The sequence below is a fragment of the Nocardia sp. NPDC004860 genome, assembly GCF_040609015.1.
GTDB lineage: Bacteria > Actinomycetota > Actinomycetes > Mycobacteriales > Mycobacteriaceae > Nocardia.
This window is the reverse complement of sequence record NZ_JBEXJI010000015.1, coordinates 1-210,844: the sequence shown is the minus strand read 5'-3', so window position 1 is coordinate 210,844 and position 210,844 is coordinate 1. Positions and strand designations below refer to the sequence as shown.

Sequence of the window (210,844 nt, the reverse complement as noted above, 5' to 3'; positions counted from 1 at the left end):
GCATCGGCTGCCGCGCCGGCCACCCAGGCTCCGGCCGCGTCGGCTCCGGCCGCCGAGGCCAAGCCGTCCATCGCGCCCAAGGGGCTGGCCATGAAGTCCGGCCTCAAGCGCCCCGGCCCGAAGGCTCCGGGCGCTGCGGCTCCGGCCGCTGCTCCGGCTCCGGAAGTGCCTGCGGCTGCGGCGGATTCGGCTCCGGCCGAGACCGCTCCGGTCGCCGAGCCCGCCGCTCCGGCCGCTCCGGCCGCTCCGGAGGGCAATGGCACCTCGGAGGGCAATGGCGCGGCCAAGCCGCCGACCGCCAAGCCGGGTGGCCTCGGCTTCAAGTCGGGCATGAAGGCTCCGGGCCGGAAGAACTAGGCCCCGGCCCGAAACAGCGGGCAGCCGAACCTGATTGACGAGGGCGGCGCTACCAACCCGGTAGCGCCGCCTTCGTCGTTCCCGCCGCGTACCAGCCCGTTCGTGCCGATTCGGCGGGCGCTGCGGCGGCAATTCACGGGCCATTCGCAGCCCGTTGGCTAATCTCAGGCAACATGACGGGCCGGAGTTCGCCATACTGCAAGGTATGACGGATGCGCGGGCGGTGCGGGTCGAGATCGGGGTGGAGTCTCTGGGCGGGGTCCGGATCGCCGAACAGGCGGGGGCCGCACGGGTGGAATTGTGTACGGGGCTGACGGTCGGGGGACTCACGCCCGGGCCGTCGCTCATCGAGGCGGCGGTCGAGGCGGCGGGGCACACCCAGGTGCACGTGCTGATCCGGCCCCGGCCGGGCGACTTCCGCTACTCGGCCGACGAGGTGGCGCTGATGCGCACCGATATCGAGCGGGTGCGGGCGGCGGGCGCCCACGGGGTGGTGATCGGCGTCCTCGACGAGGACGGTCATGTCGATCCGGCCGCCAATACCGAGCTGCTGGCCGCCGCGGACGAACTGGAGGTCACCTTCCACCGCGCGTTCGATGTGTGCGCGGATCCGTATGCGGGTTTCGACCAATTGCTGGAGCTGGGCTTCACCCGGTTGCTCACCTCGGGCCGCCAGGAGTCGGTGCTCGACGGCGCAGCCCTGATCGGCCGGCTGGTGACGCTGGCCGACGGCCGCATCGACGTGATGGCGTGTGGCGGCCTGCGGGCCGACAATGCCCGCCGGGTGATCGAGCTGACCGGAACCCGCGATCTGCATGCGGCCGTGCGCATTCCGGTGCCCGGCCGCCCGCAGTCCGACTCCGAGGTCTCCTTCGCCGAATTCGGAGTGCCCAGTGGCTTCGATCATTTCGTCACGGACGCCGACGGCGTATCGGCGCTCTGCGAGGCGGCGCGGAACACACACTGACGGTCGCCGCCCGGAATCAGGGCCGGGAGTGCCGTCCGCCACGCGGTGGCTCGGGCGGCCACCCCTGATCATCGGAGTAGCCCTGATCCTGCTGCCACCCCTGATCCTGCTGCCGGGCCTGGCCCCGCGTTCCCGAATCCGACCACGGCTCGCTCGGATTGAACCACGACGAGGTCGTGTACTGCCGCTCCTCCGGCGGATTCGGATTCGGATTCGGCTGCACCACACCGGTTCTCGGCACCGTCGGCGGCTCACTCCCACCGGACACACCGGGCTGCGCGCCGGTTGGCGCCACAGGCTGTTCCCCGGACCACGAATCCCGCTGTTGCGCACCGGTTCTCGGCACCGCCTGCTGTTCCCCACTGTACGGTCCGCTCTGCTGAGCACCTCGGCGCACCACAGGTTGCGATCCCGAGGGGTACTCGCCGGTGCGCGGGCCGCCGGTCTCCCCTGCGCGCCGCGCGACCGGCTGAGATCCGCTGCGCGACACGGCCGACTGGTCGCCGGTGCGCGGATCACCGGCACGACGCATCGCGGGCTGGGATCCGGTGCGCGGCCCACCCGCGCGGCGCGGCGTATTCCGTTGCGCCCCCGCACTTCGCGTCCGCTTGGCGCCCGCGCCCGCGCGCGCCTCGGCCGGCTTGGCGCCCAGCGGCCGGGCCAGCAGCACCGCGATGGCGGTGGTGAGCGGCACCGACAGGGCCAGCGCGATACCGCCGACCGCCGACCGCGCGATCTCGATGCCCACCGCGTCGCCGGTCAGCACGTCCCGGATGGGCCGCCCGGCCACGCTGAACAGCAGTAGCAGCGGCAGCGCCCCACCGGCGTAGGCGAGCACCAGGGTGTAGACGGTGCTCGCGATATGGTCGCGGCCGACCCGCATGGCCGCGGAGAAGATGCTGCGGCGGTTGGCCTTCTGGTCCAGCGCCGCCAGCTCGAAGGCGGCCGAGGCCTGGGTGATGGTGACATCGTTGAGCACACCGAGCGAGCCGATGATGAATCCGGCCAGCAGCAGCCCGGTAATACTCACGTGCTGGATATAGGCGGCGACATTGGTGTTCTGCTCTTCGGACAACCCGGTGAGGTGGGTGGCCTCCAACGACGCCCACGACAGCACCGCCGCCAGCACCATCGAGGTCAGCGTCCCCAGCAATGCCGAACTGGTGCGCAGATTCACCCCGTGCGCCAGATACAACACGGAGTAGAGGATCACCGCCCCCGCGACCAACGCCACCGGTATCGCCGGTTTCCCGTCCAGCAGCGCCGGCAGCAGGAACATCACCAGCACGCCGAACGCGATGACGAGCCCGATCAACGCCCGCAACCCCCGCCACCGCGCCACCGCGATGATGACCACCGCGAAAACGATCCCGATGATGCTCAACGGCAGCCCACGCGCGAAATCATCGAACGAGTACAGCGTCGCCCCACCCGGATCCTGCGGCGTCTTCGGCGCCGCCTGCGGCACGATCCGAATCTTGTCCCCCACCCTCAAATTCGGCTGATCCGGCGTGGGCGAATTGACGAAGACCGTCCAACTCCCCTTGTCCGCCCCCGAATCGATCGAGATCACACTCCGCGCACACTGCCGCTGAGCCGCCGCGAGCAACTCCGGCTCAACAGTGAAGACCTTCCCATTCGACACATCCCCACAAGGCCCGAGATCCTGCTTGACCACAGTCCCCGCCTCGGAGTGCACCGCACCCCCGCCCCCGTTCTGCATGGGCAACGGAATATCGATGTGCTGAGAACTGGGCCAAAGCCACACCAGCCCGACAACCACCGCCACCCCGATCACCGCCAATAGCCCGACAACGACCCGGGCCGCATTGGTCCCAATAGCAATGGGTCCGGAGTGGTCGTGATGGTGATGATGAGAGTGCTGGTGATCGCTCACCCGCCGAGCCTAAACGAAAACCATTCCTGACATGCTGAGAGGTTCTCCCCGCCCGTCAAACGAAGGTTTCTTCCCGATCCCCAAGGCGACAACTGATTTCGCAATGTTCGGGGTAACTCACGGGGTACCCCCAAAATCGTCTCGGCTCCCAACGCAGGCACGGATACGAAACCGGCAATGGCTCCAAGCCGTCCGCTGAAGGCCCGGGGAGGCGGGAGTGGGGAGTGGGGAGTTTGGGAGGGGCGGCGGAGAGCAGGGGGATGTCTCCGCCGCCCGGGTCAGCGGCCCAGGGGGGGTAGGCCGGCTAACCAGGGCCGGACGGCCCAGGGGGGGTAGGCGGTCCGACCGGGCACTCTGAGTGCCGAGGACCACTGTACACAAAAGACGGTTCTTTGCGCTAGCTAAGTCTCTAAAAACCCAACTTTTTCGTACCAGCGGTTTGTTTTAGCCAGGGTCTCACCCGCGCCATCCACCCCGGGCCCGGGTGTCCACAGCCGGACAAGACCGATCAACCGCAGGTCAGACCGGGTATTCGCGAAGGCGCGCCGGTACCGCAGCGTACCCCGCGCGTACCCGGTGATCGAGAATTTCCGGCTGGAACTACTGGCGATAGCTCGCCAGGAAGTTCCCGAATCGCTCGATGGCGACCGAGAGATCGCGGGCCCAGGGCAGCGTGACGATGCGCAAGTGATCGTGATGCGGCCAGTTGAACCCGGTCCCCTGCACCATCAGGATCTTCTCCTGCAGCAGCAGATCCAGCACCAGCTTCGAATCGTCGTGGATCTCATGGACTTCCGGGTCCAGCCGCGGGAACGCGTACAGCGCGCCGGTGGGCTTCACGCACGAGACGCCCGGAATGGTATTGAGCTTCTCCCAGGCCACATCCCGCTGCTCGAGCAGCCGCCCGCCCGGCAGCACCAGGTCGTCGATGCTCTGATGTCCGCCCAGCGCCACCTGAATGGCATGCTGCGCGGGCACATTCGGGCACAGCCGGGTGGAGGCCAGCAGGTCGATGCCCTCCAGGAAGCCGCCCGCGTGCTCCTTGGGACCGGTGATGACCAGCCAGCCCGAGCGGTAGCCCGCCACCCGGTACGCCTTGGACAGGCCGTTGAAGGTGAGGCACAGCAGGTCCGGGGCAAGCGTCGCCAGCGAGACGTGCTTGGCGCCGTCGTAGAGGATCTTGTCGTAGATCTCGTCGGCCAGCAGCAGCAGCTGATGCTTGCGGGCCAGGTCCACCACCTGTTGCAGCACCTCGGCGGAGTACACCGCACCGGTGGGGTTGTTGGGGTTGATCACGACAATCGCCTTGGTCTTGTCGGTGATCTTGGATTCCATGTCGGCGATGTCCGGCTGCCAGTCGTTGGACTCGTCGCACAGGTAGTGCACCGGGGTGCCGCCCGCGAGCGAGGTCATGGCCGTCCACAGCGGGTAGTCCGGCGCGGGGATGAGCACCTCGTCGCCATTGTCGAGCAGCGCCTGCATGACGATGGTGATCAGCTCGGAGACGCCGTTGCCCAGGTAGACGTCGTCCACATCGAATTCCGGGAAGCCGGGCACCAATTCGTAGCGGGTGAAGATGGCCCGCCGCGCCGGCAGGATGCCCTTGGACTCCGAGTAGCCCTGCGCGTAGGGCAGCGCCGCGATGATGTCGCGCATGATGACGTCGGGCGCGTCGAATCCGAACGGCGCGGGATTGCCGATGTTCAGCTTCAGAATCCGGTGACCCTCGGCCTCCAACCGTGCCGCGTGCGCGTGTACCGGACCCCGGATCTCGTAGAGCACGTTCTGGAGTTTGGTGGACTGTTCCAGGACGCGGGGGGACCGATGCGGAAGGTGACTCGATGGGCTCACCCCGTTAATGGTGCCATTCGCCCGCAACCAGGTTTCTTCGTGTCCAGCACTGGGCTACCGGACGGTAGCGGGGCGGCTACCTCGAGGTATCGGGCGGCAGCACGCTGCGTGCGGCGGTGGAGCCGCAGAATTCCTCGATCCTCTCGTCCAGGTCCTGCGCTTCGGCGGCGTCCCGGAACTCCGGGCCGGCCAGCCGCTGGCGCAGCGCACTGAGCCGTTCCTCCAACTGCGCGATCCGCTTGTCCTCGTCGAGTTCCAGCACCGGCTCCAGCGCGGCGGCGGCGCCGTCGAGGCTGCCGTTGATCAGGTGGGCGGCCGCATTGTCCACCCGGGCCAGCGACTCCGCGCCGTAGGAGCGCTTGTCGGTCGGGCCGTTCACGTACAGGTCGATGGCCCGGCTGGTGGCGTCCAGGGCGGGCTCGGCCTGGCCCAAATGGATATAGGTGGCGCCGGCGTAGTAGTGACTCTTGGGCTGGTTGAACCCGAACACGCCGCCGACGTCGTCGTGCAGGTTGTCGCTGGATTCGCTGTCGCGGGCGTCGTCGGCGGCGCGGATGCAGCGCTCGGTGTCGGCGGTGCTGCCCAGCCGCGACCAGATGCGGGCCTCGATGTTCAGCAGCCGCACCCGCGAGGTCGCGGATTCGGCGTAGCGCTGGCCGCTCTGGGCCAGCAGGACCGCGCGGCGCGGCCGCTCGGACCGATACTCGATGAGCGCCTGCATGCCGCGGGTCCAGGCGCGCAGCGGATCGTGCTCGCACAGTTCGGCGTAAGCCCAAGCGGCCCTTGCCTGTTCACCGGCCGCGTCGAAATAGCCCAGATCCGTACTGGCATTCGCCAGCAGACCGGACAGGGTGCCGGCCAGAAGGTACAGGTGGGCCGTATCGGACGGACGCTGATGGCCTTCCAGCAAGCGGTAGACCCGACGCCGCACCCGCAGCATCTCCACCATCATCGGCACCGGCGGCATGTGTACGTAATCGTTGGCGATGCGCGTGACATCCGCATCGAGCTGTTCCAGCAGGGTCGCACCCACATTGGTGCCCTCGGCCCTCCCCGCGTGCTCGCTTGCTTCGTGAGCAGCCGCCATGATCAGATCCCTCTCCGAAATCGCCGCTGACGCATCGCCCCTCATCGCACCCGTATCGACGAGTGCCAGCAGTTCCGCGTCGCTGGAATAACTGGCCTGCGCCGGCATCCCGCTCCGAAACTCGGAACCGCCTTGGCGCACATCGAAACCGGGAACGGCGGGGCGGTCGATCAAGGGCTGGTCGATCAAGGCCGCGAACCGTGCCCGCACAACATCGTCGGACCTGGCAAGGGAAGTATCGAGGGCGGCCTGATTGATGGGACGGGGATGCACCCGATCGCCCCCGGCCTCCCATTTCGAGACCAGTCGTTCGTGCACACCCAGGTGGGCGGCGAACTCCCGGATACTCATGCGTTTGGCATCGCGGAGGGCCCGGGCCTCTTTGCCTGACCAGTGCCGGACCACGGTGCCATCCCTTCCGAACGAACTCCGAACTCCAGGGTACGAGCGGAAAGTGGCCGCGACCACATCCGAAACCTTCTCGGTACCAGGCGTTATACGCACCGGTAATAGTGGCGGCGGAAAGGCAGCGGAATGCGGGTGTGCGGGCGTTCTCAGCGCGGCCCCCGGCACGCGACCCTGGTGACCAGGGGAAGGAGGCGGGGACATGAACGCGGACAGGCTCAGAACAGTCGAAGACTGGGTTTCCTACTACCGGCACGAGTTCGCGCTGCCGGTCATCGAACGCGGCGGATTCGTCATGCTTCCCGTCACCGCGCAGATCGGGGTGGTGCACCTACCGGTCGCGCGGGCCGAAATGCTGCGCGGCGCACTGCAACAGCAGCGCTGCGGCGGGCCCATGCTGGCCCGGCAGATTCGCTGGAGCTTTCTGGCCGAACCGGATTCGCGGCCCGGCGACCAGATCATGATGGCGCTCAACCGCCTCGATATCGGCATTCCGGCCATCGGCAGCGCGGTCATGCTCCCCACCGGCCTCGGCCGCTGGACGCGCGAGGGCTGCCACTGGGTGACGCCACCCGCACGTGATTCCAAACTCCCACCCCTGTCGGCGATCATCACGACAGCTCTGGCGGTGGGAGCGGAAAGCGAGGACTGAACGCAGCCGGTTCTCGCACCACCGAGTCCGCCCCACCTGGCAGTCGACGGGGCGGACTCGGCTCTTTCGATGAGTCTGGCCCACAACGGCTTTCGAGCTCGGCAGGGAGCGTCAGCGCGCTTGCTGGGGCGGGGCGGGTGGGAAGAGCGGGGGGAGGGTGGGAACGACCACGGGTGGGAGGCCCGGGATGATCGTGATGGTGTTCGGGCCGGGCGTGGTGGTGGGGGCCTCGGTGGTGGTGGTGTAGGTGTGGGGCTGGGGTGCGGCCAGGGACTCGTTGGTGGCGTCGGTGGTGGTGGGCGACGCGACCGCCGGTTCGGTGGAGGGGCGGGTGGTGCTGGCCGGGACCGAGCTGGTGACGGCGTCCTGGCGCTGCGAATCATGGGTCAGGACTTGGGATCCCCAGCCGAGGGTGATGCCGATGGCGGCCACCACGACGAGAGCGCCGACGGCGACGCCGGCCAGGCTGACCTCGCGGCGGCGGCCGAATTTCTCCGCCGCACCCGGCCGAGCCGGCCAGGACTGGCTGGGCTCCGGGGGTGCGGGTACGGCGTCCTCGCGCGGGGCGGTGGGGAAGGGCGCGGGTGCGGGCCGGTGCAGGACCGGGCGGGCCAGCATGGCCGCGCCGCGGGTGACCACGGTGTCGGGGGCGGCCGGGACGATGACGGGGACGCCCAGCCAGCGTCGCAAAACCTTTGCCACCAGCGGAATCTGAGCGCAGCCGCCGAGCAGGGCGACCGCCTGCACCGGCTGCTCGGAGCGCAGGATGACATCGCGCGTCATGCGAGCGGAGGATTCGACGGCCAGCATGATGAGGGCCTCGAAGTTCTCCTGCGACAGCAGTACCAGGCCCTCGGTGGAGGGCAGTGCCACCGCGCTGCTGCTGGAGAGCTGCTCCTTGGCCTCGCGGCAGAGCTTGTCGAGCGCGATGAGCCCGGTGTGGTCCGGCGGATGGGCGATCCGCCCGGAGGCGATCTGCTGTTCGCGGATCAGCGCGTCGAGATAGTCGCCGCTGATATCGCTGGTGCGTTCGCTGAAGCAGACCTGCCGGGTGCCGGTATCGACGACGGTCACCGACAACCCGGACGCGCCTAGGTCATAGAGCGCGACGGTGCCGAAACCCTGCAGCTCCCCGGAGTATTCGAGGAATTCCAGCGCCGCCACCACGTCGGGCACCAGCTCGTAATTGGTGAACTGCCGCCGCGCCAGCTCGGCCCGGATGGCCCGCGCGTGATTCTCGTCCCGGTAGGCGATGGCGGTGGCGCTGATCCGCGAATCCGCGGCGAGCACCGCCCCGACGGCGTCGGCGACCAGCTCGTCGACCCGGCGTTCCCCGACCGGCACCGCCTGCACGTCGAACGCGTCCGGCGGGCCGTCGAATCCGCTGCGGGCCCGGGCGTATCGCTGCTGTGGGGGTGCGCCGCCATTGCGTGCGGCCTGTTCGGCGGAATCGCCGGTGAACGGACGTGCGACGCGAACCGCACCCGCCCCCACCGAAACTCCCAGAACCGAACTCATCCGCTGCCCATCTCGTCGACACACACCCGTCGTCGCCACCTTACGACGTACCGGGCCATCCGTACACCCGCTGTACCCGCCCATCGGACGGCGTATTCGCGCCACGGACGACGGTCAACTGTCCAGGCAGCGGCCGAATTACGCCGCGCGCCGGATCGAAACCGCTACCCCGTAATGCAACTCACTTGGACACGGGAAAATTCAGATAGGCCCGCGACGGTGTCGGCCCCCGCTGACCCTGATATTTCGAGCCCGCCGCGGCACTGCCGTACGGGTGCTCGGCCGGACTGGTGAGCCGGATAAGACACAGCTGCCCGATTTTCATGCCGGGCCACAGGGTGATCGGGAGATTCGCCACATTCGACAGCTCCAGCGTGATGTGCCCGCTGAATCCGGGGTCGATGAAGCCCGCGGTGGAGTGCGTCAGCAGGCCCAGCCGACCCAGGCTGGACTTGCCCTCCAGCCGGCCGGCCAGATCGTCGGGCAGCGAGCACACCTCGAGCGTGGAACCGAGCACGAATTCACCGGGATGCAGTACGAACGGCTCCCCCTCGGCGGGCTCCACCAGGGTGGTCAGCTCGTCCTGCCGCTGCGCCGGATCGATATGCGTATAGCGGGTGTTGTTGAACACCCGGAAGAGACTGTCCAGCCGCACATCGATACTCGACGGCTGCACCAGCTTCTCGTCGAACGGCTCGACCCCGAGACGTCCATTGGCGATTTCCTTACGGATGTCGCGATCACTAAGCAGCACCGTGCCATTTTGCCCTCCGCTTCGCTCCGGGCGGTTCGCGGCCCCCAAGGTCTCGTTCTTCCCTCCCTGGGCTCCTCCGCTGCGCTCCGTCGCTCCGCTCAGTCCAGAACGAGACGGGCCGCGAACTTTCAGTGCTCCACCGGCGGGTTTTCCGGCGTGAGCACCTCGATGACCTGTTTCGGTTTACGCAGACCCCAGGTGGCGTGAGCCTCGGCGCGCATGCGGGGGACCATGTGCGGGTAATGCAGTTCGAATGCCGGGCGCTCGGAGCGGATGCGCGGCAGTTCGTAGAAGTTGTGCCGGGGCGGCGGGCAGGTGGTGGCCCATTCCAGGGAATTGCCGTAACCCCACGGGTCGTCGACGGTCACCACTTCGCCGTAGCGGTAGCTCTTGAAGACATTCCACACGAACGTGACCATCGAGAATCCGAGAATGAACGAGCCGATGGTGGAAATGGTGTTGAGCGTGGTGAATCCGTCGCTCGGCAGGTAATCCGCGTAGCGGCGCGGCATACCCTGGTTACCCAGCCAGTGCTGCACCAGGAACGTGGTGTGGAAACCCAGGAACGTGGTCCAGAAATGCAGTTTCCCGAGCCGCTCGTCCAGCAGCCGCCCGGTCATCTTGGGGAACCAGAAGTAAATGCCGGCGAAGGTGGCGAACACGATGGTGCCGAACAGCACGTAATGGAAATGCGCCACAACGAAATACGTGTCCGAGACGTGGAAGTCCAGCGGCGGCGAGGCCAGGATGACGCCCGAGAGCCCGCCGAACAGGAATGTCACCAGGAAGCCCACCGAGAACAGCATAGGTGTCTCGAAGGTCAGCTGCCCGCGCCACATGGTGCCCACCCAGTTGAAGAACTTCACTCCCGTCGGCACCGCGATGAGGAAGGTCATGAACGAGAAGAACGGCAGCAGCACCGATCCCGTCGCGTACATGTGGTGCGCCCACACCGCGATGGACAGCGCGCCGATGGCCAGCGTCGCGTACACCAGCGTGGTGTAGCCGAACAGCGGTTTGCGGCTGAACACCGGGAAGATCTCGGTCACGATGCCGAAGAACGGCAGCGCCACGATATAGACCTCGGGATGCCCGAAGAACCAGAACAGATGCTGGTAGAGGATGGCCCCGCCATTGGCCGAGTCGTAGATGTGCCCGCCCAGGTGCCGGTCCACCTCCAGGCCCATGAGCGCCGCGGTGAGGATCGGAAACGCCAGCAGCACAAGCACACTCGTGACCAGGATGTTCCAGGTGAAGATGGGCATGCGCCACATGGTCATGCCGGGGCAGCGCAGGCAGATGACGGTGGTGATCATGTTGACCCCGCCCAGGATGGTGCCGACGCCGGACACCGCGACGCCCATGATCCACAGGTCCGCGCCCACGCCCGGTGCGTGTTCGGCCAGGCTGAGCGGGGTGTAGGCGGTCCAGCCGAAGTCCGCCGCGCCGCCCGGCGTGATGAATCCGGCGGTCGCCATGGTGGCCCCGAAGAGGTAGAGCCAGTAGCTGAGCGCGTTCAACCGCGGAAAGGCGACATCCGGCGCGCCGATCTGGAGCGGCAGCACCGCATTGGCGAATCCGAAGACGATGGGCGTCGCGTAGAACAGCAGCATGATGGTGCCGTGCATGGTGAACAGCTGGTTGAACTGTTCCGGTGTCAGGAACTGCATGCCCGGCCGCGCCAGCTCGGCGCGCATGAGCAGCGCCATCAGGCCGCCGACCAGGAAGAACGCCATGGCCGTGAACAGGTACATGTTCCCGAGCATTTTGGGATCGGTGGTGGTGATGGCCTTCCACAGATACGACCCCTGGGGTCCCATCCGCCGTGGAAATGGCCGCACGGGTTCGAGCTCGGGAACTTCACGAGCGGGCACCGCGGTCATACGTCCTCCTCGACCGCCGAGCAGGAGCACCGAGCGCACGCTTCAGCTAACGTTCAGCGCATCCAAACTTCCTGTGGTGGACGGGTTTTCGACCCTGCGGGCCAGTCTACGACCGCCCGTAGGCGGAACCAGCTGCTTCCGCGAAAGAGCTCCGCGATCTTCGGCGCGTCGCCCCCGACACGGGGAACCGCAGGGGCCGGAAACACCCGCGCTCACTCGCCCGCGACCTGCGAGGAGATCCGAGAATTTGCACCGGGCGCGAAGTGGTCTGATAGAGTCGCGTGCGCAAGCAGGACCGCGCCGGTGTGGTGTAGTGGCAACACGCTACCTTCCCAAGGTCGAATTGCGGGTTCGATTCCCGTCACCGGCTCCACAGGAAAGGCCCCCGTCCATCGGACGGGGGCCTTTCCCATGCCACAGGACTTTCCGCATGTCATCGCACTACTTGACGCACTCCGTGGCGATTCGCTTGGTGGCCTTGCCCGCCTTGATCAGATCCTCGGTGCCGAGGCTGACCTTGGCCGGGTTGGTGCCGTTGGCGCTGTCGATGATCTTCTGGATGCCGCTGTCGGACAGGCCTTCCTGAAGGTAGACATTGGCCACGCAGTCCGCGGTCTGCTGACTGAGTTTGCCCTTGTCCTGCAAGGCTTTCGAGATCTGCTCGGCGGTCAGCGCGCCGCCGCCCGGGCTGGTGGCCGCCCCCGCCGAGGTGGCAGGCGCGCCGGACACGCTGGTCGCGGCCGCCGAGGTGGCCGTCACCGCGGGCGCGGTCGTGGTGGCGGGGGTGGCCGATTGCTGGTCATTGCTGCACGCGGACAGCAGCGGCAGCGCCAGCAGCGCCACCACGACGACGGATTTCCGCATTTGTGATCCCTCCCGGACGCCGGGCCGATCCCGGTCGATTCTGAGATTGCACACCGGCACCCGGGAGTTGACAAGCGGAGATCGAAAACCGCGGGCCGCCAAGGCCCCCGGCGATCGCGGTGACGATCGCGCTACCGCGGTGACCGCGGCGCTACTGCGCCGACTGCATGCAGGCGGTGACGATCTTGGTGGCCGCGGCCTGCGCCTTGTCCGTGTCGTCCTTGCTCATGCCGGCCGACTCCATGTCCGTCACATTGCCGGACTTGGCGTCGTTCTTGATCATGCGACGCAGTCCGTCCTGCGAAATGCCCTGATCCACGAAGACTTTCGCGGCGCAGTCGGCGAACTTGGCTTCGAGACCACCGGCCTGCAGGGATTTGGACACATCAGCCTGGGTGACATCGGCGGGCTTGTCGCCGCTGCCGCCGCACGCGGCCAGCAGGGGAAGCGCGACGAGCGCGGCGGCCAACAAGGAAATGCGCACTGGTGCCTCTACTCTCGAGGTTCGACGGGAGAACTGCCGCAGGCACCCTCTCACAGATCCATGGCGGCGCGCAGCGCTGTGTCGATTCGCTCGGCCGTTTCGCTGTCGACGTCGGCGATGCGACGCTCCAACCAGCCACGATAGATGCGGCCCAGATTGCCGGCGTGGACCCAGCCGTGGCCGGGAATGGGCACGGCCAGGATGTCCCGGGGATCCCCGGTCTCGACCTCGGCGGCGATCAGCCAGGGGCGCGGCGACTCGTTGATGCCGTCGCTCGAGATGAGGATGATGGTGCGGGTTCGGGTGGTGCCGTGCGGGTGGTAGACCCAGAGTTCACCCCTGCGCACGCAGCTCCTTTTCGGCGGCGAGCTTTTCCGCCTCGTCGGCCGCGGCGAGTTCGACCGGGTCCGGCACCGGGCCGCACCCCAGCCGCACGGCTTCGCGGCGCGCGGCGCGGGAAATCCACGCCGACGGCGACATGCCCGCGCGGGCGGCGGCGTCCTGTGCAAAGGACCAGGCCGCCTCGTCCAGCGACAGTGTCACTTTCCGGGTTGCCATACCTTTTATCGTACCGCCGGAGCGGAATTTTCCCGCCTGTTGGCGACACGTCAACGACTGTAGGGTGAGATTCGCAGGGATCAGGACAGGGGAGAGTCGCGCATGACGAAGTTGAACCATCACCGGACCGGCAGCGGCGACCCCCTCGTGCTCGTGCACGGCGTCGGCAGCCGCTGGCAGGTCTGGGAGCCGATCATCGGCGCCCTGGCCGAATCCTTCGACGTGATCGCGGTGGACCTGCCCGGATTCGGCGACAGCGCACCGATCGAGCACACCACCGTCTCCACCCTCGCCGATGCCCTGGTCGATTTCCTCGACGCCGAGGGCATCGAGAATCCGCATCTGGCAGGCAATTCCATGGGCGGTGGCATCGTGCTGGACCTGGCCGCACGGGGCCTGGCACGCTCGGTCACCGCCTACTCCCCCATCGCGTTCTGGGACACCGCGGGCCGCGTCTGGTGCCAGCAGGCGCTGGGCCGCGCCAAACAGCTCTCCAGGGCGCTGCATCCGGCCGTGCCCGCGGTGCTCGGAAACATCGTCGGCCGTTCCACTTTCCTCGGGCTGGTGTTCGGCAAGCCCTGGGCGATCGACGCCCAGGTGGCCGTGGACACCGTCGAGGGCCTGCTCGGCGCGGCGGGATTCGATGCCGCGCTGGCCTCCTTCACCGACTTCCGGCTCCCCGACCGCACCGCCCTCGGCGACATCCCGATCACCATCGCCTGGGGCAACCGTGACATTCTGCTCACGTACGCCACACAGTCCCGGCGCGCCCGCGCGGAACTGCCCGGCGCGCGGCACGTCACCCTGCACGGCAGCGGCCATACGCCCTTCTTCGACGATCCGGCCGGCTGCGCGCGCCTGCTCCTGGACCAGCTCGGATAAGGAAAGACCGTGAGCCACAACGTTTCCCTCACCTTCGACGGCGACCGGGCGTACGTGGCCCTGGACCGGCCGGACAAGCACAACGGCCTGACCATCGACATGCTGAACGAGCTGGTCCGGGTTGCCGGGATCATCGGGAAGCGCACCGACATTCGCGCCGTCATCCTGTCCGGCAACGGGCCCAGCTTCAGCTCCGGCCTGGATATCGCCAAGGCCATGGGCAACCCGCTGGACGTGGTGCGCAACTTCGTGCCGCTGCCCTGGCGCGGCACCAATACCTTCCAGGAGGCCTGCTGGGCCTGGCGGCGACTGCCGCAGCCGGTGATCGCCGTGGTGCACGGGCGCTGCTACGGCGGCGGACTGCAGATCGCGCTGGCCGCCGATTTCCGGTTCGTCACACCGGATTCGGAGTTCGCGGTCATGGAGGCCAAGCACGGGCTGATCCCGGACATGACCGGCGCGGCCACCCTGTCCCGGCTCATCGGCCTCGATCAGGCGCTGCTGCTCACCATGACCGCCGACCCGGTCGACGCCGCCTACGCCGAGCGCATCGGCCTGGTCACCGAGGTCACCGCCGACCCGCGCGCGGCCGCCGAGAAACTGGCCGACCGCATCGCCGCCCGCTCCCCGCAGGCGGTGGCGAGCGCCAAGAAACTGTTCGACCGCTCCTGGCACGCGTCGGTGCGCCGGACCCTCGCGGTGGAACGCGCCACGCAGCTGCCGCTCATCCTGAAGCAGGCGCTCGACCATGGTAGGAATGGAAAGTAAGCCAATTCACGGCAAATAAATCGGTTTGCAAGCCCCGAATTTCGGGTACGGCTGTTAGCATTTTCACACTTTGCCAACGAGTCGAACGCATTGTGCGGCCCGTCACATACGGTGTGGTCCGCGCATTATTCGGCGAGACCCGGAGGAAGCACCGCATTGACCAAGACCGCCCCGCTGCTGCTTTCCGCGATAGCAGGTGCCACGGCCTTGCTCCTTACCGTGACCATGCCGGCTGCAGCCAATCCGAATGCAATCAACCCGATTCCGGTGCTGAACGGCTCGAACGGTTTGCCGCAGCTGCCGGGCCGCACCAAGGCGGTCTTCCAGGTCACCGGAATGGCCAGCCCCAACAACACCCAGACCTACAACGTGCTCGGGACCGACCTGGGCATCATGTGGGACGACGGAAACGGCGAGATGCTCACCGCATTCGGTGACACCGCCGGCCTGGGCCTGCCGAATCTGCTCGTCGGTAGCACCTGGGCGTGGCGTTCGAACATCCTGCTGCGCTCACACACCCAGGATCCTGCGAACGGCATCTACTTCGACTCGGTGGTACGCGACATCTTCGGCCAGGCAAGGGATCTGATCCCCAGCCCGAAGATCCCGTTCATCGAGATCAGCCGCATCCCCACCGCGGGCATCTCGGTCGGCGGCACCCAGATCATGAGTCTGATGTCGGTGAAGAGCTGGGACGACGTGGGCGAGTGGACCACCAACTACTCCAGCCTCGCGGTGTCCGGCGACAACGGCGAGAACTGGGTGGAGCTGCCCGCCACCCGCCGCCCCGACGACGGCGGCAACGGGAACTTCCAGATGAACGCCTTCGCCAAGCGCGACGGGTTCCTCTACGAGTTCGGCACCGCATCCGGCCGCAACCATCCGGCATACGTCGCCCGCGTTCCCGAAGGGGCGGTCACCGATATGGGCGCGTACGAGTACTGGGACGGCGGCAAGTGGCAGAAGGACGTCAATGCGGCGCAGCCGGTGATCGGCGGCGGCGTGGCGGAGATGTCGGTGCAGTGGAACGACTACCTGGGCCAGTACGTCATGCTCACCACGGATCCGTGGAACTCGGTGGTCATGTACACCTCGCCGAGTCCCGAAGGTCCCTGGAGCGCACCGTCGGTGCTCATCGACACGCGGGAACTGCCGACGGCGTACGCGCCGTACATCTTCCCGTACCAGACCGGGCGTGACCTGTACTTCCTCACCACGGTCCACAGCCAGTACAACGTGCTGCTGATGCACACCACGCTGTAGAAAAATCAATTCTCGGGGAACCCCGATGCGACACTCGGCCGCGAACGCCTCCGCGTTCGCGGCCGAACTCGTCTCGGCGCACAGCTCATAGACTCGTCCCCATGGATGCCGCCGAATGGGACGAGCACTACGCCGATACCGAATTGGTGTGGGGCGCACCTCCGAATGCCACGGTGGTCGAACAGGTCTTCGGGCTGGAGCGGCGGGCGCCGGTCGGCGGCGGGATCGGCGAGCCGCGGCCGGAGCTGCCGCGGGTGCTGGACCTGGGGTGCGGTGAGGGCCGGAACGCGCTGTGGCTGGCCACTCACGGCTGGCGGGTGGACGCCGTCGACTTCTCCCAGACCGGCATCGACAAGGGCCGGACCGTCGCCTCGCGGCTGTCGCGCTCGGTGCGCGGGCGGATCCACTGGATCCACGCGAACGTCATGCAGCTGGACGCCGCCGGCATCACCGGACCCTACGAGCTCATCCTGCTCGCCTTCCTGCATCTGCCCGCCGCGGACCGCCGCGCCCTGCTGCTGCACGCGACCGAGATGCTCTCCCCCGAGGGCACCCTGCTGGTGATCGGCAATGACACCCTGAACCTGGCGGAAGGCTATGGCGGCGAGCAGGATCCGGCCCGGACCTTCACCCCGGCCGACATCCTCGCCGACCTGTCCCCCGCCGAGCCCGATATCCGCATCCGCATCGCCGACCGCGTGCACCGCCCCACCGAGGACCGCGACGCCATCGACGCCCTGGTGGTGGCGACCAGGCTCGCGCCGGAACCCCAGGACGAGCCGCTCGCCCTCGAAGCCCCGCAGCCGCCGGCGCTCGACCTCTCCTGACGGCACCCCGCGCCAGCTGCGGACGCCAATTCCGGTGCGCTGCAGGCCCGGTCGGACAGGCGCAGCGCGGTGCGGCGTTCAGCTCGCGGACCAGCGCTCCAGCCACGGCGTGAGCACGGCGACGATCTCCTCGAACCCCGCCCGATACGAATGTGCCTGTCCCGCAATGACATGCACCTCGGACGCGTCGGCGGCCTCCGGGATGCCGAACGGGTCACGGGCGCCGTTGACCACGACGACCTCGATATCCCCGGGAGCGAGCAGCTCCTCGCGCCGCGACTTCTCGGGCTTGCCCGGCGGATGCAGGGGGAACGACAGCGCGACCACGCCCCGTGCCCCGGCCGCCCGCGCGGTCCGGCAGGCCACCCGCGCGCCATTGCTGCGCCCGCCCTGGACCAGCGGTACCCCGCGCACCTTCTTCCGCAGTGCCGCAATGATTTCCAGCCACGCCGCGTCCTGCACGTCGGCCTTGCCCGGCGCGCGCCGCCCCGCGACCCGGTACGGCTGGGTCACCAGCGCCACCGCGCTGCCCATTTCCACCGCCGAATCCCGCAGGGCCAGTATGTCTTTCGCCTCGACGCCGCCGCCGGCGCCATGGGTGAGCACGAGCAGGAACCGGGGCTTCGCCCGCCCGCGCCGCTCGATCTCCGCCTCCGCCGGTCCGGCACTCGTCTCGATGCGCATGGAGGCACCGTAATCAGGGGCACGGACCGGGCTCGCGCGGCACACCGGCGGACCGCACCGCCGCCGCCGGACCTCGATCGACCAGGCCGCGACCAGCCCGGCAACCCCGGGTCCCGGCAACTCGCGTGCTTTCAGTCACATTCGGCCGTGATGACCTTGGCGCACCTCTTACCGGTCGGTAACATGGCGCATAAGTTACCCGCCAGTAGCGCTGCTTTACGGTGTCTACCCGGTGGAGACCTAACGGGCGGGAACGGCACACACCGAACCGCACCCATCTCAATGGAGAGTGAGTACGACCATGGGTCACTACAAGAGCAACGTTCGCGACCTCGAGTTCAACCTCTTCGAGTTCCTCGGCATCCAGAAGCTGCTCGACGCGGGCGCCTACGGCGACCTCGACGCCGACACCGTCAAGGAGATGCTGAACGAGGTCCGTCGTCTGGCCGAGGGCCCGCTGGCGGATTCGTTCGTCGACGGCGACCGCAACCCGCCGACCTTCGACCCGGAGACCCACACGGTCACCCTCCCCGACTCCTTCAAGAAGTCCTACCGCGCCCTCGAGGACGGCGGTTGGTCCAAGGTTCCGGTCCGCGAGGAGCTCGGTGGCCTCGGCGCCCCGTCCGTCATCGGCTGGGCCCTGGGCGAGATGATCCTCGGCGCCAACCCGCCGGCCCAGATGTACGCCGCCGGTGCGGGTTTCGCGCAGGTGTTCTACAACAACGGCACCGATGAGCAGAAGAAGTGGGCTCAGAAGATCGCCGACCGCAACTGGGGCGCCACCATGGTGCTGACCGAGCCCGACGCGGGCTCCGACGTCGGCGCCGGCCGCACCAAGGCGATCCAGCAGGAGGACGGCTCCTGGCACATCGAGGGCGTCAAGCGCTTCATCACCTCGGGCGACTCCGACGACCTGTTCGAGAACATCATGCACCTGGTGCTGGCCCGCCCCGAGGGCGCCGGCCCGGGTACCAAGGGCCTGTCGCTGTTCTACGTGCCGAAGTTCCACTTCGACTTCGACACCGACACCCTGGGTGAGCGCAACGGCGTGTTCGTCACCAATGTCGAGCACAAGATGGGCATCAAGGTCTCGGCCACCTGTGAGGTCACCTTCGGCGGCCACGGCGTTCCGGCCAAGGGCTGGCTGGTGGGCGAGGTCCACAACGGCATCGCGCAGATGTTCGACGTCATCGAGAACGCGCGAATGATGGTGGGCACCAAGGCCATCGCCACCCTGTCGACCGGTTACCTGAACGCGCTCGAGTACGCCAAGACCCGTGTGCAGGGCGCCGACCTGACCCAGATGACCGACAAGAGCGCCCCGCGCGTCACCATCACCCACCACCCGGACGTGCGTCGTTCGCTGGCCATGCAGAAGGCGTACGCCGAGGGCCTGCGCGCCGTGTACCTGTACACCGCCGCGCACCAGAACGCCGACATCGCCGAGCTGGTCTCGGGCGCCGACAAGGACACCGCGTTCCGCGTCAACGACCTGCTGCTGCCGATCGTCAAGGGTGTCGGTTCCGAGCGGGCCTACCAGTACCTGACCGACTCGCTGCAGACCTTCGGTGGCTCCGGCTTCCTGCAGGACTACCCGATCGAGCAGTACATCCGCGACGCCAAGATCGACTCGCTGTACGAGGGCACCACCGCCATCCAGGCGCAGGACTTCTTCTTCCGCAAGATCGCCCGCGACCGCGGCGTGGCGCTGGCCCACGTGGCCGGCCAGGTGCAGAAGTTCATCGAGCGTGAGGGTGGCAACGGCCGCCTGAAGGCCGAGCGCAAGTTGCTGGCCACCGCCCTCGAGGACGTGCAGGGCATGGCCGCCATCCTGACCGGGCACCTGATGGGCGCCCAGCAGGACCCGAAGGAGCTCTACAAGGTCGGCCTGGGCTCGGTCCGCTTCCTGCTGGCCGTCGGCGACCTGATCATCGGCTGGCTGCTGCTGGCCCAGGCCGAGGTCGCCATCAACGCCCTCGACAACGGCTCCAACGAGCCGTTCTACCAGGGCAAGATCGCCACCGCGCAGTTCTTCGCCCGCAACGTGCTGCCGGAGCTGACCTCGATCCGCACCGTCCTGTCCAACCTGGACAACGACATCATGGAGCTGGACGAAGCGGCCTTCTGACGCAGGGTCCCGGGGGCTGTGCCCCCGAATCCCCAGTACCACAGCGATGCGGCCCGGAATCTTCCGGGCCGCATCGCTTTCGGCGTTTCTTCGGAGGCGGCCTACCAGTGCTCACCCGAGGCGGAGGCCGAGATGGTGCTGATGAAGCCGAGGATGAAGTGAGCCAGCCAGTCCATGAGGTACCCGTCTGTCGTACTGAAAAATGAATGCCTCAGAACGCTATCCACAACCGATGCCGAACGGTTGCCCCGAACTTCCCGGGCATGAACCTCACGGCTGCTCGGTCGATGCGGCGTCCGATTCCCGCCGCGACCGACAGCACACTGTCGGCAATCTCAATGCGGTGGGCGGTTTTCACGTTCAGAAGTAAACGAATGCCAGGAACCCCACGGCTCGCGACCATCCCATTCAGCTGTCAGCAAATTTTCTGCAACGATAGCTTGGGGCAAAAATAGAGCTCCGTGCGGTTGCCGGGTCGGGGGTCTGGCAACAGCACGGAGCCATCCCTTCTATCGACACCCATTCCAGGGCGTTACACACCCGTTCCGCCCGAATGGAAAAAATTTCGCGGCCCACCGCCGGGAGGACAATCGAGACGGATCGGAACCGTACGACGCGAGGAGACCACTCATGGAGCTCGGAATGATCGGACTCGGCCGGATGGGCGCGAATATCGTGCGCCGGATCGTGCGGGACGGGCATACCGCCGTCGGCTACGAACGCCACCCGGAGCACATCGAGGAACTCTCCGCCGAACTGGGCGACAGTTTCCAGGGCAGCACCGAACTCCCCAAGTTCGTGGCCATGCTCACCGCCCCGCGCGTGGTGTGGGTGATGATCCCGGCGGGCGCCACCGGTGCGGTCATCGACACGCTGGCCGGGCTGCTGGAACCCGGCGACATCATCATCGACGGCGGCAACAGCCGCTACCACGAGGACATCGCGCGGGCGAAGGCCCTGCGGCCCAAGGGCATCCACTACGTGGACATCGGCACCTCGGGCGGCGTGTTCGGGCTCGAACGCGGCTTCTGCCTGATGATCGGCGGCGAGCACGACACCGTCGCCCACCTGGACCCGCTGCTGAAGTCGATCGCGCCCGGCGTGGACGCCGCGCCGCGCACCCCCGGCCGCACCGGTACGCCCTCCACCGCCGAACAGGGCTACCTGCATTGCGGCCCCGCGGGTGCGGGGCACTTCGTGAAGATGGTGCACAACGGGATCGAGTACGGCGCGATGGCCGCGTACGCGGAGGGCCTCAACATCCTCCACCGGGCCGATGCCGGCGAGCACCAGGACACCGAGCACTCCGCGGAGGTCACCCCGCTCGAACACCCCGAGTACTACCGCTACGACATCGACGTACCCGAGGTCACCGAGGTGTGGCGGCGCGGTTCGGTGGTCGCCTCCTGGCTGCTCGACCTCACCGCCGCCGAGCTCTACGCCGACCCGAACCTCGATTCCTTCGGCGGCCGCGTCTCCGATTCGGGCGAGGGTCGCTGGACCCTCGATGCCGCCATCGATGAGGGCGTGCCCGCCCCCGTCCTGTCCGCGGCCCTGTTCCAGCGCTTTTCCTCCCGCGGCGAGGGGCTCTACGCCGACAAGGTCCTTTCCGCCATGCGCCAGGCCTTCGGCGGGCACCACGAATTGCCGAAACCATGACTGGGATACGAAGGGCGACAACTGATCTCGTAAGTTCGGGGTAACTCGCCGGGTACGCCCGAAATCGGTTCGGCACCCAACGGCCGGCACGGGTGCGAAACAGGCAACGGCCGTCAGCGGGCCGCTAAAGTCGCGGGGAGGCGGAGGAGCTACGGTCGGGACATGCGCCTTGTACCGGGAATCGTCGTCGCGGTGACCGCACTCGTGCTGTCCGGCTGTTCCAGCAGCGACAACTCGTCCACTCAATCCGCGCAGACCAGCAGCGGATCCCCGAGCAGCACCACCACCATCGCCGCACCGCCGCCGACGACTCCGGCGCAGCAGGATTGCGCGGCCGGCTACCTGTCGCAGTTCACCCTGCGGCAGAAGCTGGCGCAGCTGCTCACCGTCGGCGTCACCGGCGAGGCCGATGCCGAGAACGTGGTGAAGACCGAACAGATCGGCGGCATCTTCATCGGCAGCTGGACCGACAAGGCCATGCTGGCCCAGCACCAGGTGGACGCGGTCCAGAAGGCCTCGCGGACCCCGCTCATGGTGACCATCGACGAGGAGGGCGGGCGGGTCTCGCGCGCCAAGGACCTGATCGGGGTCGCGCCCTCGTCCCGGGTGATCGCGCAGACCATGAGCCCGGACGAGTTCTACACCTTCAGCCTGGACCGGGCGCAGAAACTGAAGGCGCTCGGCGTGACCGTGGACTTCGCGCCCGACGCCGATGTCAGCAGCCAGCCCGACGATTCGGTGATCGGCGACCGCTCCTTCTCCGACGACCCGGACGTGGTGGTGCAGTACGCGGGGGCGTTCATCCGGGCCTTCAAGGACGCCGGGGTGGGCAGCGTCATGAAGCACTTCCCGGGCCACGGCTCGGGCTCGGGCGACTCGCACACCGGCGCGGTGCAGACCCCGCCGCTGGATCAGCTGCAGAACAAGGACCTGGTGCCGTTCCGGCAGCTGGTCGATTCGGGTGCGGCGGTCATGGTCGGCCACCTGGATGTGCCCGGGCTCACCACCCCGAATGTGCCGGCCAGTATCAGCCCGCAGGCCATGGCACTGCTGCGGCAGGGCACCGGCTACGGCGCAGCACCCTTCGACGGCGTCATCTTCACCGACGATCTGGGCGGCATGGCGGCCATCGCCAATCGCATGAGCATCGAGGACGCGGTGGAGGCCGCCCTGATCGCGGGCGCCGACAATGCGTTGTGGATCACCACGGACGCGGTGCCGAAGGTGCTCGACCGGCTCGTCGACGCGGTCAGCAGCGGCCGCCTACCGGGAGCCCAGGTGGATGCCTCGGTGCTTCGCATGGCAAAGTTCAAGGGCTCCGCGCCGCACTGCTGAGCAAACTTCCGGTTTCGAGTACATCTCACGGATCGGCCCGCCGCGGCGCGAAAGCGCTGTTGAGCGCGGTATTGGCGATGACCGGCAATTCACGCTCATGGAACTTACCATGGAGTAAGATAAGGACTTCGACGCTCGTCGAGAGCGTCGACTGTCCGGTCTGAGGAGAGTGAATGGCAGGCGGAACGAAACGGCTTCCTCGCGCGGTGCGCGAGCAGCAGATGCTCGACGCCGCCGTGGAGGTCTTCTCGCGCAAGGGGTACCACGACACCTCCATGGACGCCATCGCCGCCGAGGCGAAGATCTCCAAGCCGATGCTGTACCTCTACTACGGATCCAAGGACGAGCTCTTCCGCGCCTGTATCCACCGCGAGAGCATGCGGTTCATCGAGGCGGTCGCGGTCGCGGGCAACCCCAAGCTCACCCCGCACGAGCAGCTGCGCGCGGGCCTGGAGGCCTTCTTGTCCTACGTGGACCAGAACCGGCTGTCCTGGCAGGTCCTCTACCGGCAGGCGCTGGGCCAGCAGCCCTTCGCCTCCGAGATCGCCAACAGCCGCGACCGGGTCATCGAACTCACCGCCAAGCTGCTCGAATCCAGCGCCAAATACGCCGAACCGGGCACCAATTTCGAGGTGGTGTCGGTGGCCGTGATCGGCGCGGGCGAGGCCATCGCCGACCGGGTCGCCAGCGGGCAGATCGATATGGCCGAGGCCGTTGATCTGCTCGACGATCTGGCCTGGCGCGGTCTGTCCGGTAGCAAGAAGAAGACCGAACCGGTCTGACCGGCGTCCGGGCCGTCCGTCGCCCGGCCGACTTGCCGCCACGCCCCTCGCCTGCCACAGTTCGCTGCGATCGTGTTGCAGGACGGCCGCTTCGGCCGGGGATGGGGATCGTCGTTGTTCGGCTTGCTGAAGCCGTGTGCGCACAGTGCGGTGCGGCACGGTATCGATCCGTCGGCCTGGCAGACCCACCTGTGCGGTCTCTGCCTGGGTTTGCGTGACGGCCACGGCCAGCTCGCGCGCGCGGCGACCAATACCGATGCCATCGTCCTCGAAATACTCACCGAGGCACAGCAATCCGAGCCGGCCGCCCGCACCGCCGCGGGGCCCTGCCCGTTGCGCGGCATGCGCCGCGCCGAGGTGGTCGCCGCCGACGCGCCCGGCGTGCGCCTCGCCGCGACCGCCTCACTGCTGCTGGGCGCGGCCAAGATTCGCGACCATGTCGACGACGGCGATGCCCACCGCCTGGCGCGCCGCCCGCTCACCCGCGTCTCCACCCGGTGGCACACCCGGGCGCGCGCCGCCGCCGAGCCCCTCGGTCTCGACGTCGAACCGCTGATCACCGCGATCGAGTCGCAGCTGCGGCTGGAGAATTCGCCCGAGAGCACCCTCGCCGAGCTGACCGCGCCGACCCAGCTCTGCGCGGCGGAATTGTTCGCGCACACCGCGATTCTCGCGAACCGGCCCGAGAACACCGACGCCCTGCGTGAGGCGGGATGGCATTTCGGCCGTATCGCGCACCTGGCCGACGCGCTCGAGGACCTCGACGCGGACAACGCCCGGGGCCACTTCAACCCGCTGTCGGCCACCGGAACCACCCGGGAACAGGCGCACGCCCTGGTCGCCGAATCGAGTTCACTCCTGCGCGCGGCCCTCGCCCGCGTCGCCCTGGACCGCGCCGCCACGGTCCGCTGGATCCTGCTCGACCCGCTGGGAGGCGTGGTCCGCAAGCTGGGCCGGGCCGCGGGCATCGCGCACACCTGCACCACCCACACCTGCCGCACCCACTCCGCGACGGCATCCGAGGCGGCACCGCGCGGTGAGCAGCCCTGGCAGCCGGGCGCGCCGTTCACGCCGCAGCCGGGGCTGGTGCCGCCCGGGCCGGGAGGACCGCCGACGCAGCGGCCGAACCTGCTCGAGGGGCTGGGGATCATCGGCGCCCAGTACTGCACCGGCTACGCGTGTTTCCAGTGGCACACCCGCCCGTGCAGCGGGCATCGCAAGGCGCCGTGGATCGATCGCTGCGACTGCGACTGCTGCGATGGCTGTGGCAACTGCAACTGCGGCGGTGGCCATGACCACGCCGCGGGCGGCGGTGGCGGCTGCTGCGACGGCTGCTGCGATTGCGGCGGGTGTGATTGCGATTGCTGCGACTGTGACTGCTGCGACTGTGACTGCAGCTGCTGAACATCGCGAGCCGAGACCGGCGCGGCCGACCCTTCTGGGTCGTGTGATCGCCGTGCAAGGGGCGTGCAAGCGGTCGTGCCCAGGCTGGGGGCATGACAACGGCACATGTTCCGGTCCTGGTGGCCGGCGGCGGTCTGGTCGGATTGTCCGCCGCACTGTTCCTCGAATACCACGGCGTCCCTTACGTTCTGGTGGAGCGGCGAGCGACCGCGTCGCCGCTGCCGCGTTCCCGGGGGCTGCACACCCGCACCGGTGAGATGTACCGGCAGGCCGGGGTCGAGGCGCAGATCCTGAAGGCTGCGGCGAGCGCGTTGCGGGCGGGGAAGTTCGGCGGCGCGTGGACCGGCGAGTCGGTGCGGACCGCGGAGTCGCTGGATCTGTCGGGGCTGGGCGCGGCCATGGCGGCCGCGGATCCGAGTCCGTCGCAGTTCGTGTTCCTGCCGCAGGTGGAGCTCGAACCGGTGCTCGCGCGGGCCGCCCGGGAGCGCGGCGGCGACCTCCGATTCGGCACGGAGCTGGTGGAATTCGAGCAGGACGGGACGGGTGTCAGCGCACTGCTGCGGGACGCCTCGGGTGTGCGGTCGCTGCTGCGGGCCGATTACCTGATCGCGGCGGACGGTGCGGGGAGTCCGATCCGCCGGGCGCTGGGCATCACCGGCCGGGAGCTGCCGCCGACCCACCACTATCTGAATGTGTTCGCCCGCACCGACCCCGACCTCACCGGCCTGCTCGACGGCCGCGCCTTCAGCCAGTGCGAGATCACCGGACCGGCGGTGCGCGGACTCGTGTTGTCCAAGAACAACACCGACGAATGGTCCTTCCACATCGAATACGACCCGGCCACCGAATCGCCCGCCGACTGGCCGGATGCGCGCTGTGTCGCGGCCATTCGCGCCATGGTCGGCGCACCCGATCTCGAGGCGCGGATCCTGGCCCGCAGTGCCTGGGACACCGGCACTTTCGTGGCCGACGAGTACCGCCGCGATCGAATCTTCCTGGTCGGCGATGCGGCGCACCGCCACGCGCCCTGGGGCGGCTACGGCGGCAACACCGGCGTCGCCGACGCGCACAATCTGATCTGGAAACTGGCGGCCACCCTGCACGGGAACGCTGGTCCGGCGCTGCTGGATTCCTACGCGGCCGAGCGCCGCCCGCTCGCCGAGGTGGCGGTCGAGCAGTCGCGTCCGGGCACCGACTTCCGGACCCGCTACGGCATCGAAACCCCCGGCAATGCCGACGATCTGGCCCGCAGGCTGGATACGGCGACGGTGATGACCCGCTACCGCTATACCTCGACGGCCGTCCTCACCGCGCCCGGCGCAGCCCCGCATGTCGCGACTCTGCAGGGCCGGACGGGAACCCGCCTCCCGCACTGGTGCGTCGACGCCGGCTGGTGGACCCCCTCCACCCTGGACCTGTGCGGCCCCGGTTTCACCCTGCTGGTCGCGGGTCCGGCCGGGGCGTGGCGCGCGGCCGCCGCACAGGCGCGGCGCGCCACCGGCATCGACCTGGCCGTGCACGCCCTGCCCGCGACGGATTGCGCGGCGCATGCCGGGCTGGCCGCGGGCGAGGCCCTGCTGGTCCGGCCGGATCACCACATCGCGGCCGGTCCCGATTCCGGGCTGACGCCGGACCGGCTCGGTGACGTGCTGACGCTGCTGGTGGACGGCAGCCGTGCGCCGATGCGCTCGCCCATCGCCTGACCCGCACCGGAAATACAAGAGCCGCACACTGTTTCGGGCCGGATGTAGAAACCCCTGCGTGGCGACATCCGAATTCGAAACAGTGTGCGGCTCTTCACCCCCGTCGGGCGGACCGCCGGATGGCGGCCGCGCCCGAACCTTCGGGTGTCAGGCTCGACACTCCCTCGCACTGCGGGTTTTCGACCCTACCCGCGCGGCGAGGTTTCAGCGCAGCGTAGCGGTCAGGTGCGGGTAGCCCTTCTTCGGGTGCTTCAAGGACAGGTCCCACCCACCGGACACCTGGTCCGCGTACAGGTTCACCGTGGACGGCAGGAAGATCGGCTTGCCGAACTTCACCCCGTAGGTGACCTGGTCGGGGATCCGGCCCTCGAGCGCGCCGAGCACGGTGGCGGCCGACCACATGCCGTGCGCGATCGGCTTCGGGAACCCGAAGGCCTTGGCGCCCAATGCCGAGGTGTGGATCGGGTTGTGGTCGCCCGAGGCGCCCGCGTAGCGGTTGATCATCTTCTGATCGACGCGCAGCGCGCGCAGCGGCGGAGGCGGCACCTCGTCCGGCTTGGGCTCGGGCTTGGGCCCGCCCGACAGCGAGGTGCGCTGCTGGTGCAGGAAGGTGGTGACCTGACGCCACACCAGCTCCCGGCCCACACTGACCTCCGTGACGGCGTCCACCAGCAGGCCCTTGGGGTGCTCGCGCAGGTTCTCGATGTGGGTCGCGAAGTCCAGCGGCTCGGACACCGAGATCTCGCGGGTGCGCTCGATGACGTTCTCCGCGTGCACCGCGCCCACGGCCACGAACGGGAAGTCGCGGGCGACGACCAGCTGCATGGCCAGCGGGAAGCTGAGCACGAACGGGTAGGTCAGCGGCAGTGCGTCGCCGAAGCGCAGGCCGGTGGCCCGGCAGTAGGCGGCGAGGTGGTCCGGGTCGACCTTGAAGCCCTCGAGCCGGACACTGCGGTCCGGCAGGGTGGACTTGCGGGCCGACAGGCCCGGTACGGGCAGCGCGCCCAGGGCGGCCTTGACGAACAGGCCGCTGTTCTTGGGCACCTCGGTGAGGTTGACGGTCTGCGTCATCATGCTCCGATCAGGGCTTGGCCGCAGACGCGAACGATATTGCCGGACACCGCGTTCGACGCCGGGGAGGCGAAGTAGGCGATGGTCTCGGCGACGTCCACGGTCTGACCGCCCTGCAGCAGCGAGGACAGCAGGCGCCCGCCCTCGCGGGTGGCCAGCGGGATGGCGGCGGTCATGGCGGTCTCGATGAAACCGGGGGCCACCGCGTTGATGGTGATGCCCTGCTCGGCCAGCTTCGGGGCCTCGGCGTTCACCATGCCGATGACACCGGCCTTGGAGGCGCCGTAGTTGGTCTGGCCGCGGTTGCCGGCGATACCCGCGATGGAGGACACGTCGATGACCCGGCCACCCGTGCGGAGCGCGCCCGCGGCCACCAGACCCTCGGTAATGCGGTGCGGCGCGGCCAGGTTCACGTTGATGACCGAGTTCCAGCGGCCCTCGTCCATATTGGCGAGCAACTTGTCGCGGGTGATGCCGGCGTTGTGGACGACGATGTCGATGCCGCCGAAGCGCTCGGTGGCGAAGGCGGCCAGCTTCTCGGCGGCGTCGGCGGCGGTGACGTCGAGGGCGAGCGCGGTGGCGCCGACCTTGTTGGCAGTCTCCGACAGCGCCTCGCCGGCGGCCGGGATGTCGGCCACGATCACGGTCGCGCCGTCCCGGGCGAAGACCTCGGCGATGGTGGCGCCGATGCCGCGGGCGGCACCGGTGACCACGGCGACCTTGCCCTCCAGGGGCTTGTCCCAGGAGGCCGGGGCGGTCGAGTCGTCCTTGCCGACCCGGAAGACCTGGCCGTCGACGAACGCCGACTTGCCGGACAGCACGAAGCGCAGGGTGGACTCCAGACCCGTTGCGGCCGTGGCGGCCTCGGGGTGCAGGTAGACCAGGTTGCTGGTGGCGCCGCGCAGCAGCTCCTTGCCGACCGAGCGGGTGAAGCCCTCCAGCGCGCGCTGCGCGATCTGGGCGTCGACCGAATCGGTGAGCTCGGGGGTGGTGCCGATGACCAGCACGCGGCCGGAGGCGGCGATGCTGCGCATGGCGGGCTGGAAGAACTCGAACAGCTGCTGCAGCTCCTCGATGGTGCGGATGCCCGTGGCGTCGAAGACCAGCGCGCCGAACTTCACGCCCGGGGTGACCGCATCCACGAAGGTGTAGTCGCTCAGCAGGTTCCGCACGGCGTCGGCGACGCGGCCTTTGCCGCCCAGCAGCACCGGACCCGGGAGCGCGGCCTCGCCGGCCCGGTAGCGGCGCAGCGTCTCCGGCTGCGGCAGGCCCAGTTTCGAGGCCAGGAACGCGCCCGGCGCGGAGTGAACGAACGATCCGTACAGGTTGGGAGCGCCCTTGCTCTTGCTGGCAGCCACGTTTCCTACCTTCTCTTGTGTGGGTGAGTGGTCCTCGCCCGCTCGGGCCTTGCGCACCGGCCTCGGGAGCGGTGTTGCGCACATGTGCGGGGTACGGTGTCGACAATGAACTTACTCCAGAGTAAGTTTAATGTAAACCGAGTGGCGCGCATCCACCGGGATCGCGCGTGCCGGAAATCCCACCGACGAGACACTGGAGACTCGAGTGACCACCAAAGCCCGTTCGGCGAAGGCCGCGGCCAAGACCACCAAGCAGGCGCGCCCGGTTGCCATCCTCGGCGGTAACCGCATCCCGTTCGCTCGTTCCGACGGCAAGTACGCCCACGCGTCCAACCAGGACATGTTCACCGCGGCCCTGAACGGCCTGGTCGCCCGCTTCGGCCTGCAGGGCGAGCGCCTGGGTCTGGTCGTCGGCGGCGCGGTCCTCAAGCGCGTCGGCGAGCACGGCATGATCCGCGAGAGCGTGCTCGGCTCCACCCTGTCGCCCTACACCGCGGCCCACGACCTGCAGCTGGCCTGCGGCACCGGCCTGCAGTCCATCGTCACCGTGGCCGACGGCATCGCCCTGGGCCGCATCGAGAACGGCGTCGGCGGCGGCACCGACACCACCTCCGACGCGCCGATCGGCGTGAGCGAGGGCATGCGCGAGTGGATGCTCGACGCCAACCGCGCCAAGAAGAACTCCGACTACGTGAAGCTCGTCGGCCGGCTGCGGCCCTCGATGGTCGGCATCGAGATCCCGCGCAATGCCGAGCCGCGCACCGGGCTGTCCATGGGTGAGCACGCCGCCATCACCGCCAAGGAATTCGGCATCTCCCGCGAGGCGCAGGACGAGCTGGCCTATCTGTCGCACAAGAACATGGCCGCCGCCTACGACCGCGGCTTCATGGACGACCTCGTCACCCCGTTCCTGGGCCTGACCCGCGACGACAACCTGCGCCCGGGCTCCACCATCGAGAAGCTGGCCACCCTGAAGCCGGTCTTCGGCACCAAGCTGGGCGACGCCACCATGACCGCCGGCAACTCCACCCCGCTGACCGACGGCGCGTCCGCGGTGCTGCTGGGCTCCGAGGAGTGGGCGGCCTCGCGCAACCTGTCCCCGCTGGCCTACCTGGTGGACTCCGAGGTCGCCGCGGTGGACTACATCCACGGCCCCGACGGCCTGCTGATGGCCCCCACCTACGCGGTGCCGCGCATGCTGGCCCGCAACGGCCTGACCCTGCAGGACTTCGACTACTACGAGATCCACGAGGCGTTCGCCTCCGTGGTGCTCGCCACCCTGCAGGCGTGGGAGTCGGACCAGTACTGCAAGGAGCGCCTGGGCCTGGACGGCGCGCTCGGCAAGATCGACCGCGCCAAGCTGAACGTGAACGGCTCCTCGCTCGCCGCGGGTCACCCGTTCGCCGCGACCGGCGGCCGGATCATCGCCCAGATCGCCAAGCAGCTGGCCGAGAAGGGTGGCGGCCGCGCGCTGGTCTCCATCTGCGCCGCGGGCGGCCAGGGCGTCGTCGCCATCGTCGAGCGGTAGTACGCCAGGGGCTTCGCCCCTGAAAACCCTTGGAGGATGGGGGCATTGCCCCCGAACCCTGTTTCTGTGTTCGAGGGCGGCGACCGGCCGGGACGACGGCCGGGCACCGCCCTCGCCGCTGTCTGGGATCACCGCCACGACCCAATTCGATGTCAGCGCACCAGATTCAGCGTGCGGTGCGCCAGGTCGGAGATGCGGGTTCTGTCGTAGCCGACGACGCAGCTGTGGACGGTGTCGTGGAACGGGGCGGTCCAGTGGGCAGGGATGGCGGCGGCCCCGGTGAGGATGCCCGCCACCGAGCCGGCGGTCGCGCCGTTGGAGTCGGTATCCCAGCCGCCCTGGACGGTGAGGGCGATGGTGCGGGTGAAATCGCCTTCGCCCCAGAGCAATCCGGCGGCGATGAGGCAGGCGTTGCCGATGGCGTGGACCCAGTTGTAGTGGGAGTGGCGGGTGTGGATGGCGGTCACGGCCCGGTCCCAGGACATGCCGCCGCGGTGGTCGCCGGTGACCTCGGCCAGGGCCAGTGCCAGGCGGGAGCGGGCGGGGATGACCGAGTGCGCGACGGCCAGCGCTGCGGCGGGGCCGGGGGCGGTGAAGGCGGCGGCGATCAGCGCACCCGACCACATGGCGGCCCATAAACCATTACCCACGTGGGAGATCGAGGCGTCGCGGGCCGCCGCGGCGGCCGCGCGGCGGGGTTGTCCGGGGTGGGTGTAGCCGTGGATGTCGGCGCGGATGAGCGCGCCGATCCACTCGCGGTAGGGGTTGCGGTAGGTGGCGGTGTCGGGCGGGGCGAAACCGTCGATGAGGTTGCGGTAGGCGACGCGTTCGGCGGTGTAGGTCTGCAGGAACGGCAGGCGCTCGAGCCAGAGGGCGGCGACGTCCTCGGGGATGAACGACCTCCCGTGCCGCTCCAGCAGATGCAGACCGAGAATCGGATAGTCGACGTCGTCGTCGCGGGGACAGCCGTCGATCCGGCCGAGAGTGGCTGTGTGCCAGGACCTCAGGTCATCGGCCTCGGGCGGCAGCGGGTCGGCGACGGGGACGTAGTCGCGCAGCGGATAGGCCCCGCTCGCCTCCAGATACCCGCGGATACGTGCGGGTGTCCAGACGAAGCCGTTCTCCAGGGGTTTGCCCAGCGTGCAGCCGGTGCAGCGGCCGAGCCAGCCGCCGTGGATACGGTCCAGCAGCTCCGGCTCGCCCAATGCTGGAATCGAATCCTCTTCGATGTCAGCCGGATTCGCATGCCGCGGCGCGTCCACCCATTCGGTGTAGGGCCAGTCCGGCAGTCGCGGAGCCCGCTCGACCCGATCCAGCAGCCGCCAGCAGGCCCCCGGAACCGTCCGCTCGGTGTGCGTGAGATCGCGCACTTCCTCCGCGAAATCGTCTACTGCGTAACCGGATTCGGCGCGCTGACACCACTCGTAGTACAGCAGGGCGCGCGGATCGGCCTCATGATGGCCGAAGAAGGCCGACTCTATGGTCACAACACCGCCTGGGTGGCCGCGACCACCTCGGAGAGCAGGGGCAGGGATTCCTCGCGCTGTGGCGCGCGCGCCCACCAGCGGCCCTCATGGGTGTGACGGCCGAATCCGGTGGGCAGGATGACATTACTGCGATGCGGGCCGATGTCGACGCTGTTGCGCTCGAGCAGCGCGAGGCATTCATCGGACGGGTAGCCGTCGAAGACCGCCAGGAAGGTGCGGCGCGGCGGCTTGTCGCGCACCAGCACCGGGCCGGCCAGCCCGCGGCTGACCAGTTCGTCAAGGATCAAGGCCCCCAACGGTTCCGGGGTGTTCAGCGCCGCGATGGTGTCGACCAGCGGTAGGACCACGAAGCCCGGTGTGGTCACATGCACGTGGGGGAGACCGAACAGGGAGCGGTACACACGCGCCCACTCCTGCGGGGTCGTCAGCTCGTCCAACCGCACAATCCACCCCTCGTCCGGGCTCTGCTCCAACGACGGCGATGTCGATCGTCGGCGAGAGCCGACGTTTTCAGTGAAAACCCGTCCCCCGCATCGCACCACCGGTTTGGGTGAATCGTGAGCGAACTGTGGAGAACTTGCGACGCGACGAAGAGTGCCTAGTCCACTGAACGGTCTGTTTCGGGGGTAGCCTCGGGGGTACAGCCAGGCGTTCCTACCAGGAGGTTCGTCATGCCCTGCGATTTGATGCTGATTGCCTACGACGGCTCCGAGAATGCCCGGCGGGCCGTCGAATACGCGGGACGGTTCCTGGCCGTCGACAGAGCCGTGGTGCTGACGGCGTGGGAGCCGATGGTGCGCCAGGCCGCGCGGTTGTCGGGACTGTCCGGGGTGATGCAGCCGGAGTGGATGACCGACGACGAAATAGAGGACATCGCGCTGGTGGACGCCCGGAATATCAATGCCGAAGGCGTGCGGCTGGCCAAGCTGGCAGGCCTGAACGCCGAGGCGCGCACCGCCGAGTGCACCACCACCATCTGGAACGCCATCGTCGAGACCGCCGACGAGCTGAACGTGGACATCATCGTGGCGGGCACCCGCGGGGCCACCGGCATCCGGGCCCTCATGCATTCGAGCGTCGCCGACGCCGTGCTCAAGCACTGCCATCGCCCGGTGCTCATGGTGCCGCCGGGCCGCGAACCCGCCGAAAAACAGGCCTGACGCCGGGAAACCCCGGACGGCCGGGGTCCACGCGCCCCCGGCCGGAGCAGGGCATTGCGGGAAAGATGCTGGGCCGCACCGGAATACCCGTACCTGCCCACCGACCCGGTGAGAGATGCGTCGCTCCCCCGCCCTGGCCGTCCGGCCCCGGGGCTATGGTCGAACCATCATGGACGGATTTCTGCTCGCGACGCCGGACGGTGTCGTACGCACCTCTGGCACCCGCGCCGCCTTCGATTCGGCGGACGCCGCGAACGCGGCGCTGCGGTCCGGGGCAGCCGAGCTGATCGTGGGCGCGCTGCCGTTCGATCCACGCCGTCCCGCCGCCCTGGTGACGCCCGAGCAGGCCGCGCACACCGCCGGACCGTGGCGTCCGGCCGCCCTGCCGGACCTGCCCGAGGTCCGGATCGTCTCCGAAATGCCCAGTGCCGCAGAGCATGTCGCGCGTGTGACGAGACTCGTGGAGCAGCTGAGCGATCCGCAGCAGCCGCTGCGCAAGGTGGTGGCGGCCCGGTCGCTACTGGCCGAGGCACAGGCCCCGCTGGAGCCCGAGGTGATCGCCGCGCACCTGGTGACCCGGCATCCGCGGGCCGCCGTCTACGCCGTCGACCTGTCGGCGGCGGGCCGCCCCGGCGACACGCTGCTGGGCGCGACGCCCGAGGTGCTGATCTCCCGGCACGGCCGCGCGGTCACCCTGCACCCGCTGGCCGGCACCCTGCCCCGGCTCGCCGATCCGGAGGCGGACGCGGCCCAAGCCCGGGATTTGCTGGCCAGTACCAAGAATCGCGACGAGCACGCCTTCGTCATCGACTGGATCCGCGAACTGCTGGCACCCGTCTGCGCCGAGCTGACCATCCCCGACGGGCCCGAACTGCTGTCCACACCCGAGGTCTGGCACCTGGCCACCCCCATTCGCGGCGTGCTGCGCGATCCGGCCACCACCGCCCTGGACCTCGCGGTCCTGCTGCACCCCACCCCCGCGGTCTGCGGCACCCCGACCGCCCTGGCCCTGGACGCCATCGCCGACCTCGAGGGCGACCGCGGCTTCTACGGCGGCGCGGTCGGCTGGTGCGACGCGGCCGGCGACGGCGACTGGTTCGTCGCCATCCGCTGCGCGGAACTCGCCGCCGACGCCTGCTCCCTGCGCGCCTTCGGCGGCGGCGGCATCGTGGCCGCCTCCGACCCGCACACCGAACTCCACGAGACGACCGCCAAGCTCCGCACCTTCCTGGGCGCGCTCACCCGCCTCCCCGAGACTTCCGCGCACGGCTGGGAGATGTAAGCGCTGAGCACGCGTGCCGGCGGTTGGGAGCCGAACCCATTCTGGAGGTCTCCGGCGAGTTACCCCGACCGTCACGAAATCAGTCGTCACCATGGCATCCGACAACATGCGCGCCGCAGGCTCGGGGTTGCGGGGAGCCCGAGGGGCAAAACCTGCTAGGTTGGCCCGGTTACGCATGCGTCCGATGTTGGGAGTACCGCGATGAAGTTTGCCGTTCCTGGTGCAGCGAGTGCTGTCGGTGGAGCCCTGGTCGGGCTGGCGGCGGTCCTGGTCATCACAATGGCGGCTTCGCAGGACAAGCGGCCCGAGATCGATCGCAGCGGCGAGGCGGGCTCGTCGCTATTGAACAACGTTGAGTACGGCTCACGCTGACCGGACGACCTCCGAACCAGGCCAACCCGAAGACTCACAGTCCGATGTGACCGGTCCGGGCGAGGACCGGTCTCCGACGACACTTCAGGACTCTGCCGGCACGGCCCCGCTGGGCCGCCGCTGGCTGCTCGGCAGTGTCATCGCCGCCTTCCTGCTGACCTTCCTGCAGGTGCCCGGGCAGACCGTCGCCGATACGAAATACGATCTGGCGCAGAATCCGCTGGGCTTTCTCGCCCGCGCCTCCCATCTGTGGAGCAGCCAGGCCCCGATGGGCCAGGTGCAGAACCAGGCCTACGGCTACTTCTTCCCGCACGGCGCCTTCTTCTCGCTCGGGCATCTGCTCGGCCTGCCCGGCTGGGCGACCCAGCGCATCTGGTGGGCGCTGCTGCTGCTCGCGGGATTCTGGGGCATCATCCGGCTCTGCGAGACCCTCGGCATCGGGAGCCGGGGCTCGCGGGTGATCGCGGCGGTCGCGTTCGCGTTCTCGCCGCGCGTGCTCACGACACTCGGCTCGATCTCCTCGGAGACGCTGCCGATGATGCTCGCGCCCTGGGTGCTGCTGGCTCCCGCCGCCCTGGGCGTCGCGATGCAGCGCCCCGCGCGGCGTGGCATGGCGACTCCCGCGGGCAGCGCCCTCGCGCTCGCGCTGATGGGTTCGGTGAACGCGGTGGCCACGGCCGCGGCGTTCCTGCCCGCGGCGCTGTGGTGGTTGTCCTACCGGCCGGATCGAGTGTGGTGGCGCTTCACCCGCGCCTGGATTCCGCTGCTGGTGCTGGGCACCTTCTGGTGGGTGGTGCCACTGCTGTTGCTGGGCAAGGTGAGTCCGCCGTTCCTGGACTACATCGAATCCTCCGGCGTGACGACGCAGTGGGCCTCGCTGGGCGAGGTGCTGCGCGGCACCGACAGCTGGACCCCGTTCGTCTCCCCGGAGCGCATCGCGGGCGCGGTGCTGGTGACCCAGCCCGCGGCGGTGCTGGCCACCGGCCTGCTGGCCGCGGCGGGCATGGCCGGTCTGGCCATGCGGTCCATGCCGAATCGCGGGCGGCTCGCCCTGATCCTGATCGTCGGACTGGCCGGCATCTGCGCGGGTTACGCGGGTGAGCTGGGCGGGCCGTTCGCGGAACAGGTGCGGGTCTTCCTGGACTCCGGCGGCGCGCCGCTGCGCAATGTGCACAAGCTGGAACCGCTCATCCGGCTGCCGCTGGTGCTGGGACTCGCGCATCTGCTGAGCCGGGTGCCGCTGCCCGCATCGGTGCCGATGCCGGTGTGGCGCAGGGCCTTCGCGCATCCCGAGCGCGACCGCATGGTGGCGGTCGCCGCGCTCATCCTGACGGCGCTGACGCTGTCGACCTCGCTGGCCTGGACCGGCAAGCTCGCCCCGCGCGGCAGCTACGACCGGGTCCCGGCGTACTGGCAGCAGACCGCGGATTGGCTGGCGCACAACGCCTCCGACACCCGGGCACTGGTGGTGCCGGGCGCGCCGTTCGGCAGCCAGGTGTGGGGTCTGACCCGCGACGAGCCCCTGCAGGCGCTGGCGAGCACCCCGTGGGCGGTGCGGGATTCGGTGCCGCTCAACCCGCCCGGCGCGATCCGCGCCATGGATTCGGTGCAGCGGCTCATTGCCGACGGACGGCCGTCGGCGGGGCTGGCGGCGACGCTGGCCGGGCAGGGCATCGGAATCCTGGTGCTGCGCAACGACCTCGACCCGGAGACCTCGCGCTCCACCCGGCCGATGCTGGTCCACCGCGCGCTCGACGGCTCGCCCGGATTGACCAAGGTCGCCCAGTTCGGGAATCCGATCGGGACCGGCAGGGCGGAGGGCCTGGTCGCGGACGGCGATCTGCGCCCGGAATACCCGGCGATCGAGATCTATCGCGTCGGGTCGGCCGTGCCCGGCACCCCCGCCCAGGTACGCAGCGGCGTCGGCGCGCCGACGTCGTTCCCGGGCGCGTTCACCGTCCCGCTGGACAGCGTCCCGGTGATCCAGGGCGGTCCCGAGGTGGTGGAACGGCTGCGCCGCAATCCCGCGGCGCCCGCGGGGCCGGCCGTGCTGACCGCTGACGCCGCCACCGCCGGACTGCCGGTGGACGGGGTCACCATCACCGACACACCGATGGACCGGGAGACCGACTTCGGGCGCGTCGACAACCACAACTCGGCGCTGCGGGCCCCGGGCGACGCCCGCCGCACCCACAATCTGGTGCCCGACTATCGCGTGCCCGGCGCCCAGCTGGTGGCGGGCGAATGGTCCGGCGCGACCATCACCGCCTCCAGTTCCGCCGGTGACGCCACCCAGCTGGGCGGTGCCGCGCCCGGCAGCTCGACCGCGGCCGTGGTGGACGGCGATCCGGCCACCGCGTGGATCAGCAATGGCGCCGAACACGCTGTCGGGCAATGGCTCCGGCTGGATCTGGACAAGCCGATCAGTTCCGCGGTGCTGCGGCTGACCACCAGCGCGGCCGCCATCGGCAGCCCGGTGAAGTGGGTGGAGGTGGAGACCGCCAAGGGCACGGTGGCGGCCCGCATCACCGAACCCGGTACGCCGGTGGCGATCTCGCTGCCGCCGGGACGCACCGACTGGATCAAGATCACCGCCGTGCACACCGAGGACGGCAGCGCCGGCGGCCAGTTCGGGATCAGCGAACTGAGCCTGGACGATTACGCCGACCGCGAGAACCCGGCGACCGTGGACATCCGGCACCGCACGGTACTGCCGCCCGCCCCCGCCGACACGCAGGTGCGCGGCTGGGACCTGGGACAGGAATTCCCCGGCCGCAGCGCCTGTTTCGACTCCCCCGACCGCGTCCGGTGCAGCAAGGGCCTGGCCCTGGCCGCCGAGGAGCCGGGCCTGTTCGAACGCACCCTGCAGGTACCGCAGCCGGTCACCGTGTCCCCGGACCTGATCGTGCACACCCGTCCCGGTCCGGCGCTGGAGGCGCTGCTCACCGATCAGGACCGGCCCATCGCCCGCGGCCGCGCCGATGTCGGCGACCCGCGCGGCTCCGCCCTCGCGGCCACCGACGGGGACCCGAGCACCAGCTGGACCGCGCCCGAGACCACCGTCCGCAATCCGGCGGGGCCCAAACCCACACTCACCATCGAACTTCCGGCCCCGACCCTGGTGACCGGCCTCGAGGTGACGCCGTCGCGCGGCGATCTGCCCGCGCACCCCACCTCCGTCTCGGTGAATCTCGGCGACGGCCCGCAGGTGCGCACCGTGAATCCGGACTCCGGCGCGACCAGCCGGGTGGATCTGCACCCCTACGTCACCGATCGCATCGAGGTCAGCATCCAGACCTGGGACGGCGTACTCGACCGCACCGCACTGGGTTTCGCGCAGGAGCAGCCGCCCGGCCTGGCCGAGGTGAACGTGCTGGGCCCCGACTACCCCGCCCCCGCCGATCCCGGCCGGCTCCTCACCATCGACTGCGCGCACGGGCCCACCATCGCCGCCGCGGGCCGTACCCTGCACACCACGGTGACCGGCACCGCCGCCGAATTGCGTTCCGGCGCACCGCTGCCCGCCACCGTGTGCGCGGCCGACGCGAACAGCGCCAACGATGCGACAAGCGAGAGCGGATTCGACTTCCCGTCCGGCCGTGTGGATGTCGCGGTCGCGCCGACCGAACTGTTCACCGTCGACGAACTGCGCCTGGACCGCACCCCGCCGCTCGCCCCGGTGGCCGATCCGAACGGTAGTGCCGGCACGCAAGTGCTGGTGCTGCCGCTGAGCACGAATGTCGGATGGCAGGCCAAGTCCGCCGACGGCCACACGCTGCAGCCCGTGGTGATCAACGGCTGGCAGCAGGCGTGGCTGGTGCCGCCCGGAACCACGGGCCCGATCACCGTCGCATTCCCCACCGATCGCTGGTATCGCCTGGCCATCTTCGGCGGCCTGCTGTTGCTGATTCCGCTGATCGTGCTGGCATTCCGGGGTGCGCGCTCGCCCGTCCGCGACGATGGGCCGCCGCCGCGCACCTGGCGCAGTCGCACCGTCGCAGGGCTGGGACTGGCCGCCGGGGCCGGTCTCATCGCCGGACCGGTCGCCCTCGTGCTCACCCTGTTCGGCCTGATGGCCGACCGGCTCCGGCCGCACGTGCTGCCGCGGGCGCTGGTGGCGATCGCGGCCGGCGGTACCGCCATCTCCGCGGCCGCGCTGTCGACCGGGCCCTGGCGTTCGCTGGAGGGCTATGCCGGCGGTTCGCTGTGGGTGCAGTTCCCGGCGCTGGTCGCGGTGATCGCGGTGGGGATCGCGGCCCTGCCGCCACGCCGCTGAATCGGAGCGCCGCCGCGCCGATGAATCGTGCTGCCGCTCAACCGGAGCGGCGGCGCATCCACTGCCGGACGGGTTCCTCGACGAGGGCGTAGCTGGCGGCCGCCAGCGGCAGCGTGAAGGCCACGGTCAGCAGGTAGACCGCCACGAAATGCCCGTGGAACGGCACGATGCCGAACACCGGGAAGATGATCGACAGCACGGCGAGATGCCAGATGAAGATGCCATACGACCAGCGTCCGAGCGTCGCGGCGACCCGGCCCTCCAGCACCCGGTGCCGCCGATCGGGCCGCAGCACCAGCGGGGCCAGCAGGCCGAACCCGATGACCGCGCCGAGCGCCATCTTCATGACGTACTGCCACGGCTGCCCGTGCACGAGACCCGCCGGACCCGCCAGATCGGTGGCCGCCAGCAGCATGGCCACGAACGCGAGCGGCCACATCAGCCACTGGTTCCCGGCCACCCGCCGCCAGCGCGGGGCGGGCAGGTCGGCGAGTTCGGCCAGCAGCATGCCCGCCGCGAACCACGGCAGATAGCCCGGCAGCCAGTTGTCGGCGTGAATGCCCTCGGGTGTGGGCACCGGCAGGAAGTTCCAGCCCAGGCACAGCAATCCCAGCCCCAGCACCACCGGCACCCGCAGCCGCGCCCGTTGCCCGCGCAACCAGACCAGGGCGAACGCCAGCAGCGGAAGCACAAGGTAGAAGGCGACTTCCACCGAGAGGCTCCACATCTGGGTGAGTCCGTCGGTCAGGGTGAAGGGCACGAACACCTGCAGCAGACCGAGATTCGACAGCCACACCCGCAACCCCGCGGTGTGCGCCGCGCTGGGCAGCAGGATCAGCACCACGCCCACGACCACCCAGTAGGCGGGCAGGATACGGGCCGCGCGATGCAGTAGATATCGTCCGGCGCTCGGCGCGCGACCCTGTCCCCGGGCCGCGGCGGCGTGCGGGCGCCACAGCAGGAATCCCGACAGCGCGAAGAACACCGCGACCGCCATGTCGAATCGCTCCCACACCCGGCCCAGCACCGGCTGCCCGGTGGCGCCGGTCTGGAAGGCCACGTGGGTGAGCACCACCCCCAGCGCCGCCAGCGCACGCATGCCCTCGAGTGCCGGAACGAAGCGACCCAGACGGGCCGCGGGCGGCTCGGCCGGGATCGGGTTCGTCTCGGGATTCAGGGTGGTCGTCATCGCGCCCCAGTCTGCCCTGTCGCCGTTCGCCCGAGCGCCCGGCCGCCGCCGCACGACCGCACCGGGCGGCTATTTCGGGGAGTTTTCCGGCCTCGGCCACACTCTGGGACCGCTCGGACTGTTAGTGTCTGGGCTCACGAGTGCTGCGCGGCGACCGCAGTACTGGAGGAAACACGTGTTCGACGACGAGGAGAACCTGCATGGCACTCAGTGCCGGTACCAGAAGGACGGTGGCCTGCGTACTCGTGGGGCTCGGTGCGATGCTGCTCGTCGCCGCGATCATGGTCCCCACCTATACGGTCAGTCGGCTGGCGAAGACCCCGCTGGACCTGGAGATCACGACCGTCGCGACCAATCCGCAGAACGGCGCTCCCAGTGAGGTGCTGGACTCCAAGTCGCTGACCTCGGGAACGGGCTCGGCGAAGGTGGACCAGAACGTCCCGCTCGTCTCGCAGCGCTTCCTCACCGTCGAAGACCCGTCGGACGCTTCGGAAATGACCATCCAGGCCGGTCAGACCCTGCGCCGCACCGACAAGCAGGGCGACACCGGCCTGCTGACCGCGACCATCGACCGCGTCACCGTGGACCGCAAGACCGGTGAGCCGGTGGAGTCGGTGGACGGCGGCCCCAACGGTGCGATCGGCGTGACGGTCGACAAGAAGGGCGAGAGCGTGATGGACCCGGTGCAGCACACCGGCCTCCAGTACCGCTTCCCGATCGGCACGGACAAGAAGACCTACCCGTACTTCGATCTGAACGTGCGCAAGACCTACGACATCAACTACGTCGAAGAGACCGAGATCAACAATCTGAAGGTCTACCACTTCCAGATGGCCGTGCCGGTCACCGATCTCTCCACCGTCGCCAACTCGCCGACCAACAAGCTGACCCTGCCCGCCGAGAAGTGGGGCGTGGAGGGCGACGGCGACGTCACCATGGCGCGCTTCTACACCAACACCCGCGACCTGTGGGTCGAGCCGCGGACCGGCACCGTCATCAAGGGCCAGGAGCAGATTCACCTGTTCTACGCCCGCAGTGGTGACAAGCCCGAGGTGACCGCCCTGAAGTCGACCCTGGTATTCGACGAGAACACCATCGAGTCGCAGATCTCGGTGGCCAAGGACAACATCGACAAGCTGTCGCTGTACGGCCGCATCCTGCCGATCATCCTCGGCGTCCTCGCCCTGGTGTTCCTGATCGTCGGCCTGCTGCTCGGCTTCCTCGGCAAGAACGGCAACGGGCGCACCCCGGTCCGCCGCGTCGCCCCGGCCCCGTCCGGCGGTCCCGGCAACTTCGACGCCCCGACCCAGCAGATCGACATGAACAAGAAGCCCTAGCGGCTCCCGGTTCACCGCGGCCCAGCACCTGTGAAGGTGCTGGGCCGCTTCCGTTTCCGCCCGAGGTGCTGCTGACGGTCCCGCGCTGGTCGATAGCGGCGGCACAGGGGCGGGAGCGCGGCGCAGGGGTGCGCGGCCGGGGTGGTCGAGACGGATGGGAGCATTGCGGGCGTGCCCGTTGTACGCCGTCTGCCCGTGGTCAAGGACCTGACCTTGGTGACGGCGGGGGCGATGACCGCGAACGTGGCGGGATACCTGCTGCAGCTGCTCGCCAGCCGATGGCTGGGGGTGTCGGGATACAGCTCGTTCGCGAGCCTGCTGGCGGTGCAGATGCTGTGCGCGGTGCCCGCGCTCGCACTGCAGAACGTGGTCGCGCGGGAGGTGGTGCGGGGTGCACCGGTGCGCGCCGCGCGAGAGTTGACCGCGCGCTGCGCCGGCCTGGTCGCGGTGGTGGCGCTGGTGCTGGTTCCGGTGGTCGGCGCGGTGCTGAAGGTCGGTGTGGCGGCGTCGGCGGGTGCGCTGTTTTCCGCGCCGGCCTTGGTGCTGCTCGCGGGCGAGCAGGGAATCCTGCAGGGGCGCAGCCGGTTCCGGGAGCTGGCCACCGTACTGGGCGGAGCGACGATCGTCCGGGTGACGCCCGCCCTGATCGTGCTGGCCTGCGGTTTCGGTTCGGCGCCCGCGCTGTGGGCCGGCGCGGGTGGTGCGACCCTGGCGGCGATCGTGGCCCGGCGGATCGCCGATCGCGCGCTGACCGGCCACGGCCGCGAGGCTGGCGCGACCCTGCCGAACGCCAGCGACGGCAGCACCTCCGGCTCACCGACTTGGTCGAGTCCCGCTGTCACCGAGGAAGTTCCGGCCGTAGCCCCGCCTCCGGGAGCAGATTCCGGATCCGCGGCACCGCGCCGGACGGCGGCCTTGGGGCTCGGCGTCGCGGCGGTGTTCCGGGCCGTGCAGGTGCAAGCGGCCTTGACGGCTTTGTCGGCGGCGGATCTGCTGGTGTCGCGAATCATCCTGGACGAGAACGACGCCGGGCGCTACGCGCTGGGGGCCATTGCCGCGAAGATCGCGTTCTGGCTGCCGCAGGCGGTCGGCGTGGTGCTGTATCCGAAGATGGCGCACCCGCAGCACTCCGTGCGCGCCGTGCGGTCGGCGCTGGCGGTGCTGGTGGGGATCGGGGCCGTCACGGTCCTCGGGGCGGCGGTGGCCGCGCCCCTGGCCCCGTTGTTCGCGGGGCGCGATTACGCACCGATCGAGGGACTACTGTGGCTGTTCGCGCTCGAGGGCGCGCTGCTGGCGGTCCTGCAGGCCGCCCTGCTGTCGGCGATCGCCGCCGACCGGACGGCACCGGCCGCTATCACCTGGGTCGGGCTCGGCGTGGGGATCGCGGTCATGCTGACCTGCGCGCACTCGGTGCTGTCGCTGATCGTCATCGCCACGGCGACGGCTGCCCTCACGACCCTGGTGATCACCGGTCTGGCCCTGCGAGGCGCGCGCGACGAGACCGAGAACCCAACGCGGGTCCCCGAACTCGGGCCGAACGGAACGTAGGGTGCCGGTGTGAGTTCGCAGGGCCGGGAGCGGGGTTGGGTCAGGTTGGTACCCGCTGGGTACAGCCTGGTGCTCGCGCTGATCGTGCTGGGGCCACTGCTCGGGTCCGGATACCTGCTGCTGCGGGACGCGGTCAGTACACCGCGGTCGTATCTCACCGATTCCGCGCTGGGGCTCGGCGATGCCGCGCCGCGCGCCGTGCCGCAGGACGCGCTGATCGCCGTCGGATCGACGGTGGTGGACGGCGGCCTGCTCGTCAAAGCGATACTGCTGACCGCGCTGTGGCTGGCCGGCTGGGGTGCGGCCTGCCTGGCCCGCGACCTGCTCCGCGTATCGCTGGGCCCACAGCTGGTGGCGGCGACCGTCGCCATCTGGAATCCCTATGTGGCCGAGCGCCTTTTACAGGGCCATTGGAGCCTCCTCACCGGTTATGCGGCGCTGCCCTGGATTGCCCTGCTCGCCACTCGCTTACGTGCGCGCTCCGCAACCGCCGGGCGGGCGGGCGGGCTCGGTGCGTGGGCCGGGCCGGCAGGGTTTCTCGCCGCGGCGGGGCTCACTCCGACCGGATCGCTGCTCGCGGGGCTGGTGGCACTACTGCTGGTCGGCAAGCGGAATCTGCCTGTCATGGCGGCACTGTGGATCCTGTCGGCGGCCCCGTGGCTGACAGCGACGGCACTGTCGGGTGCGGGCGCGGAACCCTCGGATCCGGCGGGCATCGCCGCCTTCGCGGCCCGCGCGGAACCCTGGCTCGGCACCCTCGGCAGCCTCGCCGGTCTGGGTGGCATCTGGAACAGCACCGCCGTACCCGGGTCGCGCACCACCTTCTTCGCCCTGGTCGCAACCGTGCTGCTGCTCGCTCTCGTGGCAACCGGCGTACGCGCGGTCCTCGGCGCCGGCACGGACTCCGAATCCCGTTCAGGCGCAGCGGCCCACAACCTGGATCGCACCGGCGTACGGCCAGACGACACAGCCGAACCGGGCAGCGTGCCGGATGCGGACGTCGAATCTCGTTCGGGCACAGCGGCCCACGACCCGGATCACACCATTGTTCCTCCGAACGACACGGCCGGACGGGGCAGCGTGCCGGATGGTGGATCTTCCCGGGATCCGCGGCACGACGAGGCGCGGGTTGCCCGGCGGCGGCTGGTCTGGCTGGCGGTGGCGGCGATCGTGCTGCCCGCGCTGGGGGCTACCGGGTGGGGGTTGTCGGCGGGCGAGTTTCTGGTGACGAGGGTGCCGGGGGCCGGGCTGCTGCGGGATACCCAGAAGTTCGTGGCGCTGGCCGTTCCTGCGTATGTCCTGTGCGCGGCCGCCGGATGCCGGGTGGTGGGGCGCTGGATTTCCACCATGGTCGTGGACGGTGCGAGCGCCGCGTCGCCGCGGGCGCGAACCGGAGGGGCCGCAGTGCTCTTCCTCGCGATCCTGTTCCTCACACTGCCGGATCTGGCGTGGGGAGTCGGGGGCGCGCTGCGGCCGGTGCATTATCCGGCCGGATGGCAGCGGGTGGCCGGCGCGGTCGACGCGCCGGGTGATGTCGCGGTGCTGCCGGGCGGGATGTTCCGGAAGTTCCGGTATTCGGGAAGTGCGCCGGTCCTGGATCCGGCTCCGCGCATGCTGAAGCGAGATGTGCTGCAAACCGGCGAACTTCCCGTGCGCGGCGGCGTGGTGTCCGGCGAGGGCGAGCGGGCCCGGAAGGTGGAGAACCTGTTGTTGCAGGGCGGATCCGCGAACCGGCTGGCCGAGCTGGGGGTCGGCTGGGTGCTGGTCGAGGGCGGTACGCCCGGACCGATGGGTGAATCGAAAACGACTCTGGCGCAGTTGAATCCGGTCTACGCCGACCGGGATGTGCAGCTGTACCGGGTACCCGGCGAAATCGCCGCTCACGACGCCGCGGCCGCGAATCGCCGCGTGTCGGGCGCCGCGCATCTGCTGTGGGCCGCGCTGCTGGCCGGCGGATTCCTCACCGCCGCAATCCATTCCGTCACACGGCGGTCAGTCCCGGGGGAAGCCGAGCGCGAATCCCACCCCGATCACGACAATGCTGACTAACGCAATGACGAGAATGATCCACATGCCTCGATGCTATGAACCATAGGAGAAACGCGTCGCGACTTTGCCGAATTCCGATGCCCGCGAATCACACTCGCGCGGGCGCGATCAATCCGCTCACCCGATCGCCGCGCGTCACCGCGGACAGCACCTCGTAGACGCCGTTCCCGGTCTGTTCCCAGGAGAATTCCCGCGCCCGCGCCCGCGCCTTCTCCCCCAGCACCATCCGGGATTCCGGATCGCCGAGCAGTTCGCCCACGGCCTCGACGAGCTGGGCCGGATCGTCGACCAGCAGCCCGGTCACGCCGTCCACGATGGAGTCGGTGAGCCCGCGTGAACTGCGGTACCCGACCGTGGGCACCCCATGCTGGGCCGCCTCGATGACCGCCAGCCCCCAGCCCTCCTTGCGCGAGGGCAGCACATGCACCCAGGCGCGGCCCAGCAGCCGGTGTTTCTCGTCCTCGTCCACGTGGCCGTGGAAGGTGACCGCCTCGGCGATCCCGAGCTCGTGCGCGTGGGCGCGCAGATTGGGGGCCCACCAGCCGTCGCCGACCACGTCGAGGTGCAGGCCCGGGATCCGCCCGCGCAGCCCGGCCACCACGGCCATGGCGTCCTCGATCTGCTTGTGCGGCACCAGCCGCGAGAGCACCACGATGCTGGGGTGCGCGGTGCGGGTGGCGTCGTCGCCGGCCGGCACCTGCGCGGGAATCGGTTCGGCGCCATTGCGCACCACCGCGATCCGCGTCCCGGCCACCCCGAGCGCGGTCAGCTCCTCGGCCGACGGCAGCGAAACCGTCAGGTACTGATTGCCGCGGTGCACACGCGGCGACACTCGCGATTCGATCCACCAGCCGATCCGCCCGACCAGCCGCCCAGCCACCGGCCACTGCTCGCGGTGCCCGTGATGCACGAGCACCACGGTCGGCACTGCCGTCGCGGCCCGGGCGAAGAAGGGGATGCCGTTCTGGGTGTCGATGACCGCGTCGGGCCGCAATCCCTTGAGCGGGCCGATCCCGAACCGGCCCAGCGCGATGGCCGCCAGCGCCCGCGGATACACCGTGAACCGCCCACCGCCCCGGCTGATCTCGATGCCGTCGATCGACTCCCGCTTTGCCGCACCGGGATAGCCCGCGGTCCGCAGCGTGACCTTGACACCGCGTGCGGCCAGCTGTGCCCCGACCTGCTCGAGATACCGCTCACTCCCGCCGCCCTGCGGATGCCCGGTGTCGCGCCAGCACAGCAGCAGCACTTCACGCACGGGCGGATCTCCAGGGGGTCAGGGTCGGTCGGGGACAGGCGGACAATGGGCTCCACCATATAGCGCGCCCGCCCGTTCCGGGCCAGCAGTGGTCATCCGACCTGCGCGTGCCGCGAATCGATGCCGCGGTGCGAGGTTGTGAGCGGGTGTCCGGGCCGGTGCGCGGCTGTGCGAAACTTGCCGCCGTGCTTCGAGCCGATCAGACCAGACCGCGTCGCCCGCGATTCGCCCGCCGGGCGACGCTGCGCCGGTCGCTACGGCTGCTGAGCAGTTTCCGGTTCGAGCAGTCCGATCCGGCCGTGTTCTACGGCGGGGTGGCGGCCGATACCGCCGATCTGGTGTCGGACTTCTACCGGGATCTGACCGGGAAGTCGCTGCGCGGGACGATCGTGCTGGATGTGGGCGGCGGTCCGGGCTATTTCGCGGAAGAGTTCGGCCGGGCGGGGGCTCGCTATCTGCCGGTGGAGCCGGATCCGTCGGAGATGCACGCGGCCGGTCTGCGGGTCGCGGGCTCGGTGCGCGGGTCGGGGATGGCGCTGCCGTTCCGCGATGACGCGGTGGAGATCTGCATCTCCTCGAATGTGGCCGAGCACGTGCCGCAGCCGTGGGTGATGGCCGCTGAGATGCTGCGGGTCACCAAACCCGGTGGCCTCATGGTCTTTTCGTACACGGTGTGGCACGGGCCGTTCGGCGGCCACGAGACCGGGCCGTGGCATTACCTGGGCGGGGAGTACGCGGCGCGGCGGTATCGGCGCACGCACGGGCGGGAGCCGAAGAACCGTTTCGGGCGTTCGCTGTTCGCGGTGCGGGCTGCCGAGGGGGTGCGGTGGGCGCGCGAAACTCCGGACGACATCGGGATTCTCGCGGTGTTCCCGCGCTATCACCCGCGCTGGGCCTGGTGGATGGTGCACGTCCCGCTACTGCGGGAGCTGCTGGTCAGCAACCTGGTGGTGGTGGCGACCAAGCTGCCGCGGTCAGCGTATGGAGAATCCGCGCCGCCAGATCCGGCGTAGACCGGTGCAGGGTTCGGGTTCGCCCCACGGTGACTCCTGGGTAGCCAACCCGACCGTCTCCAAGGCGGTCAGGCCGACCTGACCGGCGAGGGCGTTCACGGTGGCAACCGCTTCGGCCGCCTGTAATGCGGCGGCGGCTTGCTCGGTGGTCAGGGTCCGGCCCGGCAGGAAGGACACCACCCAACCGCCTGCGCCGACGCTTTTCGCCTGATGCGGCGTGAGATCGCTGGTCATCAGCGATCTGCCGACCACTTGCACCGCCATGACTCGGACTCCCCTGTGCGGTAACGGTTCATGAATCGAGCGAGCTATCCACGGTAGCTATAAAGCATGCTCGCTGCGGCTGCCGAATGCAATAGTGCGTTCGGCGAAAAGCGAACCAACAGGTTGGAATTCGATATTGCGGACTGCTACCAGTTTGCCGCAAGGATGCGGAATGACTTACACCCCTGCACATCCGGAGCGGATCAGTCCTTGGGCAATCGAAGTCGCAGGACGGGTTGCCCCTTCCGGACCGTCGGATAGGTCGCCTCCACCACCTCGACGCGCCACCCCGGCGGCAGCACCCGCTGCAACTGACCCGCAGCCCGCTGCATGGGAGTGCTGGTATCCGGTGAATCGACATCGGACAGCTCACCGAGCAGGAAGTCGTCGAGGCGCACATCGGACATGCGGGGATCTACCTTTCGAAGAGCTATTAGATAGCAACCGACCGGATTGGTGGAGAAAGGCGTACCGAGCCGAGCATAGGCCACTGCCGGGCAACCCCGAATCCGAATCAGGTTTCGCCGCGCCGGTAACCGGACGACTTAGAAACCGAGGAGTCCAATTTCAAAGAAGATCCCGGTCAGCGGGACATTTGCCCCACATGCGGGGGACAGCACCGAGCGCAAAACTGTAACGTGTTCTCATGGAGTACCAGAGTCTGTTCATCGGTGGCCGCTGGACCGCGCCGGCCGGCGCCGACACCCTGCCCGTCGTCTCGCCCGCAACCCTGGAAACCGTCGGCAGCGTGCCCGTCGTCACCCGCGCCGACGTCGACGCCGCGGTCGCCGCGGCCCGCCGGGCCTTCGACAGCGGACCCTGGCCGGCCACCCCGCCGGAGGAGCGCGCCGCCCTGCTGACCCGCGTCGTCGCCCTGCTCGATCAGAAGGCCGGCGACCTCACCGCCGCCCTCTCCGCCGAGATGGGCGCGCCCGCCCTGGCCGCGAGCACCCTCAACTACGTCCCCGCCCGCGCCACCCTCGACTTCTACGCCGGGCTCGGAAAGTCCTTCCCCTGGACCGAATCTCGCACCGGCCTGTTCGGCACCACCCGGGTCTCCCGCGAACCGGTCGGCGTGGTCGCCGCCGTGATCGCCTGGAATGTCCCGCTCTTCCTGGCCGTCAACAAGCTCGCGCCCGCCCTGCTGGCCGGCTGCAGCGTCGTCCTCAAGCCCGCACCGCTCACCCCGCTGGCCGCCAACCTGCTCGCCGACATCTTCGCCGAGGCCGGCCTGCCCGAGGGTGTGCTGTCGGTGCTGCCCGCCGAGGCCGACGCCGCCGAATACCTGGTCTCCCACCCGGGCGTGGACAAGGTCACCTTCACCGGCAGTACCGCGGTCGGCCGCAAGATCGCCGCCATCGCGGGCAGCCAGCTCAAGCGCTGCTCGCTGGAGCTGGGCGGCAAGTCCGCCGCGATCCTGTTGCCCGACATGGACATTGCCGACATGCCCAAGCTCGCCTTCGCGGGCCTGATGAACAGCGGCCAGGCCTGCGTGGCCCAGACCCGCATCCTCGCCCCGCGCGGCCGCTACGACGAAATCCTCGACGCCCTCACCGCTTCCGTGGGCCTGCTCCCGGTCGGCCTGCCCGACGACCCCAATGCCCAACTGGGCCCGCTCATCTCGGAGAAGCAGCGCGAGCGCGTCGAGGGCTACATCGCCAAGGGCCAGGACGAGGGCGCGCGCCTGATCCTGGGCGGCGACCGCCCCGCCGACCTCCCCGGCTGGTACGTCCGCCCCACCGTCTTCGCCGACGTCACCAACGCCATGACCATCGCCCGCGAGGAGATCTTCGGCCCGGTCCTCTCGGTCCTCCCCTACGACACCGAGGAGGAGGCCGTCGCCATCGCCAACGACAGCGACTACGGCCTCGCCGGCTCGGTCTGGACCACCGACATCGAACACGGCGCCGCCATCGCGGCCAAGGTCCGCACCGGCACCTACGCCATCAACTGGTACGCCTTCGACCCCTGCGCCCCCTTCGGCGGCTACAAGACCTCCGGCATCGGCCGCGAGAACGGCCCCGAGGGCCTCGACGCCTACTGCGAGCAGAAGTCCCTGCTCATGCCGCCCGCCTCCGCGAGCCTTTAGCCGGCGGCTCGGGTGCCGTTTCCAGACGTGCACCCGTGCCGGCGGTTACGAGCCGACACAATTTCGGGTGTACCCGGCGAGTTACCCTCGCCACCCGAAATCAGTCGTCCCGTCCCATAACACAAACGGCTCGCCCGCACTCTCAGTGCGGGCGAGCCGTTTTCGTCATGCCCCTAGGCGAGACGCTGCTTCAGGGCCTCGAACTCGTCGCGGATGCCGGAGGGCAGCTTGTCGCCGATGAACTCGAACCACTCCTCGATCAGCGGGATCTCCCGCTTCCACTCCTCGACGTTGACCGCGAGCGCCTCGTCGACGTCGGCGGTGTTCACGTCCAGGCCCTCGAGGTCGAGGTTGGCGGCGGTGGGGACATTGCCGATCGGGGTGGCCTCGGCCTCCGCGGTGCCCTCGATGCGGTTGACGATCCACTCCAGCACGCGGGAGTTCTCGCCGAATCCGGGCCACAGGAAGCGGCCGTCCTCGCCGCGGCGGAACCAGTTGACGTAGAAGATCTTCGGCAGCTTCTGGGCGTCGGCGTTCTTGCCGAGGTTGATCCAGTGGCCGATGTAGTCACCCACGTGATAGCCCATGAACGGGATCATGGCCATCGGGTCGCGGCGCACGGTGCCGACCTTGCCCTCGGCGGCGGCGGTCTGCTCCGAGGACAGGGTGGCGCCCATGAACACGCCGTGCTGCCAGTCGAAGGACTCGGTCACCAGCGGGACGGTGGTCTTGCGGCGGCCGCCGAAGAGGATGGCCGAGATCGGCACGCCCTGCGGGTCGTCCCACTCGGGGGCCAGGGTCGGGCACTGCGACATCGGGGTGCAGTAGCGCGAGTTCGGGTGCGCGGCCAGGGTTTCCGACTCGCGCTCGTACCAGTCGTTGCCCTTCCAGTCGATCAGGTGATCGGGCTGGCCCTCCAGGCCCTCCCACCACACGTCGCCGTCGTCGGTCAGCGCGACATTGGTGTAGACGGTGTTGCCCGCGTCGATGGTGGCCATCGCGTTGGGGTTGGAGGAGTGGTTGGTGCCCGGCGCGACGCCGAAGAAGCCGAACTCCGGGTTGACGGCATAGAGTTGCCCGTCCTGGCCGAAACGCATCCACGCGATGTCGTCGCCGAGGGTCTCGGCGCGCCAGCCCGGAATGGTCGGCTGGATCATGGCGAGGTTGGTCTTACCGCAGGCCGACGGGAACGCGGCGGCCACGTAGTACGCCTTGTTCTCCGGCGAGATCAGCTTGAGGATGAGCATGTGCTCGGCCAGCCAGCCCTCGTCGTGCGCCATGGCCGAGGCGATGCGCAGCGAGTAGCACTTCTTGCCCAGCAGCGCGTTGCCGCCGTAACCCGAACCGTAGGACCAGATTTCGCGGTCCTCGGGGAAGTGGGTGATGTACTTGGTGTCGTTGCACGGCCACGGCACGTCGGCCTGGCCCTCGGCCAGCGGCGCGCCCAGCGAGTGCAGCGCCTTCACGAACGGCCGGTCGGCGCCGAGCTTCTCCAGGGCGGCCTTGCCGGCGCGGGTCATCACGCGCATCGACACCACGACGTACTCGGAGTCGGTGATCTCGACGCCCAGCTTCGGGTCCTCGGCGCCCAGCGGGCCCATGCAGAAGGGCACCACGTACATGGTGCGGCCCTTCATGGAGCCGCGGTACAGCTCGGTCATGGTGGCGCGCATCTCGGCCGGGTCGACCCAGTTGTTGGTCGGACCGGCGTCGGCCTCGGTCTTCGAGCAGATGTAGGTGCGGGACTCGACGCGGGCGACGTCGGAGGGGTCGGAGAGTGCGAGGAACGAGTTGGGCTTCTTGCTCTCGTTCAGCTTCTTGAAGGTGCCCGCCTCGACCAGCTTGGTGGTGAGGGCGTCCCACTCCTCGTCGGAACCGTCCGACCAGACCACGCGGTCGGGCTGGGTGAGTTCTGCGACCTCCTGTACCCAGGCAAGCAGTTCCTTGTGCTCGGTGGGCGCGGTGCCATCGTGAAGACCAGGAATGGTCGCTGAGGTCATGAAAACTCTCCTGAGATGGGCGGCCCCGAGGTCATCGAGCCGAGGACCACGGCTCGCGACACCGAGTGCCACCAATTGCGGCAGGGCTCCCACTGGTCTCGACGCTTGCCCGTACCGGCTGGACGCGCGTACAAGAACGCAACGGATGCCCTGGTTCCTGCCATAGAGGTTAACGCCATATATCGGGGTGTACGGAATCGGGTTGTCCACTCGGTACCGGGTCGAAACCTCCGACCAGGCGCTGAGCGAATTCAAGTGCGGCCAGGTCACGGTCGCATGCCAGCAGTAAAGCGGGGCGCCGCTGGGCCGCCTGCCGCAATTGCGCCTCCAATTCACCGACCCGCAGATCGGTTTCCACCATGCGCGCGGTGGCACTGCCGAGCACCTCGTCGGTGAGCCGTTCCTCGGCGTCGACCAGGGCCGTGGCGACCCGCTGTTCCAGCTGCGCCCGGGCGTCGACCAGCGCGTCCGCCACCCATTGCCGCAGGTGAGCGCCATCGGCGAGGTGCCGGCGGGCGCGCACCACCCAGCCCGCGGCGGCGGCACCGAGGAGCAGACTGACCGGCACGATCGCGAAGTCGAAGGCCTGCAGCAGGGCCAGCGGAGCCACCACCAGCCGGCCCAGTCCGAAGCCGGCCGAGGCGCCGAGCGCGATCACCAGGTGGTCCTCCGCACCTCGCAGCCGCGGACCCGGCGCGGGAACCGCCCTCGACGCCCGTTCCGCGGGTGCCGGAAAAGATATATGCCATTCCTCCGCGACGGATTCTTCGACCTGACGGCACAATTCGCCGATCCTGGAGCGAATCGACCGATCCGTCTCCTGTGTGAGTTTTTCCACAGAATCGCTCACATGCCGCGGAAATTCGGCGTGTGCGCTGCGCGGCAGGCGTTCGATTTCGGCCCGTAGCTCCCCGTGCAGTGCCCGGATTCTGGCTCCGACCTCGTGCAACAGATCCACTCGCGCCAACTGCAGCCGATTCCGCACGATCGTCATGGCCGAGCCCCGCCCGCCGTCACTCACCGCCCGCAGCCGCGCGCGCTCCTCCCGCAGCCCCGCCACATCCCCGCCGTCCCGCAGCTTCCCGAGCTGCGCCCGAATCCGCCGCCGCGTCTCGGCCATCACCCGCTCCCGCACGATCGCCACCTGATCCCCCACCGCCCCCGCCCCGGCCGCCGCGACCAGCCGCGCGTGCAACAGCCCCACCCCCGACCGGTCCAGCAGCGCCGGATCCCCCGCCGCCCGCGCCACCGCCGCCATCCGCGCCGACACCGGCACGATCTCCGCCCCGCTCTCGCCACCGGCCTTCGCCAGCAGCTCGACATCCAGCTTCCGCACCTCCCGCCAGTGCCGATGCGCGTGAATCCCATCCAGCGCGAACACGATCCGCGTCCCGTCCGCCCGCAGCGCCCGCACCCGCGCCAGCATTTCGCCCCCGATCAGCGCCCCGGCGTCGAGCACGACGAGCGCCACCGGACACGGGCGCGCCCCGGGTCCCGCGCCGGTCGCGGCCGATGGATCGGCGTCCTCGGCGCCGGCTCCGGCCGCTGTGACGACGATGAGGTCGATACGCGGCTGGAACCGAGCCAACTCGACCCGCAATGCCGCCGCGTGCGACTCGTCGCCGCCGAGGAGCGCGATCGCGGTGACTCCGGTCCGCGGCTCCGGGACAATCGCCCGCAGCAGGGCCAGACCGTGCGGATTCCAGCGCATGACAACGGCTTCCACCGCCGCGGGCAGCTCGGCCGGCGATGCGGGAGGTTCGGCGACGGGTGCACCGCCCCGGACGGACCGGTCCACATCGGCCGGGGCCGGCCGCTGCAACGGCGGCAGTTCGAGCCCGTGCAGCGGCGGCGAGTCAGCGGGGCGGGGTTCGGGGATCAACACCGCTGATTCGTATCCGGCGGCGTATTCGGCTTGGCCCCGGGCGAATCAATCGCCGAGCGCGGCGGCGACGGCCTCGTACCGGCGGTGGAGTTCGTGGTGGAGGGGGTCTATTCCGCTGGCGCAGTGGAGGATTTGCAGCAGTAGCTGCGGAGGCAGGGCGGGGTGGCGGCGGAGGGCCGCGAGGGCGCAGGAGACGCCGAAGAGGTCCCAGCGGTCCAGGAGGGCTCGGCGGGATTCCAGGTCGGGGGCGAGATCGGGAGCGGTGAAGAGGTCGTGCGAGAGGGTGAGGGGTGGGTCGGGGCGGTCGCGATGGCGGTGGAGGGTGCGGAGGTCGGCGTCGGTGAGGGTGCCCGAGCGGGTGCGCGCGGCGAGGGACGCGACCACCGGGAAGACGGGCAGACCGAGTTCAGCGGTGAGGTCGGCGGCCGCCGCGGCGGCGTCGGGCCAGCGGACGCCGATGGCATCGGCCTTGTTGAGTACCACAAGGGTGCGGTCCGGGTGGACGGTGGCGAGCAGGCGGCGGTCGGCGTGGCCGGCCAGTCCGGGGAGAACATAGAGGACGAGATCGGCGTCGAGTGCGGGGTCCGGTTGCCCGGGCTGGTCGACCGGTCGGGTTTCTTCAGCGGTGAGCAGCGACAGTGCATGTCGCAGGGTGGTTTTGCCCGCACGGGCCCGGCCCGTCACCTGGATGCGCGGAGATCGCCCGACCGGCACGCGGGCAGCCTAGCCGGAAGCCCCTGGGCGCGTGGGCATTTCGGATCACAAACGCGCTGGTCGGGCGGTGAGGAAGCAGACCGGTCCGGGTCCTTCTGTGCGCCCGCACAATTCGGCGCAACCGCTCTTCACAGACACCTGCGATTGCCCTACTCTGGCGATTCGGTCGGCATCAGGGCCGATGCACGGCTGCGGCGATCCCTCTCGGTCCACGGCCGGGCGCGACGAGGGGAGGTGGCGATGACCGTCAATGCGGACGTCATCGAATCATCCGGGACACCGGGCCCGAAAGGGACACTACGACCGGCAGCGGCCGGGCGGCCGAGCAGCCGCCCGCTGCCGCCCGGCCGGGACCCCTTCTTCCATCCGCCGCGCGGGTTCGCCCGCCACGCGGCGGGCACGATTCTGCGCAGCCGTCCGGTCGACATCGCGCTGTTCGGCCTGGTGCCGCAACACGTGACGGCCTGGCAGCTGCTGTACCGCAGCCAGGATCTGCACGGCCGGCCCGAGGTCGCGGTCACCACCGTGCTGCTGCCCGAGGGCGCCGAACCGGATGCGGAGCGCCCGCTGCTGGCCTTCCAGACCGCCATGGACGCCGTGACCGACCGCTGCGCCCCGTCCTACGCGCTGCAGCGCGGCGCCCTGTCCCCCGGCTCCATCACCCAGCTCGAATGGCTGCTGGTCGCGAACGCGCTGCGCCGCGGGTGGGCGGTCAGCATCGCCGATCATGAAGGGCCGCAGGGGAATTTCGGCGTGGCGCGCGAGCCCGGCTACCGCGGCCTCGACGGTGTCCGCGCCGCACTGCGTTTCGCGCCGCTCGGCCTGCGCCCGGACACCAGGGTGGGCGTGTGGGGCTATTCCGGTGGCGGCATGGCCAGTTCGTGGCTGGTGGAGATGGCTCCCGAGTACGCGCCCGAGCTGAATATCGTCGGGGCGGTGCTGGGCGCGCCGGTCGGTGATCCCCGCCACGTGTTCCTGAACCTGAACGGCGGCCTGTTCGCGGGCTTTCCGGCGATCGTGATCGCCGCGCTGCAGCAGGTCTACCCGGCCCTGGCCGAGGTGGTGCGCCGCGACTTCACCCCCGAGGGCCGTCGCCTGCTGGACCGCGCCCGCTCCCTGGGCCCGATCGCGGTGCTGCCGCTGCTGGTGGGCCGCCGCATGGACGACTATCTGCGGCGTCCGCTGGCGGAGATCCTGCCGGATCTCGAGGACATGTTCGACGAGCTGCGCCTGGGCAATCGCACGCCCGCGTGCCCGGTGCTGGTGGTGCAGCCGGTGCACGACCAGGTCATCGACGCCGCGGGCATCGACGGTCAGGTCGAGCGGTACCGGGCGGGCGGCGCGGCGGTCTGGTACGTCCGCGATCGCCTCAGCGAGCATTTCTCACTGCTGCCGCTGGCGACCCCGATGAGCCTGGACTGGCTGGCCGATCGGCTGGCCGGGAAGACTCTTACCGAACCCACAACCAAGACCGTCTGGTCGGTCGCGCTGTCCCCGGCACATTGGCGCGGCATGGTGGAAATGGCAACTACCGCAATGCGAGTCACCCTCGGACTGCCGCTGCGCCCGGCCGCCGCACCGGCGTCCGGCGAGGTCTCGGGCCTGGCAGCCTGAGTGATCGCGGTCGCCGCAACCGTGGTCGATTGCTGCGCGAACTATCCGGTACTGGACAATGGACGCCGTGAACGACGCCGCGAACCACACTGCCGAGCCAGTTCCCGGGCCGCGGCCCGCCCAGTCCAACGGTGACGCCGATCACTCGGAAGCCGCCATCGGCCGGCCGGATCGGCCCGCAGGCAACCGCCTCTACCCCCGGGTCACCAGCTTCCGCGCCCGCCGCGGCGCGGTATCGCCCGCGCGCCAGGACGCCTGGGATCGGGTGTGGCCGGTGATCGGCAAGGACGTCTCCGACGAAAAGCTGGACGCCGACGCCTGGTTCGGGCGCTCGGCGCCGCTGATCATCGAGATCGGCTGTGGCACCGGCACCGCCACCGCGGCCATGGCGCAGGCCGAGCCGCAGTTCAACCTGATCGGCATCGAGGTCTACAAGCCGGGTCTGGCCCAGCTGGTGCAGCGCGTCGAGCGCGAGGGCATCGACAACCTCCGGCTGCTGCGCGGCGATGCCGTGGATGTCCTGGAAAATATGATTGCTCCCGAATCGCTGACCGGGGTGCGCGTGTTCTTTCCGGACCCGTGGCCGAAGGCGCGCCACCACAAGCGGCGGCTGTTGCAGCCGGAAACCTTCGCACTCATCGCAAGTCGGCTGATTCCGGGCGGCGTGTTGCACGTGGCGACCGACCATGCGGACTACGCCGAGTGGATCGGCCAGCACGGAAATGCGGAACCCCAGCTCATCGGCATGAACGAGCCGACCGGACGGGATCCCGAGGCCTACCGGAACAAAGCACCGATTGGTTTCGAACGCCCGATTACCAAGTTCGAAAGCAAAGGACTCCGCGCGGGTAGCGCCATCACCGAGTTCATCTGGGGGAAGATCGAATCATGAGCGTCAGTGAGATGGCCCACGGTGTGTCGGAAGTTGCCGGAATAATGCACGGCGCCGATTCGACCGAACTATCGGGCACCACAGGGCTCCACGGCAATGCCGGGGTCGCCCTGGGCGGCACCGCCACCGATGTGCGCCGCGTCCTATTGGTCTGGGATGCGCCGAACCTCGACATGGGCCTGGGCGCCATCCTCGGCGGACGCCCGACCGCCGCCTATCGCCCGCGCTTCGACGCGCTGGGCCGCTGGCTGCTGGCCCGCACCGCGGAACTGTCGGTGGGCAGCACCACCCGGGTCGAACCCGAGGCCACGGTCTTCACCAATATCGCCCCCGGCACCGCCGATGTGGTGCGCCCCTGGGTCGAGGCGCTGCGCAATGTCGGCTACGCCGTCTTCGCCAAACCCAAGATCGACGAAGACTCCGATGTGGACAGCGACATGCTCTCCCACATCGAACTACGCCGTCGCGGTGCGGGTCTGGCCGGGATCATGGTGGCCTCCGCCGACGGGCAGGCGTTCCGCGCCCCGCTCGAGGAGCTCGCCGCCTCCGGCGTGCCTGTTCAGGTGCTGGGTTTCCGCGAGCACGCGAGTTGGGCGGTCACGTCGGATATTCTCGAGTTCATCGACCTCGAGGACATCCCGGGCGTGTTCCGTGAACCGCTGCCCCGGGTCAGCCTCGACTCGCTGCCCGACGAGGGTGCGTGGCTGCAGCCGTTCCGGCCGCTGTCGGCCCTGCTCACCTCCCGCCCCGCTCAAGGAGTCGCTTAGTGTTCACCCGCTGGGGCGACCTGGTCTACAAGCTGCGCTACACCGTGCTCGGTGTTGTCGTGGCGGCAATGCTCTCGCTCGGAGCCTTCGGATTCGGGCTGGAGGACCATCTCAGCTCCAGCGGATGGTTCGACCCGAACTCCCAGTCCTCTCAGGCCGCCGTCCTGAAGGACCAGGTGTACGGGCGCGACCACACCAGCGACGTGGTGGTGCTGTACACCGCGCCGGACGGTGGCACCGTCGATGATCCCGCGTGGAATCAGAAGATCATCGACAACCTGAACAACCTGCCGGTGAAGCACCCGGAGATCAGTCAGGTCAACGGCTCGCCGTGGAAGACCAGTACCGGTCAGCAGCTGGCCCAGGCCGCCAGCCAGGACCGCAAGCACGCCTTCGCCTCCATCGCCATCAAGGGCGACAACGACACCGACATGGTGCGGAACTACCGGAAGGTGAAGGACGCCTTCTACATTCCGGACGTCAAGGTCGAGGTCGCCGGTCTGCAGCCGGTCGCGGGCACGCTGAACGACACCATGGCGCAGGACCAGAAGCGGATGGAGATCATCGCCATTCCGGTGGTGGCCGTCCTGCTGTTCTTCATCTTCGGCGGAATCGTGGCGGCGGCGCTGCCGCTCATCATCGGTGGTCTCACGGTGCTCGGCGCGAACGGCATCGTCATGGCGATCACCAAGTTCACCGAGGTGAATTCGTTTGTCTCCCCGGTAGTTTCGATGATCGGCCTGGGCCTGGCGATCGACTACGGCCTGTTCATCGTGAGCCGCTTCCGCGAGGAGGTGGCCGACGGTTACGACACCAAGGCGGCGGTGCGGCGCACGGTCGTGACCTCCGGCCGCACCGTGTTGTTCTCCGCCACGATGATCATCGCGGCCAGCGCCGGCATGCTGCTGTTCCCGCAGGGCTTCCTCAAGTCGGTGGCCTACGGCACCATCGCGACGGTCGCACTGGCCGCGGTGTCCGCGGTCACCATCCTGCCCGCGCTGCTGTCCATTCTGGGTCCGCGCGTGGATGCGCTGGGGCTCAAGCGGTTCCGCAAGACCAAGACCGCCGAGCAGATCGAGAACGGTTTCTGGGGCAAGCTCACCGCCTGGGTGATGAAGCACCCGCTCAAGGTCGCCATCCCGCTGACCATCGGCCTGCTGCTGCTGATCATCCCGGTGAAGAACCTGCAGTTCGGCGGTATCAGCGAAACCTATCTGCCGCCGGACAATCCGACCCGCCTGGCGCAGCAGCACTTCGACGAGACCTTCCCGCTGCGCAAGGCCGACCCGGTCCAGCTGGTCATCATCACCGATAACCCGAAGGACATCGGCACCATCCTCAACGAGGCCAACCAGGCCCGCGGACTGCAGCCCAAGACCACGTTCTCGCTCCCGCAGACGCCGCCCAACGGCTCCAATGTGTGGACGACCTCGCGGCCGCTGGACAAGGGCAGCGACATCACCGAGACCATCGACGACCTGCGGGCGATCGACGTCCCGGACGGCGCCGAGGTGATGGTCAGCGGCACCCCGGTGATGATGCAGGACAGCATCGATCAGCTGGTCGATCGCATGCCGTTGATGATCGCGCTGGTGGTGCTGGTGACCACCATCCTGATGTTCCTGACCTTCGGCTCGCTGGTACTGCCCATCAAGGCCGCGCTCATGAGCGCGCTCGGCCTGGGCTCCACGCTGGGCATCCTGACCTGGATCTTCATCGACGGCCACGGCGCGGGTCTGCTGAACTTCACCCCGCAACCGATCATGTCGCCGGTGCTGGTGCTGATCATCTCCGTGGTCTACGGCCTATCCATCGACTACGAGGTGTTCCTGCTCTCCCGCATGGTCGAGTCCCGGACCCAGGGGGCGAGCACCACGGAGGCGGTGCGCGCGGGCACCGCGCAGACCGGCCGCATCATCACCGCCGCCGCGCTCATCCTGCTGGTCGTCACGGGCGCGTTCGCGTTCTCCGACCTGGTGATGATGCAGTACATCGCCTACGGCATGGTGTCGGCGCTGTTCATCGACGCGACCGTGCTGCGCATGCTGCTGGTGCCGGCCACCATGAAACTGCTCGGCGACGACTGCTGGTGGGCGCCCAAATGGATGAAGAAGATCCAGCAGCGGATCGGCCTGGGCGAGCCCATCCTCGACGATGAGCGGCCCGGCGGCGGCGAGGTGGTCGACCTGGTGAAGACCACCCCGATCACCGACCCAGTCACCATGCAGATCCCGATCCTGTCCGACGGCACCGCCGCCCCGGCGCGGTCGCGCAAGCCGCGCCCGGCCCGCACCGTCGACGTGGACAGCGAGGCCCCGACCCAGCGCATCGACAAGGTCGAGCGGGCCCAGCCCGCCGAGCCCGTCCAGTCCGCGGAGCCCGCTCAGCGCACCGAGTCCCCGCAGACCCCCGAGCCCACGCGGCCCGCCGAAAGCTCCGCGGCCGCAGCCCCGGAGACCAAGCGCGCGCCCGGATTCCCGTCCGCCGCCATGCGTCCCGGCCACGGCGTCACCCCGTCGACCACGGCGGCTCCGGCCTTCGCCAAGCCCGTCGGCATCGGTGAGCCCACCCCCGAGCCGCCCGCGCCGGTCGGTGAAATCGGTACCGCCGCACCGGCGGAGGTCACCCCGCCCCTCGCCCCCCGGCGCGTCAGCGCGGCCTCGGAGGACGCGCCGACCACCGATCTCGGTTCCGGCCGCACCGGTCTGGGCGCCAACCCCACCGGTCCGGGCGCGGCCCGGGGCCCGATGGCCCCGCACCCCATCGGCGACTTCGCTTCTCCCGCACGGGGATCCGCGAATACCGGTAGCGGGCTGCCGCAGCGTGCGCCCGAGGCCGTGGCTCCGCCGGTCGCCCCCGTGAACCCGATGCCGTCGGTCTCGCAGCCGGGAGCGCCTGCCGCGCCCGCGGATTCGCCGCCGCCCGCACCGGTGGTCGGTTCGGAGCGGGTGCTTCCGCCGCCGAAGATCCCGCCGCATCCGGCGACCCGGGCGCAGCTGTACCAGCCGCACCCGCCGGAGCCGGAGCAGAGCGAGCCCACCGAACAGCTCGCGGAAACCGCTGCCGAGGAACAGCATCCGACGCACCACGCCGCGCAGGATGCGCCGCAGGACGGCCCCGGCCGCAGCAGCATCGAGCAGTGGATGTCGGATCTGCGCTCCTCACGGCGTCGCCCGCCCGCCGAGAATCCGGACGAGGACGCCAAGCATCGGGGCGGCGACGGACGCACGGTGAGCGTCAACGAACTGCTCCGCCGCCAGAACCACGACTGATACCCGGACATCAGCGAGGCCCGGCCGAATCCTCGGCCGGGCCTTGCTGTTTCCCCGTGCTATCCGGACCTCTCTGCGCTACGCGGACCGCACACCGGAATCCATATCGCCGAACGCCCGCGCGTAGCGGGTCCCCACCACGAGCAGCAGGACACCCACGACCAGGAACGCCGCCGCCCGGACCAGACCGCCCAGGGTTGCCAGGTCGAAGAGGAACAGCTTCGCGAGCGCCACGGCGGTGACCAGCAGCCCCGCGCCGAGAGCGACCTTGGCCCGCTGCGGCGTGCGCGCCAGGCGGCGCAGGCCGTACAGCAGCGCCGCGGTGGCGGCGGCCATCCAGACGATCGTCGCGACGGCGTGCCCGGCCAGAAAACCGTTGCGGGTCCCGGTGGCGATACCCAGGGAGACGGTCAGGGCCGTCACCGCGTACAGCGCCCCGATACCGGCGAACACCGACAGCACGGTCGCCTCGGATTCGCGGTCCAGCAGGCCGATCCGGCGCGCCCACCAACCGGCGACGGCCAGGGTGGACAGCACTGCGAGCGCCGACAACGCGGTCGAAAGGCCGAGGTGCGCTTCAGCTTCCGGCTGGTTGGCCAAGGTCGCAATGTCGGCCCGGTAGAAGAAGGTCAGCGCGCCGAGGGCACCGAACGCGACACCGATGCCCGCCGCCACCCGCGCCCGCTGCTGCCCGGCCACCCCGAGGAATCCCATGGCGACCAGCAGCAACGCCACCGGCAGCGTCTGCACCCGCGCGATCCCGATGCAGGCCTCGAGCAATGCGAACGCACCCGCGAGCGCGGACACCACGGCCAGATGCCCCGGAATCCGCGCGGCGGCACCGAGTTTCGGCAGCCACGGCACCACCGCGACCCCCAGCAGCATCGTCGCGACGGTGGCCGAGACGAGTACCGACCCGGTGCGGGCGAACATGATCGGCGCGGCCAGCATCGGAACTGTCGCGGCGCCGAAGCTCAGGCTCGCCGTCACGTCCCCGGCCCGGAGTCGCCCACCGAGCACCGCACCCGTCAGCCCGGCGACGGCAATGACGATCGCGGCGGCGAGAACCTGGTACCGGTTCGAGGCCGGGGTCGCGTCTCCTCCCGGATTCAATGCCGCGCCGGCCACCGTGATCAGGGTCGCGAGCACCGCCGGAACGGTCCGCACCACGTGCAGCCAGGACCAGTCGCGCACCGAATGCCGCGCGATCAGGCGGGGATCGATGGCGGGATTCATGTCCGCCATACTCTCGACCTGGGCGTTTGCTCACATGAGTAGAAACACCCGGGCCGCGCGCGATTACTACCCGATTCGATGCGAGCCACCCGGATCGACGCGGACGGCGCCCGGCTCCGGGTCAGGCGCGGTGGGCGGGGGCCTCGGCGCGGGCGATGGTGGCGCGAATCTCGGCGGTGATCAGGTCCGGGGCCTCGAGCATGGGCACGTGGCCCAGGCCGGGCAGGGGACGCACCTCGACGGCGGCGGTGGGGGTCAGCGGGGCGTAGACGTGGGGCGGGAGCACACGGTCGCGGTCCGGCAGCAGGATGCTGGTGGGTATGTCCAGTTCGCTCAGCCGGGTGAAACCCGTTGGGAGATCAGGATCTTCGGCCAGGTCATCGACGATGGCGCATTCGGTGATGGCCGCGGTCATCGCCTTGGCCAGCGGATTCGGCACCAGGGCGGGACGATCGGCGAGCAGCGGGAGCAGCAGGCTGCGCAGCAGCGAGGGCATGCTCGGCCGACGGTCGGGTCCCAGGCCGATGAGCGGGCCGAAGGCCCGGAACTTGCGCAGCAGCGAATCGGCGGCGGCGGGCGTGCGCCACAGCCCCGCGGGGGCGATGGCGGTGCAGGATCGGGCGCGGCCGCGGGCGGCGAGTTCCAGCGCGATCCAGCCGCCCAGCGAATTGCCCGCGATATGCGCGGTGTCCCAACCGGATTCGTCGAGCAGGCGCTCGCAATGGTCGGCCAGGGCGGCCACGGTGGCGGGCCGGGCGGCCTCGGGTCCGCCCCAGTGGCCGGGGAGGGTGGGGGCGAGCACGGTGTGCCCGGTGGCCAGCTCGTCGAGCACCGCGCCCCAGGACTGCCAGGTGAGCAGGACACCGTGCAGCAGGAGCAGCGGCTCGCCGCCGCCGGATCGATGCACTGCCTCCGGGGTCGCGACGCCTTCCACCATGTGCGTGACCCTACCGCCCGGATCCGTCCGCCGCCGCGCTCGATTCCGCGGCACTGCGGCCTCGGGCCCGGCGGTCACGCACCGTTGAGGAACCGCTTCCAGTTGGTGCCGAACGGATGCTTGGCGGTGACGGAGCTGAACCGCAGCGTGCCGTGCACGACCAGGTGCAGCGGCCCGATGGGCGGGCCGGTGCGCACCTTGGTGTTGGCGCTGGAGCCGATCAGGTCGATGGCATTGAGGTCCACGGTGGCCTCGGCCGGCACGATCAGTTCGATCGAACTGCAGGTGTCGTTCACGTGGATCTCCACCACCTGGGTGGACATGATGGCCTGGGTGAAGTCCAGGCGCACGCTGCCCAGCATGCTGTTGATCGCCAGCGCCGGCGGCACGTGCCACGCGCCCTTGCGCTCCACGCTCGACAGCCGCGCGCGAATCACATTGGAGGGCACGGCCGGTGGCATCCGGTGCGCGGTCGCGTACCGGGGCGGCGGCTGCACGAACCGCTGGCCGGCGGGGGCGGGCTGCCCGACCAGCCGGACGCCCGGCAGATCGATCAGCACCGCATTGAGTTCGCCGCGGGTCTTGGCCGCGAGCGCGGTGTCCATGCGCTCGGTGAATTCCCCCAGCGACAGCATGCCCAGCCCGACCGCGCGCTGCAGCAGCCGGCCGACATGTTCGCGTTCGACATCGGATACTCGTAGATCCCGGTCGCCGATCACGGCGTTGCCGGTCACGATCGCGGAAACCGCTTCAGGACCTCCCATGCTTCGAGGCTAGCCAGCGCGGGGCCGCCACCGCATCAGGGCAATCCCTGAACCGTCCCCCTACTCGAGGCCCTGCTCGATGGCGTAGCGGGTCAACTCGACGCGATTGCCGAGCTGCAGTTTGCGCAGCGTGGACTGCACGTGGTTCTCCACAGTGCGGTGACTGAGCCCGAGCCGGGTGGCGATCTGCTTGGCGGACAAGCCCTTCGCCACCATGCGCAGCACCTCGGTCTCGCGGTCGGTGAGGGCGGGGCGGTGTGGTTCGTCGCGTTCGGCGGGGGTGCCGGCGATCCGGCGGAACTCGCCCAGGACCAGACCGGCCAGGCCCGGGGTGAAGACGGCCTGTCCCGCCGCGGTGGCGCGGACGGCGTCGAGCAGTTCGGTGGCCGAGGCACTCTTGACCAGGTAGCCGGTGGCGCCGGCCTTGATGGCGTCGAGCACGTCGTCGCGTTCGGCGGAGGCCGACAGCACCAGCACCCGGGTGCGCGGGGAGACCCGCAGCACCTCGGCGGTGGCGTCGGCGCCGTTGCCGTCGGGGAGCTGCATGTCCATGAGCACGACCGCCGGTTGCACGGCGCCCGCGCGGGCCCCGGCGGCGCGCACGCCGTCGGCGGTGGCGACCACGGCGAATCCGGCCTCGGCCAGGTCGCGGGCGACCCCGTCCCGCCAGATCGGGTGGTCGTCCACCACCATCACCGTGATTCCGGCATCCGATTCGGTCATGTCCTCCTCCGATCTCATTGTGGCCGTTCGAGGGCTCTCAGGGTCGCGGTTCCAGGGGCACGCGAAACTCCCATTCCGCGCCCTCGTCGTCCGCGGGCGCCGCCTCGAACAGCAGCTGCGCGGTGCCGCCGAGGGCGGCGATGCGCCCCACGATGGACCGCGAAACACCCATGCGCCCTTGCTCTTCGGCCTCCGCGAGCCGGCCGGGCGGAATGCCGGGGCCGTCGTCGCGCACGCTCACGATGAGCTCGTCGCCGGTATCCTCCAGCAGCACATACGCTTTCGCGCCCGGACCGGCGTGCTGGACCACATTGGCGAGGGCGGCGGCCACGGCGGCGGCGACCTCGCGCGCCGCCCAGTGGCCCAGTGGCACCGGATGACCGGGGGTGGAAACGAACACGGACGGGGTGGCCTGGGCGGTGAGCAGCGGCCGCAGATCCTCCTCGGCGCCCCCGGCGTCGGTGCGATCGCCCTGTTCGGAGACGAGCACCCGCAGCGCCACCTCCTGCTCGCCCGCGCGCTGCGCCAGTTCGGCTGTCGGGCCGCCGATTTCATTGCCGCGCCGCTTGATGTAGCTGAGTACCTGCAGGACTCCGTCGTGCACCTCGCGGGCCAGGCGTTCGCGTTCCTGGGTGGCGGCGGTGAGCCGGACGGCGCGCTGCAGCTGCGCGTGCGCGCGGCGGGCGGTATCGGAGGCCAGGCCCAGCGCGAGGCCCACCGAGATGAGGACGGGCAGCGTCGCATCGCGCCACACGTCGAAATCCCATTGGGCCCGTGCGGTGATGACGGCGGCGGAGATGAGCAGACCCGAGCAGATGCCGCCGAACGGTCCCCACAGAATCGCCGCGGAGACAACGGCATTGGCGGCCCAGAGCGTGGTGGGCAGGGTCTGATGGTGGTGATACCAGTCGTAGGGCGCGACCAGCCGGGTCGCGAAGATCAGGGCGATGACCACGAGCTGGTCGCCGACCACCACGGCCGTGCGCACCCGCGGCTCGTGCCGGATCCGCCACTGCGACAACAGCACCGCCGAGATACCCGACCACACCGCCATCACGGCGATCAGCGCCCAGCTCAACCGCTGATTGCTGTAGTACGACACCGAGGCGATCTGCTGACCCACCGCGTACAGCAGGGTGACCAGCCGGAACGCCTGCACCGCCCGCCACAGTGGCGCGGTGGCCGCCCAGGCGGGATCAGGCTCCACCGTCCCCCGGGCCACCGTCAGTCCCCGGCGTCCCCACTGCCGCCCGCCGGCTTCGGGGGCGTCTCGTGATCGTCCTCGGCCACGGGTACCGGCACCTTGTAGCGGTCCGGGTCGGGAGTATCGGGTTCGGCGCTGAACATGGGTTTGCTCGGGTCGCCGGTGTGCAGGTCCTGGTAGAGCTCGTCGGGTGAGTCGGCCAGCAGCGAGCGCAGGGCGGTATTGAGCACCGCCACGAACGGCACCGCGAGCAGACCGCCCGCCAGACCCGCCAGCACGACGCCCGCCGCGATGGCGAGCACCACGGCCAGCGGATGGATACGGACCGCGCGGCCCATCAGCAGCGGTTGCAGCACATGGCCTTCCAGCTGCATGACCGCCACCGTGATGCCCAGCACGATGAGCGCGGTGACGATGCCCTTGGTCATGAGCGCGATGAAGACCGCCACCGAACCGGCGATGAACGAACCCACGATCGGGATGAACGCACCGATGAAGACCAGCGAGGCCAGCGGAAGCGCCAGCGGCACATTGAGAATGGCCAGGCCAGCGCCGATACCGATGGCGTCCACCGCCGCCACCATGACGGTGGCCCGGACGAAGCCGGTCAGCGTGCCGAAGCCCAGCCGCCCGGCCTGACGTACCTTCGCCCGGTGCCGGGCCGGGACGATGCGGGTCACGAACTCCCAGATCTGGTCGCCGCCGTAGAGGAAGAAGATGAGGATGAACAGGGTCAGGAACGTGCCGGTGAAGAATTCACCGATGACCGTGGCGGTGGTGAGCGCCCCGCTGGTCAGCGCGTCCTTGTTCGACTCGACGGTTTTGACGATGGTGTCGCCCGCATTGCGGATCTGGTCGTTGCTCAGATGCAGCGGACCGTTGATCAGCCAGTCCTGCACCTGGTGCACGGAGGTCTTGAACTCGTCCGTCAGCTGTGGCACACCCGAGACGAACTGCTCGACGACGAAGGTCATGATTCCGGCGAGCAGACCGAGCGCCCCCACCAGCGCCACGAACACCCCGATCGCCCGCGGCACCCCGAACCGCTGCATCCAATTGACCAGCGGCGCCATCAGGGCCGCGCCCAGCAGCGCGATGGAAATCGGAATGGTGACCGTCGAGAGCCGCCGCGCCAGATAGGCCACCGCGAGCACCGCCGCGAAGATGATCAGTAACCGCCAGCACCACTCGGCGGTCTGCCGCACGATGGGATGCACCGCCTCCGCGTCGCGCCGGCGCACCCCGCCGGATTCGCTCGATCTGCCGGACCCTGCCTGCACCTCGCTCACGAGGCCGAGCCTAACGGCCGAAACCTCCGCGGGCATGTACCGGCGATCTAAACGCTAGATTGGTGATCGTGTCAGCGCCCCTGGAAGCGGTCAAACAGACCATGCATACCCGCTGGCCGCTGTACTTGGCTTCGATGCTGGCGGCCAACGCCTTCGGCGCTGTCCTGGTGTGGGCCTTCATCCAGTACGGGCTGCCGGTTCCGGAGGGCGGGACCAGCGCGACCCGGCAGACCGGGCTGCTGATCCCGGGCCTGGTCTTCGTGATCGGCGGGCTCCTGAGCGTGACCGCGTCGGCGCTCATGCTGCGGCCGGTCATGCGGTGGCAGATGCGCGGCGGGCCGCCGTCGCGGCAGGAGCAGATGGCGGCGCTGCACGCCCCGCTGCGGCAGGCCATCGTGCATCTGGTGCTGTGGCTGGTCGGCGGTGGCGTGCTGGCCTCGGTCATCATCGTGCGGACCCCCGAGCTGGCCGCGGCGGTGATCGTGACCGAATGTATGGCCGCCACCATCGTTTTCGGCTTCACCTACATGCTGGGCGAGCGGATCCTGCGGCCGGTCGCGGCCGAGGCGCTGACCACGGGGGCCTTCGACCACACCCTGACCGCGGGCGTCGGCACCCGGATGGCCATGACCTGGGGCATGGGCACGTTCGCGCCGACGATTGCCATCGTGCTGCTGTGCGTCACCCAGATTTCTTCTCGCGTCCAGTTTTCCGCGCAGTCGCTGGCGGTGTCGATTCTGCTGTTGTGCGGTGTGGTGATCATGCAGGCGCTGGCGCTTTCCATGCTCACCGGCTCTTCCATTTCCGATCCGATTCGCCAGCTCAGCCAGGCCATCGACCGCGTGCAGGAGGGTGCGCGGGATGTGCAGGTGGAAGTTTTCGACGGTTCGGAGATCGGGCTGCTGCAGGTTGGCTTCAACCGAATGATGGGTGAGGCCGCCAAACGCCGGGAACTGCAGGAATTGTTCGGTCAGCATGTCGGTGAGGACGTGGCGCGCCGGGCGCTCGAGTACGGCACCGAACTCGGTGGTGAAACCCGATTCGTGGCGGTGTTGTTCGTGGATATGGTCGGTTCGACCGCGACCGCAGCGGAACGCCCGCCGACCGAAGTGGTCAGTCTGCTCAACGAGTTCTTCCGCGTGGTGGTGGATGTCATCGACCGCAACCACGGGCTCATCAACAAATTCATGGGCGATGCCGCACTGGCCATCTTCGGCGCCCCGCTGGACCGCCCCGACGCACCGACCGCGGCCCTCGCCGCGGCTCGTGAGCTGCGCGAAGCCCTGCGCGAGGTCGCCGGGCTGGATATCGGCATCGGCGTCTCCGCGGGGCTGGCCGTGGCCGGGAATATCGGTGGCGCAAATCGTTTCGAATACACCGTGATCGGTGATCCGGTGAACGAGGCGTCGCGCCTGACCGAACTCGCCAAGGACCGCCCGGAACGCGTCCTGACCTCGTCGAGCGCACTGTTTTTCGCCGATGAGAACGAGCAGCGGCATTGGCAGACCGGCGAAGAGGTGCAACTGCGCGGGCGCCGCCGGAAGACCCGGCTGGCCTGGCCGCGGGAAAGCACCGACCCGGCTGATGCAGACGAGGCCGCGGCGAGTTCGTTAGGCTGACGGCGTGACGGCCCATGGTGAGCTGGCCGGCGATCCTGCGCCGCCCGCGGATGACTCGCACCGTGGCAGGTTCTGGTGGGCCAAATGGGTTCTCGGCGCCGCGCTGGCGGCGTTGCTGATTTCCGAAGGCATATATCTATATCCGCGCCTGCACGAATCCTGGAAGAACCTCACCGAAATCCACTGGGGATGGGTCGCCGCCTGCATCGTCATGGCGGCGTTTTCCATGAGTGGCTTCGGTCGAATCCAGAAACAGCTGCTGCACGCCGGCGGCGTCGAGGTGAGCCAGCGGAAGTCGGTGTCGGTGGTGTACGGCTCCACCGGCATGTCGCTGACGCTGCCCGCGGGCCAGGTGTTCTCGGCCGCCTTCACCTACCGCCAGACCCGGCGCTGGGGCGCCAGCCCGATCGTGGCGTCCTGGCAGCTGGTGATGTCGGGCGTGATCGCGGCGGCCGGGCTGACGCTGCTGGGTCTGTTCGGCGCGGTGCTGTCCGGGGACCGGGTCGGCCCCGGCAAGGTGATCCTGACGCTGGGCACCGTCGCCCTGCTGATCTGGACCTTCAACTACGTCTCCCGCCACCCCGGCGGGGTGCAGGCGCTGGCGCAGCGAATCCTGCACCTGGTCAATCGGATTCGGCGCAAGCCCGCCGACGCCGGCATGGAGAAGGTGGCCGAGATCCTGACCCAGCTGGAGTCGGTGGATCTGGGCAAACAGGATGGCGCGTGGGTGGTGGTCTGGGCGCTCGTGCACCGGTTCGCCGATGTGGCCTGCCTGGGTTTCGCCTGCTACGCGGTGGGCGCGGATCCGCACTGGGCCGGGCTCATGCTGGCCTTCGCGGCCGGAAAGGCCGTGGGCACCATCCCTTTGGCGCCGGGCGGCATCGTCTATGTGGACGCCACCCTCATCTATTCGCTGACGGCGGCGGCCGGGCTGCCGGCCGCGCAGGCCGTGGCGGCGGCGTTCCTCTACCGGCTGATCAGCTTCATCCTGGTGGCGATCGTCGGCTGGATCGTCTTCCTCTTCCTGTACCGCAAGCCGCAGGCCGACGACGCCGAGCTCGAGAAGGAATTCGAGGAGCGCGGCAATTCGCTGGTCACCGACCGGCGCCGGCCCAATCCGCCGGCCGATCCGGACGCGGCGCCGGCCTGACCGACCCCCTTCGCGCGACCAGCCAGGGTGGAGAGTCCCTGCACAGGCGCTCCCGGGACGCCCGATACCCTGTGCCGCGTGAAGAAACTCGTGCCCCTCGTCGTCGATGTCGCCCTCGTGGTCGTGTTCTGTGCGATCGGGCGGCGCAGTCACGACGAGGCGATCGGCGCGGGTCTGCTGCGCACCGTCTGGCCGTTCGGCACGGGCTTGCTGCTGGGCTGGGTGATCGCGCTGGTGGTGGCGACGGGCCGGGAAGGTGTGAGCGCGGCACAACGTTTCGACGGCCGCGCGGTGTGGCCGACCGGTGTGATCGTGTGGCTGAGCACCCTGGTCGGCGGCATGCTGCTACGTGCCGTATCCGGTCAGGGCCTCGCGGTCAGCTTCTTCCTGGTGGCCGCGACCTTCCTGGCCCTGTTCCTGATCGGCTGGCGCGCCGCCCTGCAGGTGCTGCGCTCGCGTTGACGTCGCGTCGCGGGTACTGCCCTCTCGCTAGTCGGGCGAGGCCAGCGACTGCAGCAAGCGCGCCGCCACCCGCGCGGTGAGATCCCCGCTGTCCGGATCGTCGATGTGGATGGCGAAGGCCAGGTCTCCCATGGTGGCGATGAGCCAGGCGTTGTTGCCGGTGGTGGCACCGTAGGCCTGCACATCGCGATACCTGTTGAGGCTGGCCATCTCCGGCGCACCGACCCCGTCGTGCAGCATGCCGCGCAGCCGGTCGGTGGCCTCGCCGGGCAGTGCGGCCAGGTCGGCCTCGGTGGTGGCGGGCTGGCCGATGGTGATCATCGGCTTGGGCACCTGGCCCTTGGCGATGGCGGCCGCCGCGATGGCCATGCCCCACGGGCTGGCCAGCAGCGAGTCGGCGGCATTGCCGCGGCCCACGTTCTCGGCGGCGTTCTTGCCGGTGGGCAGCCGGCCGGTGGTCTCGTCGAGGCCGGGCACCTTGAAGTCGATGCCGATGCCGAGCAGGCTGGCCGCGTCCGCCGCGTCGCCGACCGAGACATCCTGCGGCGCTTTGTGTTTGGTCACCGCGGCGACGTTCTTGAACAGCTCGATCATGCCGCCGACCGGGTATTGCCCGGTGAAGGCGATATTGCCGTGCTCGCTGGCCTGACTGTTCTGCGCCACCGCGACCAGGGCGCCGCTGGAGGGCTGGATGGCCACGATGGAGGTGGGCGAGCCGGTACTCACCGCGGCGTCCTCGGCGGCGCGCTGCAGGCGCTGGTCCATGGTCGCCGGAATGTCGGGTCCGGGCGGGCCCTGCTCGCCGGCCAGCTGGGTGACGAATTTGCCGTCGGGCTCGAACAATTGCACGCCCCAGCCGGAGTGCGCGTCGCGATCGTCCAGCCACACCTTGGTGAGCGCGTCGAGCATGGGCGACCAGACCCGGCGGTCCGCGGAGATGAGCTTGGGCTGCTTCAGCAGCACCACACCCGGGATCGGGGCCATGCGCGGCTCGAGGATGGCGAAGTCGCCGTCGCGCAGGTTGACCGCGACGAAGGGTTTGCCCTGGGAGGCCGCGAGCTGCTGCATCAGCGACGGTCCGTCGATGAGCGGCGCGACCGGGGCGATGGCTGCGGCCAGCGCGTTGGTGGACGCGACCGGGTCGGTGATCTTGGCCGGGTCCAGCTGGACCACATTGATGGTCTGCTCGGTCATGAGCGGCTGGCCGACGATGTCGTTCACCCGCGGTGAGGGAGTGGCGAAGGTGCGCACCAGCTTGGCGCTGCGCTTGGCGTCCAGCTGCGGCATGACCATGGCCGGATCCCATGAGATACGCCAGCCCACACTGAGTTTGCGCACGGTACCCTGCAGGTCGTATTTCCAGTCCCGCTTGTCGCCGAAGTTCCAGGCGCCGGTCATGGAGAAGAGTCCGGTCGTACCGTTCAGTCCGGTGAACTGGGTCACGTGGTAGTCGGGCTTGCCCGGGTCGAGTCCCTCGAAGACTTGCTTCAGCGTTGCCGAAGCACCCGCCGGGTAGGAGGTCAGCCGCGACGCCCCGTCATAGTCCTTCTTGTCGATCAGCGTGGTGAACCGTTCGACCACCGCCTCCGCACCCGTCGACCGCTCCCGAAAACCACATGACCCCATCGCGATCGCGACGGCTGCCACACCCGCGAGTGCGATCGCACCCCGTACCCGGAAGCGGCGGGATCCCCACACATCCATATCGCCCACTCTTCACTCTGGCCACATCAGCAACAGGTCCACGGTACCGCGCGGCGAACGCCCGCGGCTTCACCATCCCACCAGGCGCACTTGCATCGAGCACCACCATAGTGCCGAAATCGGTCAGCAGTGACCACTTACATGATCACCGGTCGGTTACATCCCCTGGCGTATTCGAGACTCGGCAGACCGGTCGGTTCTCACTGGTGACAGCGTTGCGGGCCGGCCTCGGCGCAGCCGCCGAAGATCGTTCTCCCAGAGCAGAACCCACTCCCACTGAAACGACGTAACGTTGTAATCAGCATTACAACTCCCTGCAGTAAGTGAGTGTGACCATCATGAGACACGGACATCGTGGACACGGTTTCGGGCGCACCGGCGGCTGGCAGCAGGCCGACCTTCCCGACGCCTCGGACGCTACCGCCTGGTTCGCTGGAAGATTGCCATCCGACTGGTACACCGGTCCAGCAACCCTCGAAGTCGATCGCGACGAAATCGTCGTCCTCGGCGAACTCCCCCTCCCCCCAGCCGAACCCGCCCCCGGCGACGACGCTCCCGCCGAGGACGCGGGACCGGCCGCCGTCCCGCAGGCCACCCGTGAGGGCATCATCGCCCGCTTCCGGGAGACCACCCGCCCCGCCCGCATGCAGATCGCCCAGGAGGCCCAGGCCCGCTACGGCCGCAATGTCGCCTGGGGCGTGCTGGTGGACGGCGAGCGAATCATGTTCACCCACCTGGCCGTTCCGGTCATGACCCGGTTGCGCCAGCCCGAGCGCAAGGTGCTCGACACCCTCGTCGACGCCGGCGTGGCCCGCTCCCGCTCCGACGCGCTGGCCTGGACGGTCAAGCTGGCCGGCAAGCACGCCGAGGAGTGGCTCGCGGAATTGCGCACGGCCATGCGCAAGGTCGACGACCTGCGCACGGAGGGACCGAGCGGCCTCTAATACAGTGGGCGCATGGCTGCTTCCGGTCCGATCCTGGTGCTCAACGGCCCGAACCTGAACATGCTCGGCACCCGCCAGCCCGAGGTGTACGGGGCCGACACCCTCGACGACGTGGTCGAGCTGTGCCGCAAGACCGCGGCGCGGTTCGACCGGGAGATCGTGGCGTTCCAGTCCAATCATGAAGGCGCGCTGATCGACCGGATCCACGCCGCGCGCGGGGTGGAGGCGGGCATCGTCATCAATCCGGGCGGGTTCACCCACACCTCGGTGGCGCTGCGCGACGCGCTGGTGATTCCGGAGGTGCCGATCGTGGAGGTGCACATCAGCAATGTGCATGCCCGCGAGGAGTTCCGGCACCACTCCTACATCTCCCCCATCGCCACCGCGGTGATCGCGGGGATGGGCATCCAGGGTTACGCCGCGGCGATCGAATTCTTGATCCGCCGCTCCCCCGCCTCCCCGTAACTTCAGCGCACGGCCGAGAGTTCACCGTTGGGCACGCGTGCCGGCGGTTGGGAGCCGAACCGAGTCTGGACGTACCCGGCGAGTTACCCGCATCTCACGAAATCGGTTGTCGCGTCGCGAAAGAGGGCCCGGCTCGCTGCGAGCCGGGCCCTTCTTCGTGGACGATAAATAGCTTGTCCCCTGCAAAATATAGTAGATATGCTACATCCGATCCGGCTTCTACTACGGAGGGGTGACATGTCGGTCGGTGAGGGCGTCGTACTCGACGTCGAGAACCTGCGGATGCGCTACGGCACCCGCGATGTCCTGCAGGACGTCAGCTTCCAGGCCCACCGCGGCGAGGTGCTGACGTTGCTCGGCCCGAACGGCGCGGGCAAGACCACCACCATCGAGATCCTGGAGGGCTTCCGCATGCGCTCGGCGGGCCGGGTCGAGGTGCTCGGCGCGGACCCGGCGCACGGCGACGAGGCCTGGCGGGCCCGGCTGGGCGTGGTGCTGCAGTCCTGGCGCGATCACGGCAAGTGGCGGGTGCGGGAACTGCTGGACTACCTGGGCATGTGCTACGCGCCCTACGCCACGGCCGACATCCAACGGCCCTGGGACACAGACGAACTCATCGCCGCGGTGGGCCTCACCGAGCACGCGGACGCCAAGGTGATGACCCTCTCCGGCGGCCAGCGCCGCCGCCTGGACGTGGCCATCGGCATTGTCGGCCGTCCGGAACTGCTGTTCCTGGACGAGCCGACCGCGGGTTTCGATCCGCAGGCCCGCCGCGAATTCCACGACCTGGTGCACCGGCTCGCCGACGACGACCACACCACCATCCTGCTCACCACCCACGACCTGGACGAGGCGGAGAAGCTGGCCGACCGCATCCTCATCCTGGCCGGCGGGCGCATCATCGCCGACGGGTCGGCCGATCAGCTCTCGCGGCGCATCGCCGGTGAGGCCGAGGTGAAATGGACCCGGGACGGGCAGCGCTTCGTGCACACCACCACCGAGTCCACCAAGTTCGTCTACGAGCTGTTCCAGCAGTTCGGCGAGTCGGTCGAGGAACTGGAGGTGCGGCGCGCCTCGCTCGAGGACACCTACATGACCCTGGTGCAGCGCTTCGAATCCGGCCAGGGCGATACCGAACTGCGGAGCCTGGAGGAGGTCCGATGAATCCGACCACCGTCGCGGTGCGGGCCGGTTTCCGGCGCGGCCGCATCGAGCTGATCCAGACCCTCACCAATGGGATGGACATCTTCTCGCAGTTCTTCTGGCCCGTGGCCACCATGATCGCGGTGTTCTTCATGCGCCACGGCGACTTCCAGGGCAGCGGCGTCGGCCTGGGCGCGCTGGCGCTGCCCAGCGTGCTCGGCATGCTCGTGGCGTTCACCGGCATGTTCGGCGTGGCCCAGGGCCTGGCCATGGATCGCGAGGACGGAACCCTGCTACGCGCCAAGGCGACCCCCAACGGCATGCTGGGCTACCTGATCGGCAAGATCGTCGCGGTCTCCGGCGTCACCGTGGTCCAGGTGGCGCTGATTCTCGGGTTCGGGCTGCTCACCATCGGCGGAGTGAGCCTGAACAGCGTCGGCGCCTGGGCCACGCTGATCGGCATTCTGGTGCTCGGCCTGCTGGCCTGTCTGCCGCTGGGCGCGATCGTGGGCTCGGCGTTCGACAGCCCGCGCAGCATCGGCTTCATCTCGTTCCCCATCATGGGTCTGGTGGCGATCTCCGGAATCTTCTATCCCCTCACCGGCCTTCCGGGCTGGCTGCAGGCCATTGCCCAGGCGTTCCCCATCTACTGGATGGGCCTGGGCATGCGTTCGGCCATGCTGCCCGACGGCGCGGCCATGGTGGAGCTGACGCACTCGTGGCGGCACCCGGAAACCGTGGCGGTGCTGGGCGCCTGGGCGGTGGCGGGCATCCTGATCGCGCCGATCGTGTTGCGCCGCATGGCCCGTCGCGAATCCGGGGCCGCGGTGGCGGCCCGTCGCGAGAGGGCCATGGCGCGTGCCTACTAGCGAGGTCATCTACAACCGGATCGCGATGCTGCGCGCCGAGCGCGGCATCTCGCGCCGGCAGCTGGCCGAGGCGCTGGGCGTGCACTACCAGACCGTCGGCTATCTGGAACGCGGCGAATACAGCCCGAGCCTGCATCTGGCGTTGCGGCTCGCCCAGTACTTCGAGGTGCCGGTGGAGATCATCTTCTCCACCGCGCCCTTCCCTCGCATCGGCTCCGAGACCGCCTGATTCCCGTGTGGCTCAGGCGTTCTCGGATACCGCGCCCATGAGTTCGAAGGTCGATACCGCCCGCCCCGCCGCCGCGCTGGCGGCGACGGCCCGGCGCCAGAACGCCTGCGCCGTGTGCGAGAGAGTGGCGTCGACGCCGACCTCCGCACTGGCGTCGATGATGTGCTGCGCACCCGCGTCCATCATGCGCAGTCCGGCCACGTCGGCCCAGCCGCCGTTCTGGTTCTCCACCGAGAACTGCTCCATGAAGTACGGGAAGGCGGCGTTGGAGCGCACCGCGAACGGCACGAACTGCGCGATGTCGTGGCCGGAGCGCGCGATCATGGCCGTGGCCTGGTCGAAGGCCAGCAGCCAGGGATGGAAGATGGTGAGCAGGCCCTGGTAGAAGACCTGCGCCAGACCGTCATCCGGGCCCAGGTACTCCTGCGGGCTCAGCGGGCGCAGCAGTTCGGCGTGCGCGTCGAAGACCGCACGCGGGCCGCTGTAGAAGATGTAGGACGCCGGGTGTTCGATATTGTCGCCCGCCGACATCACACCGCCGGAAAGGAATTCGGCGCCGCGCTGCCGCAACCACGCCGCACCCCGGCGGGCCTGCTCGGGCGAATCCGAGGAGAGATTGGCGATCACCTTGCCGCGCAGGTGATCCGCGGCCGGACCGAGCACGTCGTACATGGCGGCGTAGTGGGTGAGGCTGAGCACGGCCACCGCGTTGGCATCGAGCGCCTCGGCGACGGTGGCCGCCCGCCGGGCCCCGAGCTCGACCATGGCGTCGGCCTTCTCGGGACTGCGGTTCCAGACCGTGACCTCGACTCCGGCCTTCAGGAACGCTGCGACCATGGCCCGCCCCATCGGGCCCAGACCGATGACGGTGACGGATCGACGCAGATCAGACATGGTGTATCCCCTTCGATTTCGGCTGTTCGGGACTGGCGCGCCGGAATCGATGGTGGCCGGGATCGGTAGCCTCGGGAAGACCGCACCTGCGCGTGGGGTTGCTTACCCCAAGGTTCGAAATCTGGTCAGGAGGGCGCGATGAGTACCGGCGGTGACGCGGATCACGAGGTGTGCGGCATGTCCGTGGCCATCGAGGCGGTCGGCGGCAAATGGAAGATGCACCTGATGTGGGTGCTGGCCGAGGGACCGCAGCGGTTCGGGCAGATCCGGCGGCTGCTGACCGGTGTCAGCGAGAAGGTGCTCGCGGAGAACCTGCGGCAGCTGGAGGCCAGCGGCATCGTGCACCGCGAGATCTACCCGGAAGTGCCGCCGCGCGTGGAATATTCGCTCACCGAGCTGGGCTGGGAACTCAGCGCGGCGCTGCGGCCGCTGGAGGAGTGGGGCGACCGCAATCGGAACCGGATTCCCGGCCGTGCGCTCACCCCGGCCGGCTAGGACTCCGCGATCCGCTCCCCGATCCGTTCCAGCAGGGCGGCGGCATTCGCCATGCTGCGGGCCGGGTCGGGCTCCAACTCGGACAATGCGTAGGCGGTGGCGAATCCGGCCTCCCGCACCTGCTCCGCGGTGAGCAGCACCCGGCCCGCCACCGCGACCACCGGGACGCCCGCCGCCAGCGCCGCGCGACAGACCCCGATCGGGGCCTTGCCGGACAGGCTCTGGGTGTCCAGCGAGCCTTCCCCGGTGACGACCAGATCCGCGTCCGCCAGCCGGGCCCGGAAATCGATCAGGTCGAGAACGAGCTCGATGCCCGAGCGCATCCGCGCGCCCAGCGCCGCCAGCGCCCCGAAACCGGTACCGCCCGCTGCGCCCGCACCCGGTTTGTCGGCCCATTCCGGGCCCAGCACGGCGGCCCAATTCTTCAGTGCCGCTTCGAGAGTGGCGACCTGCCCGGGATCCGCGCCCTTCTGCGGCGCGTAGATCGCGGCCGCGCCGTCCGCGCCGAGCAGCGGATTGTCCACATCGCTGGCCAGCGTCACCGTCGCATCGGCCAGCCCGGGGTGCAGATCGTCGCGATCCACCCGCACCGCGCGCGCGAGTGCCGCTCCGCCGCAGGGCAACTCGTTCCCGTCGGCGTCGAGGATGCGCAGTCCGAGCGCCTGCAGCAGGCCCGCCCCGCCGTCGGTCGAGGCGCTCCCGCCCAGCCCGAGCACGATGTCGCGCGCTCCCCGATCGAGCGCGTCCCCGATCACATCGCCCACCCCGTAGGTGCTGGCGTGCAGCGGATCGGGCTGTCCGCCGGGAAGTTTCGCGAGGCCGCTGACCGCGGCCAGCTCCACCACGGCCACCCGCCCGCGGACCGCGTACGAGGTGGTCACCGGCGCGAGCGTCGGCCCGTAACTCTCGACCTCCACCCGCTTCCAGCCGGCCGCGACGAAGGCGTCGACCGTCCCGTCCCCGCCGTCGGCGACGGGTGTCCGCCGCACCGCGGCGCCGGGGGCGGCGCGGGTGATCCCCACGGCCAGCGCGTCCGCCACCAGGGTGGCGCTCAGGGAGCCCTTGAACTTGTCCGGGGCCAGCAGCACCCGGCGCGGGGGTGGGTTCGTCATCCCTACATTTTGATCTCCGATGTGGGAAGCGACACGCCGGACGCCACCGTTCGGCCAAAGGGACAAATAGCCGTCACGGGAGAACTAACGTCGCACCCATGTCGAGTGAGTCGGTCGAGGTCCGCAAGAACGCCACGCTGGATCGGTTCGAGTTGTTCGTCGACGGATACCTCGCCGGGGTCGCGGCCTATCAGGACACCGCCAACGAGCGGGCCTTCGTGCACACCGAGGTCTACCCGCAGTTCGAGGGCCTGGGGTACGGGCGCAAGATCGTGCAGGGCGCGCTGGACCAGACCCGCGACGACGGGTTCGGGATTCTGCCGCTGTGCCCGATGGTGCACCACTTCGTCGAATCCCGGCCCGAGTACCTGGCTTTGGTGCCGCAGTGGTCGCGGGAAAGGCTCGGCCTGCCCCAGCGGTGACCGCCGGCAGTACTCCTCGACGGCACCGCCGATCAGTACGCCTTGACCGCACCGTCCAGCGCGTTCTGCAGTTCTTCGCGCACCACCCGCGTGATCTCGGCGGGTTTGGTGGGCAGCTCCGCCACCGGCATGCCGAAGTAGAAGCTGGCCGAGCGCGCCTCCTCCTTGGTGGGTTCCACTCTGGGATCCAGCCGCGGGCCGTAACTCAGACCCAGGCTCACCAGCACCGGTTCCGCCCCGAGCTTCCTGGCCCGGAAGGCGATGTGCCCGATGCCGGTTCCGACCGTCTGCACCTGGGTGGGGTCCACGTCGTTGCAGGTGCCCTCCGGGAACACCGCCACCCCGTCACCGCGCGCCATGCGCTCGGCGCAGATGTCGATCATGCGCTGCCCGGCCGCGTTCACCGCGCGCAGGCCGTGGTCCTTGCCCCGGAAGACCGGGATGCCGCCCATCATGTCGATGCGCTCGCGCAGCTTGGTCTCAGTGAACAGCTCGTCCTTGGCCAGCACCCGGGTGTGCCCGATGACCGGCCGCAACGCGCTGCGCCAGGCCGCGGCGGCCACGGTGTACGGATCCAGCTGGGAGAGGTGGTTCACCGCGATGAGCAGCGGTCGCCGCTGGGAGATGAACTCCCGCAGCCGGTCCCGGGCCCCGGCCGCGTAGGTCACCCGGGGGTGATAGCGACGACCCAGCAGCCAGTAGGCCGCCCGCGCCTTCAGCAGGTTCTGCTGGTGGTCACGATAGAAGTCGTAGACCGCGTCGCTGTTCTCGAGGACGACTTCGGGGCGTTCCATAGCGCCCACCCTAGCTACGAACCGCAAGGTATGCCGGACATGTTTTCCCCGGCTCACAGCGGCACAAACGAGTAAGCGGCAAATTATGCAACGCAATTGGTCTGTCGCAGTGCGATGATGACTGAGTGGCACGCGCAGAGGAACACGGTGACCGTTCTCGACGCGAATTCCGGCATGAGGACCAGGTGGTTCGACCAGGGACCCTGCTGGTGTCCGCGACCGATCTGACCGAGCCGTCGTTCCGGCGGTCGGTGGTCTACATCCTCGAACACAATGACGGCGGCACCTGGGGCGTGGTCCTCAACAAGCCCAGTGACACCGCCCTGCACGACGTGCTCCCCAACTGGTCGGAGCTGGCCGCCGGCCCGCGGGCGCTCTACATCGGGGGCCCGGTGAAACGCGATGCGGCGCTGTGCCTGGCCACCATCAAGGTGGGGGCGTCCATCGCCGGGCTGTCCGGCGTGCGCCGGGTGGACGGCCGGGTGGCCCTGGTGGACCTGGATTCCGATCCCGACCGCATCGAGGGTCTGGTGGAGGGCATCCGGGTCTTCGCGGGCTACGCCGGCTGGACCTTCGGGCAGCTGGAAGGCGAACTGGATCGCGGCGATTGGATCGTGCTGTCCGCCCTGCCCTCCGACCCGCTGGCGGGCCGCGTCGATCTCTGGGCCCACGTCCTGCGCCGCCAGCCGCTGCCGCTGTCCCTGCTGGCCACCCATCCCATCGAGCTCGAACGCAACTGAACCGCCCGGACATCTGTGTCGTGATCGATGCGGAGGTGAGCGATGCCGGAGGACCAGGCGGCCCTGCTCCGCGCGCTGTACGACGAGCACGCGGCAGCGCTGTGGCGGTACACCTACGGGTTGGTCGGGGATCCGGGCCGGGCCGAGGACATCGTGCAGGAGACCCTGCTGCGCGCCTGGCAGCGGCCCAATGTGCTGGACCAGTCCACCAGTTCGGCGCGGGCGTGGCTGTTCACGGTCGCCCGTAATCTGGCCGTGGACGAGCATCGCAGCGCCCGCAGCCGGCGCGAATTCCGCACCGATCACCCGCCGGAGGTGCCCGAACCGGACAAGACGGATCGGGCGCTGGACGGGTGGCTGGTGGCGGATGCGCTGGCGCGGCTGAGCATCGATCACCGTGACGTAATCGTCCGTGCCTACTACCGGGGCCTGTCCACGCATCAGATCGCGGAGGAACTGGAGATCCCGGAGGGCACGGTCAAGTCCCGGATGCACTACGGCATGCGGGCATTGCGATTGGTGTTGCAGGAAATGGGGGTGACGAGATGACCGAGGGCCATGAACTGTGCAATGGCTACACCACCTGGGACGGCGCGTATGTGCTCGGCGCTCTCGCCCGGGACGACCGCCGCGAGTACGAGGAGCATCTGACCGGATGTGAGTCCTGCCGCGCGGCCGTGTCGAAACTGGCCGGTCTGCCCGGCCTGCTGGCCATGGTGGACGCCGAGACCGCGTTGTCGATTGCGGCGCAGGACGATCCGCCCTCCACCGTGCCGCCGCCGCCCGAGCGGTTGCTGCCGATCCTCGCGGCGCGGACCGCCAAACGGCGGCGCCGGGGGCGATGGGAAGCGATCGGCGGAGCAGTGGCGGCGGCGGCCGCGGCGGTGACCATCGCGATTCCGGTGACCGCCACCGTGGCCCACCACGAGGGCCCGTCCTTCGTGCAGCAGGTGGTGGCGCAGGGTCCGCTGAAGCCGCAGACCGACACCCCGATCCTGGCCACCTTCAAGGTGATGTCGATCAACGGCCAGACCCGGGTGGACATGTGGTGCCAGTACCCGCCCTCGGACGAGGAGTACGTGTGGACGCTGTCGCTGTGGGTGACCCGCAACGACGGCGTGCAGTCCAAGCTCGCCGAGTGGACGGTCAAGCCGGGCCAGACGCTGACTCCGGACGGCACCACCTCGGTGTCGCCGGAACAGTTGAAGACGGTCGAGATTCGCAACGGATCCGGGAAAATCCTGCTGGCAGCGGGTATCTGACCACGCGCGAACGGCGCGCCCCGCGTGGGAGCGCGCCGTCCGGCACCGTGACTACCGGGTCTTGCGCCGGAAGGTCGCGGTGGACCAGAAGTATCCGAACACACCGATCGCCACGCACCAGCCGATGGCCAGGATGCCGTTGTGACCGATCGGCCCGCCCATCAGCAGCCCGCGCAGGGTCTCGGTGATCGGGGTGAAGGGCTGATACTCGGCGAACTGCTTCACACCGGCCGGCATGGTGTCGGTCGGCACCAGGCCGCTGCCCAGGAAGGGCAGGAACAGAATCGGCATGGGCATATTGGACGCGCTCTCCGGGGTCTGGGCGATCAGGCCGAAGCCGACGCCGAGCCAGTTCAGCGCGAAGACGGTCAGGCCGATGAGTCCGAAGGCCGCCAGCCATTCCACCACGCCGGCGTGCGGCCGGAAGCCGATGACCACGGCCATCAGCGTCATGGCGACCACGCCCAGCATGCCCTGGATCAGGGTGCCGACCACCTGCCCGGTGAGCACCGAGGCGTGCGAGAAGTGCATGGTGCGAAAGCGATTGATGATGCCCTTGGTCATATCGGTGGCCATGCCGACCGCGACGCCCGCGACCATGTACGCCGGGATGATGAGCATCATGCCGGGCGTCAGGTAGTCGATGTACCGGCCGCCGGTGGCCGACTTCAGCGCACCGCCGAACACGTAGTTGAACAGCAGCAGCAGGAACACCGGCATGATGATCAGGGAGAAGATCATGCCCGGATACCGCTTGGCGTGCACCAGGTTCCGGCGCAGCATGGTCTTCGAGTCGGCGAACGAAGCGGTCAGCGTGACCATGGGGAGGTCTCCTTCTCCGGAGCGTGGCCGCCGGTGAGGGCCAGGAAGACGTCGTCGAGGTCGGGGGTGTGCACGGACAGGCCCGCGGGTTCCACCCGGGCCGCGTCGAGGCGGTCGATCACCTCGCGGACCGAGCGCACCGCGCCGTCGCTCGGAACAGCCAGCGTGAGGTCACCGTTGACCTGCGCAGCATCCCCGAAAAGCCGTGCGGCGGATTCGAATTCGGCCCGGTCGCCGAAGTCCAGGCGGATGTAGCCGCCGGGCACCATGCGCTTGAGCTGATCGGCGGTGCCCTGGGCGACCAGTTGCCCCTGGTGCAGCACGGCGATGCGGTCGGCCAGCTGGTCGGCCTCTTCCAGGTACTGGGTGGTGAGGAAGATGGTGACGCCCCGCGCGGTGAGGTCGCGGATGATGTCCCACATGCCGCGGCGGCTGCGCGGATCCAGGCCCACGGTGGGCTCGTCGAGGAAGATGATGCGCGGATCGCCGACCAGGGTCATGGCCAGGTCCAGACGGCGGGTCATGCCGCCGGAGTAGCTCGAGGCGATCTTGTCGGCTGCGTCCTCCAGCTCGAAGGTGGCCAGCAGTTCCGCTGCCAGCCTGCGGCTTTCGGTGCGCGGCAGGTGGTGCAGGTCGCCCATGAGTACGAGGTTCTCGCGGCCGGTGAGCAGTTCGTCCACGGCCGAGAACTGGCCGGTGACCCCGATGATCGAGCGCACGCCGTCGGGCTGGGTGGCGGGATCGAAACCGCCGACGCTGATCTCGCCGCCATCGGCGCGTTTCAGGGTGGACAGGATCTCGACCGTGGTGGTCTTGCCCGCGCCATTGGGGCCGAGCAGCGAGAAGACGCTGCCCTCCGGGACGGTGAAGTCGATGCGGTCGAGCACGATGTGCTCACCGAAGGATTTGCAGAGGCCGGTGACCGCGATGGCTGCCGGTGCAGGGTCGTTGTACATCTCTCCCCTCTCATCAATAGATAGGCATGAATGCATACGTCATCCAGGCCGTGACCGCCGAGGCTTGCGATCAAAGTTGTTTCGGGTCAGCTATTCAGTTGTGCTACAGGGTTTTTCGATCAGATATCGAGGTCCTCGACCTGCGAGTGCTCGGTGGCGTCCACGACGCGGGCGTAGAGGCGATCGGGAATCTTGCCCTCCAACTCCTGGAGGGTGTCGTAGACCTCGAGGGTGAAATCGCCCCAATCCTGTTCGCCCAGGCCGAGGAAGCGACGCCACTGGCGCCAATTGGTGTCGGTCGGAAACTCCGACCAGTTGGAGAAGTGGCTGTGCACCGCATACGCGCCTTTGCGGGTGCGGTACACCCGGATGTCCTCGATGCGCTCATTGGCCATCTGGTGCCAGTGGGTGAGCAGGGCACCGGAGAACCGGACCTGCCGGGTGCCGTCCTTGCCCACCTTCAGAACCACCTCGTCGTAGCCCTGTTGCCGGCCCTCCTCGAGCTCGATGAAGCGCCGCAGTGCCGTCACGATCGCGCCCGACAGATTGCCCCCCACCAGCTCCTGCGCGCGCTGAAACAGCTTCAGGTCATCATCGGATACGTAAATCGTCTTGTTCGGCATGCACCAACTATACGTAGACGTATACATACACGGCAAGACCTGTGGCGAAACGCGGTGATTGAACCGCTGACGACCCGCATCCGTATCCCGGTTGAAGGCACTCGGGCACCGGTGGCTGCCACCGGAAAGGACGCGCCCATGCGTAGCGGCACACGGGTCGCTGACCAGCTGGTCAGGGCGGTATCGGCGCTGGGCGTACGGCACCTGTTCGGCGTCGACGGAGCAAATATCGAAGACCTCTACGACGCGGCTTTCGAGCATCGGGATCTGCTCACCGCCGTGGTGGCCAAGCACGAGTTCGGCGCGGCCACCATGGCCGACGGGTACGCGCGTTCGACTTCCGGACTCGGTGTCGTGTGCGCGACCTCCGGCGGCGGCGCCGTGAACCTCGTCGCCGGGCTGGCCGAATCGTTCGCCTCCCGGGTGCCGGTGCTCGCACTGATCGGGCAGCCCCCGACCGTCCTGGAGGGCAAGGGCGCCTTCCAGGACACGAGTGGGCAGGCCGGCGCCTTCGACGCGGTCGCGCTCTACACGCCGATCTCGCACTACTGTGCTCGCGTCGAGGCCCCCGCCGACCTGCCCGCTCACCTCGCCCGCGCGGTCTCCGCCGCCCGCCGGGGCGGGCCCGCGGTGCTGTTGCTGCCCAAGGACATTCAGCAGGCCGACCTGGTCGCCCCGGATTTCGTGCCGCCCGCGCGCCCCTACCGCCGCGACATCGAGAATCTGTGCCGGGTGCTGGACACCGTGCGCGGCGCCCGGGCGGTCGGGAAGATCGTGATCATCGCCGGGGACCAGGTGGCCCGCGACGACGCCCGCGGCGAGCTGGCCGCCTTCGCCGCCGCCGTGGACGCCGTCGTCGGGGTCGCGCCCGACGCCAAGGACGTCTACCACCACGCGGACCCCGGCTGCTGCGGCGTCGCGGGCAGTATGGGCAATCCCGAACTGCTCGACGCCCTGCGCGGCGCGGAGCTGTGCCTGCTGATCGGCACCCGCATGCCGGTCACCGCCCGGGCCGGGATGGAGGACGCGCTCGCGGCGGTACCGCTGGCCAGCATCGGCGCGCTGCCGCCGTTCCTGCCCGCCGGGCACGCGCACAGCAACGACCTGGCCGAGACCCTCGCCGAACTGATCGGCGAATTGGATTCCGGCGACGGCGAACCCGGGGCGCGGATCATCCCGCTGCGCCCGCACCCGTCCGGCGAGCCCAGCCTGACCCCGCTGCCCGTGCCACCCTCCGACGGTCCCGGGCTGCGCTATCGCGAGGTGGTGGACACCATCAACGACGCACTGCCCGCGGGTTCGGACGTCTTCGCCGACGCCGGCAATACCGGTGCTGCCGTGGTGCACCACCTGCGGCTGCCGCGGCACGGGCGCTTCACGGTGGCGCTCGGCATGGGCGGCATGGGCTATGCCTTCGGGGCCGGGATCGGCTCGGCCTTCGCCCGGCACCGCCACCCGGACGGCGGGCAGCGGCGCACCTACGTGATCGCGGGCGACGGAGCATTCTTCATGCACGGCATGGAGATTCACACCGCGGTCGAACACCGGCTGCCGATCACCTTCATCATCCTCAACAACAACGCGCACGCCATGTGCGTCACGCGCGAGCAGCTGTACTACGGGGATCGCTACAGCTTCAACAGGTTTCGTCCCGCGTATCCGGGCGCGGGGATGGCCGCCATGTTCCCGGATCTGTGCACCCACGCACCGGAGAACCGGGCCGAGCTCGCCGCGGCACTGCGGCACTGCGCCGACCGCCCGGGACCGTCGTTCGTCGCGATCGACTGCGATCCCGACGAAATCCCGCCGTTCACACCGTTCCTGACGCCACCCAGGAGGTAACCCGTGACCACCAGCGCCCTGCCCGCCCTCAGTGACATTCCGGAAGCCGTCCTGCCCGGCCTGCTGCGCATCGAGAATTCCGATCGTGAGGCCACCACCCCGATCATCCTGGACATGCTGCGATCGGTGTATCCGCACGACCAGATCTTCGGCGACTTCTGCCCGGTCCAGGGGTTCATCGCGGCCCCGCCGCGGGAGCTGTACGAGTACCTCGCCGATACCCGGTGCCTGGAGGAATGGACCTACAGCCTGCGCGGATTCACCGAGACCGAGGAGCCCGGGCTGTGGGTGTCGCACGATCGGCTCGGCGACAGCACCAAGATCTACACCCGCACCGTCGCCAATCCCGACGCCATGACGGTGGACTACCACTGCGCCTGGGACCAGAGCGACCACCTATGGATGGTCTACCTGATGCGGGTGGTCGACGCCCAGGTGGTGTTCGACAAGCCCGGTTCGGTGGTGCTGTGGACGAACTGCCACCACCCGTTCTATGACCGGAACCCCTACCAGGACACCGCGCCGGACAAGCGCAAGGTGTGGGTGGGCGACTTCTGGGAGATGTTCTCCGCCGGGCACCAATTGGAGCTCGACAACCTCAGGGCCATCGCGGAATACCGCGCCTCGCACGGGCTGCCCATCAAGCCCGACTGGATGCTGAATCCCTCGGAAGAGAAGTGAGCTGAGCGCCATGGACTTCACCGACCCCGCCCTCCGGACGGCGCCGCCCGTCAGCCTCGTCGATGTCGCCGGTTACCTTCCCGGTGACCCGGTCGGCACCGAGTACTTCACCCAGTTCTCCCGCTCGGACCGGATGGCCAAGAATGTCATGTTCCGGGCCCCCAGGGGACGCCATCACATCGGCCGCGACGAGACCGCCGTGGACATGGTGGAGCGAGCCGTCGCACCCCTGATCGAACGCCATGGGGCACAGGAGATCTCGAATGTCGACATCCTGCTCACCCATACCCAGCTGCCCGACAATCCGGTGCTGGGCGCCGGGCCGGAGGTGGCGCGCCGGCTGAATATGAAGCCGCGCTGGGTGTTCGACATCCACAACGGCGGCTGCGCGGCCTTCGTCCACATGATGTGGATGGCCCGGATGATCCTGCAGACGACCGACGCACACACCGCGCTCATCGCCTGCACCCAGAACTGCGCGGGCCCGGTATTCACCCAGCCCGATATCCGCGGGCTCGCGCAGGCCCCCGTCCCCGGCGACGGGTGCGGGGTCGGGCTGCTCGTGAAGAACAGCTCTGCAACGATCCTCGACATCGAATGCCGCACCTATCCGGAGTTCGCGGGCGACATGGAGTTCAGCACCAACGGCGAACGCAAGTACTGGGAGCCCGGCGAGGGCCAGGGCTGCGTCACCTTCACCGAATCCAAGGTGGCCAAGGTGATGACGCGCGGCAACCGGCTGGTGCCCGAGGTGGCGCACGCGGTGTGCCGGCGCATCGGGGTGAAGTCCCGCGACATCGACACCTTCGTCACCAACCAGCCCAACCGGCTGTTCCTGCGCAATTGGAACGAGGCGATGGAACTGCCGCCCGAACGGCACCCGGACACCTTCGACAGCTGCGGAAACCTGTTCGCCGCGGGCATTCCCGTGACCCTGGATGCCGAGAACCGGGCCGGGCGGCTGCGCAACGGCTCGGTGGTGCTGATGGCGGCGTTCGCGCACGCCGGGGACTTCGCGGGGGCGGCGGCCGTCCGCTGGGGCGCGGCCCGATGACCCGCCCCGGTGCGGGCGAGCACAGGCGGCCCGTGGCGCGGATCGTGGCGCCGGTGTCCTGGCCGACGGGATTGCGCGGTTCCGAGGTGGCGGGCTACCCCGCCACCGTCGACCCGCACGGCGCGGACACCATCCGCTACGACCTGAGCCTGAGCGAAAACCCATTTCCGCCACTGCCTTCGGTGGTCGCCGCCCTCGACGACTGCCTCGGCAGGGCGAACCGGTATCCGGAATTCCTGCCCCGGCGACTGCCGCGGCTGATCGCCGACCGCCTCGGCGTCTCGGCCGACCAGGTGGTGGTGGGTTCCGGCGCGACCGGGGTGGCCATGCAGATCATGCAGACCCTCCCCCGTGCCGGAACCGAATTCGTCTACGCCACACCGACCTTCGACGGCTACCCGATCATGGCGACCATGACCGGGCTGCGGCCGGTGCCGGTGCCGCTGGACGGCCACGGCCGGCAGGACCTGTGGGCCATGGCCCGCGCGGTGAACGAGCGCACCGGGCTGATCGCGGTGTGCCGTCCGCACAATCCGACCGGCACTGTGCTCCCGGCCAGCGAAGTGAAGGCGTTCCTGTGTTCGGTCCCGTCCCGGGTGCCGGTGATCCTGGACGAGGCGTACGTCGAATTCCTCGGTGCGAGCGACTCTCTCGACGCCGTCGAGCTGGTCGACCGGCACCCCAATGTGCTGGTGCTGCGCACCTTCTCCAAGGCCTACGGCCTGGCCGGGCTGCGCATCGGCTACGCGTTCGGTGCGGCGGAACTGGTGCACCGGGTGCATCGGCTGCAACTGCCGTTCGGGGTGCCGGCCCTCGCGGTCGCCGCGGTGCGCGCGTCCTATGCCGCGGAAGCCGAACTGGGCGAACGGATTCTGCGCATCACCACGGAGCGCGAACTACTGCGCACCGAACTGCGGCGCGGCGGCATCCGGGTGCCGCGCAGCAGCGCCAACTTCCTGTACCTGCCGGGCCGCGATATCGCGCCCGCGCTGGCGCGGGCCGGGATCGTGGCCAAGCGCTACCCGGACGGCAGCGCCCGCATCGCGGTGGGCGATCCGGGTTCGCACCGGGCCGTGCTGCACGCGCTGGCCGCCCGGCCCTCGGCGGGCACCCGTTCGCTGCGGCGCGACGACAGCCGGCTGCTCTCGCTCACGGCGCGCTACGAGCCCACCGCTGCGCGAGGGCGGCACACGTGATCAGCTGAATCTGGTGGAACATCATGAGCGGCAACACGACCAGTCCCACCGAATGCCCCGCGAACAGCACCGTCGCCATGGGCAGCCCGGTGGCCAGGCTCTTCTTGGATCCGCAGAACACCACCACGATCCGGTCGGCGCGATCGAATCGCACCGCCTCGCCGAGGAATCCGGTCGCCACCAGCACGGTGGCCAGAATCGCGCAGCAGACCACGGCCAGCAGCAGAATCCGCCACGGCGACATGGCATGCCAGATGCCCTCGACCATGCCCGCGCTGAAGGCGCTGTAGACCACCAGCAGGATGGACCCGCGATCCACCAGCTTGGTGGGTTCGGCGTAGCGGGCCAGGAAACCTTTGACCTTCGGCCGGATCAGCTGGCCCAGGAAGAACGGCACCAGTAGCTGCAGCACGATGTCCACCACCGCGGACGGGTCCACGCTCGCCTGCCCGGTGGTGTTCATCAGCAGGATCACGAGTGCGGGAGTCAGGAAGACGCCCAGCAGGTTCGACACCGTGGCGCTCACGATCGCGCCCGCCACATTGCCTTTGGCGATGGAGGTGAAGGCGATCGAGGACTGCACCGTGGAAGGCACCAGGCACAGGAAGAGCACACCGGTGTAGAGATCGCTGGTCAGCACGTGCGGCACCAGCACCCGGGCGGCGAGACCGATCACGGGGAAGAGCACGAAGGTGCAGGCCAGTACGGTCAGGTGCAGACGCCAGTGCTTGAGGCCCGCGATCGCCTCCTGCGGCGCCAGGCGCGCGCCGTAGAGGAGAAACAGAAATCCGATGGCGATCTTCGTCAGCCAGCTCACGACCTCGGCCGCCTCGCCCCGAGCCGGGAAGATACTGGCGAGGACGACCATCGCAAGGATCGACAGGATGAACCCGTCTATGGAGAACTTGCTGAGAAATCGCACCGAAACAGGCTAAACACCATGCTTCTTTGGGATAACACAGCACCCGCGCTGCCGCGATACTGGTGGTGATCGACAGTCACGACGACTCCCGAGGTGGAATCGCCATGGTCCTTCGGACCGACGCGGCCGCGGCCGCAACCGATACGTGGGGGATATCCGGCCCGGCCTTCCTCCTGTTCTATGTCCTCGCCGGCCTTTCGGCCATCGCATTCGGCTACGCACGACGCGCGGCGGTGATGCGCGCGGTCGACCCGGCCTGGCCGCCGGCCGGGCCGCTGCGCCCCAGCGAAACCGCCATGCTGGTCGACGACCGGCGTCCGGTGCTGGCCGGGCTGGCACAATTGCGCGGCCACCAGATCATCGACTCCACCGGCGCGCCGGTCCGGCCGCTGACCGCCGCCGAGGAGCAGCAGCTGGATCCGATCTCCCGCACGCTGCATGCGCACCTGCACAGGTCCGGGCAGGCGCGCATGCCCGGCATGCTCGTGGGAACCGCCGGGGCGTCGATGGCGATGCGCGGCGACCTCACCGAGCGCGGCTATCTGTTCGGCGAGAAGCAGCGAAAAGCCCTGCGGACAGCGCGGTTTCCGCTCTTCGTATTGCTCGTGCTCGGACTGGTCCGGCTGATCGCGGGCGCGGCCACCCATCATGCGGTCGGCTTCCTGGTGTTCGCCATGATCGTGCTGGCGATCGTCACCGTCGTGGTGGGCCGGCCGCCGCGCCTGACACAGCGCGGCCGCGACGCCCTCGCCGCCGCCCAGGCCGGCAACCGGCACCTGCGGCCCGCCAACTCGCCCGCCTATTCCGCCTACGGACCCGACAGTGCCGCACTCGCCGTCGCGCTCTACGGCGGGCTGGTGTTGTGGACCCTCGACCCGGCGCTCGCGGGGGCAGCCAGCGTGGTGGCAGGTGGCGGCGGTGGCGGTAGTGACGGCAGCTCCTGCGGCAGTGACAGCGGAAGCTCCTGTAGCAGTAGCAGTAGCAGTTGCAGCAGCGGCAGTAGTTGCGGCAGCAGTAGCAGTTGCGGCAGCAGCTGCGGAGGAGGCTGCGGCGGATGACCGGTTCACCACTTCCCGGGGGGTCGCTGGGCATCGGCTGGCGGCGCGAGATCTGCGGTCTGGTGGCGGCGCTGGAGGGCATCGGATTCTGCGAGGTCATCGCGGAAACGCTGGCGCCCAGGGATTCCGGCGGCCGGGGCGGCGCGTTCCTCCGGCGCGGCCGCGGATCCCGGCCCGGCGTCGACGTGCCCGAGGAGCTGGCCGCGCTGGTGGCCCGGGGCATTCCCGCGGTGCCGCACGGTATTTCGCTGTCGCTGGGCGGTGCGGAGGTGGTGGACGACCGGCGGGTCGCCCATCTCGCCGACTGCGCGCGGGCCCTGGGTTCGCCGCTGGTGAGCGAGCACATCGCCTTCGTGCGCGCGGGCGGCCTGGAGGCCGGGCACCTGCTGCCGGTGCCGCGCACCCGTGAGGCGCTGGATGTCCTGGAGCGCAATATCTTTCGTGCGAGCCGGCAGTTGGATGTGCCGCTGGCGGTGGAGAACATCGCGGCGTTGTTCGAATGGCCGCACGCCGAGTACACCGAGGCGGAATTCCTGCAGGAGCTCGTCGAGCGCACCGGCGTCCATCTCCTGCTCGATATCGCGAATGTCTATGCCAATGCCCGCAATACGTCACGTGATCCACTCACGGAGCTGTCGCGCCTGCCCGCCGAGCGGGTGGCCTACTGCCATATCGCGGGCGGCCACGAGTCCGGCGGCCGCTACATCGACACCCATGTCCATCCCGTCCCCGCCGAGGTGCTGGCCCTGGTCGCCGAGTTCACGGCCGGCCGCGCCGTCCCCCTCATGCTGGAACGCGACGGAAACTACCCGCCCGCAGCCGAACTCACCGCCGAACTGAACGCCATCGCCACCGCCTCCGGCCGCCCGCCCATCACCCTGCGCCCGGAGGCGATCCCGGCATGACCATCGAATCGCCCTGGACGACAGGGACACTCGCCGAGCAACAGGCGGCCGTTGTGCGCGCGCTGGTCGCCGGCGCGCAGCCGCCGCCCGGTTTCGACACGGACGATCTCGCCGCCACCGCACACGGCCTGCTGCACAAGCGGGCCGAGGAGGTGGCGCGGCGGTTCCCGCGCCTGGCGCAGGCCGCCGGACCCGACTTCCGGTCCCGCTACCTGGACTGGGCGCGCACCCGGCCGAAGACCACCACCAGCGAGGACGCCGCCGCCTTCGCCCGCGACCTCGGACTACCCGATCCGCGGCCGCGACCCGGCAGGCGGCCACGGTGGCCCGGCGGCCGTGGACGATGATGCGTGGGTGGCCTTTCTCACGCGCGATCCACACCACGGCTACCGGCCGAACCCGGCTCCGGCGACCCGGACGGCCAGCCGGATTCTGCTTCGATTCGGGCTGGCGCGCTGGGATTTCGTGCTGCGGCAGACGGTCCTCGCGCCCGGCGGGCAGTCCGGGTGGCACTACCACGACGGGACGCTGTTCGTGCTGGTCACCGGCGGTGCGCTCGATCATCCGAAGGCCGATTACACCCCGGTCACCATCCGGCCGTGGCGGGTCTTCCGGGAGCCGAGCGGTCCCGGGCACGCGCACCTGGCCCGCAACAGCGGCCCGCGACCGGTGAAACTGACCGTCTTGTACGTGAATCCGAAGGGGAACCCGCTCGCGCGCAGCATCCCGCCGCCCGCGTGCGCCGGTGAACCCTCGGCAAGTGATCCGGATCATTGAGGCAAGCTGGGCCCATGATCGAAGTCGTCACCGTCAGCACCGAGCAGGAACTAGCCGACGCCTACGCGGTGCGCATGAAGGTTTTCGTGGACGAGCAGGGCGTGCCCGCGGACATCGAGATCGACGAACTCGACGAGACGGCCGACCACTTCCTGGCCCGGCTGGACGGCCGGCCGGCCGGGGCCGGCCGGTTGATCGTGCGGGACGGTGCCGGGGTGCTCGGACGGCTGGCGGTGCTGGCGGACACGCGCGGCACCGGGCTCGGCGTGGCGCTGGTGCGGGCCATCGAGGAGCGGGTGCGCGAACGCGGCCTGGGCGCGGTCGAACTGCATTCGCAGACCCACGCGCAGGGCTTCTACGAGAAGCTCGGATACGAGGCGTACGGCGAGATCGGCATGGACGCGGGCATCCCGCACATCTGGATGCGCAGGTCGCTGGCGAACTGAGGCCTAGGCGGTCTCGCAGGCGTCCCGCAGCGAGCAGGCGCCGCAGGCGCTGCCGCAGCCGCCGACCTTCTCCTCCGGGAACGCGGTGGCGAGCGCCTTCTCGGCGGCAGCCGCACCGGCACCGAGGGTGAACACCGCGATGACCACGGCCACCGCCGCCACGACCAGGGCCGCGATGCCGCCGGCGACCAGCGCGACCGCACCGGCGGCCGCGAGCAGCAGCCCCGCCACCACGGAGGTCGGCGCGGCCACCCGGTTGGCCAGCTTGAAGGATTCCTCGGTCTTCACCGCGGCCTCGGAGTGCACCCCGAAATACCGGTTGCCCGGCAGCGTCCCGGTGAATCCGAGCACGCCCGTGACCACGGCCACAACCGCGAGGACAAAGAGGATCAGCGCCACGACGAACACCCGGTAAACGGTACCCCTACCCTTTTTGGGCTCGGGTGAGGCCACGTTTTACCCTGGTGAGCGACCTTATCGGGGATTGGCTGGACAGAAGGCAGGACCGTGCAGGACACCCGTGCATCCGAAACACCCACCGCGACCGCGGGTGGGGGCGGCGACGTTCCCGCACACCGCTACAACGCCGACCTCGCCGGCCGCATCGAACAGAAGTGGCAGGGCAACTGGCAGCAGCGCGGTACCTTCTACGCGCCCAACCCGGTCGGTCCGCTGCAGGGCGAGACCCCGGCCGACAAGCTGTTCATTCAGGACATGTTCCCGTACCCGTCGGGTGCGGGCCTGCACGTCGGTCACCCGCTGGGCTACATCGCCACCGATGTCTTCGCCCGCTACCACCGCATGCACGGCCGGAATGTGCTGCACGCCCTGGGTTATGACGCCTTCGGCCTGCCCGCCGAGCAGTACGCGGTACAGACCGGCGCGCACCCGCGCGACACCACCATGGCGAATATCGCCACCATGCAGCGGCAGCTGGACCGCCTGGGCCTGGGCCACGACCGCCGCCGCACCTTCGCCACCACCGATCCCGAGTACTACCGGTGGACGCAGTGGATCTTCCTGCGCATCTACAACGCCTGGTACGACACGGGCCTGGGCAAGGCCCGCCCGATCGCCGATCTGATCGCCGAATTCGAGGCCGGCAAGCGGGAAGCCGTCGCGGGCCGCGCCTGGAACGAGCTGTCCCGGTCCGAGCGCAATGCCGCCATCGACTCCCATCGCCTGGTCTACCAGACGGATTCGATGGTCAACTGGTGCCCGGGCCTGGGCACCGTGCTGTCCAACGAGGAGGTCACCGCGGACGGCCGCTCCGAGCGCGGCAACTTCCCGGTGTTCCGTAAGCGCCTGTGGCAGTGGATGATGCGCATCACCGCCTACTCCGATCGCCTGGTCGACGACCTGGACGAGCTGGACTGGCCGGAGAACGTGAAGGCCATGCAGCGCAACTGGATCGGCCGCTCGCGGGGCGCGCAGGTCAAGTTCGAGGCCGGCGCGGATCTGATCGAGGTCTTCACCACCCGCCCCGACACCCTGTTCGGCGCGACCTACGTGGTGCTGGCCCCGGAGCACGAGCTGGTCGACAAGCTGACCGCCGCCACCTGGCCGTCCGGCACCGACGCGCGCTGGACCCTCGGCAACGCCGACACCCCCGCGGAAGCCGTTGCGGCCTACCGGAAGTCGATCGCCGCCAAGTCGGATCTGGAGCGGCAGGAGAACAAGGAGAAGACCGGCGTCTTCCTGGGCACCTACGCCACCAACCCGGTCAACGGCGCGCGCGTGCCGATCTTCATCGCCGACTATGTGCTGAGCGGCTACGGCACCGGGGCGATCATGGCCGTCCCCGGCCACGACCCGCGCGACTGGGACTTCGCCACCGCGTTCGGCCTGCCCATCATCGAGGTCGTCGCGGGCGGCAATGTCGCGGAGGGGGCCCACGCCGGTGACGGTGTCATGGTGAACTCCGGCTACATCGACGGCATGGACATCGAGTCCGCCAAGGCCAAGGTGATCGCCGAACTGGAGGCCAACGGCCACGGCAGGGGCACCGTCCAGTACAAGCTGCGCGACTGGCTGTTCGCGCGTCAGCGCTACTGGGGCGAGCCGTTCCCCATCGTCTACGGCGAGGACGGCGCGCCGCACGCGCTGCCGGAATCCATGCTGCCGGTGCGTCTTCCGGAGATGGACGACTTCGCGCCGGTCACCTTCGACGCCGACGACGCCGACTCCGAGCCATCCCCGCCGCTGGCCAAGGCCACCGACTGGGTGCACGTCGAACTGGACCTGGGCGACGGCGTCAAGAAGTACCGCCGCGACACCAACGTCATGCCCAACTGGGCGGGCAGCTCCTGGTACCAGCTGCGCTACGCGGACCCGACCAATACCGAAATCTTCTGCGCCCCCGAGAACGAGCAGTACTGGCTGGGCCCGCGCACGGCCGAGCACGGCCCGAAGGATCCGGGCGGCGTGGACCTGTACGTCGGCGGAGTGGAGCACGCGGTGCTGCACCTGCTGTACGCGCGCTTCTGGCAGAAGGTGCTCTTCGACCTGGGTGACGTGTCCGGCTCCGAGCCGTACCGCCGCCTGTTCAACCAGGGCTACATCCAGGCCCACGCCTACACCGACGCGCGCGGCGCCTACGTGCCGGCCGCGGAGATCGTGGAGCGGGACGGAAAGTTCTTCTGGACCAATGCCTCCGGCGTGGAGGAGGAGGTCTTCCAGGAGTACGGCAAGATCGGCAAGTCGCTGAAGAACGCCATCTCCCCCGACGAGATGTGCGATCTGTACGGCGCCGACACCTTCCGCTTCTACGAGATGGCGATGGGCCCGCTGGACACCTCGCGGCCCTGGGCCACCAAGGATGTCGTGGGTGCGCACCGCTTCCTGCAGCGGGTGTGGCGACTGGTGGTGGACGAGGAGACCGGCGCGGTGAAGGTCACCGACGGCGAGCCGTCGGCCGAGGCCCTGCGCCTGCTGCACAAGACCATTGCCGGTGTCGACGACGACTACGCCAACCTGCGCGACAACACCGCGGGCGCCAAGCTCATCGAGCTGACCAACTTCCTGACCAAGAACTACGGCGACGGCGCGCCCCGCGCGCTGGTGGAGCCCCTGGTCCTGATGCTGGCCCCGATGTCCCCGCACGTGGCCGAGGAACTGTGGGAACGCCTGGGCCACACCACGGCCCTGGCCCACGGCCCCTTCCCGGTCGCGGATCCCGCACTGCTGGTGGCGGATTCGGTCGAGTACCCGATCCAGGTCAACGGCAAGGTCCGCAGCCGCGTCAGCGTCGCCGCCGACGCCGACCAGGCCGCGGTCCAAGCCGCCGCGCTGGCGGACGAGAAGATCGCGGAACTGCTGGGCGGCAAGGCGCCGCGCAAGATCATCGTGGTGCCCGGCCGCCTGGTGAACATCGTCGCCTGAGGTGACCGGCGTTCGGCCCGGTGCGCGGTGCGCACCGGGCCGAACGCGTGTGCGGCGCAGTCCTACCGGGGCGGGATCAGGACGTCGTCGAGGGTCACCAGCTGCAGGCTGCGTTCCCGGATGATGTCGGTGAGCTGGTCGTAGAGGTGGGTGACCGTCGGCCGGTTGGCGTGACCGATGACGATGGACTGGGCCCGGAACCACTGGCGCGCGGCATCGAGGAGCATGCCGTCGTTGATGACCGGATTGGTGTCGTTCAGGGTGCCATACCACATGGTCGGGACGGTGTAGCCGCAGTCGGCGGCGACGGCGTCGACGCTGCCGTTGTGGCGGCCGAAGGGCGGGCGGTAGTAGGGCGTGCCGTCGGTGCCGTACTGGTTCCAGAGGAAGTCCTTGCACCGCTCGAGCTGGTCGGCGATGGCGCCGCCGGACAGCTTGGTCAGGTCCGGGTGGTCCCAGGTGTGGTTGCCGAGCTGCACCTGACCCGAGTCGACCAGGGGGCGCAGCACATCCCGGTGGTCGAGCCAGCCCGGATAGTAGGCGGTCACGAAGAAGGTCAGCCGAGCCCCGGTGTCCCGGGCGAAATCGATGAAGCCGCGGATGGTTTCGGAACTGGCGCCGTCATCGATGGTGAGCGCCATATGGTTTCCGGCGCCAGGCAGCGCGGTGATGGTGCCCGGCCCGATCGGTGTCTTGGGCCCGAAATCCGGTGTCACCTGCGGTATCCCGGGCAGCTGGGGAATGATTCCGCTGCCGGATCCGATGTCGAAGGGGAAGTCGGCGCGCGATTCGCCCGTGCCCAGCAGGGTGGCGGCCGTACCCGCCGCCAGCATCGTCAGCAGCCGTCGTCTGTCCATTGCGACCCTCATTCAATTCACTACGGTTGAAACTTCCGCTCCCCCAGCGAAAACCGGCTACGTCGGCGAGACCAGCACATCGTTGAGCGTCACCATGGACAGGTTGCGCTCCCGGATGATCTCGGCCAGACGGTCGTAGCAGTGCGTCACGGCGGGATGATTGGCATGTCCGATGACAATGGCCTGTGCGTTGAAATACTTTCGCGCACACTCGATCAGATAGTCCTCGGTAATGACACCGGAGTCGGACAGCGAGCCGTACCACATCGTGGGGACGGTGTATCCGAGATCCGCTGCCACCTTGTCGACCGTAGCATTGTGGCGGCCGTAGGGAGGGCGGAAATACGGCGTCCCGTCCACGCCGAAGGTGTTGCGCAGGAACGTCTTTGCCTGGGTGAGCTGCGTGGCCACCTCGGTGGCGGACAGTTTGGTGAGATCCGGGTGGTCCCAGGTGTGATTGCCCAGCTGGATCTGCCCGGCGTCCACCAGCGGCCGCAGCTCGGCCCGGTGCATGGTCCAGGAGTCGTAATTTGCGGTGACGAAGAAGGTGAACCGCGCCCCGGTGTCCTTGGCGAATTTGATATACGCGCCGACCACGGCCGGATCGGCGCCGTCGTCGACGGTGAGTGCCAAATCGTTGCCGGTGCCGGGCAATCCGGTAATCGTCCCGGCGGGAATGCGGGATTTCTGTGCGGCCGGCGGCGCGGCGAGCACCTTCGGAGTCGGTGCCGCCGACGGTGTTCCGGCGGGTCCGCTGATGCGTGGCGTCACCTTGTGGGAGGGGCCGGACTCCACGGAGCAGCCGGTCAGCGCCGCCGCAGTGCCCGCCGCGAGCATCATGAGCAGCTGTCGTCTATCCATCTCTGTCGTTCACTCCGAAGATATATATTTCCCGGCCTCGCCTCCCTCGCAAGGCCTACCCGTTATATCTACGCGCCGTGAACTGGGCACCAATTCTGTGCGAAATGATTGAAATTCAGGACCGAATTTAAGGCTGCTCTCAGTGTGGGATGGGACGCAGCACGATTTCGGTGGGATGCGCGTCACTCGGGGTCTCCACAGCCTGCCGCACGGCGCGGGCAACCGTTTCGGCCCTGAGGAATTCGCCCGGCCGGTACTCGCGGCCCTCCCCCGCGATGATCTCGCGCTGCATGTCGGTGTCGATGCGCCCGGGATGCACCGAGGTCACCCGCAGCGCGGGCTCCTCCAGGCGCAGTACGTCGCCGAAGGCGCGCAGCCCGAACTTGCTGGCCGCGTACACGCCCCAGCCGGGATTGGCCCGCAGCCCGGCCCCCGAATTGATCAGCACCACATGGCCGTTGGCGGCGCGCAGCGCGGGCAGCAACACCCTGGTCAACTCCGCGACCGCGATCAGGTTGGCTTCCAACGTATTCCGCCACTGCGCCACCGAGGAATCGGCTATCGTTCCCAGGTCGGCGATTCCGGCATTGTGCACCAGTACATCCAGCCGTTCGATGCCCGCTACAGCGCGCGCTACCGCGGCGTAGTCGGTGAGATCCACCGGCCATCCGGCGCTGCCGGGCAGTTCACGCAGTATCGGTTCCAGGGCCCGGGGCGTGCGCGCACCCAGCAGCAGCCGATGCGTGGGCGCCAGTTCGCGGGCAATGGCCGCGCCGAGCCCCCGGCTGGCTCCGGTGATCAGCGCGGTCGGCTGGTCGGTGCTGGACTTCGCGGGATTCGCCATGTGATGACCGTAACCGCGTTACCTCGGCCCGCGATGCTCCGGTCGGGCACACCACCGCTAGCTGATCCACGAGAAGGCGAACGAAGTGCAATCTGGCGATCAGGACCCACCCGTCCATCGCGCATACCTGCGGGTGGGGGCGCAGAATAGGGCGATGACACACCCGGGATTCACGCCCACCCAGCTCGCGGCCCGCGCCGCCTACCTGCTGCGCGGCAATGACCTGGGCACCATGACCAGCGCCGCACCCAAGCTGTACCCGCACATGTGGAGCTGGGACGCGGCCTTCGTGGCGGTGGGCCTGGCCCCGCTCAGCGTGGAGCGCGCCGCGCTGGAACTCGACACCCTGCTCTCGGCGCAGTGGCGCAACGGGATGATCCCGCACATCGTCTTCGCCAATGGCGTGGACGGCTACTTCCCCGGACCCGCGCGCTGGGAATGCCGCCGCCTGGCCGCCGACGCCCCCGACGGCCCGGACACCTCGGGCATCACCCAGCCGCCCGTGCATGCCATTGCGGTGCAACGGATTCTGGATCACTCGCGCCGGCACGGCCGCAGCACCCGCGCGGTCGCCGAGGACTTCCTGAACCGGCGCTGGCCCGATCTCATGCGCTGGCACCGCTGGCTGGCCTATGCCCGTGATCCCAAGCAGCACGGCCGGATCACGCTGTACCACGGCTGGGAATCCGGCATGGACAATTCGCCGCGCTGGGATCGCGCCTACGAGAACGTGATTCCCGGTCCGGACCTGCCGCCCTACGAGCGCGCGGACACCCAGGTGGTGGGCGATCCCACGCAGCGGCCCTCGGACCGCGAGTACGACCGCTACCTGTGGCTGGTCGAGCAGATGCGCCGGGCCGGCTACGACGACTACCAGCTGGCCTCGACCATGAGCTTCGCGGTCGAGGACGTGTTCGTGACCGCCATCTTCGCGCTGGCCTGCGATGTGCTGGCCAATATCGGCGAGGACTACAAGCAGCCGCACGCGGATGTGCGCGAGCTCTACGAGTGGGCCGACTACTTCCGCGCGGGCGTGGTCGCCACCACCGACGCCCGCACCGGCGCGGCGCGCGACTTCGATGTGCGCGCGGACCAGTGGATCGATACCGAGACCCTGGCCCTCTTCGCGCCGCTGCTCAGCGGCGGACTGCCGCGCGACGCCGAACGGCGGCTGCTGCGCCTGTTCGAGGGCCCGCGCTGGTGCGGGCATCCGGATCTGCGCTACGCGCTGCCGCCCTCGACCTCCCCGGTGTCCAGGGACTTCCGCCCACGCGAGTACTGGCGCGGGCCGGTGTGGCCGGTGATCAGCTGGCTGTTCTCCTGGGTCTTCGCCCGCCGCGGCTGGGCGGAACGCTCGTTCATGCTGCGCGCCGAGGGGCTGCGGCAGGCCAGCGACGGCAGTTTCGCGGAGTACTACGAGCCCTTCACCGGCGAGCCGCTGGGCAGCATGCAGCAGTCCTGGACCGCCGCGTCGGTGCTGGACTGGCTGGGCTGATTCGAGTTAACGATTGGCAAACATCACCGCCCTGCCTTCCCGGCCATAGTGGGCGATCGGCCTAGCCTTTCGGGGCATGACCGGACGCAGCCTGATGAAAGCGCTAACAGTCGCAGCTACAAGCATCCTCATGGCAACCCCGGTGGGGGTGGCCGCCGCCGATATCGACGGCCCGGATGTGGCCTCCTGGCAACACCCGGGAGGCGGGGGCATCAACTGGTTCGCGGTGCGCGGAGCCGGATACGAGTTCTCCATGCTCAAGGCCACCGAGGGCCTCAGCTACGTGAACCCGTTCTTCGTGCAGGACAGCCTGGCCATGCGGGTGGCCGGAGTCGCGCGCGGCACCTACCATTTCGCGCGCCCGAACCTGCCGCCGGAACCCCAGGCCGCCTTCTACTCGACGATGGTGCTCGGCCAGAACGGGATGCTCGACCTACCGCCGGTGCTGGACCTCGAGGACTCCGGCGGACTGCCGCCCGCGGCGCTCATCGACTGGACCCACCGCTATCTCGACACGGTCCGGGCCCTGACCGGCCGCATGCCGGTCATCTACACCTATCCCCGCTTCTGGCAGACGGCCATGGCCGACACCAATCAGTTCACCAGCTACCCGCTGTGGATCGCCGACTACCGGGGCAATGACAAGCCCGAGGTGCCGGGCGGCTGGCCGACGTGGACGTTCTGGCAGACCACCAGCTCGGGCAATATCCCCGGCATCGGCGGAGCCGTGGACCTCAATGTCTACAGCGGCGCCCAGGGTGATTTCGCCCGCTTCGCGAACATGCCCTTCAGCGGCAGCAGTTAGCCGCGCCCGCGGGCGCGGTGATCCCCGCCCCGGGCGTCGTTCACAGCACCTGCGACAGGAACTGGCGCAGCCGCGGGGTTTCGGCGTTCTCGAAAAGCGCCTCGGGCTTGCCGGTTTCGATCACCTGGCCGTAATCCATGAAAACCACCTGGTCGGAAACCGAACGGGCGAAGCTCATCTCGTGGGTCACCACGATCATGGACATCCCGCCCCCGGCGAGCTCGGACATGAGCGCGAGCACGCCCTTGACCAGTTCGGGATCCAGGGCCGAGGTGGCCTCGTCGAAGAACATGATGTCCGGCTTCATGGCCAGCGCCCGCGCGATGGCCACCCGCTGCTGCTGACCGCCGGACAGGTTGGCCGGGCGCACATCCGCCTTGCCGGCCAGGCCGACCGCCTCCAGCTGCTGGACCGCCAGCGTGCGCGCCTGCTCCTTGGACAGGCCGTGCAGTTTGCGCGGGCCGAGCGCGATATTGTCCGCGACCGTCATGTGCGGGAACAGGTTGAAGTGCTGGAACACCATGCCGATCCGCTGCCGCAGCCGGTCCGGGTTCTCGCCCAGCACCGACTTACCGCCGAGCAGGATGTCGCCGGCATCGGGTTCGTGCAGGCGGTTGAGCACCCGCAGCAGCGTGGATTTGCCGGAGCCGGACGGCCCGATCACCGTGGTGGTCTTGCCGGCATCCACGTGCACGTCCACGCCGCGCAGAATCTCGTTGCGGCCCAGCGTCAATCGCAGGCCGGTGCCGGTGAGGGAGGCACTCATGCTCCACGCCCTTCCGTGATGACGGCCTGTTCGACCGGGTCCGCGGGATCGGGCCCGCCCTGGGGACGGCCCTCGCGCATGCGCTTGTCGATGTAGTTGACCAGGTGGGTGAGCGGCACCGTCAGCAGCAGGTACATCAGGCCCGCCGCCACCAGCGGCGACAGATTCCCGGTCTGCGCGTTGAGATCCCGGCCCACCGCGAACAGTTCGCGCTGGGTGGCCAGCAGGCCCAGGAAGTAGATGAGCGAGGAGTCCTTGATCAGCGCGATGAACTGGTTCATCAGCGCGGGCAGCACCCGGCGCACGCCCTGCGGGATCACCACCAGCGTCATGGCCTGCCGGTAGCCGAAACCGATGGCGCGGGCGGCCTCCAGCTGTCCGGCTTCCACCGACTGGATGCCGGAGCGGAAGATCTCACCGATGTAGGCGGCGGCCAGCAGCGCCAGCGCGATCGCGCCCAGCCAGTAGGGATTGTTGCCGGTGACGTTCTTGACCACCGGTCCCACGCCCAGGCCGATGATCAGGATGATCACCACGGCGGGCAGGCCGCGGAAGATGTCGGTGTAAACCCGTGCGGGCCAGCGCAACCAGCGAGTGCGGGAGATGCCCGCCACCGCGAGCAGCATGCCGAGCACGGTGCCCAGCAGGCCCGAGACCAGCGCCAGGATCAAGGTATTGGGCAGACCGGTCTTGATCAGGTCCGGGAAGGCCTTGCGGTACAGCGACCAGTCGAAGAAGGTGTCCTTCAGCTGCTGCGCCGTGGATTTCGGCTGCACCGCGCTGTTGTCGGGCCGGTTGCCCGCGTTCTCGGCCGCGATCTTGGCGAAGTCCGGGAGCTGCGGCGCCGCAACGGCTTTGGAACCCGGCTTCCAGCCCGGCGGCAGCTCCCGCGGCACCCAGTCCTCGTACAGCTCGGCGTAGGTGCCGTCGGCGATCACCGCGTCCAGCCCGGCATTGAGCGCGTCGGTGAGCGGCTGATTGCCCTTGCGCACCGCCCAGGCGGTGAAGTTGTTGACGCTGAAGGTGTTCTGCACGATCGAGGTCGGGTCACCCGGCTTGATGGCGCCGATGGCCTGCTGCGACGGCGCGACCCAGGCGTCGATCTGGCCGGTCTTCAGATTCGCGTAGGCGGTGTTGTAGTCGGGGAACTTCACCGGGTCCAGGTGCAGTTCGTTGACGGCGTACTCGTCCTGCACGGTGCCCTGCACGACGCCGACCCGATTGCCGCGGTGCAGATCCGCGAAACCCTTGATGGCACTGCCGTTCGGCACCACCAGCGAGAAATAGCCGAAGTCGTAGCCATTGGTGAAGTCGACCAGCTGCCGCCGCGCGTCGGTGGTGGTGATACTGGAGGAGCCGATGTCGAAGCGGCCGTTGGCGACCTGCGCCAGCAGGCCGGCGAACTCGGTGCCGGTGAACTCCACCTGCAGGCCGAGCTTCGCGCCGATGGCCTTCAGCAGCTCGTTGTCGAAGCCGGTGAACACGCCCTTGGAGTTGACGCAGATGCTCGGCGGCGCGTCGGAGAGGGTGCCGACGCTGAGCTTGCCGGGCGTCAGCAGGCCCAGCTTGCTGATATCGATCTTGGCGGGCGGCTCGGTGGTGGCGGTGGTGAACCGGTCCGCGCCCGCGTTCTGCTGCCCGGAGGCCAGATTGGTCGGTGCGGCGCTGGCCGCGGCCTGGCCGGGCGGCGAACACAGATCGCGATCATCGGCACCGGCACTGCCCGCGAGCGTCGCGATACCGAGCAGACCGACCAGCACAATTCCCGCCAAGGCCGGCAAGCGCCGGGGACGACCTGCGCGCTGCCGCAAAGAAACCATGGCAGACCACCCTAGTGGGGGTGGTCTGCCAGGCCAGAGTCAGCCTCGGCCCGATTCGGCGCACATCACAGTTCAGGCGCGTCGCTAACGCTGATTGAAGCCGTCCCGCCAGGCCACGGCCTCCTGGATCCGGCTCATGTCGTAGTCCGGCCCGCCCGAGCTCACGGTGAACAGTGTCACGCCCGCGTCCGCGTAGCCCTCCACCTGATCCAGGCCCGGCCAGGCGACGGACTTCTCGATGGCGGTGGGATCGGTGCCGACCTCGGCGCAGTGCTCGCCCAGGATGCCGATCTTGCGCTGCAGCACGTCGATGTCGGAGAAGCTGTGCCAGATATCGCCGTACTGGGCGACCAGCCGCAGCGTCTTCTTCTCGCCGCCGCCACCGATCAGGATGGGGATGTCGCGCACCGGCTGCGGGTTCAGCTTGGCCAGCCGATCGGTGAGGCGGGCCATGGAATCCTTCAGCAGCGCCAGCCGGCTTCCGGCCGTGCCGAATTCGTAGCCGTACTGGTCGTAGTCCTTCTGGAACCAGCCCGCGCCGATACCGAGAATGAGGCGCCCGTTGCTGATGTGGTCCACGGTGCGGGCCATATCGGCCAGCAGATCCGGATTCCGGTAACCGCCGCCGGTGACCAGCGCGCCGAGCTCCACCCGCTCGGTCTGCTCGGCGATGGCGCCCAGCATGGTCCAGCACTCGAAGTGCGCGCCCTCCGGGTCCCCGTACAGCGGATAGAAGTGGTCCCAGTTGAAGACGATGTCGACGCCGATGTCCTCACACCGCCGCACCGCGTCCCGGATCAATCCGTAGGTGGGCGCGTGCTGCGGCTGCAACTGAACTCCGATACGAATCGGTCGGCTCATGAGGTGCTCCTCCGTCGGTGATCACTGCGCCCCATTCTGCCCCTCCGCTACGCTCTGGGCCGACCCTCTACTACGGATCGTCCGGCACGTTCCTGCCGGTGAAGGGAAGTGTGAAACCGTGGCAACGGTGACTTTCGACCAGGCCACCCGGCTCTACCCGGGCTCGGCCAACCCCGCCGTCGACGCCCTGAACCTGGAGATCGCCGACGGCGAATTCCTGGTTCTCGTCGGCCCTTCCGGCTGCGGCAAATCCACCTCGCTGCGCATGCTCGCTGGGCTCGAGGAGGTGAGCGACGGCCGAATCCTGATCGGGGACAAGGACGTCACGCACGCCGAGCCCAAGGAACGCGATATCGCCATGGTGTTCCAGAACTACGCGCTCTACCCGCACATGAGCGTCGCGGAGAACATGGGCTTCGCGCTGAAGATGGCCAAGGTCGCCAAGGAGGAGCGGCAGCAGCGCGTGCTCGAGGCCGCCAAGCTGCTCGACCTGGAGCCCTACCTGGACCGCAAGCCCAAGGCCCTGTCCGGCGGTCAGCGCCAGCGCGTGGCCATGGGCCGCGCCATCGTGCGCCAGCCGCAGGTCTTCCTCATGGACGAGCCGCTGTCCAACCTGGACGCCAAGCTGCGCGTGCAGACCCGCACCCAGATCGCCCAGCTGCAGCGCCGGCTCGGCACCACCACCGTCTACGTCACCCACGACCAGGTCGAGGCCATGACCATGGGCGACCGGGTGGCAGTACTCAAGGACGGGCTGCTGCAGCAGTGCGCCTCCCCGCGCGACCTGTACCGCGACCCCGCCAACCTGTTCGTCGCGGGCTTCATGGGCTCGCCCGCCATGAACCTGTTCACGCTGCCGGTCGGCAATGGCTCGGTCACGCTGGGCGGCTGCCCGCTGCCGCTGCCGCGTTCGGTGGCGGCGGCCACCGGCGAGCGGGTGGTGGTCGGCATCCGGCCCGAGCACCTCGACTCGGTCGGCGACGGGGCCGGGATCGCCATGGAGGTGGATGTGGTCGAGGAGCTGGGCTCCGACGCCTACATCTACGGCCGCACCCTCGGTGACGGGGAAACCATTGTGGCGCGGGCGGATTGGCGCAACCCGCCCGCGAAGGGCACCAGGCTCGCGCTGGTCGCCGACTCGGACCACACGTACTTCTTCCATCCCGAGGACGGACGCCGCCTGCACTGACCTTCGGCCGGTTCCAAGGGGGTTCCGGGGCCAAGCCCCCGGGCCCCCTTATTTGCGGGCGCGAGGGCTCCGCGCCTGCTTCCGCCGCCATTCGTCGTTCACCCGGATGCGCAGATTCTCCAGGGAGACTTCGTTTCCCGACGCGCTGCGCAGTTCCGCGCGCACGGGTTCGCCCGTGGCATCCTCGAGCCGCTCCAGTGGCGCGGTGCCGTCCTGCAGGTACTTGTCACCCCACTGCCACAGCGCCACCACCGCGGGCAGCAGGTCCAGACCCATCGGGGTGAGCACGTATTCGTTGCGGGTGCGCTTGCCCTCTTCCTGATAGGGCCGCTTCTCCAGCAGTCCCGCATCGACCAGTTTGCGCAGCGCGCTGGAAGCCGCCGCGTCGGTGATGCCGATCCGCGCCGCGAAGCCGTCGAACCGCGTCGTGCCGTAGTACGACTCGCGCAGGATGAGGATCGCCGAGCGCGTCCCGACGATGTCCATCGCCTTCGCGATCGAACAGGCCTCGGGCTTCCACGAACCCAGATCGCTGAGTTTTCCCTCCAGTACCGCCGACATGACACACATCATACAACGCTGACTTGCCTTCACTATGGTCAGCTCCTACTCTGACTTTAGAGCGATCAAGTCAGACGCCGTTGTCGGACTCGAATCCGGGGCGGCGCGCCTGGAAGGAACGTCATGAGAGACGCAGTCATCGTCGAAGCGGTCCGCACCCCCATCGGCAAGGGCAAGGCCACCGGCGCCCTGCACGGTGTGCACCCCGCCGATCTGCTCGCCCACAGCCTGCGGGAGGTGGTGCGGCGCACCGAGATCGATCCGGCACTGATCGACGATGTGATCGGCGGCGTGGTCACCCAGGTCGGCGAGCAGGGCTCCAACCTCACCCGCCGCGCGGCCCTGGCCGCCGGCTATCCCGAATCGGTCCCGGCCACCACCGTGGACCGGCAGTGCGGCAGCAGCCAGCAGGCCATCCACTTCGCCGCCCAGGGCGTCATCGCGGGGGCCTACGACATCGTGGTGGCCGCGGGCGTGGAGTCCATGAGCCGGGTTCCCATGGGCGCCAACCTGATCGGGACCGAGGACATCGCGGGCGCCGGCTTCGCCGAACGCTACCCGGAGGGCCTGGTACCGCAGGGCATCAGCGCCGAACTCATCGCCGCCAAGTGGGGCCTGAGCCGCACCCAGCTCGACGAGTTCGCCCTCGCCAGCCACGAGAAGGCCGCCGCCGCAACCAAGAACGGCTCCTTCGAGGCCCAGATCGCCCCCTACGCCGGGCTCTCGCACGACGAGGGCATCCGCGTCGGCAGCACGCTGGAGGCGCTGGCCGGGCTGCGACCCGCCTTCTACAGCGAGGAGATGGCGGCCCGCTTCCCGCAGATCGGCTGGAACATCACCGCCGCCAACGCCAGCCAGATCAACGACGGCAGCGCCGCCACCCTCATCATGACCAGTGAACGCGCCGACCAGCTCGGACTGCGCCCGCTGGCCCGGCTGCACAGCTTCTCCGTGGCCGGCGACGACCCGCTGCTCATGCTCACCGCGGTCATCCCCGCGACCCGGAAGGTCCTGCAGCGCTCCGGACTCGAACTCTCCGACATCGACCTGTTCGAGGTGAACGAGGCCTTCTCCTCGGTGGTCCTGGCCTGGGCGCAGGAGACCGGGGCCGACCTGTCGAAGGTCAATGTGAACGGCGGCGCCATCGCCCTGGGCCACCCCCTGGGCGCCTCCGGCGCGCGGCTGGCCACCACCCTCGTGCACGCCATGCACGAGCGTGGCGCCCGCTACGGCCTGCAAACCATGTGTGAGGCAGGCGGTCTCGCCAACGCCACCATCTACGAGCGCCTCTGACCCGGTCCCGGCGGCCCAGCAGGAGACCGCCACGACCGCCGCCAGCAGGCCGAGCACCCACGACTCGGCCAGCAGCGGAAAGGCCACCAGGGCCGTGGGCCAGGCGCGCTGCCGCAGCCGGACGGCGCGCAGGGTCCACAGCGGCACCAGCAGCAGGGTCAGGCCGATGCCCAGCCAGGCCACGGCGAAAGCCAAGGGGAGAAAACGGGTGTCATCGCCCGAGCCCGCGAGCGCGCGGTACTCGGGCACGAAACCCGCCAGCACCCAGGCCGAACCACACGCCGCGATGTAGATCAGCAGGGTCACAACGCAATCCGCGGCCGTGATCGGCGGCCGCCGCCAGCCGGCCACCCTTCCAGGATGCCGGGTGCTCCGCGGCAGCGGTGGACATCAGCTGACGGCGGTGGCCACCAGGATGTGCCCCGCACCGCCCGCGACGAGAATCACGGGCAGCGCGATCGCGGTCCAGATCCAGCCCCGGCGGCCCGTCATGGCCGCCACCGAGGCCAGCACCAGCGCGCCGACCAGGGCCAGGAACATGCCGCCACCACCGATCAGCAGGCCCCACAGCGCCGATGCGGGTGGGCGGATCACCACGCACTGCACCGAGAAGTCCTTCTTCGCGGTGCAGCGATTGTGGATCAGGTCGAAGAGCTTCGCGAACAGGTCGTAGGCCCAGCCGAAGGCCAGGGCGACCCCGGCCAGATACAGCACTGCCGAGATCAGAATGTCCTTGCGGCGCAGCGACTTACGATCCGGCGCGGCACTCGGCAGCGCCGCCGCGGCCGCCTCCGCCGGGGGCAGCGTGGCGGGCATGGTCCGATCGGCCTCACCGGGCGCCTGCGCGGAACCGCCGCCGACCACGTACTGCGGATCCGAAGCCCACGGCTGCGGCAGCACCTCGGTACCCATGGGCGGCGGGACCACTCCGCCGGGCGGCGAGTAGTTCCCGCTCGGCGGGCGAGCGGAATGCTGCTGCGGCCCAAGGGAGCTCACGGGTGCCTGGCCCGGATAGCCGGGACGGGCGGGCGATCGCGGTGCGCCGCCCGGCACCGAGTGCGGGCGCGGATCCTGCGGCGAACCGACCGGTCCGCCCGGCCGCGGTGGAGCACCGGCATTCCCGGGAGCCTGGGGCGGCACCGGCGGCGGGCCCTGCCGCCCGCCCTTGGGCACGGTCGGTCCGGCCGGGTCCATCGCGCCGGGCCGCGGCGCACCGGCGGGCGGCTGCGGTGGCGCGGGCGGTGGGGGCGGACCCTGGCGGCTCCCGCCGGGCAGGGTCGGTCCCGCCGCATCGATGGGTTCCCCGGGCCGCGAGCCCGGCGCGGGTGGCTGCGGACGTCCGGGTCGCTGCGGCGATCCCGGACCCGCTGGATGATCGTCGCGGCCCGGACGGCGGGGCTCGTTGGGCGGGTTCATGTTTGCGGTCTCCCCCAAGGCGCAGGTCTATGGAGCCGGGATCGGCTTCATTCGGCATTGTCGCCGGGCCCGGGCCGCGCCGCCACCTCTTACCGGACCGAGGTGGTGAGTAGGGTGCGGTGGATGAGCGACAGCGGCGATGCGGTGGATTTCGAGTCGGCGGTGGTCTACGCGATTCCCCTGCGAACCCGGTTCCGCGGGATCACCATTCGCGAGGGCATGCTGATTCCCGGTCCCGCCGGCTGGGGTGAATTCTGCGCCTTCCCCGAGTACGACGACCGCGAGGCGGCGGCCTGGCTGGCCACCGCGGTCGAGCAGGCCGTGGCCGGATGGCCGGAACCGGTGCGGGATCGGATTCCGGTGAACTGCATCGTGCCCGCGGTCGGCCCGGAGCGGGCGCGGGAGATCGTCATCGGATCCGGCTGCCGTACCGCCAAGGTGAAGGTCGCCGACCATCCGGATTCCCTGGCCGAGGATCTGGAGCGGGTGGCGGCGGTCCGCGAGGCGCTCGGTCCGGACGGCGCGGTGCGCGTCGACGCCAATGCGGTCTGGGATGTGGACACCGCGGTCGACCGGATCCGGCTGATCGACCGCGCCGCAGGCGGTTTGGAGTACGTCGAGCAACCCTGCCGGACCGTCGAGGAGCTGGCGGCCGTCCGCAAACGGGTGGACGTGCGCATCGCCGCCGACGAATCCATCCGCCGCGCCGAGGATCCGCTGCGGGTGGCGGTGGCGGGTGCGGCCGACGTCGCGGTGCTGAAATGCACTCCGCTGGGCGGGGTCCGGCGCGCGCTGGAGGTCGCCGCGGCCGCCGGACTCCCCTGCCTGGTGTCCTCCGCCCTGGAAACCAGTGTGGGCCTGGCCGCCCAGGTCGCCCTCGCCGGCGCCCTCCCCCACCTGGACTTCGCCTGCGGCCTCGACACCCTGTCGCTGCTCACCGGCGATGTGGTGACCGAGCCGCTGCGCCCGGTGGATGGCTACCTGCCCGTCCCGCGCACCGCGCCGGCACCCGATCCGGACCTGCTCGAGCGCTACCGGCACCCCGACCCGGAACGGACCGACTGGTGGCGGCAGCGCCTGGACCGGGTCCGGAAACTTCTACCCTGATCAGGCAATTCGCACGCCGCACGAATACATGGTGGTGCGCAGCAACAGCGCGGCCTCCGGCCCGATGACACCATCCGTCAACTCCAGGTAGCGGCCGCAGAATTCGGGCCCGTGCGGCGCCACCTCGGTGCGCTCCGGCTCGAGGTGGTGGGCGAGTTCGTGCAGGATCACCAATTCGCGCAGGGCCCAGGCGGTTCCATGGGCGTGCAGCGGCACCGCGAGCACCGACCCGGCCGTCTCGTAGTGCGCCGCCTGCGCTCCCGCGCGCGCTCGCACCGTGACCGGCCGCGCCGCCCCGTCCCACCGGGCGCGCACCCAGTTCAGCGCGAGTACCCGATCCACGTACGCCTGTACCGATTCCACCGACGCGAACCGCCGCTCGATCGGCAGCGTGAGATGGGACCCGTGCACTTCGACGGTCCGCGCGCCGAATTCGTCGGCGCGATCGAACATTCCGCGCACCAGCCCCTCGGCGTCGTACACCCGGGACCGCTGCGCATCGCGGACGGCCATGCGCGCGTTCGCTATTCGCCCGCGCCGCGGGGCAGCTCCCCCCGCACGCCGCCCAGCTCCGGCGAATCACCCAGCCGCGCGGCCTTACCCGCCCGGTCACCGGCCCGCCGCGCGGCCGCCGAGTACCCGGCCGAGGCCTGCGGGCCGCGCCAGGTACCGCGCGCCTCGGAGGTCCGGGTGTAGAAGTCGGTGAGCGCGAGCTCCTTGTCGCGCAGGGCGAGCGCCGTTCCGGTGGGCACGGATTCGGCGGCGTCGGCCCGCACCGCCTCGGTCTCCACATCCGCCTTGACCTCCGCCAGGCGGCGGCCGATGCGGGCGGCGAAGGCCATCTGGAAGTTCAGGCGCGCGGTCACCGCGGCCACCGGCACCTCCACCGGCCGGTGGAAGGTGCGGCCGTAGCGGCGCTCGATCACCACCTTCTCGGTGGTGGCCGAACGGTAGGCGCCGGACTTGATGTACTGGTCGGAGGCACGCACCATCTGGATCAGCAGGCTGGTGTAGAGCGCCTCGCAGGTGTCGATATCGGTGTCGAATCCGTAGGCGTACACCGTTGTCGACGATCGGGCCACATCGCAGCGCACGTCATTGGCCGCGGCGATGGCCACGAACAACTGCACATAGGTTCGCAGCCCGCGCTTTCCGGCCTCGCCGATCGGAATCACCCGCTGCGCCGGCGTGGGCCGCCGCTCCCGATTCGCGATATGTGCCCGCGCCACCGCCAGATCCACCGACGAGCTGCTCGCGAGCCGCTGCGCGGCGGCCAGGAAGGCCTCGGCCTCGTGCTCGTTGTCGGTCGATTCGGCCTGCCGCAGCAGTCCCCCGATCCTGGTGAGCATCTTGTCTGTATCCAATTGCCCTCCGCTTCGCTCCGGGCTGGTTCGCGGCCCCGAGGTCTCGATTCTTCCCTCCTCCGCTCCTCCGCTTCGCTCCCCCGCTCCGTCGGTCCAGAATCGAGACGGCCGCGAACCTCTGGGATGATCAACAAGGTAGCCCCGGCGGACGATAGCGTCACCATGTATCTTGCCTTGTGCACCCCCGGCTGAGTGTGCCACTGGTCACTCATCAACCCTGGAGTATCCGCGATGGCTTTGAAGAAGGTGTCGTCCCTACGATCGACGCTGGTTCCGCGTGCCGTGCTGGCCGTGACCTCGGCGGCATTGCTGACGGCGACATTCGCCAGCGGCTGCTCCAGCAGCAACAGCGGCAGCAACTCCACCGCCGAAAACCTCACCGGCCGTGGGCCGATCACCTATGTCGAGGGCAAGGACACCACCGAGACCGGCGCCGTCAAGCAGCTCATCGAGCGCTGGAACGCCGCGCACCCGGACGAGAAGGTGACCTTCAAGGAGCAGTCCAACGACGCCTCCCAGCAGTACGACGACCTGGTGCAGCACCTGCGCGCCAAGGAATCCGACTACGACGTGGTGGCACTCGACGTGCCGTGGACCGCGGAGTTCGCCGCCAAGGGCTGGATCCAGCCGCTGAAGGACTCCTTCGCCATCGACACCTCCACGCTGCTGTCGCCGCCGGTCGCGTCGGCCACCTACAACGGCACCCTGTACGCGGCCCCGCGCAACACCAACGGCGGCCTGCTGTTCTACCGCAAGGACCTGGTGCCCGAGCCGCCCAAGACCTGGACCGAGCTACTGGCCGACTGCCCGAAGGCCAAGGACGCCGGAATCGGCTGCTACGCAGGACAGTTCGCGCAGTACGAGGGTCTGACCGTGAACACCGCCGAGGTCATCAACGCCTTCGGCGGCAGCTTCGTCGGCTCCGACGGCAAGACCCCGACCGTGAACAGCCCGCAGGCCAAGCAGGGCCTGCAGACCCTGGTCGACGCCTACAAGAACGGCGACATGCCGAAGGAAGTCATCACCTTCAAGGAGCCGGAGTCGCAGAACGCCTTCGTCACCGGCAAGGTCATGTTCATGCGCGGCTGGCCGTCCTCCTTCGGTGAGGCGGGCTCCGACGCGTCCGCGGTCAAGGACAAGTTCGCGGTCGCCCCGCTGCCCGGCAAGGACGGCATCGGCGCGTCCACCCTCGGTGGCTACAACGCCGCCATCAGCGCCTTCTCCAAGAACAAGGCCACCGCGCTGGACTTCCTGCGCTTCCTGATCAGCGAGGACGCCCAGCACATCGTGGCCGCCGGCGCGCTGCCGCCGGTGCGGGCCTCCGTGTACGACGACCCGGCCCTGATCGCCAAGATGCCGTACCTGTCCGCGCTGAAGGACTCCATCGCCTCCGCGGTGCCGCGGCCGGTGACCCCCTTCTACCCGGCGGTGTCGAAGGCCATCCAGGACAACGCCTATGCTGCGATCACCGGAACGGAATCTGTCGACGCCGCGATCGATGCCATGCAGAAGGGCATCGAAACCGCCGGATCCTGAGCCGCGCTCACACCCGATGCGCCCACCACGATCCATCGCGTAGCCCCGTAGGAGAGAAGAAAAGGTGTCACGTCCTTCGGGAGCGACCGATGTCGCGCCGCCACCCGACCTGACGGAACAAGCAATGCGAAACGAACAGCCACGGCCGAAACGCCGGAGGGCCGCCCTCGGGGTTTCGGCTCGGGCGTGGCTGTTCGTCACGCCGGTGCTGCTCGCACTGACGGTCGTCATCGGCTATCCGGTGGGCCGGGCGGTGTGGATGTCCTTCCAGAAGGACGCGGGCCTGGACAAGTCCACCGGCATGTTCGTCGAAGGCGGCAGCGCCGGATTCGGCAACTACAGCCACTGGCTGCTGCAGCAGTGCACCAACTCGCTCGGCGAGACCGTGTCCTGCCCGCCCGGCAATACCGGCTCCCAGTTCTGGGCCGCCGTCGGGGTCACGCTGCTGTTCACCGTGGTCACGGTGGCGCTCGAGACCACCATCGGCCTGGGCATGGCGGTCATCATGGGCAAGACCTTCAAGGGCCGCGCGCTGCTGCGCGCCGCCGTGCTGATCCCCTGGGCCATCCCGACCGCGGTCACAGCGCGGTTGTGGGAGTTCATGTTCCAGTACAACGGTGTGGTGAACCGGGTGCTCGGCACCCACATCCTGTGGACCGCCGACGCCTGGCCCGCCCGCTTCGCGGTCATCATCGCCGACGTGTGGAAGACCACCCCGTTCATGGCGCTGCTGATTCTGGCCGGCCTGCAGGTGATCCCGGAGGACGTCTACGAGGCCGCCCGGGTCGACGGCGCGTCCGCCTGGCAGCGCTTCGTCAACATCACACTGCCGCTGCTGAAACCCGCTCTGCTGGTGGCGATCCTGTTCCGCACCATGGACGCGCTGCGCCTGTACGACCTGCCCGCCATCATGACGCGGAACCTGGCCGCCACCCGCACCGTCTCGATGCTGGTGACGGAATCGAAATCGCTGCCCAACAGCGCCTCCGCGCTGTCGGTCATCACCTTCCTGCTCATCTTCACCGTCGCGTTCTTCCTGGTGAAGGTGCTGGGGGCGAACGCCGTTCGCACCCAGGAAGAGCAGCGGGAGGCGCACTGATGAGCATCGAACTCACGAAGGATGTCGTGGCCGAGCCGAAAAGGCCGATCCGGCAGTCGGTTTCGTGGACGAAACGCCTGTCCTCCGGGCGCGTGTACGTGGGCGCGCTGATCGTGCTGGTGTGGGGGCTCGGCCCCTTCTACTGGATGGTCGTCACCGCCCTGCGCGATCCGGCCTACACCTTCGACAACACCCCGTGGCCCACCCACGTCACGCTCGAGAACTTCCGCAACGCCTTCGACACCAGCCGCGGCAACAACTTCGGCCGGGCCCTGGCCAACAGTGTGATCATCGGCAGCGCCACCACGGCGGCCGCGCTGGTCCTCGGCGTGATGGCGGCCTACGCGCTGGCGCGGCTGACCTTCAAGGGCAAGTACCTGGTGTCCGGGCTGGTCCTCTCGGCCTCCATGTTCCCGGCCGTCGTGCTGGTGACGCCGCTGTTCCAGCTGTTCACCAATATCGGCTGGATCGGCCAGTACCAGGCCATGATCATCCCGAACATCTCGTTCGTGCTGCCCATGACCGTGTACATCCTGGCCTCGTTCTTCGCCGAACTGCCATGGGAATTGGAGGAGGCCGCCCGCATCGACGGCGCGTCCCGCTTCCAGGCGTTCCGGCTGATCATGCTGCCGCTGGCCGCGCCCGCGGTGTTCACCACCGCGATCCTGGCGTTCATCGCCGCGGTCAACGAGTACCTGCTGGCCTCCCTGCTCTCCAGCGACAAGACCGAACCCGTGACCAAGGCGATCGCCCGGTTCTCCGGCAACGATCCGCTGGTGCCGCCGTACACCGCGATCATGGCCGCGGGCACCATCGTCACCATCCCGCTGGTCATCATGGTGCTGCTGTTCCAGCGCCGCATCATCTCCGGACTCACCGCCGGCGGCGTCAAGAGCTGAGTGTCCGGGTAGGTGGTTCGGGGCCGTTGTCCCCGAATCACTTACCCGCTCCGTCCGGGCGCGTCGATTAGCATTGGTCCCGCCGCGCGGGGTGGTCGCGGGCGTCTCGAAAGCTTTGTCGACGCTCCGGAAGGAGATGCTCGTGAGCTCGACCGGCACCGCAGGGTGGGACGAGCTGGCCACCGCGGCCGCGCATCGGCAACGTCCCCACCCGCACAGCCGGCCCCGGCGGCGCCCGAAACCGCCCCGGGGTCCCGACCAGCCCGAACCCGCGCCGAAACCGCCTCGCACCCGCGGGCAGCGCATCCGGCGGCTGCTGCTGGCGCTGTTCCTGGTCCTGGTGATCATGCCGGCCACCCTGCTGGGCATCGCCTACTGGAGCGCCGAGATCCCGGACCCGGATACGGTGCAGACCAACCAGATCGCCACCATCCTCGGCTCCGACGGCACCACGGTGATCGCGAAGGTCGTTCCGCCGCAAGGAAATCGGGTGCCTGTGCCGCTGACCGACGTGCCGCCGCCGGTGCGCCAGGCCGTGCTGTCGGCCGAGGACCGCGACTTCTATCGCAATCCGGGCTTCTCCACATCCGCTTTCTTGCGCGCGGCCCGCGACAACCTGCTCGGCCGCGACGACGCGGGCGGCGGCTCCACCATTACCCAGCAGTATGTGAAGAACGCCTTCCTGACCTCGGAACGCACGCTGAGCCGCAAGATGCGCGAACTCATCATCTCCGCGAAGATGGCCCGCGAATGGAGCAAGGACGACATCCTCGCGGCCTACCTCAACACCATCTACTACGGTCGCGGCGCCTACGGCATCTCGGCCGCGGCCAAGGCGTACTTCGGCAAACCCGCGCCCGAACTGACCCTGGCCGAGGGCGCGGTCCTGGCCTCGGTGATCCGCACCCCCTCGCTGCTGGATCCGGAGACCCACCTCGATCAGCTGCGCGCGCGCTGGGGATACGTCCTCGACGGCATGGTCGAGATGGGAGTACTGAACCGCAATGACCGCGCCGCCACCCAGTTTCCGGCCATCGTCCCGGGCGCCCAGGTGGACGACAGCACCCCGCGCGGCCCCGAGGGGCTGATCCGCGCGCAGGTCCTGCGCGAACTACGCGCCTCCGGCGTCAGCGAACGCGAGCTGAATACCGGTGCGCTGCAGATCATCACGACGATCGACGCGAAAGCACAGCAGGCCACGCTGAACGCGGTCGGCAAGGTGCTGAGCGGGCAGCCGGGCGAACTGCGCACCGCCGTGGTGTCGATCGACCCGCGCTCGGGGGCGGTGCGCGCCTACTACGGCGGACCCGACGGCACCGGCTTCGATTTCGCGCAGGCCCCGCTGCAAACCGGTTCGGCCTTCAAGACTTTCGCCGTGCTGGCCGCACTCGAGCAGGGCATTTCCCTGTCGTACCGGCTCGACAGCACACCCCTGACCGTCAATGGGGAGAAGATCTCGAATGTGGACGGCGAGTCCTGCGGCATCTGCTCGCTCGGCGAAGCGTTCAAGCGCTCCCTCAACACCAGCTTCTACCGGCTGGCCCAATCCCTGTTCGAGGGCCCGAAAGCCATTGCGAACGCGGCACATCAGGCCGGCATCCCCGACCAGATCCCGGGCGTGCCCGGCAAGACACTCGCCGAGGACGGCGGCGGCCCGCCGCTGCCCGCCATCGTGCTGGGCGCCTACTCGGTGCGCCCCATCGACATGGCCTCGGCCTACGCCACCCTCGCCGCCTCCGGCACCTACCGCGCCCCCTATTTCGTCCAGAAGGTGGTGACCGGCGACGGCCGCGTCCTCCTCGACCGCGGCGCCGACCCGAACAAACCCGAACAGCGCATCCAGTCCTCGATCGCCGACACCGTGACCCAGGCCATGCTCCCCATCGCCGCCTACTCCAACGGCCACACCCTGGCCGGCGGCCGCCCCTCGGCCGCCAAGACCGGCACCACCCAACTCGGCGACACCGGCCAGAACAAGGACGCCTGGATGGTCGGCTACACCCCCACCCTCTCCACCGCCGTCTGGATGGGAACCGAACAGTCCCAGCCCATCCGCACCGCCCGCGGCGCCCCCATCTACGGCGCCGGCCTCCCCGCCGACCTGTGGAAACAAACCATGGACGCCGCCCTCGACGGCACCCCCATCGACCAATTCCCCAACCCCACCTCACCCCCCGGCAACCTGATCCCCAACCAGCCCCCCGACCCGCCCTCCGGAACACCCCCCGGCAACGGCGATTACGACATCCTCAACCCACCCACCCCGTCCCCCCAGCAACAGCCGGTCCTCGTCATCCCCCCAGCTCCCACCCCCAAACAGGTGGAAGTCTTCCCAGGCCTCAGCCTCCCCGTCCCGGGCTAGGCTCCCCCGCCGCCCCGACCGCCACGAAATAAATTGCGCCCCTGGCATACGCCTGCGAGGCATCGCGCCGGGGTCGCAGGCGTCCCGTTGATCATGTTTCGCGCCTCCTTGCCCATCTCCGCGCGGCCGCGGATATTGTGGAAGCCGCCACCGGATTCAGCGACTCCGAATGCCGGTGGCAGGATGCGGGTTGGGAGCAGGGTGGGGTCGGAGACAGCACGAGACATAGGGGCGACGCCGGTGGAATTCAATGTCGTTGAACGCCACGAAACGCTGGTAGCCGGAACAGTGCTACGCAGTCCGGCACTCGCGGTCGAAGGGCCGCGCCGCGCGAAGGTCGAGGAGGCTTGGAAACGTAATCTGGCACGCGATCTGCCCGGCCCGCCGGCGACCGCCTATGTGGATCACGCACCCGAGATCGGTTCGTATCTGACACATATCGTGGGCTACGAATGCAACAAGGCGGACGACCTTTTGCCCGGCGATGTACTCGCCCGTATCCCGGCCGGAAAATTCGCCCGCTTCAATCGCACTGGCGACAATCTCGGCGACACCATCGTGTCGATCTGGCGCACGGTCTGGGACCTCGAGGCGGCCGGCACCCTGGTCCGCGCCTACACCGGGGATTTCGAGCACTATCCGGACAACCGGACGGTGGAGGTTTTCGTCGCGCTCGATCTGAGCGCGGAGGGGTAGGGGAGCTGTGGACTTCGAAATCGTCACCCTGGATGAGTTCCTGGTCGGCGGGCTGACCATTCCCCTGGCGGGCCGTGAGGTCACCGCCCGCGACCTGGACCTGGTCAACTTCACCTGGGACCGCTACCTGGCCCGCGAGAAGAGCGTCGAACGCGTCGCGGCCTACATCGGCCAGAACGACCACGCGGTTGCCGTTCTGGGATACGAGCTTTCGAGCATGGCCGACCTCGACACCGGCGATGTGATGACCCGCATCCCGTCGGGCCGCTACGCGAAATTCGTTGTCTCCGACAAGCCTTACGACCTGCTGCGCACCGCGTGGGCGAAGGTCGCCAAGGCCGAGAACGCGGGCACCATCACCCGCTCCCACACCGCGGAGATCGAGCGCTACACCGGCCCCACCTCGGTCGAGGTCTACGTCTCCCTCGACTGACATCGAACGACGAAGGGCGGCATCGCGATTCGCGATGCCGCCCTTTGCGTTGCCGGGTTCCTACTCGGCCCCGATGATGAACGCCTCGAGCTGGGCCCGGGCGACGTCGTCGGCGAGCTGCTTCGGCGGGGACTTCATCAGATAGGCCGAAGCCGGGAGGACCGGGCCGCCGATGCCGCGGTCGCGGGCGATCTTGGCCGCGCGCACGGCGTCGATGATGATGCCGGCCGAGTTCGGCGAGTCCCACACCTCGAGCTTGTACTCCAGGTTCAGCGGCACGTCACCGAAGGCGCGACCCTCGAGCCGGACGTAGGCCCACTTGCGGTCGTCGAGCCACTCGACGTAGTCCGACGGGCCGATGTGCACGTTGCGGTCGTACACCTTGCCCGAGAGCGGGCCCTCGAGGTTGGAGGTCACGGCCTGGGTCTTGGAGACCTTCTTCGACTCCAGCCGCTCGCGCTCGAGCATGTTCTTGAAGTCCATGTTGCCGCCGACATTGAGCTGGTAGGTGCGGTCCAGCACGACGCCGCGGTCCTCGAACAGCTTGGCCATCACGCGGTGGGTGATGGTCGCGCCGACCTGGGACTTGATGTCGTCACCGACGATCGGCACGCCGGCGTCGACGAACTTCTGGGCCCACACCGGGTCGGAGGCGATGAACACCGGCAGCGCGTTGACGAAGGCCACACCTGCGTCGATGGCGCACTGGGCGTAGAACTTGTCGGCCTCTTCGGAACCGACCGGGAGATAGGAGACGAGGACGTCGACCTTGGCATCCTTCAGCGCCTTGACTACGTCGACCGGCTCGGCCTCGGACAGCTCGATGGTCTGCGCGTAGTACTTGCCGATGCCGTCCAGCGTCGGACCGCGCTGCACGGTGATGCCCGACGGCGGCACGTCGGAGATCTTGATGGTGTTGTTCTCGCTGGCGAAGATCGCGTCGGACAGGTCGAAGCCGACCTTCTTGGCGTCGACATCGAACGCGGCGACGAACTTCACGTCGCGGACGTGGTAGGGACCGAACTTCACATGCATGAGCCCGGGAACGGTCGAATTCTCGTCCGCGTCCTTGTAGTACTGCACGCCCTGAACCAGGGAAGATGCGCAGTTACCCACGCCGACGATGGCCACCCGAACTTCGGTGTTGATCTCACTCATGGCCGATATTTCCCTCTTTCTGTGGTGCCGCCTTCGTCGATTGCTCCGCAGCAATCAACTCGTTGAGCCAGCGCACTTCGCGCTCGCTTGATTCGAGACCTAGTTGATGGAGCTGGCGGGTATAGCGGTCCAGTTGCCCGCTGGCGCGTTTTATCGCTTCCCGCAGTCCTTCTCGGCGCTCCTCGACCTGCCTCCGCCGTCCCTCCAGGATTCGCATCCGCGCTTCCGCGGGGGTGCGGCCGAAGAAGGCCAGATGAACGCCGAAGCCGTCGTCGGTGTAGTTCTGTGGTCCGGTGTCGGCGAGCAGTTCGGCGAACCGCTCCCGCCCGGTGTCGGTCAGGTTGTAGACCCGCCGCGCACGGCGTGTTGCCAAGCCCTGCGGACTCTCCTCCGCGATGAGGCCGTCGGACTGCATGCGCCGCAGGGTCGGATACAGCGACCCGTAGGAGAAGGCCCGGAACGGGCCCAGCAGACCGGTGAGCCGCTTGCGCAACTCGTAGCCGTGCATCGGTGATTCGAGGAGCAGCCCGAGGATTGCCAACTCGAGCACGGGCTTCACCTCCTGACTGTTCTGTTCAGATCTAACCGATGGATGCAGTTCCAAACTATATCGCGCCGATATATTTTGCACGCGCCAGTTCCGGGGAGGCGGAACAGCGCGTGCGGGCTCCGGGGCCCCGCAAGTACTCTGGGTCCCGTGCGAATACAGCGGCAGGTGGTGGACTATGCGCTCCGGCGCCGGTCCCTGCTGGCCGACGTCTACGCGGGCCGGGTGGACGTCGCCGAAGTGTGCGATGCGAATCCGTACCTATTGCGTGCGGCGAAGTTCCATGGGCGGGGGAGCGAGGTCACATGCCCTATCTGCAGGAAGGAGCAGCTGACTCTCGTATCGTGGGTCTACGGCGATGGGCTCGGTCCCGTGGCGGGCTCCGCCCGCACGCCGGAGGAACTGGTCCGGTTGGCCGAGACTCGGGAAGAGTTCTCGGTGCATGTGGTCGAGGTGTGCCGGACCTGTAGTTGGAACCATCTGGTGCAGTCCTATGTGCTGGGGCTGGCCCCGGCGCCGACACGCCGCCGGCGCACCAGCGCCAGGCGCACGGCCGCCGAGTGAGAGGCCACGTCGACTGCTGAACAGCGGGCAGGAGCCTGCCCGCCGCGGTGCACGCGCGTGACCGCATCGAGCCACCCGGACCGTATCGACCTAGTTATTGGAGAGCCAGGCTGTGACATCGCCCTATGACGACGGACCGCACGGCGGCCGCCCCCGTGGCGGTTCGCAACCCGGCCCCGGCGGCTACCCGCCGCAAGCGCAGGGAGGTGGAGCGAGACCGGCAGGACCGCCGCCTGGGGCACGTCAGCCGGCGGGACGTCCAGCGCCGGGGAATGGCGTCCCGCAGCGCGGACCCGCGGGCGGTCCCGGCGGCATGCCGCCGCGCGGACCCAATGGGCAGCCGCAGCGCGGACCCGCGCCGCAGGGCGGTCAGCCGCCGCGGCGTCCCGGGCCGCCGCCCCAGCGTCCCGGCAATCCGGATGCGACACGCAAGTTTCCCAATCCCGCCAACTCCGGCCCGAACGAGCGGGTGAATACCGGAGCGCGACAGGCGGTTCCGAATCACATCTCGCGGGCGGCCACGTCCGACCGCACCCAGCGGATCGACGATCGTGCGGTGCGCTCCGGCGCGGGCACCGGGACCCGGCCGCGCCCGGCCGATGACCGCACCCGTCCGCCGTCGGGCGCGCAGCCCGCGGCCCGGCGCGCGCAGGGCGGCACCCCCTCGGGTCCGCCGCCGCGGCGGCCCGGTGGCGGCTCCGGCGGAGGCGGCGGCCAGGGCGGCAAGGGCTCCCGCAAGACCTCGTATTGGCGGCTGGCCCGGCGCCTGGTCTACATCGGCATGGCGCTGGTGCTCGGGCTGGCGAGTTCGGTGTTCCTGTACGCGTATTCGACGGTGAACGTGCCGCAGCCCGGCGACCTGAAGAACAATCAGGTGGCCACCATGTTCATGAACGACGGCACGTCGGTGCTGGCGAAGGTCATTCCGCCGGAAGGCAATCGCACCGACGTCACGATCGACCAGATCCCCCCGCACGTGCGCAATGCGGTGATCGCCGCGGAGGACCGGTCCTTCTACACCAATCCGGGCTTCTCCATTCAGGGCTTCGGCCGCGCGTTCGTCGGTCAGCTCACCGGCAACACCGACGCCGGTGGTGGTTCGACGATCACCCAGCAGTACGTGAAGAACGCGATGGTCGGTAACGAGCACTCGCTGACCCGAAAACTGCGCGAGCTGGTGATCTCGGCCAAGATGGCCAAGCAGTGGTCCAAGGATCAGATCCTGGCCGCGTACCTGAACACCATCTACTTCGGCCGTGGCGCCTACGGTATCGACGCGGCATCCAAGGCGTACTTCGACAAGAAGGTCCAGGACCTGTCGGTGGCCGAGGGCGCGGTGCTGGCCGCGACCATTCAGCAGCCGTCGAACCTGGATCCGGAGAAGAATCCGCAAGGGGCGCAGGCACGCTGGAAGTACGTGCTGGACGGCATGGTCGACGGCGGTAACCTGCCCGCGACGGACCGCGCGAACATGCAGTACCCCACCGTGATTCCCGCGGTGCAGGCGCAGAAGGACAAGACGCTGGACTCCGGTCCGGAAGGCCTGATCAAGACCCAGGTGCTCAAGGAGCTCGAGGCCGCCGGCATCACCGAGCACGATCTGAACACCGAAGGCCTGCAGATCACCACGACCATCGATCCCAAGGCACAGCAGGCGGCAGTGGACGCGGTCACCAAGGTGATGGACGGCGAACCCGACAAGCTGCGCGCCGCGCTGTCGTCGGTGGATCCGAAGACCGGTGCGGTGCGCGCCTACTACGGCGGCTCCGACGGCCAGGGCCTGGACTACGCGAATCAGGGTCTGCCGCCGGGCTCCTCGTTCAAGGTGATCGGTCTGGCCGAGAACCTGGAGATGGGCAAGCCGCTCTCGACGCTGTACGACTCCTCGCCGGTCACCGTGCACGGCATCACGATCACCAACGTCGAGGGCGAGCAGTGCGGCATGTGCACCATCGCCGAGGCGCTCAAGCGCTCGCTGAACACCAGCTTCTACCGCATGGAGCTGGACATGCCCGGCAACGGCCCGCAGAAGATCGCCGACATGGCGCACAAGCTCGGTATCCCGGACACCATTCCGGGCGTGGGCAAGACGCTGGTCGAGCCGGACGGCAGCCCGCCCAACAACGGCATCGTGCTGGGCCAGTACCGGGTGCGCACGCTGGACATGGCCTCCGCGTACGCCACGCTGGCCGCCTCGGGCATGTATCACGCGCCGCACTTCGTGCAGAAGGTCGTCGCCTCCGACGGCACCGTGCTGCTGGATCGCGGTGAGACCGCGGGTGAGCAGCGGGTCTCGGCGGCGGTGGCGGACAACGTGACCGACGCGATGAAACCCATCGCTGCGTGGTCGCGCAACCACCAGCTCGCCGGCGGCCGCCTCTCGGCCACCAAGACCGGTACCAACCAGAAGGACGGCAGCAACGAGAACCGCGACGCCTGGATGGTGGGCTTCACCCCGTCGCTGTCGACCGCGGTCTGGGTGGGTACCGATCAGGGTGACGCGCTGCGCAATGCCAGCGGCGGCATGATCTACGGCTCGGGTCTGCCGGCCGACATCTGGAAGGCCACCATGGACGGCGCCCTCAAGGGCACGCCCAACGAGAACTTCCCGAAGCCGGGCGTGATCGGCGGTCAGGCCGGTGTGCCGTCGTGGTCGGCGCCGTACACCGCGCCCTCGACCACCGAGCAGCAGGTGGCGCCGCCGGTGATCACCACCAGCCAGATGCCGATTCCGGGTCTTCCGTGGTCGATTCCGGTTCCGGGGCTGGCGCCGAATCCGCAGAACCAGCGGCAATCCCAGCCGGAGACCCAGGATCCGGGCAATGGCAATGGGAACGGCAACGGCAATGGGCCCGGTCCGATGCCGGGTCAGCCGGTGGCGCCGGCCGACGGTTCGACACCGACGACCGCACCGAACGGCGGCTATGGAAACGGCAATGGGACCGGCAACGGCAACGGACGGCAGCAGACTCGGTAGCCTGCTGCCGTGATCGAGCAGGAACTGGTGCACCGGCCGGGCGCCTCGGGCGCGCCGGCCGGTGACGCGCTGAAGCCGGGGGAGGCAGCTGGAGTGGAACATGCCGGCGCACAGCGCGGTACGCATGTGGTCTACGAGTCGCCGGAACCGCTGGCGGCCGATCTGCGGTCGGCCGACGACCGGGACAAGCCCAGTCGCACCGATACGCTGACCGCGCAGCTCTGCGATCTGATCGGCGGGCCGGTCGGCGACCACGCGGTGATCGGCCGGGTGCGTTTCTGGACCCCCATGCGGGTGCTGATGGCGTTCGCGGTGCTGTTCCTGGCGTTCAGCTGGTTCGGCAAGGCGGGCTGCATCCAGCAGCGGCCCGACGCCAACGGCCTCATGGGCCTGGATTGGAACAATGGCCGCCAGTACATCGCCATGTGCTACTCCGACACCGTGCCGCTGTACGGGGCCGAGCATCTCAATGAGGGCGCCTTCCCGTACAAGAAGCAGTGGGTGGAGTTTCCCGACGGCCGCCCGCAGGTCCGGTACATGGAGTATCCGGTGCTGTCGGGCCTGTACCAGTACGTGTCCATGGGAATCGCCAAGGCGTGGAAGCTGTCTCCGCTGCCGGGGCACAAGGCGCTCGAGGTGGTCATCTACTTCGATGTGGTGGCCATCGGACTGTCGCTGGCCTGGCTGGTGACCATCTGGGCGACGGCATTGACGGCCGGGCGGCGGGTCTGGGACGCCGCGCTGATGGCGCTGTCGCCGCTGGTGCTGGTGCACGCGTTCACCAATTTCGACACGCTGGCAACGGCTTTCGCGGCGGGCGGGCTGCTGGCCTGGGCGCGGCGGCGGCCGGTGCTGGCGGGCATACTGCTGGGCCTGGGCGGGGCGGCGAAGCTGTATCCGCTGCTGCTGCTGGGGCCGATCCTGATCCTGTGCGCCCGCGCCGAGCGACTCGGTGAGGACGAGGCGGCGTGGGGCGGCATCCGCCCGCTGCGCGCGGCGGGCGGGGCCATCGCGGCGGCGGCCATCACCTGGCTGGCGGTGAACGCGCCCATCGCGGCGCTGTATCCGAACGGCTGGTGGGAGTTCTTCCGGCTCAACACCGAACGGCATGCCGACCCGGATTCGGTCTACAACGTGATCACTTCGTTCACCGGCTGGACCGGCTTCGACGGGATACTGAGCGCGCAGCAGGCGCCCACGGTGCTGAACGCGGTGTCGCTGCTGCTGTTCCTGGCGGCCTGCGCGGGCATCGGCTGGATCGGGCTGACCGCGGCGCGCCGGCCGCGGCTGGCGCAGTTGGCATTCCTGGTGGTGGCGGCCTTCCTGCTGACCAACAAGGTGTGGAGCCCGCAGTATTCGCTGTGGCTGGTACCGCTGGCGGTGCTGGCGCTGCCGGAGCGGCGAATCCTGTTGGCGTGGATGACGATCGACGCCCTGGTCTGGGTGCCGCGCATGTTCTATTACCTGGGCCAGGACCACAAGGGCCTGCCCGAGCAGTGGTTCACCGGCACGGTGGTGTTGCGCGATCTGGCGGTGATCGCGTTGTGCGTCCTGGTGATCCGGCAGATCTACCGTCCGGATGAGGATCCGGTGCGCCGCGACGGCGCCGACGATCCGGGGGGCGGCATCGTCGACCGCGCCCCGGATCCTTCGCATGCCTGGTTGCCGCCGTTGCTGCGGCCCAGGCAGCCGATGCCGGCGCCCTAGAGGAAGCGGGCCAGCTGCGGCACCGCCTCGCCGGGGTGCTTGGCCTGGAATCCCTCGCCGAGGGCCTGGAGCTTCCAGTCCGCGCCCGGGGCCGGGCGGTACACCTTGGCCATCGCCATGGCGGTGAAGGACATGCCGCCCGCGAGGGTGTAGCGGGCGAGTTCGGCATTGGTGGCGGCGTCGACCAGGCGGCAGTAGGCGTTGGCGATCTGCTCGAACGTGTGGCCCTTGTAGGAGGTCACGATGAACAGCAGCGTGGTGACCTGGGCCGGGATGCGGGAGAGATCGACCATGATCTCCTCGTCGTCGCCGTCGCCCTCGCCGGTCAGGTTGTCGCCCTGGTGGCGGATGGCCCCGTCCTTGGAGTTGAGGCTGCCGTAGTAGACGACATCGACGGGGCTGTGGTCGGCGAAGAGCACCACCGAGGCGTCCAGGTCCACGTCGACGGATTTGTTGCCGAAGATGCCGCCGCGCTTGACCGGATCCCAGCCCAGGCCCATCTTCACGTAACCCAGTGCGCCGCCGCCTTCTTTGCGCAGGTTGATGCGCTGGCCCTTGACCAGGCTGACGGCGTGGCCGGCCGGCAGATCGCGGTCCTCCTGCGCCGGCCGTGAGTAACCGCCGGCCGGCGGGGGATAGTCGCCGACGGGCTGCTGGAAGGCGGGCGGCGGCGGATACGACTGTCCCGGAGGCGGATACCCCGTGCCCGTCGGCGGCGGGTACCCGCCGGTGGGCTGGTACTGCTCGGTCGGTGCGGGCGGCGGGTAGCCGCCGGTGGGCGCGTATTGCGCGGGCGGCGGGTAGCCCCCGGCCGGCGGGTACTGGTCGGTGGGCTGTGGATAACCCTGTCCCGGCGCGGGCGGCGGGTAGCCGCCGGTCGGCGTGTAGTTGCCGGTGGGCGCGGGGGCCGGGTATCCGCTCGGCGCGGGCGCGAATTGTTCGGGCGCGGGCGCGAATTGCTGTGGCGGGGACGTGAATTGCTGCGGCGCGGGCGCGACCTGCTCCGGGGCGGGCGGGGACGGCGGGGCCGGGGACGGTGCGGGGGATTGCGGGGCCTCGTTCACCTGGACGCCGTGGTCGGTGACCAGCGCGGAGAATCCGCCCGCGTAGCCCTGTCCGACGGCGCGGGCCTTCCATCCGCCCTGGCGCCGGTACAACTCCAGTGCGATGACGATGGATTCGCTGCTGAGACCCTCGATCCGGTACTCGTACAACGCGTTTCCGGCCGCATCGCTGACCTGCGCGACCGGCACGGACAGCTGCCCGAAGCTGGCGGTGGCGTCGTCGAGGGTGATGACGGCCCGAAGCTGTTCGATCTCAGCGGGAATCGCGTCCAGCGACACGGCGAGGACGGCGGGCTGACCGGGCGGGCCCGGCCGCAGGGTCACACCGGGCCCGGAGGGTTGGTTGAAGAACACGAAATCGGCATCGGAGCGCACCGTGCCGGCGGTGGTGACCAGTAGTGCGGACAGGTCGGCCGGTGCGGCCACCTGCACGCTGATCACCAGATCATGGACGCTCAGAGGGCCGTTCTGGCCCTTCACCAAAACTGCGGACAAGATCGACCCTTCGTTGTCGGTGCTGTCGTTGCCACTCTACGAGACCGTGGCGACACGGACCCGCGGCGTGGTTGCGGTGGTGTCCGGGGATGCCCGGACGGCGTGGCAGTATCGGCTGGGTGAGCGACGGTGAGGTCGATCCCGCGGAAGCGCACGAACAGTATCTGCGAGCCTTCCGGCACCCCGCCGTGTCCCGAGACCAGCTGCGCGACCTGCTCGATGCCGTGAACGCCTTCCTGGACACCATCACCCCCAAACGTGGCGAGTACGTCCCCAGCGGCGGCTGGGCCCCCGAGTCCACCGCCATGGCCTTTCAGATCGGCCGTGCGGTCGAGCAGGTGCTGTCCGAGCGGGAGGACGCCGATCGGGAGCTGGTGCGCCGCCGCGATATTCGCGATCGCCTGGTGGCGGCCCTGGACGCGGTGCTGGATTGCCTGCGCACCCTGCCCGAACTGGCCGACGCCGAGGTGAAGCTGGGCACCATCTGCGTGAACGAGGGCTTCCAGGTCTACGAGGACGGGTCGGTGCGTACCACGCCCATGCAGGAGGCGGGAGCCGATGCCGGGCTGCTGGAGCGCCGCCGCGCGGAATTGGACGAGCAGATGACGGCCGCGGTGGCCGCCCGGGCCGACCTGGTGGACGACACCACCGACCTGATCCGGGAGCGGCTCGGGGTGGCCGAGGTGGGGATTCCCTGGGTGATCCTGGCCGCCACCCAGGGCGGGCTGGACGTGTCCGAGCCGTTCGAGTTCGCGGCCGATCACCTGCCCGACTGCGAATTGCGGGATCTGATGGTGCAGCTGGTGACCGATATCGAGCTGGCCCGCACGCTGGAGGAGCCGGCCGAGCCACAGCATTAGCCGGAATCGCCACCAAAGCCGCACCGGCGGTGCGAGTCTGGCTCGCAGGGAACCGAACCGGCCTTCCGAGGGGAGAATTCGGTGAAGAAGCTCATCAATGATCCGGCCGAGGTGGTGGCTGCCGCGCTGAGCGGACTGGCCGCGGCACATCCCGAACTGCGGGTGGATGTGAAACAGCGCATCGTGGTGCGTGGCGACGCGCCGGTTCCGGGCAAGGTGGGCCTGGTCTCGGGCGGCGGTTCCGGTCATGAGCCGCTGCACGGCGGGTTCGTCGGGCTCGGCATGCTGGACGCGGCCTGTCCGGGGGAGATCTTCACCTCGCCGGTGCCCGATCAGATCCGGGCCGCCACCGCCGCGGTGGACGCCGGGGCGGGTGTGCTGCACATCGTGAAGAACTACACCGGCGATGTCATGAACTTCGAGATGGCCGCCGAGCTGGCGGCCGCCGAGACCGGTACCGGAATTCTGTCGGTGGTGGTGAACGACGATGTGGCCGTACAGGACAGCCTGTACACCGCGGGGCGGCGCGGGGTGGGCGCCACGGTGATCCTGGAGAAGATGGCGGGCGCGGCCGCCGAACAGGGCCGGCCGCTGGCGGAGGTGGCGCGCGTCGCGGAGGCGGTGAACGCGCGGTCGCGCAGCATGGGCATGGCGCTGACCTCGTGCACGGTCCCGGCGGTCGGGCATCCGACCTTCGAGCTGGGCGAGTACGAGATGGAGATCGGCATCGGCATTCACGGCGAGCCCGGCCGGGTGCGGGTGCCGCTGGCCCCGGCGCGGGATGTGGCGCAGCTGCTGCTGGAGCCGATCCTCGCGGATCTGCCCTTCGCACAGGGTGATCGGGTGCTGTGCTTCCTCAACGGGATGGGCGGCACGCCGCTCATCGAGCTGTATGTGATGTTCGACGAGGTGTCGCGGATCCTGCGCGGGCACGGAATCCACGTCGAGCGATCGCTGGTCGGCCCGTATATCACCTCGCTCGAAATGGCGGGCTGTTCGATCACGCTGACCAGGCTGGACGAGGAGCTGACGGCGCTGTGGGACGCGCCCGTGCGGACTCCGGCGCTACGGTGGGGGATCTGATGGCGGCGGTGGACGCGGCCGCGTGGGTGCGCGATTTCGCGGTGCTGGTCGACGAGAACGCCACCGAGCTGACCGCGCTGGACGCGGCGATCGGCGATGCCGATCACGGCACGAATATGCAGCGCGGCATGGCGGCCGCCGTTGCGGCGCTCGATGATTCGACTCCGGGCAGCCCCGGGGAGATCTGCAAGCAGACCGCCACGGTGTTGATCCGCACCATCGGCGGCGCCAGCGGTCCCCTGTTCGGGACGTTCTTCCTGCGCTTCGCCGCGGCGATCGAAAGCGGCTCCGATATAGCCGATTTCGCGCGCGCGTTCCGGGCCGGGCTGGACGGTGTGATCGCGCGCGGCAAGGCCCAGCCCGGTGACAAGACCATGGTGGACGCGCTGGGACCCGCGGCCGACGCCCTCGAGCAGCAGGTGGCCGATGGCGGGTCGGCACGGCAGGCTCTCGATGCCGCCGTAAACGCCGCGGAGGCCGGACGGGACGCCACCACGCCGCTGGTCGCGCGCAAGGGTCGGGCCTCGTATCTGGGCGAACGCAGTGCGGGACACCAGGATCCGGGCGCCACCAGTGCGGCGCTGCTGGTCCGGGCCGCCGGGCAGGCGCTGCGATGATCGGCCTGGTGGTGGTTTCGCACAGCCGGGCGCTGGCCGAGGCGGCGGTGGCGCTGGCCGCCGGGCTGCTGCCCGATCAGGGTGTGCCCGTCCGGATCGCGGCGGGATTGTCCGATAGCGAATTCGGTACCGACGCCGTCGCTGTCGCCGAGGCGATCACCGCCGCCGATTCCGGGGACGGCGTCCTGGTGCTGATGGATCTGGGCAGCGCGGTGCTGTCCGCCGAGACCGCGCTGGATCTGCTCGAATCCCCCGTCGCCGTGCGGCTTTCCGCCGGACCGCTGGTCGAGGGCCTGGTGTCGGCGCTGGCCGTGGCCGGTGGGGGCGGCGATCTGGACGCGGTCGCGTGGGAGGCCGGGAACGCCCTGGCCGCCAAGCGCGCGCAGCTCGCCGACTCCGCCGGCACCGGTCCGGCCGGCGATCCACAGTCATCCACAGCTGTGCGGCCTGTGGATGATTCGGCGATCACCGAAATCATCGAGGTGACGAACGAACACGGCCTGCACGCCCGCCCGGCCGCCGAGCTGGTCTCGGCCCTGCGCGAGGTCGACGCGGTGGTGGCCCTGCGCAATGCCACCACCGGTACCGGTCCGGTCCCGGGTGACAGCCTGACCCGGGTGCTCACCCTCGGCGTGCATCCCGGCCAGCGGCTGGAAGTCAGCGCGACCGGGCCCGAAGCGGCGCGGGCGGTCGCCAAAGTCCGTGCCCTGACCGAGAATCGAGATCATGACCAGCCTCGCTGACAAAGCCACGACGTTCCTGTCCCTGCACCAGCCCGGGAATCCGGTGATCCTGCCGACGGTCTGGGATTCCTGGTCCGCGAAGCTGGTGCAGGAAGCCGGATTCGGGGCGCTCACCATCGGCAGCCACCCGCTGGCCGATTCCATGGGCAAGCCCGACCAGGAGGGCATGACCTTCGCCGAGGTGCTGGGCCGGGTACGGGAGATCACCGCCACCGTCGACATTCCGGTGTCGGTCGACCTGGAGTCCGGCTATGCCGAGAAGCCCTCCCGGATCATCGAGGGCCTGCTCGAGGCGGGCGCGATCGGCTTCAATCTCGAGGACTCCGTGCACAGCGAGGGCGGGCGGCTGCGCACCCCGCAGGAGCATGCCGACCTGGTCGCCGAGCTGCGCGCCGCCGCGGACGCCACCGGCGTGCACGTGGTGGTCAACGCCCGCACCGACGTGTTCCTGCGCCCGGACACCGGCGCGCCGGAGGAGCGACTGCAGAGCGCGCTCACCCGGCTGCGGCTGGCCGCCGAGGCGGGCGCGGACGTGCTGTACCCGGTGGGCCGGCACGAGCCGGACGTGCAGCGCACGCTGACCTCGGAACTGCCGTTGCCGGTCAATGCCATCGGCCTGCCCGATCAGGGTTCGCCCGCCTACTTCGCCGAACTCGGCGTGGCGCGAGTCAGTTTCGGCCCGTTCCTGCAGCGCGCCCTCACCGAGGCGGCGAACACCCTGCTGGCCGGCTGGCGCTGATCAGGACCGGACCCGCAGGAAGTAGTCGAGGATCTCCTCCGCGGCACGGATGCCGGACGCCGCGGTGACGGCCACGCGCGGGTGGTTCCAGTTCCGCTGTTCCAGTTCGCCGTGGCGGGGCCGGATGGCGACGTCGGCGGTGCGCAGCATCTCGGCATCGAGCGCACCGTCGCCCGCGGCCAGCAGGCGCGATTCGGGATGCAGTTCGCCGGCGTCGAGCAGGCGGCGGCGCACCTCCTGCACCGCGCGGCTCTTACAGACCGGCGCGGGCATGGTGTAGATCTTGCGGCCCTGCTGGGAGACCGTCCAGCCGCGCGGGCGGCACCAGGCGTCCCAGTCGGCGAGGAAGCCGGCGGGCACCCGCTGCGGATCCACCACCAGGTAGCAGAACAGGTCGTCGGCCTCGCGCAGGCGCAGCGCGAAGGATTCGTCCACGCGCGCACGCAGTTCGGTGCGCACCTCGACCAGGGTGGCGCATTCGGCGCGCACCCGCGCGTCCAGCGCGGAACGCCAGCGGCGGTCGGGGAGCCCGTTGCGCAGGATGGTGCCGCCATTGCTGGTGACCGCGTAGGACAGGGGCCCGCCGGGCAGCCGGACCCGGTGGTACTGCTCGATGGTGCGGGTGGTGACCGGAACCACGGCCGCCGCCGAGGCGAGCCTGCTCAGCCGCTGCGCCGCGACGACCGTCATGTACGACAGCGGCTGTCCCTCATGGTGTTCCACGCACACCGTGTCCGGTTCGGTGTTCCCGAAGGCCGCCCGCGTGTAGATCACCGTGCGATCCAGATCCGTCGCCACCATCATCCCGTGCTGCCGCACCGGCTACCCCTTCACTTCCTTGATCAAGCCCATACAGGCATACGCCAAATCCGGTACCGTCTCGACCGGCACGCCGCGTGCCGCGGCGAGCAGGCGGATATGGGCGTGTTCCGCCGCGTGCGGATCCCGCACCAGCACACGCCACGGCACCCGGCGCAACAGCACCCGGGTCGTCTCTCCCACACCGGGTTTCACGAAATTCACGCTGGAGATCCCGTATTCGGCGCGCACCTTCTCCACCGACGCCCAGCCCGCCCAGGTGGGCGTCCGGTCGGCGTTCAGCAGGGCCCGGACCCGGGCGTCCACCAGCGGCCGCACCCGGTCGAAACACGCGCTGACCGCGTCCAGCAGGTGGTTGGACACGTCCTGATCGGCGAGCTCGCGATAGAACTTGGCCCCGTGGAACTGTCCCGGCCCGATCAGGTCGGCATTGAGCACGGTGCGGGAAACCAGCCCCGACACAGTCGAATTCAGGCAGGCGGAGGCGATGAGGAAGTCGTCCCGGGTGCCGTAGGTCCGCACGCTGCCGCCGGGATCGGCGAGCACCGCGAGATCGGCGTCGAACCGCGCCCCGCCCGCGGCCGCGTAGGCGTCCAGCGCGGCGGCGAGCTCCCTGGTGATCGCGCCCTTGCCGGTCCACCCGTCCACGAACACGATATTCGCCGGATCATGATGCCGGGCAAGGTAATCCAGTGCGACCGTATCGATCCCCCGATCCCGCACGATCGACACCGCGTAGTGCGGCACCTCGATGCCGCGAGCCGCCAGCCACCGCCGCATGAGCACCCCCACCGGCGTGCCCGCCCGGGCCAGTGACACCAGCACCGCCTCGCTGCCGCGCTCGGCGATCACCAACTCCGACACCGTTGCTACCGCGAGCGCCAGCCGCTCGGCACTCTCGGCCAGCACCCGCTCGAACAGCTCCCGGTACTCCGCGTCCGGCTGATACTCCACCGGCAGCGACTCCGCGTAATGTGCCACTCCCGCCTGAATCCGCCGCTCGCGTTCCGCCACATCGGCTTCCAGCGCCACCCCGGACAGATCGGTGAGCAACCACGCCACCTCGTCCGGCGCGTACGACCCGAATTCGGTCCCGCGCAGCGGTTCCGGCAGCCGCTCTCCGCCCGGCCGAGCCGTACCGAATTCGAATCCGAGGGGGTGGCTGGGTTCCGTCCCGAGACGGTCGATGGAGGGCGATACTGCGGTCCGGCCATGAGGCGGAATCTTCGTAGTGTCCGCTCGAGCGGCGGCGAGGGCGCGTGGGTCCGCGTCGGGGAGCACGGCCAGCAGCACGTCCGCGCCCGACGCGGTCAGCACGTCGACGAGTCCACCAGCAGCCGTGAGCTTTTCGGTGTCCGCAGGGCGGTCGATGATGACGAGCAGGATCGGGTCCGGCCCGGGCCGGGTTTCGGGCCAGCGTGCGTTGTACAGGTAGCGTGGCGCTTCCTCATCGAGTTCCGGTGCGGTGAAACGGAATCCGCGGCGCAGCGGGTAGCCGGCTTCGTCCAGGACATAGGCGGGGGAGCGGGTGGTGGTCTGGTACCGGGTGGGGATTCCGCTGTCGGCCAGAGCCGCGGCGATGCGCAGCGGCAGGTACATGAGTTCTTCGTGGGCGATGACGATCACCGGGCATCGCGGGTCCGAGTCCTCGGTCATGGTCGCGAGCGCCCGCGTCAGGTCGGCCACCGTGCGGTCGAGCGCCGTGTCGAAGGGTGCGGCGTCGGTGTCGAGGAAGCCGTGGCGGCCGCCCTCGGGAACCTGGTGCGGCCAGGGCAGTTCGACGCGGCGGCAGGCTCCGGTGCGATCCGCGATCGGGTTGAGGACTGGTTCGGGCAACGCGGTGACGGCCTCGATCAGACCCGCCGGCAGGCTGGTGCTGCCGCTGGCCAGGCAGACGGTGTCGATGCGGGCGCCGAGTCCGGCGGCCGCTGTGTCGAAGGCGCGGCGGTCGGCCTCGGTGCGCATGTCCACCAGCGAGGCCAGGATGTAGTGGCTGCGGGGAGTGTGCGCATGCAGAGCCAGGATGGCGTCCAGAGCGGTTGCACCGGTGGAGATCTCGTCGTCGACGAGCACCATGGGCAGGTCGTTGTGGAAGATCGCGGGCGGCATCGGCTGCAGCAGGTGGGAGGTGGCGTGCGAGTGACCCTCCTCGAAACCGGCGAGGGTCTCGGCGGTGGGCACGTCGCGGCGGGTGGAGTGCAGGTAGCAGCGCGCGCCGAGACGAGCCGCCACGGTGTGGCCGAGTCCGGTCGCGGTTTCGGCGAAGCCCAGCACCACCGCGGCGGTGACCGGCCGATCCGGCTGCGGCGCAGCAGCTCCCGTGAGCAGCTCACGCACCAGGTCGCCGAGCCGGTTGCCCGCGTCGAGCACGCGATGCGGGTCGGTCGGGAGGTGCTTCCCCAGCACGGTCGAGACCAGCAGGTGCGCGCGGCGGGGATTGCGGCGCAGGCCGGGTTCGACCAGCGCGTCGATGCGCCAATCGGGTTCCAGCAGTGCCGAATCGGTGTGCCGGAGGGTCAGCCCGAGGTGCCGGGTGGCCCAGGGTAGGACGGGATCGGCGGTCACGATTCGACCAGGGCCTTGAGCAGGTCCACGAAGGAGACTCCTTGATTGGCGACGCCGAAGACCTTGGCGCGCAGCATGATCTGGTGCGCCCAGCTGCGGTGCGGGCGCATTTCGTTCATCTTGTTCCGGTACTCGGAGGCGGCGACACCGCCCGCGGCGGTGCTCAGGATGTCGACGGCATCGGCGTATTCCTCGTGCGTGACGATCGAGAGGGCGTGCACGACCGCCACATGCGAGGGGTGGATGACGGTCTTGCCCTGGATCCCGTTGGCGCGGTCCAGGGTGATCTCCCGCAGCAGCCCGTCCAGATCGCGGCTGACCAGCGACTGCCGGAAAGGGACGGCATCCACCTCGGCGAACGGCGAGGTGCGCAGCAGCGGCCGGAACATGCGGGCGTGGTCGGCGAAGTACTCCCAGACCGGTCCGGTGATGGTGAAGCCGGTGCCGTCGGCGCGACCCAGGTAGTTGACGATGTCGGCGATCACGTCGGCGACCACGCGCACGTCGTAGATGGTGAGGTCACGGTCGCGGCGAATCCCGAAGGTGGAGCACATGTCCGTGGCCCCGATCCGCACGGCGAGAATCCGTTCGCGGTGCTCGGCGAGCAGCGCGCCGATGCGGCGGAGTTCGCGGTCGCGGCTCTCGCGATGCACGAGGACGGGGGATTCCAGCACCGGCATCCCGAAGACGGTGCGGCCCAGGCACTGTGCGGCCAGGCCCAGCGCGTGCAGGTAGTCGGCCGCGCAGGAGCTGTCGAATTTGGGCAGCACGAAGCCGGTGAGCGCCGCCGCCCCGGGCCCGAGCCGCTCGGCGATCTCGCCGATGCCGTGCGGGTCGCGGACCCGCACGAACAGCAGCGGGTAGGCCTCGCCGCTGCCGGCCAGTTCGTCGACGGTCCGGGCGGCCTGCCATTTCGCGGCTTCGACGGCGTGGTCGGCGACCGCGTCCTCGAGGTCGATGACCATCGAGCACACGCCGCGTTCGGCGCGGCGCAGGATGGTGGCGGTCAGGTCGGGCCGGGTGGCGGGCACGTACAGGGTCGCGCCCAGCGCCATGGCCAGCAGGTGGCGGTCGACGGAGCCGCCGAAGGGTTCGGGCAGCCGGTGGAACAGCCGCCGCAGCTCCGGGCCCGGCACCTGCCGGAAATGCCGCAGCGGGAAGCGTTTCCGCAGGGAGACCGGGGCGACATCCGGATCGCTGGTGATCATCGCGGTCATCGTCGCGGTCGTCCTCCTGCTGACTTTCGGTCTATCTGTCGGTATTTCGCATGCGCTCGACCACTCCGGCGACGAACGCGGAGATGGCGTCGAGTTCGGACACGTAGGCCCAGTAGTCGGGGTGGCGTCCGGTCAGGCCCGCGCTCGCGCGATCCAGGCGTTCGGCCTGGGCGTCGAGCACCGAACCCCATTGCGGGACCACGCCTTTGTTGACCGCGAGCATCTGCGCGTCGCGCAGTTTGAAGCGGACGGCCTTGGCGCGCTCGGCCGGCTGGTCGCGGACCGCGCGCAGCAGGGCGAGCCGATCGGTCACGGTCTCGGCGCGCTCCTCGGCGGTGGCGAGGTGGGCGCGGGCGGTGGTGGTCAGGTCGAGCGCGTCCTCCGGGTCGTGGTTGGCCAGGGCGGCCCGGGCGCGGGCCAGATCCGCGTCGGCGGCCGCGACGGCCTCCCGGGCTTGTCGCTCATTGTTGGCCAAATCGTTCGACGACGCAGCCGCGAATTCCCGCAGCAGCGCCGACATGGCCGGAGCGATGCGGTCCAGGCGGTTGCGAGCGGCATCGAGCCGGGTGGCGGCGGAGGCGAGGGCGGTGGTAGCCGAATGCTGTTTGCCGGGTGCGGCTTCCAGGGCGGTGGACAGGTCGCGGTTCAGCGTCTCGAGCCGGGTGGCGGCGTCGCGAGCGGCGCCGCCGGCACCGGTGGCCACCGCGGCCTCGAGTGTGAGCAGTCCCTCATCCACGGCGGCCGCGCATTGCCGGATCGAGGGATAGGCGGCATGGGGTGAGGCGTCGGCGGCCTGCCGCAGCTGTGCCGCCTGCGCCCGCACCTGCGAGACCAGTTGCGGCACCGAGCCGTACACCGCGACCGCATGCTCGAGGTGGGCCTGATTGCCCCGGTAGAACTCGTCGACCCCGCGCGCGGCGTCGGCGAGTCTCCGGATGACGGTGTCGATCTCGGGCTGGGCGACCGGGCCGCCGTCCTCGCGTTCGGCCTGTTCCAGGCGGTCGTTGAGGGCGAGGTAGGCGCCCGAGGCGTCATAGCAGCGGGCGCGCACCGGTTCCCAGCGCGCGGCCATGCCGCGCTCGGGGAACAGCGCGGAGGATGCCGTGACGGCGGCCTCGGCAATCGTCTGCCGCTGGTCCATATCCAGGAATGCGGTCGTCAGTACCTGCCGGGCCTGCTGCACCCATTCGTTGTTCCGGGGTGCCCGGAACCATCCGCGTCGACGGCCTGCCACGCCCCCGATGGTAGGAGAAGCGGCTCGTCGGGGCGACAACGGCGAGGGGTTGTGAAAATCTGTCATATGACAGTTGCTTCCGCACGCCAGGGTTGACCCTTCCCTACCAAAGACTTGGGAAAACCATTACTGTCGAGACGGCGGAACCGACACGCAGGACACGCCGTTAGCCAAGAAACACTTCAAACGCGCTACAACGGAAGGATTCCCGCAATGGGTGTCAGTTTGTCCAAGGGCGGCAACGTTTCACTGACCAAGCAGGCTCCGAACCTGACCCAGGTGGCCGTCGGCCTCGGCTGGGACGTCCGGACCACCACCGGCACCGACTTCGACCTGGACGCCAGCGCCATCGCGACCGGCGCGGAGAAGAAGGCGCTGTCGGACAAGCACTTCATCTTCTTCAACAACCTGCAGTCCCCGGAGGGCACCATCGTGCACACCGGCGACAACCTGACCGGTGAGGGCGAGGGCGACGACGAGGTCATCAATGTCGACCTGGCGAACACCCCGCCGGCCATCGAGTCCATCTTCTTCCCGGTCTCGATCTACGACGCCGACTCGCGCGGCCAGAGCTTCGGCCAGGTCCGCAATGCCTACATCCGGGTCGTGGACCGCGCCAACGGCGCCGAACTGGCCCGCTACGACCTCTCCGAGGACGCGTCCACCGAGACCGCCATGGTGTTCGGCGAGCTCTACCGCAACAATGGTGAGTGGAAGTTCCGTGCGATCGGCCAGGGCTACGCCTCCGGCCTCGCGGGCATCGCTCGCGACTTCGGCGTCAACGTCTGAATCGAACAACTAGCGACACGAAGAGGGCTCGGTCGCACGAGCCCTCTTCGTGTGTCCGCCCGCCCCGTCCACGACCCGGCACAACGAAAGGCCCGCTGCGGTGCGAATATTCGGCCTCTCCATCATCGTCACCGTACTGTCGCTGCTCGCGGCCCTCGTGTACGGCGGCCCCACGGCCCTGCTGCTGTGCGCCATCCTCGGCGTCCTCGAGGTCTCGCTGTCCTTCGACAACGCGGTGATCAACGCCAGCATCCTGCAGCGGATGAGCGAGTTCTGGCAACGGATCTTCCTCACCGTCGGCGTCGTCATCGCGGTTTTCGGTATGCGCCTGGTGTTTCCGCTGGCCATCGTGTGGATCACCGCGGGCCTCAGCCCGGTTCGCGCCTTCGACCTGGCCATGAACCCGCCCGCCGACGGGGCCCTCACCTTCGCCGACGGCAGCCCCTCCTACGAGAAGCTGCTCACCGACGCGCACCCGCAGATCGCGGCCTTCGGCGGCGCGTTCCTGCTGCTGCTGTTCTTCAACTTCATCCTCGAGGAGCGCGAGGTCACCTGGCTGGGCTGGATCGAACGCCCACTGGCCAAGCTCGGCAAACTCGACATGCTCGCGGTGGTGCTCACCCTGGGCGGCATCGTCATCGCGGCGGAATTCATCGCGGCCGACGACGACCGGTCCACCGTGCTGCTGGCCGGCATCCTCGGCGTGATGACCTACATCCTGGTCGACGGGCTCGGCTCCCTGTTCCATGCCGAGGAGCACGCCGAAGAACAGGCCGCGGCGGGGCCCTCGGCCATCATCAAGGCGACCGGCAAGGCGGCGTTCTTCCTGTTCCTGTATCTGGAAGTGCTCGACGCCTCGTTCTCCTTCGACGGCGTGATCGGCGCGTTCGCCATCACCTCCGACCCGATCCTGATCGCCCTGGGCCTGGGTCTGATCGGCGCCATGTTCGTCCGGTCCATCACCGTCTACCTGGTGCGCAAGGGCACGCTCTCGGAGTACGTGTACCTCGAGCACGGCGCGTTCTGGGCCATCGGCGCCCTGGCGGTCATCCTGCTCATCACCATCGGCGTTCACGTCAACGAGGTGATCAGCGGCCTGGTCGGCGTGGCCTTCATCGGAGCGGCGTTCATCACCAGCGTGATCCGCAACCGGCGCGAGAAGGCCGAGTCCGACGAGGACGAGGACGACGAACCCGCAGGCCTGGAGCCCAGCCCCGTCGGCTGATCCACCGGGACCGGAAAGCCCGCCACACCAGCGCGTGTGGCGGGCTTTCTTGCGATGGTCACACCCGCGCGGGCTGCGGCATCGAGAGGCGGCGGCGGGCAGTCTCGGGCTCGGCCGGGGTGGGATTCGGCGCGGCGCGACGGGAGGCCAGGACCATGCCGACCAGTCCTACGCCCAGGCCCGCAACTGTCAACGGGCGCAACGGCTGATCGATGACCAGCCAGGCCATCACCGCGGTCACCGCCGGGATGGCGAAGAAGAAGCGGCTGACGCGAGTGGTGTCCCAGCGCTGCAGCATGGTGTTCAGCAGCAGGAACGCGCCCATGGAATTCACCAGCACCATCCAGACCATGGAACCGGCGAAGCGGGCCGGGTCCGCGAGGTGGAAGTCGCCGCCGGCCACGGCCATCGCGCCCGCGAAGGGCGCGCTGACCGCCACGTGCAGGGCGGTGCCGGCGCGCGGATCGATCGCGGGGGTGAAGCGCTTCTGGTACACGGTGCCGAGGCTGAGGCCGAGCAGGCCGACCACGCACAGCAGCAGGCCCACCAGCGAGAAGCTGGACTGATCGACCACCGCCAGGCCCACGCCCAGACCGCCGACCCCGAAGCCCAGCCACTGCCGGGCACTCACGGATTCGCCCAGGCCACCGGCGAATACGGCGATCACCACCGGGCTCAGGCCCTGCACCAGGGAGATGACGGCGGCGGTGACGTGCTCGTGCATGGCGGTGTAGAAGGCGCCGAACTGCACCATCTGCATGAGCAGGCCCGCCACCAGCGTGTGCGCGAGGACCTTGCCGCGCGGCCAGACCGCCCGCGCCAGTAGGGCATACGCGACGAGCAGCAGGCCGGCGATGCCGAAGCGGGCGAACAGCACCAGCATGGGCGGCGCCGCGCCCACGCCGATGATGCCGGCGATGAAGGCGCTGCTCCACATGAGGATGAGGGCCGGCGGGCCCGCCACTTCGAAAAGCCGGTTGTCCATGATTCCTCCACGCCGCTAACCGGTTCAGGTGGTTATACCGTGGCACCTTCTTGAATAACCTGTCAAGGGGGTTACTATGAGGACATGTCCACCTTCGCCGATCCGCACCTGTTCGTCAGCGGCAATCTCGCGCTGAACTTCATCGGTACGGCTCAGGAACGACGCACCACCTTCATCGACCGGCTCGGCAGCGACGACGAACTCGCCGAATGGGTAACGGCGGCAGGCATCCTCGACACCGCGCCGGACTGCACCGGCGCCCTCACCCGGGCCGTGAAGCTACGCGAGGCCGCCTGGCGGCTGATGCTGGCCACCCTCGACGGCGAACCCGCCACCGACGCCGACCGGCGACTCGTCAACCGGCACGCTCACGACACCCCGCCCGAGCTGACCCTGCGCGCCGACGGCAGCGTGCACCGCAGCGGGACACTCGATTCCGCGCTCGCGGCCGTCGCGCGCTCCGCCATCGAACTGCTCGGCAGCCCCGATCGGGACCGCATCAAGGAATGCGGGCGAGACGCCTGCACCCGCCTCTTCATCGACACCTCACGCGGCGGTTCGCGCCGCTGGTGCGATATGGCGGTCTGCGGAAACCGGGCCAAGAGCAAGGCGTTCCGCGCCCGGAACACCGAGCCGGCCGGCTGACCGCGCCCGCGCCGTCACGAACAGGAAGAAGAACGCCACCAGCAGCGCGGCCCGGCCCCACACGCCGATCTGCACGATGTTCTGCTCGAATCCGGCATCACGGCCCGCACCCAGGGCATAGAAGTAGCGGAAGACGCCGATCCCGATACAGGCGTCCGCCATCAGGTAGGTGACGGTCAAGCTCCACGGCACCTCCAGCAGCACCAGGAACGGGATCAGCCACAGTGTGTACTGCGGCGAATGCACCTTGTGGAACAACAGGAAGCCACACAGCATGGCGCCGCTGACACCGATCCACGGATACACCCCCGCCAGCTGATACCGCCGCCAGCCCAGCCAGCAGGCCAGCCCGAAGGACCCCAGCACCAGCAGCGGCGAGGCCGCCGACACCACGGCCTGGAACGTCGACTCGCCCTCGCTGGTCTGGGCGAACAACGGGCGTAAACCCCAGTACCAGATGGAATTCGTGGTGATATCGGCCTGCCGCAGCTGCTGGAAGGTGATCGACGCCCGCCAGCCGTCATAACCCGCGAGCGCGAAGGGCAGATTGATCGCGACCACCGTGCCGAGAGCGGTGCCGGCCACCATGAGCGCGCCGCGCACATCGAATCGCCGCTCCCGCAGCGGGTTCTCACCGAGCAGCACGTAGATCAGCAAGGGCAGCACGAAGATTCCGGGATACAGCTTGAAACAGAAGCCGATCGCCAGGAATACCGCCGCGGCTATCGCCCGGTCCCGCAGGGAATATCGCGTCAGCACGGTCATCACGTAGAACGCGGCCACCGCGGTGGCCACCACCGGCAGTTCCCAATTGTGGAAGGCGTAGAGCACCAGGGGTGGACCGGCCGCCCACAGCAGCGCCGCCGGACCCGCCATCCGGGCCAGCAGATACGCGGTGAGCAACGCGAACGGGGCCAGCAGCAAGGCCGAGTGCAGCAGGAAGTCCGCATCGGTGTGCGCGCCGATGCCGCCGATCCACATGAACAGACCGCTCAGCACGGGATACTCGACCGCGCCGCCGGTCAACTGGCCATCGGGTGTGATGCCGCCCGTTATATACGGAAAGACGTGTTCATTGATGCCGCGGCCCAGCCACAGGTACTGAATATCGGAATAGCAGACATTCGAGTCCTTGATGACATCGAAAATGGCGCTGCGACCCGACTCCTCGAACCGCCCGCCGGCACATCGCGCCTTGTTCACATACGCGATCAGCAGGGTGACCCCGCACACCAGCGTCGACGTGACCGCGATCATCGACCGGCCCGCCTCGCGGCGGCGAGCGACCGCTGCGCTGGCGACGGGTCGGTTCGGCATGCGCACCACCATAGGTCTCTCTTCGGCGTGTCCGCGTGTTCAAGCTCGGGACTGGCCCGATTTCGCAGGCCATGCCTGTCTATCGCCCGGCCGCCGCCGGTGTGAACACGCGAGCAAGAGCCTCGATACCCCGGCGTCGGGCACCGCATTCCCTCATGTAGCCTTGTCGGGTTGCTGACGCAACGAACCCTCCTGCCCACGGACAGTCCGTGGGCCGTTCACAGTCCACAGGAGGTGATGAGGTCCGTGCGTCATTATGAAGTGATGGTTATTCTCGATCCGCAAATGGACGAGCGCACCGTCGGCCCGAACCTGAACAACATGTTGGGTGTTGTCGGTGCCGAGGGCGGCAAGGTCGACAACGTCGACATCTGGGGCCGCCGTCGTCTCGCCTACGAGATCGCCAAGCAGGCCGAGGGCATCTACGCGGTCGTCACCCTGACCGCCAAGTCCGAGACCGTCAGCGAACTCGATCGCCAGCTGGGCCTGAACGAGTCGGTGCTGCGCACCAAGGTGCTGCGCCTCGACAAGAAGTAGTCCAGTCCTCCCGCAACGTCGCTCGTAACCGTCGGTGCCTATCTCTAGGCTGACTGGCAAACCGCGCACCGAGCCCATGATCGGGCGTGCACGGGCGAGCGCATTGCGGACTGCACCGGAAAGCAGGAGGAACCATGGCCCAAGGCGACACGGTCATCACCGTCATCGGCAATCTGACGGCTGACCCCGAGCTTCGATTCACGCCCGCGGGAGCGGCCGTCGCGAACTTCACCGTCGCGTCGACTCCCCGCGTGTTCGACCGTAATACCAATGAATGGAAAGACGGCGAAGCGCTTTTCCTGCGCTGCAACATCTGGCGTGAAGCTGCGGAAAATGTGGCCGAGAGTCTGACCCGTGGCTCGCGAGTGATCGTGAGCGGACGACTCAAGCAGCGCTCCTACGAAACCCGCGAGGGTGAGAAGCGCACGGTCGTCGAACTCGAGGTCGACGAGGTGGGTCCCTCCCTGCGGTACGCGACCGCGAAAGTCAACAAGACCACCCGTGGCGGTGGTGGCGGCGGCTTCGGCGGTGGCGCACAGGGCGGCGGCCAGCAAGGCGGCGGCTACTCCGGTGCCGGCAGTGGTGGGGGTCGTGGCGGCCAGAGCGCCGGCGACGACCCATGGGGCAGTGCCCCCGCGGCCGGCTCCTTCGGGGGCGGCGCGATGGACGACGAACCGCCGTTCTAGACAACGGCTTTCCCCGGAATCCGCCCCGACGGCTGGTTCCCGAAATTACGGAGTTGAAAGACCATGGCCAAAGCACCGGCACGCGAAAAGGTGCTGAAGAAGAAGGCTTGCACCTTCTGCAAGGAAGACAAGGCCGGCAAGAAGAACAACACGGCCGGCGCGAAGATCGACTACAAGGACACCGCGCTGCTGCGCAAGTACGTGTCCGATCGTGGCAAGATCCGCGCTCGCCGGGTGACCGGCAACTGCGTCCAGCACCAGCGCGATATCGCTGTCGCCGTGAAGAACTCGCGTGAGGTCGCTCTGCTGCCTTACGTGTCCACCGCCCGCTGAGAAAGGAAGGCACAGCAATGAAGCTCATCCTCACCGCTGATGTCGACAACCTCGGTGCGCCCGGCGACACCGTGGAGGTCAAGGACGGCTACGGCCGTAACTTCCTGCTGCCGCGCGGCCTGGCGATTGTCGCCACCCGTGGCGCGCAGAAGCAGGTCGAGGGCATTCGCCGGGCGCAGGATGCCCGCCGCGTGCGCGACCTGGACCACGCCAACGAGCTGAAGCAGGCCATCGAGGGTCTGACCGGCGTGTCGCTCGCGGTCAAGACCGCCGGCACGGGCAAGCTCTTCGGTTCGGTCACCGCCGCCGATGTCGCCGCGGCCATCAAGGCCGCCGGTGGCCCGGTCGTCGACAAGCGCAGCATCGAGCTGCCGAAGGCCCACATCAAGAGCACCGGTAAGCACGGTGTCGTGGTGCACCTGCACCCGGATGTGATCGCCAAGGTCGACCTGCAGGTCACTGCCGCCGAGTAATTCGGTTCGTCGGAGGCCGCCTCAGCTGTGGGGCGGCCTCCGATTTTCTTTGTTCGATTCTTATGTTTGCCAGATATTCGCTAATTGCGTGTCGGGTGTACCGGGGCGAGGTGTCGGCATGCAGAATTCACGATGTTCGCCCGGGTTGTGGATTGCTCAGCAAACCAACCATTCTCGTTGTGTGACAGATCACAAGCGCGAGACCGTTCGTTAACCCAACACGCCCAGACGTTACCGTCCAGCGACACGCCGCACCGAATTGATCCACAATTACACACACTGAGAATTCGGCCACTACCAGCGTATTGATTGCCCACATCGACTGTTGTCCCCAAGTTTTCCACAGGGGGTGCACAACAGTTGGTGAACAATACCCACGTTGTCCACAGGTGTGTACACAGCTCGGTTTGGCGGGTCACCGTCCGGTCGCCTAGGTTCGCATTCGATGTCGTGACCACTGCCCGGGACGACACGACTCCGTGTATCCAGCACCCACCACCACGGGTTTGCCACCGCGCCTGCACAACTCGGCGTGGCGGCGCCGCATCGCGGTCGGGATACTTCCGCGTGGCGGGCCGAACCTGTCGGTGCGCAGGCGTACAACGGTCATGGACTCGTTCCGGGCGCGAGCAGAGAGGACGGTCGAGCCGATGGCAGTCATCGACGATCGCGGCCACGACGATCACGGGCCCTCCGACTATCCCGATGCCCCCGGCGAGGATTTCGGCCGTCAGCCACCCCACGACATGGCCGCCGAGCAATCCGTCCTCGGCGGCATGCTGCTGTCCAAGGACGCCATCGCCGATGTCGTGGAGGTCATCCGCCCCGGCGACTTCTACCGCCCCGCCCACGCGGCCGTCTACGACGCCATCCTCGACCTCTACGGCCGCGGCGAACCGGCCGACCCGGTGACGGTGGCCGCCACCCTCGACCGCCGCGGCGAACTCAAGCGCATCGGCGGGGCCCCGTATCTCGTCACGCTGACCCAAACGGTCCCCACCGCGGCCAATGCCGGCTACTACGCCGAAATCGTTGCGGAGAAGGCGATCCTGCGCCGTTTGGTGGAGGCGGGCACCCGAATCGTCCAGTACGGCTACGCCGGCGCCGACGGCCAGGACGTCGCCGAGGTCGTCGACCGCGCCCAGGCCGAGCTCTACGACGTCACCGAACGCCGCTCCAGCGAGGACTTCGCCCCCCTCACCGACATCCTCCAGCCCACGATGGACGAACTCGACTCCATCGCCTCCCGAGGCGGCATCTCCCTCGGCGTCCCAACAGGTTTCACCGAACTCGACGAAATCACCAACGGCCTCCACCCGGGCCAGATGATCATCGTCGCGGCTCGACCCGGTGTCGGTAAGGCGCTTGCTCTCGATACTCCGCTGCCCACGCCGAACGGCTGGACCACCATGGGTGAGGTCCGAGTCGGCGACGAGCTGCTCGACGCCCAAGGGCGGCCCACACGGGTTGTGGCCGCCACCGAGGTGATGACGGGCCGGCCCTGCTACGAGGTCGAATTCTCCGACGGTGCAGTGATAGTCGCGGACGAGCAGCATCAGTGGCTCACCGAGACCCGCTCCTCTCGCCGATCCGCCCAGCAAGCCGCCACCGGCTACAACCGGTATCGGAATCAGAAGACCTTCGCGGAGATCCGCACGACCGCCGAGATCGCGGCCACTGTGCACTGTGCGACCGCGGACCGACGTCTCAACCACTCCGTGGTGAACAGCGAGGCACTGCAACTGCCCGACCGCGAGTTGCTCGTGCCCCCTTACACGCTGGGCGCATGGCTCGGCGACGGCAGTTCTGCGTGTGCACAGCTGACGTCGGCTGATCCCGAGGTCATTCATCGGATCGAGAACGAGGGAATCCTTGCGACGCACTCGGATTCCGCACCGCTGCGGTACAGCCTGCGGCTACCCGAGGATGCACCGATCGAGCCGCGTGATTGCCTTGTCTGCGGTGCGGAGTTCATTCCGTTCACCAGCGAAGTCCGTACGTGCGGCCGATCATGTGGCGGCAAGGCGCGTTTCGTCTCGGGTCCGGTACCCGCGCCTACCTGCCCACAATGCGGCGGGCCGTCCATCGGGCTCCGCCTGTGCCAGTCCTGCCGTAATGCGACCGGCAGCGTGCAGGCTCGCCTGCGCACCCTCGGTGTGCTCGGCGACAAGCACATCCCCCTCGAATACCTCCGCGCTTCCGAGGCACAACGACGCGCCCTGCTGGCCGGCTTGCTCGATACCGACGGCACCGTCACCAATGGCGGATCTGTCCAGTTCACGGTGACCAACCCGCGGCTCGCCCGGGACACCGAAGAGCTGATCGTGAGCCTCGGCTACCGCTGCCAGCTGTCGACCAAGCGAGTCCGGGGTCGCACCGAGGCAACTTCGACCGCTTACACGCTGACCTTCGCAACCGAGGACGAGGTCTTCGGGTTGAGCCGAAAAGAGCTGCTGCACAAGCTGCGTCGCGGCGCGACCAACACGGCGCGTTCCGGCTCCCGCTTCATCGTAGACGTCCGCCCGATCCCATCGGTCCCGGTCCGCTGCGTAGAAGTGGCGAACTCCGACCACCTCTACCTCGCCGGCCGTTCCATGATCCCCACCCATAATTCCACGCTGGGAATGGATTTCATGCGCAGCTGCTCCATCAAGCATGGTCTGGCCAGTGTCATTTTCTCGCTGGAAATGAGCCGCACCGAAATCGTCATGCGCCTCCTATCCGCGGAAGCGAAAATTAAACTGGGCGATATGCGTTCGGGCCGTATGAGCGACGACGACTGGACCAAACTCGCCCGCCGCATGAGCGAGATCAGCGAAGCGCCACTGTTCGTGGATGATTCGCCGAACCTCACGATGATGGAAATTCGAGCAAAGGCTCGACGCCTCAAACAGCGGCACGACCTGCGCCTCGTGGTGGTGGACTACCTTCAGCTGATGACCTCTGGCAAGAAGGTCGAGTCCCGCCAGCAAGAAGTCTCGGAATTCTCGCGAAGCCTCAAACTTCTGGCCAAGGAACTCGAAGTTCCGGTCATCGCGATTTCACAGCTGAACCGTGGTCCGGAACAACGAACCGATAAGCGCCCCATGGTCTCCGACCTTCGCGAATCGGGCTCGCTAGAACAGGACGCGGATATGGTTATTTTGTTGCATCGCCCCGATGCATTCGAACGCGATGACCCTCGCGGCGGTGAAGCGGACCTCATCCTCGGCAAGCACCGAAACGGCCCCACCGCGACGATTACCGTTGCGCACCAGCTGCATTTGAGCCGCTTCGTCGATATGGCCCGAGGCTAGGCACCCGAAAACTCTTGCCGCACAGCGATACCGGACCGCCGGCACCTTCGGAGAATCGGCCGACCGTTCTGATTTCCGGCCTACGTCAGCCGATGTAGGCGGAGTGGGCGGGCAGCATGCGCTCGTCTTCGTCTTGCCAGTCGTTCCAGGTGTGGATGCCGTAGGCCTGGAAGACGTAGTCGACGGTGTGGCGCCGGGGTTGGCCATGCGGAGCCGGAAGGCTCGGGTGTTGGTGAGGGCCAGGGCTTCTAGGGCCATGCCGTTGACTGTGGCCATCTTGGGGCGGTCCCCGCACCGGACGCAAGCGGGCGTGACGACGGGGGCAGTTCCTGTCGTCACGCTCGCTCGATGCGGCTATCGTCCGATCTGCGGGTTTCGTTGCCGAAAATTAGCGATGATCTTGGGGATTGGCGGGTATTCGCAGGTCAGGCCAGGAGAATTCGTTGAAAGTTGTGCTCCAGGACCAGGGTTCGCACTGCCGGATCTGCGATGGCGGCCTCGATGGTGTGCCGGGCGGCGACTACGTCGCCGTAGGGGGTGTTCGATCCGAACAGGCACTGTTCAGGGACTTCTCGTGCGGCGGCGGCGACCGCGAATACCTGCAGCGCGCTCGATAGATCGATGTGCAGGTTGGGTCGGTCGGCGGCCAGCTTCACCAGGTCCAGGGCGTGGAATCCGCCCAGGGCGCCGACGATCAGGGGGACCGACGGATAGCGGGCGGACAGTGCCGCATAGGTTCGGAGATCGTCGAGGGTGTTGGGCGCGAAGCCGTGGACCAGTACGGGTATCCCGCCGTGGTCGGCGCTGACGGACAGCACCGGTTCGATGCGCGCGGCCTGGCCGGGCGGCGGGGTGACCTCGCCGATGCCCACGATGCCGGGGCGGGTCAGGTAGGGCTCGAACCATTCGCCGAGGTGCTCGGCGGGCAGCAGTGAGGGCAGGCTCGCGAAGGCGAGGGTGGTGTCGGGGTGTGCGTCCAGTGCGCGCAGCACTTCGTCCATGGCCGCCCGTACCTCGTCCGCCGCCGCGTCCGCACCGCCGATAACGGCTGTCAGCCTGGCGAATTCGGCCCGCACCTCGTCGAGCGTGCGGGCGCGTTCGGGGTGGACCCGGGTGGACAGCAGCACCGTGCGATCCACGCCGGCCTGCTTCGCACGCGCCAGCTGTGCGGCTGGGTCGATGGTGACGTGGGCGTGGACATCGGTGACCATGGCGTTTCCTCCGGCGGGGAATGGGCGGCAGCGGCTCGACGCTAAACGTTGACACTGGGGTCAAGGTCAAGCCGGAGGACATGGATGCTGATCAGCGAGCTGTCGCAGCGCAGTGGGGTGAGCACCCGCGCGCTGCGGCACTACGACCGCAGCGGCCTGCTGGAGGCCGGGCGGCGGTCCAATGGTTACCGGGACTTCCCGGAGTCGAGTGTCGAACGGGTGCGCCGGATTCGGGCGCTGCTCGAGGTGGGGCTCGATCTGTCGGGGGTCGCGGAGCTGCTGCCGTGCTTCGCCCCGGACGGACAACTGGGCGGGTGCGAGCGCGCGCGGCGCCGGCTGACCGATCGGATCGCGGATCTGGACCGGTCCCTGGCGGCCGGTACGCGGGCGCGGGCCGTGCTGGCCGCGGAGGTCGCGCGGTGGGATCGGCCTGCTTTGCCCGATTGTCGGTGAGTGGGTGTGGGACCGGGGTTACGGTCGATCAATGAGCCGTAGTGGGAGAGGGCGCGGTCGCATTGCTCGGGTGGGAGCGGTGGCCGGGGCGATCGCGCTGGTGGTCGCGGGCTGCGCGAGCGGTGGAGGCGGGTCGGCATCGCAGGGGGCGGCGAGCTGGCCGCCGTCGGATGGGCGCGGGTCGTGCGCGGTCGACAAGCAGGAGAATGTTCCCGCGACCATGCGCGACGGCGTGGTGCTGAAAGCGGATGTGTATCGGCCCGAGTCGGCGGATCCGGTGCCGGTGATTCTGATGCGGACGCAGTACGGGAAGGCGGCCGCGCAGGTCCAGCCGTCCCGATACCAGACCCCGGACTGGTTCGCTTCGCACTGCTATCTCGTTGTGGTGCAGGACATTCGGGGCCAGGGGCAGTCGAGCGGCACGTTCGCCGAGTTCGCGAATGACACCAACGACGGCTACGACTCGGTGGAGTGGGCCGCCACCCTGCCGGGTTCGAATGGCAAGGTCGGGATGTACGGTTCGTCGTATGTCGGTGCGACGCAATGGCTTGCGGCCGTCGGCGCGCCACCGCATCTGACGACCATCGTGCCCGCCAATACCGCCTCGGATTACTACGACGGCTGGACCTATGAGGGCGGCGCCTTCCGGCTGGCGTTCGTGGAGCCGTGGGCCATGGAGACCATCGGCGCGAGCGCGGCCCTCAATCGCGGTGACACCGCTACCGCCAAGCAGCTGGGGGTCGATGGCGCGGACTACACGCGCTGGCTGGGTTTCCGCCCGTATCAGCAGTTTCCGCCGCTGCACCCGGGTGATCCGGTGGTCGCGCCGTGGTTCTACGACTGGATCTCGCATTCCACCCGCGACGACTACTGGAAGCAGTGGAGCATTCGCGATCGGTACGCGAACGTGAAGGTCCCGGTACTGGATGTGGAGGGTTGGTACGACGCGTTTCTCGCGGGCGGGGTGCAGAATTTCTCCGGCATGGTCGCCGGTGGCGGCACGCCGGAGGCCCGTGCGGGGCAGCGGCTGGTGCTGGGCCCGTGGGATCACGTCGGCTGGGGCCGTCCGGGCAGCAAGGTGGAGACCCCGATGCTGGCGGCGAGTGGTGCGGCGGGCGACAGCCCGATCAACGGTCTCATGCTGGCCTGGTACGACCATTTCCTGAAGGGCAAGGACAACAAGGTGTCCGGGAAGCCGGTCGTCGACTACTTCCTGATGGGTGCGAACAGGTGGAAGTCGGCCTCGGCCTGGCCGCTGCCGGATACCCGATGGACCACCTATTACCTGTCCGGCAATGGCGGCAATGGGATTCAGGGCCGGGTCGGGCTGCTCACCACCGATGCCCCGCAGGACGCGCAGCAGCCGGATCGCTACGACTACGACCCGCTCAATCCGGTGCCCAGCGCGGGCGGGCACTCGTGCTGCGGCGCGTCGACGGGACCGCAGGGCCCGGTGGATCAGTTCGTGGTGGAGCAGCGTTCTGATGTGCTGACGTACACGACCGCGCCTATGCCCTCCGACACCGAACTCACCGGGCCGATTCGCGTGACGCTGTGGGCGTCCTCGACCGCGACGGATACCGATTTCACCGCGAAGCTGGTGGCGGTGGCCCCGGACGGCTCGACGGTGAATCTCAACAACGGGATCGTGCGCACCGCGTTCCGCGATTCGCTCGATCATCCGTCGCCGATCGTGCCGGGTCAGCCGTATCGCTTCACGATCGACGTGTGGCCGACCAGCTATCTGGTCAAGGCCGGATCGGCGATCCGGGTGGAGGTGTCGAGCAGCGATTTTCCGCAGTTCGCACCGAATCCGAATACCGGTGACCCGTTCGGGCAGAACACGAATACACAGGTCGCGACCCAGACCGTGTATCACGACGAGGATCACCCGTCGGCGCTGGTGTTGCCGATCATTCCGGCGGGCGACGCGGGAAGTTCACGTTTCCCGATGGCGCACTGACATATTCGCCCCCGATCATGACCGTGGCCGGGCTTCCCGTGGATTGTCCGCCCCGTGCGGGAAGCACCGGCCGCCTACAGACTAATCGCGATCGCGAAGACCCCCGGCACGGCCGGGCCGGGTTAGTGTCGCTGGGTGGCTTTCGAGGTGCGTGTCGATACCGCGGGTGCGGTCGAGATCGTGAGAGCGGCAGCGGGGTTCGGCTGGCGCTGGGGCTCCGGCAATGTCTCCGAATTCGCCCGGCGGGTCGGATGGAGTAGTCCGCAGCCGGTGGGCACACTGCGCACCGGCCCGGTCTTCTCCCGGACCGGGCTGTCGGTGTGGTGGGACTCGGCCATGTTCTGGGGCAGCGACCGCGGCCTCGACCATGTGCGCGTGACCATCTCCGACTGCCCGGCCCCCGCGGAGTTCGGCAGCCGGGAACTCCTGGACGCGGCGCTGGCCCGCACGACGGCCGTGTTCACCGAGCACTGGGGCGATCCGGAGAGCCCGGCCGCGGGCCCGGCCGAGGGTCCGGCCTGGCGTTTTCCGACCGTGTTCGCGGGCCTCACCATCGGTGTGGACACCGTCGATCTGCTGCTGGTGAACCCGACCGCGCAGCGGTACTGGATGGAACGCCGGCACGAGATCGCCCGCCGCCGCGCCGCCGCGGGCGCCTGGACCCGCTTCGCCGAGAACCTGGCGGGCTTCGTGGAGACGCTGCCGGTGGACGCGCGCCTGCTGATCACCGCGCCCGGCAGCCGCTTCGTGCAGTTCGACGCCGGGCCCGAGCAGCTGACCTGCGAGCTGGCCCGCACCGAATTCATCGACCCCACCTGGTATTACGGCCCGGCGACCGAGCAGCGGCTGATCGACCTGGGCTGGACGCCGCCGCGCGAGGCCAACTGGACGCGCACCCTGTCCCGGCGCGCGGGCGCCGTGGCCATGAGCGGACTGGCGCTGCGTACCGCCGACACACTGCGCACGGTCGGTGTCACCGCGCCCACCGAACTGGTGGCCGACGCCTGGGTGGAGGGCGGCGCGGATCTGGACGTGACGCCGCTGGGCATCCCCCCGCATCCCACCTCCCGCAGCCAGCGCGCCGAATTCCTGCGCCGCCACGCCGTCTCCGACTTCGATGCCGGGCCGCTGCGGGTGGACGTGCCCGCCGGTGTCGAGATCGCGCGCGCGGCGCGCGCCTTCGACTGGACCTGGACGCGCGCCGATCTGGACGGCTTCGCGGCCGCGGTGGGCTGGAAACCGGTGCACGACAGCGATACCGGCGAGCGCACGGTGTGGGCGGACACCGAATTGCGCGTGGACGATCCGCGCGCCCGCTTCTGCTTCGACGGTGACCGGCTGGAGGCGGTCTGCGTCACCCTCAGCGACAGCATCGAATCGTTCCTCTACGACGAGGGCCTGCCCGGTGAGGTGCGCGAGCAGCGCACCGCCGCGCAGGCCCGCGCCCTGGACGGCTTCCGCACCGAGTTCGGTGTGCCGCGCCATGCGGTGCTGGGACAGACGCACGGATCGGCCTGGCCCGGCGACCGGCTCACGGTGGGCCTGGTCACCGAGCCGGACACGGTGGAGCTGTATCTGGTGCGACCGGGCGAACGCGACCGCCGCCTCATCATCGAGCAGCAGCGCGCCGCCTTCCGCGCCCACGATCGCGAATGGACGCAGTGCTACGAGGAATTGGCCGCCCTGATCGCCGATCTCACCGAGTCCGGCCAGCTCACCGTGGACGCCGGGGAACCGCATCGCGCCCGGATCAATCTCGACCAGGACCAGGGCCACGAGCTGTTACGGCTGGAACTGGCCAGCGCGACCGCCCGCGAATTGTCCCCGCGCGTCCTGAAATTCATGCTGCGCGACGGCTGGCAGCATCCCGATCACCGATATCCGCTGTGGCACATCGATCTTCCGCTGCCCGCCCTGCCGCGGGACCTGCGCCGGCTGGCCCGGCTGGCGGTGCTGCCGCTGCGCACCCTGATGCCGCCGCAGGCCCGGTTGCGCGTGCTGTTGAACGGCGAGTATCAGGCGGTGCGCGCACCGTCGACGGGCGCGATCGGCGCGCAGGCGGCAGCGCCGGACGCCTAGAGTCGAGGCATGATCGACACCGAGGACATGCGCGTCACCCGGGCCGCCTACGACGAGGTGGCGGAGCTGTACGCCAAGCTGTTCCACCGGCAGCTGCACAGCAATATCTTCGACCGATCGATGCTGGACGCCTTCGCGGAAGCGGTGCGGGAGAACGGGAATGGTGCGGTGGCCGATATCGGCTGTGGGCCGGGCCGGGTCACCTCGTATCTGGCGGCAGCGGGGCTGGAGATGTCGGGGGTCGATCTGTCGCCGGAGATGATCCGCCTGGCCCGGGCGGGGTACCCGGACATTCCGTTCGAGGTCGGTCCCATGGAGCAACTCCGGTATGGCGACGCCGCCCTGGCCGGGCTGGTGGCCTGGTACTCGATCATTCATATTCCGCCGCACCGTGTTCCGGCGGTGCTGACCGAGTTCGCGCGGGTGGTGCGCCCCGGCGGGCACGCCGTGTTCGGCTTCCAGGCCGCCGACGAGCCCGCGGGCGTGCGGGATTACGCGCACAAGGTCGCCCCCGCCTACCGGTGGGCGCCGGGCACCTTCGCGGAAGCGCTGGCCGCCCATGGTTTCCGGGCCACCGCCACGCTGTCGCGGGAGGCCCGCCCGGACGAGTACACCCCGCACGCCACCGTGCTGGCGGTCAGGGTCTGAGAGCGCCGGTGGTCACGGCCGGACCGGTTCCGGTTCGCGTGCCGCCCGCTCGTCGAATTCGGTTCGGGCGGCGGTGATTTCCTCGGCGTGCTGCAGCGCCCACTGCCCCATGGCGTGGGTGATCCGGCCCAGGTCGGCGCCCATGTCGGTGAGCGCGTACTCCACCCGGGGCGGCACGGTCGGATACACCGTGCGCCGGACCAGCCCATCACGTTCCAGGTCCCGCAGGGTGCGGGTGAGCACCTTCTGGGTGATGCCGTCGAGACGGCGGCGCAGTTCGTTGAATCGGATCGGCCCGCCCTCGTTGCGCAGGGTGCCCAGCACCAGCAGCACCCACTTGTCGGCCAGCACCGCGAGGATGTCGCGGGCGGGGCAGCGCCGCAGGTAGCTGTCGACCAGATTTCCGGATGGCTCCCCGTCGGAGACGGTATCCATGAGGTACCTCGGGATCAAAAGAGTGCCTTCTTCCTCCGAGATACTATCCGGCGCAGGATCGAGATCATGAAAGCGATCAGTCAGCGCACCCTCGGTGGACCGGACGTTCTGGAGACGGTGGAGGTCGATGTTCCGCGACCCGGCACCGGCGAGGTGCTGGTGCGGGTGGCCGCCACCGCCATCAATGCCGCCGATTGGAAACTCCGCTCGGGCGCGGTCACCAAGCTCGGCCCGCCGCCGTTCACACTGGGCTTCGACCTGTCGGGTGTCGTCGCCGCGGTCGGCGCGGAGGTCACCGAATTCCGGCCCGGTGACGAGGTTTTCGGGAATGTGCTCAGCCGTTCCGGCGGGTACGCCGAATACGCGGTGACCCCGGCGCAGTTCCTCGCCCACCGGCCCGCCGGTCTCGACCACATCCATGCCGCCGCGCTGCCGACGGCGGTGCTCACCGCGTGGCAGGCGCTCACCGATGTCCAACCGGGACAACGGGTTCTGGTGCACGCGGCGGCGGGCGGCGTGGGTCATCTGGCGGTGCAGATCGCCAAGGCGCGCGGCGCGTACGTGATCGGCACGGCCCGTACGGCCAATCACGACTTCCTGCGCGGCCTCGGCGCCGACGAGCTGATCGATTACACGGCAACCGATTTCACCACCGCCGTCAGCGCCGTGGACATCGTGTTCGACCTGGTGGGTGGCGACTATGCGGCTCGCTCGCTGCGGGTGCTCACCCCGCACGGCCGGATGATCGACGCCCAGGGCGAGGAGCCGCTCGACGATCCCCGCTATCACCGCCTCTGGTTCACCCCGTCCGGCGCGGACCTGCGCGCGGTCGCGGACCTGGTGGCGGCCGGGCGGCTGCGCGCCGAGATCGACCGGGTGATGTCCCTGGCCGATGCCGCCGAGGCGCACAAGCTCAGCGAATCCGGCCGGGTGCGCGGCAAGATCGTCCTGACCACCTGGCACGACTGATCCGGCTTTCCGGCCATCGGGATACTTGATGCACGGGCCGCTCCCGGCGCATACCGTCGCGGAGAGACCACGTTGATCAGGGAGTAACGGTGACGGACTGGAACGAAGAAGTCGATGTCCTGGTGGCAGGGTCGGGCGGCGGCCTGGCCGGGGCCTATACGGCGGCCCGTGAGGGACTGACGGTGGCGGTGGTGGAGGCCACCGACAAGTTCGGCGGTACCACCTCGTTCTCGGGTGGCGGCGGGGTCTGGTTCCCGTGCAATCCGGTGCTGCAGCGGGCGGGCGTGGACGACACCATCGAGGACGCGCTCACCTACTTCCGGTCCGTGGTCGGTGATCGTACCCCGGCCGAGCTGCAGGAGACCTACGTCCGCAATGGCGCCAAGGTCATCGAATACCTGGAGCAGGACGAGGCTTTCGAATTCCAGATGTTCCCGTGGCCGGACTATTTCGGTAAGGCGCCCAAGGCTCGGCTGGACGGCAAGCGGCACATCATCCCCGCGCCGCTGCCGGCCGCGAAGCTGGGCGAGCTGAGCGACTCGGTGCGCGGGCCGCTCGGGACCGATCGCCACGGCGACCCGCAGCCCGATTACCTGATCGGCGGGCGGGCCCTCGTCGGCCGGTTCCTGCTGGGACTGTCCAAGTACCCCAACGCCAAGCTGTACCTGAACTCCCCGCTGGTCGAGCTGGTGACCGAGGACGGCGCGGTGGCCGGGGCGATCGTCGAGCGCGACGGTGAGCGGGTGGCCATCCGGGCCCGCAAGGGCGTGCTGCTGGCCGCCGGCGGTTTCGAGGGCAACGACGAACTGCGGCAGCGCTACGGGGTGCCGGGCGTGGCCCGGGACACCATGGGGCCGTGGGGAAATCAGGGCAGGGCGCACGAGGCGGGCATCGCGGTGGGCGCCGACACCGACCTGATGGATCAGGCGTGGTGGTCGCCGGGCCTGGTGCACCCGGACGGGCGCGCGGCCTTCGCGCTGTGGTTCACCGGCGGCATCTTCGTCAACCAGGCCGGTGAGCGCTTCGTCAACGAGTCCGCGCCCTACGACCGGCTCGGCCGCGACATCATCGAGCACCTCAACGACGGCTCGGCAACGCTTCCGTTCTGGATGGTCTACGACGACGCCGAGGGCGTGGTGCCGCCCATCAAGGCCAGCAATGTGCCGATGGTCGACGCGGAACGCTATGTCGAGGCGGGCCTGTGGAAGACCGCCGACACCCTCGAGGGCCTGGCCGCCGAAATCGGTGTTCCCGCCGAGGCACTGGTGGCGACCGTCGCGCGTTTCAACGAATTCGCGGCCCAGGGCGTGGATCCGGACTTCGGCCGCGGCGACGAGGCCTACGACCGCGCCTTCTCCAATGGCGAGCCCCCGCTCACCCCGATCGTGAAGGGCCCGTTCCACGCGGCCGCCTTCGGCATCTCCGATCTGGGCACCAAGGGCGGGCTGCGCACCGACACCGCCGCCCGCGTGCTGAACATCGAAGGCGAGCCGATCCCGGGACTCTACGCCGCAGGCAACACCATGGCTGCGGTCAGCGGCACCGTCTACCCCGGTGGCGGCAATCCGATCGGCGCGTCGGTGCTGTTCAGCCACCTGGCGGCGCTCGACATGAGCGGCCGCTAGCAGCTCCCGGCGCCCAAGGTTCGCGGCGCGTCTCGTTCTGGACTGACGAAGCGGGGGAGCGAAGCGGAGGAGCGGAGGAGGGAAGAACGAGACTTTCAGCGCCGCGAACCCGCCCGGAGCGAAGCGGAGGGCAAATTGGACACAGAGTGTGATGCGATGGGCGCATGACGCGAGCGGGATACGACGTGATCGTGGTGGGCGGCGGCCACAACGGCCTGGTGGCCGCCGCCTACCTGGCCCGGGCCGGGCGTTCGGTGCTGGTGCTGGAACGCCAGGCCCACACCGGTGGCGCGGCGGTGTCCGAGCGGGTGTTCCCGGGCTTCGACGCGCGACTGTCGCGCTACTCCTATCTGGTGAGCCTGCTGCCCGAGCACATCGTGCGGGACCTGGACCTCAGCTTCGAGACCCGCAAGCGGCGCATCTCGTCGTACACGCCGATCGGTGGCACCGGGCTGCTGGTGGACAACGGTTCCGAGGCCGCCACCCGCGCCAGCTTCGCGCAGGTCACCGGATCCGAGCGGGATTACGAAGCCTGGCAGCGCTTCTACGCCATGACCGGGCAGCTGGCCGAGCGCGTCTTCCCGACCCTGACCCACCCGCTGCCCACCCGCGCCGAATTGCAGCGCACGGTGGACGATTCCACCGCCTGGGAGACGATTTTCGAACGGCCCCTGGGTGAATCCGTGGAGGCCACCTTCGCCGACGACACCGTGCGCGGCGTGGTGCTCACCGACGCGCTCATCGGCACCTTCACCCACGCCCACGATCCGGCGCTGCGGCAGAACCGCTGCTTCCTCTACCACGTGATCGGCGGCGGCACCGGCGACTGGAATGTGCCCGTCGGCGGCATGGGCGCGCTCACCGACGCGCTTGCCGGCGCGGCCCGCACGGCCGGGGCCGAGCTGAGCACCGGATGCACCGTCACCAGCATCGAGCCCTACGGCGACACGGCCGACGTGCACTACCTGCACGGTGATCACGGGCACGTGGCCAGCGCGCGGCACGTGCTGGTGAACGCCGCGCCCTACGTGCTGGCGGGACTGCTGGGCGAATCGGCCGAGAAACCCGAGGGCGCGCAACTGAAGATCAACATGCTGCTGCGTCGACTACCGAAACTCCGTGACCCGCAGGTGGATCCGCGCACCGCCTTCGCCGGCACCTTCCACATCGCCGAATCGGCCGGTCAGCTCGAGCGTGCCTACCGGGAGGCGGCTGCGGGCGCGCTGCCCTCGGCCCCGCCCTCGGAGATCTACTGCCACACCCTGACCGACCCGTCGATCCTCGCGCCGGAGCTGAACGAGCGCGGCTTCCACACCCTCACTCTGTTCGGGTTACACACGCCCGCACGGCTTTTCGCGGACGATCCGCGCGGCGTCAAGGAGCGGCTGGTGGATGCCACACTGGCGCAACTGGATTCGGTGCTGGCCGAACCGATCCGCGACTGTCTCGCCCTGGACGGCGAGGGCAACCCGTGCCTGGAGGCCCGCACCCCGGTCGAACTCGAACGCGAGATCAGCATGCCCGGCGGCCATATCTTCCACGCGGACCTGTCCTTTCCCTACCGCGCCGACGATGCCGACGACAGCCCCGCAGCCCGGTGGGGCGTCGCGACCGGGCACCGCAATGTCCTGCTGTGCGGCGCGGGCGCGGTGCGCGGCGGCGGCGTCAGCGGCATCGGCGGCCACAATGCCGCCATGGCCGTCCTCGAAGCGGGCTGAGCGAATCCCTCGGCCGCCCGGTCGAATACCGGGACGTGCCGCTCACCGAGCTGCGCGACAGCCTGCTCGGCAGGGGCCTCGAACCGTATCGGATCGGGCACACGATGTCGCTGTTCTCCAACCTGAAGGCGGGCTTCCTGCACGCCACCCACAGCGATCTGCCCGCCCTGCTGTCCGGTGCGCCGCGCCCGATCCGCGCCGAGATCGCGGCCGCGGTCAGCGGGCCGGGAGCAGCTGGGTGACGAGCCAGAGTCGACGGGGAAGCTCGCCCTCCTCGAAGGAATGCCGGTCGCGCAGCTCCCATCCGGCGGCGAGGCTCTCGACGAGTTCCGCGGAGAAGAAGTGCACGGCGAAGCCGCCGTGCTCGTAGATGTCGTCACCGAGGGATGTGCCGCTGCCGAAGTGGGCGTCGTCGGTATTGCGGACGGTGTAGACGAAGGCGCCACCGGGTTTGAGGACGCGGCGGATCTCGGCGACCAGGTCGCGGATCTCCTGGGTACTGAGGTCCATGCACAGCAGCATGTGCGCGTACACCGCGTCCACACTGCGGTAGGGCAGCGGAATCGGCTGGCGCACATCGTGTTCCAGGGTGCGGACCCGCTCGCCCGCGCCTTCGGCGTCCGCCCGCTCCTGTAATTGCGCCAGCGCGACGGCACTGAAATCGGTGGCGGTCACCCGAAAACCCTGGCGCGCCAGGTGGAGTGCGTCCCGGCCGTGGCCCGCGCCCAGTTCCAGCACGTCGCGGGCCCCGCGCTCGCGGAACAGGCGCGCCGCGTATACGGCGGCCTCCGAGGGCTCGTCGCCGTACATCTCCGGATGCGTGCGGTAGGTGCGCTGCCAGTGCTCGTGCTGGTCGCTCATGCCCTCAATCATGTCCGACCGGCGGCGGCTAGGAGGTGCGACGGCCGTCCGCGCCGTGCTGGCCCATGATGTCGGAGCAGCAGCGGATGAAATACCGCATGACCGGATCGGTCTCGGAGGCGTCCGGCCACACCACCGCCACCCGGGTGGGGCCGATGCCGTGCACGGGCCGGAACACCACGCCCGGGTACTCGGTGCGGGCGGTGGAGGCGGGGGTGAAGCTCACGCCGAAGCCATTGGCGATGGCGCGCAGCCATTCCTCGGTATTGCGGGCGATGGCCCCGATGATGGCGGTGTCCGCGGGCCGCGCGTCCAGGCCCATCCAATAGTCGCGCCACCAGCCGGTTTCCGCGGGCGAGGCGACATACGGCTCGTCCCACAGCTCCCGGAAGGCGATGTCGTCGCGCTGGGCCAGCGGATGGTCCTCGGGCAGCGCGATCCAGCGCGGTTCGGCGAACAGCTCCCGCAGGTGGTATTCGTCCTGGCCCGGAAAGGGCAGGCGCAGCAGGGCGACATCGACGTCGCCCTCGTCCAGCCCGGCGGTCGGGTCGGTCCAGCCGCCCTGGTGCAGATCGACCTGCCAGTCCGGGTGCAGCCGGTGGAAGACCCGGATGATCTCCGGAATGTGGCCGTCGGCAGCGCTGTTCACGCAGCCCAGCCGCAGTACCCGGGAGGCGCGGCTGGCATCGCTCTTGGTGTCGCGCAGGATCCGGTCCCAGGACGCCAGCAGCGCCGGGACCTGCTCGGCGAGCACCTTGCCGGCCGCGGTGAGCGTCCAGCCCGCGCGGGAACGAATGAACAGCTCCACACCCAGCTGCTGTTCCAGCTGTTTGATCTGGGTCGCCAGCGCGGGCTGCGCGACATGTAGTCGCTGCGCCGCCCGCGGCAGGTTCTCCGCGTCCGCGACTGCCAGGAAGTAACGCAGCAGTCGCGTATCGATATCCATGCCACCAGGTTAGGAAGAGGGCAACCGATAGGCATACCCGATGGCTTGGAAGCCGGGATTCGGGCGGGATGGTATCGGCAGTTCCGTTCCAGAGCCGGGATGCATGGGAGTGAGATGGATCGCGTCCGGTGGATCCGGGCCCGCCGCGCGCTAGATTTTGATTGCTACGAAGTTGCTCATCTATGGAGGCGAGACCTACGAGTCTGTCGCGGCATCATCCACGGCCCCGGCGTGCGAGGCGCGGCCGGGGCGCGCTGTCGCGCAGTCTCTACGGGGCCACCCGCAGGGCCGCCGGATCCATGGATCACTGGCTGCGGCGGGTCAGCCCCGGCGCGATCGCCCCGGCGGAGCAGGCTCCGCCGCCGGAGGAACCACCCGTCTCCGCCGACCTGCTGGATCTGTTGCGGCACATGGGCGTAGCCCTCATTCGCTCGGGCGAGACCACCGGCCGGGTAAAGGACATCCTCGACGAACTGGCGCGCCGCTACGACGCCACCGAGGTGCACTTCTTCGTGCTGCCCACGGGAGTGTTCGTGCGCGTACAGGATTCGCGCGGATCGGCGATGGACCTGCTGGAAGCCGACTCCGACACCCTGCGCCTGGATCAGATCGCCGCGCTCTACGAACTCATCGACCGGATCACCAGCGAACTGCCGCCGCCGGCCGAGGCCACCGCGGCGCTCGAGGACATCCTCGCCTCGCCGCAGCCGACACCGGTGTGGCGGTTGCTGACCGGCAATGTGGTGCTTACCGTGGGGCTCGGCCTGATGCTCAACCCCACCTCCACCGCCCTGCTCGGCTACATCGTGCTCGGGCTGGCGGTGCAGCTGCTGATCATGGCGGCCGACCGGTTCCGGCTGCTGTACACGAGCTTGCCGGTGCTCGCCGGGGCGGTGGTCACCCTGCTGTCGTTCGGCTTTCCCAACGCGCTCGGCGGCGGCAATCCCTCCCAGCTGCTGATCCCCTCGGTGTCGAGCCTGCTGCCGGGCGCCATGCTCACCAACGGGTCCATCGAGCTGGCCACCGGATCCATGATCGCGGGCGCCAGCCGCACCATCTACGGCTTCAACAAGCTGGTGCTGCTGGCCTTCGGGGTGCTGGTGGGGCTGCAACTGCTGGGCACGCTGCCCACGGTGTCACCGCAGGCCGGACCCGGATTGGGCTGGTGGACACCGATACTCGGGGTGCTGCTGATCGGACTGGGCCACAGCCGGCGGGCCAGCGCCCCGCCGAGCTCCCTGGGCTGGCTGCTGATCGTGCTGTACGCGGCGTTCTGCGGGCAGCAGCTGGGCACTCAGCTCGGCGGCGGGCTGCTCGGCTCGTTCCTGGGCGGCATGGTGGCGGTGCCGGTGGCATACCTGGTGCAGCGCTTCAAGGATGCCCCGCCGACACAGGTGGTGTTCCTGCCCGCCTTCTGGATGCTGGTGCCCGGCGGCATGAGCCTGAGCGGGATCTCCGCGCTGGTCACCGAGAACGACCCCAACGGCCTGCACATCCTGGTCACCGCGGTGCTCACCGTGCTCGCCATCGCGCTGGGCGTGCTGGTCGGCTCGGGCCTGGTGACCTCGACCCGGGAGCCGCGGCTCCAGGGCATGGTCGAGGACTGGCTGGGACCCGGAACCGAAACTCAGCGCACCACCGGCAGTTCCGAGCCCGGATCGGCCAGCCAGAGCAGCCAGTGAGGCGCGAGCAGGGCGGCGAACTCGTCGTAGCCGGTCGCGCCCGGATGGAAGCCGTCGCCGGCCGCGACATCGCGCATCCAGATCTGGTTCTCACGCAAGGGCTGATGCGCCCGCAGGTAGGGCACCTCGGCCTCGTCGCACAGGTCGGCGAAGCGGGCGTCCAGTGCCAGCAGCCGGGCATTGTGCTCGTCGTCGACATTCGGCGGCGGCGCGACCACCATTGTCTGCCAGCCCTTTTCCCGCGCCCGGCGCAGGATGCCGGCCAGATTGCGCTCCGACGTCCCCGGATCGACCCGGGGACGGCCGTCCTCGAGCTGGGTGTCGTTGACACCGGTGGAGATCACCACCCGGCAGTCCGCACCCGCGGGTAGCCGGGGCGTGCACTCGGCCTCCCAGCGGGCCCGCAGCTCGGTGCTGTTCTCCCGTCGGATGCCGAGGTTGTAGTAGGTCAGCGGCTGGCCGGCCGCCGTGGCCCGGGCCGCGAGCCGGCCCGCCCAGCCCAGGCACCTCGGATCACCGACTCCCGCGACGAAGGACTCACCGACGAAACAGACACGGAGATCGAGCACCACGGGCCGATCCTCGCACGCCGGTTCGGCCTGTGCCCAAAGCTCGGATCAAGCCGGAAAAACCGATCCCGCGAACGAGCGCGGCGGACGCCCCGAACCGGGCTCGTCGGTACCGGCCAGCGGGGACGGGTTACGGTTACGGCGTGTTGGGTGGTCGGTGATGCCGTCGCCTGCCGCATACTCACACCGAGCCGACCATGGGACCACAGCCGTTCCCACGATCCGAAAGCGCGAATAGGACATGCGAGTCGACGGGCGGGAGATTCCCGTCTCCGGCAGCCTGCTGCAGCCGCGGATCCGCCGGACCAGTGACATTCTGCGCGTTGTGCTGTCCGCGCTGTCGGTGGCCATCGTCATCGCCGGATCGCTGATCACCAGGCCGCAGTGGGAGGCGCTGGAGCGCTCGGTCTCCGGCATCGTGGGGTTCCTGACCCCGGAACAGTCGAACCTGGTCTACATCGTCTACGGCATCGCCATTCTCGCGCTGCCCTTCGCCATTCTGGTGCGGCTGGTGCTGCGCGGCCAGTGGAAACTGCTGGCGGGCTTCGTCTCCGCGGGCCTGATCGCGCTGGGCCTGTTCTCCATCACCGGCACCGGGTTCTCCGCGCCGCGCTGGCATCTGTCGGAACCGGGACAGGTCAACACCTTCCTGTCACAGTTCCTCGACGATCCGCGCTGGATCGCCATGCTGGCGGCGACGCTCACGGTGGCCAGTCCGTGGCTGCCCGCGCGGGCGCGACGCTGGTGGTGGACGCTGCTGCTGGCCTTCGTGCCGATCCACCTGTTCGTCTCGCTGGTGGTGCCCGCCCGGGCCGCGCTGGGCCTGGTGGTGGGCTGGCTGGTGGGCGCGGTCATCGTGCTGGTGGTCGGCACGCCCGCGCTCGAGGTGCCGCTCGACGCGGCGGTGCGGGTGCTGGCCCAGCGCGGCTTCCGGGTGACCGCCTTCAAGGTGCTGCGCCCGGCCGCCCGTGGGCCACTGGTGCTTTCGGCGAGCACGGTGCCGCAGCCGGAGCTGGGCGCCTCACCCAACAGCGCGCCCGCCGCGGCCGGGACCGCGGCGGAGTCCGGTGAATCCCCTTCACCGGACAATGAATTGATCATCGAGATGTACGGTGCGAACCAGCGCAGCCGCGGCATGCTGCAGCAGCTCAAGCGCTGGCTCACGATTCGCAGCGGCGAGTACCCGGCGCCGTTCGCCTCCATGCGCCGCGCGGTCGAGCATCGCGCCCTGATGGGATTCGCCATCGCCGATCTGGGTCTGGCCAGCAACAAGCCGCTCACCGTGGCGGCGCTGGACCGCGGCTGGATGGTGTACGCGCACACCGTGCCCCAGGGCCGGCCGCTGGCCGCCGCCGACGGGGAGCCGATACTGACCCGGGTGTGGCAGGCGCTGCACAGCATGCACCAGGCCCAGATCTCGCACGGCGAACTGCACGCCGAGGAGATCCGGGTCCTCGACGACGGCACCGTGCTGTTCGGCGGGTTCGTGCAATCCGAATTCGGCGCTTACCAGGCACGTTTCGACTCCGACGTGGCCCAGCTGCTGCTGTCCTCCGCGCATCTGTTCGGTGTCGGCCCGGCCGTGCGCACCGCACTCGAAGTACTGGACAAGCAGGCGGTACTGGACGCCTCGGCCCGGCTCACCAAGACCGCGGTGCCCACCCACCTCCGCAAGGCGGTGCCGGACGCGGGCGAGCTGATGAAGGGCATCCGCGCGGAGGTGGCCGCGCAGACCGGGCAGGACAAGATCGAGGCCGCGCAGATCACCCGCTTCTCGCGCAACCAGATCATCCAGCTGGTGCTGCTCATCGGCCTGGTGTACGTGGCCTACCCGTACATCAGCGCGGTGCCCACCTTCGCCTCGGAGCTCCGCAATCTGAACTGGGGCTGGGCGCTGCTGGGGCTGACCGTGTCCGCCCTGACCTATGCGGGTGCGGCAATGGCGTTGTGGGCGTGTGCCTCCGAGGCCGTCAGGTTCGGCAACCTGCTGCTCATGCAGATCGCCAACACCTTCGCCGCGACCACCACCCCGGCCGGCGTCGGCGGGCTGGCGTTGAGCGTGCGGTTCCTGCAGAAGGGCGGCCTGGGCGCGGTGCGGGCCACCGCGGTGGTCGCCCTGCAGCAGACGGTGCAGGTGGTGACCCACGTGGTGCTGCTGCTGATCTTCGGCGCGCTGGCCGGAACCTCCACGAACCTGTCGCATTTCGTGCCCAGTGCCACCGTGCTGTACCTGGTGGCGGGCGCCCTGCTGGGCCTGCTGGGCGTGACCATGTTCGTCCCCAAGGTCCGCAAGTGGCTGCTCAACGAGGTACGCCCGCAGCTGGCGGAGGTGGTCGGCCAGCTGAAGGATCTGGCCCGGCGGCCCGGCCGGCTGGCCATGATCGTGGGCGGCTGTGCCACCACCACCCTGGGCATGGCGCTGGCGCTGTGGGCCAGCATCGAAGCCTTCGGCGGCAGTACGACTTTCGTGACCGTCACCATCGTCACCATGATCGGCGGCACCCTGGCCTCGGCCGCCCCGACCCCCGGCGGGGTGGGCGCGGTGGAGGCCGCCCTCATCGGTGGTCTGGCCGCCTTCGGTGTCTCGGCGGGGATCGCGGTCCCCGCCGTCCTGCTCTACCGGGTGCTGACCTGCTGGCTGCCGGTGTTCTGCGGCTGGCCGATCATGCGCTGGCTCACCGCCAAGGACCTGATCTAGGCCGAATACGCCTTGCGCAGTTCGACCTTCACGACCTTGCCGCTGGCATTGCGAGGCAGCTCGGGTACGACCACCAGGTGCTTGGGGTGCTTGTAGCGGGCCAGGGACTCGTTCAGGAACGGTTCCAGCTCTTCGAGGGTCAGGTCGTCGACGCCGTCGATGAGCGCGACCACCGCGACCGGCACCTCGCCCCACTTCTCGTGCGCGCGGCCCACGACGGCGGCCTCGTGGATCTTGGGGTGCGCGAAGAGCACGTTCTCGATCTCGGCGCAGTAGATGTTCTCGCCGCCGGAGATGATCATGTCCTTCTTGCGGTCCACCACGTAGATGAAGCCCTCCTCGTCCTGGCGGACCAGGTCCCCGGAGTGGAACCAGCCGCCGTGGAAGGCCTCCGCGGTGGCCTCGGGCTTGTTCCAGTAGCCCTGCATGAGAGTCGGTCCGCGATAGACGATCTCGCCGACCGTACCGGGCGCGACATCGTTCATCTCGTCGTCGACCACGCGGGCCTGGATGGTGGGGATGGGCAGGCCGACCGAGCCGATCTTGCGCAGCGCGTCCTTGCCCTCGAGCACACAGGTGATGGGTGACATCTCGGTCTGGCCGAACACCGCTACATTGAAGGCGTTCGGGAAGCAGTCGGCCATGGCGCGCAGCACCGTGTCCGACGCGGGGGCCGCGCCCCAGCACAGCGCCTGCAGTGCGAGCTTGCGCTGCTTGACCGTCGGCTCCTCGCAGATGAGCTGCCACTGCACCGGTACGCAGAAGGCGGCGGTGGCCTGCTCGGCCTCGACCGCGTCGAGGAATTCGGTGGCATCGAACGCGCCCAGCGGGTGCAGCACGGTTTTGCCGCCGAGCATGAAATACGGGGTGAGCGAGCCCAATCCGGCGATGTGGAACAGCGGTGAGCTGCAGAAGCCGATGGAATCCGGGGTGATCTCCATGGCCCGGATACAGGTCAGCGCCTGCGCGTTCATGTTCGCGTGGGTGAGCACCGCACCCTTCGGGCTGCCGGTGGTGCCCGAGGTGTACATGATCAGGCAGGGGGTCTCTTCCGGAATGTCCAGCGGCGCATGCGGTTCGCCCGGCTCGGCCAGGACGTCCTCGTAGCCGATGACGCCCGCGCCGGTCTGCCCGTTGATGACCACGACCGTGGACAGGTCCGGGGCCTGCCCGGCGACGCCCACGGCCAGCGGTTGCAACACCGAGTCGGTGACGATGGCCTTGGCGCCGGAGTCGGCCACGATGTAGGCGACCTCGGGCGGGGTGAGCCGGAAGTTCACCGGCACCGCGATGGCCCCGAGCGCATTGATGCCCATGACGGCTTCGATGTACTCGGTGTAGTTCAGCGCCAGGATGAGCACACGATCGCCGAACCCGACCCCTCGACGGGACAGCGCGTCGGCGAACCGCTCCGACCGCTCGTGCAGCTGCTTCCAGGTGGTGTCCACGCCCTTGTACTTGAAGGCGATCCGACCGGGCCGCATGGCCGCGTGGGTCGCGACCTGGTTCACCCAGTGGTTGCGACGCGACCGAATCGGCTCGTCTAGCGGCTGGAAGGTCATGCGGTGTCCTTTCACGCTGATCGACTGTGAGAATATCCCTTAACTTTCTGACGTGACAAGGGTTACAGAGAAGGTTTCACCGAGAAGTTCTCACCGCTTCATTCAGCAGTTCAGAGCATGTATTCGAGCCTGGTAGACACCCATATCCACAAGCGGCCACTCCCGGCCGCACTGGTCACAGCCCTGGTCAGGTGCAAACTTCCACTCACATCAGGGTTGTCGCTCCATATGCAACTATGCGAGTATCGGGGCAGTTTGCGAGAGGCAGGGAGAGGACAGCGCCCATGGCACTGAAGACCAGATTCACCGAGACCTTCGGGGTCGAGCACCCCATCGTCCAGGGCGGCATGATGTGGGTCGGCCGCGCCGAACTGGCCGCCGCCGTCTCCGAGGCGGGTGGTCTCGGCATCATCACCGCGCTCACCCAGCCCACCCCCGACGATCTGCGCCGCGAGATCGACCGCGCGCGTGAGCTCACCGACAAGCCCTTCGGCGTGAACGTCACCATCCTGCCGTCGATCAACCCGCCGCCGTACCAGGAGTACGTGCAGGCGATCATCGAGTCCGGCGTGAAGATCGTGGAGACCGCCGGGTCCAATCCGGAGCCCTTCCTGCCGTACTACAAGGAAGCCGGCATCAAGGTGCTGCACAAGTGCACCAGCGTGCGGCACGCGCTCAAGGCGCAGAAGATCGGCGTGGACGGCGTGTCCATCGACGGCTTCGAATGCGCCGGGCACCCGGGCGAGGACGACGTGCCGGGCCTGATCCTGATTCCGGCCGCCACCCGGGCCCTCGACATCCCGGTCATCGCCTCCGGCGGCATCGCCGATGCGCGCGGCCTGGTCGCGGCGCTGGCGCTGGGCGCGGACGGCGTGAACATGGGCACCCGCTTCATGTGCACCCAGGAGTCGGCGATCCACCAGACGGTCAAGGAGCAGATCGTCGCCAACTCGGAGCGCGCCACCCAGCTCATCTTCCGCACCATGCACAACACCGCCCGCGTGGCGGACAACGAGATCAGCCGCAAGGTCGTCGAGATCGAGAAGGCCGGCGGCAAGTTCGAGGACGTCAAGGATCTGGTGGCGGGCGCGCGCGGCCGCCGGGTGTTCGAGGACGGCGACCTGGACGCCGGCATCTGGTCGGCCGGTCAGGTGCAGGGCCTCATCGACGACATCCCGACCTGCGGTGAGCTGGTCTCCCGGATGGTCACCGAGGCAGAGGCGCTGATCCAGCAGCGGCTCGCGGGCATGATCGGATAATTCGGGCGAAAGTCCGTATGTCCCAGACAATTACGACAGGGCCCTTGGCATTTCCCGCCAAGGGCTCTGGCCATTCCGGCTATCGGCGCCTGCTGGATCCGTCATGCTTTGAGGACACGACGGATGCGGCGGAGGTGCCCGAAATGGCCATCACTCGAATCTATCTCGACGACGACGCGCTGCGCCGGACCATGGCCATCTCCGGAGTGAACACCGAACAGGACGCGGTGAACCTAGCACTGCGGTTCTTCAGCTCCCATGCCACCGCCGAGGATTTCGACCATCCCTTCCAGGGGCGGACGGCCACGGCCTCGTAATCATGCGCAACGATGACCCCGAGGCCTTCGGGGCGATCGGATAGGCGCTGACCTGCACAGCGCCGGGTGACGGATTCGCCTGCGCGAAAGCCCTTCTGGCCGGGGCGAATTCTTGGCAGAATCGCCGGTGGTACCTCGACGGCCGACAGCGCGCGGACACGGGAGGGCATTCCTGTGCGGCAGAGTACGAGAGCATCGACCGATCCCACCCCGTTCCCGCGGGTGTCGATCGTCGGCGTCGGCTGCCGGTCGACGGGTCTGGAGTTCGATCACGAGTGGTTCGGCATGGATCGCCTCGCGGCCGCGGGGCTCACCCCGCGCCAGCGCACCAACCTCGAGGTCGCCGTGGAAGCCCTGGACGACTCCGGATTGGGCTGTCTGGCACCGGCGTCCAATGCGGCGGTGGTCTTCGGCGCGATCGGCGGCACCAATAGCGCCCACCACCTCTCGCGCGCCCTGGACCTGCGCGGTCCCAGCCTCACCGTGGACAGCCGGCGCGCCTCGCCACTGGTCGCCGTCGACATGGGCGTGCGCCTGCTGGCCGACGAAGCCGTGCCCTTCGTTATCGCGGGCGGTGTGGATCTCGCTCTGCTACCGGACATTTCGGACCTTCGGATACCGGTGCCCAGGAATCGCGGCGCCGGCGGCGGCAACGGCATCTGCACCGTCCTGGTGCTGCAACGCACGACCGACGCGCTCCGGACCCGAACCCGCCGCTACGCCGACATCGGCGGGCCCGCCATCGGATTCCCCGAGGCGGACAGCCCCGACGCGCACATCGCCCTGGACGACCCCGCGCGACCGAGCGGGACCCCTGCCCTCGACCGCGGTGACGAACCCCCGGTTCTCCTGCCCCTCACCGGACGCGATCCGGCCGCCATCCACGCCCTCGCGCTGCGCTGGGCCGTCGCCATCGGGTCCTATCGCTCGCTCCGCGAATTCGCTTCCGCCACTACCCGGCTCATACCCGAACCCACCCGCGCCGGGGTCCTCGCCCGCGACACCGCCGAGGCCGCGGCCCACCTGCGCACCCTGGCCCGCCGCATCGCCACCACGCCCGCGATCGCCGGCACCACGGGGACGGTCACGCCCGCACCCCTCCCACGCGCGGCCACCGGCATCTTCGACCCGGTCCGCACCGAGCACGACGGCGGCACGCTCTTCCTCTTCCCCGGATCCGGCGGCCACCCGCGCATGGGACGCGCGCTCGCGGCCCGGTACCCGGTCTTCGCGGCGGCATTGACCGCGGCCGTGGACGCCGTGGCAGCGGCCGGCGGCCCACGAGTCTGGACGCCGCGCAATGGATTCCATCGAACGACCCCTGCGGGCCGAGGCGGCGACCACGGGCCCGATCGCGCCCGCGAATTCGGCTGCGAGAGCGACACTTCGGGCGAATCCGGCGCGGACGGCATCGTATTCGAGCATTCGGCATTGTTCGCCTTTCAGGTCGCACTGGCCGAACTGCTCGAGTCGGTGGGGCTGCACGCGGATGCGGTAGCCGGGCACGGCGTCGGTGAGGTCGCCGCCGCGGTCGCCGGCGGTGCGCTGTCGCTGGACGACGGGGCCCGGGTGGTGGTGGCGCGGGCGCGGCTGCACGAGCGCGCCGGTGGGGGTGGAGCCGCGGCCGTGCTCGAGGCGACTCTCGCGGAGGTGACCCGGCTGGTCGAGCCCATGCGCGCCGATGTCGCCGTCGCCGCGGTGGACGGTCCGACCGCCATCACCGTGGCGGGCGAGCCCCGCTATATCGACGCCCTGGTGCGGCGGGCCCATCGCCGCACCATCTTCGCCCAGCGCCTCCCGGCCGACGCCATACCCGCCGCCGCGCACCTGCCCGCGATCCGCGACCGCGCCGCCGAGTTGCACGGTGAACTCACCGATCTCGAGGCGAACCCGCCGCAGCTGCGGTTCTACTCGACCACCCGGCCCGGCCCGGTGCCACGCGCCCGGGCCACCGCGGACGAGACCACGCGCACCACGGCACCGCCCGCCACGGCGGACGATCCGCGCACGGACGCCGCCTACTGGGCTGCCAACGCGTGGCAGCCGATCCACTTGGCCGCGGCGCTGGAATCCGCTGCCGCCGACGGGATTTCGAGAATTCTCGAGATCGGGCCGCAGCCGGTGCTGACCCCGGGATTGCGGGAGCGCGCCCCGTTCCGGGAGGGCGCGCAGGCCGTGCTGTCCCGCGACGACGAGGCGGAGAGTTTTCTGCACACCATCGCGCGGCGCTATCTGGATGGGTGCGCCGTGGACTGGACGGCCCTCGGCTCGCTGACGGCCGCTCCACCGCAACGGCAATGGCGCAGATCGGATTCCGGTGCGCGGCGCCGGTGGCGCGACGGCGCCTTCGGCGCGGCCTACCCGGCCACGCAGCCGCCGGCACCGGCTTTTCCGGCCGTCGAAATCCGGCCGGACGGGACGTATCTGGTCGCGGGCGGGCTGGGCCCGCAGGGCGAGGTCGCGGTGCGCTGGCTGCTGGAGGCGGGGGCGCGGGACGTGGTGGTGCTGACCCGCACGCCGCGGCCGCTGCCGGCGGGGTTGACCGGGATGGAGGAGCGGATCGTGGTGATGCGGTGCGACTGCGCCGATCGCACCGATCTGGCGACGGCGCTGCAGGACATTCGCGAGTGCGGGTCGGACGTCCGGGGCGTTGTGCACGCGTCGGGGGAGACCCGGCTGGTGGCGGCGGCGAATCTGCTGGAGTTGACGGCGGCGGATCCCACCGATTTCACCGTGCTGCTGACCTGCGTGCCCAGTGCGGCCGAGCCGGGTGCGGTACGGGAACTGGCGGCGGCGCAGGTGGATCGGCGGGTCATCTGCGTGGAGTGGGTGGTCGGCCCCGCAGCCTGACAGCCGGGCAAAACGGTCAATTGGAGCCAAATCCGTGTGTCCATATGCGACCGGTCGGTCGCACGGGAATGATGACTCCATGGCGGACCCCGAGATCACGGTCAAGTGGAAGAAGGAGCCGGACGAGCACGACTACCCGGCCGCCGCGGACTACCTCGACATGCTGGCGGAGCCGGACATCGTCGACAAGGTCATCCAGAAGCTGCGCGCCGCCCCCGTGGTGCACAAGAAGGCCAAGGACCTGCTGCGCGCCTCGCAGCTGGAGATCCTGCCGACCTACAACCCCTTTGTCCGCCGCGACCTCGCCAAGATCACGGCCGGCCTGGCGCTCTCGCCGATCCTGGTGGTGCGCGGTGACTTCCGCAAGGCCGTGCCCATGCAGATCGTGGACGGCTATCACCGGGTCTGCGCCATCTACTACACCGACGAGAACATCGCGATCCCGGTGAAGATCGCCTCCCTGCCCTGACCGCGTGAATGCCGAGACGACGACGCCGTGACCTTCCAGACCCTCACCCTCATCACCCTGCTCGGCCTGGCCGGGCCCTGGCTGGCCTGGCGGCAGACCTGGCACCTGCCGGTCATCCTGGGTGAACTGCTCGCCGGAATCGTCTTCGGCACCACCGGCTTCGGCCTGCTGCACCCGCAGGACCCGACCTTCGCCTTCATCGCCGATGTCGGCTTCGCGGTGGTCATGTTCGTGGCCGGCACCCACGTGCCGGTGCGGGACGCGGCCATTCGCTCGGCGCTGGGGCGGGGCGCGCTGCGCGCGGTGCTGGTGGGCGTGCTCTCGGTGATCGCCGGGCAGGGCATCGCGGCCTGGTTCGACACCGGCCACGGACTGCTCTACGCCGTACTGCTCGCCTCCTCCTCGGCGGCCATTGTGCTGCCCATCATCGATTCCCAGCGGCTGAGCGGAAAACCCGTGCTGGAGATGACCGCTCAGGTCGCCATCGCCGACGCGGCCGCGGTGGTGGCGCTGCCGCTGGTGATCGATCCGCACAATGCGAGCCGGGCCGCGCTCGGGGCGCTCCTGGTGGCCGGGGCGGCGGTGGTCGCGTACTTCTTCCTGCGCTGGCTCGAGGATTCCGGCATCCGGCACCGGCTGCACAAGATCTCCGAGGATCGGCAGTTCGCGCTCGAACTGCGGGTCAGCCTCGCCCTGCTGTTCGCCCTCGGCGCGCTCGCCACCCGCAGTCACGTCTCGATCATGCTGGCGGGCTTCGCACTCGGCCTGGTGGTGGCGGCCATCGGGGAACCGCGCCGAGTCGCCAAGCAGCTCTTCGCCATCAGCGACGGCTTCCTCGCGCCGCTGTTCTTCGTCTGGCTCGGCGCACGGCTGAACCTGCGCGAATTCGGCGACCACCCGCATCTGATCCTGCTGGGCCTGGCACTGGGCGCGGCCGCGGTACTGGCCCATGTGGTCATGCGGTTCCTTGGTCAGCCGATTCCACTCGGGGCCATCGCTTCCGCGCAGATCGGCGTGCCGGTCGCGGCGGTTACGGTCGGCACCCAGCTGCACGTGCTGAAACCGGGCGAACCGGCCGCGCTCATGCTCGGCGCGCTGGTCACCATCGCCGCCGCCGCGTGGGGAGCGCGGGCGGCGTCCACGGGCACGGGCACGCCGGGCGGTGCCGCGATATCCCAGCGAGACAACTGATTTCGTGAGTCCAGGGCAACTCGCCGGGCACGTCCGAAATCGGGTTGGCACCCGACCTTCGGCACGGGTGCCAGGCTGTCGGCGGCTCCTAGCCGTCCGCTGAAGTCCCGGGGAGGCGGGGGAGGTCTCGGCCCAGCAACCGGTCCGTCTCGCGGCGCTCGCGCTTGGTCGGGCGGCCCGCGCCGCGATCACGGCGCGGCAGGAGGGCGGTCAGCTGCGGGTCGGGCGGGGGCGGGCTCTTGTCGATCATGCACTGCCCGGCCACGGCCGCGCCGACACGCTTGGTGATGAGCTGCTCGACGATGACGATGCGTTCGGAACCATGGACACGAACGCGGATCTCGTCACCGGGCTTCAGCTGGTGCGCGGGCTTGACCGGTACGCCATTGACCCGCACATGCCCGGACCGGCAGGCCGCGGCGGCCGCGGAGCGGGTCTTGAAAATGCGGACGGCCCAGGTCCAAGAATCAACTCGGGCCTGAGCCGTGGTGCTCAGTGGAGCAGTGGTCACACGTTGACGATACTGCGTCAGACGTTGACGACGAATGTGTGTCAGGCGTTGACGATGCGGCGCGCGGTGACGACCTGACTCGCGTGCAGGTTGGTGTAGGAGACCGGGGTACCGGTCTGCACGGCGTTCAGCAGCTTGCCGTCGCCGGCGTAGATGCCCACGTGGCCGCCGCCGTTGGTGATGACGATGTCGCCGGGCTGCAGGTCCTCGAAGGCGACCGGGGCACCGACGTTGGACTGCTCGAAGCTGGTGCGGGGCAGCTCGACTCCGGCCTGCTTGTAGGCCCACTGCACGAGGCCGGAGCAGTCGAAGCTGTAGGGACCGGTCGCGCCCCAGGAGTACTGGGCGCCGACCTTGGTCTCGGCGGCGTGCAGCGCGATGTCGCCCACGGAGCTGGACTTCTGGAAGATGCTGGGCAGCTGGAACTGCGGAGCGGGAGCAGCCGGGACGCCGACCTGAGCGCCGCCGCCCAGTCCGCCCGGGGTCTGCAGCGCCGTCTCGGCGTCCTTGACCGTCTGGTTGAACTGCTGCACCTGGGGCGCGAAATCGTCCGGCACGTCGAAGTTTCCGATGCCCGGGATCTCGACGGTGGCGGCGGTGGCGGTGATCGCCGGGAACACGCCGGTAGTCGTCGCGGCCATCGCACCCATGACGATGGCGCCCTTCACGGAATTCGGAAGCCGAGATTCCTGCTGCAAGCTGTGCTTACCCACTGAGCCGCATCTCCGATCTTGCTGCTGTAACGTCGCGGGCTGCCTCTCCGATGAAGCAACAGACTCCGCTAAGTCACGAGAAGATTACGACTAGGCCGCCGCGTTGTCCACCCGACGCGATAGGCGCGTCGCATCTTTACGAAAACGCCCCGCTGAACAAGCAATTCGGTGTATAGGCCGTGGATCACGAGACGATATACGTCGTCAATTCGCCCGTTATCAATCTTTCGCCTCGATCGCCCGCTCCAGCTCGGCAATCCGCCGGCGAGCGTCCGCGAGATCGACTTCCAACTGCCCCAGCGCCATGACCAGCGGACCCACCGCGAGATCGGCCACCAGCTGCGGATCGTCGTACCCGCGCTCGATGGCCACCAGGATGTTGTTGCGGATGCGCGCGGCCACGATCGCCTCGGCGGGCACGTTCCAGGATTCGACCACCTCCGCGACGGTGGGCGTGGGTACGGCTTCTTCCGACATGAACCCTCCTGCGCTGGATCCCAACGAATCAGGCATAAGGGTAGAGACCCTCGGGGACACCGCGGACTCGCTGTATCGACTTCCGCTGATCGCGAATCGGCCGGGCCGGTATGCCGGTCGATAGCTGTCTCTAGTGTCCTCGATAGATGCCCGGATAATCCGCGATGACCGCGCTACGGTTGGGCCGCATGGACCCCGTCAGGAATCCCTACGCACCCGGCGCGGGGCAGCGACCGCCCGAGCTCGCGGGCCGGGACCGGCAGCTCGACGCCTTCGACATCGTGCTGGAGCGGGTGGCGCGCGGACGGCCGGAGCGCAGCGTCATGCTCACCGGATTGCGCGGCGTCGGAAAGACGGTGCTGCTCAACCAGCTTCGCTCGGCCGCCCGCTCGCGCGGCTGGGGCACCGGGAAGCTGGAGGCCCGCCCCGATCAGGAACTGCGGCGGCCGCTGGCCTCGGCGCTGCACATGGCGGTGCGTTCGATCGCTGTGACACACCGCAATCCGGAGCAGGTGGACGATTTCCTGGGGATTCTCAAGGCCTTCGCACTGCGCTCCACCGACGGCAAGGGCATGCGGGAACGCTGGAACCCGGGCATCGATGTGCCCGCGGTGACCGGACGGGCCGACTCCGGCGATATCGAGATCGATCTGGTGGAGCTGCTCATGGAAGCGGCGGCGCTGGTGCGTGATCTGGGCATCGGCATCGCGGTGTTCATCGACGAGATGCAGGATCTCGGGGCGGCCGACATCTCGGCCATCTGCGGGGCCTGCCACGAATTGAGCCAGGACGCCGCGCCTTTGATCGTGGTCGGGGCGGGTCTGCCGCATCTGCCCGCGGTGCTGACCGCGTCCAAGAGCTACTCCGAGCGCCTGTTCTCCTACCACCGCATCGATCGACTGGATCGGGAGTCGGCCGACCAGGCGCTGATCGCGCCGGCCGAGCGGGAGAGCGTGAAGTACTCCGAGGAGGCGCTGGACGCGCTGTACCGGAAGGCCGACGGGTACCCGTATTTCGTGCAGGCCTACGGCAAGGCCGCCTGGGACGCGGCGGCGCAGAGCCCGATCTCGGCCGAGGATGTGGCGGTGGCGTCGCCTGCGGCCGAAGAAGAGCTGGCGGTCGGTTTCTTTGGCTCCCGCTACGAGCGAGCGACGCCGGCCGAGCGCGAATACATGCGCGCCATGGCCGACCTGTCCGGCGACGACGGGCCGGTGGCCACCTCGGCGGTGGCACACGAGCTGGGACGCAAACCTGCCTCGTTGTCCCCGGCGCGCGACGGCTTGATCAAGAAGGGTCTGATCTACTCGGCCGAGCGCGGAACCATCGGTTTCACGGTCCCGCATTTCGGCCGATATCTGCGCGGCGTTCAATAACCAAAGATTAGCCAACTGATCAAGATCATCTCGTGACGAGGCTTTTCGATCTTTGCCAGCCCCTACCGGCGGGTAACAAAGACTCCTACACTCGAATGTGATTCTCATCACGGTCGAGGAGGACATCATGGCGACTGCCGCCAAAGTCGACGCCACCGAAGAACAAGCCCGGGCACTGGTCGAGGAATCCCGCGAAACCACCTGGGCCAAGCCGTCCTTCGCCAAGGAGATGTTCCTCGGCCGGTTCCGGCTCGACCTCATCCATCCATTCCCGCACCCCGACGCCGCGGACGCCGCCAAGACCGAGGCGTACCTGACCCGGCTGCGGGCCTTCTGCGAGACCATCGACGGCCAGCGCATCGAGGCCGAGGGCCGCATCCCCGACGAATACGTGCGCGGGCTGGCCGAACTCGGCTGCTTCGGCCTCAAGATTCCCGAGGAGTACGGCGGGGTCGGGCTGTCGCAGGTGGGCTACAACAAGTCCCTCATGCTGGTCGGCTCCGCGCACGCCAGCCTCGGCGTGCTGCTCTCCGCGCACCAGTCCATCGGCGTGCCCGAACCGCTCAAGCTGGCCGGCACCCCGGAACAGAAGCGAGAGTTCCTGCCGCGCTGCGCCAAGGGCGCGGTGAGCGCGTTCCTGCTCACCGAACCCGATGTGGGCTCCGACCCGGCACGCATGGCCTCCACCGCGACCCCGACCCCGGACGGGGAGGCCTACGAGATCAGCGGCGTGAAGCTGTGGACCACCAATGGCGTTGTCGCCGAACTGCTCGTGGTCATGGCGCGGGTGCCCAAGAGCGAGGGCCATCGCGGCGGCATCTCCGCGTTCATCGTGGAGGCCGACAGCCCCGGCATCACGGTGGAGCGGCGCAATGCGTTCATGGGCCTGCGCGGCATCGAGAACGGTGTCACCCGGATGGACAAGGTGCGCGTACCCAAGCGGAACCTGGTGGGCCGCGAGGGCGACGGGCTCAAGATCGCGCTCACCACCCTCAACGCCGGTCGCCTCGCCATCCCGGCCATGTGCACGGCCGCGGCCAAGTGGTCGCTCAAGATCGCGCGGGAATGGTCGGCCACTCGCGTGCAGTGGGGCCGCCCGGTCGGCGAGCACGGCGCGGTCGGCGCGAAGCTCTCCTACATCGCCGCAACGACTTTCGCGCTGGAATCGGTGCTCGATCTGTCCGGCACCATGTGCGACGAGAACCGCAACGACATCCGCATCGAGGCCGCGCTGGCCAAGCTGTGGGCCTCGGAGATGGCGTGCCGGATCGCCGACGAACTGGTGCAGATCCGCGGCGGCCGCGGCTACGAGACCGCGGCCTCGCTGCGGGCCCGCGGCGAAAGAGCCGTCAGCGCCGAGCAATTGGTGCGCGATCTGCGCATCAACCGCATCTTCGAGGGTTCCAGCGAGATCATGCGGCTGCTCATCGCCCGCGAGATGGCCGATGCCCACATGGCCGCGGCCGGGGCACTGGTGGATCGCAATGCCGAGCTCAAGGACAAGGCCAAGGCGGCGGTCGGGGCGAGCGGCTTCTATGCCAAATGGTTCCCGCAGCTGACCGTCGGCGCCGGCACCGCGCCGGTCAGCTACGGCGAATTCGGGCCGCTGGCACGGCACATGCGCTTCGTCGAGCGGATGTCACGCAAGCAGGCCCGCGCCCTCATGTACGGCATGGCGCGCTGGCAGGCCAAGCTCGAGTACAAGCAGGGCTTCCTGGGCCGCATCGTCGACATCGGCGCGGAACTGTTCGCCATGGCCGCGGCCTGCGTGCGCGCCCAGTCCCTGCGGGTCGACGGCAGTCCCGACGGCGTGGCCGCCGAGGAACTCGCCGAGGTCTTCTGCCGCCAGGCCCGCCGGCGGGTCGAGAAGCTCTTCGACGATCTCTGGTCCAACACCGATGACGCCGATACCGACCTCACCCGCGGCATCCTCGACGGGCGCTACCGCTGGCTCGAAGGCGGCGCACTGGATCCGAGCGAGGGCACCGGCCCCTGGATCGCCGAATGGCAGTTCGGGCCGTCGGTGGAACAGAACCTGTTGCGCCCGTTCCTCCCGTCCACGAAGACGGGGGCGGCCACGTAAGCCGAGATCCGCACAGAAATCTGCCGCCCTCTAGTCCGATTGCTAGAGGGCGGCAGATTCTCATGACAGCCGGAATGTGTCGATGCGGCATGGGACGACACTGTCGATGCGATATGAATCTACTTTTGTCTAGGTCATTCGCTAGATGTGAGTAGAAAGTGCGGACGCCGACCGGACGTACAGGGATTTCTACACGGGTCTAGCAATGTGGCGAGACTCCGATAGATCCCCCGACAGCCGTGCATAGATCAGCGGAGACAGTTGGACAACTTGTCTATAACGCCTGGTGTGGGGGGTTAACGCAGGGGCTATTTCTATCGACAACCGGGCAAGAAGGCGCACTCTTCAGGAGGACGTCATGTCCACGATCAACACCCGCGCGGCCGATTTCGACGGCCACCACATCGCCGTGTCCGCCGATGACGGCGTGCCACTCGCGGTGCGCGAGTTCGGCACCACCGACGCCCCCGTCACCGTCGTGTTCGTCCACGGGCACTGCCTGCGCGCGGAATCGTGGGCGTTCATGCGCGGGCACCTGCTGCAGACCTGGGGCGAGGACACCCACATGGTGTTCTACGACCATCGCGGACACGGGGATTCCGGCAATGCCGACCCTGCCACGTACACCATCGAGCAGCTGGCCCGGGATCTGGACGCGGTGCTGCGGGTCGTGGTGCCGACCGGACCCGTTGTCCTGGTGGGTCATTCGATGGGCGCCATGACCGTGCTCGCCTACGCCCGGCTGTACCCGGAGACGATCGGGACGCGGGTGGTCGGCGTCGGCCTGCTCTCCAGCGCCGCCAACGGGGTGACCCGGGTGGGGCTGGGGCGGCTGTTGAGCGCACCGGCGGTGAACTCGCTGCGGGTGGCGGTGCGGCGCGCGCCGCGGGCCATGCAGGCCTCGAAACACCTGAGCCGCCGCATCTTCGAGCCCATCATGCGGGACGCCACCCTGGGCACCCGCAAGGTGAGCCCGCGCATGCTGGCGGTGGCGACGGCCATGCTCAACGACACCTCGCTGCTGACCATGGCCAGCTTCCTGGAGTCGCTGATCCGCTTCGACGAGACCGCGACCCTGCACCGGCTGGGCTCGATTCCGGTGCTGGTGCTGGCCGGGTCCGCGGACATCATGATTCCGTTCGCGCACTCGGTGGTGCTCGCCTCCCAGGTCTCCGACGCCGAGCTGGTGCGGCTGGACGGCGCCGGGCACAGCGTGATCCTGGAGCGGGCCGAGGAGGTGGCCGCCGCGGTGGTGGCGCTGGTGGCCCGGGCGACCGCGGCGGCGCGCGGCGCGGACCCGGACTGCGGTCCCGACTGCGGGCCGGAGTACGCCATCGCGGGGTAGCCGCAAGATCATCGGCGGCGGGCGGATTCGAAGATCTGAAACGTCCGCCGCCCCAATTCCGCGCCCGGTGACAGGCCCTCTAGCTGCGAATATTGGTTGCCGACGAGACGAATCCCGCACGATCACGTACTGTGTTGTAGATCACGATGTGTGGTCTGTCACACGGCTCGAGGAGGTTTCGATGACACGCAGCGAGATTGCGGAACTCCGCTACGCGGTCGGCCAGCTCCGGCAGTGCGTCACCGCACTGCGTTCGCACTACGGAGACGCGGGCACCGTCCGCCGGCTGGAAAACGATCTGGAAAGGCTCGTCATCGACACCGACGAGTTCGAACAGGCGCCGCCGCCGGAACCACCGCGGGCCAAGCAGGAGACGATCTACGTCCCCGACGCCAAGCACGATGAGGCGGCCTGGATGGGCGCGCAGGACGAGGGCCTGGGCTTCCACTCCCGCCCCCGCACCAAGTAGCTAATCCTTCGTTTCGAACAGCGGGAGGGCCACCTCGACAATGGCGTCGGGGCTGGGCAATTCGACGAGCGCGCCGGGTGGGCTCAGCTGCCGCTGCAGCGCGCGCTGATGAGCCGCGCCGACCAGCAGCAGAGCCCGGGTGCGCAGATCCCCGGCCTCGACGCCCCGGGCCGACAGGTAGGCGACCACGGCGTCCACCGCGCGGTGCGGGCCCAGGTCGAGATCGCGGCTACGTTCCCGGTAGACCGCGCCCAACTCGGCATCCGATTGCACCGCCGCCATCACGGGCAGGGCGGAGACGAAGAATTCCTCCAGGGTCGCGAGCAGCGACCGCAGCGCCGTGCGCAGATCCGCCGCGGGCGCGTCGGCGAGCAGGTCCGCGAGCGGGCGCAGCTGATGCTGGATCACGGCCTGTAGCAGGCCCATTCGATCGCCGAAGTGGTAGAAGATGCTGGATTCGGCGACGCCGGCCCGGACCGCGATCTCCTTGGTGGACAGCCGGGCGAGGCCGGATTCCGCGAGCACCTGTTGCGCGTTGGCGATCACGGCCTCGCGCACACCGGTACTGGGCCGCCCTCGGGAACGGGTCGCCACATCGCCTCCTGTCACGTTTCGACTGTCGTTTTCCGGCACGACCCTTGCAGTATGCCGCACCTGGTCGTATTTTCTGAGTAGTCACTCAGTAAACAGGGAACCGGAGGACGCACCGATGTCCCAGCCAGCAACGACCACCCCGAACCCGGCCGCCACCCGCAAACAGGAACGGCTCAACGCCGTCATGCGCCGGATCCTGCGCTCACCGCTGCACCGGGTGGTCAGCGGGAAACTGCTCATCGTCACCGTGGTCGGCCGCAAGAGCGGGCGGGTGTACGAGCACCCCGTCGCCTACGCCGAACACGACGGCACGCTGCTGATCGGCACCGCGGCCACGTGGCGGCACAACCTGCGCCCCGGCGAGCCGGTGCGAATCGGGCTGCGGCGCCGGGAGATCGACGCCGATTGGGAGGTCGTCACCGACATGGACGCGGCGGCCGAGCCGTATCGGACCATCCTCGAGCAGAACCCGACCCACGGGAAATACGCTGGCATCAGCCTGAATTCGGACGGCAGCGTCAACCGCGAGGAGCTGGCGGCGGCCTTCGCCCGGGGCACGGCGGTCGTCCGGCTCCGCCCGCGTGGCTAGTCCTCGGTGGCGGTCGACCGGTCCTCAGTGTCGGTGCCGGCCCCGGCCGGAGCGCCGGCCGCCGACGCCGCGGAAGCGGGCGCCGCGCGGGGCCTGCGAAACCGGTTCCAGATCGGGGGATTCGAAGATCGCGGCCAGGGCGCTGCCGGGGCCGACCGGGGTCACGGCCAGGCCGAGACCGCCGTCGCGGCGGGCCAGTTCGTGCAGCATGGTGGTGACCATGCGCAGACCCGCCGCGCCGCCCGGATCACCGAGAGCGATCGCGCCGCCGTGCACGTTCAGGCGCTCCGCGGTGTCGCCCCCGAGGCCCAGGGTGCGGACCAGGGCCAGCACCTCGACGGCGGAGGTCTCCTCCACCTCCAGCAACTCCAGGTCCGACAGTTCGAAACCGGTGCGCCACAGCGCCTTTGCGACGGCGGAGGTGGCGGCGGGCACCGGGACGCCGAGGGGAGCCGTGGTGCTGACCCAGTCGAGCAGGTAGCCCATCGGCTCCAGGCCGAGATCCACCAGCCGGTCCTCGGCCACCACCAGGCAGGCCGCGGCGGCCAGGCCGCGGCTGCTGCTGTTTCCGGCCGTGGTCACGCCGTCGGGCCGGAAGGGGGACAGCGCCGCGAAGGCGCGGTGCGAGACATCGTCGCGCAACCCCTCGTCCCGGTCGACCAGGCGGACCACCTCGGAATTCGGATCATCGGGACGCGCGCACACCACGACGGGCGTGGTCTCCGCGCCGAACACACCCTGGCGATGGGCGCGGGCGGCACGGCGGTGGCTGACCGCGGCGAAGTCGTCGGCCGCGGCCCGGCCCAGCTCGTGGTCGCGGGCCAGCTGTTCGGCGCGTTCCGAATCCGCTTGTCCGCGTGCGGGTTCGGCGGACCAGATCGCGATCTGCTGGTCGGTGGTGGGTCCGTCGCCGGCCGCGGGTCCTGGGCGGACGCCGGGCAGCGGCGGGACGCTGGCGGGTTGCGCGTCGAATCCCCCTGCGGCGCTGGAGCATTCGGCGCCCACCGCCAGCACCACGTCGGCCGCGCCGGTGCGCACCATCATGGCGGCGGTGATCAGGGCGCGCAGTCCGCTGCCGGGACCCTCGCCCAGGGCGAAGTCACCCAGCTCCGGCGACAGTCCGCACTGCGGCAGGGCCGAGCGGATGGCCTCGGCATCGGGGACGGCGGTGACCAGCTGTTCGACCCGCGCGGGATCGATGCCCGAGCGGCCGAGCACCGCCGCGATGACGGTGCCGACCAGCCGGTTCGGCGGCACCGCGGCAAGTGCTCCGCCGGGCAGACCCACGGGCGTGCGCATCGGCATGACGATGGCGGCGCGTCTCATTACCGGCTCCCTTCGAACGCTCAGCAGACCGACAGGCCACCACACCGTTGTTGCTGTCATATGACGGCCGGTAACCGCCGCGGACGAGCCGCCCGACCTGCGCGCGGGCCGGAATCCGAAACACTCTGACAGCCCGGCGAGTTCGCGAGATTGCCGTTTGTTCACCAAGCAAACGAATCCCTGACAGCCACAGGAAATGTGGCGCAAATCACGGGATCGCGAAATAGCTGTTGCGAGCTCGAGTGATAGCACCCCTGTCGTAAGGTGCTCACCATCACATTCGATGCCGGAGGTAACGATGACGTTCCACGGGGTAGAGCAGCGAGGCATCCAGCAGTGAGCGCCGCACCAGTCAAGGCTTCTGAATCGAGCACAACCGGGGTTTTCAGTAGGGGACGGGCTGCCATTTCGGCACGCACGCTCCGCACCGACCGGTGGTGGGTGCCGCCGGCCGCGACGGTGCTGGGGCTCGCGGCCTTCGTCATCTACGCGACCATCAGATCCTTTGTGCGCAGCGCGTATTGGGTGCCGGACTTCCACTATCTGACACCGTTCTATTCACCCTGCCTGAGCGCCTCGTGCGTCGAGGGCTCCAGCCATTTCGGCACGCCGGTCGGCCACCTGCCCATGTGGATTCCGCTGGGCTTCCTGGTGCTGCCGTTCCTGCTGCTGTTCCGGCTCACCTGCTACTACTACCGCAAGGCCTACTACCGGTCGGTGTGGATGTCGCCGCCGGCCTGCGCGGTGGCCGAGCCGCACGCGAAATACACCGGGGAGACGCGGCTTCCGCTGATCATCCAGAACGCGCACCGCTACTTCTTCTACGTCGCGATCATCATCTCGGTGATCAACACCTATGACGCGGTGATCTCCTTCCACGCCAAGGGCGGCGGCTTCGGCATCGGCCTGGGGACGCTGATCATCACCGGCAACGCGCTGCTGCTGTGGGCGTACACGCTGTCGTGCCACTCCTGCCGCCACATCGCGGGCGGACGGCTCAAGCACTTCTCGCAGCACCCCGTGCGCTACCGCTTCTGGACCGTGGTGTCGAAGCTGAACACCCGGCACATGCAGCTGGCCTGGACCACGCTGGGCACGCTGGTCCTCACCGATTTCTACGTCATGCTGGTGGCGAGCGGAACCATCTCCGATCCTCGCCTCATCGGCTGACAGTCCTCTATTCCTCTGTCTCCCAGGAGTATTCGGTTCCATGCCTGAAGTCGAGCGGCACAAGTACGACGTCGTCGTGATCGGTGCCGGCGGTGCCGGCCTGCGTGCGGTCATCGAGGCCCGTGAGCACGGGCTGTCCGTGGCGGTGGTCTGCAAGTCCCTGTTCGGCAAGGCGCACACCGTCATGGCCGAGGGCGGCTGCGCGGCCGCCATGGGCAATGCCAATGAGAAGGACAACTGGCAGACCCATTTCAAGGACACCATGCGCGGGGGCAAGTTCCTCAACAACTGGCGCATGGCCGAACTGCACGCCCAGGAGGCCCCCGACCGGGTGTGGGAGCTGGAAACCTATGGGGCGCTCTTCGATCGGACCAAGGACGGCCGGATCAGCCAGCGCAACTTCGGCGGCCACACCTATCCGCGGCTGGCGCACGTCGGCGACCGCACCGGGCTCGAGATCATCCGCACCATGCAGCAGAAGATCGTCTCGCTGCAGCAGGAGGATTACGCGCAGACCGGTGACTACGAGGCGCGCATCAAGATTTTCGCCGAATGCACCATCACCGAGCTGCTCAAGGACGGCGACCGGATCGCCGGGGCCTTCGGGTACTGGCGGGAGTCCGGGCGCTTCATCCTGTTCGAGACGCCCGCGGTGGTGATCGCCACCGGCGGCGTCGGCAAGTCGTACAAGGTGACCTCGAACTCCTGGGAGTACACCGGCGACGGGCACGCGCTCGCGCTGCGGGCCGGGGCGTCGCTGATCAATATGGAGTTCCTGCAGTTCCATCCGACCGGCATGGTCTGGCCGCCGTCGGTGAAGGGCATCCTGGTCACCGAGGGCGTGCGCGGTGACGGCGGGGTGCTCAAGAACTCCGACGGCAAGCGGTTCATGTTCGATTACATCCCGCCGGTGTTCAAGGGCCAGTACGCCGAGACCATCGAGGAGGCGGACCAGTGGCTGAAGGACAACGATTCCGCCCGGCGCACACCGGATCTGCTGCCGCGTGACGAGGTCGCGCGGGCCATCAACGAAGAGGTGAAGGCCGGGCGCGGCACCCCGCACGGCGGCGTCTATCTGGATATCTCCTCCCGCCTGCCCGCCGACCAGATCGTCAAGCGGCTGCCGTCCATGCACCACCAGTTCAAAGAGCTCGCGGACGTGGACATTACGAAGGAGCCGATGGAGGTCGGGCCGACCTGCCACTACGTGATGGGTGGCATCGAGGTCGATCCGGACACCCAGGCGGCCACGGTGCCCGGCCTGTTCGCGGCCGGCGAATGCGCCGGCGGCCTGCACGGCTCCAACCGGCTGGGCGGCAACTCGCTGTCGGACCTGCTGGTCTTCGGCCGGCGCGCCGGACTGGGCGCGGCCACCTATGTCGAGCAGCTGGCCGCACGGCCCAAGATCGCCGACACCGATATCGCCGCGGCCGCGAAATCGGCTGTGACGCCGTTCGATCCGCCCGCCGAGGGCGGCCCGGGCGAGAACCCGTACACGCTGCACATGGACCTGCAGCAGACCATGAACGATCTGGTCGGCATCATCCGCAAGGAACACGAACTGAAGCAGGCCGTCGAACATCTCTCCGAGCTGCGCGACCGCTACGACCACGTCACCGTGGAGGGCCACCGGCAGTTCAATCCGGGCTGGCATCTGGCCCTGGACATGCGCAACATGCTGCTCATCAGCGAATGTGTCGCCCAGGCCGCGCTGCTGCGCACCGAGAGCCGCGGCGGCCACACCCGCGACGACCACCCGGGCATGGATCCGGTGTGGCGCAACAAGCTGCTGGTCTGCACCATCGACCCGGACGAGGTCGGGTTCTCGGTGCCGTCGGTGACCGTCACGGCCGAGGCCCAGGTGCCCATGCGCACCGACCTGCTCCGGTTGTTCGACCTGGCGGAGCTCGAAAAGTACTACACCCCCGCCGATCTCGCAGAGTTGCGGGACGACGCCGGAAAGGCGGAATAGCCATGGGTTACGAGGCGAAGTTCAAGGTGTGGCGCGGTGACACCGAGGGCGGCGGCCTGCAGGACTTCACCGTCGAGGTGAACGAGGGCGAGGTGGTGCTCGACATCATCCACCGGCTGCAGGCCACCCAGGCGCCGGATCTGGCGGTGCGCTGGAACTGCAAGGCGGGCAAGTGCGGTTCGTGCTCGGCCGAGGTGAACGGCCGGCCGGGGCTGCTGTGCATGACCCGCATGTCGACGTTCACCCAGGACGAAGTGGTGACGGTGACGCCCATGCGCACCTTCCCGGTTATTCGCGACCTGGTCACGGATGTGTCGTTCAACTACCAGAAGGCCCGCGAAGTACCGTCTTTCACGCCGCCGGTGGATCTGAAGCCGGGCGAGTACCGGATGCAGCAGGCCGATGTGGAACGGTCGCAGGAATTCCGCAAGTGCATCGAATGCTTCCTGTGCCAGAACACCTGTCACGTGGTCCGTGATCACGAGGACAACAAGCACGCATTCTCCGGCCCGCGATACCTGATGCGTATTGCCGAACTCGACATGCATCCATTGGATGTGGCCGACCGCCGGGAACTGGCGCAAGAGGATGCGGGCCTGGGCTTCTGCAACATCACCAAGTGCTGCACGGAAGTGTGCCCGGAACACATCAAGATCACCGATAACGCGCTGATCCCGCTCAAGGAACGCGTGGTGGACAGGCAGTACGACCCGATCGTCTGGCTGGGCAACAAGCTCTTCCGGCGCTGACGGCCGAACTGGTTGTTGATCACGAAACGGCTGCCGTTTGGCAACGGAAGTATGTTTGCGACGGCTAAGCATGGGTATCCAACTATTCGTGGACCGAGGACTCAAGAATGCGCGTCCCCGGTACCGGAAAATGGGTCCCGATGACTGGGTCGAACGGCTGATCGTAGGGATGCTCTTCGCGGTATCGGCGATGGGCGTATACGTACTCACCGGCGCACTGATGCCCGCCGTCGCGATCGGCGTGCTGGTCGCCGCCGTCGCCATGGGTGTGGTCGCAATCCTCTGATACCGGGGGTTCACGGGTCGGGGCCCGTGAACCCTCGTTCAGCGAATCACCGGTCGAAGACCCCGTTTTCGAGGCCGGCGGTGAAGGATCCCCATTCCGCCGCGCCGAACACCAGCGCCGGGCCCTGCGGATTCTTGCTGTCCCGCACGCCCACTCGGCCCGCGGGCAGGAACGCCACTTCGACGCACTCCTTACCGGCCCCGCTGCGGCTGCTCTTGAACCAGCGCGCCCCGGAAAGATCCACACTCATGCCGAATACTCCTTCGCCACCTGCCGGAGCAGGTTTCTGCTGTCCTGAACGTCCAGCGCGCAGCGTTCCAGGCCCGCTTGTGCCCGGCGATAACGCTGAACGTCGCCCTGTCTCTCGAGATACAGATCGCCGGTGAACCCCTCCACGTAGACCACCGGGGGCTCCACCGGTTGCCCCTTGCTGTCGCATCCGAATTCCAGAATCACGAACGGTCCGGTCGAAAGTCCCAGGGGGACACCGGCGGCGAAGGGCAGGATACGCAGCGCGACATTGGACCGGGTACTCAATTCCGCCAAGTGTCGCACCTGCGCCGCCATCACCCTTGCACCTCCCACCAGGCGGCGCAATACCGATTCGTGCAACACCATGGCGATGGTCGCCGGGTGCATGCGGCGGGTGATCATGGCCTGCCGCTGCATACGCAGCTGAACGCGCCGATCCACCTCCACCACGGTCTCTTCCGGGTATCCCAGCCGGTTCAGGGCCTTTGCGTACTCGGCTGTCTGCAGCAGGCCCGGCACCAATTCCGATTGGTAGCAGGACAACTGCTGCGCGGATGCCTCCAGGCCGACGTAGACGTCGAAGTTCTCGGGAATCAGGTCGCCGTAGGAGTGCCACCAGCTCTTGACCGCCGCCTGCTGCGCCAAACCCTTGAGCCCCTCCGCGATTTCGGCGGGGATCCCGTAGATGCGGCACAGTTCCTGGATGTCGATGGTGCGGATGCGGTCCGCGTTGCCCTTCTCGAGCCGCTGCAAGGTGCTCGCGCCCCACTCCATCAGCTTGGCGGCTTCGGCGATGGTCAATCCTGCCTGGATGCGCCAGTCCCGTAGATAGCGACCGAGCTGACGGCGAGGCAGGGTGGATGACGCGGGACCTTCGGACACAACACGCTCCATTCGCGATCGCGGGCATGGATCGGGGCTCGACGGCGGGCGAGGGCTTCGTCCACTTTGGAGAATCGTCCTCCCCCAAGTGGATTCACTGCTGGGAATTCGCGCAATTTTGCGTTCTCCTGCTCGAAATTCGCCCGCCTGGCGTCTGCTCGTGGTGTGCTGGAGATGTGCCCGGAGCGGTGTAGCTAGGCCCCTTTCCTTTCCTGAACCTCCGGGCACTTCAGGAACCAGCGGGAACGAGGAGTGGTCTGGACATGCAACTGACGTCCCTCAATATGCACATTGCCGGTCTGTCGCGCTGCCGCCGCGATCCGGGTGTGATGACCGTCGAACAAGCGCACGCCGCAATGCAATTGCACCTCGATTGCACGGTGCAGACCTGCAAGGTACGCCGACGAGCACGGGCAACGCTGGTCGAGGAGGGACGGTGCGTGCTCGACGAGCGGGCACTGCCATGACCGGCCCCGCACCGGCCCAGGCCGGCCCCGATCCCGTATCGACCGGCTATGACCGGTTCGTCCACCGGATGCTGTGGCTGCTGCTCGACGCCCGGACAGCACAGCTCCGCCACCAGAAGGCACAGTTCCACACCAGGATTTCGCGGCCCGGGAAGTACCGGGGAAGGCCTCCGGCCGCGATGAACGCTGCCGCACAGCGCTTTCGAGCGCCCCGCGCCTAACCTCCGGGCAGCGGTGGCGCAGTCCCCACCGCGTGCTGCAGCGCGGTTCGACCGCCCGCTCCACAGACGGCGGGCGGTCGAACCGCACCCAAGATTCGGTGTGACGCTTACCCTGGAACCCATCGCACTTGTGCCCGGGGTGGAGGGGAACACCGTTGTCGGCCTTCGAACAGCCGGACGATCCGGCGTGCCGGATCGCGTCACTGTCGGATCTGGACGCGATCCGCGCACTCGAGGTGGTCGAATTCGAGCATCTCGCGTATCCGTATTTCGTACTCCGGCAACTCTTCGAGCTACACGGAGCAAACTGGACGGTTGCCGAGGATGCGGGGGAGCTCTGCGGCTACGTGCTCACCGCCCTCGACGGAGAGCGCACGGCCTGGTTTCTCGGCTTCGCGGTGGCATCCGAGTGCCGGGGTCGCGGCCACGGCCGGGCACTGCTGGAAGCCGCTCTGGCCCAATGCCGTCAGGCCCGCGCCGAACAGGTCTTCGTCACGGTGAAACCGGGCAATCGGGTCGCCTACCACCTCTACAAGGAGGTCGGCTTCGTGTGGGCCGACCATGAGGCGGCCTACTTCGGCGCGGACGAGCCGCGAGATGTGCTGGTGCACAGGATCTATCATTGATCATGCTCGAGAGAAGCGCTCCGTCGTCGCCGTTCGTGACGGACATGAGCATGCGCATCGAGCGCCACGCCGACACCTACGCCGACAACGTCACCGAATTCCTGGAGCAGCCGCACGGCCTGCGCCGCCGCGCCACCGAACAGCCGCTGCTGGACCTGTTCACCCGGCACACCGAGGCGGTGGTGGCGACCTACGATCCGCCCGGAATCCGCAGGGCCGGTGACAGTCTCGTCTTCGGCCACCTCTACGCGCCGGTCCTCGAACACACCGCCACCGCGGCACCGCAGCCGATGGCGGTCAACCGGCTGCTCGCGGCCCTGATCGCCGCGGAGGTGGAGTTCCGCGGGCCACTGCGCCTGAGCCGCACCCAGAATCGGCTGCTGGCCGAGGCCTACGAGCGGCTGGGCCGCCCACTGGTGCAGGCCGGACTGCCCGCGCACGCCGCCCTGGCCTACCGCCGGGCCGGGAGTCTCTACCGCATCGACGAGGACACCGATGCCGAGGACCGCTGCGGCCTGGCGCTGGCCCGGGCGCGGCGGCTGGCACAGTCGGCGGCCTGGCGGCGCGCCGGCGGCCTGGTCCCGGATCTCATCTGCGGCTACGGTTACCGGCCCTTCCGCATGCTGTGGTTCGTGGCGCTCCAGCTGCTGGTCTTCGTGGTGGCGGTCATGCTGCGGTCGGATCAGCCGCCGGCCATCACCGTGTACCAGGTGCTCATGAACTACCTGAATCCGCTGGGCGTCGGGGACACCGACAATCTGCGGGTCGGCGGGCGGGCGGTGTTCGTGACCGAGAGCTATCTGGGCGCGGTCACCATGTCGGTGTTCTTCGCGCTACTGGTGCGCCGCTGGTTCCGGCTCTGATCCGGTCGGATCCGCCGGTCACCACTGGACGGTACTGATCTTGGCGCTGCGCAGCGCCGCCAGGGTCGCCACCGCCAGCCGGTCGCGCAGATGTCCGACCTGCGCGGTCCACTGCCGGGTGAAGCCCGGATCGGACTCCAGCCGCGTCCACAGTTCGCGCAGCCGGGGCGGGGTGTGGGCGCCCGGCATCCACAGGTGCACCAGTTGTTCGAGCAGCGGCGCCAGCTCGGCGGACGGATCACGTTCGGGCATGGGACGATCCGCCTCGGACAGGGCCGCGCCCAGGGTGGACAGCAGCCAGTCGTGCACGGCCAGATCCTCGCAGAAGCGTTGCACCGCACCGAGATCCCGGGCGGTCGGCACCATGATCCGCACCGACCGGGTGTGCTCGTCCTCGAGCCGGAACGCGAACAGGGTGCGCCCGCGCACGGTGCCGCCCACCGGCGGCGCGACCCGCGCTGCCCAGCGCAGCCGGGTGGCGCTGGAGCGCACCGGCGGCTGCTGATCCAGGCGGGGATCGGTGCGCACGCGGGTGAGCAGCCGGTCGCTGACCGAGCCCAGGTCCAGGGTGGTGGCGCCGGAGCCCTCCAGGAACCCCTCGGTGAGATCGACAGCGGCCGCGGCATCGTCGGCGATGCGGTGCCACACCTCCAGCGTCCCGACCTGATTCAGGTAGTGCGACCAGGGCCGCCGGTTCTTGTCGGCCGTCCGTACCACCGTGGAACAGGCCGAACTCTGCAGCACCCGGCCGCCCACCAGGATCGCGTGCGCCGCCACCGTCCCGATGGCGCGGCTGTCCGATCCGGACACCGTGGCCAGCTTGCAGTCCACCCCGACGGCCGAACCCGGCGAAATCGCCAGGGCCAGTGGTCGTTCCCGCATCAGTACCCGCTGCCCGGGCAGCAGTGACAGCAGCGCCGTCGCCTCCCGCGCCGCCAGTCCCCCCGCATTGGGCAGTAGTGCCGTGCGTACCTCCCCCAGCAGCACCAGCGGCTCGTTCACCGGGCGGCCACCTCAGACGTCACCCAGGAAGATGTGGTTCAGCCGGTGGGTGGCCCGGCGCGGCACCTGCACCGGAATCCGTTCGCCCGCACCGCGTTCGGCGAGCTTCGCCTGCACATCGTCATCGAGTTGCAGATGGTCGAGGATGACCCGCACGGCGTGCTCGATGCCCAGGTAGCTGTAGGGCAGCACCGACAGCGCCCGATAGGCCGCGAAGGGCTTGGCCTTCGGATTCAGCTTCACCACCGCGGGCAGCCGGGACCAGTCACTGGGCCATGGCTCCTCCCAGGGCACCGGAGCCGCCACCATGGCGCCCTCGTTGCGAATCAGGCCCAGCCGCAGCAACTGCCAGATGGCGGCCAGGAAGGGGCAGGACCAGAGCATGCGCTCCACCTGCTGATCGCCCTCTTCCTCCAGGCGGCGGCTCCACAGCTGCACATCCAGGAAGATGGAGTGATTGCGCGCGCCGAATTCCTCCGGCGGCCGGTAGCGCGAGACGCGCATGGCCTGTCCCGCATCGAATTCCGAGGATCGGCGGCCATTGCAGAGCCAGCCGGACTCGACGGTGGGCGGGCGGCGGCCGGTGCTGTCGCGCTCGGGTTCGGCGACGATGCGGGCGGCCATCATCTCCGCCAGCCGCACCGGCTCGCCGACCGGTTCGCCGTCCTGGAACGACGGCACCTCGGCGCAGCCCGCCTCGCGCGCCAGATAGTCGATGCGCACACCGCATTCCTCCGCGGCGGCCAGCAGCTTCTCCAGCACGTCGCGCGGGTCGGCGGTGCGGCGGGCATCGCGCGGGCGGTTGGCGGTGCGGGTCCAGAAGTAGTCGTCGACCAGGAAGCAGGTGCTGACCCGGGCGCCCGCCCCGAATTCCGCTTCGGCAGCCGCGATCTGGGTCTGGACGATGGGCGCCACCTTGCGCAGCTGCGCGTGGATCCGGTCGACGCCGTCGACCAGCTCGTCCATATAGAAGTGCCCGACCTCGATGGACAGATGCGAGAGCGGCTGGCCGGCCACGCGATTGCGTTCGCCCGCCTCGCTGTAGTCGGTCGCGGAGCTCATCGCCGCACCTCCACCTGTTCCCAGACGGCGTCGTTCATGAGTTTCTCGGTGAGCAGGCGGAATGCGGCCACGGTCTCGGCATTGGCGACGTGGGCGGCCACATCCACATCCAGGATCACCTGTTCCCGGCACTGCAGCATCGGTTCCACCGGGATCTTGCCCAGTATCCCGCTCTCGCCCATGCCGTGCCGGTTGGCCGCGCGGGTCAGGGTGTTGTGTTGTTCCTGCAGCCAGGCGGCCTGGGCCGGGCGGAGGCCGGCGGTCAGGTTGAGTTCGGGCACCGCGGTGCGGACGAAGCGCAGCGAATTCAGCAGTTCGGCCCGGTCGTGTCCCCAGGCCTCGCCGACGGCCAGCACGCCGTGCTCGTCGTGCACCAGGCCGCGGGCGGCCGCGATGTGCTGGCGGGTCCAGCGGTGGAAGATGAGCCAGCGGCACACCGCGCGGGACAGCTGCGGGTGCCGGGTCGCGCTGAGCGCGAGGGCCAGGGCGATGGATCGGCCCGCGCTCAGATCGACGAAGGTGACATTGAATTCCTGCTCGCAGGTGGCGAACAGCGCGGCGCAGCGATCGATCATGCGCTCGTCGAGGGTGGTGAACTCGGAGCCGCCGAGATCGCCGGGGAACAGCACCAGGCGGCCGGAGGGATGCCGGGACCGGCTCAGTTCCATCCGGTCGGTCTCGGAGCGCACACTCAGCCGCGCCGGCGTCCCGTTCTCGTCGAGCAGATAGGCGTGCAGGCCGGTCCCGTCCCGGACCCCGTTGTCGATCCGGCTGATCTCGAAAGTGCCACCCGCGGTGGGGGATCCGAAATCGAAGTCCAGATAGGCGACCTTGTACCCCTTCATGCTCAGCCAGTAGGCCATATTGCAGCTGGTGACCGAGCGCCCGGTGCCGCCCTTGTCCGAAGAGGAGAACACGAGCACGGTCACACACTCCTGGTGGCGTCGAACCGGGCGTAGGCGAGCTCGTCCAGTTCCAAGAGGGCCTGCGAGGCGAGACTGACTGCGGTGCCGGGGCGCTCGTCGATGAGCGTGCGGGCCCGTTCGAGGCGCTGCTCGGCCAGGGCCAGGGCGGTGCGGCCGGCCGACACGTCGGTCTCGCTCAGCTCCAGCATCTCCCGGTTGAGCAGGTGCTCGGCCTCGGTCAGCAACTCCATGGCCCGGGTCACCGAGGTCGGCGCCCGCAGCGGCGGTTCCCGGTACAGGCGCGCGGCGGTCACCATGCACTCGACCACGCGCTCGGTGAGATACCAGGAGGGCAGGTGGTTTTCGGGGCCGCCGAAGATGCGGCTGGGATCGTCCCACAGGCCGGTGGCCGGTCCTTCGCGGAAGGCGCGCAGGTCGAGGTGGTCCATGGTGGCCTGGGCCAGCGTCATCAGCTGGTCGCGGGTCTCGATGGTGCCGGAGAGCCGCGCGGCCTGCAGGGTGCGTTTCAGAAGGACGGTGGCGTAATCGGAGACCGTCCACAGCAGCAGCGGGCCGTCCAGCGCCTCGCTGCCCAGCAGGCGCAGGCTCACGCCCGGCGTGTGCATGGTGCGGGCCGGATCGTCGGCGGTGAAGCGGCGCACGATGCGGCCACGGCGGGCCAGCTCGTCGAAAATCGTTGCGGCGCGGTCCAGATCGTCGTCATTGGCCTCGCGGTTGAGCAGATCCTGCATGAGCACCGCGGAGACGATGAGACTGAAGTAGTCCGATTCCTCGCCGTCGGAGGTACGCCACGGAATGTCCTCGAGCGGCCAGCGCCCGGTGCCGAAGCGCGCCACCGCCGCCCAGTAGCGCTGGGCCAGATCCCAGCGCAGCTGCAGGGCCTCGGCCAGGCGGCGCTGCTGGCCGTTGAGCAGGTCGAGTTCACGGGTGCGCACCGAGGTGAGGTCGTTGATGCCGTCCAGCGCCACCACGGTGAAGTGCAGGTAGGGCCGGGCGACGGCATGGCCGGGCTGATCCGCGATCGGCATGTCCACGAAGTCGATGGGCGCGGCCTTGCGCACAATGGCCCAGCTCCAACCACATTCGAACAGCATGTCGCCGCTGTCCAGGTCGACGCCCTCCACCTGGCTGAGGGTGGTGTCGTTGCGCAGCCGGATCCGCACCCGGTCCAGGCGCTGCTGCACGGCGTGCACCACCGCGTCGGGGGAACCGCCGGTCTGGTTGAGCATCGACAGCATGGCCTGCCCGGCGGCGGATTTGGGCGAGACCGTATTCACGACGAAGCTGCGGATCAGGCCCACCATGGCGGCGGTGAGCCGGACATTGATGACCGCGTCGAGCGCCTCGATGCGCGGGCCCAGGTCCACGGCGAGCTTGATCCGCCGGCCCACGGCCAGTTCGGCGACCGGGCCGCTGAATCCGCGCAGGAATTTCAGCGCGGCCAGGCACAGGGTCAGTGACATGGAATAGGAGTCGACGACCTCGAGCGTGCGCTGCGCCGGGGTCGGCTCGGCGCCGTCGGAGGAGGTCAGGTAGCTGCCCGCGGCGAAATTCGGCAGGGCGGCGTCGGAGTCGGGGTCGCGGTCGGTGTGGCGGTCGATGTACTGCTCGAGCAGCCAGACCACGCGCTCGCCGATGCGCAGGCCATTGTCGCCGAGGGGGGAGAGCACCTCGCGGATGTCGTCGGCGATCTCGTCGGGATGCTCCAGCCCGAAGCCGTCGATCTCGGTCGCCGGGTACAGCAGGCACAGCAGCTGTTCGGCGTCGCTGATGGAGTTGGAGCCGTTGCGGCCGCCCCACACCCACTCACCATCCCGATAACACGCGGTCAGCAGCGACCGCCAGACTCCGAGGATCTGTTCCCGTGGCTTGATTCTCATCGACGCCGTCCCCTGCCCTGTCGTGGCCAGCCGCGCCGTCACAGCTGTGAACGAGCGCGGCACAAACTATCATGCGCTGCCGCCCGGCATCGGGTGGGACGCCGTCTCGAAATCGCATCGCGCACAGGGCAATATCGGGCAGATCGGGCGTGGGAGGGCGCTGTCGCCGGGAGCGGGCCGGTAGCGTCGCTGATCATGGATCGGACGGTTCGCCGCGGTTCGGCCCGGCGCAGACAGGCGGCGGTGGGCTATGCGCTGCTGCTGCCGAGCCTGATCGGGGTCGGGTGTTTCCTGCTGGTGCCGATCGCGGTGGTGTTGTGGCTGAGTGTGCACAGCTGGAATCTGCTGGGGCCCATCGAATTCACCGGAGCGAGCAACTGGCGGTCGGTGCTGGGGGATCGGCAGTTCGGGCATTCGCTGCTGGTGACGCTGGCGTTGACGGCGCTGGTGGTGCCGGTGCAGACGGCGCTGGGGTTCGCGGTGGCGGCCGTGCTGGCACGGCGCGGGCGGGGCGGGACCGTGCTGCGGGTGGTGTACGCACTGCCGTGGATGTGTGCGCCGGTGGCGGTGGGGGTGGTGTGGCAGTGGATCTTCGCACCCACGGGCGGGGCGTTGAACGCGCTGCTGGGACGGCGGGTGGAGTGGCTGAGCTCGCCGGCGCTGGCGCTGCCGGCGGTGGCCTCGGTGATCGTGTGGATGAATGTGGGTTATGTGGCTTTGTTTTTCGTGGCCGGGATCAGGGCCATACCCGGTGAGATCCTGGACGCGGGCGCGCTGGACGGGGCCACCGGCTGGCGGCGCATCCGCTGGCTGATCCTGCCGCTGCTGCGCCCGACCATGTTCTTCGTACTGGTCACCGGGGTGCTGAGCGTCTTCCAGACCTTCGACGCGGTGTACGCGCTCACCCGGGGCGGGCCCGACCACCACACCGATGTGGTTGCCATGCGGATGTATTCGGAGGCCTTCCAGGCCGCGCATCCGGGGCGGGCCGCGGTCATGGCGGTGGTGGTGTTCGCGGTCATGTTCGTGATCACGATGGTGCAGCACCGATACTTCCGGGATCGGACGAGTTATGAGTACTGAACGGAGGGCGGCCGCCCGGGCCGTCGCGGCGTATACGGTGCTGATCCTCGGGGCGCTGCTGACGGTGGCCCCGCTGGTGCTCAGCGCGCTGACCGCGGTCAAGACGCCGAAGCAGTTCGCCAGCGAATCCGCCCTGGCCACACCGCATCCCGCGACGCTGGACAACTTCCGCACGGTCCTCGACCAGGGGGTGGGCCGGGCCGTCGCGGTCACCGCCCTGATGACGGTCTGCATCACCTGCGGACAGCTGGTCACCTCGACCATGGCGGCATACGCCTTCGCGCGCACCAGCTTTCCCGGTCGTGAGGTGCTGTTCCGGGTGTATCTCGGGACCATGATGGTACCCAGCGCGGTCACCCTGGTGCCGCTGTACCTGATGTTCGCGAAGCTCGGCTGGCTCAACAGCTTCTGGGCGCTGGTGCTGCCGTTCCTGTTCGGCTCGCCGTACGCGATCTTCCTGCTGCGCCAGTACTTCCGGGCCATTCCGCAGGAGATCATCGACGCGGCGCGGATGGACGGGGCCTCGACCCTCGACATCCTGGTGAGCATCGTGGTGCCGATGAGCAGGCCGATCCTGGCCACGCTCGCCGTCATCACGGTGGTCTCGCAGTGGAACAGCTTCATGTGGCCGCTGGTCGCCGCGTCCGGCCCGAAATGGCAGGTGCTGACCGTGGCCACGGCGAGTATGCAGACCCAGTACAACGCGCAGTGGACGCTGATCATGGCCGCCACCACGCTGGCGATCGCTCCGCTGGTGCTGTTGTTCGTGGTGTTCCAGCGGCAGGTCCTGGCCTCCATCGCGGTGACGGGGATCAAATGACAGAGATCCGGATCAAGGATTCGACCCGGGCCGTGCTCGGGCTGGTTGTGGTCGCCGTGCTGCTGGTGGCCGCGGCCCTGTGGCTGGGCCGCGATACGGCGAGCGGCGGGCGCACGGTGGTGCGGCTGCGGATCTGGGACCAGAGCTTCGTCTCCGCGTATCGGGCCTCGCTGGACGAGTTCCAGCGCGCCAATCCCGATATCGAGGTGCGAATCACGCTGGTGTCGTGGGCTTCCTACGCGCAGAAGCTACGGCTGGATGTGGCGGGCGGGATCGCCGACGACCTGTTCTGGACCAACCTCTACGAGGACTACGCCGACAGCGGGCACCTGATGGATATCGGTGCGGCGCTGGGACCGCAGGCGGCCCGAGCCTGGGACCCGCAGGCCGTCACCCAGTACACGCGCGCCGGAACGCTGTGGGCGGTACCACAATTCGTGGACGGCGGGACCGCCGTGTATGTCAACCGGGACCTGCTGACACAGGCCGGGGTCGATCCGGGCGCGGTCACGGCGGCGCGCTGGAGCACCGACCCGGCGCGGGATACCTTCCGGCTGCTGCTACGGCGGTTGGCGCCGGTATCGGAGTGGCCGTACAACGCCGCCAACGACTTTCAATCCATCACCCTGCCGTATCTGGGCTCGGCCGGTGGGCAGCTCCAGCGCGACGGCCGGTTCGCGTTCGATTCCCCGCAGGGACGGGACGCCTTCGGCTACACGGCGGGGCTGGTCGCCGACCGGCTGTCCCCGTCGGCCGCGGACACCAATGCCAGCGGCGACTTCGCCAAGAACGCCTTCCTGCAGGGCCGGATGGCGCTGTTCCAGTCGGGCACCTTCAATCTGGCCACGATTGCCCAGAACGCTGGATTCCACTGGGGATTGGCCATGATTCCCGCGGGCCCGGCCGGGCGGGTGAGCGCCAACAATGCCATCGGCCTCGCGGGCAATGCCGCCACCGCGCACCCCGCGGCGGTGCGGCGGGTGCTGGCCTGGCTGGGCAGTGCGGCGGGCAACCGCTACCTCGGCATCGACGGGGCGACGATTCCGGCCGTGGTATCGGAACAACAGGTGTACCGGGACTACTGGGCCCGGCACGGGGTCGACGTGTCACCGTTCTTCGATGTGTTGCGCGACAAGGAGATCGCGGCGGGCGGGGGCGCGGGATTCCCGGCCGCCCTGGAGGCGATGACGCCGATCTTCGACCAGATGTACCTGGGCCGCATCCCCGTCCCGGACGCACTGGCCCGGGCGCAGCGGGAGGCCGACGCGGCGGCCGCCCAGCAGTGATCGACCCTCAGATGCGACTGTGATCGGTGTAGGGCGTGCGCGGGCCGAACTTCGGTTTGCGCGCGAACCCGGCCAGGCCGAGCAGCCGCACCGCGCGATATCGGTGCGGGCGCAGGGGTTCCAGGTATTCGACCATCTCATCGTCGTCGATCGGCCGATCGAGCAGCGTCCAGCCGACGATGGCCGCGAGATGAAAATCGCCCACCGACAGAGCATCCGGATCGCCGAAGGCGCGCTGGGCGATCTCGGCGGCCGTCCACACCCCGATCCCGGGCACCGTGCGCAGCCGCTCTGCGGCGTCGGCGTGGCTCAGCCCGGCCGCCTGTTCCAGCTTCGGTGCGCTACGCGCCGCCAGCACAATGGTTTTCGAACGCTGCGGGCCGACATTGGCGCGGTGGTAGACCCAGGACGGGATGTGCCGCCAGGTCTCGGCGTCGGGCATGACCCGCAGGCCCCGCGGGGCCGGACCGGGGGCGGGAGTTCCGTAGCGCCACACCAGTTTCCGCCAGGAGTCGTGGGCGGTCCTGGTGTGCACCTTCTGCTCCAGCACCGCCGGGACCAGCGCCTCCCACACCAGGCCGGTGCGCAGCATGCGCAGACCCGGATTGCGGCGGTGCGCCTCGGCGACCTTGGGGTGCCCGGGGGCGAAATCGCTGAGGTCCTCGTCCAGGCAGAGCATGGCGGGGAGCCCCGCCAGGAACTCCTCCGCACCCGGGCCCCACGCGCGGGCGTCGACCGTCTGTCGATCGAGTTGCCGCAGCCGGTAGGTGACCTCCCCAGAGGGCAGGCGGGAGGCGTGCCAGTGCGAGCCGTCGGGGGTTTCGCGGTGACAGGGATCGCCGAAGCCGTGGCGCAGCGGGGAGATGGTGGCGGCCAGATCCAGCGGCCGATCCGAGCGGAGGGTGCGGGCGCGCTCGACCGTCATCCGATCGATTCCGGGCGGCGCTGAAGTCACCGCGCCATTCTATTGGTAACGCGAAGATCGATGGCGGCGATGTTCATTCCGATTGTCTTGGTTGCTCAGCAAACTAATGGCATCCGGCACTGGAGGTACTCGGCATGATCACCAACCTGATCAATTTCCTGCTCGGCGTTTGGGAAACATTTTCGCCGGCAGTAGCGGTTACCACATTGCACCCGGCACGCTGCCGTTCGGCAGCTGACGATGAGGGAAGGGGCACCCGCCATGGCGGGTGCCCCTTCGTCTGCGCCGATCGTGGCCGGAACCTGCCAATCATGGCCGGTCCGTGCCGATTACGGCCGGTCCAGCAGGAACTGGGCCAGGTGACGGGACGGGCGGCCGGCCAGCTGTGCGGCCTGGGTCCGGCAGGAGAAACCGTCGGCTATCAAGATCGAATTCGGGGGCGCCGCACGCAGTGCCGGGAGCAGGCCGTTCTCGGCGACCGCGACCGATACGTCGTAGTGGCCGCGCTGCATTCCGAAATTTCCAGCAAGTCCACAGCAACCAGAGATCTCGATCACTTTCGCACCGGTGCCGCGCAGTATTCGGCGATCGGCCGCGAACCCCAGCACGGCGTGCTGATGACAATGCGGCTGCACCACCACGGTGTGGCCGCTGCGGTCCGGCGGCCGCCAGCCGGGCTCGCCCTCCAGGAATTCCGACAGGGTGCGCACCGCGCCCGCCACGGCGGCCGCCCGCGGATCCTCCGGCAGCAGGCGCGGCAGATCATCGCGCAGCGCGGCCGTGCACGACGGTTCCAGCCCGACCACCACCCCACCCGCGCCGACATGCGCGGCCAGGGCATCGACGGTGGCGCGCAGCCGCTTCCGCGCGCCGTCCAGCTGGCCGGTGCTGATCCAGGTGAGACCGCAGCAGACCCGGGAGTCGGGGATGCGCACGCGATGACCCAGTGACTCGATCAATTCCACAGCGGCACCGGCGATCTCGGGATCGAAGGCGTCGGTGAAGGTGTCGATCCACAGCATCACCCCGGGTGCGGAGTCGCCGGTGCGCACCGGCTGCCGCCAGGAACGCCGAAAACTCCGGTGCGCCACCGTGGGCACCTCGCGACGCGGATCCATTCCGGACAACCGCAGGCCGAGGCGGCGCAGCGGTCCCGCCGCACCGAGCGCGTTCACCAGCCGGGGGAGCCGCGTCGCCGGTCCGAGCCAGCGCGGCAGGCGGCCCAGGGTGTAGTGGTCGACCGGGCGCGGCCTGCGCCGATAGCGGCGGTACAGGGTCTCCGACTTGTAGGTCGCCACGTCGACGCCGGCGGGGCAGTCGGAATGGCATGCCTTGCAGGACAGGCAGAGATCCAGCGACTCGGCGACGGCGTCCGACCGCCAATCGAGCGCGCCCCGGACCACCTCCTGCAGCACCCGGGCCCGGCCGCGGGTGCTGTCCTTCTCGTCGGCGGTGGCCAGATACGACGGGCACATGAACCCGCCCGCGGCGTGGGTGTCGGCCCGGCACTTGCCGACTCCCACGCAGCGATGCACGGCCGTGGCCAGATCGCCGTCGGCGGGAAAAACGAAACCACCGGTCGTGGGCAGCGGGCGCAACCCGGCCAGGCGCAGGTCGGCATCGATCGGGCGGGGATGCACGAGCACACCGGGATTCAGCACGGCGTCGGGGTCGAACAGCGCCTTGAAGCCCGCGAAGGCGTCGAGGGCCTCCCGGGAGTACATGAACCGCAACAGATCCGAGCGCGCCCGGCCGTCGCCGTGCTCACCCGAGAGCGAGCCGCCGAACCGCACCACCTGCCGGGCGGCGTCCTCGAGGAAGCTCCGGAAGCGTTGCGGCGCATCGGCTATCGGCAGATCCAGGCGCACATGGATGCAGCCGTCACCGAAATGGCCGTAGAGCAGGCCGTCCAGGCCGTGGTCCCGGAGCAGCGCCTCGAACTCGCGCAGGTAGTCGCCGAGGCGGTCGGGCGGCACGGCGGCGTCCTCCCAGCCCGGCCAGGCCGGACGGCCGTCCGGGGTGCGGCCGGCCAGACCCGCGCCGTCGGCACGGATGCCCCACAGCGCCTGCGCCTCGGCCGGGTCGGTGACCACGCGGGAGTCCAGCGCGTGCGCGCTCCCGCGCAGCAGCTCCGCCTTGTCCCGTGCCTGTTCCCATGTCGCACCGTCGATTTCGATCAACAGCCAGCCGCCGCCGCGCGGCAGATCGGGCACCCCGCCGCGATGGGCACGCACCACGTCGACCAGGCGCGCGTCCATGCCCTCCACGGCAATGGGCCGCACCGCCATGATCGCGGCGATATCGTCCGCGGCCGCCGGCATATCCGGGTAGCCGAGCGCCACCAGCACGGTCGCCGCGGGCACCGGAACCAGCCCGACGGTGGCGTCCAGCAGCAGTCCGCAGGTGCCCTCGGTGCCGACGAAGGCCTTGGCCACCGACGCACCGCGTTCCGGCAGTAGATGTTCCAGCCCGTATCCGGACGCCTGCCGCTCGAACCGGCCCAGCTCGGTGCGGATGAGCGCCAGGTGGGCGCGGGTGAATTCGGGCAGGCCCGCGAGCACGGACAGGTCCGCGCCCAGGGTGCGCTCGATGCCCATCCCGTCGAGAATCCGCAACTCGCGCACCGTATCCGAGGTGCGGCCCCAGGCCACCGCGCGCGGACCGCAGGCATTGTTGCCGATCATCCCGCCCAGCGTGCAGCGGTTCTGGGTGGACGGGTCCGGGCCGAAGCGCAGCCCGTGCGCGCCCGCGCGCCGCTGCAGCGCGGCCAGCACCACCCCGGGCTGCACCCGTGCGGTGCGGCGCTCGGGATCGAGGTCGAGGATGGCGTTCATATGGCGGCTGAAGTCCAGGACCAGACCCGGTCCGATGGCATTGCCCGCCACCGAGGTTCCCGCCCCGCGCGCGGTCACGGTCAGCCCCTCCGCGCGCGCGACATCCAGGGCCGCCCGCACATCGGCCGCATCGCGCGGGAAGACCACGCCGCGCGGGAGGATCCGGTAGTTCGAGGCGTCCGAGGAGTATTCGGCCCGCCGCCGGGGGCCGGTGTCGACCTCACCGGTGATCACCGCGCGCAACGCTCGCTCCCACGCCTCGCTCACGCCCCAACCCTATGCGCGCCATGGCGAGGCTTCGCCGATCCGGCCCGCTTGCGGGCGGCGGATTTCGCTCAGCGCGAACCGCTGGGCTGGGCGGATGGCCTTGATCTCAACCTTTGTTGAGGTATTAGTGTCGGTGGTGCGGGGTTCGATGAACCCCGTGACCGGTGAGGAGCGGGGATGAGTATCGAATCCGTGGCGTGGAATCAGCTGTATCGGCAGATGAACGCGCCTGCAGAGCAGCGACCGCTGCGGTTGGCCACTGCCCGGCGGATCCTCGCCTTCGCGCGGCCACACCACCGGCAGTTGGTGGCGTTCCTGGTATTCAGCATCGTGTCGGCGCTGCTGGCGGTGGCCACCCCGGTCCTGGCCGGGCGAGTGGTCGACGCCATCGTCGGGCACGGCGCGCCGCGCACGGTGATCACGCTGGCCGCGATCATCGCGGCGGTCGCGGTGCTGGATGCCGGCTTGGGGTTGGTGATCAGGTGGTTGTCGGCGCGCATCGGAGAGGGGCTCATCTTCGATCTGCGCACCGCGGTGTTCGATCACGTACAGAAGATGCCGATCGCGTTCTTCACGCGCACCCGGACCGGCGCACTGGTGAGCCGGCTCAACAATGACGTTATCGGGGCGCAACGCGCGTTCAGCACCACCCTGTCCGGGGTCGTCACCAACCTGGTCACCCTCGCGCTCACGCTGGCCGTGATGCTGCGGCTGTCGTGGCAGATCACCCTGCTCGCCCTGGTGCTGCTGCCGGTCTTCGTCGTGCCCGCCCGGCGCATGGGCGAGCGGCTGGCCGGCATCCAGCGCGAAGCGGCCGGGCTGAACGCGTCCATGAGCACCCAGATGACCGAACGCTTCTCCGCGCCGGGCGCGACGCTGGTCAAACTGTTCGGCCGACCGCGGCAGGAGTCCGCGGAGTTCGGGCTGCGAGCCGGGCGGGTGCGCGATATCGGGGTGCGCACGGCCATGCTGCAGACGGTGTTCGTCACCGCGCTCACCCTGGTCTCGGCGCTGGCGCTGGCCCTGGTCTACGGGCTGGGCGGCTATCTGGCGCTGCAGGGTGAGCTGGAACCCGGTGCGGTGGTGGCCCTTTCGCTGCTGTTGACCCGGCTGTACTCGCCGCTCACCGCGCTGGCCAGCGCCCGGGTGGATGTGATGTCGGCGCTGGTGAGCTTCGAGCGGGTCTTCGAGGTGCTGGATCTGAAACCGCTGATCGAGGATTCGCCGCTGGCGGTGCCGGTGCCCGCGGGCCCGGTGGCGGTGGAGCTGGACGGCGTCACCTTCGGCTACCCGTCGGCCGACAAGGTCTCGCTGGCCTCGCTGGAGGATGTGGCCACGCTCGACACCCGCGGCGGTGAGGAGGTGCTGCACGATGTCTCGCTGCGGGCCGAGCCCGGGCAGATGGTGGCGCTGGTCGGCTCCTCCGGGGCCGGGAAATCCACCATCGCGCAACTGGTCTCGCGGCTCTACGACGTGGACTCCGGGGCGGTGCTGCTGGGCGGCATGGATGTCCGCGAGCTGACCGGGCAGTCGATTCAGGACACCGTCGGCCTGGTCACCCAGGACGGGCACCTGTTCCACGACACCATCCGCGCCAATCTGCTGCTCGCCCGCCCCGCGGCCACCGAGGACGAGCTGTGGGATGCGCTGCGGCGCGCCCGGTTACGCGAGCTGATCGAGTCGCTGCCCGACGGCCTGGACACCGTGGTCGGTGAGCGCGGCTATCGGCTCTCCGGCGGGGAACGCCAGCGCCTGACCATTGCCCGGCTGCTGCTCAAACAGCCCCGCGTGGTGATCCTGGACGAGGCCACCGCCTCGCTGGACTCCACCTCCGAGGCCGCGGTACAGGAGGCGCTCGCCGAGGCCCTCGACGGCCGCACCGCCCTGGTCATCGCGCACCGGCTGTCCACCATCCGCAATGCCGACCAGATCCTGGTGCTCGAGCACGGCCGCATCGTGGAGCGCGGTACGCACACCGAACTGCTCGCCGCGGACGGCCGCTACACCGAGCTCTACCGCACCCAGTTCGCCGATTCCGGTGCCCCGGCGACAGTCTGATCTGACCCGGGGCTCGGTAGTCCGATCGGACCGGGCACCTTGCCGGATCGGCAAAAGGATTCGAGCCGTCCGGGGGCGCGCCGATAGCGTCGGAGTATGAGCGCTCACTCGCACGAACAGGCAGGCACGCACGGACATCCGCATTCCCGCGGCCACGGACATGGGCACGGTCACGGACATGGGCACGGCCACACCCACGACGGGATCGACTGGGCGGCCATGGTCGACGATCTCCGGCGCGATGACGCCATGTCGGCCGACGCCAATGCCGAGATCGCGCGGCGGCTGGTCGCCCTGATCCCGGCCGGCGCGGAGGCGACCGTGCTGGACATCGGCGCGGGAGCGGGCGGCCAGAGTGTCGCGTTCGCGCGGGAACTGCTGGCCCGCGGCGGCGGGAGTCTGGTGATCGTGGACGCGGTGCCGGAGCTGCTCGAGGCGGCTCAGCAGGCCGTGAAGGTCGCGCTGGACGGCGACGATCGGGTGCGGGTGCGGACCGTGCACGCTGACGCCGCGGCCGCGGACTTCGGCGCCGGGATCCCGGCCGCGGATCTGGTGTGGGCCTCGCGCATGGTGCACCACCTGCCCGATCAGCAGGCGGGCACCGCGCGCCTGGCCGGGCTGCTGCGCCCGGGCGGCTGGCTGGCGCTGGCCGAGGGCGGGCTGTCGATGCGTTGCCTGCCTTGGGAACTCGGCGTCGGCGCCCCAGGACTCCAGGACCGGCTGCTGGCCCTGCGCGACGCGGGCTTCGCCCAGATGCGGGCCGACATCACCGCCGCGACCCCCATGCCCTACGGCTGGAATGTGGCGCTGAGCCGGGCCGGGCTGGCCGACGCGACCTCCTTCAGCGTGCTGATCGATCACCCCGCGCCGCCCGCGCCGGCCGTGCGCGAGAGCGTCGTCGCCTGGCTGGGCGGCTTGAGCGAGCGGGTCGGTGAACGTATCGGCGATGATGATCGGGCCACCCTGGCGGCGCTACTGGATCCGGCCGCCGACACGTTCATCGGTGCGCGCGAGGACATCTACATTCTCGGCGCCACCACGGTCTTCCTCGGCCGCCGCTAGCCGTCACCGCGACCGCGCGCGGGGCGGGTCCGTGTTCGGGCACGATCGTGATCTGGCCGTGCCCGAACCGACACCGTGTTGTGGCCGCAGCGGCCGCTCCGACCTCCCGAAATGCCCTGCTATGCGGCATAATTCGAGCTCCCATGGCATAACCCACAAGATCGTTTCACATGCCGGGGGAGGAGTTTCGGTGACCCGTACCAAGGAGCAGCGGCACACGCCCGCGACCCGCGTCGACGATATCGAGCGCATGTTCGGCGCCCGCCGATATCAGCCCACCGCCGACACCCCTGCCATGGAACTACGGGTGACGAGCGGCACCAAACGCACCGACGACGACTGGATCGTCCCCAAACAGCTGGTGGCCGACTGTGTTTCGGGCAAGCTGGTGCTGGACTTCACCCGGGCCCGGTGCTCACGGCGGGAAATCGACATCCGGGTCGAGGCCGATGCCGGGACGATCGTGCTGATCGTGCCGCGCGGCTGGCGGGTCGACACGGACGGTGTGCAGCCGGGTGCCGGCTCGGTGGCCAACCGGGTCAAGCTGCCGAGGTTCCCGGGCGCGCCGCTGATCCGGGTCACGGGTGAGGTGGACACCGGTGCGGTGAAGGCGCGCTACGCCTACCGCTCGCCGCTCAGGTGGTTGCGCCGCTCCCGCTGACGGTGTCCGCAGTTCCCGGCATTTCGGGAGACCATGCGGTATGACGGAGGGGTGACGCGCTGGCTGCTGCACGTCGACCTCGACCAATTCCAGGCCGCGGTCGAGTTCCGGCGGCGTCCGGAGCTGCGCGGGCAGCCGATCATCGTGGGCGGCAACGGCGATCCGGCCGAACCCCGCAAAGTGGTGTCCTGCGCGTCCTATCCCGCCCGGGCCTTCGGGGTGCGGGCGGGCATGCCGCTGCGCACGGCCGCGCGGATCTGCCCCGGCGGCGTCTTCCTGCCCCAGGACCTCGCCGGCTACGCCGAGGCGTCCGAGGAGATCATGGCGCTGCTGCGCACCTTCCCCGGCCGGGTCGAGGTGCTCGGTTTCGACGAGGCGTTCCTGGCGGTGGACATCGAGGATCCCGGGGAACTGGCGCGCGAGATCCGGTCCGCCATTGCGGAATTGGAGCTGACCTGCGCGGTCGGCATCGGGGACAACAAGACCCGGGCCAAGCTTGCCACCGGCTTCGCCAAGGCGGTCGGCAAGTCGGCGCGGTCGGCCGACGAGCCGCCGCCGGCGGACACCGGAACCGGAATTTTCCGGCTGACCAGGGACAACTGGGTCGAGCTGATGGCGCACCGGCCCACCTCCGCGCTCTGGGGCATCGGCGCGCGCATCGCGAAACGCCTGAGCGGCTTGGGGATCGAGACCGTGGCCGACCTGGCCGCCGCCGACCGGAAGGTGCTCGCGGCGGAGTTCGGCCCCAATACCGGGCCGTATCTATGGGTGCTCGGGCACGGCGCGGGCGACACGGACATCGCCGAGCCGCGAGAACCGGTGGGCCACAGCCGATCCGAGACCTTCCCGCACGACCTCACCGAACGCGCCGACATCGATGCCGCGGTGATGCGGCTGGCCACCCAGGTGGCCGAGGAGACCCTCGCGGCCGGGCGGGCTGTCGGGCGGGTCAGCGTCACGGTGCGTACCAAGACCTTCTTCACCCGGAGCAAGCAGCGGAAACTATCCACACCGACCGCCGATGTGGACGAGATCGTGCAGACGGCGCTGGAAGTGCTGCACGCCTTCGAGCTGGATCGGCCCATCCGGTTGCTCGGAGTCCGGGTCGAGTACGCCATGCTGTGATCAGGTTCCACCCGACGGAAGGCACTCAAATGAACTCAGCATCGCGCAGCGATTCCCACAGGGGTGGCGGCGGGGCGACGGGCGGGCGCGACTACGAGAACATCCTGTTCGAGCACGACGGCCCGATCGCCCGCATCACGCTGAACCGGCCCAATGCCGCCAATGGCATCGATCAGGCGCTCGCGGACGAGCTGGAGCGCGCGGCCACCTACTGCTCGGAGGATCCCGCGGTGAAGGTCGTGGTGCTGACCGCGGCCGGGCGGTTCTTCTCCGCGGGCGGCGACGTGCGGGCCATGGCCGCCAGCGCGGACACCGGGGCATTCATCGAGCAGCTGGCCGGGACCCTGCACCGGGCGGTGTCGGCGCTGGCGCGGATGGACGCGCTGCTCATCGTGGGTGTGAACGGCACCGCGGCCGGCGCGGGCATGAGCCTGGCGGTGGCCGGCGATCTGGTGGTCGCCGCCGAATCCGCCGCCTTCACCATGGCGTACACCAAGGTCGGGCTGAGCCCCGATGGCGGCGCGTCCTACTACCTGCCGCGGATCATCGGCCTGCGCAAGACCCAGGAGCTGATGCTCACCAACCGCACCCTGTCCGCCGCGGAGGCGCTGGAGTGGGGTCTGCTGCACCGGGTGGTGCCCGATGCCGAGCTGACCGGCGCCGTCGAGGCCCTGGCGCAGGAATTCGCCACCGGCCCCAAGGGATCCAACGCCAATGTGAAGAAACTGCTGCTGGTGTCCTCGCGGCACACCCTCGAGGAGCAGCTGGACACCGAGGCGGCCTTCATCACCCGCTGCGCCGATTCCGCCGACGGGCAGGAGGGCATCGCCGCGTTCACCGGCAAGCGCGCACCGAAGTTCGCCTGAGGACAACGGGTTTCGCCCCCGGGCCGAGGTCGGGGGCGAGTCAGGCCGGAAGGTGACGCGTCCGCACAGGTGGCGACCTATGCTCTGGACATGGAGTTCCAGGCGATGGTGGCACACGAAACGGACAGTGGGATCGCCCTCATCCGGGAGGAGGTCGCCGACGACTTCCTCATGCCGGGCGACGTGACGATCAAGGTGCACTTCTCGAGCGCCAACTACAAGGACGGGCTGGCCATCACCCCGCGCGGCGGTGTGGTGCGGCAGTATCCGCTCATCCCCGGCATCGACCTCACCGGTGAGGTGGTGTCCTCCACCGATCCGGAATTCGCGCCCGGCGACCTGGTCGTCGCGCACGGCTACGACATCGGCGTGGCCCACCACGGTGGTTTCGCCGAGTACGCACGGATTCCGGCCGGGTGGGTGGTGAAGCTGGACGGCCTGACCCCGCGCGAGGCGGCGGCCATCGGCACCGCGGGCTACACCGCGGCCATGAGTGTGCAGGCGCTGCTCGACCGCGGTCTCACCCCCGACTCCGGTCCGGTGCTGGTCACCGGCGCGACCGGCGGCGTCGGCAGTGTGGCGGTGGACATCCTGTCCGGGCTCGGATTCGAGGTGGTGGCCTCCACCGGCAAACTCGGTGCGGGCGAACTGCTCTCGGCGCTCGGCGCCGCCTCGGTCATCGGCCGGCAGCCGGGCGAAGGGGAGAAGCTGCGCGCGCTCGGCAAGGCGCAGTGGGCGGCCGCCGTCGACAGCGTGGGCGGGACCTCGCTGGCCCACATTCTGAGCACGGTCAAATACGGTGGCGCGGTGGCGGTCTCGGGCCTGACCGGCGGCTCCGACCTGCCCACCACGGTCATGCCCTTCATCCTGCGCGGCGTGTCCCTGATCGGTATCGACTCCGCGCACTTCCCGATCGCCCAGCGCCGTGAACTGTGGGCGCGGCTGGCCAAGGACCTGAAGCCCCGGCATCTGTCGCTGCTGGAGAATTTCGCACCCATCACCGAGGCCGAGTCGGTGCTGCGCGCCATCCTGGACGGAACCCACTCCGGCCGAACGGTTCTCGGGGTCGCGGGCGAGTTCTAGCCGACGATCGCACGCACGAGGTTGTGGTCGGACGCCCCGGCCACATCCTCGACCGCGACACCGCGCACCGGCACGCCGCGCGTGACCACATGATCGATGAACTGGGATTTCGAACCGGCCGTCCGGGGCCGGGTGGGAACGGAATCCGGCGGAAACCCGGCGATGGTGAAGCCGGCGCCGAACGCGGCGGCGAGATCGTCCCGGCCGACATTGAAGTCACCGAGCAGGACTGCCGGGCCGTCGCCGGCGACGGCGGCCAGGCGCTCGAACTGGCCGGCCCGGCGCCGGTCCCCGCTCACATGGGTGGCGATGATCAGAATGCCGTCGATCTCGGCCGCCAACAGCCCTTTTCCCGGATCGACCGGGTGCGGCTCCGCGGTGACGAACCGGCTCGGCCCGCGCACGATCAGCACGAGATGTTCGGAGCGATCCGCCAGGGTGCTCGGCACGCGGCGCGGGCTCGGAACGCGCGGGTAGTCGAGGACGTGAAAAGTCCGGTCGGGCAGCGCCTCCCGCAGGCTCGCCAGCTGATCACCGCTGACCTCCTGGAGCGCGATGACCGCTTCGGGCCGGGCCGCGACGGCGGCGGTCACGACCGCGATCCGCTTCGCCTCCTGCGGCCAGCGCACGGCCATCTCGCTGTCCCAGTTGTCGGCGTGGACGCGGTGCAGGACGTTCCAGGTGGCAATGGTGATCACCTACGCACCCTACGAGAAACCCACTGACCGTGCGGGTTTCGTTTCATGTGAAACAAAGGATATTCGCCGGTTGGTTGCCAACCGGCCCTCTCTCGATCGTCGATTCAGTCCTTGCTCGTCATTTGACTCAGCCCGGACCCGCGAGAACGTCCAGCGCCGCCGAGAGGTGGGGCAGCGCGGTCGGACCGTACGAGGCGGCGATCTCGGCGAGCGCCCGGGCCAGGTGCGGGGCGATGGTGGCGGCCGGCAGCAGCTCCTCGGACAGCACGATGCCGCCCACCACGTGGGCCGCGCGAATCCGCTCGTCGGAGGTGACCTCGTAACGCCACGAACCGATCTGGACCCGCTCCGGCTCGGAGCGGAACAAAGATTTGCGGGGCGGTGTCCGGGTCACCCCGGGGACGCTCGCGAAGACGGTGAAGACCAGTCCGAGGCCGCCCGGGCCGCCGAGCGCGGCATCGATGGCGCGGGTGGCGGCCCGGGTATCGAAATCGCTCACGAGTTCATGCCGAGGGTGAACTGCGGAATGATCGGGTCGCCGTCGCCGATGCGGCGGATGGCCGTGCCGGAGGCGTAGAACTCGACCGTGTGGTATCCCCACGCGTAGTTGGAGATATCGACGCTGACGCCGGTGACGCCGTTCGCGCCGTCCCGTTCGGCCTCGGCCTGCATGCGGGACATGGCCAGCTCACGGGCCTGATAGTTGCCCTGGGTCCACTGCGGCATCTCCATATTGCGGCCCATCTGGCTGAGCATCTGCCGGAAGCCCTGCACTGCCACGTGGAAGACGCAGTTGCCCATGACGAAGGCGATCGGGGCGTAGCCGGTGCGCATCAGCGTCACCATGTCCTGCCCCGAGAGGTGACTGGTGAAGGCCTGCCCGTTCGGCCGCCGATAGCTGCCCGGCGATTTCGCGAACCGCACCGCGGTCCCCACCGCGATGAACTCCAGATGCTCCATCGACTCCCCGTGCTGCCGCCACTCCAGCCGCACCCCCACCACCCCGTCGGCCTGGAGCGAGTCCGCCTCGGCCTGCATGCGCGACATGGCATTCCACCGCGCCCGATAGGTGGCCTCGGTCAGCACCGGCAGCTCCTGCTGCTGCCGGATCCCGGTGAACTGGAACCCGACGTGATAGACGGACACGCCCATCACCAGGTCGATGGGTTCGAAGCCCGCCCCGTGCAGTAGCGCGAACTCGTTGACCGACAGATCCGAGGTGAAGATCCGGTTCGCGTGCGAAAGGCGCTCACCCGCGACCTGATCGAGCTGGTTCGGTTGATTCGGCTGACCGGGCTGGTTCGGTTGCATGTCGTTCGCCCTCCGTCGGATCCCCGATGGACCCCCAACGAGGGTACGACCCGGTCAGGTTCGGAGCCCGCCGAAATGGCCGGGAGCCGTGGGGGGTGGCCGCCCACCCCCCCGGGCCGCTGGGGGGCGCCCCCGGGGGGGGGGGGGGCGGCCCGGGCGGCGCCCCCCCCCCGCGCCGCCCAGTGGCCCAGTGGCACCGGATGACCGGGGGTGGAAACGAACACGG

At 69.1% G+C, this 210,844-nt stretch carries 190 protein-coding genes, 1 tRNA gene and 2 pseudogenes; 115 read left to right on the top strand and 78 right to left on the bottom strand.

Going from position 1 to position 210,844, the window contains the following annotated elements; translation table 11 throughout:
• Together ABZV44_RS26115 and ABZV44_RS26110 are read left to right on the top strand one after the other, a co-directional pair.
• A pseudogene (locus ABZV44_RS26115) lies at positions 1-357 on the top strand (Fe-S oxidoreductase); the annotation flags it as partial.
• Between the two features lie 205 nt (positions 358-562).
• Positions 563-1,324: a copper homeostasis protein CutC gene (locus ABZV44_RS26110; RefSeq protein WP_354841312.1), complete on the top strand. Its 762-nt coding sequence runs from the start codon at positions 563-565 to the stop codon at positions 1,322-1,324.
• A 643-nt stretch (positions 1,325-1,967) separates the two neighbouring features.
• Here ABZV44_RS26110 and ABZV44_RS26105 read toward each other — a convergent pair.
• The 3 genes and pseudogenes from ABZV44_RS26105 to ABZV44_RS26095 all read right to left on the bottom strand — a co-directional run.
• Positions 1,968-3,221: pseudogene (locus ABZV44_RS26105) on the bottom strand (YibE/F family protein); the annotation flags it as partial.
• A 600-nt stretch (positions 3,222-3,821) separates the two neighbouring features.
• Positions 3,822-5,081, bottom strand: a complete 1,260-nt coding sequence (locus ABZV44_RS26100; protein WP_354841363.1) for a pyridoxal phosphate-dependent aminotransferase — start codon at positions 5,079-5,081, stop codon at positions 3,822-3,824.
• Between the two features lie 67 nt (positions 5,082-5,148).
• Positions 5,149-6,510: an ABC transporter C-terminal domain-containing protein gene (locus ABZV44_RS26095; RefSeq protein ID WP_354841306.1), complete on the bottom strand. Its 1,362-nt coding sequence runs from the start codon at positions 6,508-6,510 to the stop codon at positions 5,149-5,151.
• A gap of 256 nt (positions 6,511-6,766) precedes the next feature.
• Between ABZV44_RS26095 and ABZV44_RS26090 the strand changes: the two genes are divergently transcribed.
• The gene (locus ABZV44_RS26090) at positions 6,767-7,216 is read left to right on the top strand and encodes a hypothetical protein (RefSeq protein ID WP_354841301.1); all 450 of its coding nucleotides are present in this window, start codon (positions 6,767-6,769) and stop codon (positions 7,214-7,216) included.
• A 111-nt stretch (positions 7,217-7,327) separates the two neighbouring features.
• Here the strand turns inward: ABZV44_RS26090 and ABZV44_RS26085 are convergent, their stop codons facing one another.
• The 3 genes from ABZV44_RS26085 to ctaD all read right to left on the bottom strand — a co-directional run bounded on the left by ABZV44_RS26085 (position 7,328) and on the right by ctaD (position 11,371).
• Positions 7,328-8,734, bottom strand: coding sequence for an Hsp70 family protein (locus ABZV44_RS26085; protein WP_354841298.1), 1,407 nt, complete (start codon positions 8,732-8,734; stop codon positions 7,328-7,330).
• 181 nt (positions 8,735-8,915) lie between these two features.
• On the bottom strand, positions 8,916-9,488 hold the full coding sequence (gene dcd, locus ABZV44_RS26080; RefSeq protein WP_354841295.1) for a dCTP deaminase: 573 nt from the start codon (positions 9,486-9,488) through the stop codon (positions 8,916-8,918).
• A gap of 128 nt (positions 9,489-9,616) precedes the next feature.
• Complete coding sequence (ctaD, locus tag ABZV44_RS26075; RefSeq protein WP_354841293.1) at positions 9,617-11,371, bottom strand: cytochrome c oxidase subunit I; 1,755 nt, start codon at positions 11,369-11,371, stop codon at positions 9,617-9,619.
• A 299-nt stretch (positions 11,372-11,670) separates the two neighbouring features.
• Here ctaD and ABZV44_RS26070 point away from each other — a divergent pair.
• Positions 11,671-11,744: transfer RNA gene (locus ABZV44_RS26070), tRNA-Gly, on the top strand.
• A 68-nt stretch (positions 11,745-11,812) separates the two neighbouring features.
• On the opposite strand, the gene ABZV44_RS26065 is transcribed toward ABZV44_RS26070, so the two are convergent.
• From ABZV44_RS26065 to ABZV44_RS26050, 4 genes are all read right to left on the bottom strand, one after another.
• Positions 11,813-12,235, bottom strand: a complete 423-nt coding sequence (locus ABZV44_RS26065; protein WP_354841291.1) for a hypothetical protein — start codon at positions 12,233-12,235, stop codon at positions 11,813-11,815.
• Between the two features lie 151 nt (positions 12,236-12,386).
• Positions 12,387-12,719, bottom strand: a complete 333-nt coding sequence (locus tag ABZV44_RS26060) for a hypothetical protein (RefSeq protein ID WP_354841288.1) — start codon at positions 12,717-12,719, stop codon at positions 12,387-12,389.
• 50 nt (positions 12,720-12,769) lie between these two features.
• The gene (locus tag ABZV44_RS26055) at positions 12,770-13,066 is read right to left on the bottom strand and encodes a hypothetical protein (protein WP_354841285.1); all 297 of its coding nucleotides are present in this window, start codon (positions 13,064-13,066) and stop codon (positions 12,770-12,772) included.
• On the bottom strand, positions 13,053-13,277 hold the full coding sequence (locus ABZV44_RS26050) for a hypothetical protein (protein WP_354841282.1): 225 nt from the start codon (positions 13,275-13,277) through the stop codon (positions 13,053-13,055). The genes ABZV44_RS26055 and ABZV44_RS26050 overlap by 14 nt, the downstream gene beginning before the upstream one ends.
• A gap of 102 nt (positions 13,278-13,379) precedes the next feature.
• Here ABZV44_RS26050 and ABZV44_RS26045 point away from each other — a divergent pair, with 102 nt between their 5' ends.
• The 4 genes from ABZV44_RS26045 (at position 13,380) to ABZV44_RS26030 (ending at position 17,017) form a co-directional block, all read left to right on the top strand.
• Positions 13,380-14,159 (top strand): alpha/beta hydrolase, encoded by a 780-nt coding sequence (locus ABZV44_RS26045; protein WP_354841279.1) that lies wholly within the window; start codon positions 13,380-13,382, stop codon positions 14,157-14,159.
• A 9-nt stretch (positions 14,160-14,168) separates the two neighbouring features.
• The gene (locus ABZV44_RS26040) at positions 14,169-14,927 is read left to right on the top strand and encodes a crotonase/enoyl-CoA hydratase family protein (protein WP_354841277.1); all 759 of its coding nucleotides are present in this window, start codon (positions 14,169-14,171) and stop codon (positions 14,925-14,927) included.
• 156 nt (positions 14,928-15,083) lie between these two features.
• Positions 15,084-16,190 (top strand): DUF4185 domain-containing protein, encoded by a 1,107-nt coding sequence (locus ABZV44_RS26035; protein WP_354841274.1) that lies wholly within the window; start codon positions 15,084-15,086, stop codon positions 16,188-16,190.
• A gap of 101 nt (positions 16,191-16,291) precedes the next feature.
• Positions 16,292-17,017: a class I SAM-dependent methyltransferase gene (locus ABZV44_RS26030; protein WP_354841271.1), complete on the top strand. Its 726-nt coding sequence runs from the start codon at positions 16,292-16,294 to the stop codon at positions 17,015-17,017.
• A gap of 78 nt (positions 17,018-17,095) precedes the next feature.
• On the opposite strand, the gene ABZV44_RS26025 is transcribed toward ABZV44_RS26030, so the two are convergent.
• On the bottom strand, positions 17,096-17,701 hold the full coding sequence (locus tag ABZV44_RS26025) for an alpha/beta family hydrolase (RefSeq protein WP_354841268.1): 606 nt from the start codon (positions 17,699-17,701) through the stop codon (positions 17,096-17,098).
• A gap of 301 nt (positions 17,702-18,002) precedes the next feature.
• Here ABZV44_RS26025 and ABZV44_RS26020 point away from each other — a divergent pair, with 301 nt between their 5' ends.
• The 6 genes from ABZV44_RS26020 to ABZV44_RS25995 all read left to right on the top strand — a co-directional run bounded on the left by ABZV44_RS26020 (position 18,003) and on the right by ABZV44_RS25995 (position 26,712).
• A complete protein-coding gene (locus ABZV44_RS26020; RefSeq protein ID WP_354841360.1) occupies positions 18,003-19,829 on the top strand; it encodes an acyl-CoA dehydrogenase in 1,827 nt (608 codons plus the stop codon).
• A 630-nt stretch (positions 19,830-20,459) separates the two neighbouring features.
• A complete protein-coding gene (gene gnd, locus ABZV44_RS26015; RefSeq protein WP_354841266.1) occupies positions 20,460-21,488 on the top strand; it encodes a phosphogluconate dehydrogenase (NAD(+)-dependent, decarboxylating) in 1,029 nt (342 codons plus the stop codon).
• Between the two features lie 162 nt (positions 21,489-21,650).
• On the top strand, positions 21,651-22,823 hold the full coding sequence (locus tag ABZV44_RS26010) for a glycoside hydrolase family 3 N-terminal domain-containing protein (RefSeq protein WP_354841263.1): 1,173 nt from the start codon (positions 21,651-21,653) through the stop codon (positions 22,821-22,823).
• Between the two features lie 173 nt (positions 22,824-22,996).
• Positions 22,997-23,605 (top strand): TetR/AcrR family transcriptional regulator, encoded by a 609-nt coding sequence (locus tag ABZV44_RS26005; RefSeq protein ID WP_354841260.1) that lies wholly within the window; start codon positions 22,997-22,999, stop codon positions 23,603-23,605.
• 114 nt (positions 23,606-23,719) lie between these two features.
• Positions 23,720-25,009, top strand: a complete 1,290-nt coding sequence (locus ABZV44_RS26000) for a DUF5685 family protein (protein ID WP_354841258.1) — start codon at positions 23,720-23,722, stop codon at positions 25,007-25,009.
• Positions 25,010-25,101: 92 nt separating this feature from the next.
• A complete protein-coding gene (locus tag ABZV44_RS25995; protein WP_354841255.1) occupies positions 25,102-26,712 on the top strand; it encodes an FAD-dependent monooxygenase in 1,611 nt (536 codons plus the stop codon).
• 204 nt (positions 26,713-26,916) lie between these two features.
• Here the strand turns inward: ABZV44_RS25995 and ABZV44_RS25990 are convergent, their stop codons facing one another.
• A complete protein-coding gene (locus ABZV44_RS25990) occupies positions 26,917-27,786 on the bottom strand; it encodes a MaoC/PaaZ C-terminal domain-containing protein (protein WP_354841252.1) in 870 nt (289 codons plus the stop codon).
• Positions 27,783-29,141: a 3-oxoacyl-ACP reductase gene (locus ABZV44_RS25985; protein WP_354841249.1), complete on the bottom strand. Its 1,359-nt coding sequence runs from the start codon at positions 29,139-29,141 to the stop codon at positions 27,783-27,785. Before ABZV44_RS25985 ends, ABZV44_RS25990 begins: the two co-directional genes overlap by 4 nt.
• Positions 29,142-29,346: 205 nt before the next feature.
• Between ABZV44_RS25985 and ABZV44_RS25980 the strand changes: the two genes are divergently transcribed.
• Positions 29,347-30,669, top strand: a complete 1,323-nt coding sequence (locus tag ABZV44_RS25980) for an acetyl-CoA C-acetyltransferase (protein WP_354841247.1) — start codon at positions 29,347-29,349, stop codon at positions 30,667-30,669.
• Positions 30,670-30,821: 152 nt separating this feature from the next.
• Here ABZV44_RS25980 and ABZV44_RS25975 read toward each other — a convergent pair whose 3' ends face one another.
• Entirely contained in the window at positions 30,822-32,156 is a 1,335-nt protein-coding gene (locus tag ABZV44_RS25975; protein ID WP_354841244.1) for an ADP-ribosylglycohydrolase family protein, read from the bottom strand.
• The gene (locus ABZV44_RS25970) at positions 32,153-32,593 is read right to left on the bottom strand and encodes a hypothetical protein (RefSeq protein WP_354841241.1); all 441 of its coding nucleotides are present in this window, start codon (positions 32,591-32,593) and stop codon (positions 32,153-32,155) included. Before ABZV44_RS25970 ends, ABZV44_RS25975 begins: the two co-directional genes overlap by 4 nt.
• Before the next feature lie 234 nt (positions 32,594-32,827).
• On the opposite strand from ABZV44_RS25970, the gene ABZV44_RS25965 reads away from it, so the two are divergent.
• The 4 genes from ABZV44_RS25965 to ABZV44_RS25950 all read left to right on the top strand — a co-directional run bounded on the left by ABZV44_RS25965 (position 32,828) and on the right by ABZV44_RS25950 (position 39,246).
• On the top strand, positions 32,828-33,316 hold the full coding sequence (locus ABZV44_RS25965) for a universal stress protein (protein ID WP_354841238.1): 489 nt from the start codon (positions 32,828-32,830) through the stop codon (positions 33,314-33,316).
• Positions 33,317-33,485: 169 nt separating this feature from the next.
• Positions 33,486-34,598 carry an isochorismate synthase gene (locus ABZV44_RS25960; RefSeq protein WP_354841236.1) on the top strand — a complete coding sequence of 371 codons (1,113 nt, stop codon included), beginning with the start codon at positions 33,486-33,488 and terminating at the stop codon, positions 34,596-34,598.
• 201 nt (positions 34,599-34,799) lie between these two features.
• Entirely contained in the window at positions 34,800-34,970 is a 171-nt protein-coding gene (locus tag ABZV44_RS25955) for a DUF2613 domain-containing protein (RefSeq protein WP_354841234.1), read from the top strand.
• A 46-nt stretch (positions 34,971-35,016) separates the two neighbouring features.
• Positions 35,017-39,246, top strand: coding sequence for an alpha-(1->3)-arabinofuranosyltransferase (locus ABZV44_RS25950; protein WP_354841232.1), 4,230 nt, complete (start codon positions 35,017-35,019; stop codon positions 39,244-39,246).
• Between the two features lie 37 nt (positions 39,247-39,283).
• On the opposite strand, the gene ABZV44_RS25945 is transcribed toward ABZV44_RS25950, so the two are convergent.
• The gene (locus ABZV44_RS25945) at positions 39,284-40,435 is read right to left on the bottom strand and encodes an acyltransferase (RefSeq protein ID WP_354841229.1); all 1,152 of its coding nucleotides are present in this window, start codon (positions 40,433-40,435) and stop codon (positions 39,284-39,286) included.
• Positions 40,436-40,635: 200 nt separating this feature from the next.
• Here ABZV44_RS25945 and ABZV44_RS25940 point away from each other — a divergent pair, with 200 nt between their 5' ends.
• The 3 genes from ABZV44_RS25940 to ABZV44_RS25930 all read left to right on the top strand — a co-directional run bounded on the left by ABZV44_RS25940 (position 40,636) and on the right by ABZV44_RS25930 (position 45,369).
• Positions 40,636-41,772 (top strand): DUF3068 domain-containing protein, encoded by a 1,137-nt coding sequence (locus tag ABZV44_RS25940; protein ID WP_354841225.1) that lies wholly within the window; start codon positions 40,636-40,638, stop codon positions 41,770-41,772.
• A gap of 231 nt (positions 41,773-42,003) precedes the next feature.
• Positions 42,004-43,320 (top strand): polysaccharide biosynthesis protein, encoded by a 1,317-nt coding sequence (locus ABZV44_RS25935; RefSeq protein WP_354841357.1) that lies wholly within the window; start codon positions 42,004-42,006, stop codon positions 43,318-43,320.
• Positions 43,321-43,404: 84 nt separating this feature from the next.
• Entirely contained in the window at positions 43,405-45,369 is a 1,965-nt protein-coding gene (locus tag ABZV44_RS25930) for a hypothetical protein (RefSeq protein WP_354841354.1), read from the top strand.
• A gap of 88 nt (positions 45,370-45,457) precedes the next feature.
• Here the strand turns inward: ABZV44_RS25930 and ABZV44_RS25925 are convergent, their stop codons facing one another.
• The gene (locus tag ABZV44_RS25925) at positions 45,458-46,627 is read right to left on the bottom strand and encodes a glycosyltransferase family 4 protein (protein WP_354841222.1); all 1,170 of its coding nucleotides are present in this window, start codon (positions 46,625-46,627) and stop codon (positions 45,458-45,460) included.
• A 185-nt stretch (positions 46,628-46,812) separates the two neighbouring features.
• Between ABZV44_RS25925 and ABZV44_RS25920 the strand changes: the two genes are divergently transcribed.
• The gene (locus ABZV44_RS25920) at positions 46,813-47,640 is read left to right on the top strand and encodes a class I SAM-dependent methyltransferase (RefSeq protein WP_354841220.1); all 828 of its coding nucleotides are present in this window, start codon (positions 46,813-46,815) and stop codon (positions 47,638-47,640) included.
• Here the strand turns inward: ABZV44_RS25920 and ABZV44_RS25915 are convergent.
• Together ABZV44_RS25915 and ABZV44_RS25910 are read right to left on the bottom strand one after the other, a co-directional pair.
• Positions 47,602-47,904, bottom strand: a complete 303-nt coding sequence (locus tag ABZV44_RS25915; protein WP_354841217.1) for a hypothetical protein — start codon at positions 47,902-47,904, stop codon at positions 47,602-47,604. The two genes, ABZV44_RS25920 and ABZV44_RS25915, sit on opposite strands and share 39 nt — an antisense overlap.
• 203 nt (positions 47,905-48,107) lie before the next feature.
• Positions 48,108-48,311 (bottom strand): hypothetical protein, encoded by a 204-nt coding sequence (locus tag ABZV44_RS25910; protein ID WP_354841214.1) that lies wholly within the window; start codon positions 48,309-48,311, stop codon positions 48,108-48,110.
• Between the two features lie 239 nt (positions 48,312-48,550).
• Here ABZV44_RS25910 and ABZV44_RS25905 point away from each other — a divergent pair, with 239 nt between their 5' ends.
• Complete coding sequence (locus tag ABZV44_RS25905; protein WP_354841211.1) at positions 48,551-49,993, top strand: aldehyde dehydrogenase; 1,443 nt, start codon at positions 48,551-48,553, stop codon at positions 49,991-49,993.
• Positions 49,994-50,166: 173 nt separating this feature from the next.
• On the opposite strand, the gene ABZV44_RS25900 is transcribed toward ABZV44_RS25905, so the two are convergent.
• The 3 genes from ABZV44_RS25900 to ABZV44_RS25890 form a co-directional block, all read right to left on the bottom strand.
• Positions 50,167-51,993, bottom strand: coding sequence for a phosphoenolpyruvate carboxykinase (GTP) (locus ABZV44_RS25900; protein WP_354841208.1), 1,827 nt, complete (start codon positions 51,991-51,993; stop codon positions 50,167-50,169).
• Between the two features lie 169 nt (positions 51,994-52,162).
• The gene (locus ABZV44_RS25895; RefSeq protein ID WP_354841206.1) at positions 52,163-53,878 is read right to left on the bottom strand and encodes a hypothetical protein; all 1,716 of its coding nucleotides are present in this window, start codon (positions 53,876-53,878) and stop codon (positions 52,163-52,165) included.
• A gap of 45 nt (positions 53,879-53,923) precedes the next feature.
• Positions 53,924-54,592, bottom strand: coding sequence for a hypothetical protein (locus ABZV44_RS25890; protein ID WP_354841203.1), 669 nt, complete (start codon positions 54,590-54,592; stop codon positions 53,924-53,926).
• A gap of 240 nt (positions 54,593-54,832) precedes the next feature.
• On the opposite strand from ABZV44_RS25890, the gene ABZV44_RS25885 reads away from it, so the two are divergent.
• Genes ABZV44_RS25885 through ABZV44_RS25870 form a run of 4 tightly spaced genes read left to right on the top strand, consistent with a single transcriptional unit; the run spans position 54,833 to position 61,137 of the window.
• Positions 54,833-56,206, top strand: a complete 1,374-nt coding sequence (locus tag ABZV44_RS25885) for a lipase family protein (RefSeq protein ID WP_354841200.1) — start codon at positions 54,833-54,835, stop codon at positions 56,204-56,206.
• A gap of 58 nt (positions 56,207-56,264) precedes the next feature.
• Positions 56,265-57,098, top strand: a complete 834-nt coding sequence (gene trmB, locus ABZV44_RS25880) for a tRNA (guanosine(46)-N7)-methyltransferase TrmB (RefSeq protein WP_354841197.1) — start codon at positions 56,265-56,267, stop codon at positions 57,096-57,098.
• Entirely contained in the window at positions 57,095-57,865 is a 771-nt protein-coding gene (locus tag ABZV44_RS25875) for an NYN domain-containing protein (protein WP_354841194.1), read from the top strand. The genes trmB and ABZV44_RS25875 overlap by 4 nt, the downstream gene beginning before the upstream one ends.
• A complete protein-coding gene (locus tag ABZV44_RS25870; protein WP_354841191.1) occupies positions 57,865-61,137 on the top strand; it encodes an MMPL family transporter in 3,273 nt (1,090 codons plus the stop codon). Before ABZV44_RS25875 ends, ABZV44_RS25870 begins: the two co-directional genes overlap by 1 nt.
• A 78-nt stretch (positions 61,138-61,215) precedes the next feature.
• Here ABZV44_RS25870 and ABZV44_RS25865 read toward each other — a convergent pair whose 3' ends face one another.
• The 6 genes from ABZV44_RS25865 to ABZV44_RS25840 form a co-directional block, all read right to left on the bottom strand.
• Entirely contained in the window at positions 61,216-62,382 is a 1,167-nt protein-coding gene (locus ABZV44_RS25865) for a DUF2339 domain-containing protein (RefSeq protein WP_354841188.1), read from the bottom strand.
• Positions 62,383-62,494: 112 nt separating this feature from the next.
• A complete protein-coding gene (locus ABZV44_RS25860) occupies positions 62,495-63,310 on the bottom strand; it encodes an alpha/beta fold hydrolase (protein ID WP_354841186.1) in 816 nt (271 codons plus the stop codon).
• A 74-nt stretch (positions 63,311-63,384) separates the two neighbouring features.
• A complete protein-coding gene (locus tag ABZV44_RS25855) occupies positions 63,385-64,026 on the bottom strand; it encodes a DUF1707 domain-containing protein (RefSeq protein ID WP_354841351.1) in 642 nt (213 codons plus the stop codon).
• 108 nt (positions 64,027-64,134) lie between these two features.
• Entirely contained in the window at positions 64,135-64,797 is a 663-nt protein-coding gene (locus ABZV44_RS25850) for a response regulator transcription factor (protein ID WP_354841183.1), read from the bottom strand.
• A gap of 37 nt (positions 64,798-64,834) precedes the next feature.
• The gene (locus ABZV44_RS25845) at positions 64,835-66,019 is read right to left on the bottom strand and encodes a DUF5931 domain-containing protein (protein WP_354841180.1); all 1,185 of its coding nucleotides are present in this window, start codon (positions 66,017-66,019) and stop codon (positions 64,835-64,837) included.
• A 2-nt stretch (positions 66,020-66,021) separates the two neighbouring features.
• Complete coding sequence (locus ABZV44_RS25840) at positions 66,022-67,218, bottom strand: AI-2E family transporter (protein WP_354841349.1); 1,197 nt, start codon at positions 67,216-67,218, stop codon at positions 66,022-66,024.
• A gap of 173 nt (positions 67,219-67,391) precedes the next feature.
• Between ABZV44_RS25840 and ABZV44_RS25835 the strand changes: the two genes are divergently transcribed.
• The 3 genes from ABZV44_RS25835 (at position 67,392) to ABZV44_RS25825 (ending at position 70,521) form a co-directional block, all read left to right on the top strand.
• Complete coding sequence (locus ABZV44_RS25835) at positions 67,392-68,909, top strand: adenylate/guanylate cyclase domain-containing protein (protein WP_354841346.1); 1,518 nt, start codon at positions 67,392-67,394, stop codon at positions 68,907-68,909.
• A 4-nt stretch (positions 68,910-68,913) separates the two neighbouring features.
• On the top strand, positions 68,914-70,059 hold the full coding sequence (locus tag ABZV44_RS25830; RefSeq protein ID WP_354841177.1) for a YbhN family protein: 1,146 nt from the start codon (positions 68,914-68,916) through the stop codon (positions 70,057-70,059).
• Between the two features lie 78 nt (positions 70,060-70,137).
• Positions 70,138-70,521, top strand: a complete 384-nt coding sequence (locus ABZV44_RS25825; protein WP_354841175.1) for a DUF3054 domain-containing protein — start codon at positions 70,138-70,140, stop codon at positions 70,519-70,521.
• A 27-nt stretch (positions 70,522-70,548) separates the two neighbouring features.
• On the opposite strand, the gene ABZV44_RS25820 is transcribed toward ABZV44_RS25825, so the two are convergent.
• Positions 70,549-72,225, bottom strand: coding sequence for an NTF2-like N-terminal transpeptidase domain-containing protein (locus ABZV44_RS25820; RefSeq protein ID WP_354841172.1), 1,677 nt, complete (start codon positions 72,223-72,225; stop codon positions 70,549-70,551).
• Positions 72,226-72,563: 338 nt separating this feature from the next.
• On the opposite strand from ABZV44_RS25820, the gene ABZV44_RS25815 reads away from it, so the two are divergent.
• From ABZV44_RS25815 to ABZV44_RS25795, 5 genes are all read left to right on the top strand, one after another.
• Entirely contained in the window at positions 72,564-73,169 is a 606-nt protein-coding gene (locus ABZV44_RS25815; RefSeq protein ID WP_354841169.1) for a hypothetical protein, read from the top strand.
• Between the two features lie 12 nt (positions 73,170-73,181).
• Positions 73,182-73,634, top strand: coding sequence for a type II 3-dehydroquinate dehydratase (gene aroQ / locus ABZV44_RS25810; RefSeq protein ID WP_354841166.1), 453 nt, complete (start codon positions 73,182-73,184; stop codon positions 73,632-73,634).
• Between the two features lie 237 nt (positions 73,635-73,871).
• On the top strand, positions 73,872-74,798 hold the full coding sequence (locus ABZV44_RS25805; RefSeq protein WP_354841163.1) for an ABC transporter ATP-binding protein: 927 nt from the start codon (positions 73,872-73,874) through the stop codon (positions 74,796-74,798).
• Positions 74,795-75,646, top strand: coding sequence for an ABC transporter permease (locus ABZV44_RS25800; protein WP_354841160.1), 852 nt, complete (start codon positions 74,795-74,797; stop codon positions 75,644-75,646). Before ABZV44_RS25805 ends, ABZV44_RS25800 begins: the two co-directional genes overlap by 4 nt.
• A gap of 25 nt (positions 75,647-75,671) precedes the next feature.
• Positions 75,672-75,875: a helix-turn-helix transcriptional regulator gene (locus ABZV44_RS25795; RefSeq protein ID WP_354841343.1), complete on the top strand. Its 204-nt coding sequence runs from the start codon at positions 75,672-75,674 to the stop codon at positions 75,873-75,875.
• Positions 75,876-75,887: 12 nt separating this feature from the next.
• On the opposite strand, the gene ABZV44_RS25790 is transcribed toward ABZV44_RS25795, so the two are convergent.
• Complete coding sequence (locus ABZV44_RS25790) at positions 75,888-76,769, bottom strand: NAD(P)-binding domain-containing protein (RefSeq protein WP_354841157.1); 882 nt, start codon at positions 76,767-76,769, stop codon at positions 75,888-75,890.
• A gap of 138 nt (positions 76,770-76,907) precedes the next feature.
• Between ABZV44_RS25790 and ABZV44_RS25785 the strand changes: the two genes are divergently transcribed.
• On the top strand, positions 76,908-77,264 hold the full coding sequence (locus ABZV44_RS25785) for a helix-turn-helix domain-containing protein (protein WP_354841155.1): 357 nt from the start codon (positions 76,908-76,910) through the stop codon (positions 77,262-77,264).
• Here ABZV44_RS25785 and ABZV44_RS25780 read toward each other — a convergent pair.
• On the bottom strand, positions 77,261-78,376 hold the full coding sequence (locus ABZV44_RS25780; protein ID WP_354841152.1) for a glycerate kinase: 1,116 nt from the start codon (positions 78,374-78,376) through the stop codon (positions 77,261-77,263). The genes ABZV44_RS25785 and ABZV44_RS25780 overlap by 4 nt on opposite strands.
• A 98-nt stretch (positions 78,377-78,474) precedes the next feature.
• On the opposite strand from ABZV44_RS25780, the gene ABZV44_RS25775 reads away from it, so the two are divergent.
• The gene (locus ABZV44_RS25775; protein ID WP_354841149.1) at positions 78,475-78,798 is read left to right on the top strand and encodes a GNAT family N-acetyltransferase; all 324 of its coding nucleotides are present in this window, start codon (positions 78,475-78,477) and stop codon (positions 78,796-78,798) included.
• 32 nt (positions 78,799-78,830) lie between these two features.
• Here the strand turns inward: ABZV44_RS25775 and ABZV44_RS25770 are convergent, their stop codons facing one another.
• Complete coding sequence (locus tag ABZV44_RS25770; protein ID WP_354841147.1) at positions 78,831-79,592, bottom strand: lysophospholipid acyltransferase family protein; 762 nt, start codon at positions 79,590-79,592, stop codon at positions 78,831-78,833.
• Between the two features lie 125 nt (positions 79,593-79,717).
• Between ABZV44_RS25770 and ABZV44_RS25765 the strand changes: the two genes are divergently transcribed.
• The 3 genes from ABZV44_RS25765 to ABZV44_RS25755 are packed head-to-tail and all read left to right on the top strand — an operon-like array spanning position 79,718 to position 81,594.
• Positions 79,718-80,332 (top strand): YqgE/AlgH family protein, encoded by a 615-nt coding sequence (locus tag ABZV44_RS25765; RefSeq protein ID WP_354841144.1) that lies wholly within the window; start codon positions 79,718-79,720, stop codon positions 80,330-80,332.
• Positions 80,333-80,374: 42 nt separating this feature from the next.
• The gene (locus tag ABZV44_RS25760; RefSeq protein ID WP_354841142.1) at positions 80,375-80,881 is read left to right on the top strand and encodes a sigma-70 family RNA polymerase sigma factor; all 507 of its coding nucleotides are present in this window, start codon (positions 80,375-80,377) and stop codon (positions 80,879-80,881) included.
• On the top strand, positions 80,878-81,594 hold the full coding sequence (locus ABZV44_RS25755; protein WP_354841139.1) for a zf-HC2 domain-containing protein: 717 nt from the start codon (positions 80,878-80,880) through the stop codon (positions 81,592-81,594). Before ABZV44_RS25760 ends, ABZV44_RS25755 begins: the two co-directional genes overlap by 4 nt.
• Before the next feature lie 51 nt (positions 81,595-81,645).
• Here the strand turns inward: ABZV44_RS25755 and ABZV44_RS25750 are convergent, their stop codons facing one another.
• The 3 genes from ABZV44_RS25750 to ABZV44_RS25740 form a co-directional block, all read right to left on the bottom strand.
• Positions 81,646-82,416, bottom strand: coding sequence for an ABC transporter permease (locus tag ABZV44_RS25750; RefSeq protein ID WP_354841136.1), 771 nt, complete (start codon positions 82,414-82,416; stop codon positions 81,646-81,648).
• The gene (locus tag ABZV44_RS25745) at positions 82,404-83,372 is read right to left on the bottom strand and encodes an ATP-binding cassette domain-containing protein (protein WP_354841133.1); all 969 of its coding nucleotides are present in this window, start codon (positions 83,370-83,372) and stop codon (positions 82,404-82,406) included. Before ABZV44_RS25745 ends, ABZV44_RS25750 begins: the two co-directional genes overlap by 13 nt.
• Positions 83,373-83,491: 119 nt before the next feature.
• Positions 83,492-83,995 (bottom strand): EXLDI protein, encoded by a 504-nt coding sequence (locus tag ABZV44_RS25740; protein WP_354841131.1) that lies wholly within the window; start codon positions 83,993-83,995, stop codon positions 83,492-83,494.
• 138 nt (positions 83,996-84,133) lie between these two features.
• Here ABZV44_RS25740 and ABZV44_RS25735 point away from each other — a divergent pair, with 138 nt between their 5' ends.
• The 4 genes from ABZV44_RS25735 to ABZV44_RS25720 are packed head-to-tail and all read left to right on the top strand — an operon-like array spanning position 84,134 to position 88,768.
• Positions 84,134-85,837: a thiamine pyrophosphate-binding protein gene (locus ABZV44_RS25735; RefSeq protein ID WP_354841128.1), complete on the top strand. Its 1,704-nt coding sequence runs from the start codon at positions 84,134-84,136 to the stop codon at positions 85,835-85,837.
• 3 nt (positions 85,838-85,840) lie between these two features.
• Positions 85,841-86,518: an SRPBCC family protein gene (locus ABZV44_RS25730; protein WP_354841125.1), complete on the top strand. Its 678-nt coding sequence runs from the start codon at positions 85,841-85,843 to the stop codon at positions 86,516-86,518.
• A gap of 10 nt (positions 86,519-86,528) precedes the next feature.
• The gene (locus ABZV44_RS25725; protein WP_354841123.1) at positions 86,529-87,572 is read left to right on the top strand and encodes a 3-oxoacyl-[acyl-carrier-protein] synthase III C-terminal domain-containing protein; all 1,044 of its coding nucleotides are present in this window, start codon (positions 86,529-86,531) and stop codon (positions 87,570-87,572) included.
• Complete coding sequence (locus ABZV44_RS25720; RefSeq protein WP_354841120.1) at positions 87,569-88,768, top strand: aminotransferase class I/II-fold pyridoxal phosphate-dependent enzyme; 1,200 nt, start codon at positions 87,569-87,571, stop codon at positions 88,766-88,768. The genes ABZV44_RS25725 and ABZV44_RS25720 overlap by 4 nt, the downstream gene beginning before the upstream one ends.
• On the opposite strand, the gene ABZV44_RS25715 is transcribed toward ABZV44_RS25720, so the two are convergent.
• Positions 88,722-89,690, bottom strand: coding sequence for a bile acid:sodium symporter family protein (locus ABZV44_RS25715; RefSeq protein WP_354841117.1), 969 nt, complete (start codon positions 89,688-89,690; stop codon positions 88,722-88,724). The two genes, ABZV44_RS25720 and ABZV44_RS25715, sit on opposite strands and share 47 nt — an antisense overlap.
• A gap of 104 nt (positions 89,691-89,794) precedes the next feature.
• Between ABZV44_RS25715 and ABZV44_RS25710 the strand changes: the two genes are divergently transcribed.
• Genes ABZV44_RS25710 through ABZV44_RS25690 form a run of 5 tightly spaced genes read left to right on the top strand, consistent with a single transcriptional unit; the run spans position 89,795 to position 92,876 of the window.
• Positions 89,795-90,748 carry a TIGR04222 domain-containing membrane protein gene (locus ABZV44_RS25710; protein ID WP_354841114.1) on the top strand — a complete coding sequence of 318 codons (954 nt, stop codon included), beginning with the start codon at positions 89,795-89,797 and terminating at the stop codon, positions 90,746-90,748.
• Positions 90,745-91,653 carry a DUF692 domain-containing protein gene (locus ABZV44_RS25705; protein ID WP_354841111.1) on the top strand — a complete coding sequence of 303 codons (909 nt, stop codon included), beginning with the start codon at positions 90,745-90,747 and terminating at the stop codon, positions 91,651-91,653. The genes ABZV44_RS25710 and ABZV44_RS25705 overlap by 4 nt, the downstream gene beginning before the upstream one ends.
• Entirely contained in the window at positions 91,650-92,000 is a 351-nt protein-coding gene (locus tag ABZV44_RS25700; protein ID WP_354841108.1) for a hypothetical protein, read from the top strand. Before ABZV44_RS25705 ends, ABZV44_RS25700 begins: the two co-directional genes overlap by 4 nt.
• Positions 92,001-92,007: 7 nt before the next feature.
• On the top strand, positions 92,008-92,430 hold the full coding sequence (locus ABZV44_RS25695; RefSeq protein ID WP_354841105.1) for a hypothetical protein: 423 nt from the start codon (positions 92,008-92,010) through the stop codon (positions 92,428-92,430).
• Between the two features lie 14 nt (positions 92,431-92,444).
• Entirely contained in the window at positions 92,445-92,876 is a 432-nt protein-coding gene (locus ABZV44_RS25690) for a GNAT family N-acetyltransferase (protein ID WP_354841102.1), read from the top strand.
• 3 nt (positions 92,877-92,879) lie between these two features.
• Here ABZV44_RS25690 and ABZV44_RS25685 read toward each other — a convergent pair whose 3' ends face one another.
• Complete coding sequence (locus ABZV44_RS25685; protein WP_354841100.1) at positions 92,880-93,284, bottom strand: SdpI family protein; 405 nt, start codon at positions 93,282-93,284, stop codon at positions 92,880-92,882.
• Between the two features lie 99 nt (positions 93,285-93,383).
• On the opposite strand from ABZV44_RS25685, the gene leuS reads away from it, so the two are divergent.
• The gene (gene leuS / locus ABZV44_RS25680; RefSeq protein WP_354841097.1) at positions 93,384-96,257 is read left to right on the top strand and encodes a leucine--tRNA ligase; all 2,874 of its coding nucleotides are present in this window, start codon (positions 93,384-93,386) and stop codon (positions 96,255-96,257) included.
• A gap of 62 nt (positions 96,258-96,319) precedes the next feature.
• Here the strand turns inward: leuS and ABZV44_RS25675 are convergent, their stop codons facing one another.
• The 3 genes from ABZV44_RS25675 to ABZV44_RS25665 form a co-directional block, all read right to left on the bottom strand.
• Complete coding sequence (locus ABZV44_RS25675) at positions 96,320-97,114, bottom strand: polysaccharide deacetylase family protein (protein ID WP_354841094.1); 795 nt, start codon at positions 97,112-97,114, stop codon at positions 96,320-96,322.
• A gap of 57 nt (positions 97,115-97,171) precedes the next feature.
• The gene (locus tag ABZV44_RS25670; RefSeq protein WP_354841091.1) at positions 97,172-97,975 is read right to left on the bottom strand and encodes a polysaccharide deacetylase family protein; all 804 of its coding nucleotides are present in this window, start codon (positions 97,973-97,975) and stop codon (positions 97,172-97,174) included.
• A gap of 139 nt (positions 97,976-98,114) precedes the next feature.
• Positions 98,115-98,819, bottom strand: a complete 705-nt coding sequence (locus tag ABZV44_RS25665; protein WP_354841088.1) for an SDR family oxidoreductase — start codon at positions 98,817-98,819, stop codon at positions 98,115-98,117.
• A 154-nt stretch (positions 98,820-98,973) separates the two neighbouring features.
• Here ABZV44_RS25665 and ABZV44_RS25660 point away from each other — a divergent pair, with 154 nt between their 5' ends.
• Together ABZV44_RS25660 and ABZV44_RS25655 are read left to right on the top strand one after the other, a co-directional pair.
• Positions 98,974-100,314, top strand: coding sequence for a glycogen debranching protein (locus ABZV44_RS25660; RefSeq protein WP_354841085.1), 1,341 nt, complete (start codon positions 98,974-98,976; stop codon positions 100,312-100,314).
• 130 nt (positions 100,315-100,444) lie between these two features.
• Positions 100,445-101,119 (top strand): glycoside hydrolase family 25 protein, encoded by a 675-nt coding sequence (locus tag ABZV44_RS25655; protein ID WP_354841082.1) that lies wholly within the window; start codon positions 100,445-100,447, stop codon positions 101,117-101,119.
• Positions 101,120-101,159: 40 nt separating this feature from the next.
• On the opposite strand, the gene ABZV44_RS25650 is transcribed toward ABZV44_RS25655, so the two are convergent.
• From ABZV44_RS25650 to ABZV44_RS25640, 3 genes are all read right to left on the bottom strand, one after another.
• Positions 101,160-101,885, bottom strand: coding sequence for an amino acid ABC transporter ATP-binding protein (locus ABZV44_RS25650; RefSeq protein ID WP_354841079.1), 726 nt, complete (start codon positions 101,883-101,885; stop codon positions 101,160-101,162).
• Entirely contained in the window at positions 101,882-103,705 is a 1,824-nt protein-coding gene (locus ABZV44_RS25645) for an ABC transporter substrate-binding protein/permease (RefSeq protein ID WP_354841076.1), read from the bottom strand. The genes ABZV44_RS25650 and ABZV44_RS25645 overlap by 4 nt, the downstream gene beginning before the upstream one ends.
• Positions 103,706-103,789: 84 nt before the next feature.
• Positions 103,790-104,566, bottom strand: coding sequence for an LLM class F420-dependent oxidoreductase (locus ABZV44_RS25640; protein ID WP_354841073.1), 777 nt, complete (start codon positions 104,564-104,566; stop codon positions 103,790-103,792).
• 118 nt (positions 104,567-104,684) lie between these two features.
• Here ABZV44_RS25640 and ugpC point away from each other — a divergent pair, with 118 nt between their 5' ends.
• Positions 104,685-105,755 (top strand): sn-glycerol-3-phosphate ABC transporter ATP-binding protein UgpC, encoded by a 1,071-nt coding sequence (gene ugpC, locus ABZV44_RS25635; RefSeq protein ID WP_354841070.1) that lies wholly within the window; start codon positions 104,685-104,687, stop codon positions 105,753-105,755.
• Between the two features lie 48 nt (positions 105,756-105,803).
• Here ugpC and ABZV44_RS25630 read toward each other — a convergent pair whose 3' ends face one another.
• Positions 105,804-106,316, bottom strand: a complete 513-nt coding sequence (locus tag ABZV44_RS25630; RefSeq protein ID WP_354841068.1) for a helix-turn-helix domain-containing protein — start codon at positions 106,314-106,316, stop codon at positions 105,804-105,806.
• 123 nt (positions 106,317-106,439) lie between these two features.
• On the opposite strand from ABZV44_RS25630, the gene ABZV44_RS25625 reads away from it, so the two are divergent.
• Positions 106,440-107,609: a thiolase family protein gene (locus tag ABZV44_RS25625; RefSeq protein WP_354841065.1), complete on the top strand. Its 1,170-nt coding sequence runs from the start codon at positions 106,440-106,442 to the stop codon at positions 107,607-107,609.
• A 390-nt stretch (positions 107,610-107,999) separates the two neighbouring features.
• Here ABZV44_RS25625 and ABZV44_RS25620 read toward each other — a convergent pair whose 3' ends face one another.
• On the bottom strand, positions 108,000-109,025 hold the full coding sequence (locus ABZV44_RS25620) for a hypothetical protein (protein WP_354841063.1): 1,026 nt from the start codon (positions 109,023-109,025) through the stop codon (positions 108,000-108,002).
• 123 nt (positions 109,026-109,148) lie between these two features.
• Here ABZV44_RS25620 and ABZV44_RS25615 point away from each other — a divergent pair, with 123 nt between their 5' ends.
• Positions 109,149-110,132 (top strand): o-succinylbenzoate synthase, encoded by a 984-nt coding sequence (locus ABZV44_RS25615; protein ID WP_354841060.1) that lies wholly within the window; start codon positions 109,149-109,151, stop codon positions 110,130-110,132.
• On the opposite strand, the gene ABZV44_RS25610 is transcribed toward ABZV44_RS25615, so the two are convergent.
• Together ABZV44_RS25610 and ABZV44_RS25605 are read right to left on the bottom strand one after the other, a co-directional pair.
• Positions 110,133-110,645: a TIGR04338 family metallohydrolase gene (locus ABZV44_RS25610; protein ID WP_354841057.1), complete on the bottom strand. Its 513-nt coding sequence runs from the start codon at positions 110,643-110,645 to the stop codon at positions 110,133-110,135.
• Between the two features lie 11 nt (positions 110,646-110,656).
• Positions 110,657-111,496: a DUF2786 domain-containing protein gene (locus ABZV44_RS25605; protein ID WP_354841054.1), complete on the bottom strand. Its 840-nt coding sequence runs from the start codon at positions 111,494-111,496 to the stop codon at positions 110,657-110,659.
• Between the two features lie 231 nt (positions 111,497-111,727).
• On the opposite strand from ABZV44_RS25605, the gene ABZV44_RS25600 reads away from it, so the two are divergent.
• The 6 genes from ABZV44_RS25600 (at position 111,728) to ABZV44_RS25575 (ending at position 118,521) form a co-directional block, all read left to right on the top strand.
• Complete coding sequence (locus tag ABZV44_RS25600; RefSeq protein WP_354841051.1) at positions 111,728-113,032, top strand: ABC transporter substrate-binding protein; 1,305 nt, start codon at positions 111,728-111,730, stop codon at positions 113,030-113,032.
• A gap of 124 nt (positions 113,033-113,156) precedes the next feature.
• Positions 113,157-114,131: a sugar ABC transporter permease gene (locus tag ABZV44_RS25595; protein WP_354841048.1), complete on the top strand. Its 975-nt coding sequence runs from the start codon at positions 113,157-113,159 to the stop codon at positions 114,129-114,131.
• 77 nt (positions 114,132-114,208) lie between these two features.
• Entirely contained in the window at positions 114,209-115,030 is an 822-nt protein-coding gene (locus ABZV44_RS25590) for a carbohydrate ABC transporter permease (RefSeq protein WP_354841340.1), read from the top strand.
• A gap of 142 nt (positions 115,031-115,172) precedes the next feature.
• Positions 115,173-117,392 carry a transglycosylase domain-containing protein gene (locus ABZV44_RS25585; protein WP_354841045.1) on the top strand — a complete coding sequence of 740 codons (2,220 nt, stop codon included), beginning with the start codon at positions 115,173-115,175 and terminating at the stop codon, positions 117,390-117,392.
• A gap of 240 nt (positions 117,393-117,632) precedes the next feature.
• A complete protein-coding gene (locus tag ABZV44_RS25580) occupies positions 117,633-118,088 on the top strand; it encodes an effector binding domain-containing protein (protein ID WP_354841042.1) in 456 nt (151 codons plus the stop codon).
• A gap of 7 nt (positions 118,089-118,095) precedes the next feature.
• Complete coding sequence (locus tag ABZV44_RS25575) at positions 118,096-118,521, top strand: GyrI-like domain-containing protein (protein WP_354841040.1); 426 nt, start codon at positions 118,096-118,098, stop codon at positions 118,519-118,521.
• A 60-nt stretch (positions 118,522-118,581) separates the two neighbouring features.
• Here the strand turns inward: ABZV44_RS25575 and ABZV44_RS25570 are convergent, their stop codons facing one another.
• Both ABZV44_RS25570 and ABZV44_RS25565 read right to left on the bottom strand, forming a co-directional pair.
• The gene (locus tag ABZV44_RS25570) at positions 118,582-119,679 is read right to left on the bottom strand and encodes an inositol-3-phosphate synthase (protein WP_354841037.1); all 1,098 of its coding nucleotides are present in this window, start codon (positions 119,677-119,679) and stop codon (positions 118,582-118,584) included.
• Positions 119,672-120,229 carry a PadR family transcriptional regulator gene (locus ABZV44_RS25565; protein ID WP_040862623.1) on the bottom strand — a complete coding sequence of 186 codons (558 nt, stop codon included), beginning with the start codon at positions 120,227-120,229 and terminating at the stop codon, positions 119,672-119,674. Before ABZV44_RS25565 ends, ABZV44_RS25570 begins: the two co-directional genes overlap by 8 nt.
• A 147-nt stretch (positions 120,230-120,376) precedes the next feature.
• On the opposite strand from ABZV44_RS25565, the gene ABZV44_RS25560 reads away from it, so the two are divergent.
• The 3 genes from ABZV44_RS25560 to ABZV44_RS25550 all read left to right on the top strand — a co-directional run bounded on the left by ABZV44_RS25560 (position 120,377) and on the right by ABZV44_RS25550 (position 125,474).
• Positions 120,377-120,790 carry a DUF5318 domain-containing protein gene (locus ABZV44_RS25560; RefSeq protein ID WP_354841034.1) on the top strand — a complete coding sequence of 138 codons (414 nt, stop codon included), beginning with the start codon at positions 120,377-120,379 and terminating at the stop codon, positions 120,788-120,790.
• 781 nt (positions 120,791-121,571) lie between these two features.
• Positions 121,572-123,767, top strand: a complete 2,196-nt coding sequence (locus ABZV44_RS25555) for a transglycosylase domain-containing protein (RefSeq protein ID WP_354841338.1) — start codon at positions 121,572-121,574, stop codon at positions 123,765-123,767.
• Between the two features lie 126 nt (positions 123,768-123,893).
• On the top strand, positions 123,894-125,474 hold the full coding sequence (locus tag ABZV44_RS25550; protein WP_354841335.1) for a glycosyltransferase 87 family protein: 1,581 nt from the start codon (positions 123,894-123,896) through the stop codon (positions 125,472-125,474).
• Here ABZV44_RS25550 and ABZV44_RS25545 read toward each other — a convergent pair.
• Positions 125,471-127,033: a TerD family protein gene (locus tag ABZV44_RS25545; protein WP_354841031.1), complete on the bottom strand. Its 1,563-nt coding sequence runs from the start codon at positions 127,031-127,033 to the stop codon at positions 125,471-125,473. The two genes, ABZV44_RS25550 and ABZV44_RS25545, sit on opposite strands and share 4 nt — an antisense overlap.
• 119 nt (positions 127,034-127,152) lie before the next feature.
• On the opposite strand from ABZV44_RS25545, the gene ABZV44_RS25540 reads away from it, so the two are divergent.
• The 5 genes from ABZV44_RS25540 to ABZV44_RS25520 all read left to right on the top strand — a co-directional run bounded on the left by ABZV44_RS25540 (position 127,153) and on the right by ABZV44_RS25520 (position 131,075).
• Entirely contained in the window at positions 127,153-127,893 is a 741-nt protein-coding gene (locus ABZV44_RS25540; RefSeq protein ID WP_354841029.1) for a hypothetical protein, read from the top strand.
• 81 nt (positions 127,894-127,974) lie between these two features.
• On the top strand, positions 127,975-128,976 hold the full coding sequence (gene dhaK / locus ABZV44_RS25535) for a dihydroxyacetone kinase subunit DhaK (protein WP_354841026.1): 1,002 nt from the start codon (positions 127,975-127,977) through the stop codon (positions 128,974-128,976).
• Complete coding sequence (gene dhaL / locus ABZV44_RS25530) at positions 128,976-129,593, top strand: dihydroxyacetone kinase subunit DhaL (RefSeq protein WP_354841332.1); 618 nt, start codon at positions 128,976-128,978, stop codon at positions 129,591-129,593. Before dhaK ends, dhaL begins: the two co-directional genes overlap by 1 nt.
• Positions 129,590-130,336: a dihydroxyacetone kinase phosphoryl donor subunit DhaM gene (dhaM, locus tag ABZV44_RS25525; RefSeq protein ID WP_354841023.1), complete on the top strand. Its 747-nt coding sequence runs from the start codon at positions 129,590-129,592 to the stop codon at positions 130,334-130,336. The genes dhaL and dhaM overlap by 4 nt, the downstream gene beginning before the upstream one ends.
• On the top strand, positions 130,317-131,075 hold the full coding sequence (locus ABZV44_RS25520) for an isocitrate lyase/phosphoenolpyruvate mutase family protein (protein ID WP_354841329.1): 759 nt from the start codon (positions 130,317-130,319) through the stop codon (positions 131,073-131,075). The genes dhaM and ABZV44_RS25520 overlap by 20 nt, the downstream gene beginning before the upstream one ends.
• On the opposite strand, the gene ABZV44_RS25515 is transcribed toward ABZV44_RS25520, so the two are convergent.
• The 4 genes from ABZV44_RS25515 to ABZV44_RS25500 are packed head-to-tail and all read right to left on the bottom strand — an operon-like array spanning position 131,076 to position 136,910.
• The gene (locus tag ABZV44_RS25515; protein ID WP_354841326.1) at positions 131,076-131,879 is read right to left on the bottom strand and encodes an HAD family hydrolase; all 804 of its coding nucleotides are present in this window, start codon (positions 131,877-131,879) and stop codon (positions 131,076-131,078) included.
• An 18-nt stretch (positions 131,880-131,897) separates the two neighbouring features.
• Positions 131,898-134,459 carry a phosphoribosyltransferase gene (locus ABZV44_RS25510; RefSeq protein WP_354841020.1) on the bottom strand — a complete coding sequence of 854 codons (2,562 nt, stop codon included), beginning with the start codon at positions 134,457-134,459 and terminating at the stop codon, positions 131,898-131,900.
• Positions 134,456-135,667, bottom strand: a complete 1,212-nt coding sequence (locus ABZV44_RS25505) for an HpcH/HpaI aldolase/citrate lyase family protein (protein WP_354841323.1) — start codon at positions 135,665-135,667, stop codon at positions 134,456-134,458. The genes ABZV44_RS25510 and ABZV44_RS25505 overlap by 4 nt, the downstream gene beginning before the upstream one ends.
• 40 nt (positions 135,668-135,707) lie before the next feature.
• Entirely contained in the window at positions 135,708-136,910 is a 1,203-nt protein-coding gene (locus ABZV44_RS25500; protein ID WP_354841017.1) for a hypothetical protein, read from the bottom strand.
• 213 nt (positions 136,911-137,123) lie between these two features.
• Between ABZV44_RS25500 and ABZV44_RS25495 the strand changes: the two genes are divergently transcribed.
• Together ABZV44_RS25495 and ABZV44_RS25490 are read left to right on the top strand one after the other, a co-directional pair.
• Positions 137,124-137,699 carry a TerD family protein gene (locus ABZV44_RS25495; protein ID WP_354841014.1) on the top strand — a complete coding sequence of 192 codons (576 nt, stop codon included), beginning with the start codon at positions 137,124-137,126 and terminating at the stop codon, positions 137,697-137,699.
• A 100-nt stretch (positions 137,700-137,799) separates the two neighbouring features.
• Positions 137,800-138,924 (top strand): DUF475 domain-containing protein, encoded by a 1,125-nt coding sequence (locus ABZV44_RS25490; RefSeq protein WP_354841011.1) that lies wholly within the window; start codon positions 137,800-137,802, stop codon positions 138,922-138,924.
• A gap of 58 nt (positions 138,925-138,982) precedes the next feature.
• Here ABZV44_RS25490 and ABZV44_RS25485 read toward each other — a convergent pair whose 3' ends face one another.
• Complete coding sequence (locus ABZV44_RS25485; protein WP_354841009.1) at positions 138,983-139,909, bottom strand: DMT family transporter; 927 nt, start codon at positions 139,907-139,909, stop codon at positions 138,983-138,985.
• A gap of 84 nt (positions 139,910-139,993) precedes the next feature.
• Between ABZV44_RS25485 and ABZV44_RS25480 the strand changes: the two genes are divergently transcribed.
• On the top strand, positions 139,994-140,554 hold the full coding sequence (locus ABZV44_RS25480; RefSeq protein WP_354841006.1) for an ABATE domain-containing protein: 561 nt from the start codon (positions 139,994-139,996) through the stop codon (positions 140,552-140,554).
• On the opposite strand, the gene ABZV44_RS25475 is transcribed toward ABZV44_RS25480, so the two are convergent.
• Positions 140,456-141,811 carry a hypothetical protein gene (locus ABZV44_RS25475; protein WP_354841321.1) on the bottom strand — a complete coding sequence of 452 codons (1,356 nt, stop codon included), beginning with the start codon at positions 141,809-141,811 and terminating at the stop codon, positions 140,456-140,458. The genes ABZV44_RS25480 and ABZV44_RS25475 overlap by 99 nt on opposite strands.
• A 306-nt stretch (positions 141,812-142,117) precedes the next feature.
• Between ABZV44_RS25475 and rpsF the strand changes: the two genes are divergently transcribed.
• From rpsF to dnaB, 5 genes are all read left to right on the top strand, one after another.
• Positions 142,118-142,408 carry a 30S ribosomal protein S6 gene (gene rpsF / locus ABZV44_RS25470; protein ID WP_083869414.1) on the top strand — a complete coding sequence of 97 codons (291 nt, stop codon included), beginning with the start codon at positions 142,118-142,120 and terminating at the stop codon, positions 142,406-142,408.
• Between the two features lie 134 nt (positions 142,409-142,542).
• Positions 142,543-143,094 carry a single-stranded DNA-binding protein gene (locus tag ABZV44_RS25465; protein ID WP_354841003.1) on the top strand — a complete coding sequence of 184 codons (552 nt, stop codon included), beginning with the start codon at positions 142,543-142,545 and terminating at the stop codon, positions 143,092-143,094.
• 63 nt (positions 143,095-143,157) lie between these two features.
• Positions 143,158-143,427 carry a 30S ribosomal protein S18 gene (gene rpsR, locus ABZV44_RS25460; protein WP_040814320.1) on the top strand — a complete coding sequence of 90 codons (270 nt, stop codon included), beginning with the start codon at positions 143,158-143,160 and terminating at the stop codon, positions 143,425-143,427.
• Between the two features lie 17 nt (positions 143,428-143,444).
• Entirely contained in the window at positions 143,445-143,900 is a 456-nt protein-coding gene (gene rplI / locus ABZV44_RS25455) for a 50S ribosomal protein L9 (RefSeq protein WP_354841000.1), read from the top strand.
• Between the two features lie 650 nt (positions 143,901-144,550).
• Positions 144,551-147,196: a replicative DNA helicase gene (gene dnaB / locus ABZV44_RS25450; protein ID WP_354840998.1), complete on the top strand. Its 2,646-nt coding sequence runs from the start codon at positions 144,551-144,553 to the stop codon at positions 147,194-147,196.
• 425 nt (positions 147,197-147,621) lie between these two features.
• Here dnaB and ABZV44_RS25445 read toward each other — a convergent pair whose 3' ends face one another.
• Positions 147,622-148,407, bottom strand: coding sequence for a hypothetical protein (locus ABZV44_RS25445; RefSeq protein WP_354840996.1), 786 nt, complete (start codon positions 148,405-148,407; stop codon positions 147,622-147,624).
• 84 nt (positions 148,408-148,491) lie between these two features.
• Here ABZV44_RS25445 and ABZV44_RS25440 point away from each other — a divergent pair, with 84 nt between their 5' ends.
• From ABZV44_RS25440 to ABZV44_RS25425, 4 genes are all read left to right on the top strand, one after another.
• Positions 148,492-148,860, top strand: a complete 369-nt coding sequence (locus ABZV44_RS25440) for a MerR family transcriptional regulator (RefSeq protein WP_354840994.1) — start codon at positions 148,492-148,494, stop codon at positions 148,858-148,860.
• A gap of 31 nt (positions 148,861-148,891) precedes the next feature.
• Positions 148,892-150,823 carry a CocE/NonD family hydrolase gene (locus ABZV44_RS25435; protein ID WP_354840992.1) on the top strand — a complete coding sequence of 644 codons (1,932 nt, stop codon included), beginning with the start codon at positions 148,892-148,894 and terminating at the stop codon, positions 150,821-150,823.
• Positions 150,824-150,958: 135 nt separating this feature from the next.
• Positions 150,959-152,902: a DUF6301 family protein gene (locus ABZV44_RS25430; RefSeq protein WP_354840989.1), complete on the top strand. Its 1,944-nt coding sequence runs from the start codon at positions 150,959-150,961 to the stop codon at positions 152,900-152,902.
• 9 nt (positions 152,903-152,911) lie between these two features.
• Positions 152,912-153,550, top strand: a complete 639-nt coding sequence (locus tag ABZV44_RS25425; RefSeq protein ID WP_354840986.1) for a methyltransferase domain-containing protein — start codon at positions 152,912-152,914, stop codon at positions 153,548-153,550.
• A gap of 12 nt (positions 153,551-153,562) precedes the next feature.
• On the opposite strand, the gene ABZV44_RS25420 is transcribed toward ABZV44_RS25425, so the two are convergent.
• Complete coding sequence (locus ABZV44_RS25420) at positions 153,563-153,985, bottom strand: helix-turn-helix domain-containing protein (RefSeq protein WP_354840984.1); 423 nt, start codon at positions 153,983-153,985, stop codon at positions 153,563-153,565.
• A 66-nt stretch (positions 153,986-154,051) separates the two neighbouring features.
• On the opposite strand from ABZV44_RS25420, the gene ABZV44_RS25415 reads away from it, so the two are divergent.
• From ABZV44_RS25415 to ABZV44_RS25400, 4 genes are all read left to right on the top strand, one after another.
• Positions 154,052-154,954 (top strand): NADP-dependent oxidoreductase, encoded by a 903-nt coding sequence (locus ABZV44_RS25415; protein ID WP_354840981.1) that lies wholly within the window; start codon positions 154,052-154,054, stop codon positions 154,952-154,954.
• Between the two features lie 89 nt (positions 154,955-155,043).
• Entirely contained in the window at positions 155,044-156,579 is a 1,536-nt protein-coding gene (locus tag ABZV44_RS25410) for an FAD-binding protein (RefSeq protein WP_354840979.1), read from the top strand.
• 164 nt (positions 156,580-156,743) lie between these two features.
• Positions 156,744-158,297 carry an NAD(P)/FAD-dependent oxidoreductase gene (locus tag ABZV44_RS25405; RefSeq protein ID WP_354840977.1) on the top strand — a complete coding sequence of 518 codons (1,554 nt, stop codon included), beginning with the start codon at positions 156,744-156,746 and terminating at the stop codon, positions 158,295-158,297.
• A gap of 35 nt (positions 158,298-158,332) precedes the next feature.
• Entirely contained in the window at positions 158,333-158,539 is a 207-nt protein-coding gene (locus tag ABZV44_RS25400) for a hypothetical protein (protein WP_354840974.1), read from the top strand.
• On the opposite strand, the gene ABZV44_RS25395 is transcribed toward ABZV44_RS25400, so the two are convergent.
• Together ABZV44_RS25395 and ABZV44_RS25390 are read right to left on the bottom strand one after the other, a co-directional pair.
• A complete protein-coding gene (locus tag ABZV44_RS25395; RefSeq protein ID WP_354840972.1) occupies positions 158,514-159,158 on the bottom strand; it encodes a class I SAM-dependent methyltransferase in 645 nt (214 codons plus the stop codon). The genes ABZV44_RS25400 and ABZV44_RS25395 overlap by 26 nt on opposite strands.
• 28 nt (positions 159,159-159,186) lie before the next feature.
• Entirely contained in the window at positions 159,187-160,104 is a 918-nt protein-coding gene (locus ABZV44_RS25390; RefSeq protein ID WP_354840969.1) for a LysR family transcriptional regulator, read from the bottom strand.
• Positions 160,105-160,403: 299 nt separating this feature from the next.
• Between ABZV44_RS25390 and ABZV44_RS25385 the strand changes: the two genes are divergently transcribed.
• The gene (locus ABZV44_RS25385) at positions 160,404-161,786 is read left to right on the top strand and encodes a threonine/serine exporter family protein (protein WP_354840967.1); all 1,383 of its coding nucleotides are present in this window, start codon (positions 160,404-160,406) and stop codon (positions 161,784-161,786) included.
• On the opposite strand, the gene ABZV44_RS25380 is transcribed toward ABZV44_RS25385, so the two are convergent.
• Positions 161,732-162,358, bottom strand: a complete 627-nt coding sequence (locus ABZV44_RS25380) for a GDSL-type esterase/lipase family protein (protein ID WP_354840964.1) — start codon at positions 162,356-162,358, stop codon at positions 161,732-161,734. The two genes, ABZV44_RS25385 and ABZV44_RS25380, sit on opposite strands and share 55 nt — an antisense overlap.
• 238 nt (positions 162,359-162,596) lie before the next feature.
• Between ABZV44_RS25380 and ABZV44_RS25375 the strand changes: the two genes are divergently transcribed.
• A complete protein-coding gene (locus ABZV44_RS25375; protein WP_354840961.1) occupies positions 162,597-165,053 on the top strand; it encodes a lysylphosphatidylglycerol synthase transmembrane domain-containing protein in 2,457 nt (818 codons plus the stop codon).
• Here ABZV44_RS25375 and fadD5 read toward each other — a convergent pair.
• Complete coding sequence (fadD5, locus tag ABZV44_RS25370) at positions 165,050-166,615, bottom strand: fatty-acid--CoA ligase FadD5 (RefSeq protein ID WP_354840959.1); 1,566 nt, start codon at positions 166,613-166,615, stop codon at positions 165,050-165,052. The two genes, ABZV44_RS25375 and fadD5, sit on opposite strands and share 4 nt — an antisense overlap.
• A gap of 284 nt (positions 166,616-166,899) precedes the next feature.
• Between fadD5 and ABZV44_RS25365 the strand changes: the two genes are divergently transcribed.
• The 5 genes from ABZV44_RS25365 (at position 166,900) to ABZV44_RS25345 (ending at position 172,701) form a co-directional block, all read left to right on the top strand.
• On the top strand, positions 166,900-167,874 hold the full coding sequence (locus ABZV44_RS25365) for a nitronate monooxygenase family protein (RefSeq protein WP_354840956.1): 975 nt from the start codon (positions 166,900-166,902) through the stop codon (positions 167,872-167,874).
• Positions 167,875-168,017: 143 nt separating this feature from the next.
• Positions 168,018-168,191, top strand: a complete 174-nt coding sequence (locus ABZV44_RS25360) for a type II toxin-antitoxin system VapB family antitoxin (RefSeq protein ID WP_354840953.1) — start codon at positions 168,018-168,020, stop codon at positions 168,189-168,191.
• Positions 168,192-168,365: 174 nt separating this feature from the next.
• Positions 168,366-171,041 (top strand): acyltransferase domain-containing protein, encoded by a 2,676-nt coding sequence (locus tag ABZV44_RS25355; RefSeq protein ID WP_354840950.1) that lies wholly within the window; start codon positions 168,366-168,368, stop codon positions 171,039-171,041.
• A 79-nt stretch (positions 171,042-171,120) separates the two neighbouring features.
• Positions 171,121-171,510 (top strand): hypothetical protein, encoded by a 390-nt coding sequence (locus ABZV44_RS25350; RefSeq protein WP_354840947.1) that lies wholly within the window; start codon positions 171,121-171,123, stop codon positions 171,508-171,510.
• A gap of 27 nt (positions 171,511-171,537) precedes the next feature.
• On the top strand, positions 171,538-172,701 hold the full coding sequence (locus ABZV44_RS25345) for a cation:proton antiporter (RefSeq protein ID WP_354840944.1): 1,164 nt from the start codon (positions 171,538-171,540) through the stop codon (positions 172,699-172,701).
• A gap of 88 nt (positions 172,702-172,789) precedes the next feature.
• On the opposite strand, the gene ABZV44_RS25340 is transcribed toward ABZV44_RS25345, so the two are convergent.
• The 3 genes from ABZV44_RS25340 to ABZV44_RS25330 form a co-directional block, all read right to left on the bottom strand.
• The gene (locus ABZV44_RS25340; RefSeq protein ID WP_354840941.1) at positions 172,790-173,212 is read right to left on the bottom strand and encodes an RNA-binding S4 domain-containing protein; all 423 of its coding nucleotides are present in this window, start codon (positions 173,210-173,212) and stop codon (positions 172,790-172,792) included.
• 41 nt (positions 173,213-173,253) lie between these two features.
• Positions 173,254-173,925: an NlpC/P60 family protein gene (locus tag ABZV44_RS25335; protein WP_354840938.1), complete on the bottom strand. Its 672-nt coding sequence runs from the start codon at positions 173,923-173,925 to the stop codon at positions 173,254-173,256.
• 219 nt (positions 173,926-174,144) lie between these two features.
• Positions 174,145-174,402 carry a hypothetical protein gene (locus tag ABZV44_RS25330; protein WP_354840935.1) on the bottom strand — a complete coding sequence of 86 codons (258 nt, stop codon included), beginning with the start codon at positions 174,400-174,402 and terminating at the stop codon, positions 174,145-174,147.
• Positions 174,403-174,590: 188 nt separating this feature from the next.
• Between ABZV44_RS25330 and ABZV44_RS25325 the strand changes: the two genes are divergently transcribed.
• From ABZV44_RS25325 to ABZV44_RS25310, 4 genes are all read left to right on the top strand, one after another.
• A complete protein-coding gene (locus ABZV44_RS25325) occupies positions 174,591-175,775 on the top strand; it encodes an ATP-binding protein (protein ID WP_354840932.1) in 1,185 nt (394 codons plus the stop codon).
• A gap of 127 nt (positions 175,776-175,902) precedes the next feature.
• On the top strand, positions 175,903-177,858 hold the full coding sequence (locus tag ABZV44_RS25320) for an acyl-CoA dehydrogenase family protein (RefSeq protein ID WP_354840929.1): 1,956 nt from the start codon (positions 175,903-175,905) through the stop codon (positions 177,856-177,858).
• A 358-nt stretch (positions 177,859-178,216) separates the two neighbouring features.
• The gene (locus tag ABZV44_RS25315) at positions 178,217-179,203 is read left to right on the top strand and encodes an alpha/beta hydrolase (protein ID WP_354840926.1); all 987 of its coding nucleotides are present in this window, start codon (positions 178,217-178,219) and stop codon (positions 179,201-179,203) included.
• Between the two features lie 181 nt (positions 179,204-179,384).
• Positions 179,385-179,672, top strand: a complete 288-nt coding sequence (locus ABZV44_RS25310; RefSeq protein WP_354840923.1) for a hypothetical protein — start codon at positions 179,385-179,387, stop codon at positions 179,670-179,672.
• Here the strand turns inward: ABZV44_RS25310 and ABZV44_RS25305 are convergent, their stop codons facing one another.
• Positions 179,673-180,266 (bottom strand): TetR/AcrR family transcriptional regulator, encoded by a 594-nt coding sequence (locus ABZV44_RS25305; RefSeq protein ID WP_354840920.1) that lies wholly within the window; start codon positions 180,264-180,266, stop codon positions 179,673-179,675. It abuts the gene before it with no gap.
• Between the two features lie 115 nt (positions 180,267-180,381).
• Between ABZV44_RS25305 and ABZV44_RS25300 the strand changes: the two genes are divergently transcribed.
• A complete protein-coding gene (locus ABZV44_RS25300) occupies positions 180,382-180,855 on the top strand; it encodes a nitroreductase/quinone reductase family protein (protein ID WP_354840917.1) in 474 nt (157 codons plus the stop codon).
• A 24-nt stretch (positions 180,856-180,879) separates the two neighbouring features.
• Here the strand turns inward: ABZV44_RS25300 and ABZV44_RS25295 are convergent, their stop codons facing one another.
• A complete protein-coding gene (locus tag ABZV44_RS25295) occupies positions 180,880-182,181 on the bottom strand; it encodes an acetyl-CoA acetyltransferase (protein ID WP_354840914.1) in 1,302 nt (433 codons plus the stop codon).
• 336 nt (positions 182,182-182,517) lie between these two features.
• On the opposite strand from ABZV44_RS25295, the gene ABZV44_RS25290 reads away from it, so the two are divergent.
• The 4 genes from ABZV44_RS25290 (at position 182,518) to ABZV44_RS25275 (ending at position 186,358) form a co-directional block, all read left to right on the top strand.
• The gene (locus ABZV44_RS25290; RefSeq protein ID WP_354840911.1) at positions 182,518-183,351 is read left to right on the top strand and encodes a hypothetical protein; all 834 of its coding nucleotides are present in this window, start codon (positions 182,518-182,520) and stop codon (positions 183,349-183,351) included.
• Positions 183,352-183,391: 40 nt separating this feature from the next.
• Entirely contained in the window at positions 183,392-185,323 is a 1,932-nt protein-coding gene (locus tag ABZV44_RS25285; protein WP_354840908.1) for a fumarate reductase/succinate dehydrogenase flavoprotein subunit, read from the top strand.
• A gap of 2 nt (positions 185,324-185,325) precedes the next feature.
• Positions 185,326-186,072: a succinate dehydrogenase/fumarate reductase iron-sulfur subunit gene (locus tag ABZV44_RS25280; RefSeq protein ID WP_354840905.1), complete on the top strand. Its 747-nt coding sequence runs from the start codon at positions 185,326-185,328 to the stop codon at positions 186,070-186,072.
• 130 nt (positions 186,073-186,202) lie between these two features.
• A complete protein-coding gene (locus tag ABZV44_RS25275) occupies positions 186,203-186,358 on the top strand; it encodes a hypothetical protein (protein ID WP_354840902.1) in 156 nt (51 codons plus the stop codon).
• A gap of 46 nt (positions 186,359-186,404) precedes the next feature.
• Here the strand turns inward: ABZV44_RS25275 and ABZV44_RS25270 are convergent, their stop codons facing one another.
• Entirely contained in the window at positions 186,405-186,608 is a 204-nt protein-coding gene (locus tag ABZV44_RS25270) for a DUF397 domain-containing protein (RefSeq protein ID WP_354840899.1), read from the bottom strand.
• Complete coding sequence (locus ABZV44_RS25265) at positions 186,605-187,504, bottom strand: helix-turn-helix transcriptional regulator (protein ID WP_354840896.1); 900 nt, start codon at positions 187,502-187,504, stop codon at positions 186,605-186,607. The genes ABZV44_RS25270 and ABZV44_RS25265 overlap by 4 nt, the downstream gene beginning before the upstream one ends.
• Before the next feature lie 251 nt (positions 187,505-187,755).
• Between ABZV44_RS25265 and ABZV44_RS25260 the strand changes: the two genes are divergently transcribed.
• The 4 genes from ABZV44_RS25260 (at position 187,756) to ABZV44_RS25245 (ending at position 189,669) form a co-directional block, all read left to right on the top strand.
• Positions 187,756-187,959 (top strand): hypothetical protein, encoded by a 204-nt coding sequence (locus tag ABZV44_RS25260; RefSeq protein WP_040862491.1) that lies wholly within the window; start codon positions 187,756-187,758, stop codon positions 187,957-187,959.
• Positions 187,929-188,180: a hypothetical protein gene (locus ABZV44_RS25255; RefSeq protein WP_354840892.1), complete on the top strand. Its 252-nt coding sequence runs from the start codon at positions 187,929-187,931 to the stop codon at positions 188,178-188,180. Before ABZV44_RS25260 ends, ABZV44_RS25255 begins: the two co-directional genes overlap by 31 nt.
• Before the next feature lie 155 nt (positions 188,181-188,335).
• Positions 188,336-188,806: a GNAT family N-acetyltransferase gene (locus ABZV44_RS25250; RefSeq protein WP_354840889.1), complete on the top strand. Its 471-nt coding sequence runs from the start codon at positions 188,336-188,338 to the stop codon at positions 188,804-188,806.
• 2 nt (positions 188,807-188,808) lie between these two features.
• A complete protein-coding gene (locus ABZV44_RS25245) occupies positions 188,809-189,669 on the top strand; it encodes a hypothetical protein (protein ID WP_354840886.1) in 861 nt (286 codons plus the stop codon).
• A gap of 18 nt (positions 189,670-189,687) precedes the next feature.
• Here ABZV44_RS25245 and ABZV44_RS25240 read toward each other — a convergent pair whose 3' ends face one another.
• Genes ABZV44_RS25240 through ABZV44_RS25225 form a run of 4 tightly spaced genes read right to left on the bottom strand, consistent with a single transcriptional unit; the run spans position 189,688 to position 194,539 of the window.
• Positions 189,688-190,671 (bottom strand): SCO2521 family protein, encoded by a 984-nt coding sequence (locus ABZV44_RS25240; protein WP_354840883.1) that lies wholly within the window; start codon positions 190,669-190,671, stop codon positions 189,688-189,690.
• Positions 190,672-190,683: 12 nt separating this feature from the next.
• The gene (locus ABZV44_RS25235; RefSeq protein ID WP_354840880.1) at positions 190,684-191,733 is read right to left on the bottom strand and encodes an SCO2522 family protein; all 1,050 of its coding nucleotides are present in this window, start codon (positions 191,731-191,733) and stop codon (positions 190,684-190,686) included.
• Positions 191,730-192,662, bottom strand: coding sequence for an SCO2523 family variant P-loop protein (locus ABZV44_RS25230; RefSeq protein WP_354840877.1), 933 nt, complete (start codon positions 192,660-192,662; stop codon positions 191,730-191,732). Before ABZV44_RS25230 ends, ABZV44_RS25235 begins: the two co-directional genes overlap by 4 nt.
• Complete coding sequence (locus ABZV44_RS25225) at positions 192,659-194,539, bottom strand: SCO2524 family protein (RefSeq protein ID WP_354840874.1); 1,881 nt, start codon at positions 194,537-194,539, stop codon at positions 192,659-192,661. The genes ABZV44_RS25230 and ABZV44_RS25225 overlap by 4 nt, the downstream gene beginning before the upstream one ends.
• Positions 194,540-194,734: 195 nt before the next feature.
• On the opposite strand from ABZV44_RS25225, the gene ABZV44_RS25220 reads away from it, so the two are divergent.
• Genes ABZV44_RS25220 through ABZV44_RS25210 form a run of 3 tightly spaced genes read left to right on the top strand, consistent with a single transcriptional unit; the run spans position 194,735 to position 197,728 of the window.
• Complete coding sequence (locus ABZV44_RS25220) at positions 194,735-195,622, top strand: sugar ABC transporter permease (RefSeq protein ID WP_354840871.1); 888 nt, start codon at positions 194,735-194,737, stop codon at positions 195,620-195,622.
• Positions 195,612-196,442 carry a carbohydrate ABC transporter permease gene (locus tag ABZV44_RS25215; protein ID WP_354840868.1) on the top strand — a complete coding sequence of 277 codons (831 nt, stop codon included), beginning with the start codon at positions 195,612-195,614 and terminating at the stop codon, positions 196,440-196,442. The genes ABZV44_RS25220 and ABZV44_RS25215 overlap by 11 nt, the downstream gene beginning before the upstream one ends.
• Positions 196,439-197,728, top strand: a complete 1,290-nt coding sequence (locus tag ABZV44_RS25210) for an extracellular solute-binding protein (protein WP_354840865.1) — start codon at positions 196,439-196,441, stop codon at positions 197,726-197,728. Before ABZV44_RS25215 ends, ABZV44_RS25210 begins: the two co-directional genes overlap by 4 nt.
• A gap of 7 nt (positions 197,729-197,735) precedes the next feature.
• On the opposite strand, the gene ABZV44_RS25205 is transcribed toward ABZV44_RS25210, so the two are convergent.
• A complete protein-coding gene (locus ABZV44_RS25205) occupies positions 197,736-198,653 on the bottom strand; it encodes a DNA-3-methyladenine glycosylase 2 family protein (RefSeq protein WP_354841318.1) in 918 nt (305 codons plus the stop codon).
• 329 nt (positions 198,654-198,982) lie between these two features.
• Positions 198,983-201,754: an FAD-binding and (Fe-S)-binding domain-containing protein gene (locus ABZV44_RS25200; RefSeq protein ID WP_354840863.1), complete on the bottom strand. Its 2,772-nt coding sequence runs from the start codon at positions 201,752-201,754 to the stop codon at positions 198,983-198,985.
• Between the two features lie 177 nt (positions 201,755-201,931).
• Between ABZV44_RS25200 and ABZV44_RS25195 the strand changes: the two genes are divergently transcribed.
• The 6 genes from ABZV44_RS25195 (at position 201,932) to ABZV44_RS25170 (ending at position 208,609) form a co-directional block, all read left to right on the top strand.
• Entirely contained in the window at positions 201,932-203,812 is a 1,881-nt protein-coding gene (locus tag ABZV44_RS25195; RefSeq protein WP_354840860.1) for an ABC transporter ATP-binding protein, read from the top strand.
• Positions 203,813-203,908: 96 nt separating this feature from the next.
• Positions 203,909-204,874 (top strand): class I SAM-dependent methyltransferase, encoded by a 966-nt coding sequence (locus tag ABZV44_RS25190; RefSeq protein ID WP_354840857.1) that lies wholly within the window; start codon positions 203,909-203,911, stop codon positions 204,872-204,874.
• A gap of 190 nt (positions 204,875-205,064) precedes the next feature.
• A complete protein-coding gene (locus ABZV44_RS25185) occupies positions 205,065-205,535 on the top strand; it encodes a hypothetical protein (protein ID WP_354840854.1) in 471 nt (156 codons plus the stop codon).
• 51 nt (positions 205,536-205,586) lie between these two features.
• Positions 205,587-206,660 carry a DNA polymerase IV gene (locus ABZV44_RS25180; protein ID WP_354840852.1) on the top strand — a complete coding sequence of 358 codons (1,074 nt, stop codon included), beginning with the start codon at positions 205,587-205,589 and terminating at the stop codon, positions 206,658-206,660.
• A 29-nt stretch (positions 206,661-206,689) separates the two neighbouring features.
• Entirely contained in the window at positions 206,690-207,526 is an 837-nt protein-coding gene (locus tag ABZV44_RS25175) for an enoyl-CoA hydratase-related protein (RefSeq protein ID WP_354840849.1), read from the top strand.
• A 90-nt stretch (positions 207,527-207,616) separates the two neighbouring features.
• Positions 207,617-208,609 (top strand): oxidoreductase, encoded by a 993-nt coding sequence (locus ABZV44_RS25170; RefSeq protein WP_354841315.1) that lies wholly within the window; start codon positions 207,617-207,619, stop codon positions 208,607-208,609.
• On the opposite strand, the gene ABZV44_RS25165 is transcribed toward ABZV44_RS25170, so the two are convergent.
• From ABZV44_RS25165 to ABZV44_RS25155, 3 genes are all read right to left on the bottom strand, one after another.
• Positions 208,606-209,307 carry an endonuclease/exonuclease/phosphatase family protein gene (locus tag ABZV44_RS25165; RefSeq protein WP_354840846.1) on the bottom strand — a complete coding sequence of 234 codons (702 nt, stop codon included), beginning with the start codon at positions 209,305-209,307 and terminating at the stop codon, positions 208,606-208,608. The two genes, ABZV44_RS25170 and ABZV44_RS25165, sit on opposite strands and share 4 nt — an antisense overlap.
• Before the next feature lie 127 nt (positions 209,308-209,434).
• On the bottom strand, positions 209,435-209,806 hold the full coding sequence (locus ABZV44_RS25160) for a DUF5073 family protein (RefSeq protein WP_354840843.1): 372 nt from the start codon (positions 209,804-209,806) through the stop codon (positions 209,435-209,437).
• Positions 209,803-210,618 carry a heavy metal-binding domain-containing protein gene (locus ABZV44_RS25155; protein ID WP_354840840.1) on the bottom strand — a complete coding sequence of 272 codons (816 nt, stop codon included), beginning with the start codon at positions 210,616-210,618 and terminating at the stop codon, positions 209,803-209,805. Before ABZV44_RS25155 ends, ABZV44_RS25160 begins: the two co-directional genes overlap by 4 nt.
• Between the last annotated feature and the right edge of the window lie 226 nt (positions 210,619-210,844).

Bases quoted from the DNA above. Each gene is read 5' to 3' on its own strand.
- ABZV44_RS26110 (WP_354841312.1), top strand. From the start codon at position 563: ATGACGGATGCGCGGGCGGTGCGGGTCGAGATCGGGGTGGAGTCTCTG.
- ABZV44_RS26095 (WP_354841306.1), bottom strand. From the start codon at position 6,510: ATGAGTATCCGGGAGTTCGCCGCCCACCTGGGTGTGCACGAACGACTG.
- ABZV44_RS26090 (WP_354841301.1), top strand. From the start codon at position 6,767: ATGAACGCGGACAGGCTCAGAACAGTCGAAGACTGGGTTTCCTACTAC.
- ABZV44_RS26085 (WP_354841298.1), bottom strand. From the start codon at position 8,734: ATGAGTTCGGTTCTGGGAGTTTCGGTGGGGGCGGGTGCGGTTCGCGTC.
- ctaD (WP_354841293.1), bottom strand. From the start codon at position 11,371: ATGACCGCGGTGCCCGCTCGTGAAGTTCCCGAGCTCGAACCCGTGCGG.
- ABZV44_RS26065 (WP_354841291.1), bottom strand. From the start codon at position 12,235: ATGCGGAAATCCGTCGTCGTGGTGGCGCTGCTGGCGCTGCCGCTGCTG.
- ABZV44_RS26050 (WP_354841282.1), bottom strand. From the start codon at position 13,277: ATGGCAACCCGGAAAGTGACACTGTCGCTGGACGAGGCGGCCTGGTCC.
- ABZV44_RS26045 (WP_354841279.1), top strand. From the start codon at position 13,380: ATGACGAAGTTGAACCATCACCGGACCGGCAGCGGCGACCCCCTCGTG.
- ABZV44_RS26030 (WP_354841271.1), top strand. From the start codon at position 16,292: ATGGATGCCGCCGAATGGGACGAGCACTACGCCGATACCGAATTGGTG.
- ABZV44_RS26025 (WP_354841268.1), bottom strand. From the start codon at position 17,701: ATGCGCATCGAGACGAGTGCCGGACCGGCGGAGGCGGAGATCGAGCGG.
- ABZV44_RS26020 (WP_354841360.1), top strand. From the start codon at position 18,003: ATGGGTCACTACAAGAGCAACGTTCGCGACCTCGAGTTCAACCTCTTC.
- gnd (WP_354841266.1), top strand. From the start codon at position 20,460: ATGGAGCTCGGAATGATCGGACTCGGCCGGATGGGCGCGAATATCGTG.
- ABZV44_RS26010 (WP_354841263.1), top strand. From the start codon at position 21,651: ATGCGCCTTGTACCGGGAATCGTCGTCGCGGTGACCGCACTCGTGCTG.
- ABZV44_RS26005 (WP_354841260.1), top strand. From the start codon at position 22,997: ATGGCAGGCGGAACGAAACGGCTTCCTCGCGCGGTGCGCGAGCAGCAG.
- ABZV44_RS25995 (WP_354841255.1), top strand. From the start codon at position 25,102: ATGACAACGGCACATGTTCCGGTCCTGGTGGCCGGCGGCGGTCTGGTC.
- ABZV44_RS25990 (WP_354841252.1), bottom strand. From the start codon at position 27,786: ATGATGACGCAGACCGTCAACCTCACCGAGGTGCCCAAGAACAGCGGC.
- ABZV44_RS25965 (WP_354841238.1), top strand. From the start codon at position 32,828: ATGCCCTGCGATTTGATGCTGATTGCCTACGACGGCTCCGAGAATGCC.
- ABZV44_RS25960 (WP_354841236.1), top strand. From the start codon at position 33,486: ATGGACGGATTTCTGCTCGCGACGCCGGACGGTGTCGTACGCACCTCT.
- ABZV44_RS25955 (WP_354841234.1), top strand. From the start codon at position 34,800: ATGAAGTTTGCCGTTCCTGGTGCAGCGAGTGCTGTCGGTGGAGCCCTG.
- ABZV44_RS25945 (WP_354841229.1), bottom strand. From the start codon at position 40,435: ATGACGACCACCCTGAATCCCGAGACGAACCCGATCCCGGCCGAGCCG.
- ABZV44_RS25940 (WP_354841225.1), top strand. From the start codon at position 40,636: ATGGCACTCAGTGCCGGTACCAGAAGGACGGTGGCCTGCGTACTCGTG.
- ABZV44_RS25935 (WP_354841357.1), top strand. From the start codon at position 42,004: ATGACCGCGAACGTGGCGGGATACCTGCTGCAGCTGCTCGCCAGCCGA.
- ABZV44_RS25915 (WP_354841217.1), bottom strand. From the start codon at position 47,904: ATGGCGGTGCAAGTGGTCGGCAGATCGCTGATGACCAGCGATCTCACG.
- ABZV44_RS25910 (WP_354841214.1), bottom strand. From the start codon at position 48,311: ATGTCCGATGTGCGCCTCGACGACTTCCTGCTCGGTGAGCTGTCCGAT.
- ABZV44_RS25905 (WP_354841211.1), top strand. From the start codon at position 48,551: ATGGAGTACCAGAGTCTGTTCATCGGTGGCCGCTGGACCGCGCCGGCC.
- ABZV44_RS25900 (WP_354841208.1), bottom strand. From the start codon at position 51,993: ATGACCTCAGCGACCATTCCTGGTCTTCACGATGGCACCGCGCCCACC.
- ABZV44_RS25885 (WP_354841200.1), top strand. From the start codon at position 54,833: ATGACCGTCAATGCGGACGTCATCGAATCATCCGGGACACCGGGCCCG.
- trmB (WP_354841197.1), top strand. From the start codon at position 56,265: ATGGACGCCGTGAACGACGCCGCGAACCACACTGCCGAGCCAGTTCCC.
- ABZV44_RS25875 (WP_354841194.1), top strand. From the start codon at position 57,095: ATGAGCGTCAGTGAGATGGCCCACGGTGTGTCGGAAGTTGCCGGAATA.
- ABZV44_RS25865 (WP_354841188.1), bottom strand. From the start codon at position 62,382: ATGGCGGACATGAATCCCGCCATCGATCCCCGCCTGATCGCGCGGCAT.
- ABZV44_RS25860 (WP_354841186.1), bottom strand. From the start codon at position 63,310: ATGGTGGAAGGCGTCGCGACCCCGGAGGCAGTGCATCGATCCGGCGGC.
- ABZV44_RS25850 (WP_354841183.1), bottom strand. From the start codon at position 64,797: ATGACCGAATCGGATGCCGGAATCACGGTGATGGTGGTGGACGACCAC.
- ABZV44_RS25835 (WP_354841346.1), top strand. From the start codon at position 67,392: ATGCATACCCGCTGGCCGCTGTACTTGGCTTCGATGCTGGCGGCCAAC.
- ABZV44_RS25820 (WP_354841172.1), bottom strand. From the start codon at position 72,225: ATGGATGTGTGGGGATCCCGCCGCTTCCGGGTACGGGGTGCGATCGCA.
- ABZV44_RS25815 (WP_354841169.1), top strand. From the start codon at position 72,564: ATGAGACACGGACATCGTGGACACGGTTTCGGGCGCACCGGCGGCTGG.
- aroQ (WP_354841166.1), top strand. From the start codon at position 73,182: ATGGCTGCTTCCGGTCCGATCCTGGTGCTCAACGGCCCGAACCTGAAC.
- ABZV44_RS25805 (WP_354841163.1), top strand. From the start codon at position 73,872: ATGTCGGTCGGTGAGGGCGTCGTACTCGACGTCGAGAACCTGCGGATG.
- ABZV44_RS25800 (WP_354841160.1), top strand. From the start codon at position 74,795: ATGAATCCGACCACCGTCGCGGTGCGGGCCGGTTTCCGGCGCGGCCGC.
- ABZV44_RS25795 (WP_354841343.1), top strand. From the start codon at position 75,672: ATGCTGCGCGCCGAGCGCGGCATCTCGCGCCGGCAGCTGGCCGAGGCG.
- ABZV44_RS25790 (WP_354841157.1), bottom strand. From the start codon at position 76,769: ATGTCTGATCTGCGTCGATCCGTCACCGTCATCGGTCTGGGCCCGATG.
- ABZV44_RS25785 (WP_354841155.1), top strand. From the start codon at position 76,908: ATGAGTACCGGCGGTGACGCGGATCACGAGGTGTGCGGCATGTCCGTG.
- ABZV44_RS25780 (WP_354841152.1), bottom strand. From the start codon at position 78,376: ATGACGAACCCACCCCCGCGCCGGGTGCTGCTGGCCCCGGACAAGTTC.
- ABZV44_RS25775 (WP_354841149.1), top strand. From the start codon at position 78,475: ATGTCGAGTGAGTCGGTCGAGGTCCGCAAGAACGCCACGCTGGATCGG.
- ABZV44_RS25770 (WP_354841147.1), bottom strand. From the start codon at position 79,592: ATGGAACGCCCCGAAGTCGTCCTCGAGAACAGCGACGCGGTCTACGAC.
- ABZV44_RS25760 (WP_354841142.1), top strand. From the start codon at position 80,375: ATGCCGGAGGACCAGGCGGCCCTGCTCCGCGCGCTGTACGACGAGCAC.
- ABZV44_RS25755 (WP_354841139.1), top strand. From the start codon at position 80,878: ATGACCGAGGGCCATGAACTGTGCAATGGCTACACCACCTGGGACGGC.
- ABZV44_RS25750 (WP_354841136.1), bottom strand. From the start codon at position 82,416: ATGGTCACGCTGACCGCTTCGTTCGCCGACTCGAAGACCATGCTGCGC.
- ABZV44_RS25745 (WP_354841133.1), bottom strand. From the start codon at position 83,372: ATGTACAACGACCCTGCACCGGCAGCCATCGCGGTCACCGGCCTCTGC.
- ABZV44_RS25740 (WP_354841131.1), bottom strand. From the start codon at position 83,995: ATGCCGAACAAGACGATTTACGTATCCGATGATGACCTGAAGCTGTTT.
- ABZV44_RS25735 (WP_354841128.1), top strand. From the start codon at position 84,134: ATGCGTAGCGGCACACGGGTCGCTGACCAGCTGGTCAGGGCGGTATCG.
- ABZV44_RS25725 (WP_354841123.1), top strand. From the start codon at position 86,529: ATGGACTTCACCGACCCCGCCCTCCGGACGGCGCCGCCCGTCAGCCTC.
- ABZV44_RS25720 (WP_354841120.1), top strand. From the start codon at position 87,569: ATGACCCGCCCCGGTGCGGGCGAGCACAGGCGGCCCGTGGCGCGGATC.
- ABZV44_RS25710 (WP_354841114.1), top strand. From the start codon at position 89,795: ATGGTCCTTCGGACCGACGCGGCCGCGGCCGCAACCGATACGTGGGGG.
- ABZV44_RS25705 (WP_354841111.1), top strand. From the start codon at position 90,745: ATGACCGGTTCACCACTTCCCGGGGGGTCGCTGGGCATCGGCTGGCGG.
- ABZV44_RS25700 (WP_354841108.1), top strand. From the start codon at position 91,650: ATGACCATCGAATCGCCCTGGACGACAGGGACACTCGCCGAGCAACAG.
- ABZV44_RS25690 (WP_354841102.1), top strand. From the start codon at position 92,445: ATGATCGAAGTCGTCACCGTCAGCACCGAGCAGGAACTAGCCGACGCC.
- ABZV44_RS25675 (WP_354841094.1), bottom strand. From the start codon at position 97,114: ATGGACAGACGACGGCTGCTGACGATGCTGGCGGCGGGTACGGCCGCC.
- ABZV44_RS25670 (WP_354841091.1), bottom strand. From the start codon at position 97,975: ATGGATAGACGACAGCTGCTCATGATGCTCGCGGCGGGCACTGCGGCG.
- ABZV44_RS25665 (WP_354841088.1), bottom strand. From the start codon at position 98,819: ATGGCGAATCCCGCGAAGTCCAGCACCGACCAGCCGACCGCGCTGATC.
- ABZV44_RS25660 (WP_354841085.1), top strand. From the start codon at position 98,974: ATGACACACCCGGGATTCACGCCCACCCAGCTCGCGGCCCGCGCCGCC.
- ABZV44_RS25655 (WP_354841082.1), top strand. From the start codon at position 100,445: ATGGCAACCCCGGTGGGGGTGGCCGCCGCCGATATCGACGGCCCGGAT.
- ABZV44_RS25650 (WP_354841079.1), bottom strand. From the start codon at position 101,885: ATGAGTGCCTCCCTCACCGGCACCGGCCTGCGATTGACGCTGGGCCGC.
- ABZV44_RS25645 (WP_354841076.1), bottom strand. From the start codon at position 103,705: ATGGTTTCTTTGCGGCAGCGCGCAGGTCGTCCCCGGCGCTTGCCGGCC.
- ABZV44_RS25640 (WP_354841073.1), bottom strand. From the start codon at position 104,566: ATGAGCCGACCGATTCGTATCGGAGTTCAGTTGCAGCCGCAGCACGCG.
- ABZV44_RS25630 (WP_354841068.1), bottom strand. From the start codon at position 106,316: ATGTCGGCGGTACTGGAGGGAAAACTCAGCGATCTGGGTTCGTGGAAG.
- ABZV44_RS25625 (WP_354841065.1), top strand. From the start codon at position 106,440: ATGAGAGACGCAGTCATCGTCGAAGCGGTCCGCACCCCCATCGGCAAG.
- ABZV44_RS25620 (WP_354841063.1), bottom strand. From the start codon at position 109,025: ATGAACCCGCCCAACGAGCCCCGCCGTCCGGGCCGCGACGATCATCCA.
- ABZV44_RS25615 (WP_354841060.1), top strand. From the start codon at position 109,149: ATGAGCGACAGCGGCGATGCGGTGGATTTCGAGTCGGCGGTGGTCTAC.
- ABZV44_RS25610 (WP_354841057.1), bottom strand. From the start codon at position 110,645: ATGGCCGTCCGCGATGCGCAGCGGTCCCGGGTGTACGACGCCGAGGGG.
- ABZV44_RS25600 (WP_354841051.1), top strand. From the start codon at position 111,728: ATGGCTTTGAAGAAGGTGTCGTCCCTACGATCGACGCTGGTTCCGCGT.
- ABZV44_RS25595 (WP_354841048.1), top strand. From the start codon at position 113,157: ATGCGAAACGAACAGCCACGGCCGAAACGCCGGAGGGCCGCCCTCGGG.
- ABZV44_RS25570 (WP_354841037.1), bottom strand. From the start codon at position 119,679: ATGAGTGAGATCAACACCGAAGTTCGGGTGGCCATCGTCGGCGTGGGT.
- ABZV44_RS25555 (WP_354841338.1), top strand. From the start codon at position 121,572: ATGGCGCTGGTGCTCGGGCTGGCGAGTTCGGTGTTCCTGTACGCGTAT.
- dhaL (WP_354841332.1), top strand. From the start codon at position 128,976: ATGGCGGCGGTGGACGCGGCCGCGTGGGTGCGCGATTTCGCGGTGCTG.
- dhaM (WP_354841023.1), top strand. From the start codon at position 129,590: ATGATCGGCCTGGTGGTGGTTTCGCACAGCCGGGCGCTGGCCGAGGCG.
- ABZV44_RS25515 (WP_354841326.1), bottom strand. From the start codon at position 131,879: ATGATGGTGGCGACGGATCTGGATCGCACGGTGATCTACACGCGGGCG.
- ABZV44_RS25505 (WP_354841323.1), bottom strand. From the start codon at position 135,667: ATGATCACCAGCGATCCGGATGTCGCCCCGGTCTCCCTGCGGAAACGC.
- ABZV44_RS25495 (WP_354841014.1), top strand. From the start codon at position 137,124: ATGGGTGTCAGTTTGTCCAAGGGCGGCAACGTTTCACTGACCAAGCAG.
- ABZV44_RS25485 (WP_354841009.1), bottom strand. From the start codon at position 139,909: ATGGACAACCGGCTTTTCGAAGTGGCGGGCCCGCCGGCCCTCATCCTC.
- ABZV44_RS25480 (WP_354841006.1), top strand. From the start codon at position 139,994: ATGTCCACCTTCGCCGATCCGCACCTGTTCGTCAGCGGCAATCTCGCG.
- ABZV44_RS25475 (WP_354841321.1), bottom strand. From the start codon at position 141,811: ATGATCGCGGTCACGTCGACGCTGGTGTGCGGGGTCACCCTGCTGATC.
- ABZV44_RS25465 (WP_354841003.1), top strand. From the start codon at position 142,543: ATGGCCCAAGGCGACACGGTCATCACCGTCATCGGCAATCTGACGGCT.
- rpsR (WP_040814320.1), top strand. From the start codon at position 143,158: ATGGCCAAAGCACCGGCACGCGAAAAGGTGCTGAAGAAGAAGGCTTGC.
- rplI (WP_354841000.1), top strand. From the start codon at position 143,445: ATGAAGCTCATCCTCACCGCTGATGTCGACAACCTCGGTGCGCCCGGC.
- dnaB (WP_354840998.1), top strand. From the start codon at position 144,551: ATGGCAGTCATCGACGATCGCGGCCACGACGATCACGGGCCCTCCGAC.
- ABZV44_RS25445 (WP_354840996.1), bottom strand. From the start codon at position 148,407: ATGGTCACCGATGTCCACGCCCACGTCACCATCGACCCAGCCGCACAG.
- ABZV44_RS25440 (WP_354840994.1), top strand. From the start codon at position 148,492: ATGCTGATCAGCGAGCTGTCGCAGCGCAGTGGGGTGAGCACCCGCGCG.
- ABZV44_RS25435 (WP_354840992.1), top strand. From the start codon at position 148,892: ATGAGCCGTAGTGGGAGAGGGCGCGGTCGCATTGCTCGGGTGGGAGCG.
- ABZV44_RS25425 (WP_354840986.1), top strand. From the start codon at position 152,912: ATGATCGACACCGAGGACATGCGCGTCACCCGGGCCGCCTACGACGAG.
- ABZV44_RS25420 (WP_354840984.1), bottom strand. From the start codon at position 153,985: ATGGATACCGTCTCCGACGGGGAGCCATCCGGAAATCTGGTCGACAGC.
- ABZV44_RS25415 (WP_354840981.1), top strand. From the start codon at position 154,052: ATGAAAGCGATCAGTCAGCGCACCCTCGGTGGACCGGACGTTCTGGAG.
- ABZV44_RS25405 (WP_354840977.1), top strand. From the start codon at position 156,744: ATGACGCGAGCGGGATACGACGTGATCGTGGTGGGCGGCGGCCACAAC.
- ABZV44_RS25395 (WP_354840972.1), bottom strand. From the start codon at position 159,158: ATGAGCGACCAGCACGAGCACTGGCAGCGCACCTACCGCACGCATCCG.
- ABZV44_RS25390 (WP_354840969.1), bottom strand. From the start codon at position 160,104: ATGGATATCGATACGCGACTGCTGCGTTACTTCCTGGCAGTCGCGGAC.
- ABZV44_RS25385 (WP_354840967.1), top strand. From the start codon at position 160,404: ATGGATCACTGGCTGCGGCGGGTCAGCCCCGGCGCGATCGCCCCGGCG.
- ABZV44_RS25375 (WP_354840961.1), top strand. From the start codon at position 162,597: ATGCGAGTCGACGGGCGGGAGATTCCCGTCTCCGGCAGCCTGCTGCAG.
- fadD5 (WP_354840959.1), bottom strand. From the start codon at position 166,615: ATGACCTTCCAGCCGCTAGACGAGCCGATTCGGTCGCGTCGCAACCAC.
- ABZV44_RS25365 (WP_354840956.1), top strand. From the start codon at position 166,900: ATGGCACTGAAGACCAGATTCACCGAGACCTTCGGGGTCGAGCACCCC.
- ABZV44_RS25360 (WP_354840953.1), top strand. From the start codon at position 168,018: ATGGCCATCACTCGAATCTATCTCGACGACGACGCGCTGCGCCGGACC.
- ABZV44_RS25350 (WP_354840947.1), top strand. From the start codon at position 171,121: ATGGCGGACCCCGAGATCACGGTCAAGTGGAAGAAGGAGCCGGACGAG.
- ABZV44_RS25330 (WP_354840935.1), bottom strand. From the start codon at position 174,402: ATGTCGGAAGAAGCCGTACCCACGCCCACCGTCGCGGAGGTGGTCGAA.
- ABZV44_RS25325 (WP_354840932.1), top strand. From the start codon at position 174,591: ATGGACCCCGTCAGGAATCCCTACGCACCCGGCGCGGGGCAGCGACCG.
- ABZV44_RS25320 (WP_354840929.1), top strand. From the start codon at position 175,903: ATGGCGACTGCCGCCAAAGTCGACGCCACCGAAGAACAAGCCCGGGCA.
- ABZV44_RS25315 (WP_354840926.1), top strand. From the start codon at position 178,217: ATGTCCACGATCAACACCCGCGCGGCCGATTTCGACGGCCACCACATC.
- ABZV44_RS25310 (WP_354840923.1), top strand. From the start codon at position 179,385: ATGACACGCAGCGAGATTGCGGAACTCCGCTACGCGGTCGGCCAGCTC.
- ABZV44_RS25300 (WP_354840917.1), top strand. From the start codon at position 180,382: ATGTCCCAGCCAGCAACGACCACCCCGAACCCGGCCGCCACCCGCAAA.
- ABZV44_RS25295 (WP_354840914.1), bottom strand. From the start codon at position 182,181: ATGAGACGCGCCGCCATCGTCATGCCGATGCGCACGCCCGTGGGTCTG.
- ABZV44_RS25285 (WP_354840908.1), top strand. From the start codon at position 183,392: ATGCCTGAAGTCGAGCGGCACAAGTACGACGTCGTCGTGATCGGTGCC.
- ABZV44_RS25280 (WP_354840905.1), top strand. From the start codon at position 185,326: ATGGGTTACGAGGCGAAGTTCAAGGTGTGGCGCGGTGACACCGAGGGC.
- ABZV44_RS25275 (WP_354840902.1), top strand. From the start codon at position 186,203: ATGGGTCCCGATGACTGGGTCGAACGGCTGATCGTAGGGATGCTCTTC.
- ABZV44_RS25270 (WP_354840899.1), bottom strand. From the start codon at position 186,608: ATGAGTGTGGATCTTTCCGGGGCGCGCTGGTTCAAGAGCAGCCGCAGC.
- ABZV44_RS25265 (WP_354840896.1), bottom strand. From the start codon at position 187,504: ATGGAGCGTGTTGTGTCCGAAGGTCCCGCGTCATCCACCCTGCCTCGC.
- ABZV44_RS25260 (WP_040862491.1), top strand. From the start codon at position 187,756: ATGCAACTGACGTCCCTCAATATGCACATTGCCGGTCTGTCGCGCTGC.
- ABZV44_RS25245 (WP_354840886.1), top strand. From the start codon at position 188,809: ATGCTCGAGAGAAGCGCTCCGTCGTCGCCGTTCGTGACGGACATGAGC.
- ABZV44_RS25235 (WP_354840880.1), bottom strand. From the start codon at position 191,733: ATGAGCTCCGCGACCGACTACAGCGAGGCGGGCGAACGCAATCGCGTG.
- ABZV44_RS25225 (WP_354840874.1), bottom strand. From the start codon at position 194,539: ATGAGAATCAAGCCACGGGAACAGATCCTCGGAGTCTGGCGGTCGCTG.
- ABZV44_RS25220 (WP_354840871.1), top strand. From the start codon at position 194,735: ATGGATCGGACGGTTCGCCGCGGTTCGGCCCGGCGCAGACAGGCGGCG.
- ABZV44_RS25215 (WP_354840868.1), top strand. From the start codon at position 195,612: ATGAGTACTGAACGGAGGGCGGCCGCCCGGGCCGTCGCGGCGTATACG.
- ABZV44_RS25210 (WP_354840865.1), top strand. From the start codon at position 196,439: ATGACAGAGATCCGGATCAAGGATTCGACCCGGGCCGTGCTCGGGCTG.
- ABZV44_RS25205 (WP_354841318.1), bottom strand. From the start codon at position 198,653: ATGACGGTCGAGCGCGCCCGCACCCTCCGCTCGGATCGGCCGCTGGAT.
- ABZV44_RS25195 (WP_354840860.1), top strand. From the start codon at position 201,932: ATGAGTATCGAATCCGTGGCGTGGAATCAGCTGTATCGGCAGATGAAC.
- ABZV44_RS25190 (WP_354840857.1), top strand. From the start codon at position 203,909: ATGAGCGCTCACTCGCACGAACAGGCAGGCACGCACGGACATCCGCAT.
- ABZV44_RS25175 (WP_354840849.1), top strand. From the start codon at position 206,690: ATGAACTCAGCATCGCGCAGCGATTCCCACAGGGGTGGCGGCGGGGCG.
- ABZV44_RS25170 (WP_354841315.1), top strand. From the start codon at position 207,617: ATGGAGTTCCAGGCGATGGTGGCACACGAAACGGACAGTGGGATCGCC.
- ABZV44_RS25155 (WP_354840840.1), bottom strand. From the start codon at position 210,618: ATGCAACCGAACCAGCCCGGTCAGCCGAATCAACCGAACCAGCTCGAT.